General features: G+C 51.8%; 208 protein-coding genes, 8 tRNA genes, 1 other RNA gene, 1 pseudogene and 1 other annotated feature. Of the genes and pseudogenes, 120 read left to right on the forward strand and 98 right to left on the reverse strand.

The features are described 5' to 3' along the window. Positions 1-162: 162 nt before the first annotated feature. Positions 163-1,587, reverse strand: a complete 1,425-nt coding sequence (locus ACHHZ6_RS10705; RefSeq protein ID WP_182918845.1) for a 6-phospho-beta-glucosidase — start codon at positions 1,585-1,587, stop codon at positions 163-165. 18 nt (positions 1,588-1,605) lie between these two features. Beyond that, positions 1,606-3,057: a PTS cellobiose/arbutin/salicin transporter subunit IIBC gene (gene ascF / locus ACHHZ6_RS10710; protein ID WP_395122200.1), complete on the reverse strand. Its 1,452-nt coding sequence runs from the start codon at positions 3,055-3,057 to the stop codon at positions 1,606-1,608. 214 nt (positions 3,058-3,271) lie between these two features. Here ascF and ACHHZ6_RS10715 point away from each other — a divergent pair, with 214 nt between their 5' ends. The 4 genes from ACHHZ6_RS10715 to ACHHZ6_RS10730 all read left to right on the forward strand — a co-directional run bounded on the left by ACHHZ6_RS10715 (position 3,272) and on the right by ACHHZ6_RS10730 (position 8,219). Next, complete coding sequence (locus ACHHZ6_RS10715; protein WP_182272433.1) at positions 3,272-4,285, forward strand: LacI family DNA-binding transcriptional regulator; 1,014 nt, start codon at positions 3,272-3,274, stop codon at positions 4,283-4,285. 135 nt (positions 4,286-4,420) lie between these two features. Further along, complete coding sequence (gene hydN / locus ACHHZ6_RS10720; RefSeq protein ID WP_182272432.1) at positions 4,421-4,966, forward strand: electron transport protein HydN; 546 nt, start codon at positions 4,421-4,423, stop codon at positions 4,964-4,966. 6 nt (positions 4,967-4,972) lie between these two features. Then, complete coding sequence (gene hypF / locus ACHHZ6_RS10725; RefSeq protein ID WP_395122201.1) at positions 4,973-7,195, forward strand: carbamoyltransferase HypF; 2,223 nt, start codon at positions 4,973-4,975, stop codon at positions 7,193-7,195. A 1-nt stretch (position 7,196) separates the two neighbouring features. Further along, complete coding sequence (locus ACHHZ6_RS10730) at positions 7,197-8,219, forward strand: HoxN/HupN/NixA family nickel/cobalt transporter (RefSeq protein ID WP_182272430.1); 1,023 nt, start codon at positions 7,197-7,199, stop codon at positions 8,217-8,219. On the opposite strand, the gene ACHHZ6_RS10735 is transcribed toward ACHHZ6_RS10730, so the two are convergent. From ACHHZ6_RS10735 to norV, 4 genes are all read right to left on the reverse strand, one after another. Further along, positions 8,192-9,859: an SgrR family transcriptional regulator gene (locus tag ACHHZ6_RS10735; RefSeq protein ID WP_395122202.1), complete on the reverse strand. Its 1,668-nt coding sequence runs from the start codon at positions 9,857-9,859 to the stop codon at positions 8,192-8,194. The two genes, ACHHZ6_RS10730 and ACHHZ6_RS10735, sit on opposite strands and share 28 nt — an antisense overlap. A gap of 566 nt (positions 9,860-10,425) precedes the next feature. Beyond that, entirely contained in the window at positions 10,426-10,584 is a 159-nt protein-coding gene (locus tag ACHHZ6_RS10740; RefSeq protein ID WP_182918842.1) for a hypothetical protein, read from the reverse strand. Positions 10,585-10,823: 239 nt separating this feature from the next. Then, complete coding sequence (gene norW / locus ACHHZ6_RS10745; RefSeq protein WP_182918841.1) at positions 10,824-11,957, reverse strand: NADH:flavorubredoxin reductase NorW; 1,134 nt, start codon at positions 11,955-11,957, stop codon at positions 10,824-10,826. After that, entirely contained in the window at positions 11,954-13,402 is a 1,449-nt protein-coding gene (gene norV / locus ACHHZ6_RS10750) for an anaerobic nitric oxide reductase flavorubredoxin (protein WP_182272427.1), read from the reverse strand. Before norV ends, norW begins: the two co-directional genes overlap by 4 nt. A 186-nt stretch (positions 13,403-13,588) precedes the next feature. Between norV and norR the strand changes: the two genes are divergently transcribed. Further along, positions 13,589-15,103, forward strand: coding sequence for a nitric oxide reductase transcriptional regulator NorR (gene norR, locus ACHHZ6_RS10755; protein ID WP_182918839.1), 1,515 nt, complete (start codon positions 13,589-13,591; stop codon positions 15,101-15,103). Here norR and gutQ read toward each other — a convergent pair. The 7 genes from gutQ to srlA all read right to left on the reverse strand — a co-directional run bounded on the left by gutQ (position 15,100) and on the right by srlA (position 20,023). Then, entirely contained in the window at positions 15,100-16,065 is a 966-nt protein-coding gene (gene gutQ, locus ACHHZ6_RS10760; RefSeq protein ID WP_182272425.1) for an arabinose-5-phosphate isomerase GutQ, read from the reverse strand. The two genes, norR and gutQ, sit on opposite strands and share 4 nt — an antisense overlap. Continuing rightward, positions 16,058-16,831, reverse strand: coding sequence for a DNA-binding transcriptional repressor (locus tag ACHHZ6_RS10765; RefSeq protein WP_182918838.1), 774 nt, complete (start codon positions 16,829-16,831; stop codon positions 16,058-16,060). The genes gutQ and ACHHZ6_RS10765 overlap by 8 nt, the downstream gene beginning before the upstream one ends. Positions 16,832-16,894: 63 nt before the next feature. Next, positions 16,895-17,254 (reverse strand): transcriptional regulator GutM, encoded by a 360-nt coding sequence (gutM, locus tag ACHHZ6_RS10770; RefSeq protein ID WP_182272423.1) that lies wholly within the window; start codon positions 17,252-17,254, stop codon positions 16,895-16,897. Positions 17,255-17,321: 67 nt separating this feature from the next. After that, the gene (srlD, locus tag ACHHZ6_RS10775) at positions 17,322-18,101 is read right to left on the reverse strand and encodes a sorbitol-6-phosphate dehydrogenase (protein WP_182272422.1); all 780 of its coding nucleotides are present in this window, start codon (positions 18,099-18,101) and stop codon (positions 17,322-17,324) included. A 15-nt stretch (positions 18,102-18,116) separates the two neighbouring features. Next, positions 18,117-18,479, reverse strand: coding sequence for a PTS glucitol/sorbitol transporter subunit IIA (gene srlB, locus ACHHZ6_RS10780; protein ID WP_182918835.1), 363 nt, complete (start codon positions 18,477-18,479; stop codon positions 18,117-18,119). 12 nt (positions 18,480-18,491) lie between these two features. Continuing rightward, positions 18,492-19,463 (reverse strand): PTS glucitol/sorbitol transporter subunit IIB, encoded by a 972-nt coding sequence (locus ACHHZ6_RS10785; protein WP_182918834.1) that lies wholly within the window; start codon positions 19,461-19,463, stop codon positions 18,492-18,494. Beyond that, positions 19,460-20,023 (reverse strand): PTS glucitol/sorbitol transporter subunit IIC, encoded by a 564-nt coding sequence (srlA, locus tag ACHHZ6_RS10790; protein WP_182272419.1) that lies wholly within the window; start codon positions 20,021-20,023, stop codon positions 19,460-19,462. The genes ACHHZ6_RS10785 and srlA overlap by 4 nt, the downstream gene beginning before the upstream one ends. Positions 20,024-20,297: 274 nt before the next feature. Here srlA and mltB point away from each other — a divergent pair, with 274 nt between their 5' ends. From mltB to ACHHZ6_RS10885, 19 genes are all read left to right on the forward strand, one after another. Beyond that, on the forward strand, positions 20,298-21,398 hold the full coding sequence (gene mltB, locus ACHHZ6_RS10795; protein WP_182918833.1) for a lytic murein transglycosylase B: 1,101 nt from the start codon (positions 20,298-20,300) through the stop codon (positions 21,396-21,398). A gap of 307 nt (positions 21,399-21,705) precedes the next feature. After that, on the forward strand, positions 21,706-22,359 hold the full coding sequence (locus ACHHZ6_RS10800) for a metal ABC transporter ATP-binding protein (RefSeq protein WP_182272417.1): 654 nt from the start codon (positions 21,706-21,708) through the stop codon (positions 22,357-22,359). Then, complete coding sequence (locus tag ACHHZ6_RS10805; RefSeq protein WP_182272416.1) at positions 22,356-23,216, forward strand: metal ABC transporter permease; 861 nt, start codon at positions 22,356-22,358, stop codon at positions 23,214-23,216. The genes ACHHZ6_RS10800 and ACHHZ6_RS10805 overlap by 4 nt, the downstream gene beginning before the upstream one ends. Before the next feature lie 14 nt (positions 23,217-23,230). Next, positions 23,231-24,109 carry a metal ABC transporter substrate-binding protein gene (locus ACHHZ6_RS10810; protein ID WP_196390417.1) on the forward strand — a complete coding sequence of 293 codons (879 nt, stop codon included), beginning with the start codon at positions 23,231-23,233 and terminating at the stop codon, positions 24,107-24,109. Between the two features lie 130 nt (positions 24,110-24,239). Further along, entirely contained in the window at positions 24,240-24,737 is a 498-nt protein-coding gene (pncC, locus tag ACHHZ6_RS10815; RefSeq protein WP_182272414.1) for a nicotinamide-nucleotide amidase, read from the forward strand. Positions 24,738-24,826: 89 nt separating this feature from the next. Beyond that, complete coding sequence (gene recA / locus ACHHZ6_RS10820; RefSeq protein ID WP_182272413.1) at positions 24,827-25,885, forward strand: recombinase RecA; 1,059 nt, start codon at positions 24,827-24,829, stop codon at positions 25,883-25,885. A 67-nt stretch (positions 25,886-25,952) separates the two neighbouring features. Continuing rightward, entirely contained in the window at positions 25,953-26,453 is a 501-nt protein-coding gene (gene recX / locus ACHHZ6_RS10825; RefSeq protein ID WP_182918831.1) for a recombination regulator RecX, read from the forward strand. Between the two features lie 131 nt (positions 26,454-26,584). Then, complete coding sequence (gene alaS / locus ACHHZ6_RS10830; RefSeq protein WP_395122203.1) at positions 26,585-29,212, forward strand: alanine--tRNA ligase; 2,628 nt, start codon at positions 26,585-26,587, stop codon at positions 29,210-29,212. Between the two features lie 241 nt (positions 29,213-29,453). Continuing rightward, positions 29,454-29,639, forward strand: a complete 186-nt coding sequence (gene csrA / locus ACHHZ6_RS10835; protein ID WP_000906486.1) for a carbon storage regulator CsrA — start codon at positions 29,454-29,456, stop codon at positions 29,637-29,639. Positions 29,640-29,982: 343 nt separating this feature from the next. Further along, positions 29,983-30,075, forward strand: a tRNA-Ser gene (locus ACHHZ6_RS10840). Between the two features lie 4 nt (positions 30,076-30,079). Continuing rightward, positions 30,080-30,156 (forward strand) — tRNA-Arg (locus ACHHZ6_RS10845). 64 nt (positions 30,157-30,220) lie between these two features. Continuing rightward, positions 30,221-30,297: transfer RNA gene (locus ACHHZ6_RS10850), tRNA-Arg, on the forward strand. Between the two features lie 161 nt (positions 30,298-30,458). Further along, positions 30,459-30,535 (forward strand) — tRNA-Arg (locus ACHHZ6_RS10855). Between the two features lie 160 nt (positions 30,536-30,695). Then, positions 30,696-30,772: transfer RNA gene (locus ACHHZ6_RS10860), tRNA-Arg, on the forward strand. A 125-nt stretch (positions 30,773-30,897) separates the two neighbouring features. Further along, positions 30,898-31,464, forward strand: a complete 567-nt coding sequence (gene yqaB / locus ACHHZ6_RS10865; protein WP_182918829.1) for a fructose-1-phosphate/6-phosphogluconate phosphatase — start codon at positions 30,898-30,900, stop codon at positions 31,462-31,464. Then, positions 31,461-31,889, forward strand: a complete 429-nt coding sequence (locus ACHHZ6_RS10870) for a YqaA family protein (protein WP_182272409.1) — start codon at positions 31,461-31,463, stop codon at positions 31,887-31,889. The genes yqaB and ACHHZ6_RS10870 overlap by 4 nt, the downstream gene beginning before the upstream one ends. An 83-nt stretch (positions 31,890-31,972) precedes the next feature. Continuing rightward, the gene (gene gshA / locus ACHHZ6_RS10875; protein WP_182272408.1) at positions 31,973-33,517 is read left to right on the forward strand and encodes a glutamate--cysteine ligase; all 1,545 of its coding nucleotides are present in this window, start codon (positions 31,973-31,975) and stop codon (positions 33,515-33,517) included. A 152-nt stretch (positions 33,518-33,669) separates the two neighbouring features. Next, positions 33,670-34,185 carry an S-ribosylhomocysteine lyase gene (gene luxS / locus ACHHZ6_RS10880; RefSeq protein ID WP_182272407.1) on the forward strand — a complete coding sequence of 172 codons (516 nt, stop codon included), beginning with the start codon at positions 33,670-33,672 and terminating at the stop codon, positions 34,183-34,185. Positions 34,186-34,234: 49 nt separating this feature from the next. Then, positions 34,235-34,999 (forward strand): AraC family transcriptional regulator, encoded by a 765-nt coding sequence (locus ACHHZ6_RS10885; RefSeq protein WP_395122204.1) that lies wholly within the window; start codon positions 34,235-34,237, stop codon positions 34,997-34,999. Here ACHHZ6_RS10885 and leuA read toward each other — a convergent pair. The 13 genes from leuA to ACHHZ6_RS10950 form a co-directional block, all read right to left on the reverse strand. Continuing rightward, entirely contained in the window at positions 34,996-36,645 is a 1,650-nt protein-coding gene (gene leuA, locus ACHHZ6_RS10890; RefSeq protein ID WP_395122205.1) for a 2-isopropylmalate synthase, read from the reverse strand. The genes ACHHZ6_RS10885 and leuA overlap by 4 nt on opposite strands. A gap of 96 nt (positions 36,646-36,741) precedes the next feature. Next, positions 36,742-38,298, reverse strand: coding sequence for a multidrug efflux MFS transporter permease subunit EmrB (gene emrB / locus ACHHZ6_RS10895; protein WP_395122206.1), 1,557 nt, complete (start codon positions 38,296-38,298; stop codon positions 36,742-36,744). 16 nt (positions 38,299-38,314) lie between these two features. Beyond that, entirely contained in the window at positions 38,315-39,487 is a 1,173-nt protein-coding gene (gene emrA, locus ACHHZ6_RS10900; protein ID WP_182272403.1) for a multidrug efflux MFS transporter periplasmic adaptor subunit EmrA, read from the reverse strand. A gap of 127 nt (positions 39,488-39,614) precedes the next feature. Further along, complete coding sequence (mprA, locus tag ACHHZ6_RS10905; RefSeq protein ID WP_182272402.1) at positions 39,615-40,145, reverse strand: transcriptional repressor MprA; 531 nt, start codon at positions 40,143-40,145, stop codon at positions 39,615-39,617. Between the two features lie 315 nt (positions 40,146-40,460). Further along, complete coding sequence (locus ACHHZ6_RS10910) at positions 40,461-41,645, reverse strand: MFS transporter (RefSeq protein WP_182918825.1); 1,185 nt, start codon at positions 41,643-41,645, stop codon at positions 40,461-40,463. A gap of 137 nt (positions 41,646-41,782) precedes the next feature. After that, a complete protein-coding gene (proX, locus tag ACHHZ6_RS10915; RefSeq protein WP_395122207.1) occupies positions 41,783-42,778 on the reverse strand; it encodes a glycine betaine/L-proline ABC transporter substrate-binding protein ProX in 996 nt (331 codons plus the stop codon). Positions 42,779-42,787: 9 nt separating this feature from the next. Beyond that, positions 42,788-43,855, reverse strand: coding sequence for a glycine betaine/L-proline ABC transporter permease ProW (gene proW, locus ACHHZ6_RS10920; RefSeq protein ID WP_395122208.1), 1,068 nt, complete (start codon positions 43,853-43,855; stop codon positions 42,788-42,790). Further along, complete coding sequence (proV, locus tag ACHHZ6_RS10925; RefSeq protein ID WP_182272398.1) at positions 43,848-45,050, reverse strand: glycine betaine/L-proline ABC transporter ATP-binding protein ProV; 1,203 nt, start codon at positions 45,048-45,050, stop codon at positions 43,848-43,850. Before proV ends, proW begins: the two co-directional genes overlap by 8 nt. A gap of 380 nt (positions 45,051-45,430) precedes the next feature. Beyond that, a complete protein-coding gene (nrdF, locus tag ACHHZ6_RS10930) occupies positions 45,431-46,390 on the reverse strand; it encodes a class 1b ribonucleoside-diphosphate reductase subunit beta (RefSeq protein ID WP_182272397.1) in 960 nt (319 codons plus the stop codon). A 9-nt stretch (positions 46,391-46,399) separates the two neighbouring features. After that, the gene (nrdE, locus tag ACHHZ6_RS10935) at positions 46,400-48,544 is read right to left on the reverse strand and encodes a class 1b ribonucleoside-diphosphate reductase subunit alpha (protein ID WP_395122209.1); all 2,145 of its coding nucleotides are present in this window, start codon (positions 48,542-48,544) and stop codon (positions 46,400-46,402) included. Then, positions 48,517-48,927: a class Ib ribonucleoside-diphosphate reductase assembly flavoprotein NrdI gene (gene nrdI / locus ACHHZ6_RS10940; protein ID WP_182272395.1), complete on the reverse strand. Its 411-nt coding sequence runs from the start codon at positions 48,925-48,927 to the stop codon at positions 48,517-48,519. Before nrdI ends, nrdE begins: the two co-directional genes overlap by 28 nt. Next, entirely contained in the window at positions 48,924-49,154 is a 231-nt protein-coding gene (nrdH, locus tag ACHHZ6_RS10945; protein WP_182272394.1) for a glutaredoxin-like protein NrdH, read from the reverse strand. Before nrdH ends, nrdI begins: the two co-directional genes overlap by 4 nt. Before the next feature lie 185 nt (positions 49,155-49,339). Continuing rightward, positions 49,340-49,666 carry a DUF883 domain-containing protein gene (locus ACHHZ6_RS10950; protein WP_182272393.1) on the reverse strand — a complete coding sequence of 109 codons (327 nt, stop codon included), beginning with the start codon at positions 49,664-49,666 and terminating at the stop codon, positions 49,340-49,342. A gap of 160 nt (positions 49,667-49,826) precedes the next feature. Between ACHHZ6_RS10950 and ACHHZ6_RS10955 the strand changes: the two genes are divergently transcribed. Next, a complete protein-coding gene (locus ACHHZ6_RS10955; RefSeq protein ID WP_182272392.1) occupies positions 49,827-50,171 on the forward strand; it encodes a DUF2002 family protein in 345 nt (114 codons plus the stop codon). Between the two features lie 32 nt (positions 50,172-50,203). On the opposite strand, the gene alaE is transcribed toward ACHHZ6_RS10955, so the two are convergent. Together alaE and ACHHZ6_RS10965 are read right to left on the reverse strand one after the other, a co-directional pair. After that, complete coding sequence (gene alaE, locus ACHHZ6_RS10960) at positions 50,204-50,653, reverse strand: L-alanine exporter AlaE (protein WP_182272391.1); 450 nt, start codon at positions 50,651-50,653, stop codon at positions 50,204-50,206. Positions 50,654-50,771: 118 nt separating this feature from the next. After that, positions 50,772-50,972 carry a hypothetical protein gene (locus ACHHZ6_RS10965; protein WP_395122210.1) on the reverse strand — a complete coding sequence of 67 codons (201 nt, stop codon included), beginning with the start codon at positions 50,970-50,972 and terminating at the stop codon, positions 50,772-50,774. 271 nt (positions 50,973-51,243) lie between these two features. Here ACHHZ6_RS10965 and stpA point away from each other — a divergent pair, with 271 nt between their 5' ends. Continuing rightward, on the forward strand, positions 51,244-51,648 hold the full coding sequence (gene stpA, locus ACHHZ6_RS10970) for a DNA-binding protein StpA (protein ID WP_182272389.1): 405 nt from the start codon (positions 51,244-51,246) through the stop codon (positions 51,646-51,648). Positions 51,649-51,686: 38 nt separating this feature from the next. On the opposite strand, the gene ACHHZ6_RS10975 is transcribed toward stpA, so the two are convergent. From ACHHZ6_RS10975 to ACHHZ6_RS10990, 4 genes are all read right to left on the reverse strand, one after another. Then, positions 51,687-51,866, reverse strand: a complete 180-nt coding sequence (locus tag ACHHZ6_RS10975; protein WP_182272388.1) for a hypothetical protein — start codon at positions 51,864-51,866, stop codon at positions 51,687-51,689. A gap of 80 nt (positions 51,867-51,946) precedes the next feature. Continuing rightward, a complete protein-coding gene (locus tag ACHHZ6_RS10980; protein ID WP_395122211.1) occupies positions 51,947-52,468 on the reverse strand; it encodes a rhodanese family protein in 522 nt (173 codons plus the stop codon). Between the two features lie 9 nt (positions 52,469-52,477). Beyond that, complete coding sequence (locus ACHHZ6_RS10985; RefSeq protein WP_182272386.1) at positions 52,478-52,777, reverse strand: helix-turn-helix transcriptional regulator; 300 nt, start codon at positions 52,775-52,777, stop codon at positions 52,478-52,480. A gap of 144 nt (positions 52,778-52,921) precedes the next feature. Further along, entirely contained in the window at positions 52,922-53,524 is a 603-nt protein-coding gene (locus ACHHZ6_RS10990) for a short chain dehydrogenase (RefSeq protein WP_182272385.1), read from the reverse strand. A 97-nt stretch (positions 53,525-53,621) separates the two neighbouring features. Here ACHHZ6_RS10990 and ACHHZ6_RS10995 point away from each other — a divergent pair, with 97 nt between their 5' ends. From ACHHZ6_RS10995 to ACHHZ6_RS11005, 3 genes are all read left to right on the forward strand, one after another. Beyond that, the gene (locus ACHHZ6_RS10995; RefSeq protein ID WP_182918821.1) at positions 53,622-54,518 is read left to right on the forward strand and encodes a LysR family transcriptional regulator; all 897 of its coding nucleotides are present in this window, start codon (positions 53,622-53,624) and stop codon (positions 54,516-54,518) included. Between the two features lie 73 nt (positions 54,519-54,591). Then, a complete protein-coding gene (locus ACHHZ6_RS11000) occupies positions 54,592-55,773 on the forward strand; it encodes a PLP-dependent aminotransferase family protein (protein ID WP_395122212.1) in 1,182 nt (393 codons plus the stop codon). A 76-nt stretch (positions 55,774-55,849) separates the two neighbouring features. Then, positions 55,850-56,377: a DUF6622 family protein gene (locus tag ACHHZ6_RS11005; protein ID WP_395122213.1), complete on the forward strand. Its 528-nt coding sequence runs from the start codon at positions 55,850-55,852 to the stop codon at positions 56,375-56,377. 50 nt (positions 56,378-56,427) lie between these two features. On the opposite strand, the gene ACHHZ6_RS11010 is transcribed toward ACHHZ6_RS11005, so the two are convergent. The 6 genes from ACHHZ6_RS11010 to ACHHZ6_RS11035 all read right to left on the reverse strand — a co-directional run bounded on the left by ACHHZ6_RS11010 (position 56,428) and on the right by ACHHZ6_RS11035 (position 72,723). Further along, positions 56,428-56,775 carry a HigA family addiction module antitoxin gene (locus ACHHZ6_RS11010; RefSeq protein WP_182272381.1) on the reverse strand — a complete coding sequence of 116 codons (348 nt, stop codon included), beginning with the start codon at positions 56,773-56,775 and terminating at the stop codon, positions 56,428-56,430. Between the two features lie 10 nt (positions 56,776-56,785). Then, positions 56,786-57,085 (reverse strand): type II toxin-antitoxin system RelE/ParE family toxin, encoded by a 300-nt coding sequence (locus ACHHZ6_RS11015; protein ID WP_182272380.1) that lies wholly within the window; start codon positions 57,083-57,085, stop codon positions 56,786-56,788. Positions 57,086-57,359: 274 nt separating this feature from the next. Then, positions 57,360-58,529, reverse strand: coding sequence for an HlyD family efflux transporter periplasmic adaptor subunit (locus ACHHZ6_RS11020; protein ID WP_182274564.1), 1,170 nt, complete (start codon positions 58,527-58,529; stop codon positions 57,360-57,362). Positions 58,530-58,539: 10 nt separating this feature from the next. Beyond that, positions 58,540-60,726: a type I secretion system permease/ATPase gene (locus ACHHZ6_RS11025; RefSeq protein WP_395122214.1), complete on the reverse strand. Its 2,187-nt coding sequence runs from the start codon at positions 60,724-60,726 to the stop codon at positions 58,540-58,542. After that, positions 60,723-62,123, reverse strand: coding sequence for a TolC family outer membrane protein (locus ACHHZ6_RS11030; RefSeq protein WP_395122215.1), 1,401 nt, complete (start codon positions 62,121-62,123; stop codon positions 60,723-60,725). Before ACHHZ6_RS11030 ends, ACHHZ6_RS11025 begins: the two co-directional genes overlap by 4 nt. Positions 62,124-62,199: 76 nt before the next feature. Further along, positions 62,200-72,723, reverse strand: coding sequence for a BapA/Bap/LapF family large adhesin (locus ACHHZ6_RS11035; protein ID WP_395122216.1), 10,524 nt, complete (start codon positions 72,721-72,723; stop codon positions 62,200-62,202). Positions 72,724-73,421: 698 nt separating this feature from the next. On the opposite strand from ACHHZ6_RS11035, the gene ACHHZ6_RS11040 reads away from it, so the two are divergent. From ACHHZ6_RS11040 to ACHHZ6_RS11050, 3 genes are read left to right on the forward strand one after another with little or no spacing between them, the layout of a single operon-like run. After that, positions 73,422-73,958 (forward strand): tetratricopeptide repeat protein, encoded by a 537-nt coding sequence (locus ACHHZ6_RS11040; protein WP_182274563.1) that lies wholly within the window; start codon positions 73,422-73,424, stop codon positions 73,956-73,958. Then, positions 73,918-74,496 carry a sigma-70 family RNA polymerase sigma factor gene (locus tag ACHHZ6_RS11045; RefSeq protein ID WP_182272376.1) on the forward strand — a complete coding sequence of 193 codons (579 nt, stop codon included), beginning with the start codon at positions 73,918-73,920 and terminating at the stop codon, positions 74,494-74,496. Before ACHHZ6_RS11040 ends, ACHHZ6_RS11045 begins: the two co-directional genes overlap by 41 nt. Next, complete coding sequence (locus ACHHZ6_RS11050) at positions 74,493-75,281, forward strand: anti-sigma factor family protein (RefSeq protein WP_395122217.1); 789 nt, start codon at positions 74,493-74,495, stop codon at positions 75,279-75,281. The genes ACHHZ6_RS11045 and ACHHZ6_RS11050 overlap by 4 nt, the downstream gene beginning before the upstream one ends. Here ACHHZ6_RS11050 and ACHHZ6_RS11055 read toward each other — a convergent pair. The 3 genes from ACHHZ6_RS11055 to ACHHZ6_RS11065 form a co-directional block, all read right to left on the reverse strand. Beyond that, complete coding sequence (locus tag ACHHZ6_RS11055; protein WP_182272374.1) at positions 75,261-75,836, reverse strand: YceI family protein; 576 nt, start codon at positions 75,834-75,836, stop codon at positions 75,261-75,263. The genes ACHHZ6_RS11050 and ACHHZ6_RS11055 overlap by 21 nt on opposite strands. Positions 75,837-75,934: 98 nt before the next feature. After that, positions 75,935-76,279, reverse strand: a complete 345-nt coding sequence (locus ACHHZ6_RS11060) for a cupin domain-containing protein (RefSeq protein WP_196390406.1) — start codon at positions 76,277-76,279, stop codon at positions 75,935-75,937. Positions 76,280-76,410: 131 nt separating this feature from the next. Further along, positions 76,411-76,767 (reverse strand): hypothetical protein, encoded by a 357-nt coding sequence (locus ACHHZ6_RS11065; RefSeq protein WP_395122253.1) that lies wholly within the window; start codon positions 76,765-76,767, stop codon positions 76,411-76,413. A 199-nt stretch (positions 76,768-76,966) separates the two neighbouring features. Between ACHHZ6_RS11065 and ACHHZ6_RS11070 the strand changes: the two genes are divergently transcribed. Next, positions 76,967-77,500 carry a hypothetical protein gene (locus ACHHZ6_RS11070; protein ID WP_395122218.1) on the forward strand — a complete coding sequence of 178 codons (534 nt, stop codon included), beginning with the start codon at positions 76,967-76,969 and terminating at the stop codon, positions 77,498-77,500. A gap of 53 nt (positions 77,501-77,553) precedes the next feature. On the opposite strand, the gene ACHHZ6_RS11075 is transcribed toward ACHHZ6_RS11070, so the two are convergent. Then, a protein-coding gene (locus ACHHZ6_RS11075; RefSeq protein WP_395122219.1) for an IS3 family transposase occupies positions 77,554-78,665 on the reverse strand; the annotation gives its coding sequence in 2 pieces (ribosomal slippage) (positions 77,554-78,404 and positions 78,404-78,665; 1,113 coding nt in all). Between the two features lie 311 nt (positions 78,666-78,976). Here ACHHZ6_RS11075 and ACHHZ6_RS11080 point away from each other — a divergent pair. Genes ACHHZ6_RS11080 through ACHHZ6_RS11095 form a run of 4 tightly spaced genes read left to right on the forward strand, consistent with a single transcriptional unit; the run spans position 78,977 to position 81,692 of the window. Further along, on the forward strand, positions 78,977-79,237 hold the full coding sequence (locus tag ACHHZ6_RS11080; protein ID WP_395122220.1) for a hypothetical protein: 261 nt from the start codon (positions 78,977-78,979) through the stop codon (positions 79,235-79,237). 2 nt (positions 79,238-79,239) lie between these two features. Beyond that, positions 79,240-79,788 carry a hypothetical protein gene (locus tag ACHHZ6_RS11085; protein WP_099823887.1) on the forward strand — a complete coding sequence of 183 codons (549 nt, stop codon included), beginning with the start codon at positions 79,240-79,242 and terminating at the stop codon, positions 79,786-79,788. Continuing rightward, complete coding sequence (locus tag ACHHZ6_RS11090) at positions 79,775-80,008, forward strand: ABC-three component system middle component 6 (RefSeq protein ID WP_395122221.1); 234 nt, start codon at positions 79,775-79,777, stop codon at positions 80,006-80,008. Before ACHHZ6_RS11085 ends, ACHHZ6_RS11090 begins: the two co-directional genes overlap by 14 nt. Then, positions 79,995-81,692 (forward strand): DUF2326 domain-containing protein, encoded by a 1,698-nt coding sequence (locus ACHHZ6_RS11095; protein WP_395122222.1) that lies wholly within the window; start codon positions 79,995-79,997, stop codon positions 81,690-81,692. Before ACHHZ6_RS11090 ends, ACHHZ6_RS11095 begins: the two co-directional genes overlap by 14 nt. Here the strand turns inward: ACHHZ6_RS11095 and ACHHZ6_RS11100 are convergent, their stop codons facing one another. The 12 genes from ACHHZ6_RS11100 to ACHHZ6_RS11155 all read right to left on the reverse strand — a co-directional run bounded on the left by ACHHZ6_RS11100 (position 81,693) and on the right by ACHHZ6_RS11155 (position 87,981). Next, a complete protein-coding gene (locus tag ACHHZ6_RS11100) occupies positions 81,693-82,892 on the reverse strand; it encodes an integrase domain-containing protein (protein WP_395122223.1) in 1,200 nt (399 codons plus the stop codon). A gap of 352 nt (positions 82,893-83,244) precedes the next feature. After that, positions 83,245-84,417, reverse strand: coding sequence for an Arm DNA-binding domain-containing protein (locus ACHHZ6_RS11105; protein ID WP_284564269.1), 1,173 nt, complete (start codon positions 84,415-84,417; stop codon positions 83,245-83,247). Next, positions 84,372-84,581 carry a hypothetical protein gene (locus ACHHZ6_RS11110; RefSeq protein WP_000050710.1) on the reverse strand — a complete coding sequence of 70 codons (210 nt, stop codon included), beginning with the start codon at positions 84,579-84,581 and terminating at the stop codon, positions 84,372-84,374. Before ACHHZ6_RS11110 ends, ACHHZ6_RS11105 begins: the two co-directional genes overlap by 46 nt. Next, positions 84,571-84,969: a hypothetical protein gene (locus tag ACHHZ6_RS11115; RefSeq protein ID WP_284564270.1), complete on the reverse strand. Its 399-nt coding sequence runs from the start codon at positions 84,967-84,969 to the stop codon at positions 84,571-84,573. Before ACHHZ6_RS11115 ends, ACHHZ6_RS11110 begins: the two co-directional genes overlap by 11 nt. Then, entirely contained in the window at positions 84,966-85,178 is a 213-nt protein-coding gene (locus tag ACHHZ6_RS11120) for a hypothetical protein (RefSeq protein WP_060569199.1), read from the reverse strand. Before ACHHZ6_RS11120 ends, ACHHZ6_RS11115 begins: the two co-directional genes overlap by 4 nt. Positions 85,179-85,278: 100 nt before the next feature. Next, complete coding sequence (locus ACHHZ6_RS11125) at positions 85,279-85,500, reverse strand: hypothetical protein (protein WP_112018797.1); 222 nt, start codon at positions 85,498-85,500, stop codon at positions 85,279-85,281. Continuing rightward, complete coding sequence (locus ACHHZ6_RS11130; RefSeq protein WP_023325728.1) at positions 85,472-85,684, reverse strand: hypothetical protein; 213 nt, start codon at positions 85,682-85,684, stop codon at positions 85,472-85,474. The genes ACHHZ6_RS11125 and ACHHZ6_RS11130 overlap by 29 nt, the downstream gene beginning before the upstream one ends. After that, positions 85,677-86,042, reverse strand: coding sequence for a hypothetical protein (locus ACHHZ6_RS11135; protein WP_103142032.1), 366 nt, complete (start codon positions 86,040-86,042; stop codon positions 85,677-85,679). Before ACHHZ6_RS11135 ends, ACHHZ6_RS11130 begins: the two co-directional genes overlap by 8 nt. Then, positions 86,035-86,256 (reverse strand): hypothetical protein, encoded by a 222-nt coding sequence (locus ACHHZ6_RS11140; protein ID WP_182014130.1) that lies wholly within the window; start codon positions 86,254-86,256, stop codon positions 86,035-86,037. The genes ACHHZ6_RS11135 and ACHHZ6_RS11140 overlap by 8 nt, the downstream gene beginning before the upstream one ends. A 106-nt stretch (positions 86,257-86,362) precedes the next feature. Continuing rightward, entirely contained in the window at positions 86,363-86,749 is a 387-nt protein-coding gene (locus ACHHZ6_RS11145) for a helix-turn-helix transcriptional regulator (protein ID WP_395122224.1), read from the reverse strand. Between the two features lie 60 nt (positions 86,750-86,809). Continuing rightward, a complete protein-coding gene (locus ACHHZ6_RS11150; protein WP_063201841.1) occupies positions 86,810-87,115 on the reverse strand; it encodes a hypothetical protein in 306 nt (101 codons plus the stop codon). A gap of 164 nt (positions 87,116-87,279) precedes the next feature. Then, positions 87,280-87,981, reverse strand: a complete 702-nt coding sequence (locus ACHHZ6_RS11155) for a LexA family transcriptional regulator (protein WP_103142036.1) — start codon at positions 87,979-87,981, stop codon at positions 87,280-87,282. A 92-nt stretch (positions 87,982-88,073) separates the two neighbouring features. Between ACHHZ6_RS11155 and ACHHZ6_RS11160 the strand changes: the two genes are divergently transcribed. The 6 genes from ACHHZ6_RS11160 to ACHHZ6_RS11185 all read left to right on the forward strand — a co-directional run bounded on the left by ACHHZ6_RS11160 (position 88,074) and on the right by ACHHZ6_RS11185 (position 93,235). Further along, positions 88,074-88,280, forward strand: coding sequence for a Cro/CI family transcriptional regulator (locus tag ACHHZ6_RS11160; protein WP_060569205.1), 207 nt, complete (start codon positions 88,074-88,076; stop codon positions 88,278-88,280). Further along, positions 88,264-88,560, forward strand: coding sequence for a hypothetical protein (locus ACHHZ6_RS11165; RefSeq protein WP_063201834.1), 297 nt, complete (start codon positions 88,264-88,266; stop codon positions 88,558-88,560). The genes ACHHZ6_RS11160 and ACHHZ6_RS11165 overlap by 17 nt, the downstream gene beginning before the upstream one ends. A gap of 427 nt (positions 88,561-88,987) precedes the next feature. Continuing rightward, on the forward strand, positions 88,988-90,604 hold the full coding sequence (locus ACHHZ6_RS11170) for a DEAD/DEAH box helicase family protein (protein WP_395122225.1): 1,617 nt from the start codon (positions 88,988-88,990) through the stop codon (positions 90,602-90,604). Then, positions 90,601-91,575 carry a toprim domain-containing protein gene (locus tag ACHHZ6_RS11175; RefSeq protein WP_032666054.1) on the forward strand — a complete coding sequence of 325 codons (975 nt, stop codon included), beginning with the start codon at positions 90,601-90,603 and terminating at the stop codon, positions 91,573-91,575. Before ACHHZ6_RS11170 ends, ACHHZ6_RS11175 begins: the two co-directional genes overlap by 4 nt. Continuing rightward, positions 91,575-92,435, forward strand: coding sequence for a helix-turn-helix domain-containing protein (locus tag ACHHZ6_RS11180; protein ID WP_395122226.1), 861 nt, complete (start codon positions 91,575-91,577; stop codon positions 92,433-92,435). The genes ACHHZ6_RS11175 and ACHHZ6_RS11180 overlap by 1 nt, the downstream gene beginning before the upstream one ends. Continuing rightward, the gene (locus tag ACHHZ6_RS11185) at positions 92,432-93,235 is read left to right on the forward strand and encodes an antitermination protein (RefSeq protein ID WP_395122227.1); all 804 of its coding nucleotides are present in this window, start codon (positions 92,432-92,434) and stop codon (positions 93,233-93,235) included. Before ACHHZ6_RS11180 ends, ACHHZ6_RS11185 begins: the two co-directional genes overlap by 4 nt. Before the next feature lie 269 nt (positions 93,236-93,504). Here the strand turns inward: ACHHZ6_RS11185 and ACHHZ6_RS11190 are convergent, their stop codons facing one another. Continuing rightward, the gene (locus ACHHZ6_RS11190) at positions 93,505-94,308 is read right to left on the reverse strand and encodes a DUF3800 domain-containing protein (protein ID WP_395122228.1); all 804 of its coding nucleotides are present in this window, start codon (positions 94,306-94,308) and stop codon (positions 93,505-93,507) included. Between the two features lie 116 nt (positions 94,309-94,424). Between ACHHZ6_RS11190 and ACHHZ6_RS11195 the strand changes: the two genes are divergently transcribed. The 56 genes and pseudogenes from ACHHZ6_RS11195 (at position 94,425) to ACHHZ6_RS11470 (ending at position 132,805) form a co-directional block, all read left to right on the forward strand. Then, positions 94,425-94,501: transfer RNA gene (locus ACHHZ6_RS11195), tRNA-Ile, on the forward strand. A gap of 77 nt (positions 94,502-94,578) precedes the next feature. After that, positions 94,579-94,654, forward strand: a tRNA-Thr gene (locus tag ACHHZ6_RS11200). A 4-nt stretch (positions 94,655-94,658) separates the two neighbouring features. Continuing rightward, positions 94,659-94,733: transfer RNA gene (locus ACHHZ6_RS11205), tRNA-Gly, on the forward strand. 549 nt (positions 94,734-95,282) lie between these two features. Further along, positions 95,283-95,585 (forward strand): hypothetical protein, encoded by a 303-nt coding sequence (locus tag ACHHZ6_RS11210; RefSeq protein ID WP_395122229.1) that lies wholly within the window; start codon positions 95,283-95,285, stop codon positions 95,583-95,585. Then, positions 95,585-96,121: a lysozyme gene (locus tag ACHHZ6_RS11215; RefSeq protein ID WP_395122230.1), complete on the forward strand. Its 537-nt coding sequence runs from the start codon at positions 95,585-95,587 to the stop codon at positions 96,119-96,121. Before ACHHZ6_RS11210 ends, ACHHZ6_RS11215 begins: the two co-directional genes overlap by 1 nt. Further along, on the forward strand, positions 96,118-96,669 hold the full coding sequence (locus ACHHZ6_RS11220; protein ID WP_395122231.1) for a hypothetical protein: 552 nt from the start codon (positions 96,118-96,120) through the stop codon (positions 96,667-96,669). The genes ACHHZ6_RS11215 and ACHHZ6_RS11220 overlap by 4 nt, the downstream gene beginning before the upstream one ends. 64 nt (positions 96,670-96,733) lie before the next feature. Further along, positions 96,734-96,937 carry a hypothetical protein gene (locus ACHHZ6_RS11225; protein WP_023325713.1) on the forward strand — a complete coding sequence of 68 codons (204 nt, stop codon included), beginning with the start codon at positions 96,734-96,736 and terminating at the stop codon, positions 96,935-96,937. An 86-nt stretch (positions 96,938-97,023) separates the two neighbouring features. After that, positions 97,024-98,028 carry a tyrosine-type recombinase/integrase gene (locus tag ACHHZ6_RS11230; protein WP_395122232.1) on the forward strand — a complete coding sequence of 335 codons (1,005 nt, stop codon included), beginning with the start codon at positions 97,024-97,026 and terminating at the stop codon, positions 98,026-98,028. Positions 98,029-98,272: 244 nt separating this feature from the next. Further along, positions 98,273-98,875 (forward strand): hypothetical protein, encoded by a 603-nt coding sequence (locus ACHHZ6_RS11235; RefSeq protein WP_032625746.1) that lies wholly within the window; start codon positions 98,273-98,275, stop codon positions 98,873-98,875. Between the two features lie 198 nt (positions 98,876-99,073). After that, positions 99,074-100,690 (forward strand): TerL protein, encoded by a 1,617-nt coding sequence (locus ACHHZ6_RS11240; protein ID WP_395122233.1) that lies wholly within the window; start codon positions 99,074-99,076, stop codon positions 100,688-100,690. A gap of 5 nt (positions 100,691-100,695) precedes the next feature. Then, positions 100,696-102,147 carry a DUF1073 domain-containing protein gene (locus ACHHZ6_RS11245; protein WP_395122234.1) on the forward strand — a complete coding sequence of 484 codons (1,452 nt, stop codon included), beginning with the start codon at positions 100,696-100,698 and terminating at the stop codon, positions 102,145-102,147. Positions 102,148-102,217: 70 nt separating this feature from the next. Continuing rightward, on the forward strand, positions 102,218-102,751 hold the full coding sequence (locus tag ACHHZ6_RS11250) for a phage minor head protein (RefSeq protein ID WP_228861693.1): 534 nt from the start codon (positions 102,218-102,220) through the stop codon (positions 102,749-102,751). A gap of 261 nt (positions 102,752-103,012) precedes the next feature. Further along, positions 103,013-104,215: a DUF2213 domain-containing protein gene (locus ACHHZ6_RS11255; RefSeq protein ID WP_284961540.1), complete on the forward strand. Its 1,203-nt coding sequence runs from the start codon at positions 103,013-103,015 to the stop codon at positions 104,213-104,215. 3 nt (positions 104,216-104,218) lie between these two features. Then, the gene (locus ACHHZ6_RS11260) at positions 104,219-104,713 is read left to right on the forward strand and encodes a hypothetical protein (RefSeq protein ID WP_395122235.1); all 495 of its coding nucleotides are present in this window, start codon (positions 104,219-104,221) and stop codon (positions 104,711-104,713) included. A 13-nt stretch (positions 104,714-104,726) separates the two neighbouring features. Then, positions 104,727-105,668, forward strand: coding sequence for a DUF2184 domain-containing protein (locus ACHHZ6_RS11265; RefSeq protein ID WP_058690847.1), 942 nt, complete (start codon positions 104,727-104,729; stop codon positions 105,666-105,668). A 42-nt stretch (positions 105,669-105,710) separates the two neighbouring features. Next, positions 105,711-105,992 (forward strand): hypothetical protein, encoded by a 282-nt coding sequence (locus tag ACHHZ6_RS11270; protein WP_284961543.1) that lies wholly within the window; start codon positions 105,711-105,713, stop codon positions 105,990-105,992. Further along, the gene (locus tag ACHHZ6_RS11275) at positions 105,961-106,377 is read left to right on the forward strand and encodes a DUF4054 domain-containing protein (RefSeq protein WP_199557759.1); all 417 of its coding nucleotides are present in this window, start codon (positions 105,961-105,963) and stop codon (positions 106,375-106,377) included. The genes ACHHZ6_RS11270 and ACHHZ6_RS11275 overlap by 32 nt, the downstream gene beginning before the upstream one ends. Beyond that, entirely contained in the window at positions 106,377-106,883 is a 507-nt protein-coding gene (locus tag ACHHZ6_RS11280; protein WP_395122236.1) for a hypothetical protein, read from the forward strand. Before ACHHZ6_RS11275 ends, ACHHZ6_RS11280 begins: the two co-directional genes overlap by 1 nt. Continuing rightward, positions 106,883-107,287, forward strand: a complete 405-nt coding sequence (locus ACHHZ6_RS11285; protein ID WP_032625723.1) for a hypothetical protein — start codon at positions 106,883-106,885, stop codon at positions 107,285-107,287. The genes ACHHZ6_RS11280 and ACHHZ6_RS11285 overlap by 1 nt, the downstream gene beginning before the upstream one ends. Next, positions 107,280-107,825 carry a hypothetical protein gene (locus ACHHZ6_RS11290; protein ID WP_395122254.1) on the forward strand — a complete coding sequence of 182 codons (546 nt, stop codon included), beginning with the start codon at positions 107,280-107,282 and terminating at the stop codon, positions 107,823-107,825. The genes ACHHZ6_RS11285 and ACHHZ6_RS11290 overlap by 8 nt, the downstream gene beginning before the upstream one ends. 3 nt (positions 107,826-107,828) lie before the next feature. Continuing rightward, positions 107,829-108,974, forward strand: coding sequence for a DUF3383 family protein (locus ACHHZ6_RS11295; protein ID WP_395122237.1), 1,146 nt, complete (start codon positions 107,829-107,831; stop codon positions 108,972-108,974). Between the two features lie 11 nt (positions 108,975-108,985). Beyond that, positions 108,986-109,426, forward strand: a complete 441-nt coding sequence (locus ACHHZ6_RS11300) for a DUF3277 family protein (RefSeq protein ID WP_114675971.1) — start codon at positions 108,986-108,988, stop codon at positions 109,424-109,426. Positions 109,427-109,429: 3 nt separating this feature from the next. Beyond that, positions 109,430-109,882 (forward strand): phage tail assembly chaperone, encoded by a 453-nt coding sequence (locus tag ACHHZ6_RS11305; protein ID WP_016247451.1) that lies wholly within the window; start codon positions 109,430-109,432, stop codon positions 109,880-109,882. 11 nt (positions 109,883-109,893) lie between these two features. Next, positions 109,894-110,070, forward strand: a complete 177-nt coding sequence (locus ACHHZ6_RS11310) for a DUF6889 family protein (RefSeq protein ID WP_094935782.1) — start codon at positions 109,894-109,896, stop codon at positions 110,068-110,070. Continuing rightward, positions 110,060-112,039, forward strand: a complete 1,980-nt coding sequence (locus tag ACHHZ6_RS11315; RefSeq protein ID WP_395122238.1) for a lytic transglycosylase — start codon at positions 110,060-110,062, stop codon at positions 112,037-112,039. Before ACHHZ6_RS11310 ends, ACHHZ6_RS11315 begins: the two co-directional genes overlap by 11 nt. Beyond that, positions 112,039-112,626: a phage baseplate protein gene (locus tag ACHHZ6_RS11320; RefSeq protein ID WP_047748152.1), complete on the forward strand. Its 588-nt coding sequence runs from the start codon at positions 112,039-112,041 to the stop codon at positions 112,624-112,626. Before ACHHZ6_RS11315 ends, ACHHZ6_RS11320 begins: the two co-directional genes overlap by 1 nt. Then, entirely contained in the window at positions 112,626-112,928 is a 303-nt protein-coding gene (locus ACHHZ6_RS11325; RefSeq protein WP_228861712.1) for a phage baseplate plug protein, read from the forward strand. Before ACHHZ6_RS11320 ends, ACHHZ6_RS11325 begins: the two co-directional genes overlap by 1 nt. Before the next feature lie 2 nt (positions 112,929-112,930). Beyond that, the gene (locus tag ACHHZ6_RS11330) at positions 112,931-113,998 is read left to right on the forward strand and encodes a hypothetical protein (protein WP_395122239.1); all 1,068 of its coding nucleotides are present in this window, start codon (positions 112,931-112,933) and stop codon (positions 113,996-113,998) included. Further along, a complete protein-coding gene (locus tag ACHHZ6_RS11335; protein WP_395122240.1) occupies positions 113,998-114,351 on the forward strand; it encodes a hypothetical protein in 354 nt (117 codons plus the stop codon). Before ACHHZ6_RS11330 ends, ACHHZ6_RS11335 begins: the two co-directional genes overlap by 1 nt. Before the next feature lie 93 nt (positions 114,352-114,444). Beyond that, positions 114,445-115,218 carry a hypothetical protein gene (locus tag ACHHZ6_RS11340; protein ID WP_063418408.1) on the forward strand — a complete coding sequence of 258 codons (774 nt, stop codon included), beginning with the start codon at positions 114,445-114,447 and terminating at the stop codon, positions 115,216-115,218. Then, positions 115,205-115,600, forward strand: a complete 396-nt coding sequence (locus ACHHZ6_RS11345) for a hypothetical protein (RefSeq protein ID WP_063418407.1) — start codon at positions 115,205-115,207, stop codon at positions 115,598-115,600. The genes ACHHZ6_RS11340 and ACHHZ6_RS11345 overlap by 14 nt, the downstream gene beginning before the upstream one ends. Positions 115,601-115,661: 61 nt before the next feature. After that, a complete protein-coding gene (locus tag ACHHZ6_RS11350) occupies positions 115,662-116,414 on the forward strand; it encodes a Gp138 family membrane-puncturing spike protein (RefSeq protein WP_063162525.1) in 753 nt (250 codons plus the stop codon). After that, a complete protein-coding gene (locus ACHHZ6_RS11355; protein WP_023325694.1) occupies positions 116,414-116,767 on the forward strand; it encodes a hypothetical protein in 354 nt (117 codons plus the stop codon). Before ACHHZ6_RS11350 ends, ACHHZ6_RS11355 begins: the two co-directional genes overlap by 1 nt. Next, a pseudogene (locus tag ACHHZ6_RS11360) lies at positions 116,768-116,860 on the forward strand (hypothetical protein); the annotation flags it as partial. It lies immediately after the preceding gene. A gap of 148 nt (positions 116,861-117,008) precedes the next feature. Then, positions 117,009-118,241, forward strand: a complete 1,233-nt coding sequence (locus tag ACHHZ6_RS11365; RefSeq protein WP_082190869.1) for an integrase arm-type DNA-binding domain-containing protein — start codon at positions 117,009-117,011, stop codon at positions 118,239-118,241. A gap of 121 nt (positions 118,242-118,362) precedes the next feature. After that, the gene (locus tag ACHHZ6_RS11370) at positions 118,363-118,575 is read left to right on the forward strand and encodes an AlpA family transcriptional regulator (protein ID WP_003826341.1); all 213 of its coding nucleotides are present in this window, start codon (positions 118,363-118,365) and stop codon (positions 118,573-118,575) included. 570 nt (positions 118,576-119,145) lie between these two features. Then, a complete protein-coding gene (locus ACHHZ6_RS11375) occupies positions 119,146-119,391 on the forward strand; it encodes a host cell division inhibitor Icd-like protein (protein WP_151571662.1) in 246 nt (81 codons plus the stop codon). Further along, the gene (locus ACHHZ6_RS11380; protein WP_063157400.1) at positions 119,384-120,262 is read left to right on the forward strand and encodes a tyrosine-type recombinase/integrase; all 879 of its coding nucleotides are present in this window, start codon (positions 119,384-119,386) and stop codon (positions 120,260-120,262) included. The genes ACHHZ6_RS11375 and ACHHZ6_RS11380 overlap by 8 nt, the downstream gene beginning before the upstream one ends. Then, entirely contained in the window at positions 120,255-120,437 is a 183-nt protein-coding gene (locus ACHHZ6_RS11385) for a hypothetical protein (RefSeq protein WP_395122241.1), read from the forward strand. Before ACHHZ6_RS11380 ends, ACHHZ6_RS11385 begins: the two co-directional genes overlap by 8 nt. Beyond that, positions 120,430-120,624: a hypothetical protein gene (locus tag ACHHZ6_RS11390; RefSeq protein WP_003826349.1), complete on the forward strand. Its 195-nt coding sequence runs from the start codon at positions 120,430-120,432 to the stop codon at positions 120,622-120,624. The genes ACHHZ6_RS11385 and ACHHZ6_RS11390 overlap by 8 nt, the downstream gene beginning before the upstream one ends. Before the next feature lie 23 nt (positions 120,625-120,647). Next, entirely contained in the window at positions 120,648-120,842 is a 195-nt protein-coding gene (locus ACHHZ6_RS11395) for a hypothetical protein (protein WP_395122242.1), read from the forward strand. Between the two features lie 3 nt (positions 120,843-120,845). Then, positions 120,846-121,064: a DUF4222 domain-containing protein gene (locus tag ACHHZ6_RS11400; RefSeq protein ID WP_223561272.1), complete on the forward strand. Its 219-nt coding sequence runs from the start codon at positions 120,846-120,848 to the stop codon at positions 121,062-121,064. A gap of 56 nt (positions 121,065-121,120) precedes the next feature. Continuing rightward, complete coding sequence (locus tag ACHHZ6_RS11405) at positions 121,121-123,403, forward strand: toprim domain-containing protein (protein ID WP_395122255.1); 2,283 nt, start codon at positions 121,121-121,123, stop codon at positions 123,401-123,403. Between the two features lie 217 nt (positions 123,404-123,620). Further along, complete coding sequence (locus ACHHZ6_RS11410; RefSeq protein ID WP_003826355.1) at positions 123,621-124,175, forward strand: hypothetical protein; 555 nt, start codon at positions 123,621-123,623, stop codon at positions 124,173-124,175. 237 nt (positions 124,176-124,412) lie between these two features. After that, positions 124,413-125,480 (forward strand): hypothetical protein, encoded by a 1,068-nt coding sequence (locus tag ACHHZ6_RS11415; protein ID WP_223561270.1) that lies wholly within the window; start codon positions 124,413-124,415, stop codon positions 125,478-125,480. After that, the gene (locus ACHHZ6_RS11420; protein ID WP_115455387.1) at positions 125,477-125,821 is read left to right on the forward strand and encodes a hypothetical protein; all 345 of its coding nucleotides are present in this window, start codon (positions 125,477-125,479) and stop codon (positions 125,819-125,821) included. Before ACHHZ6_RS11415 ends, ACHHZ6_RS11420 begins: the two co-directional genes overlap by 4 nt. 8 nt (positions 125,822-125,829) lie before the next feature. Further along, positions 125,830-126,492, forward strand: a complete 663-nt coding sequence (locus ACHHZ6_RS11425) for a Gp138 family membrane-puncturing spike protein (protein ID WP_115455386.1) — start codon at positions 125,830-125,832, stop codon at positions 126,490-126,492. Then, entirely contained in the window at positions 126,489-126,653 is a 165-nt protein-coding gene (locus ACHHZ6_RS11430) for a hypothetical protein (protein WP_181884090.1), read from the forward strand. The genes ACHHZ6_RS11425 and ACHHZ6_RS11430 overlap by 4 nt, the downstream gene beginning before the upstream one ends. A gap of 321 nt (positions 126,654-126,974) precedes the next feature. Then, a complete protein-coding gene (locus ACHHZ6_RS11435) occupies positions 126,975-127,559 on the forward strand; it encodes a hypothetical protein (protein WP_262319713.1) in 585 nt (194 codons plus the stop codon). Positions 127,560-127,567: 8 nt separating this feature from the next. Then, complete coding sequence (locus tag ACHHZ6_RS11440; protein ID WP_262319714.1) at positions 127,568-128,593, forward strand: tyrosine-type recombinase/integrase; 1,026 nt, start codon at positions 127,568-127,570, stop codon at positions 128,591-128,593. Positions 128,594-128,863: 270 nt separating this feature from the next. Continuing rightward, positions 128,864-129,388 (forward strand): hypothetical protein, encoded by a 525-nt coding sequence (locus tag ACHHZ6_RS11445; protein ID WP_223539412.1) that lies wholly within the window; start codon positions 128,864-128,866, stop codon positions 129,386-129,388. A gap of 52 nt (positions 129,389-129,440) precedes the next feature. Beyond that, a complete protein-coding gene (locus tag ACHHZ6_RS11450) occupies positions 129,441-129,629 on the forward strand; it encodes a hypothetical protein (RefSeq protein WP_072025531.1) in 189 nt (62 codons plus the stop codon). Between the two features lie 93 nt (positions 129,630-129,722). Then, positions 129,723-130,868 (forward strand): baseplate J/gp47 family protein, encoded by a 1,146-nt coding sequence (locus ACHHZ6_RS11455; protein WP_395122256.1) that lies wholly within the window; start codon positions 129,723-129,725, stop codon positions 130,866-130,868. Beyond that, positions 130,865-131,545: a DUF2612 domain-containing protein gene (locus ACHHZ6_RS11460; protein WP_395122243.1), complete on the forward strand. Its 681-nt coding sequence runs from the start codon at positions 130,865-130,867 to the stop codon at positions 131,543-131,545. The genes ACHHZ6_RS11455 and ACHHZ6_RS11460 overlap by 4 nt, the downstream gene beginning before the upstream one ends. Then, a complete protein-coding gene (locus ACHHZ6_RS11465) occupies positions 131,545-132,369 on the forward strand; it encodes a phage tail protein (RefSeq protein WP_395122244.1) in 825 nt (274 codons plus the stop codon). Before ACHHZ6_RS11460 ends, ACHHZ6_RS11465 begins: the two co-directional genes overlap by 1 nt. A 4-nt stretch (positions 132,370-132,373) precedes the next feature. Beyond that, complete coding sequence (locus tag ACHHZ6_RS11470; RefSeq protein WP_248214410.1) at positions 132,374-132,805, forward strand: tail fiber assembly protein; 432 nt, start codon at positions 132,374-132,376, stop codon at positions 132,803-132,805. Between the two features lie 408 nt (positions 132,806-133,213). On the opposite strand, the gene ACHHZ6_RS11475 is transcribed toward ACHHZ6_RS11470, so the two are convergent. The 22 genes from ACHHZ6_RS11475 to ACHHZ6_RS11580 form a co-directional block, all read right to left on the reverse strand. After that, positions 133,214-134,323, reverse strand: coding sequence for an acyltransferase family protein (locus tag ACHHZ6_RS11475; RefSeq protein ID WP_395122245.1), 1,110 nt, complete (start codon positions 134,321-134,323; stop codon positions 133,214-133,216). 399 nt (positions 134,324-134,722) lie between these two features. Beyond that, positions 134,723-134,989 (reverse strand): DinI family protein, encoded by a 267-nt coding sequence (locus tag ACHHZ6_RS11480; RefSeq protein WP_045354872.1) that lies wholly within the window; start codon positions 134,987-134,989, stop codon positions 134,723-134,725. A 574-nt stretch (positions 134,990-135,563) separates the two neighbouring features. Beyond that, a complete protein-coding gene (locus ACHHZ6_RS11485; protein WP_271057262.1) occupies positions 135,564-135,935 on the reverse strand; it encodes a TA system toxin CbtA family protein in 372 nt (123 codons plus the stop codon). Then, positions 135,920-136,243 carry a type IV toxin-antitoxin system YeeU family antitoxin gene (locus ACHHZ6_RS11490; protein WP_032642918.1) on the reverse strand — a complete coding sequence of 108 codons (324 nt, stop codon included), beginning with the start codon at positions 136,241-136,243 and terminating at the stop codon, positions 135,920-135,922. The genes ACHHZ6_RS11485 and ACHHZ6_RS11490 overlap by 16 nt, the downstream gene beginning before the upstream one ends. A gap of 21 nt (positions 136,244-136,264) precedes the next feature. After that, positions 136,265-136,486: a DUF987 domain-containing protein gene (locus tag ACHHZ6_RS11495; protein ID WP_032642916.1), complete on the reverse strand. Its 222-nt coding sequence runs from the start codon at positions 136,484-136,486 to the stop codon at positions 136,265-136,267. Positions 136,487-136,494: 8 nt separating this feature from the next. Then, positions 136,495-136,965, reverse strand: coding sequence for a DNA repair protein RadC (radC, locus tag ACHHZ6_RS11500; protein ID WP_032642914.1), 471 nt, complete (start codon positions 136,963-136,965; stop codon positions 136,495-136,497). Between the two features lie 32 nt (positions 136,966-136,997). After that, positions 136,998-137,819 (reverse strand): DUF932 domain-containing protein, encoded by an 822-nt coding sequence (locus ACHHZ6_RS11505; protein WP_032642912.1) that lies wholly within the window; start codon positions 137,817-137,819, stop codon positions 136,998-137,000. A gap of 220 nt (positions 137,820-138,039) precedes the next feature. After that, positions 138,040-138,480 carry a YgiW/YdeI family stress tolerance OB fold protein gene (locus ACHHZ6_RS11510; RefSeq protein ID WP_135695985.1) on the reverse strand — a complete coding sequence of 147 codons (441 nt, stop codon included), beginning with the start codon at positions 138,478-138,480 and terminating at the stop codon, positions 138,040-138,042. A 160-nt stretch (positions 138,481-138,640) separates the two neighbouring features. Beyond that, positions 138,641-139,783, reverse strand: a complete 1,143-nt coding sequence (locus tag ACHHZ6_RS11515; RefSeq protein ID WP_029602872.1) for a nickel/cobalt efflux protein RcnA — start codon at positions 139,781-139,783, stop codon at positions 138,641-138,643. A 12-nt stretch (positions 139,784-139,795) separates the two neighbouring features. Next, the gene (locus ACHHZ6_RS11520) at positions 139,796-140,065 is read right to left on the reverse strand and encodes a metal-sensing transcriptional repressor (RefSeq protein WP_009653703.1); all 270 of its coding nucleotides are present in this window, start codon (positions 140,063-140,065) and stop codon (positions 139,796-139,798) included. Positions 140,066-140,168: 103 nt separating this feature from the next. After that, positions 140,169-141,467, reverse strand: coding sequence for an MFS transporter (gene nirA / locus ACHHZ6_RS11525; protein ID WP_029602873.1), 1,299 nt, complete (start codon positions 141,465-141,467; stop codon positions 140,169-140,171). Between the two features lie 235 nt (positions 141,468-141,702). Beyond that, entirely contained in the window at positions 141,703-142,461 is a 759-nt protein-coding gene (locus ACHHZ6_RS11530; RefSeq protein ID WP_029602874.1) for a hypothetical protein, read from the reverse strand. A gap of 53 nt (positions 142,462-142,514) precedes the next feature. Beyond that, complete coding sequence (locus tag ACHHZ6_RS11535) at positions 142,515-143,435, reverse strand: hypothetical protein (RefSeq protein ID WP_029602875.1); 921 nt, start codon at positions 143,433-143,435, stop codon at positions 142,515-142,517. Positions 143,436-143,498: 63 nt separating this feature from the next. Continuing rightward, positions 143,499-143,861, reverse strand: a complete 363-nt coding sequence (locus tag ACHHZ6_RS11540) for a hypothetical protein (RefSeq protein WP_223610883.1) — start codon at positions 143,859-143,861, stop codon at positions 143,499-143,501. Positions 143,862-144,010: 149 nt separating this feature from the next. Then, a complete protein-coding gene (locus tag ACHHZ6_RS11545) occupies positions 144,011-144,700 on the reverse strand; it encodes a hypothetical protein (protein ID WP_029602877.1) in 690 nt (229 codons plus the stop codon). 13 nt (positions 144,701-144,713) lie between these two features. Continuing rightward, complete coding sequence (locus ACHHZ6_RS11550; RefSeq protein WP_009654087.1) at positions 144,714-145,451, reverse strand: HupE/UreJ family protein; 738 nt, start codon at positions 145,449-145,451, stop codon at positions 144,714-144,716. A 44-nt stretch (positions 145,452-145,495) separates the two neighbouring features. Beyond that, positions 145,496-145,861 carry a hypothetical protein gene (locus ACHHZ6_RS11555; protein ID WP_029602878.1) on the reverse strand — a complete coding sequence of 122 codons (366 nt, stop codon included), beginning with the start codon at positions 145,859-145,861 and terminating at the stop codon, positions 145,496-145,498. A gap of 343 nt (positions 145,862-146,204) precedes the next feature. Beyond that, positions 146,205-146,567 (reverse strand): hypothetical protein, encoded by a 363-nt coding sequence (locus ACHHZ6_RS11560; RefSeq protein ID WP_032642906.1) that lies wholly within the window; start codon positions 146,565-146,567, stop codon positions 146,205-146,207. 35 nt (positions 146,568-146,602) lie between these two features. Continuing rightward, positions 146,603-147,043 (reverse strand): hypothetical protein, encoded by a 441-nt coding sequence (locus tag ACHHZ6_RS11565; RefSeq protein ID WP_032642904.1) that lies wholly within the window; start codon positions 147,041-147,043, stop codon positions 146,603-146,605. 8 nt (positions 147,044-147,051) lie between these two features. Further along, on the reverse strand, positions 147,052-147,738 hold the full coding sequence (locus ACHHZ6_RS11570; RefSeq protein WP_032642901.1) for a WYL domain-containing protein: 687 nt from the start codon (positions 147,736-147,738) through the stop codon (positions 147,052-147,054). Between the two features lie 19 nt (positions 147,739-147,757). Next, positions 147,758-148,495 (reverse strand): DUF3944 domain-containing protein, encoded by a 738-nt coding sequence (locus tag ACHHZ6_RS11575; RefSeq protein WP_032642899.1) that lies wholly within the window; start codon positions 148,493-148,495, stop codon positions 147,758-147,760. A 141-nt stretch (positions 148,496-148,636) separates the two neighbouring features. Then, positions 148,637-149,215, reverse strand: a complete 579-nt coding sequence (locus ACHHZ6_RS11580) for a hypothetical protein (RefSeq protein WP_032642897.1) — start codon at positions 149,213-149,215, stop codon at positions 148,637-148,639. Positions 149,216-149,698: 483 nt separating this feature from the next. Here ACHHZ6_RS11580 and ACHHZ6_RS11585 point away from each other — a divergent pair, with 483 nt between their 5' ends. Beyond that, complete coding sequence (locus ACHHZ6_RS11585) at positions 149,699-150,331, forward strand: inovirus Gp2 family protein (RefSeq protein WP_071957397.1); 633 nt, start codon at positions 149,699-149,701, stop codon at positions 150,329-150,331. 135 nt (positions 150,332-150,466) lie between these two features. Here ACHHZ6_RS11585 and ACHHZ6_RS11590 read toward each other — a convergent pair whose 3' ends face one another. Both ACHHZ6_RS11590 and ACHHZ6_RS11595 read right to left on the reverse strand, forming a co-directional pair. After that, positions 150,467-151,906, reverse strand: coding sequence for a YfjI family protein (locus ACHHZ6_RS11590; protein ID WP_045370402.1), 1,440 nt, complete (start codon positions 151,904-151,906; stop codon positions 150,467-150,469). A 92-nt stretch (positions 151,907-151,998) separates the two neighbouring features. After that, positions 151,999-152,214 carry an AlpA family phage regulatory protein gene (locus ACHHZ6_RS11595; protein ID WP_032642895.1) on the reverse strand — a complete coding sequence of 72 codons (216 nt, stop codon included), beginning with the start codon at positions 152,212-152,214 and terminating at the stop codon, positions 151,999-152,001. A gap of 312 nt (positions 152,215-152,526) precedes the next feature. On the opposite strand from ACHHZ6_RS11595, the gene ACHHZ6_RS11600 reads away from it, so the two are divergent. Beyond that, a complete protein-coding gene (locus ACHHZ6_RS11600) occupies positions 152,527-153,624 on the forward strand; it encodes a hypothetical protein (RefSeq protein ID WP_225367888.1) in 1,098 nt (365 codons plus the stop codon). A 309-nt stretch (positions 153,625-153,933) separates the two neighbouring features. On the opposite strand, the gene ACHHZ6_RS11605 is transcribed toward ACHHZ6_RS11600, so the two are convergent. Further along, complete coding sequence (locus tag ACHHZ6_RS11605) at positions 153,934-154,689, reverse strand: hypothetical protein (RefSeq protein ID WP_127348427.1); 756 nt, start codon at positions 154,687-154,689, stop codon at positions 153,934-153,936. Positions 154,690-155,080: 391 nt separating this feature from the next. Beyond that, entirely contained in the window at positions 155,081-157,705 is a 2,625-nt protein-coding gene (locus ACHHZ6_RS11610; RefSeq protein WP_032642889.1) for an AAA family ATPase, read from the reverse strand. Between the two features lie 474 nt (positions 157,706-158,179). Here ACHHZ6_RS11610 and ACHHZ6_RS11615 point away from each other — a divergent pair, with 474 nt between their 5' ends. After that, the gene (locus ACHHZ6_RS11615) at positions 158,180-159,265 is read left to right on the forward strand and encodes an SIR2 family protein (protein ID WP_032949838.1); all 1,086 of its coding nucleotides are present in this window, start codon (positions 158,180-158,182) and stop codon (positions 159,263-159,265) included. Between the two features lies 1 nt (position 159,266). After that, positions 159,267-161,012 carry an ATP-binding protein gene (locus ACHHZ6_RS11620; RefSeq protein ID WP_032642885.1) on the forward strand — a complete coding sequence of 582 codons (1,746 nt, stop codon included), beginning with the start codon at positions 159,267-159,269 and terminating at the stop codon, positions 161,010-161,012. 326 nt (positions 161,013-161,338) lie between these two features. On the opposite strand, the gene ACHHZ6_RS11625 is transcribed toward ACHHZ6_RS11620, so the two are convergent. Beyond that, entirely contained in the window at positions 161,339-162,376 is a 1,038-nt protein-coding gene (locus tag ACHHZ6_RS11625; protein ID WP_032642883.1) for a restriction endonuclease, read from the reverse strand. Between the two features lie 495 nt (positions 162,377-162,871). Here ACHHZ6_RS11625 and ACHHZ6_RS11630 point away from each other — a divergent pair. Then, positions 162,872-163,980, forward strand: a protein-coding gene (locus ACHHZ6_RS11630; protein WP_101677551.1) for an IS3 family transposase whose coding sequence is annotated in 2 segments (ribosomal slippage) — positions 162,872-163,133 and positions 163,133-163,980 — 1,110 coding nt in all. Because the reading frame shifts where the segments join, the coding sequence is not laid out codon by codon here. A gap of 107 nt (positions 163,981-164,087) precedes the next feature. Here ACHHZ6_RS11630 and ACHHZ6_RS11635 read toward each other — a convergent pair. From ACHHZ6_RS11635 to smpB, 3 genes are all read right to left on the reverse strand, one after another. Next, the gene (locus tag ACHHZ6_RS11635; protein WP_032642877.1) at positions 164,088-165,329 is read right to left on the reverse strand and encodes an integrase; all 1,242 of its coding nucleotides are present in this window, start codon (positions 165,327-165,329) and stop codon (positions 164,088-164,090) included. 204 nt (positions 165,330-165,533) lie between these two features. After that, positions 165,534-165,897, reverse strand: a transfer-messenger RNA (tmRNA) gene (ssrA, locus tag ACHHZ6_RS11640). A gap of 89 nt (positions 165,898-165,986) precedes the next feature. Beyond that, positions 165,987-166,469 (reverse strand): SsrA-binding protein SmpB, encoded by a 483-nt coding sequence (gene smpB, locus ACHHZ6_RS11645; RefSeq protein WP_063956759.1) that lies wholly within the window; start codon positions 166,467-166,469, stop codon positions 165,987-165,989. 156 nt (positions 166,470-166,625) lie between these two features. Here smpB and ACHHZ6_RS11650 point away from each other — a divergent pair, with 156 nt between their 5' ends. Together ACHHZ6_RS11650 and ACHHZ6_RS11655 are read left to right on the forward strand one after the other, a co-directional pair. Beyond that, positions 166,626-167,063 carry a type II toxin-antitoxin system RatA family toxin gene (locus ACHHZ6_RS11650; RefSeq protein WP_395122246.1) on the forward strand — a complete coding sequence of 146 codons (438 nt, stop codon included), beginning with the start codon at positions 166,626-166,628 and terminating at the stop codon, positions 167,061-167,063. Further along, complete coding sequence (locus ACHHZ6_RS11655) at positions 167,053-167,340, forward strand: RnfH family protein (RefSeq protein ID WP_182272356.1); 288 nt, start codon at positions 167,053-167,055, stop codon at positions 167,338-167,340. Before ACHHZ6_RS11650 ends, ACHHZ6_RS11655 begins: the two co-directional genes overlap by 11 nt. 102 nt (positions 167,341-167,442) lie before the next feature. On the opposite strand, the gene bamE is transcribed toward ACHHZ6_RS11655, so the two are convergent. From bamE to nadK, 3 genes are all read right to left on the reverse strand, one after another. After that, positions 167,443-167,781, reverse strand: coding sequence for an outer membrane protein assembly factor BamE (bamE, locus tag ACHHZ6_RS11660; protein WP_182272355.1), 339 nt, complete (start codon positions 167,779-167,781; stop codon positions 167,443-167,445). A 138-nt stretch (positions 167,782-167,919) separates the two neighbouring features. Then, positions 167,920-169,581 carry a DNA repair protein RecN gene (gene recN, locus ACHHZ6_RS11665; protein ID WP_395122247.1) on the reverse strand — a complete coding sequence of 554 codons (1,662 nt, stop codon included), beginning with the start codon at positions 169,579-169,581 and terminating at the stop codon, positions 167,920-167,922. 85 nt (positions 169,582-169,666) lie between these two features. Further along, positions 169,667-170,545, reverse strand: coding sequence for an NAD(+) kinase (gene nadK, locus ACHHZ6_RS11670; protein WP_182272353.1), 879 nt, complete (start codon positions 170,543-170,545; stop codon positions 169,667-169,669). 122 nt (positions 170,546-170,667) lie between these two features. Between nadK and grpE the strand changes: the two genes are divergently transcribed. Continuing rightward, complete coding sequence (grpE, locus tag ACHHZ6_RS11675) at positions 170,668-171,261, forward strand: nucleotide exchange factor GrpE (protein WP_182272352.1); 594 nt, start codon at positions 170,668-170,670, stop codon at positions 171,259-171,261. Positions 171,262-171,319: 58 nt separating this feature from the next. Here grpE and ACHHZ6_RS11680 read toward each other — a convergent pair whose 3' ends face one another. Both ACHHZ6_RS11680 and ACHHZ6_RS11685 read right to left on the reverse strand, forming a co-directional pair. Next, positions 171,320-172,606: an HlyC/CorC family transporter gene (locus ACHHZ6_RS11680; RefSeq protein WP_182274560.1), complete on the reverse strand. Its 1,287-nt coding sequence runs from the start codon at positions 172,604-172,606 to the stop codon at positions 171,320-171,322. A gap of 18 nt (positions 172,607-172,624) precedes the next feature. After that, positions 172,625-173,416: an inner membrane protein YpjD gene (locus ACHHZ6_RS11685; protein ID WP_032666789.1), complete on the reverse strand. Its 792-nt coding sequence runs from the start codon at positions 173,414-173,416 to the stop codon at positions 172,625-172,627. A gap of 166 nt (positions 173,417-173,582) precedes the next feature. On the opposite strand from ACHHZ6_RS11685, the gene ffh reads away from it, so the two are divergent. From ffh to ACHHZ6_RS11720, 7 genes are all read left to right on the forward strand, one after another. Further along, positions 173,583-174,944, forward strand: coding sequence for a signal recognition particle protein (gene ffh, locus ACHHZ6_RS11690; protein ID WP_014884878.1), 1,362 nt, complete (start codon positions 173,583-173,585; stop codon positions 174,942-174,944). A gap of 242 nt (positions 174,945-175,186) precedes the next feature. Continuing rightward, a complete protein-coding gene (gene rpsP / locus ACHHZ6_RS11695) occupies positions 175,187-175,435 on the forward strand; it encodes a 30S ribosomal protein S16 (protein ID WP_022649067.1) in 249 nt (82 codons plus the stop codon). 15 nt (positions 175,436-175,450) lie between these two features. After that, on the forward strand, positions 175,451-175,990 hold the full coding sequence (gene rimM, locus ACHHZ6_RS11700) for a ribosome maturation factor RimM (protein WP_080330249.1): 540 nt from the start codon (positions 175,451-175,453) through the stop codon (positions 175,988-175,990). 31 nt (positions 175,991-176,021) lie between these two features. Next, a complete protein-coding gene (gene trmD / locus ACHHZ6_RS11705; RefSeq protein WP_395122248.1) occupies positions 176,022-176,789 on the forward strand; it encodes a tRNA (guanosine(37)-N1)-methyltransferase TrmD in 768 nt (255 codons plus the stop codon). A 43-nt stretch (positions 176,790-176,832) separates the two neighbouring features. Next, entirely contained in the window at positions 176,833-177,180 is a 348-nt protein-coding gene (gene rplS, locus ACHHZ6_RS11710; RefSeq protein ID WP_002914145.1) for a 50S ribosomal protein L19, read from the forward strand. Positions 177,181-177,312: 132 nt separating this feature from the next. Beyond that, positions 177,313-177,717, forward strand: coding sequence for a DUF2946 domain-containing protein (locus ACHHZ6_RS11715; protein WP_182272350.1), 405 nt, complete (start codon positions 177,313-177,315; stop codon positions 177,715-177,717). 40 nt (positions 177,718-177,757) lie between these two features. Further along, positions 177,758-179,128, forward strand: a complete 1,371-nt coding sequence (locus tag ACHHZ6_RS11720; protein ID WP_395122249.1) for a PepSY-associated TM helix domain-containing protein — start codon at positions 177,758-177,760, stop codon at positions 179,126-179,128. Positions 179,129-179,130: 2 nt separating this feature from the next. Here the strand turns inward: ACHHZ6_RS11720 and ACHHZ6_RS11725 are convergent, their stop codons facing one another. The 4 genes from ACHHZ6_RS11725 to ACHHZ6_RS11740 all read right to left on the reverse strand — a co-directional run bounded on the left by ACHHZ6_RS11725 (position 179,131) and on the right by ACHHZ6_RS11740 (position 181,904). Continuing rightward, entirely contained in the window at positions 179,131-179,613 is a 483-nt protein-coding gene (locus ACHHZ6_RS11725) for an OmpA family protein (protein WP_182918803.1), read from the reverse strand. Positions 179,614-179,626: 13 nt separating this feature from the next. Then, positions 179,627-180,847, reverse strand: coding sequence for a diguanylate cyclase DgcN (gene dgcN / locus ACHHZ6_RS11730; protein WP_182272347.1), 1,221 nt, complete (start codon positions 180,845-180,847; stop codon positions 179,627-179,629). Beyond that, positions 180,840-181,376, reverse strand: a complete 537-nt coding sequence (locus ACHHZ6_RS11735) for a YfiR family protein (RefSeq protein WP_395122250.1) — start codon at positions 181,374-181,376, stop codon at positions 180,840-180,842. The genes dgcN and ACHHZ6_RS11735 overlap by 8 nt, the downstream gene beginning before the upstream one ends. Before the next feature lie 153 nt (positions 181,377-181,529). Beyond that, positions 181,530-181,904 carry a DUF2799 domain-containing protein gene (locus tag ACHHZ6_RS11740; protein ID WP_395122251.1) on the reverse strand — a complete coding sequence of 125 codons (375 nt, stop codon included), beginning with the start codon at positions 181,902-181,904 and terminating at the stop codon, positions 181,530-181,532. 214 nt (positions 181,905-182,118) lie between these two features. Here ACHHZ6_RS11740 and aroF point away from each other — a divergent pair, with 214 nt between their 5' ends. From aroF to ACHHZ6_RS11755, 3 genes are read left to right on the forward strand one after another with little or no spacing between them, the layout of a single operon-like run. Then, positions 182,119-183,189 (forward strand): 3-deoxy-7-phosphoheptulonate synthase AroF, encoded by a 1,071-nt coding sequence (gene aroF / locus ACHHZ6_RS11745; protein ID WP_182272344.1) that lies wholly within the window; start codon positions 182,119-182,121, stop codon positions 183,187-183,189. 10 nt (positions 183,190-183,199) lie between these two features. Continuing rightward, positions 183,200-184,321: a bifunctional chorismate mutase/prephenate dehydrogenase gene (gene tyrA / locus ACHHZ6_RS11750; protein ID WP_182272343.1), complete on the forward strand. Its 1,122-nt coding sequence runs from the start codon at positions 183,200-183,202 to the stop codon at positions 184,319-184,321. A gap of 60 nt (positions 184,322-184,381) precedes the next feature. Continuing rightward, positions 184,382-185,254: an SMP-30/gluconolactonase/LRE family protein gene (locus tag ACHHZ6_RS11755; RefSeq protein WP_395122252.1), complete on the forward strand. Its 873-nt coding sequence runs from the start codon at positions 184,382-184,384 to the stop codon at positions 185,252-185,254. On the opposite strand, the gene pheA is transcribed toward ACHHZ6_RS11755, so the two are convergent. From pheA to bamD, 4 genes are all read right to left on the reverse strand, one after another. Continuing rightward, positions 185,251-186,411, reverse strand: a complete 1,161-nt coding sequence (gene pheA / locus ACHHZ6_RS11760; RefSeq protein ID WP_182272341.1) for a bifunctional chorismate mutase/prephenate dehydratase — start codon at positions 186,409-186,411, stop codon at positions 185,251-185,253. The genes ACHHZ6_RS11755 and pheA overlap by 4 nt on opposite strands. 28 nt (positions 186,412-186,439) lie before the next feature. Beyond that, positions 186,440-186,565: a sequence feature (Phe leader region), on the reverse strand. Then, a complete protein-coding gene (gene pheL / locus ACHHZ6_RS11765) occupies positions 186,517-186,564 on the reverse strand; it encodes a pheA operon leader peptide PheL (RefSeq protein WP_001386991.1) in 48 nt (15 codons plus the stop codon). (Overlaps the previous feature by 48 nt.) A gap of 103 nt (positions 186,566-186,668) precedes the next feature. Further along, positions 186,669-187,010 carry a ribosome-associated translation inhibitor RaiA gene (gene raiA / locus ACHHZ6_RS11770; protein WP_181620429.1) on the reverse strand — a complete coding sequence of 114 codons (342 nt, stop codon included), beginning with the start codon at positions 187,008-187,010 and terminating at the stop codon, positions 186,669-186,671. Between the two features lie 269 nt (positions 187,011-187,279). Beyond that, positions 187,280-188,017 (reverse strand): outer membrane protein assembly factor BamD, encoded by a 738-nt coding sequence (gene bamD, locus ACHHZ6_RS11775; RefSeq protein ID WP_182272340.1) that lies wholly within the window; start codon positions 188,015-188,017, stop codon positions 187,280-187,282. Between the two features lie 131 nt (positions 188,018-188,148). Between bamD and rluD the strand changes: the two genes are divergently transcribed. From rluD to clpB, 3 genes are all read left to right on the forward strand, one after another. Beyond that, entirely contained in the window at positions 188,149-189,129 is a 981-nt protein-coding gene (gene rluD, locus ACHHZ6_RS11780; RefSeq protein WP_182272339.1) for a 23S rRNA pseudouridine(1911/1915/1917) synthase RluD, read from the forward strand. Beyond that, complete coding sequence (gene yfiH / locus ACHHZ6_RS11785; protein ID WP_182272338.1) at positions 189,126-189,857, forward strand: purine nucleoside phosphorylase YfiH; 732 nt, start codon at positions 189,126-189,128, stop codon at positions 189,855-189,857. The genes rluD and yfiH overlap by 4 nt, the downstream gene beginning before the upstream one ends. 129 nt (positions 189,858-189,986) lie before the next feature. After that, positions 189,987-192,560, forward strand: a complete 2,574-nt coding sequence (gene clpB, locus ACHHZ6_RS11790) for an ATP-dependent chaperone ClpB (protein WP_182272337.1) — start codon at positions 189,987-189,989, stop codon at positions 192,558-192,560. Positions 192,561-193,066: the final 506 nt, after the last annotated feature.

A 193,066-nucleotide genomic window follows, 5' to 3' on the forward strand; every position in this document is an offset into this window, starting at 1 on the left:
TGTGGTTCAGTACCTGAGTGGGTATTACAACCGGGTAAGGCCGCATAAAAACAACGGAGGGTTAACACCTGCCGAGATGGAAAGACAAAGAACCTCAGGTCGTGTCCAAATTAAGTAGACCACTTCATCCCTGTTGGAGAAGGCTGGGGTGAGGGCAACAGGCTACGCCAGATCCCCCCCGTTACTTGCAATCACCTTTTTATACCACCAGAATGATTTCTTGCGTTTCCTGTCCAGCGTGCCATTCCCGGCATCGTCCCGGTCGACGTAGACAAACCCGTAGCGCTTGCTCATCTCGCCTGTTGATGCCGACACCAGGTCAATGCAGCCCCAGGTGGTGTAGCCCATCAGCGGTACACCGTCCTCAATTGCATCTCCCATTGCGCGGATATGTTCGCGCAGGTAGCTGATGCGATAGTCGTCGTTAATCTCGCCGTTAGCATCAATGACATCTTTTGCACCGAGGCCATTTTCCACCAGGAATAGCGGCTTCTGGTAACGGTCGTACATCATGTTCATGGTGATACGCAGGCCCAGCGGGTCGATACCCCAGCCCCATTCGCTGACCTGAATATGCGGGTTACGCAGTGACTTCACGATATTCGCCGCGCTGGTATTCCCCGCGTTCATGTCCGCCGACGCGCAGCGCGAGGCGTAATAGCTGAACGAGACAAAATCGACAGTGTTCTTGAGCAGTGCGTCGTCGCCAGGGTCTTTAACTATCTCCACCCCTTTTTCGCGGAACACGCGGGCAGAGTAAGCCGGGTAGCGACCACGGGCCTGTACGTCGATAAAGAACAGGTTCTCGCGGTCTTTTTCCAGCGCCATCCACACGTCTTCTGGCTTGCAGGAGTACGGGTAGAAATTACCGCCTGCCAGCATGCAGCCGACCTGGTTTTCCGGGTTCACCTCGTGGGCGATTTTGGTTGCCAGTGCGCTTGCCACCAGCTCGTGGTGTGCGGCCTGGTATTTCACCTGATCTTCGTTTTCACCTTCTTCAAACACCAGCCCCGCGCCGGAGAACGGGCTGTGCAGCATGATGTTGATTTCGTTGAAGGTCAGCCAGTATTTCACCAGACCGTTAAATTCCACGAAGCAGGTGCGGGCGTAGCGGGCGAAGAAATCGACCATTTTGCGGTTACGCCAGGAGCCGTACTCCGTGACCAGGTGCATGGGGACATCGAAGTGGCACAGGGTGACCAGCGGCTCGATATTGTACTTTTTGCACTCTTCAAACACCGCACGGTAGAAGGCAATGCCTTCCTGGTTCGGCAGCGGCTCGTCGCCGTTCGGGTAGAGGCGGCTCCAGGCAATTGAGGTGCGGAATACCGTAAAGCCCATCTCCGCCATCAGGGCGATGTCTTCTTTATAGCGATGGTAAAAATCGATCGCCTCGTGGCCTGGGTAAAACTCGTCGTCACGCAACGAAAAACGTTTTTCCTTACCGAGTTTCACCGCCAGTCGGTTGGCTCCGTGGGGGATCATATCGACCGTGGCCAGCCCTTTACCGCCTTCACGGTAAGCCCCTTCACTCTGGTTGGCGGCCAGTGCGCCGCCCCATAAAAATCCTTGTGGAAAAACAGACATTTTTACCTCGCTATCAATTTATACTTGTGCTGCTTTGCCCTGAACCGGGGCGGTGTGCAGGGCGCGGGCCTTTTCCGCCTCGTCCTCAACCGGAATATCCTCAAAGCCCAGCATCAGGGTCAGAACAAACGACAACACCACCGCCAGCGCCATCACGCCAAATACCCAGACGATGGTCATCGGATTAGCCGGATCAAAGAACTGGACGCTGGTAAACAGCCCCGGAGCCGCCATCGAGTGGCTGGCAAGACCCGCCATTCCGGCCACTGCACCGCAGATGAAACCGCTGATAAGGCTCGCAATCAGCGGGCGTTTCAGACGCACCGCTACGCCGTACAGCGCGGGTTCAGAAATACCCGCCATGATGGCGGAAGCCGCTGCCGCCAGCGCCGTCTGGCGCAGTTCCGGGTTTTTCGTTTTCCATGCCACAGCCAGTGATGAACCGCCGAGCGACAGGTTGGCTCCAATTTCTGACGGCATGACCATCCCTTCTTTGCCCGTTTCGGCAATGGTCTGAATGATGGTTGGCGTGAACACGCGGTGCATGCCGGTCATCACCAGTAGCGGCCAGAGCGCGCCCATAATTGCCACGGAGAGCCAGCCCAGATAGCCGTGAATGGTGTACACCAGCGCAGAAATGGCGCTACCGATCCAGATCCCAAGTGGCCCAATCAGCACGATGGCGAGTGGGGCGGCAATCAGGACGATCAGCATCGGTTTGAGGAAGTTTTTGGTGACTGCCGGAGTCATCCGGTCGACCCAGCGTTCGATATACGACAGGCACCAGGTCATGACCAGCGCCGGGATCACGGTGTAGGTGTATTTCACCGCCGTTACCGGAATAAAGGCGAATTCAACGTGCTCGCCCTGTGCCGCTTTTGCCATCAGCTCGATAAAGCCCGGGTGTACCAGCACCCCCGCGATGGCAATGGCCAACGACATGTTGGTTTTGAATTTTACCGCCGCAGAGGCTGCCACCATCAGCGGCAGGAAGAAGAATGCACCGTCGCCAATAACGGTCAGGATGGTGAGCGTCGGCGCACCTTTTGCCAGTACGCCCGTCATCTCAAGGATCATCGCCAGCAGCTTGACCATCGAGCCGCCGATGATCGCCGGGATCAGCGGGGACATGGTGCCGATCAGTGCATCAAGGATCCCGGCACCAATGCGGCGCAGGGTCATTTTTTGCGGGCCTTCCGGTACGACAGGCTGCAGATTCGTCGGCAGCAGGCTGATCACTTCACGATAAGCCTGAGAAACGGTGTTGCCAATGATCACCTGACACTGGTTGTCGTTGCGTACCACGCCGAGCACACCGCTGATACTTTTCAGGCGAGCGGCATCGGTGAGGGTTTCGTCTTTCAGGACGAAACGCAGGCGCGTCATACAGTGGGTGACGGCGACGATGTTGTCTTTACCGCCCAGCGCGCTGACAACGTCGTTCGCCAGCGCGGCATAATTTTTGGCCATCGGATGTGATCCTGTTGTCATGGTGAGAATATGTAGGAAACCGGTTCCACATAATCATCATGAGTTTCTTTGAATGAAACAAGATCACATTTTGTACATTTCTTATATTCGTGATGATGATCACTTTGAGGTGTTGAAAGCGTGATATCGCCGCTGCGACAATTTTTCTGCGGTGCAGTACACTGCGCCCATCAGTTTCAAACGGAATAACATCATGACCACGATGCTGGAAGTGGCGAAGCGGGCCGGCGTTTCAAAAGCGACGGTTTCCCGGGTGCTGTCGGGGAATGGCTACGTCAGCCAGGAGACCAGAGACCGGGTGTTTCAGGCGATTGAGGAGAGCGGCTATCGCCCCAATTTGCTGGCGCGAAACCTGGCCACCAAACGTACCCAGACGCTGGGGCTGGTGGTCACTAACACCCTCTACCACGGCGTCTACTTTAGCGAATTGCTGTTTCACGCCGCGCGGATGACGGAAGAGAAGGGGCGACAGTTGATTCTGGCGGACGGCAAGCACAGCGCCGACGAAGAGCGCGAGGCTATCCAGTACCTGCTCGATATGCGCTGCGATGCGGTGATTATCTATCCGCGCTTTTTGAGCGTGGATGAGATGGACGAGATTATCGAAAAATGCGAACAACCGATTATGGTGCTCAATCGTCGTTTGCGTAAAAACAGCAGCCATTGTGTCTGGTCAGATCATAAAGCATCCTGCCAGGACGCCGTGTCGCAGTTGATTGCGAAAGGGCATCGGGAGATTGCGTTTATCACCGGCTCGCTGGATTCCCCGACCGGGGCTGAGCGTCTTTCCGGCTACAAAGACGCGCTGGTGCAGCATCACATTGCGCTGCGCCCGGAGCTGATTGCGCAGGGGAAATGGAACCCGGCCAGCGGCGCGGCGGCCGTTTCTGAGCTGTTATCACGCGGTGAAACTTTTACGGCACTGGTGGCGAGTAACGACGATATGGCCATCGGGGCGATGAAGCAGCTTCACGACAGCGGAGTTATCACGCCGGATGCGGTGTCGGTGATCGGCTTCGACGATGTGGCGATTGCGCCCTACATGGTGCCGTCACTCTCCAGCGTGCGCATTCCGGTAACAGAAATGATTAAAGAGACCATTAGCCGCCTGATCTTCATGCTCGACGGCGGTGAGTTCAAATATCAGCAAACTTTCTCTGGTGAGCTTATTCTGCGTGATTCTGTCATTGACGGCCCACACCGCTGACGTCGACAGCTGTCATCGTCATAAGTGACGATGACAGTGCCGCACCATATATTTCAAATCAATATAAATCAATGGGTTAAAAACTGGCACGGTTTATGAATATCTCCGCGCATGACTGTTATGCTGGAGAAGCAGATGAACCGTTTTATGATGGCCGATGCCAGTAAGTGCATTGGTTGCCGTACCTGTGAAGTTGCGTGCGTTGTATCCCACCAGACGGAGCAGGATTGTGCCTCCCTGACCCCGGATTCTTTCCTGCCGCGTATTCATGTTATTAAGGGCGTGAATATCTCAACCGCAGCGATTTGTCGTCAGTGCGAAGACGCACCGTGCGCCAACGTCTGCCCGAACGGGGCGATTAAACGCGAAAAAGGGTTTGTCCACGTCATGCAGGAACGCTGCATCGGCTGCAAAACCTGCGTGGTGGCCTGTCCGTATGGCGCGATGGAAGTGGTGGTTCGCCCGGTTGTGCGCAACAGCGGTATGGGGCTGAGCGTGCGCGCGGACAAAGCGGAAGCCAACAAATGTGACCTCTGCTACCACCGTGAAGCGGGCCCGGCCTGTATGGAAGTTTGCCCTACGCACGCGCTGGTTTGTGTGGATCGTGACAAGCTCGAACAGATGAGCGCCGAAAAACGTCGTCGTGCGGCGTTCGACACCAGCTCATCTCTGCTGTTCTGATCCGCCATGAGCAGTAACGGTGTGCAGTTGCGGGTGCGCGGCAAGGTGCAGGGCGTGGGGTTTCGTCCCTTCGTCTGGCAACTGGCGCACCAGCTTCAGTTGACGGGGGATGTCTGCAATGACGGTGAGGGCGTGCTGGTGCGCGTTGTCGGTGATGGGGGGGACTTCATCGCAAGGCTGCACCAGGACTGCCCACCGCTGGCGCGTATTGATAATGTCGACACGCTGCCGTTCGTCTGGCCGGCGCTGCCGGAGGAATTTACCATCCGTCACAGTGCGGCTGGGGCGATGGACACCCAGATTGTGCCGGATGCGGCCACCTGTCCGGCGTGCCTGGCCGAAATGCGCGATCCTCGCGAGCGCCGTTATCGCTATCCGTTTATCAACTGCACCCACTGCGGTCCGCGTTTTACCATTATTCGCGCCATGCCGTACGATCGTCCGGCCACGACAATGGCGTCATTTCCGCTCTGCCTGCCGTGTGAAATGGAGTATCTCGACCCCGCAGATCGGCGCTTTCATGCTCAACCGGTGGCATGCCCGGACTGCGGGCCGGAGCTGGAGTGGCATGCGGGTGATGCTCAGTCCACGCGAGAGCAGGCACTCAGCGCAGCGGTTGAGAGGCTAAAAAACGGTGGCATTGTTGCGGTTAAAGGGCTGGGGGGCTTTCATCTGGTCTGCGACGCGCAAAACCCGCAGGCGGTGGAGAAACTACGGGCACGCAAACAGCGCCCGGCAAAGCCGCTGGCAGTGATGATCCCGCATGCAGGTTCTTTGCCGGAGCCGGTTCAGGTGCTGTTGCACTCTCCTGCGGCTCCGATCGTACTGACGCCGAAAGCATGGCTGCCTCCATTACCCGATGCGATCGCGCCGGGCCTGGATTGTGTGGGGGTGATGCTCCCGGCGAACCCACTGCAACATTTGCTGATGATGGACTGCCAGCGCCCGCTGGTGATGACCTCCGGCAACCTCAGCGGCAGGCCACCCGCTATCCGTAATCAACAGGCACTGGACGACCTCGGGGATATTGCCGACGGTTTTCTGCTGCACAACCGCGACATCCTTCAGCGGATGGATGATTCAGTGATGGATCGGGACGGTGCAATACTGCGCCGTGCGCGCGGTTTTGTGCCGGATGCCATCACGTTACCTGCCGGTTTCAGCAATATTCCTGCCATGTTGTGTACCGGGGCTGAGATGAAAAACACCTTCTGTCTGGTGCGGGGTAACCAGGCGGTGCTGAGCCAGCATTTTGGCGATCTCAGTGACGATGGCGTTGATGCCCAGTGGCGCTCGGCGCTGTCGGTCATGCAGCAAATCTATGCGTTTCAGGCGGAGCGCGTGGTGTGCGATGCGCATCCGGGATACCACGCCCGCCAGTGGGCGGAAGCACAGGCGTTGCCGATTGAAACGGTATTACATCACCACGCCCATGCCGCGGCGTGCCTGGCCGAAAACGGCTGGCCGCTCGACGGCGGTGATGTCATCGCCCTGACGCTGGACGGCATCGGGATGGGCGAGAACGGTGCGCTATGGGGCGGGGAGTGCCTGCGGGTTAACTATCTTGACTGCGAGCATCTGGGTGGGTTGCCTGCCGTGGCGCTGCCGGGGGGGGATCTGGCAGCAATGCAGCCGTGGCGCAATTTATTCGCCCACTGCCTGGCGTTTGTGCCGGACTGGCAGCGCTACCCGGAAACGCGAGCCGTTCAGATGCAAAACTGGCCGCTGCTGGCGACAGCGATGTCCCGTGGTATCAACACGCCGCTGGCTTCATCCTGCGGACGGCTGTTCGATGCGGTGGCTTGTGCGCTGGGCATTGTGCCAGAAAAGCAGCGCTATGAAGGTGAGGCTGCATGCAGGCTGGAAGCGCTGGCAGCGCAGTGTGCGGGAGTCGAACACCCGGTTACGCTGTCAGTGGAGAACCTTGCTCTCTTCTGGCAACAGTGGCTGAACTGGCGGGCTGAGCCCTGCGAACGCGCATGGGCGTTTCACGATGCGCTGGCAAAAGGACTGGCTGATTTCGCCGCGTTCCATGCCCGGCGCTTATCACTTACTGCCGTCTGTTTTAGCGGTGGCGTGTTACATAACCGTCTGTTGCGTGCGCGTCTGCGTCATTACCTCTCTGACTTTACCCTTCTTTTTCCTCATCACCTGCCTGCAGGCGATGGGGCTATCTCCTTCGGGCAGGCGGTAGTTGCCGCCGCCCGGTCATGTTCACAAAGGACTTAAAATGTTACGACTTTTACGCAATGAACCTCGTGCGGCGCTCCTGCTGCTGGCTCTGGTAATGGCTAATCTTCTGGCCTGGGGATGGGCCTGGCAAACCTTCAGCGGCAGCACGGCGCTGATGGCGGCAAGCCTGCTCGCCTGGTGCTACGGACTGCGTCATGCGGTGGATGCCGACCACATTGCGGCCATTGATACCGTTACGCGTAAGATGATGCAACAGGGCAAACGCCCGTCCGGTGTGGGGGCGTGGTTTTCACTGGGGCACTCCACCATCGTGGTGCTGGCCTCCATTGCCATTGCCGCTACGGCCACGGCGTTTCAGAAGAATATGGCCTGGTTTCATGAGACGGGCAGCCTGATTGGTACGGCGGTTTCTGCGACGTTCCTGCTGGCGATGGCGCTGGTCAACATGGTGATTTTACGTGGCGTCTGGCGTAATTTTCAGGCGCTGAAAAACGGTCATCCAACGTGCGGCGACATCACGCTTCCGGCATCTGGTGGGGTGATGAACTGGCTGTTTGGTGCAACGTTTCGCCTGGTAAACAAGAGCTGGCAGATGTATCTGGTTGGTTTCCTGTTCGGTCTGGGATTTGATACCGCGACGGAAATTGGCGTGCTTGGGATCTCCGCCGCCAGTGCCTCAAACGGCATGTCGGTGTGGTCAATCATGATCTTCCCGGCACTTTTCGCCAGCGGTATGGCGCTGGTGGATACCCTCGACAATTTGCTGATGGTGGGAGCCTACGGCTGGGCATTCAACAAACCGCAGCGCAAGCTCTACTACAACATGACCATCACCGGTACCTCTGTGGTGGTGGCCCTGTTCATCGGCGGCCTGGAAGCGCTGGGTCTGCTGATGGACAAATTTGCCCTGACCGGTGGCATCTGGGATCTGATTGGCGAGGTTAATGACAACCTGGGCAACGCCGGATTTGTGGTGGTGGGGCTGTTTATCGCCTGCTGGCTGATCTCCATGATCAACTACCGCTGGCGTGGCTACGATGCGCTGGTCGTGCGTTCCTGAGCGGGGGGTAACCAGGCGCGAGTGAAATCAAGCCAGCCTCCGGCCGTCAGCACAATGTCCTGCACATTTTCCATCGTGTTGATGCGATAGCGATAGTGGAACAGCGGCGTACATGCGCCGCTTTCGAGCAGAGATTGAAAAAAGGAGGGCAGGAGGTTACTCAGGCTCTCCTCGCTCCCGCAATATCCCATCAGCTTCTGCTTCTCTTTTTGCCATATGTCTTCGCCCAGTGCAGTGGCCCAGGCCGGTTCGTCAGTAAACCACTCTGCCAGCGCAAATCCCGGAAGTCCGCCCGCCAGATAGTCACCGAGCAACAGATCGGCCTGCGTCAGTGCGTTATGTGTATGCCATTCTTCGCGATCTTTCCTGCTGATTGTCAATTCGCAACCGTGCTTTCTCAGACGCGTTTGCAGCATGCTGGCCAGCTCGCACAGTTCTGGGGTGTGGTAGCAAACCAGCGCAAGGGTGGGGGGAAGTTTTACTCCGGATGTTTCCGGATATTCTGGTGTCGTCAGGCCAGGCAGTATTGCCGTCCTGGTTTCTAAATCATCCCGATGGGCAAAATGTTGCTGATTAATTGACAGAATTTCCCGGCGCAGCCAGGCAGCCAGCGGTGGGGGCAATGTGGCGTTCACCATTAACCACGCGAATCCCTCGCTGGTCGAGGTAATGGCTTCCTGCGCGTTTTGTCCCTTCCCGACGGTTATCCACGCCGGTTTATCTGCTTCTGTGCGGGTTCGCCAGAACTCAATCGCATGCAGCAGTGGATGAGCGGCAAAGTACCAGGGCTGGCGCTCAAGGCGCAGGTAGTGCGAGTGGTGATGGGCGATGGCAAACGGCCCGGCACCGACATCAGGCTGTTGCGGGTGCGGAAGACGACAAACGTGATGCGCAAGACGGTGTGCCAGCATGGCATCAGGCGTGTTCAGGTTTATCTCCAGACACCAGGGGGCGACAAGCGACGTCTCCTCAACGTGTCTCAACCCCACATTACGTGCCGGGTCAGCGAGTACCTGTTGTAGCGCACTGAGAATATCTTCATCGCTAATGGCTTGCCCGTTATGCCAGTGTGCGCCGCTGCGCAGGTAAAAACGCCAGCGGCGTTTGTCTTCACTGGCATTCCAGTGATGGGCTAAATCGGGTATCGGGTGCGGCTGACCGGGTGTATAGCGCGTCAGCCCTGCGTGTACCGCGCAGATAATATGCTGTTCGGCGCGGCGGCGCTGTAGTGCCGGATGAAGTGACGTCAGCGGGCGATACCACGGAATACGCAAGGTTGGCTGGTGCTTAAGCCATTTCCCGCCCAAAAATGGGGTGATGATGTGATGCAGACTGGCCGGATCGCCATCGGCCAGCTGTAATGCACTCTGGTAATCCCCTTTTTCGAGACAAGCGTGCATCAGCGGCGCGCTGAGTTCACTGGTGGTCGCCAGGCAATGCAGAATGGCGCGATGTCCACGTCCTGGGTGCGCGTGCCAGCTTAACCATCCGCTTTGCGTGAGCTGGCGCAGTAACGTGCGCACATGACGTTCACTGCACAGCGCGACCTCAGCAACTTCAGCAATAGTCGTGGGCTTTGGCTCCGCACCGTAGTGCTGGTAAAGCCGTTGATACTGACGGATTTTCTGAAGCTGGCGCATGACGACGTACCGGTGGTGAAAGGGGCATGATGAGAGTGTAAGTGGTTTTGCGGAATAAATAAGGCAGGGATATATAAAGTGTTCCGGTTTTATTCCCTCACCCTCGCCATTTTGGCGGAGGGTGAGGGAATGTATCAGGCTTCGATCTGCGCGCGGATCTTCAGCGCGGGCGCGTCCAGCACGCTGAAGGTATCAATACCGTGCTGTACGGAAGGCCATATGTGGCCACGAATCCACGCGATATAAACGGAATATTAAAAACGTCAGGTTGGCCCAGGCGTAATGATATAGCGGCAACGGGTAATGTTGCGATATGCGTTCATGAGACAGGATCCCAAAGAGGACATCATTCACAACGAAAAACAACAGTTTTTGTTTTAATGTAAAAGCGTGAAGAAGAAAAGTGTGATGTGGGATAAATTAATTTCTGTGATGTTTTTAATAAGTCATTCTTTGAATAAACGATGAAGAGTTAAATAATTTGTTCCTGTTTTTTACCTGATGACCCTACGCTTACCCGGCCTGCAAAATCCACAGACCCGCGTCAGCGTAGGGTCACCAGGTGGTTACCGCTTAACATTGCTCATCGGCATCATCAATTCACGCAGACGCTCAATACGGGCTTCCGGGCTGAGATACAGCCAGCGAAATAAAATATGTTCTGCTTTCTTTGTCTGTTTAAAATAGGCAGAAAGATAGTTAAGCTCTTTGCTAAAAGTGGCCATGGGATGTCTCCGGCTGATTAATTCACTGTCAGAGTAAGCCGGGAACATGGAATAAAACAGGTTGATGTTTTTCAGGTGTTCCGCATTTAAATATTCATGGATGTAATGAATAAGGGATTAATGACGATGATTTATCTGATTTGTATTCTTTTGTTGAATAAAATACGCAAAAAAAAAGCCCCGGGACGTCGGGGCTACGGATAAGAAAATCCTAAGGTTAAGTAAGCGTGGTAAGAGGGTTAAGCGGGCAATGATTTCAGTAGTGCGAAAGCCTCCTTCATCCGGTCTTCACTAACCACAAAAGCGCGCACCTGACCGTCATGATCGGATCCCCGGGCCACCATGCCCTGGGGTTCAATAGCGATGTGCCAGTTCAGATCCTGGCGCTGCGTTTCGCCTGCGAGATGCAGCGGTAACTCCGGTGTTTTCACCTTCACCAGCATGGCGGGTAATTTCAGTGGTGCAGAAGCGCCAAGCAGATTTTTCGCCAGATACATCGCACTTAATTGAATCGGCTGCAGGAACGGCAGTACCTGGCCGTTGATTTCGGCGCAGTCACCCAGCGCGTAAATATCCGGCTGCGTGGTTTGCAGGTAGCTGTCCACCTTCACGCCACGGTTCGTCCCGGCTCCGGCACGTTGCGCCAGACCGATTTCCGGGCGCAGACCCGTGGCCGCAACCACTACATCCACCTCAACATGGCGATTACGGTCGAGCGTGACGCGAATACCGTTCTCTGTTTTAGCCAGACTTTGCAGCTGAGATTTCAGCAGCAGATGTACACCCATATCGGTCAGACGATGCTGTAAGCGACTGCTTACTTCTGCGGGCATTAGCGCTGACAGAATGCTGGCAGCGTGGTCGAGCAGAGTGACGGATTTACCCGCACGACAGAAATCCATCGCCAGCTCGGTGCCAATCAGGCCGCCGCCGACAATCATCACCCGTTGCGCGTCACGAAGCCACGTTTCACTGGCCTGATACTCCTGTTGGCTGTTGAGCGTAATCATCAGCTCACGCCCTTCAACCGGTGGCACAAACGCTGATGCCCCCGTAGCCAGAACCAGCTTGTCGTACTGCCAGGTTTTCTCTTTCGCTTTCACCACATGGGCGGCAGCGTCGATATCGGTAACCCAGGTGTACGGAAACAGGTTCAGGTTAAATTGCTCCGCGAACTCTCCCGCGCTCTGGCGGGTGAGATCGTCGGCACGTTGGTTCTGGCTAATGACGTGGCTTAAATCAGGTTTGTTGTACTCATCCATGCTGTCGGCGGCGATCACCGTCAGCGGCACATTAGCATCCTGTTTGCGGATATTTTTCACCAGCTGGCGGGCAGCAAAGCCCGAGCCGATGATGACGATACCGTTGCTCATTTTGCCTCCGTACCCAGCTCATCAAAGACGTCTTTACCGAGCGAACATTCCGGGCAAAGGAAGTTGTCCGGCACATCGCTCCACGGCGTTCCTGGGGCAACATCCTGCAGCGGCTCGCCCAGTTCCGGGTCGTAGATCCACTGGCAGACGCTGCACTGCATGCGCGGGCCGAGGTTAGCGGCGGCGGCCGCAGCACAGGCGCAGGCTTCCTGTTGTGCGCTGGTTTTTACCGCCACGTCTGGTAATGGAGCGAGCGCCCACTGACGTGCAATGTCACGGCCATGCTGGCGGCAGAGTTCCAGTGCGTCGATATCCGGACGCCATTTTGCCTTCAGGCTCATGGACATCTCAAAACCGGCATCCTGCAGGCGGGTAGACAGACGGTCTACCGCACCGCCGCTCCAGCCGTGTGAGCCAAAGGCGCTGGCGCGTTTGTTACGAAAACGCAGGCCGGTCATCTCTTCCACCAGGCCGGCAATTTTCGGCATCATCACGTTGTTCATGGTGGAGGTGCCTACCAGCACGCCTTTAGAGCGGAAGACGTTGGTCAGGATCTCGTTTTTATCGCTGCGCGCCACGTTAAAGATTTTTACCGCCACATTCGGATCAACTTCGTTGATACCCTGGGCAATGGCGTCCGCCATCATGCGGGTGTTGTTGGACATGGTGTCGTAGAAGAGTGTGATGCGGTCTTCCTGATAATCTGCTGCCCATTTCAGGTACAGCTCCACAATCTGGGTTGGGTTTTCACGCCACACCACGCCGTGTGAGGTGGCAATCATATCTACCGGCAGGTTGAAGCCGAGGATCTCGGTGATTTTTGGCGTGACCAGACGGCTGAACGGGGTCAGGATGTTGGCGTAGTAGCGCTGGCACTGCTCAAACAGTTCGGTCTGATCCACTTCGTCATTGAACAGACGTTCGTCGCAGTAGTGCTGGCCGAAGGCGTCGTTACTGAACAGCACCGCGTCGCCGGTCATGTAGGTCATCATGCTGTCAGGCCAGTGCAGCATGGGGGTTTCAACGAAGATCAACTGTTTGCCGTTACCGATATCCAGTGAGTCGCCGGTTTTTACGGTATGGAAATTCCACTCCGGATGGTGGTGGTGGCCGTTAATGGAGTCGATAGCGTTGGCGGTGCAATAAATAGGGGTATTCGGAATGTAAGACATCAACTCGGTCAGCGCACCGGCGTGGTCTTCTTCCGCGTGGTTGATGATGATGTAGTCGAGTGCGTCCAGGTCGATTTCGTTACGCAGGTTCTGCACGAACTCGCGGCTGAATTTGTGATCGACGGTATCAATCAGCACGTTTTTCCCTTCACGGATGAGATAGCTGTTATAGCTGCTGCCGCGCAGCGTTTTGTACTCCGTTCCGTGGAAATCACGTACTTCCCAGTCACGTTGGCCAACCCAATGAATGTTATTTTTAACCAGAATAGACATAGCAACCTCAATTAATACGGCATTTTTAAATAAGATGTTTTGCTTATATCAAGTTGCGTGCCAACTTTTTATTATATTGATTTTTATGTATTTTTTATTTTGTTATCCGTAATGGGTAGTCATTATGACTATCGCTGAAGCTGTCAATATGACAGTATGAGTTGTCAAAATGACAGTGAGGCGCAGATGAGTTTTTCCGTAGACGTGCTGGCGAAAATCGCCATTGAACTGCAAACCGGTATTGGGCATCAGGATCGCTTTCAGCGGCTGATCTCCACACTGCGTCACGTGCTGGCATGTGACGCTTCGGCACTACTCCGCTACGAAGGGCGGCAATTTATTCCGTTGGCCATCGACGGGCTAGCGCAGGACGTACTCGGACGGCGCTTTACCCTGGAAGGCCATCCGCGTCTGGAAACCATCGCCCGTGCGGGTGATGTGGTGCGCTTCCCGGCAGACAGTGATTTACCCGATCCTTACGACGGTCTGATCCCCGGGCAGGAGAGCCTGAAGGTACACGCCTGCATCGGCCTGCCATTGTTTGCCGGACAAAATCTGATTGGCGCGCTGACCCTCGACGGGATGTCGCCAGACCAGTTTGATACTTTCAGCGACGAAGAGCTGCGGCTGATTGCCGCGCTGGCCTCCGGGGCGCTGAATAATGCCCTGCTGATTGAACAACTGGAGAGCCAGAACATTCTTCCTGGTAGCCCGTCGGCATTTGAGCAGGTGGCTCACACGGAGATGATTGGCCTGTCGCCGGGCATGGTACAGCTCAAAAAAGAGGTCGACATCGTGGCCGCCTCCGATTTGAACGTACTGATCTTCGGGGAAACCGGCACTGGTAAAGAGCTGGTGGCAAAGTCGATTCACGAAGCGTCACCGCGTGCGGTGAATCCGCTGGTGTACCTTAACTGTGCCGCACTGCCGGAGAGCGTGGCGGAGAGCGAGCTGTTTGGTCACGTTAAAGGGGCATTTACCGGGGCTATCAGCAACCGCAGCGGCAAGTTTGAAATGGCGGATAACGGCACACTGTTCCTCGATGAAATTGGCGAATTGTCGTTGTCGTTACAGGCTAAATTGCTGCGCGTGTTGCAGTACGGCGATATTCAGCGCGTGGGCGATGACCGCAGCTTACGGGTGGACGTGCGCGTGCTGGCGGCGACTAACCGGGATCTGCGCGAAGAGGTGCTGGCCGGGAATTTTCGTGCTGATTTGTTCCATCGCCTGAGTGTGTTCCCGCTTTCCGTGCCGCCGCTGCGCGAGCGTGGTGAAGATGTGGTGTTGCTGGCGGGCTATTTCTGCGAGCAGTGTCGGCTCAAAATGGGGCTTTCCCGGGTCGTGCTAAGCCCGGGTGCGCGCAGTCATCTGCTGAGCTACGGCTGGCCGGGTAACGTGCGCGAGCTGGAACATGCGATCCACCGCGCGGTGGTGCTGGCGCGGGCGACACGTTCAGGCGATGAAGTGGTGATCCACGCGCGTCATTTTGCGCTGCATGATGAAAGCGTTCAGGCCGTCACTCAGGCTGCGCCAGAGATTGCCAATGAAAACCTGCGCGACGCGACAGAGGAGTTTCAGCGTCAGATGATCACTCGCGCGCTGGAGCAGAACAACCGCAGCTGGGCGGCATGCGCGCGGGCGCTGGAAACCGACGTCGCCAACCTGCACCGGCTGGCGAAGCGTCTGGGGCTGAAGGGTTAAATAATTCCGGCCTGGTAGAAGTCCTGCAGGTTGATGGCACCGCACAGCTTGCCGCTCTCATCCACTACCGGGGCGGCGGTGATTTTGCGCTTCATCAGTACCTCTTTGGCCTCGATTGCGCGGCTTTCGGCATTCAGCGTCAGCCCGCCTTTGGTCATCGCTTCAGAAACCTGCGATTCCAGCTTGCCGCCACCCACCAGCCAGCGGCGCAGGTCGCCGTCGGTAAACACACCGTTGACCTGACCGTGCTCATTACACACCGCGACCAGCCCTAACCCGGTGCGGCTCAGCTCCAGCATTGCATCCATCACGCTGGTGTTGAGTTTGACTTGCGGAATAGCATCGTCGGTACGCATCAGGTGATGCACTTTATTGAGCAGGCGTGCGCCAAGCGCGCCCGCAGGGTGTGAGCGGGCAAAATCTTCTTCATTGAAACCGCGCGCCTGCATCACCGCCATCGCCAGCGCATCGCCCATCATCAGGGTATTGACGGTGCTGGAGGTTGGGGCGAGGTGCATCGGGCATGCTTCACGCTCAACGGAAATATCTAGCACCGCTTTGGCTGCCAGTGCCAGCGGTGAACGGGCTTTACCCGTCATCGCCAGCAGGGCGACGGATTTTTCCTGCAGACGTGGAATGATGAGATCCAGCTCTTTGGCCGAACCGGAGTAGGAGATAAACAGCATCACGTCACGGCTTTCAATCATCCCCAGATCGCCATGCAACGCCTCGGCAGGATGAACGAAGAAGGCTGGGGTACCGGTGCTGGCAAGCGTAGCGGCAATTTTCTTACCGATATGGCCCGATTTACCGATACCCGCCACAATCACTTTGCCTTCACACTGGATGATGGTGTTTGCTGCGCGAACAAAATCCTCCCCAAGACGTTCCGGCAGGCGGCTGGCTTCCTGCAGCTCCAGCATCAGCGTCTGGCGACCTGCGTTTAACAGAAAATCACTCATCTCTTTCTCCGGTTACGATCACATCGATTCCTTTTTCTTCCAGCGCTTTTTTAAACGCCGGATCGATACCTGCATCGGTAATCAGCTTATCGACGCTCTCAAGGCTACAGACAATATTGGGGCTTTTACGGCCAAACTTCGAAGAATCTGCCATCAGAATCACTTCCCGTGCCGCATTGCACATGGCCTTGCTGACGCTGAACACCTCGTTGAAGGTGGTCACGCCCGCATTCAGGTCGATGCCGTCGGTGCCCATAAAGAGTTTATCAAAGCTGAAGTGGTCGAAGGCGTTCTCTGCCAGTTGACCGTGAAACGAGGCTGATTTTTTACGGAAGGTACCGCCAGGCATCAGAATGGTTTGCTCGCAGTCGTTTTCCGACAGGGCGTTGACGATATGCAGGCTGTTGGTCATCACCGTGATGTTGTTAAAGCGGCTGAGCATCGGGATCATCTGTAACACCGTGCTGCCCGCATCAAGGATGATAGAGTCACCATCGTGGATAAATTTCACGGCGGCTTCGGCAATCAGCGCTTTCTGGTGCGTATTGATCAGCGTTTTGTGGTCGATAGGCGGGTCGGTTTCGTCTTTGTTGAGCACCACTCCACCGTAGGTTCGAATGACTGCGCCAGAGTTTTCGAGCAATACCAGGTCCTTGCGTATTGTCGTGCCGGTCGTGTCAAAGTAGTGGGCCAGTTCTTCTACCGAGCATTTTCCCTGCTTTTGCAGATGCTCCAGAATGGCCGCCTGCCGCTGACGTGGTTTCATAGGCGCTCAATTCCTTACGTTGCGAAATGATAATTTCGCAAGCTTATAGCGTTCACAACGAAATTATCCATGTTTCAGATTAAGCGCTAATGATAGTGCATTCTGACAGAGTGGATCATGGGGAAAGATCACATCAGGCTGCAATTCCTGCAATGATGTGCCATTGATTGCCTGGATTTTCGCCGGTCTGGCGAACACCGTCATGCCACGCATGATGAGTGAATCGCAGACGTTGTCGTCTTCATCCAGCGCAATCGCAATCACCACACGAGGTTTGAAGCGTCCGCCGGAACGCCCGACGCCCACGCGGCCTTTCTGGCACAGCGCCTCGAATGCGCGGTTGAACTGGTGGATTTGCCAGCCGCCAAACGCCATCTGGCAGATCCAGGCGATAGCGGCGACGGTGATTAATGCGGTGACCATATCAGCTCCTTGTTTTTTTCCCCTCTCCGGCGGGAGAGGGGTAGGGTGAGGGCATCAGGCTGCTCGATCAGAACATGACCTGCCCACCGGTCACGTTAATCGACTGCCCGGTGCAGTAAGACGCTTTCGGGCTGGCGTAAAACAGCAGCATATTCAGCACGTCCTGATAGTCGCAGCCGCGCTTCAACGGCACTTTGTCGATGTAATATTGCTCCACTTCGTCGGCGTTGATACCGAGTTTGGTGGCATACTGCGGCAGCAGGGACTGGAACATCGGTGACTTCAGCAGGTTGCCGAGCATCAGCGAGTGTACGGTAATGCCGTATTCGGCCAGATCCAGTGCCAGCGACTGCGTCAGGCCCACGCCGCCAAATTTGGCCGCGCTGTAACCGGAGTTGTGTTTGCTGCCCACTTTACCCGATTTGGAGTTGATCTGAATGATGCGTCCCTGAATTCCGTCGCGGATCATCAGGCGTGAAAACTCGCGGGCACAGAGGAAATACCCCACCAGATTGACCTGCAGCGAGCGGTCGAAATCGCCCAGCGCGAAGTCGCTGATAAATGCCGCTTTTGCAATCCCGGCACTGTAGACCAGCAGGTCAGTGCGGCCAAAAATCTCATCCACACCGCGAGCGAGCGCCATCACGCTCTGTTCGCTGGTGGCATCGGCTCCAAACCCGTACGCCATCCCTTCGCCAAACTCGGTGTTGATGGTGTCCGCCACGCGCGCGGCTTTTTCACTCTGAATATCCACTACCGCTACGCGGTAACCCTCTGCGGCAAGCCCACGGCAGATGAACTCTCCTAAGGTTTGTCCCCCACCAATGACAACGGCAACCTGACTCATATCTTTCTCCTTAAATTACGCAACAAATTTTAACGTGCAGCCTGGGGTTACGACCTGTGGAACCGGGCCATCCACGTGAACCGTACCGGGGTATTCCGCCTGTGACTGGCCATCAAAACGCAGGGTGATGTGGCCCAGTTCACGCAGGTTTTGCTCAGCCACGTCACCCACGGCGGTGACGGCATAACGCGTTTCACCCAGCTCCAGCTGACTACCGGCCTTCAGCTCACCGTTCAGCTCGCCGTGGCAATGGATAAAACAAAACTCTTCAATATCCGCTGGCGCACCTTCGCGGAAGGTGATCAGCATCTGGTCACTGAGCGCATCGGCTGCGCTCTGTCCGATGCGGGTAATGGTGGTTTGGTAAATCACGGTCATCGCAGGAACCTCTTATTGATAAATAAAGCCGGAGACAAACCAGGCAATCAGTACGGTTGGTGCACCTGTCAGGAAGCGGCTTACCAGCACTGACGGTACGCCAACGCGCACGGTGTCCTGGCGCGCTTCGGCAAGCGATAGCCCAACGGGAATGAAGTCGCACGCTGCCTGAGCGTTAATGGCAAACAAGGCAGGCAGAGCCAGGTGTGGAGGAATATTTCCCAGACCGATTTGCACACCAATCAGCACGCCGATGACCTGCGCAATCACCGCGCCCGGGCCGAGGAACGGTGACAGCAGCGGGAAAGAGCAAATCAGTGCCAGCGTCACCAGCCCGAGCGGATGGCTGGCAAGCGGGGCGAGGCCGTGGGCAATCCAGTCGCCCAGACCGGATGCCATAATGATGCCGATAAGCGCCGAGACGAATGCCATAAACGGCAGAATGGTTTTCAGCACCGTGTCGATGGTGTCGCGCCCGGACTGGAACAGCACCGCCACCGCCGAACCCATGCCCATCCCAACTTTCGCCAGCAGGCCGTCGCTCTGCTCGGTGATTTTTTTGCTGGTGTCGTAATCACGCGGCGCGGCTTTGGCTTCCTTTTTCTGTGAAGCAGGGGACCCTTCTGCCAGACGGATGTTGTCTTCTTTCACGCCTGAAACATAAATATCTTCAAGGATGTACTGCGCCAGTGGGCCAGATTTACCGGTGGCGTGAATATTGATGGTCGGGATGCGACGCTTTGGATAAATGCCGCAGCGCAGGGTGCCGCCGCAGTCAATGACCGCAACGCCGATTTCAGCTTCCGGTGGTTCACCCTCTTTAAAACCGTCGACGGCTTCCCAGCCAGTTAACTCACGCAGTTTGTCGACAATTGCCGGGCGCGTGCCTGCAGTGATGTAGACAATTTTTTTGTCTTCAGTGGCGTCGAGTTCCAGCGGGCCGCCCCAGCCGCCCGTTCCTTTAACAATGCGAATACGGCTCATGCTGTGGCTCCTGAAAGATGGACTTTTTGTTCAAGCTGGATGCCCATTTTTTTCTCGAAAATGGCGGTCGTGAGGTCGGTAACCCAGCCGCGGAAGAAGTTGGTGACCAGACCGACCAGCAGATAGCTCACCGCCAGCGGGCCAAGTGGTAAGCCAAGCGTGGTCAGACCGCTGGCAATACCGAGGTAGACAAACAGCTCGCCGGGGTTGATATGCGGGAACAGGCCGTTCATCGAGTGACAGCTGTAGGATGCAGCGGCGTAGTAACTCGGCTTGTATTTTTCTGGCATAAAGCGACCGAGACTTAAGGTCATCGGGTTGCAGAAAACGAACGTACCGATGCAGGGTAGAACCAGATAACGGGACAGTGGGTTCCCGGCGCAGCGCTGGGCGAAGCGTTCAATGCGTTGCTGGCCGATAAAGTTAATAAGTGCGTTCATGATAACCAGCAAGCTGATCAGCAGAGGCAGGATCCCGGTCACCATACTGGTGAACACCTCTCCGCCTTTCTGAAACAGCCCGATGAACCACTCGGCACCGTGGGTGATGGTTTCTATCATTCTTCTCTCCTGTGGGGGCTTTTTGTTTTTGTATAACCGCGACTAATAATAATCACTTTGAAAGGTTTTAAAGTGTTAGTTAGATCTCACAATGAAAGAAAAATGGATTGTTTTGAAAGTTAATTGGTGTGATGAATTGTTTTTGGTTGAAAAAAACACAGATTTGCGTTGGGGAGCGTAAAGATTTGGCAGGGGAGATGAGTACCGCTTCCTTGAGGTGTCGGGGATGCTTTACCATACTGGGCTCTTATCGAACTCGTTAAATGGATGTCCCATGTTCAAGCGTCGTTATGCAGCGTTGTTACCTGCGCTTATTCTTCTGTCTGCCTGTAGTAGCAAACCTAAAACCGAAGCTGCTCAGCCTACGGCTGGCACGCCTTCCGGGGGATTCTTGCTGGAGCCGCAGCATAATATGATGCAGATGGGCGGTGACTTCGCGAATAACCCGGCGGCCGAGCAGTTCATCGATAACATGGTGAGCAAACACGGCTTTGACAGGCAGCAACTGCATGAAATTTTGTCTCAGGCAAAACGTCTGGACTACGTTCTGCGCCTGATGGACAGACAGGCACCGACGGCGCAAGCGCCGACTGGGCCAAACGGTGCGTGGCTGCGCTATCGCAAACAGTTTATTACCCCGGACAACGTGCAAAATGGCGTGGTGTTCTGGAATCAGTATGAAGATGCCCTTAACCGTGCATGGCAGGTTTACGGCGTACCGCCTGAAATCATCGTCGGGATCATCGGCGTGGAAACCCGCTGGGGCCGCGTGATGGGGAAAACCCGCATTCTCGATGCGCTGGCAACACTCTCCTTTAACTACCCGCGTCGCGCCGAGTATTTCTCGTCCGAGCTGGAAACCTTCCTGCTGATGGCGCGCAACGAACAGGACGATCCGCTGGATCTGAAAGGGTCGTTTGCCGGTGCGATGGGCTACGGTCAGTTTATGCCGTCATCCTATAAGCAATTTGCCGTCGACTTTAACGGTGATGGTCATATCAACCTGTGGGATCCGGTGGATGCCATTGGTAGTGTGGCGAACTACTTCAAATCACACGGTTGGGTCGCGGGCGGCCAGGTGGCAGTGCAGGCTAACGGCCAGGCTCCGGGGCTGGAAAACGGTTTTAAAACTAACTACAGCATTTCGCAGCTGACAGCGGCAGGTCTGACGCCAACGCAGCCTCTGGGTAATGCACAACAGGCGAGCCTGTTGCGTCTGGATGTGGGGACGGGCTATCAGTACTGGTACGGGCTGCCAAACTTCTACACTATCACCCGCTATAACCACAGCACGCACTATGCAATGGCGGTGTGGCAACTGGGGCTGGCAGTTTCGCAGGCGCGTGCACCCGCGGCATCACCGTTTAGTCAATAATCAGTCCGGTTGAGTATGCCGGGTAAGGCAACGCCGCCACCCGGCAATAATGCAGACACAGTGCAGACTGATGCTCTCACCCTCTCCCACGGGAGGGGGAAATACCACAGAAACATTTCGCTACACTCCTGTTCAATCCTCTTCGTTTACATCTTCGTTTTCTTTCATTATTGTTATGTTATAACATTTAATGTGGTGTCGAGATGTCAACGTCCCTTTTCTCTTTATCCGCGTCAGTCCGGCTTCTGTTGGCACTGGTGCTTATTGTGTTTATCGGGCTGGCCGTGAGCTGGGCGGTGGCTTTGCCATGATCGTAATGAACGAACTGATGGCGGGGTATGACCGCCAGCCTGTTACGCGTCCTCTGTCGGGTGTCATTGAACGCGGAAGCATGACCGCGATTATCGGTGCTAACGGATGCGGGAAATCCACATTACTGAAAACGCTCGCCGGGTTTATTCCCCCTGTAAGCGGCGATTTTCGCTGGCAGGGTAAACGCCCGGTGATTGGCTGGCTGGCGCAGCGCCACGCGCTGGAGGCGCAATTTCCACTGACCGTGCAGGACGTGGTGAGTATGGGCTGTTGGCCGGGGATTTCGCTTTTTTCTGGTTTTCGTCGCGACACGCGGCTGCGTATTACCGAAGCCCTTGAGCGCGTGGGGCTGGAGTCGATGGCGTTATCAACTATTGATGAACTGTCCGGCGGCCAGTTTCAGCGCATGCTGTTTGCGCGCGTACTCGTGCAGCAGGCTCCGCTGGTGATGCTCGATGAACCGTTTACCGGCGTTGATGAAGTCACCTGCAATGTGCTGATGGCGCTGATGCTGGAGATGTATCAGCAGGGGCAGACCCTGCTCGCCGTGTTGCATGACAGCGAACGCGTGTCGCGCCACTTCCCGCAGACATTGCGGCTGGATGTTGATACCCCCCTCTGGAAAACCGAACGGGTGAGGGTGGCATGATCTGGCATCTCTTTTTTCAGCCGTTTATCGACTACGGCTTTATGCGTCGTGCGCTGGTGGTCTGCCTGGCGCTCTCGGTCAGCACTACCGCGTTGGGTGTATTTCTTCAGTTGCGCCGGATGAGCCTGATGGGCGATGCACTCTCTCACGCCATTTTGCCCGGTGTCGCCGTGGGATATTTGCTGAGCGGAATGTCGCTGCTGGCGATGAGTATTGGTGGCTTTATCGCCGGAATTACCGTTGCGCTGGTGGCCGGGCTGGTGAGCCGCCGTACGCCGCTTAAAGAGGATGCCAGCTTTGCGGGGTTCTATCTGGGATCGCTGGCGTTGGGCGTCACGCTGGTGTCGTTGCACGGTTCGAACGTCGATCTGCTGCATCTGCTGTTTGGCTCTATTCTCGCCGTGGACAACGATGCCGCGCTGTTTGTGACCGGCGTTTGCATCTTCACACTGATGATGCTGGCTATTTTCTATCGTGGGCTGGTGACCGAAGCGTTTGATACCGCCTGGCTGCAGGTGAACGCTCGCGGGGTGCCCGGCTTATTACACGGCCTGTTTCTGGCATTGCTGGTGCTCAACCTGGTAGCCGGTTTTCAGGTACTTGGCACGCTGATGGCCGTGGGGCTGATGATGTTACCCGCAGTGGCGGCCCGCTGCTGGGTACGCACCCTACCAGGATTGCTGCTGATGGCAGGTATTAGCGGCATTTTCTGCGCGTGGCTGGGGCTGAGCCTCTCCTGGGCGATGAGTCTACCCGCCGGACCGTCCATCGTCCTGACGGCCAGCGCGCTGTTCTTTATTTCCATTTTATTTGGCACGCGCAGCAGGCTGGCAGGCAGCCTGCGTGCGCTTTTTTAACGCAAGGGGAAACGATGAAACGTACAGGGTTAGCAGTGGCGCTCGCGCTGGGGATGATGTCACACAGTGTGATGGCGAAAACGCTCAACGTGGTGACCAGCTTTTCCATACTGGGGGATATCACCCGGCAGGTGGGGGGCGAGCACGTGAAGGTGACGACGCTGGTCGGGCCGGACGGTGACCCGCATACTTTCGAACCGTCGCCGAAAGACAGCGCAGCGCTGAGTAAGGCTGACGTCGTGGTGGTAAACGGTCTGGGGCTGGAGGGCTGGCTCGACCGGCTAGTAAAAGCCTCTGGCTTTAAGGGCCAGCTCGTTGTGGCCTCCACAGGAGTGAAAACTCATACTCTGGAAGAGGATAGCAAAACCGTGACCGACCCACATGCGTGGAATAGCGCGGCGAACGGGGCGCTGTATGCGCAAAATATCCTCTCGGGGCTGGTGAACGCCGATCCTGAAGATAAAGTGGCGCTGGAAGCCTCCGGTAAGTCCTATATCAAACAGCTCACCCAACTGGATAACTGGGCTAAAACGCGCTTTAGCCAAATCCCGCAGGAGAAACGTAAAGTGCTGACCAGCCATGATGCGTTCGGGTATTTTAGCCGCGCCTACGGTGTGACTTTTATGGCACCGCAAGGGCTGTCATCAGAGAGTGAGGCCAGCGCGGCGCAGGTCGCGGAGATCATTAACCAGATTAAAATGGACGGCGTGAAAACCTGGTTTATGGAAAACCAGCTCGACCCGCGTCTGGTGAAACAGATTGCCAGTGCGACGGGCGCGCAGCCGGGCGGGGAGCTTTACCCGGAAGCGCTGTCGGCAAAAGGTGGTGTGGCAGATACCTACATCAACGCGTTTCGCCACAATGTGAATACCCTTGCGGACAGTATGAAATAATCTTTCCTGTAGCCGGTGCACCCGCATCGGCTTTTTTCTGAAGCTCCCTCGTAAAACCCGAAGCTCGTCCCCATATCGGACGAGAAAGTGCTATCTTGTGCAGCACGTTTTTCCGAAGCCAGGAGCGATAATGACTGACCATGAATTGATGCAGCTGAGCGAAGTGGTAGGGCTGGCGCTTAAGCAACGTGGTGCGACTATCACCACCGCAGAGTCCTGTACTGGCGGCTGGGTTGCCAAAGTGATTACGGATATTGCAGGCAGTTCCGCCTGGTTTGAACGCGGCTTTGTGACCTACAGTAACGAAGCTAAGGCACAGATGATTGGCGTGCGTGAAGGGACGCTTGAACAGCATGGTGCGGTCAGTGAACCGGTGGTGATTGAGATGGCTATTGGGGCGCTGAAAGAGGCGCGTGCCGATTATGCCATTTCGATCAGCGGCATCGCAGGGCCGGACGGTGGCAGTGACGTGAAGCCCGTCGGTACCGTCTGGTTTGGTTTTGCCACCTCAAAAGGTGAAGGGATCACTCGCCGGGAGTGCTTTAGCGGCAATCGCGAAAGCGTGCGTCGGCAGGCAACCGAATATGCGTTAAAAACGCTCTGGCAACAATTTCTACAAAACACTTGATACTGTATGACTGTACAGTATAATTGCACCAACAGAACAGAAATCCACGGTGAAGCGCAGTCGCTTCTCCAGGCATGACAGGAGTAATAATGGCTATCGACGAGAACAAACAGAAAGCGTTGGCGGCAGCACTGGGCCAGATCGAAAAGCAATTCGGTAAAGGCTCCATCATGCGCCTGGGTGAAGACCGTTCAATGGACGTGGAAACCATCTCCACCGGTTCGCTTTCTCTGGACATCGCACTGGGTGCTGGCGGTTTGCCAATGGGCCGTATCGTAGAGATCTACGGACCGGAATCTTCCGGTAAAACCACCCTGACGCTGCAGGTTATCGCTGCGGCACAGCGCGAAGGTAAAACCTGTGCGTTTATCGATGCCGAGCATGCGCTGGATCCAATCTATGCCCGCAAACTGGGCGTTGATATCGATAACCTGCTGTGTTCTCAACCGGATACCGGTGAACAGGCGCTGGAAATTTGTGATGCGCTGGCACGCTCCGGTGCCGTTGACGTTATCGTGGTTGACTCCGTTGCCGCACTGACGCCAAAAGCCGAAATTGAAGGTGAAATCGGTGACTCTCACATGGGCCTCGCGGCGCGTATGATGAGCCAGGCGATGCGTAAGCTGGCCGGTAACCTGAAGCAGTCCAATACGCTGCTCATCTTCATCAACCAGATCCGTATGAAAATTGGTGTGATGTTCGGTAACCCGGAAACCACGACCGGTGGTAACGCACTGAAATTCTACGCTTCTGTCCGTCTGGATATCCGCCGTATCGGCGCGGTGAAAGAGGGTGAGAACGTGGTCGGTAGCGAAACTCGCGTGAAGGTGGTGAAGAACAAAATCGCTGCACCGTTCAAACAGGCTGAATTCCAGATCCTCTACGGCGAAGGTATCAACTTCTTCGGCGAGCTGGTTGACCTGGGCGTGAAAGAGAAGCTGATTGAAAAAGCGGGCGCATGGTACAGCTACAACGGTGATAAGATCGGTCAGGGTAAAGCCAATGCAATTGGCTGGCTGAAAGAGAACCCGGCTGCGGCGAAAGAAATTGAGAAGAAAGTGCGTGAGCTTCTGTTGAACAACCAGGACGCCACACCAGACTTCGCAGTTGATAGCGCGGATGCTGAAGAAACCCACGAAGATTTTTAATGTTTCGTGTAAAGACGAAGGGCTGCTGATGCGGCCCTTTTTGCATTTCTGAACCAGCAGGTTTTTTATGAGTGAACCGACAACTCGTCGTCCTGCGTACGCACGTTTACTGGATCGTGCGGTACGTATTCTTGCTGTTCGCGACCACAGCGAACAAGAGTTGCGGCGGAAACTTTCCGCCCCCATCATGAGCAAAAATGGGCCGGAAGAGATTGATGCTACCGCGGAAGATTACGACCGCGTGATTGCCTGGTGCTACGAGCATCACTATCTGGATGATGACCGTTTTGCTTCCCGGTTTCTCGCCAGCCGTGGCCGCAAAGGATACGGCCCCGTGCGCATCCGCCAGGAGCTTAACCAGAAAGGCGTAGCCCGTGAATCCATTGAAAAAGCGATGCGCGAATGCGATACCGACTGGTGCGAACTGGCAAGAGAACAGGCGATGCGTAAATATGGTGAACCGCTGCCGCGTGAATTTTCAGACAAAATCAAAATTCAGCGCTTTTTGCTCTACCGCGGCTTCCTGATGGAAGATATTCAGGATATCTGGCGCAATTTTACCGATTGAACGCATGCGGGATTTTACTTCCCACTAAAGAAAACTTATCTTATTCCCACTTTTTCCAGTAGCTGGTCTGTTCAACTGTTTAACAGTACAGGCTTGCTACGACATTTCGTTAGCTTGATTTCAGGATAATTATGAGCAAGAGCACCGCTGAGATCCGTCAGGCGTTTCTCGATTTTTTCCATAGTAAGGGACACCAGGTTGTTGCCAGCAGCTCCCTGGTACCGAACAACGACCCGACTCTACTGTTTACCAACGCCGGGATGAACCAGTTCAAGGATGTATTCCTTGGTCTCGACAAGCGTAATTATTCCCGCGCCACAACCTCACAGCGTTGCGTGCGTGCGGGCGGTAAACACAACGACCTGGAAAACGTCGGTTACACCGCGCGTCACCATACCTTCTTCGAAATGCTGGGCAACTTCAGCTTCGGCGACTATTTCAAACACGACGCCATCCAGTATGCGTGGGAACTGCTGACCGGTGAAAACTGGTTCAACCTACCGAAAGAGCGTCTGTGGGTTACCGTCTATGAAACCGATGACGAAGCCTTCGAAATCTGGGAAAAAGAAGTTGGTATCCCGCGCGAACGTATTATCCGCATCGGCGATAACAAAGGCGCACCTTACGCGTCTGACAACTTCTGGCAGATGGGCGATACGGGCCCTTGTGGTCCATGTACCGAGATCTTCTACGATCACGGTGACCACATCTGGGGTGGCCCTCCAGGAAGTGCTGAAGAAGATGGCGATCGCTACATTGAGATCTGGAACATCGTCTTCATGCAGTTCAACCGTCAGGCTGACGGTACGATGGAGCCGTTGCCGAAGCCGTCCGTTGATACCGGTATGGGTCTGGAGCGTATCGCGGCTGTTCTGCAGCACGTTAACTCCAACTATGAGATTGACCTGTTCAGTACTCTGATCAAAGCCGTTGCTGATGTGACGGGCGCAACCGATCTGAACAACAAATCTCTGCGCGTTATCGCAGACCATATCCGTTCCTGTGCATTCCTGATTGCCGACGGTGTTATTCCGTCGAATGAAAACCGTGGTTACGTGCTGCGTCGTATCATTCGTCGTGCTATCCGTCATGGCAACATGCTGGGCGCGAAGGACACCTTCTTCTATAAACTCGTTGGGCCACTGGTTGGCGTGATGGGCGCTGCGGGCGATGAACTGAAACGCCAGCAGACGCAGGTTGAACAGGTTCTGAAAACCGAAGAAGAACAGTTTGCCCGTACTCTGGAGCGTGGTCTGGCGCTGCTGGATGACGAGCTGGCTAAGCTCAAGGGCGACACGCTGGATGGCGAAACCGCTTTCCGCCTGTACGATACCTACGGCTTCCCGGTTGACCTGACGGCAGACGTTTGCCGTGAGCGCAACATCAAAGTTGACGAAGCGGGCTTTGAAGCTGCGATGGAAGAGCAGCGTCGTCGTGCGCGTGAATCCAGCGGTTTTGGCGCAGACTATAACGCGATGATCCGCGTTGAGGGTGCGTCTGAATTCAAAGGCTACGAAAATCTGGAACTGACCGGCAAAGTGACCGCTCTGTTTGTTGACGGTAAAGCCGTAGACAGCATCAGCGCAGGCCAGGATGCGGTTGTGATTCTGGACAAAACCTCGTTCTATGCCGAATCTGGCGGCCAGGTTGGCGATAAAGGCGAACTGAAAGGCGACGGCTTTAGCTTCAACGTTACTGACACCCAGAAATACGGTCAGGCTATTGGTCACCAGGGCAAACTGGTTTCCGGCTCTCTGAAAGTGGGTGAGGGCGTTCAGGCTAACGTTGATGAAGTTCGCCGTGCACGTATTCGTCTGAACCACTCCGCAACGCACCTGATGCACGCAGCCCTGCGTGATGTTCTGGGTACCCACGTTGCACAGAAAGGTTCTCTGGTTAACGATAAGGTTCTGCGTTTCGACTTCTCTCATTTCGAAGCGATGAAGCCATCTGAAATCCGTGCGGTGGAAGATCTGGTGAACGCGCAGATCCGTCGTAACCTGCCAATCGAAACTCATATCATGGAGCTCGAAGCGGCGAAGAAGAAAGGTGCGATGGCACTGTTTGGTGAGAAATATGACGAACGTGTTCGCGTACTGAGCATGGGCGACTTCTCCACCGAACTGTGCGGTGGTACTCACGCTTCCCGTACGGGTGATATCGGTCTGTTCCGCATCGTTTCTGAATCAGGTACGGCGGCAGGTGTTCGTCGTATTGAAGCGGTGACCGGTGAAGGTGCTATTGCCAGCCTGCATGCGCAGAGCGACCAACTGCACGACATCGCACAGTTGCTGAAAGGCGATAGCCAGAATCTGGGTGAGAAAGTGCGTGTTGCGCTGGATCGCACCCGTCAGCTGGAAAAAGAGCTGCAGCAGTTGAAAGAGCAGGCAGCAGTACAAGAGAGCGCAAGCCTCTCCAGCAAAGCGGTAGAGATTAAGGGTGTCAAACTGCTGGTCAGCTGCCTGGCCGGTGTTGAGCCTAAAATGCTTCGCACTATGGTCGACGATCTGAAGAACCAGCTTGGTTCCACAGTTATCGTGCTGGCGACGGTGGCAGAAGGTAAGGTTTCTCTGATTGCGGGCGTCTCTAAGGATGTGACCGACCGCGTTAAAGCAGGGGAACTGATTGGTATGGTCGCTCAGCAGGTGGGCGGCAAGGGGGGCGGTCGTCCGGACATGGCGCAAGCTGGTGGTACGGATGCGGCGGCACTTCCTGCGGCATTGGCCAGCGTTGAAGGCTGGGTAAGCGCGAAACTGTAATAATTACAAAGCACAAGCAGACGCCATAGCGGCAACGTTATGGCGTCTTGTTCACTGTGCTATCGATAACGATAAAGTCAGGTTGAGTTTGTGTATATCGGCTAAACTTACGTTTAACAGAATGTAATGCCGTGACTGCTTACACTTTACGTGTTTGTCATCGCTTACTTTTTGGCGTTATATGATGGATAATGCCGGGATACAAGAGACCCGACTCTTTTAATCTTTCAAGGAGCAAAGAATGCTGATTCTGACTCGTCGAGTTGGTGAGACCCTCATGATTGGGGATGAGGTCACCGTGACAGTTTTAGGGGTAAAGGGTAACCAGGTTCGTATTGGTGTGAACGCCCCTAAAGAAGTATCTGTCCACCGTGAAGAGATCTACCAGCGTATCCAGGCTGAAAAATCCCAGCAGTCCAGTTACTGATATTATCGCGTCTCGCTGTCGGGCGAGACGCAACCTCTCCCGCAATTTTTCCTGCTTAAAGTTACCGTTTGATTTCAACCGCTCTGTTTTTAACCACTCCCTTACCCTTATCTCGACCAAACGCCGCCATTCCCTCAATAGATTTCTGTGAAGATGCCTGCAAAATCCGCTTATAAAACACCCTCTTTGCGGCTTTTACATGCGAATTGCGTGCGATTTGTGCAAACGATAAAAGCGTGTGGAAAATTGTTTGACTTATAAGTCCCAGAAAGTAATATATGCGCCACGCAGCGACGAGAAGCTCTTAACGAGTTACTCGAAGCACTCGAAAGAGGCGTTGTGTGGTGAGGTGGCCGAGAGGCTGAAGGCGCTCCCCTGCTAAGGGAGTATGCGGTCAAAAGCTGCATCCGGGGTTCGAATCCCCGCCTCACCGCCATTTTGCATCCGTAGCTCAGCTGGATAGAGTACTCGGCTACGAACCGAGCGGTCGGAGGTTCGAATCCTCCCGGATGCACCATCTATTACTTCATATTGCTTTCGAAGTGATATGAATATCGAGTAGTACAGTAGTAAATCCCGATGCATCCGTAGCTCAGCTGGATAGAGTACTCGGCTACGAACCGAGCGGTCGGAGGTTCGAATCCTCCCGGATGCACCATCTTCTCCGAGATAACAGCAACACTGTTATTTCAAGGTCTGCGAGTTAATTGCAAGCACTAGGGAGGATAACGTTGCTTCAGCAACGGCCCGAAGGGTGAGGCGCAGCCGAGTAATCCTCCCGGATGCACCATTTACTATTTCTGAAAGCAGTACCCTGATGCATCCGTAGCTCAGCTGGATAGAGTACTCGGCTACGAACCGAGCGGTCGGAGGTTCGAATCCTCCCGGATGCACCATCTTCTCCGAAATAACAGCAACACTGTTATTTCAAGGTCTGCGAGTTAATCGCAAGCACCAGGGAGGATAACGTTGCTTCAGCAACGGCCCGAAGGGCGAGGCGCAGCCGAGTAATCCTCCCGGATGCACCATTTACTGTTTCTAAAAGCATTTTCCGATGCATCCGTAGCTCAGCTGGATAGAGTACTCGGCTACGAACCGAGCGGTCGGAGGTTCGAATCCTCCCGGATGCACCATCTCTTCTTGTCATTCTCCTTGTGTTCAGTTCTTAATCACTCTCATTGTTATCATTTCGCAATCAGCGACAAAAACCACCATTTACGATAAAGTAATGCTTTGTTAATCGTTTAGCGAGAGCACGATGTACGCACAGTATGACGGTTTGATCTTCGATATGGATGGTACCATCCTGGATACTGAACCCACGCATCGTAAAGCCTGGACTGAAGTCCTTGGACGTTACGGCATGCGTTTCGATCTCCAGGCAATGGTTGCCCTCAACGGATCCCCAACCTGGCGTATTGCACAGGCCGTGATTGAAATGAATCAGGCCGATCTCGACCCGCACCTGCTCGCACGTGAAAAAACTGACGCGGTAAAGGCGATGCTTTTAGATACCGTACGTCCATTGCCGCTAATAGATGTTGTTAAGGAGTGGCACGGACGTCGGCCGATGTCGGTTGGCACGGGCAGCGAAAGCTCAATCGCAGAAGCGTTGCTCAACCATCTTGGCTTGCGTCACTATTTTTCCGCTGTGGTTGCCGCCGATCATGTTAAAAACCACAAACCCGCACCAGACACCTTTCTGCTTTGCGCAGAGCGCATGGGTGTACCTGCGGCAAAATGCGTTGTTTTTGAAGATGCAGATTTTGGTATTCAGGCCGCGCGTGATGCCGGAATGGATGCGGTGGACGTTCGCTTACTGTGAGTGACGCGCTGTCACTTGCCTCATTATTCGCCAGCAGTTTCTTAAGCGCCACGCTCTTACCGGGAAATTCGGAAGTGGTGCTGGTAGCGATGCTGTTGTCTGGTGCCAGTCAGCCCTGGTTGCTCGTCTTAATAGCAACAATGGGTAATAGCTTTGGAGGGCTGACTAACGTTATTCTTGGGCGTTTCTTCCCGCTGCGTGAAAAATCACGCTGGCAGGAAAAGGCAGTCGGCTGGCTAAAACGCTATGGCGCTGCCACGCTGTTATTAAGCTGGATGCCTGTAATAGGTGATTTACTGTGTCTGCTGGCGGGATGGATGCGCATCTCCTGGGGACCGGTGCTCTTTTTTTTGTGCCTTGGCAAGGCGTTGCGCTATGTTCTCGTGGCATGGGTAACACTACAGGGTATGACGTGGTGGCACTAATTGGTGGAGTGATTTAGCGACCTTCAATCGTCAACCATTACAATTATGCTGAGTAACAATACTTTGACAGGCGGGAGGTCAATTTGATCCCGGACGTATCACAGGCGCTGGCCTGGCTGGAAAACCACCCTCAGGCTCTGAAGGGTATTCAGCGTGGGCTTGAGCGTGAAACGCTGCGCGTTAACGCAGATGGCAGCTTAGCCACAACGGGTCACCCGAAGGCGTTAGGCTCGGCGCTGACACATAAATGGATCACAACCGATTTCGCCGAAGCGCTGCTGGAGTTTATCACTCCGGTGGATGGCGATATTGATCATATGCTGACGATCTTGCGCGACGTCCATCGCTTTACCGCCCGTAATCTGGGCGATGAGCGCATGTGGCCGCTCAGTATGCCGTGCTATATCGAGCAGGGGCAGGAGATTGAGCTGGCGCAGTATGGCACGTCGAATATCGGTCGGCTGAAAACGCTTTACCGTGAAGGGCTGAAAAACCGCTACGGCGCGTTGATGCAGACCATCTCTGGGGTGCATTACAATTTCTCTCTGCCGATGGCGTTCTGGCAGGCGAAATGCGGCGAAACGGATAAAGAAGCGATCTCCGCAGGCTACTTCCGCCTGATCCGTAACTACTATCGTTTCGGCTGGGTCATTCCTTATTTGTTTGGCGCGTCACCTGCGATTTGTTCATCATTCCTGCAGGGAAAACCGACCACGCTGCCGTTCGAGAAGACCGAATGCGGGATGTACTACCTGCCGTATGCCACGTCTCTGCGTCTGAGCGATCTTGGCTATACCAATAAATCGCAAAGCAATCTCGGTATTACGTTTAACGAATTGCATGAATATGTGGCAGGATTGAAGCGCGCGATTAAAACGCCGTCAGAAGAGTACGAGAAAATCGGTCTCGAAAAAGACGGTAAGCGTCTGCAAATCAACGGCAACGTGCTGCAAATTGAAAACGAGCTGTACGCGCCCATTCGTCCGAAGCGTGTCACGCGCAGCGGTGAAACACCGTCTGATGCGCTGCAGCGCGGCGGTATTGAATACATTGAAGTGCGCTCGCTGGATATTAACCCGTTCTCACCGATTGGTGTTGATGAGCAGCAGGTTCGCTTCCTTGATCTGTTTATGGTCTGGTGCGTGCTGGCCGATGCGCCTGAAATGAGTTCAGATGAACTGCTCTGCACCCGTACTAACTGGAATCGCGTGATTCTGGAAGGGCGTAAGCCGGGTCTGACGCTGGGTATCGGTTGTGAAGCGGCGCAGTTCCCGCTGCCAAAAGTGGGTAAAGATCTGTTCCGTGACCTGAAACGTGTTGCCCAGACAATGGACAGCGTATACGGCGGTGAAGAGTATCAAAACGTTTGCGACCAGTTGGTCGAATGCTTTGATAACCCTGAACTGACATTCTCAGCACGTATTCTGCGTTCTATGATTGATCAGGGTATCGGCGGTACAGGGCGTTCGCTCTCTGCGCAATACCGGGAAATGCTGATGCAGGAGCCGCTAGAAATCCTGAGTGAAGCGGATTTTATGGCAGAACGAGACGCTTCTGTCATACGTCAGAAAGAAGTCGAAGCGGCGGATACTGAGTCGTTTGAGGCGTTTCTGGCGAAGCAGGTTTGAACCAAAAAGAAAAAGGCCACATCGCTGTGGCCAAAATATACATCTCTGAATTCAGGGATGATGATAACAAATGCGCGTCTTTCATATACTCAGACGCGCATTCTGTCGAAGAGTTCAGTTTTTTTTAAAAAAATCACTATCGGAGGTGACGTATGCCGTTATTAGATAGCTTTACCGTCGACCATACCCGTATGGAAGCACCTGCTGTACGTGTGGCGAAGACCATGCACACTCCGCACGGCGACACGATCACCGTATTCGATCTGCGTTTCTGCGTGCCGAACAAAGAAGTGATGCCTGAAAAAGGCATTCATACGCTGGAGCACCTGTTTGCCGGTTTTATGCGTGACCACCTGAACGGCAACGGCGTAGAGATTATTGATATCTCCCCAATGGGCTGCCGCACGGGTTTCTACATGAGTCTGATTGGTCAGCCTGAAGAGACGCGCGTTGCAGCAGCCTGGAAAGCAGCAATGGAAGACGTGCTGAAGGTGAAAGAGCAGAATCAGATCCCTGAACTGAACATTTACCAGTGCGGGACTTACCAGATGCACTCTCTGGAAGAAGCGCAGGAAATCGCGCGCCACATCATTGAGCGTGATGTTCGTGTGAACAGCAATGAAGAGCTGGCCCTGCCAAAAGAAAAACTGCAGGAACTGCACATCTAGTGCGCCTTCGCCCTCTCCCTCCGGGAGAGGGTAAGGGTTGTTTAACCCCATGACCACAACCTCGACCTTCTCCTTTGTCCATCGTCCCCTGGTACCGTTTGCGCATGATTATGCTCATGGCGACAGTGAACCCTGGCATCAACATGACTGCGCACAGCTGTTGCACTGCCTGAGTGGTGTGGTGAGGGTGGATACTGCCTCTGGCTGTTGGGTTGTCCCACCGGGTCGCGGCGTCTGGCTGCCTGCGGGTACACGGCATTCCCTGCGCATCACCGGTCATGTTGCCGCACGTACGCTGTTTATCGATCCGCTGGCCCGTGCCGATCTCCCAGCGACCTGCCAGATCGTGCAGATCTCTCCACTATTACGTGAACTGATCCTCGCCTCTCTTACGCTTCCGGAGTCGTACTCGCCAGGCTGCCGGGATGAGCGGGTGTATGAATTGATCCTGGATGAAATTCGCGTGATGCCGGTACTACCGTTTCACCTGCCGGAGCCGGAAAGTGAAACGCTGCGAAATCTTTGCAAGCAGATCCGCCAGACGGCGGGAGAAAGCTGGAGCAGCGTGCAGGTCGCCAGCCTGATCGGCATGAGTGAGCGAACCCTGAATCGCCATTTTCAAACGCAGACGGGGTTAAGCTACAGCGAGTGGGTAAGAAGGGCGAGATTACTGGAAGCGCTACAGCGGCTGGCACAGGGCCAGCCTGTGTTACGTGTGGCTCTGGATCTGGGTTACGGCAGCCACAGCGCCTTTACGGTGATGTTTCGCCGGGTGATGGGAATTTCACCCAGCGATTACTTCAAAGACAGCTAACTGATGGCGTTCAATAGTGCCTGAAGAGACGCGCGTGCCACGTCGCTGTCAATGCCGACTCCCCAGCGGCTACTGCCGTCCTGGAACAGACAGCGGATATACGCCACAGAGCGGCTGTCGCTACGTTCTCCCAGGGTATGTTCATGATAATCCTTAATCACAAACGGGGCGTTAACCCAGCGGCTCAGGCCGTTAGCGGCGGCGGATAATAGTCCATTTCCCTGGCCATCAAGCTGGCGCACTTCCCCTTGTGTGATGATGTTTGCCGTCAGACGTAACTGCCCGTCCTGCTGGCTGTCGCTAAGGTAAGATTGCAGGGAAAAGCGCGGTGTCACCACCAGTCCATAGCGGCTGCGGAACAGTTGCCACAGCGCATTCTGCGTCATCTCTTTCCCGTGTTTATCCGTTTCCTGCTGTACGTACTGGCTAAAGTCCTGCTGCAGGACACGAGGCAATTTCAGACCATGATTCTGTTCAATAAGCCAGGCGCTGCCGCTTTTACCGGACTGGCTGTTCACGCGGATCACCGCTTCGTAAGTACACCCAATATCCTGCGGATCGATGGGGAGATAAGGCATCTCCCAGCGTTCGCCGGGGCTACGGGCATCAAAGCCTTTTTTGATCGCATCCTGATGTGAGCCCGAGAAGGCGGTGTAGGCCAGCCGTCCTGCCCACGGATGGCGCGGATGCACTGGCAACTGGTTGCAGGTTTCCACGACTTCCACCACGCGGTTCATATCGCTGAAGTCCAGCTCAGGGCTGATCCCCTGGCTGTAGAGGTTCATTGCCAGCGTTACCAGACAGACATTGCCCGTGCGCTCTCCATTGCCAAACAGGCAGCCTTCGACACGGTCAGCTCCTGCCATTACCGCCAGTTCGGCACTGGCGACGCCAGTGCCGCGATCGTTATGCGGGTGAACGCTAATGCAGACATCGCGACGACGGCTAAAGTGGCGACAGAAATACTCAATCTGGTCGGCATACACATTCGGCGTATTCACTTCTACAGTGGCGGGTAAGTTAATCACCATCGGGCGCTCATGGCACGGCTGCCAGATTTCCGCCACGGCTTCACAAATCTCCAGCGCAAACTCCGGCTCGGTAAAGCAGAAGGTTTCCGGGGAGTATTCATACTGCCAGCGGGTGTCGGGGTTCTCTTCACAAAGCTTACGGATAAGGCGCGTGGAACGGGTTGCCAGCTCGACGATCCGGGCTTTCTCCATACCGAACACCAGGCGGCGGAACAGCGGCGCAGTCGCGTTATACAGATGAACAGTAGCCTGCTTCGCGCCGCGCAGGGAGTCAAAGGTGCGAAGGATCAGATCTTCCCGTGCCTGCGTTAATACCTGGATGGTCACATCATCCGGGATGCGGTTTTCTTCGATCAGCTGGCGAACAAAGTTGAAGTCGGTTTGCGAAGCGGAAGGGAAGGCGACCTCGATCTCTTTGAACCCGCAGCTTAGCAACAGATCCCAGAACTGCAGCTTGCGCGTGCTGTCCATCGGTTCGGCGAGGGATTGATTACCGTCGCGTAAATCGGTAGAGAGCCAGCGCGGCGCATGAGTAATGCGTTGCTCAGGCCAGCGACGGTCGGGCAGAGAAATGGCGGGAAAAGGCTGGTATTTGTCGGCGGGTGTGTTCAGCATGATGCGCTCCTGTTGTCTTTTCACTATCGTGAATTGATCTCAGGAGCGCTGCTTTATCGGAACTGACAATCGCTGTCGCGTTTTGGACAACGTGGGTTAGTGCGCACCACCACCACCACCACCACCGCTACCGGCACCAAACGGCGGTCTGGCAAACCACACCAGGCCGAGCAGAATGATAAAGATCCCTGCCGATATCCAGAAAATCTCATTTGCAGAGATAATCAACCCCTGGTTAGTGATCTGCTGTGCAATCCAGCCGGAGGCCTGCTGCTCCGTCATTCCCATTCCCTGAAGCTGGTTATACATCTCCCGGGAGTTCGGGTTGAACGGGTTCACTGCTTCGGTCAGCTGGGCATGGTGCATCGATTCACGGTTGGTCCACAGGGTGGTGGTGATCGACGTCCCGATGGAGCCTGCCAGCGTACGGGTAAAGTTCGACAGGCTGGACGCTGCCGCCATTCGTTCAGGTGGCAAACCGGAAAGCGTAATGGTCGTCAGTGGCATAAAGAAACATGCTACGGCAAAGCCCTGAATAAACTGCGGCCAGGCGGATGCGCCAAAGTCCATTCCCGGTTCGAACGTATACGCGCGCCAGTAGAAGCACACGGCGTACATGATAAAGCTGAACGTCACCAGCCTGCGCATGTCGAGCTTATGGGCAAAACGGCCAATAATCGGCGACAGCAGAACCGGAATCAATCCAACCGGTGCAGAGGCAAGACCCGCCCAGGTTGCGGTGTAGCCATATACCTCCTGCAGCAACTGCGGTAGCAGAACAATGGCACCGAAGTAGAGCATGTAGGCGAGGCTGATACACAGGCAGCCTATGGTGAAGTTTCGCGACTTAAAGAGCGAGAGATCGACTATCGGGTTATCATCGGTCAGCTCCCAGACAATCAGGAAACTGAGCGATACCACCGCAACAATCGTCAGGATGATGATCTCCCGTGAGTTGAACCAGTCCAGCTCTTTACCCTGGTCGAGCATCACCTGCAGGCTACCGATGCCGAGGATCAATAACGCCAGGCCCACGCTGTCAATGCGCCGCTGTTCGGTTCGCGTTTCCCTGCCACGCAGCGACTGCAACGTCATCATGACGACGATGGCACCAATCGGTACGTTGATGAAGAAGATCCAACCCCAGTGATAGTTATCGCTGATATAGCCGCCCAGGATAGGCCCGCAAATCGGCGCGACAATCACGGTCATTGACCACAGCGCCAGCGCGATAGAGCGTTTGGCCGGCGGATAGTTGTTCAGCAGTAAACTCTGTGACAGCGGAATCAATGGCCCGGCCACAATCCCCTGAATGACGCGGAAGAAAATCAGCATCGTCAGGCTGGTGGACATGCCGCACGCCCAGGAGGCGAGCACAAAGGCGATGGTTGACCAGAGGAACAGCTTCACCTCACCGACGCGCTTTGCCAGCCAGCCGGTAATCGGAATGGAGATAGCGTTCGCCACCCCGAACGAGGTAATGACCCAGGTTCCCTGGCTCAGTGATGAGCCAAGGTTCCCGGCGATAGTGGGGATCGCCACGTTTGCGATGGTGGAGTCCAGCACCTGCATGAATGTCGCCAGTGACAGCGCAATGGTCATAATGACCAGTTGCGCACCTTCCAGCGGTTTTTGCGGCTTTTGCTGTTGCATAACGCTCACCTTCGGATTAACCGGCGTTTGCCTTCACGATGTCATCGATCAGTTTGTTGACCGGATCGAGGCTAATTTCACGGGCGTTACTTTCATAAGCCGGGCTGCTACGTACCTGGCTTGCCAGGATCTGTCCATCGCGGTTGGCAGTATCAACTGTTACCAGCGTAGAGAGGCCAATACGCAGCGGGTGGTCAGCGAGCTGTTTTGCATCCAGCTCGATACGCACGGGCAGACGCTGGACCACTTTGATCCAGTTACCGGTGGCATTCTGTGCGGGCAGCAGGGAGAAGGCGCTGCCGGTCCCCATATCCAGACCCACTACTTTACCGGTGTACTTCACGTCATCACCGTAGATGTCGCTGATAACTGTCGCCGTCTGGCCGATACGCATATGGGCAAGCTGCGTCTCTTTGAAGTTGGCATCCACCCACAGATTGTTTGCCGGTACTACCGCCATCAGCGGTGTTGTTGGGCTAATCTGTGCGCCTGGCTGGACGGAACGACGGGAGACGTATCCGGTCATTGGGCTGACAATTTTGGTACGCTGCAGGGCAAGCCACGCATTGCGCACTTCAGTCGCCGCCTGTTTTACCGCCGGTTGGTTTTCCAGACTGGTACCGAGTACCATCGCCTGGTTGGCGTTGTACTGTTGGATCGCCACATCCAGCTGTGCCTGTGCGCTGGCAACGGCATCACGGGCGTGTTGCAGCTCTTCGCGGCCAATCAGGTTGGCGGTGCCGAGAGGTACACGACGATTGAGGTCGCTCTGCGCCTGGGTCAGCGCGGTTTTTTGCACATCAATGCTGGCCTGAAGCTGTTTACTGTTGATCATCAGCTGGCGGGTTTGACGGACGCTGGAAGCCAGCCCTGTCTGTGCTTTTTCAAACGCCTGCTGGGCGTCGGTCGGGTCGAGTGTAACCAGCACATCCCCTTGTTGCACAAAGTCGGTATTGTCAGCCCAGACTTTCGTCACGCTGCCCGACACCTGCGCCATAATTTGTACCTGGTTCCCTGCCACGTATGCGTCGTCCGTCTCTTCAGCATGACGCAATACTAAAAACCAGTAGATCCCATATGCCACGGCAATAGTAATAAAGAGCAAGGTCAGCAGAAGAAGGGCGCTCTTACGTTTGCCTTTCTTGTTGGCCGGTTGCTGCGGGGTTGCGTTCTCCGCATTTGCGCTCATTGTTGTTCTCCACGATCTTCTTATTTTCACATCGGCTGAGCCGACCTGTTGTCAGAAAGGCCAGCAGTGTGACGTGCTGGCCTGTCAGTTTTCTTTTCTAATCTGGATAATCGAGCGTGTCGTCGCGTTAGCGCAGCGCTTCAAGAATAGCGCCATCTTCATCCATCTGATCCAGACGGGTAAGCAGCTTGCGAGTGATGTGCTCAAGCTGGTCGCGCTCGGCGGTGCTGAGGGCAGACCAGAGTTTGTGCAGACAGTTGTGCTGAGGTGGTAACACCTCACGCAGGAATTCGTGACCTTTTTCAGTCAGTTGCAAATGCAGACAACGGCGATCGTTGTCGCTTTCACGGCGCTCAATCCAGCCGCGTTTTTCCAGCTCATCAGCAATACGGGTGGCATTGGTACGGGACGAACCCAGCGCGCAGCTCAGCTCTGATGGCTGGATACTGTGGTTTTCCTGAGACTCCAGCGTAATCAACGCCATAAACAACGTCTCGTTAATCCCTTGAGCTTTCAGCATTTTATTACGGTTATCCAGTAACTTCCCCTGCATGTGCATGCACAGGCGGGTCAGCAGGATTTCCTGATACGGGAAGTCCTCATGACGACTGGCGCGGAATTTAAGCATTTGTTCAATGGGCGTAAACGAACTATCCATTTGGGTATAACCTCATTAATTACAGCCGATATAGTAACGATGGTGACAAATAATGTAAATGAATTATTTGTGCGGTTATATCCGCCAAATTTATGACACCATCAGAAAGCGCCGGGTAAGTCCGTGACCCGGTGAGCACAGAAAGGACGAGGGATTTGCCCCCGGAAGAGAGGATGTGAGGACGGGGTTCTGAACTATTCATGCCGATTGTAAATATGTCACCCACATTAAAATTTCTGGGATAAATGATTACATTAACATTAACAGACTGAAAGGCCCCTTTATACCCATAAGAGGCCTAAAGCAGTGTAAAACTTAGTGGATTGACTCCTGGCGATGAAACCCACGCCACCAGACCAGCAGATTCAGTGCGGCCACAATTGCCCCTATTGCACATACGCCTGACCAGCCCGCGTGCTGCCACGCCGAAGCTGAAATTAATGAACCCGCAGCACCACCGATAAAATAGCTGGTCATATACCCGGCAGTAAGGCGGTTACGCGCCTCTGGCTTCACGCGGTAAATGACGGTCTGGTTGGTAATATGCACACCCTGCACGGTGAGGTCGAGCACCAGAATACCGACGATCAGCGCCAGTACAGAGGTATGTCCGTACCAGATAGCAGCCCAGGAAAGCAGCAGTAAAACCAGCCCGGTGGAGGTGGTCAGGTGGGATTTGCCTTTATCGGCCAGCCCGCCAGCCGGACGCGCACCCAGCGCGCCCGCCGCGCCAGCCAGACCAAACAGGCCAATCACCCCTTCGGAATAGTTAAACGGCGGCGAGGCAAGGAGAAATGCCATTGACGTCCATAAAATACTGAAGTTAGCAAAGGTGAAACATCCCAGCAGCGCGCGGGTGCGTAGCAGTTTATCCTGGGTGAAGAGGCTGAAAACCGAGGCGAGAAGCTGCGGGTAGTTCAGGTGATTCTCCGGCTTCACTTTTGGCAGCCCACGCCACAGCGCCAGCGCCATCGCCACCATCAGTACGCTGGCTACCCAGTAAACGGTGCGCCAGCCACCCAGGCTTGCCAGCAGTCCCGCAACGGTACGCGCCAGTAAAATCCCCAGCAGCAGGCCGCTCATGATGGTGCCTACCACTTTGCCGCGTTTTTCCGGCGAGGCGAGCGTGGCGGCGAGCGGCACCAGAATTTGTGCCACGACAGAGAACAACCCCGTCAGGGCGGTGCCGATAATCATCATCGTTAACGACTGACTACTGGCGGTGATCAGCATCCCGCCTGCGGCCAACAGGGTCATGGAGACAATCAACATCCGGCGTTCAAACATATCGCCCAGCGGTACCAGGAACAGCAGCCCTGCGGCGTAGCCAAGCTGTGCGGCGGTGACAATAAAACCTGCTGAGCTGGCGGAGAGGTTAAACGCGCGGGCGATGGTATCAAGCAGAGGTTGTGCGTAGTAGTTACTGGCGACAGCCAGACCCGTTGCCACGGACATTAAAAGGATGAGTGCCGGGCTAAGCCCGTGAGTTGTTTTTGTCATTAGGTTCAGGGATCGTGAATTAAGTGATTATTTTTCCAGAACCATAATAACGAATGATGGTGAATGTTGGGGGATTGTTAAGTGATGGTTTGTGCGGTTTAGCTTCCCTCTCCCGGTGGGAGAGGGAAGTGAAATGATTACTTCTGCGCGTCCAGCGCCTCCTTCAACCAACCGTCAAACTGTTTCTGGTGGGCTTTGATCCAGCCGTCGACGTGGCCTTTAACATCCGCTTCAGACGATTTTCCGTTATGCATCATGGCATTCTGGGCGTTGATGTCCGCCAGCGGCAATTTCATCACCGAAAACAGTTTTGCCGCCGCCGGGTTTTTCTCTGCCCAGGCTTTGTTGGCAACAATATGCATGGTGTTTACCGGGAAGCCGTAATTCATGCCGTTTGGCAGCTTAGTGTCGATATCTTTCTGCTCGCCTGGCAGGGAGGAGAACGGTACCTGCAGCCACACCACGTCTTTGCCCGGCTTCAGCACGTCGCTCACCCAGTACGGAGTCCAGGTGTAATAGATGACGGGTTTACCCTCTTTAAAGCGGGCAATGGTATCGGCCATCATCGCGGAGTAGTTGCCGTGGTTTACGTCGACGGTCTTCGCCAGATCGAAGGCTTTGTTCTGGTGGTTAATCACCGCTTCACAACCCCAGCCCGGCGAGCAGCCCATCATGTCGGCTTTACCGTCACCGTTGGTGTCGAACAGTCTGGCGATCTTCGGATCTTTTAGCTGCTCAATATTGGTGATGTGATACTGGTCGGCAGTTTTCTTGTCGATCAGATAACCCTGCGCTGCACCGGTTACGAAGGTCCCTTCGCGGTAGAATTTCTTGTCACCACCGGCGGCGGCATACATATCGTCGTGCAGTGGCTGCCAGTTCACGGCGGTAAAGGTCGCATCCCCGGAGGCAATCGAGGTATAGCCCACGTTGTAATCTACTTCACTCGGCGTATTGACCGTATAACCCAGCTTCTCCAGCGCGCGGCTGACGATCAGGGTCTGGAAACTCTCTTCCGAAATGGTGCTCTGTACCGGCTGCACGGTAATGCCTTTGCCAGGCAGGTCAGCGGCAAAGGCGCTGGTAGAGACCAGGGTGGCAAACGCTGTGGCAAAAAACAGGTTCTGTCGCATCGTTGTTCCTTAGTATTTGGTGAATGGACGGGTGAGTAATCCGACAGGGCCGGTGGTATACCAGCGACGGTTGCCGCGACTGCGTGAATCACGACCGACAGCCTGGGTCAGGCGGTCAAGAATAATGGCGAGGATCACGATGCCTACGCCGCCCACGGTCGCCAGTCCCATATCGAGACGGCCAATACCGCGCAGTACCATCTGGCCGAGACCACCTACGGCAATCATCGAGGCGATCACCACCATTGAGAGCGCCAGCATCAGCGTCTGGTTGACGCCTGCCATAATGGTTGGCATGGCCAGCGGGAGCTGGACTTTAAACAGCATCTGACGCGGGCTGGCCCCAAACGAGCGTGATGCCTCGATAAGATCGGCAGGCACCTGGTTAATCCCCAGAATGGTCAGACGAATAATCGGCGGCAGGGCGAAGATAATGGTCACCACTACGCCCGGCACGTTACCGATGCCAAACAGCATCACGATTGGTACCAGGTAAACAAACGCCGGAGTGGTTTGCATCGCATCCAGCAGCGGACGAATAATTTTCGCTGCCCGCGGGCTTCGCGCCAGCCAGATCCCCATTGGCAAACCGATCGCCACGCAGAAGAGCAGGGCGGTCAGGACCAGCGCCAGGGTGATCATCGCCTGTGACCACGCGCCAATGGCACCAATGGCAATCAACGAGATCAGCGTAGCGATACCCATGCCTGTGCTGCCAAACTGCCAGGCGATCAGCGAGAACAGCACGATAGCTACTGGTGCGGGCATCCCCAGCATCAGCTGCTGGAAGCCATTCAGGATGTAATCCACCGGGACGCGGATCCCCTGAAATACCGGACGGAAGTGGGTGACCACCCAGTCGATCCCTTCCGTGACCCAGCTATCCAGCGGGATCAGCGTTTTGTGGAACGGATCCATAATATTGAAGTGTTCTGGCGCAGGCGCTGGGGCGCTGTTGAGCCAGTCTGCCGAACTGCCATCGGCTGGCGCAGGTGTCGATGACCCCCACGCGTCGGCAGATTGTGCAGCGCTGTCCGCTGCCTCAGTGGTTCCCCACGGGTTCGATTGATCAGCCATTGTTTGCCCCTTCGCGGTCTAAAGCCTGCAGCAACATGCGTTTTGAGATGATGCCGACGTACTGGTGTTCTGCACCCACTACCGGCACGGCACACGGTGCCTGACCCACGTGAGAGAGCAACTCGCTGAGCGGCGTTTCGGCATCTACGGCAAGCGGCGCGTCGATTAGCGCCGCATCAATTCCCTGATTTTCGCTCAGTGCGGTTTTCAGGGAATCAATCGAGACGATGCCTACAAATTTATTACCGCGTTCAACCAGATAACCATATTCGCGGTCTTCATCCTGCAAAAGCTTGAGTGCGGAGCGCGGACCGAAACCTGGTGTTTTACGGATAATGCCGTTCGGGGTACGGCGGGCAATATCTTTGGCGCTAAAGACCTGGCTAATATCCACGCCGCGGAAGAAGGTACGCACATAATCATTCGCCGGATTATTCAGAATTTCATCCGGCGTGCCGACCTGCACCACCTCACCATTTTGCATAATGGCAATACGGTCGCCAATACGCATCGCTTCATCGAGATCGTGGGAAATAAAGACAATGGTACGTTGATGTTTCGACTGTAATTTTACCAGCTCATCCTGCATCTCGGTACGAATTAACGGGTCAAGCGCCGAGAACGCTTCATCCATTAATAAAATGTCTGGATTAATGGCTAATGCGCGGGCTAATCCCACGCGCTGACGCATCCCGCCGGAAAGTTCATCCGGGTATGCGTGAGCATAATTATCCAGACCTACCTGACGCAATGCATCCAGCGCTTTTTCCTGGCGCTCATCGGCCGCAATGCCTGCTAATTCCATGCCAAAGGCGGTATTATTTAATACCGTCATATGCGGCATCAGCGCGAATGACTGGAACACCATCGCAATCTTCTTTCTGCGCACCTCACGGAGCTCAGCATCTGATATTCTGGCGATATCCACACCATCAATCAGCACCTGTCCACGGGTGGGTTCAATCAGGCGATTGAGAAGGCGAACCATAGTGGATTTACCCGAACCGGATAACCCCATGATGACGAAAATCTCGCCTTCTTCAATGGCCAGACTGGCGTCTTTAACGCCAAGCGATAGCCCGGTTTTTTCCAGAATTTGCTCTTTCGAAAGTCCTTTTTCGATATATTTGAAAGCACGTTGCGGATGCTCACCAAATACTTTATAAAGATTTTTCACTTCTAATTTAATTGCCATGCAATAGAGAATGTCCTGTTATTTGTTTATGTCGATATGATTACCATGGTAAATAGTTAGCGGGTATTACCCTAACATACTGAGAATCTGAGACAACCCTGAGGCTACTTATGGTGTGAATTTTGCTGCAGGTGAAGTGGCTGAATTTCCCATGAGTAAAGGGCTGAGCGTGGTTTGAATTTTTCTGGATTTTTTGTTGTTGCACAGGGAAATTTCACCTGAACTGGAGTGATTCAGGTGAATATGACGTGGACATTACAGTGTAGATGGTTTTGGCATATTAAGGGTAAATAATGAAGTTTATATTAAATTAATCAGTATTAATTTCCCCTCTCCCTGACCCTCGCCACTTTGGGGAGAGGGCGGATGAGAGGGCGTTTTTAAAAATCCCAATCCTTATCTTCAGTCTCTACCGCTTTGCCCATCACATACGATGAGCCAGACCCGGAGAAGAAGTCGTGGTTTTCATCGGCATTCGGCGACAGCGCCGCCAGAATCGCCGGGTTTACTTCCGCCATTTCTGGCGGGAACAGTGCTTCGTAGCCGAGGTTCATCAGCGCCTTGTTGGCGTTGTAGCAAAGGAATGCTTTCACATCCTCCTCCCAGCCGCTTCCAGTGTACAGCTCTGCGGTATAGCTCAGCTCGTTGTCGTAAAGATCCATCAGTAAATCGAGCGCAAAACCTTTCAACTCCTCACGCTTTTCCTCGCTAACTTTCTCCAGCCCTTTCTGGTACTTATAGCCAATGTAATACCCGTGAACCGCTTCATCACGAATGATGAGACGAATCAAATCTGCGGTGTTGGTTAGCTTGCCACGGCTCGACCAGTACATCGGCAGCCAGAAGCCGGAATAAAAGAGAAAAGACTCCAGAAACACGCTGGCGATTTTCTTCTTCAGCGGCTCGTCGGCCTGATAATACTCCAGTACCAGTTTCGCCTTACGCTGCAAAGCGTTGCTTTCTTCACTCCAGCTGTAGGCGGCATCCACATCTTTGGTCTGGCAAAGCGTGGAGAAAATCGAGCTATAGGAGCGGGCATGTACCGCCTCCATAAAGCAGATGTTCGACATAACCGCCTCTTCATGCGGTGTCAGCGCATCGGTCATCAGCGCGGGCGCACCCACGCTGTTCTGAAGGGTGTCCAGCAGCGTCAGGCCGGTAAAGACGCGGATCGTCAGTTGCTGCTCGGCATGACTTAGCGTTTGCCAGGCCGGAATATCGTTGGAGAGCGGTACTTTTTCTGGTAGCCAGAAGTTGCTGGTCAGGCGGTTCCACACCTCCAGGTCTTTATCATCCTGGATTTTGTTCCAGTTAACGGCACTGACAAGTGACAGTTTCATCCTTTCTCCTTACAGCGCGCAGGACACGCAGCCTTCAATTTCAGTGCCTTCCAGCGCAAGCTGGCGCAGGCGAATGTAGTAGAGCGTCTTGATGCCCTTCTTCCAGGCATAAATCTGCGCTTTGTTGATATCGCGCGTGGTGGCGGTGTCCGGGAAAAAGAGCGTCAGCGACAACCCCTGATCCACGTGTTTTGTCGCCTCAGCGTAGGTATCGATGATCTTCTCCGGGCCGATTTCGTAGGCGTCCTGATAGAGCGCAAGATTCTCGTTGGTCATAAACGGGGCAGGGTAGTAAACGCGCCCGGTTTTGCCTTCCTTACGGATCTCAATTTTCGACACAATCGGGTGGATGCTCGACGTGGCGTGGTTGATGTACGAGATAGACCCCGTCGGCGGCACCGCCTGCAAATTCTGGTTATAGATACCGTGGTGCATCACATCGTCACGCAGTTGCTGCCACATCTCGTGCGTAGGAAGCGTTATCCCCGCGCGGGTAAACAGCGCCCGCACTTTCTCTGTTTTCGGCGTCCAGCTGCCTTCGAGATACTGACTGAAGTACTCGCCGCTGGCATAGCGCGACAGTTCAAAACCTGCGAAGCGCTGGTTGCGCTCGCGTGCCAGCTGCATCGAGGTATGCAGCGCATGCCAGGTGATGGTGTAGAAATAGAGGTTGGTGAAATCCAGCCCTTCGGGGCTACCGTAAGCGATACCTTCCCGCGCCAGGTAGCCATGAAGGTTCATCTGCCCCAGACCAATGGCGTGCGACGCGGCGTTACCCGCTTCAACGGACGGCACACTGCGAATGTGGCTCATGTCCGACACTGCCGTCAGCCCGCGAATGGCGGTTTCCACCGTGCGACCAAAATCCGGTGAATCCATTGTGTGGGCAATGTTCAGCGACCCGAGGTTGCAGGAGATATCTTTACCGATGCCCGCATAGTCCAGGTTTTCATCATAGGTGGACGCGCTGTTGACCTGCAAAATTTCCGAGCACAGGTTGCTCATATTAATGCGCCCGGCAATCGGATTTGCGCGGTTTACCGTGTCTTCGTACATGATGTAGGGATAGCCGGATTCAAACTGAATTTCCGCCAGCCGCAGGAAGAAGTCGCGGGCGTTGATGGTCGTTTTGCGGATGCGGTCATCGGCAACCAGCTCATCGTAAAGCTCGCTTATCGCCACATCGCCAAAGGCTTTGCCGTAAATGCGTTCAATGTCATACGGCGAGAAGAGTGCCATGTCCGCATTCTCTTTCGCGAGCGTAAAGGTGACATCCGGGATCACGACACCCAGTGACAGGGTTTTGATACGGATTTTTTCGTCGGCGTTTTCGCGTTTGGTATCCAGAAAACGCAGAATGTCCGGATGATGCGCATGCAGATAGACCGCCCCCGCGCCCTGACGTGCGCCAAGCTGGTTGGCATAGGAGAAGGCATCTTCCAGCATTTTCATCACCGGGATGACGCCGGAGGACTGGTTTTCAATGCGCTTAATTGGCGCACCCGCTTCGCGCAGGTTAGAGAGCAAAAACGCCACGCCGCCACCGCGTTTAGACAGCTGCAGCGCCGAGTTCACCGCGCGGCCAATTGACTCCATATTGTCTTCGATACGCAGCAGGAAGCAGGAAACAAGCTCGCCGCGCTGGGCTTTGCCGCAGTTGAGGAAGGTCGGTGTGGCGGGCTGGAAACGACCTGACAGGATCTCATCCGTTAAACGTTCTGCCAGCGCTTCATCACCCTGAGCCAGCGTGAGCGCCACCATCACCACGCGATCCTCAAAACTCTCGAGATAGCGTTTGCCGTCGAAGGTTTTCAGGGTATAGCTGGTGTAGTACTTCCATGCACCCAGGAACGTCTGGAAACGAAAACCGCTGGCATGGGCCTTCTCAAACAGCATCACCACAAAGGCGCGGTCATAGCGGGCGAGTACCCGCTCTTCGTAATACCCCTCTTTGACCAGGTAGTCGAGACGTTCATTTGGGTTTGCAAACGTCACGCTGTTTGGGCGGACATGGGCGGCAAAAAAGGCGTCCACCGCATCATGGTCTTTGCCAAACTGGATACGGCCATCGCGATCGTAGAGGTTAAGCATCGCGTTTAGTGCGTGGTAATCCGGTATCGCCTGAATTACGCGTTCTGCGGTTGTCGTTGCCAAAATTCGTTTACTCCTTTACGCACGTTCTCTACGTCCTGCTGTGTCCCCATCAGTTCAAAACGATAGAGATACGGCACGCCGCATTTTTGAGAGATAACATCCCCGGCGCGGGCAAATGCCTCACCGAAATTGCGATTACCTGCCGCAATAACGCCGCGAATAAGCTGTCGGTTGTGGGGATCGTTCAGAAAGCGGATCACCTGACGCGGTACCGTGCCTGCCGTACCTCCGCCGCCATAGCTGGGAACCACCAGAATGTAAGGTTCCTCTACCTGGATCCGCTCGCGTTCGTTGAGCGGAATACGTATCGCTGGCAGCCCGACGCGCTCAATAAAGCGGAGCGTGTTTTCCGAGCTGCTGGAGAAGTAGACCAGCCTGCTCATGCACGGGTGGCCAGGCGATTAATCATATCCGGACGAAAGCCAGACCAGCTGGTTTCTCCGGTGACGACGACCGGGAGCTGGCGGAAACCTTGCGCGCGCAGGGTATCGGCGGCATCCGGGACCAGATCGATATTCACCATCTCGAACGCCACGCCGCGGTTTTCCATTGCGCGTTTGGTTGCGTGGCACTGAACACAATTGCTACGAGTGTAAATAACAATGCTCATGATTCGTATTTCCATTTAAAATGAGAAAACGGCGCGAGTCATCGCGTCAGGTTGTGTGTGTTGCGCTAAAGGAATACTAGATGTAGATGTTGTGATTTTCAACCACACAATATATGGGATGTTTGGCGTGTTATTGCCCCGGTGATGAGCACAGCGGGGCAGGGCAGACGTATCGCGACAGGTTTTTACTTACGCAGGCTGAGCAGAGCCCCTACGACGATGCCGACGGCGGCGACCGTGCCCAGGGCACAGAGTGGTCTCTCACGGACGAAGGTATTTGCACAACTCGCCGCGTCACAGGCTGCCTGCGTCGCACGATGACGGCCATGCATTCTGGCGCGGGTTTCACGCAACAGAGACTGAGCCTTACGTTTTACGGCATCCGTTTCGTCCTTTGCATCAGAACCCCAGGATTTCAGTACTTCTTCCAGCGCGTCTGCTAATTGGCTGACATCATTACGAATATCCTGGGTGTCGTGGTTAATATCATTCCGGTTCGGTCTGTTAAACATACGATCCTCCGTAATTTTACCTTCGCATTGAGTTTAGCCCAGAATTTTAATATCTGAAGCGAGTCACGACTTATCCGGCAGTTTATGGAATATTCTGAAAGCCCTGCTAATGCTGAATACGGTAAGGTTGCCCGGCAGGAAAAAATAACGAGGAAGAGATATGTATTTACGACCCGATGAGGTGGCGCGCGTTCTTGAAAAAGCGGGATTCATCATGGACGAAGTGACACCAAAAGCCTATGGATATCGCCGTGGTGAGAATTATGTTTATGTTAACCGTGAAGCGAGAATGGGGCGTACGGCTCTCATTATTCATCCGACGCTGAAAGACAGAAGCCAGTCATTTGCTGAGCCTGCCTCGGATATTAAAACCTGCGATCATTATCAGCAATTCCCCCTCTATTTAGGTGGGGAAACGCATGAACATTATGGTATTCCGCATGGTTTCAGTTCGCGTATGGCGCTGGAACGGTTCCTGAAGGGACTGTTTGGCGAAGTACAATAGGTCTGCGACTGGCATACGCCAGTCGCTCCTGATCACGCTTTTGCCTGGTCGTACTGGCTGACTTTAAACAGGCGACGACAGTAGTCGAGAAAATAGCCATACACCGCGCCCATCAACATTGAAATCACAATGTTCGAGCTCACCGCAGCGGCAATTTGATGCCAGTCTGCGCCAACCGTGAGCAAAATCGCCACGTAGACCGGAGACTGGAAAGTGACATATGCCAGTACGTCTGCCAGATTTTTCACCCAGCCTGCCGGGCTCATACGACGGGCGAAACGCATCACCGCATCGCGGTATAATCCGTAAGGCCATGCAATAAGGATGTTTACCGGGATCGCCACCAGACGAGAAGAAAGCGACTGCTCGAAGGACATTCCGGAGAGGAATATTTCAATCAGCATGTTCACGACGGAGCAGTAGACAACCATCGCGACGGTATCCGCTACCGCATGGCGCAGGCGAGATTGCGGTGAGAACATGTCTGAACTCCTTGAGAAGAACACGATAGTAACGTTTTACCCGAAGCTTTTAGTGCTTTAGGTTGCTTTGTTTGGTGTGTATAGCGTATATCTCTGGTTTGAAACTAACAATTAGTGATTAATTTTTATTTATTACCGTTTTGTCCACAAAACTCTCTAAAATCGATTGATTTTTAATCGCCTCGTTATTTTCTTTTTCTTTATTGTTTTTGTTGTTTAAAATCATGTTGTTGTGATCTGTTTGCATGATTCTCCCTCCCGGATTAACCATGTTATCAGCATGGTATTTCTTGTTTTGAGCAAAAAACATTCGCTTCATGATAATTGTTCTTCATTTTTTGATTTTGCAGATAAAAATGCTGATTTTGTTCAGTCTGTTTTATTCTTCTGTGTTGCATTTTTATGCATTCGCTCATCGTGCAGCGTTATATCCCCCCATGCTTTATCCAGAATTAGAGCAATATTAAGTTTAAATATTTCAAACTATTTACAGCAATGGCTGAGAAATTAGATGGGTAGATATTGAAGGGGAAATGAATTATTCTGTTCTTTGATTTCTCGACTTACCACAAAAAAGGTTTTCAATTAATATGTCTTTGACGTTACAGAATCTAAATAATATCCGTACACTGCGTGCAATGGCGCGTGAATTATCCCTGGATGTTCTTGAAGAAATGCTGGAAAAAGTCAGGATCGTTGCGGAAGAGAAACGTAGCGAGCAGGAAGAGTTCGAGCAACAACGCGCTGAACAGCAGGATAAAATTAATGCTTTGCTGGAACAGATGAAAGCTGATGGTATTTCACCTTCCGATCTGCTCGGTTCTCAACTGGCTCAGACGGGCAATCCGGCGAAAAAACGCAAAGCGCGTGAAGCAAAATATCGCTTTATTGACGTGAACGGTGAAGAGAAAACGTGGACCGGTCAGGGCCGCACGCCGAAACCAATCGCCAGCGCACTGGCAAACGGTAAATCACTGGATGAATTTCTGATTTAATCCGTGGGCCGGGCGGAAGACTCCGCCCGGTTGCATATTTAGCAGACGCCGAAATCACCGTCTTCGGTGTACAGGGCAACATCTGCGGAGCTCAGCGTGAATTTCTCACCCTGCTCATTGCTGGCCTGCACTGCCACAATACTCTCGCCGTTCACTTCGAGAATTTTCAGTTTCGGGCCGCCTTTACGCGGTTGCACATAATCACCGACAGAAAACATAGTACCTCCTCATCGTTATCGTGTTCTCCACCTTAGCCCACGTCTGGCACTGGGTACAGCCTATTCTGCCGGGGTACTGCTTACGAGGTACGTCGGTTCCACGGCATCACTTTCAGCAGACGCGCCATTCCACAAAAACCGGTTACACCGGCAAACAGCAGCCCGGCACCCACAAAACCACTGAGCAGGAAAAAGCCGCTGGAAATGCTGTAACCAAGCACGACGCCGCAGAGAATCAACAGCCCGGCGGCAATTTGCACCTGCCGCATCAGCGGGAGCGGCTGCGATTTGTCTTCAATGGTCTGCAGCCCGGCCAGTTTCCAGCCCTGAATACCGCCTTCGACCACGTAGGCCTGAGCAGGGGATGCGACCTGCGCCAGACGGGCGGCATTGTCTGATGTCCGTGCGCCAGACTGGCAGTGAAAAATTACCGTTTCACCAGGTTGTGTCTTCAGCCCGCCAGGCAAGGTTTCCAGCGGAACCGACTGTGCGACTGGAATATGCTCGCGGGCGTATTCGTCGGCATCACGAATATCAATCAGTTTTGCGCCGACATTGACGAGCGCATTCGCCTTTTGTGGAGAAATAAGAGGAAGAGACATGGCGGCTCCTTATGGACAATAAAGGGTTTTCAGGGTGCTGATGAGCTGATTCACCGCATCGTTTTTAATGAAATAAAGAATGCGCTGCGCCTCGCGGGTGCTATCGATAAGACCCTCTTCACGCATACGTGCAAGATGTTGAGATGTGGCGGAGGCGCTTAACCCCGTGGCACGAGCCAGTTCCCCCGCGCTGGTACCGGGAGCACCGCACAGCATGCACAGGATTAATAACCTGCGCGGGTTACTCATGGCTTTTAACAGCGCTGCGGCTTGTGCTGCGCTGGCCTGAAGTTGTTCGAGTTCGTTCATATTAGTTTAGTATTTTCTTAATTAAGGTAATGCTAAACTAATGACGCGAACTTAGCCAGTGCCAAAAGTGTAAAGAAAGGAATAAACCATCAGCTGGGCACGCCAGCGCTGAAGGCCAAACTGATCATCAGCGCCGGAAGTGACTCAATAACCTACTTTATACACCCGTCCGCTTTGTACCCCTTCCACACTGCGGCGGTAGGCCAGGGCAACGGTGGCGGCAGGAACACTTTCAAAGCCGGGGAAGAATCCATCATACGCTTCGGCGGATTCCGTCAGTACCGTTGGGCTGATCAGGTTGATGCGAATGCCGCGCGGCAGTTCACAAGCCGCAGCACGGACAAACCCTTCCAGCGCGGCGTTCACCGTAGTGGCATTGACGCCCTGCGCAATGGGTTCGTGCGCCACAATCCCGCTAATCAGGGTAATCGAGCCACCTTCGTTCAGATAGTGCTGTCCGGTCAGCGCCAGACGCACTTGTCCGAGCAGCTTATCCTGTAAGCCCTGGTTGAAGTTGCTGTCTTTCATGGTGGCGAGTGGGCCAAAGAACAGACCGCCGCTGGCCGAGACAATGGCATCCACCGGACCGATTTTTTCGAACAGCGCCTGCACACTTTCCTGAGAGGTAATATCGACCTGATGATCGCCCTGAGTACGACCCACGCGGACAACCTCGTGGCGACGACCCAGCTCTTCCGTTACTGCACGACCCACCGTACCGCTGGCACCAATAATTACGATTTTCATAGCAGACTCCTTATGTTGTGAGCCTTCATTCTTTAATAAATCAAAAGTCAGATAAACTGGGCTAAAGTTAGATGATTGCTAATCAGGGGTTTGTAATATGGATAAGCTTCGCAGTATGGAGACGTTCATTGCCGTGGTTGAAAGTGGGAGTTTTACCGGCGCGGCGTCACGGCTTGAGATGTCGGCGGTGATGGTGGGGAAGTACATTGCGTTGCTGGAGTCTCAGTTTGGTACGCGCCTGCTGGAGCGTAATACGCGTCGTCAGAGCCTGACAGATGCCGGGCGTGTCTATTTTGAAGAGGCAAAGCGGGTACTGGAGCAGGTTGCTATTGCCGAAAATGCGGTTGAGCGGCTACGCGCGACTCCCGCCGGAACCTTGCGCGTCACGGCTCCCACCTCGTTTGGCGGATGCGTGATTGCGCCACTCACCGCCACGTTTTTGCAGCGCTACCCGGAAGTTCGCGTGGAGCTGGATCTTACTAACCGGAAAGTGGATCTGGTGGATGAAGGTGTTGATCTGGCTATTCGTATTGGTGACATTCACAACGACGATCTGGTGGCGAAATTTCTTTGCCCGTACCGGATGGTGATTTGCGCCGCTCCGGACTATTTAGCACGCTACGGCACGCCGCAAACGCCTGCCGATCTGGTGGATCATCTGTGCCTGTCACATACGGTCTGGACTGCGCGCAACGAGTGGCGGCTGCCGGGTGTGGAAGGGGAGGTACGCTGGAAGCGGGATGCGATCCTGCGCTGTAACGATGGCTACGGTCTACGCATGGCGGCAAAAGCCGGGGCGGGATTATTACTGCAACCGGAAGTGCTGGTGGCAGAAGAGCTGGCAAGCGGCAGGCTGGTGCGGGTGCTGGAAAACAACACCCCGGAGCCGAGGCCGGTGCATCTGTTGTGGCGGCAGGATCTCAGACCGTTACCCAAGCTCACTGAATTTATCGCGCATATTATGCAGGCGGTGCGCGACCCGGCAGATCCATAAAAGTAATTATCAAAATCGCAGACATGTGCTACTAAGATTAGGCACATCATAAAAAAGAGAAGGTAACGAGAGAATGTCTGTGAGTAAACTCGCCAGCAGTGCGCAGGGCCTGCAATCATCTGCCATCCGTGAATTATTAAAACATAGCAAAATGGCAGGCGTCATTTCGCTGGGAGGCGGTATTCCTAATCCGGCACTTTTCGATCATGAAGGCCTGAAAATTGCTGCAGATGCCGTGTTATCCCAGCATTTTGGCGAGGCGTTTCAGTATGGTCTGACGGAGGGTGTTCCGGGGCTGCGCGAGGGTATTCAGCAGATCTGTGCGGGTCGTGGTATTCAATGCAAGGCCGACGATGTGGTCATTACGTCCGGTTCGCAACAATCTCTGGATGTGCTGGCGCGCGCATTAATTAATCCTGGTGATATCGTCGTTGTAGAACGTCCTACTTATCTGGCCGCATTGCAGGTATTTGGTCTGGCACAGGCGAAATTTGAATCTGTGGGGACTGACGGCGAAGGGATGATTGTCGACGAGCTGGAAACGCTGGTGGCAAATAAAACGATTAAAGCGGTTTATATTGTCCCGACGTTTGGCAACCCGGGCGGGGTAACGCTTTCCGAAGAACGCCGCAAACAGCTGGTGGAATTATCGAAGCGTTATGATTTCGTCATTATCGAAGACGATCCCTACAGTGAAATAAATTACACCGATGAAGTCTTCCGCCCGTTAATTGCGCATGCCAGGGCCATCGGTAATGAAGACAATGTGGTTTACACCTCGACCTTTTCTAAAATTCTCGCACCGGGAACCCGGGTGGGCTGGGTGATTGTACCGGAGTGGCTGAAAAGAGCCGTGGTGAATCTGAAACAAACGACCGATCTGCACACCAGCACACTGTCGCAGCTGATGACGTATGAATATCTGAAAACCGGCCGTCTGGCTGACCAGATTAAAATGATCCGCGAAGCCTACCGTCAGAAATACCAGACATTCGCACGTGAGCTGGAAGCCGAGCTGGGTGATGTGATGTCATTCCATAAGCCAAAGGGCGGGATGTTCCTGTGGGCCAAAATGAACAATGGCATTAATACCACCCGCTGGCTGGAAAAGACGTTAAGCAACGGCGTGGTTTTTGTGCCGGGTGAATTCTTCTACTGCAATGAGCCAGATCACACGACGTTGCGTATGTCGTTTGTCACGCCAACGGATGAACAACTGAAAGAGGCGGTGAGACGCCTGAAGATCTCACTGTAAACCGGCCTGCGCATAATGGCAGTTACGCTGTTATGCGCAATACTTATCGAATTCCTGATTTCTCGTCACCAGCGCGGTGAACCACATGGCTGAATTCATTACGGGTGTTGTGAGCCACACGCCCATCTGGGTGTGGGTGCTTTTTGTCTTTCTGATTTCCCGCGGTGTCAAAGCCCGCAAACCCGCCACGGTTACCCTGGAAAAGCTTGCCATCATTCCGTCGATTTTTCTGATCTGGGATATTTACGATCTGGTGATTTACCGCCAGCTTAGTGTCGCCACCATCGCTCTGTGGATGGCGGGTATTCTGGCGGGAGCTGCGACAGGGTACGTCCTGATTAAACCGACGGCGATCAACCGCGCCGCTGCACCGCGCAGTATTTTCCGTCAGGCTGATTACACGGCACTGCCGTTTATGATGCTGGCGTTTCTGGTGAAATATGTGCTGGGCGTGATGAGCGCCATTTCACCGCAAACTTTACAACAGCCCGCCATGAGCGCATTTGCGATTGTCTCCGGCGGAGTTTTTGCAGGGGTGTTTATCGGTAAATTTACCCGCTATGTCGGTGTCTATTTTACAGCACAACCGCAGGAAACAGAGTAATGACAGCAACCCTTTTGTCACACCGCTAAGCCTGCCGTCCTGATGAACGGTCAGGCGACATCCGGCTGGCCAGACTTTTTCTTTGCCAGGATCTCCGCAACGCACTTGATACGGCCTAACTCTTCCTGCGTCCGTGAGTTGGTCTGCACTTCCCAGATGTCTACGTTCAGCTGCAGGTTCAGCCAGAATTCGATGGTGGTATCAAAGGCTTTAGCCAGTCTGATAGCCATATCGGCAGTCAGCTTACGGTTATTATTCACCAGCGCACTGATGGTGTTGCGGTGCACATTCAGCATGTCCGCGAGATCGCTGATTTTCAGATTGAGCGGTTCAAGATACTCATACTGCAACACATCACCCGGCGTGGTGGGTTTGCGAAGTGCCTGTTGGAGTGCCATAAGTCATGCCTCATTTGTATAGCGTGTATTTATGGGGTGAAAGATAGAGATCGTCTGCTTTACCCTCTACCCACCTGAATACCAGCCTGTATTGCCTGTTAACGCGAATTGAGGAAAACCCCTTTAGTGGAGGATTCAATGTTTCGTACATATTGCCTGGTGGCGATCGCAGATCCCGGTGAGATGTTGCTGCATTGATAATATCCAGCTTTCTCGCCAGAGCTGCTTCAAGGCCAGAAGGGATCACATTGCTCGATTTCCCATAAAGAAAAAAATCCTCAAGCCATTGATCGCGAAAATGATTAATCATAATGCTTGTTAGCTCCGCTCCATGAAGCTGAGTGAATTTTATTGCACTTCTGCACTGTGCGCAAGTGCATTTTTTTGGTGCTGTATGTTGTGGATGGAGAGCAGTGATACGCCTCTCTGAAGCGCTTTGTAAGGGGGATGGGCAGAATAAGTTGAGTTTGCGAGATGGCTTCAGGGAAAATGTATGGCGTTGCACAAACGGTATCCCTCTCCCCTGAAAGGAGAGGGCGTCGTATTATCTACTCTCTCACCATCGTGCGGATAACCGGCAATGCTTACCGTTCCCTCAGCGCTTCTTTTGCCCGGTTAAACGGCTTAATCATATAATCCAGCACCGTTTTCTCTCCGGTTTTGATATCCACTGTCGCAATCATCCCCGGTACAATCGAAAAGTGTCTCCCCGCTTTATTCGTCAGATAGTCCTGGCTGGTTCGGATAAACACCCGGTAATAGAACACCTCTGGTTTGGCTTCGTCCTGAATGGTGTCCGGCGAAATGGTTTCAACTACCCCGTGAAGCCCGCCGTAAATCGCGTAGTCATAGGCCGTGATCTTGACCAATGCTTCCTGGTTAGGATGGATAAAGGCGATATCACGCGGCGACAGACGGGTTTCAATCAGCAGGTGATCGTCCACGGGAACAATCTCCATCAGCACGCCGTTAGGTGGGATCACACCGCCGATGGTGGTGACTTTGATGTTTTTGACGATCCCACGCACCGGGGATTTTACCGTCAGGCGTGCGACGGAATCCTCACGCCCTTTCAGGACGGCAGTGACCATATCCACTTCTGCGTTGGCTTTGGATAGCGCCTCGCGTGCCTGAACGTAATACTGCGAACGTACGTCGGTGAGTTTCAGTTCCAGATCGCTTTTTTGCCGCTGCAAGCGCAGGGCTTCCACGTGACTCGCTGCCCCGGTTTTAACCAGGCGCTGGGTGATCGCCAGCTCTTTGTTGGCGAGATCTAATGCGGCACGCAGCTCGCGTTGCGTGTCTTCCAGCTGAGCACGTCGCGAGTTATACAGCCGGGTTTCGGTGGCTGTCAGCTCCGTCCATTTTGCCAGTGAGGGGGGAAATTTCAGCGGGAGATCGTTGACCTCGGCATACAGACGCGCGCTGGAAGCCAGCGACGCGCGGTAGCGTGCGGCACTCTCGCCGGCGTTTGATTCTGAGCGCGTCGGATCAAGCCGCGCCAGTACTTGTCCGGCCTGCACCTGGTCACCCTCGTGAACGTTGAGTTCGGTGAGGATCCCGCCGTCCAGCGATTGTAAAACCTGTTCGCGCGAGCTGGGGATCACTTTCCCGGTGCCGGTCGAAACCTCATCCAGAATGCCGTACCACGCCCAGACGCCAGTGACGATAAACAGCAGCAGGGTTAACGACACAATACGGCGCGCGCCGGAATAACCGCTTTCAGAATCAAGTGAGTTATCCAGATCGTCCATCGCGGCGGCATCATGCTGACTGATTTTCATTTTTCCACTCCCGTCCGTTTGCCTGTTGTTGCATGCGGCTGCTGTTGAGCGCCTGCGCTTTTGGAGCGTCCATCACCAGCATGCCTTCTTTCAGCACAACGACGCGTTCTACCAGTTCCAGTACCGGAACGCGGTGGGTTGCCACAACCAGCGTGCGGTTACCCAGCCATGCGCCAAGGCGCTGAATAAATTCGCGCTCGGTGTGTTCATCCAGCGACGCAGTAGGTTCATCCAGAAGTACGATATTGGGATCGCGCAGGAGCATGCGTGCCAGCAGAATGGACTGTCGCTGGCCGCCGGAAAGCCCCACGCCGTTCTCCATAATCGGGTAATCCAGCCCCTTTGGCAGTTTCTGCACAAAACTTGCCGCGCCGCACATCTCCAGTACGGTGAAGATCTCTTCATCGCTGGCGTGTGGCAGACCCAGGGTGATGTTCTCGCGCAGGGTGCCGTGGAACAGCCGTGCATTCTGGGTCATCAGGCCGACGTTGCGTCGCAGATCCGCCACGTCCAGATGCGGCAGGCTCAGGTTGTCCAGCCGTAGTTCACCGCTCGCCAAATCCATACCGCCCGCCATTGCCTGAAGCAACGTCGATTTCCCCGCCCCGTTGCGGCCAAGTATGGCCACACTCTCTCCGGGGTTGATCTCCAGTCGGTTGATCCGCAAAGCCATACGCGGATCTTCCGGGTGGTAGCGAAACTGTGCCTGGTCAAAAAGATAATGTCCGCGCAGCACATCCTGGCGAATGGGCGTCTCTTCCCGCTGGTTCTCGGTGGGCAGTTGCATAATGCTGTCCAGACCTTCTTTTGCCGCTTTCACTTGCTGCCAGCGCGCCAGTACGCCACACAGGGTAGCCATCGGGGCGATCATCCGTGACGCCAGCATCGACGCGGCGACCACGGAACCGGTTGTTAACGTACCTTCAATCACCATCGGTGCGCCGACCACAATGACGCCAGCGTAGACCAGGCTCTGAATGGTCATTCCCCAGTTGATCAGCGCCTGGCTCAGCTCGCGGGTGCGCAGGCCGGATTCGGCGGTGATCTGGATGTAACTGTTCCACTGTTGCAGGAAGCGGTTTTCCGCCTGCATAAGCTTGATGTCTTCCAGCCCCTGCACGCTCTCTACCAGCACCGCGTTGCGCAGGGTGGACTCATGGGCAGACTGCTTCGCCAGCGTGGCCAGTTTTGTCTGCAACAGCAGACCTGGAAGTACCATAACCACGGCAGCGACGGGGGCGATCCACGCCAGCTGCGGGGCGATGATCGCCAGTACCACCACAAACAGCAAAAAGAACGGCAGATCGACGATGGTCGAAATGGTCGATGACGTCACCATCTCGCGGATCTGCTCCAGCTCGCGCAGCTGCGAAATAAAGCTGCCGGTTGAGCGTGGAACGGCGCTGTTACGTAGCCGAAGGGCGTGGCCGAATACCCGGTCGGAAACGCGCAGGTCGGCGCGTTTTCCCAGCAGATCCATGATGTGCCCGCGGGCAAGGCGCAGCACGAAGCCAAACAGCGTGGCGATCAGTACGCCAATCGTCAGCACGTAGAGGGTGGGATAGGACTGGGCGGGGATCACCCGGTCATAAACCTGCATGGAAAAAACCACCCCGGAGAGTGACAGAACGTTGATAAACAGTGCCGCCAGCATCACCCACGTGTAGGGGCGTAAATCGCGCATCACCAGCCGGTAGAGCCAGTCCGGGCGGTACTTCGAAATGTAGGCGTCAACGCGGCTGTCCTTCAGGGCAGCCAGCGGGCGCAGGGCGACCACGTGACGAATGTTGGGCAGCAGCGCTGTCAGGGAAAGGCGGTTGGTTTGCGCGGTGTCGCCGACAAAACAGATCTCCAGTGTATCTTCACCATCGTAGTGTTCGATAACGCCAATCTGGCCTTCAGCGAGTTCCACCGCCACGGGCAGACGCCAGCTGTTGAGGCTATCTTGTGTGGTTTCCAGGGGCTGGAACGACAGCCCTGCTTCCCGCGCCAGCTGAGTGAGTGCTGGCACCATTGGTTTGCCGCATAGCCAGGGGGCGCTGGCCATCAATGCGCCGGGGGAACAGGCCACACGGTAATGGTCGGCGACATAGCCAAAGGCCTGCGCCCACTGCGCCAGCGCCTGCCCGGTCAATACATCATCCTGCGGAATGTCGGTGTGTTTCATGGCTGGATCTCCACAGACTGAATGGTGCGGTTATCGAGGCTGAATGCATGGCGGATGCGGCCCGTGTTATACAGGCAGTTAAGCTGAAGCTGGTGCAGTTGCCCGAGGGTTTGTTGTTGGGTAAAGCGTGCCTGATACACCTCCTGCTCGGCGTTCAGTACGTCAAGCAGCGGACGTGAACCAAGATCCAGGTATTGTTGCTGGTACAGCTCGCGCGTGCGGATATTGAGCGACTCCTGGCGGGACTGAATTTGCAGGGTACTCAACAGGCTCATCACCTGGCTACGGGATTCCAGTAGCTTTTGCCGCACGTCAAGGCGCGTGCGCTGGATGGTAGATTGCGCCGCTTCCACCGCGTGTCCGGCTGCGTTACGCCGTGCGGTCAACCCGCCGCCCTGATAGAGGGGCATCTGTACCTTGACCCAGGCAGAGTACTGGGTGCGATCCTGTGAGCCGTGTCCCGCATAATTGTCATTCAGATAGTGGCGCACTTCGGGTTCGAGCGAGATGGTTGGCGTCATCTGGGCATTGGCGTTATCCAGATTCGCCTGCGCGACACCGGCCTGTGCCCATGCGGCAAGCACCGATGGCACCAGCCGATCGTCAGGCTCGGCGATGTCACAGCTGCGCTTCAGGCTGTCGGGGAAGTCGTTGCTGATGGCGCTAAGGCTGTTCCACCCCAGGTCGCTCATCAGCGTGGCGCGTGAACTGTCAAGATTGGCCTGGTACTGCATCAGCTGGGCGCGCGCACCTTCGATGCGGGCATCGGTCTGGACGACGTCAGAGAGCGAGGTGGCCCCTTCGTCATTGCGCTGTCGCGTCAGTTTACCAATGGCGTTAAGGGCATCAAGCTGCTCTCTGGCCGTTTCGACCATCTGTTGCCAGGTCTGAACCTGCACCATTGCGGTGGCGGTATCATGGGCGATGGTATCAATGCTGACCAGCACGTTGGCCTGCTGTTGGGCGACACCCGCGTTCTCGGCGCGAACCTGGCTTGCCACTTTGCCGAAGTCGTAAAGCATTTGCGAGAGGGATAACACCAGAGAAGGCGTAAAGCCGGAATCCCCGCCATTGTGGGTATAGCCGTTGTCCATACCGGCGTTAACCTGCGGATAATACTTCGATTTGGCGACGTCGACCTGTTCAGATTGCTCGTAGAGTTTTCCTACTGCCTCACTAATTGCCGGGTGCCAGCTCACGGCGCGTGTGACGGCATCGTCCAGCATCAGTACGCCCGGGGGAGTTTTACTGGCCGGGAGCGCAACGCGTCCTTCCAGAGCGGGTAACTCTTGTTCCTCGCTGAGTTGTTGGGGATTGATCACCACTGCAGCATGTACAGTGGTGGATATGGCGATCAGGCAGCACGAAAGCCACCAGCGAGGCATTCTTTTTCTCATGTCTTGTCCCTAATAAAAGAGTACTGCTTTATTGTCTTTATGCCCGGGCGACGAGCGCCCGGGGTATTTTTTGTTGTCAGGTAATAATGTTGTGGTGCTGATTCACAAGCTCGTCATAGCTGGTCTGAACGTTATCCAGAGTGACCAGGGTTGTGTTGGCGTAGGTGCTTCCCGCACCGTCGCGGTCGATGGAAATCACGGTATTACTTCCGCTGGTCGTGACGTGCAGGTAGTTACCGAGCGTTGAAGACTGACCGTTCCAGCCGACCAGCAGATCGCTGATGTCGATCTTATCGCCCTGCGAGACGGAGAAGTTCGTCCAGTGGTCTCCCGTGCCATTACCGCCCGTAGCGGCTCCTACAGTGGTATCGAGCACGTGATAAATCAGCGTGTCGCCATAGACGCTTCCCGTCAGGGTGTCGTTATGGTTGGTGCTGATCATCTGCGGCGACAGGTTGATGGTCAGCGAAGCGCTGTCCGTTTGCCCGTTGGCTGCGGTGAGGGTGTAGTTAAAGACCTCCTTGCTGGTCATGGTCGCCAGCGAAATACCGCTGTTCAGCGTGTAGGTGTAACTACCGTCGACGCCAACAGAGAGGGTGCCGTAATGTCCCACAACGGTTGCTGTGGCGTTGCTGGTGGTATACGGGTCGAGCGTACTGACATGGCCGTCATAACCGGTGATGCTCAGGCGCGTATCCACCGACGCCAGCTGATCCAGCGCCCCTTGTGAGTCTGTCCCGTCGAAGATGTTGCCGATGACGGAATGGCCTGAGGTGGTTTCGTCGTTATTCAGGAACACTGAGGTACCCGTGACGCTCGGGGTGATCGTGATACCACCGATGCTCAGTGGCCCGGCCGTACCGGTGAAGCTCAGGGTGTAGGTACCGGCATCCAGATCCAGGCTGCTCAGGTTGATGGTGGTAGAGCCTCCGGTAAACGAGTCAGAAATGATGGGGGTGGATGCACCCTGCAGGGTGATAGACCAGCTCACGGCCAGCCCACCCAGCGGCAGCAGGGAAGAGATATTAAAATGCAGCACGATGTCGTGCAGGGCGGTGTTCTGATCGACGATAAAGGTTCCGCTGCCGGTTCCGCTGGTGGATTTCAACAGGGCTGTCGTCCAGTTGGTGCTCCCGACGGACGTATCGCTCCAGGCCACGGTATGTTGCACGGTGTCGAACGTCATCACCTTGCTGACATCGTTGATGGCGTCCAGCGCGTGTGGCGTTGGGGTGATGTTGAGCGAGGCGCTGTCCTTATGGCCGGTTGAATCCGTGAGGGTATACACGAAGGTATCCGGCGTGCTGATTTTATCCGCCCCGACGCCGCTGTTCAGGGTATAGGTGTAGTTCCCCTGTGCGTCGATCGACAGTGTGCCGTACAACCCCTGAATGGTGGTCAGACCGGAGGCGTTGACGTGTACGCCGTTCACATCGGTGACGGTGGCGGTGACGCTGGTCGGCAGAATGTCATCGGCCATGACGTTACCGGTAGTGCTACCGCCAGTACTGGAGACGGCGTAAACGTGATCTTCAAGCACGTTCAGGGTGTAGCCGGTCAGGGCGGTGATGCCGGATGCCGTGTTGAGCAGGAACAGATACTGACCCGCCGGGAGATCCACGGTCAGCTTCCCGGAGGCTCCCCCCAGCAGCGGCGCAGTCAGCCAGCTTTTTTCATACCGGTATTGCTGGTAGGTCTGGGTCGCGGTATTGAATTTGTAGACGTAAAGGTCGAACACTGAGCCAATGGCCACGCCACCCACGCTCGCCTGCAGCGTCATGGTGCGGGTGGTACCCTGATCGACGTTATAGATGATTGGATTGCTGAGGTCGCTCAGTACATCAAGCGTCAGCACATTTCCCAGACCGATACCCACCACGGTAAAGCCACCCTGCGACGATGTACCGTTGTCGACAGCATGAACACTGGTATCGAAGGTAAAGGTCGAAGAGTCATCCACGGCGATGGCGTGGGTGTTTTGCACACTGCTGCCCAGCGTGATCACCAGCTGGGCACTGGCCGTTACGCCGTTGTGCATAATGGTATAGGTGAAGTTCTCCGTACGACCATAGGCGGTCGCGCTGGTGGTGGTTAGCGTGTAGGTGTAAGTCCCGTCGGCGCTAATGGTGAGATCGCCATACTGCCCGTGAACCACGGTGCTGCCCGTTGCGTTGATGGCCGTCGCCTGACCCAGAGCATTGGTCACCTGCGTGAGCAGCGTGCCGGCTGGTGCATTATCGCTGCCTGCACTGGCGTCCACATCGGTGATCACGTTTCCACTGACGTTGAGGTTAGTGCCAACAATAGTGCCCGCGCTGGTCTGGCTGACATCGACATCCAGACTACTGTAAGAGCCGGTTGCCAGCAGGCTGGTGTTGTAGGTCAGCACCCGATACTGACCCTCTGCCAGCCCGGTCAGGTTCAGGGAAACGCCGCTGGCCCCGATGGTTAACAGGTTCAGGGTACTGTTGTTCCCGGTGTCCACCACGGTTGTCCAGACATTGTTGGTCGCATCCCAGTGCTGCACCACAAGCTGCATACTGTTGAGCAAACCGAGCACCACCCCTGTCCCGTAGGCATTGATGGTGATATCCGCTGACGCACCGTTGTCGACGTTGAAGGTCACCTGCGCACTGTTGTTCCCCAGCAGCGAGAGAACGTTGCCCACCGCACCAACCAGCAGGACACCGTAATCACTGTATTGTGCGTCAGTGACGGTGGCTGTGGTGGTGAAGTTCAGTTCATCAACGTTGTTCGCGGCAGAGAGCGGCAGATTGGGTGCCAGCACCTGACCCGGCAGAGACATATTCCCCGCAGTATCGGTCGCCGTCAGCGTCAACGTACCGCCATCAGTCTGTTTGTTAACAAAGGTCAGCGAGTAGCTGCCGCTGGCATTGGCCGTTGCGGTGTACGTTGTGCCATCGGGCAGGCGGATCGTCACGGTACTTCCCGCCTCTGCCTGGCCGGTGAGCACGCTGCCATCTGCGTTGAACTGACCCGTAGGGGCATTCGGCGCGGTGGTGTCGACGATCACGGTCATTGCGGCTGAGACAGGACCCGTCCCGGAGCCGTTGGTTGCGGTCGCGGTAAAGGCGTGACTGCCTTCCCCCATCGCTGGCGTGGTGAAGCTCCAGTTGCCGCTGCCATCGGCAAGGGTTGTGCCGATTAATACTCCGTTATTGTAAAGGGTGACGGTGGAACCGGGCTGTGCGGTACCTGCCAGCGTTGGCGTGGTGTCGTCAGTAGTTTGCCCGTTAGACAGCGTGCCTTTCAGGGTGCCGACATCGTCGCTCACGGTGGCAATCACCGGCGCATTTGGCAGGGTGGTAAACGGCGCGGTGATGCTGGCGGAAGCCCCCAGGTTACCGGCTTTATCGGTTGCATACGCGGTCAATGTTTCGCCGTTGGTCTGCGCAGGTGAGAGGGCCACGCTGAAATGACCGCTTCCGTCCACCGTCGCTGTACCGAGCACCGTGCCACCGCTGGCGGTGATGGTGACGGTACTGCCCGCTTCTGCTGTCCCGGTCACAAGGGTTCCCACATTCACGACTGCAAGTGCGCCCGGGGCGAGCGGGGCGACGGTATCGACCACGATGGCGCTGATGGTTGAGGCGGCGCTGGTATTGCCTACCGCATCGGTCGCGGTCACGCTGAAGTTATGTTGTCCGTCACTGAGTGCTCCGGTGGTGAACGTCCAGTTGCCGCTGCCATCGGCAGTGACCTGGCCAATTTGTGTGGCTCCGTCGTAGATACGTACTACGGCGTTGGCTTCAGCCGTACCGTGAAGCTCTGGCGTGTTGTCGTTGGTGGGGACTGAACTGGTAACTGGACCGGTCAGGGTACCCACATTATCAAGAATGCTGGTGATAGCGGGTGTGTTCGGCGCGGTGGCATCCACCACGATGTTAAACACGCTGGAGTCTGCGCTTGGGTTGCCCACCGCGTCACTGGCGGTGGCCTTCAGGGCATGAGGGCCGTCGCTCAGTGCTGTTGCAGGGGTAAAGCTCCAGCTGCCATTGGTAGCAACCACGCTACCGAGGAGCGTGGTGCCGTCATAAATGCGAACTAACGAACCGGCAACCGCTGTTCCTGACAGCGTTGGCAGATTGTCGTTAGTGGCCTGGCCGTTGGTCAGCGGGCCGGATATTGACCCAACATCATCCACCACCGCGGTGATAACGGGGGGAGCCGGTGGGGTGGTGCTAATTGTCAGCGTGAACGGTGTGGAGGGATCGCTGAGGTTTCCTGCGGCATCACTCGCCCGCACGGTAAAGCTGTGCGTTGTCTCGCTCAGGTTAGACGAGACCTGATACGTCCAGTTACCGCTGGCATTGGCGGTGGTGGTTCCCAGCAATGTGAGACCATCATAAACGTTGATTGTCGCCAGCGGTTCACTGGTGCCTTTCAGCAACGGACTGGTGTCGTCAGTAGATTGGCCGTTGCTCAGCGTTCCCTGAACGGTGCCGACATCGTCCACCGCCTGGGTGATAAGCGGCACGGACGGTTTTGTGGTATCGACGACTACCGTGAACGGTGTCGATGCCGGGCCAACGTTGCCTGCTGCATCGGTGGCGGTAAAGGTAAATCCGTGGCTACCTTCGCTCAGTGCTGGCGGCGTATATGTCCAGGCACCCGTGCCATCGGCTGCGATTTGAGTAAGCAGTGTACCGTTATCGTAAACACTGATCAGCGCGTTCGGCTCGGTTGACCCGGTAAAGGATGGCGTGGTGTCATCCGTGGATTGCCCGCTGCTGAGCGGCGTTTGCTTCGTGCCCACATCGTCGGCAACGGAGATAACAAGCGGAGCCACCGGCGCGACCGTATCAACGGTAAACGTGAGCGTCGGGTTGACGAGGCTGCTGTTTCCGGCCGGATCGGTGGCCGAAATCACCAGATTATGCGTACCTTCTGACAGCGCTGTGGCCGGGGTGAATGTCCAGGTGCCACCGGCCGTCACGACGGCGGTGCCTATCTCCGTACCCCCATCGGTAATGTGGATGGTGGTGCCTGCTTCGCCCGTACCACTGAGGGTTGGTTTGCTGTCGTTGGTGGTTCCCCCCGCGCCGATTTGCCCGGTTACCGGGCCAACATCATCCAGCACGCCAGTAACCACCGGGTTAGCTGGTGGGGTTGCATCAACGGTTATGGCAAAGGCTGGCGTGGTTGTTGAAGTATTGCCCGCGTTATCGCTGGCGTAGACGCGCAGGTTATGTACACCCTCGCCAAGCGGTACTGTGGGTGTAAAGCTCCAGGTTCCGTTCGTGACAATCGCGGTGCCAACGGGTGAGCCATTATCCAGAATATGGATGGTGGTGCCGTTAACCCCTGTACCGCTGAGCGTCGGCGAGCTGTCGTTGGTGAGCTGGCCGTTGGTCAGGTTCCCCGTACCGGACGGGAAATTGTCATACACGGTATCCAGCGTTGGCTGTGCCGGTGGTGTGGTGACAATGGTCACGCTGTAGTCATCTGAGACGACACTTTGATTACCGACGCTATCGGTGGCGACTACCGTGAAATCATGCGTGCCGTCATTCAGCGCTTTTGTCGGTGTAAAGGTCCAGGTACCGCCAGCGCCTGCCGTCACTGTTCCTATTTCAACGCCATTATCGCGAATGGATACGGTACTGCCCGCTTCGGCGTGGCCTGAAAGGGTCGGTGTGGTGTCGTTTGTGGCGGTATTTTTGTCTACGTTTCCGGTCAGCAGTGGGACATCGTCTGTAACGGTATCAATACCAGGCTTTGCGGGCGGGGTGGTATCCACCACCACCACGAACGCTTCAGACGGTACGCTGGGGATGTTAGTGATATCGGTGACGGTAATCGTCAGGCTATGGCTTCCGTCAGAGAGTGCGCCTGGGGTATAGCTCCATTTACCGTCAGCACCGGCGACCACGTCGGCAAGTTTCGTCAGTCCATCATAGATGGTGACGGTGTTATTCGCACCGGCTGTGCCGCTCAGGGTTGGCGTGTTGTCGTTGGTGGTCTGGCCGTTTGTCAGCGGGCCGGTATATGGAGCCACATCATCCGTCACCGCGCCGATCACCGGCGTACCTGGGGTCAAAAGGTTGATGGTGACACTCGCCTGGTCGGAGGAGGCACTGGTGTTCGCCCCCAGCGTGGCGGTGGCGGTAAAACTGTGCGCCAGCGGAGTCAGCGGCACGATGAGCTGGAAACTCCAGTTGGTTTCACCTGGCAGCAGCGTGATGGTCGTCAGGAGTATGCCATCCTGGTAGAGGTTAACCGTACTGCCTGCCTGAGCCGTGCCGCTGATGGTCGGGAGGGGATCGTCAGAGATGCCGCCTTTAACGTTCCCCTGAATCAGCCCCACATCATCGAGAATGGCATCAATCACCGGTGGCTGCACGGTACCCGTCACCGTCCAGGACGTCGCGTTACTGGTATTTCCGGCGCTATCTTCGGCGGTGATACTCAGGTTATTTCCTGACGCCTGTGGTGAAGAGAGCGTGACAGTGAAGTGGTTATTAACATCCGCAGTTCCGGTGCCAATCAGCGTGTTGCTGGCATCACGTACTTCCACGGTGGAGCCTGCTTCCGCCGTCCCTGAGAGGATGGTGCCTTGTCCGTTGATGCTCAGCCCGGAAGGCTGATCTGGTGCAACGGTATCCACATTAACGGTGATGGTTGGGCTTTCTGTACTGATGTTGCCTGCTTCATCCTTCGCCGTGGTGCTGAAGGTGTGGTTGCCCTGGCTTAGCGCAGTGGATGGCTGGAAACTCCAGTGACCGGTCGGGTCGACCGTTACGCTGCCCAGCACACTTTTGGTGCCATTGACGTTGTCATACAGGGTGATCACCGCACCGGGTTCACCGGAACCGCTTAATACCGGGCGGCCGTCGTTTGTTGAGCCGTTGTTGCTGACCGGGCCGGTGTGGGCATCCACGTTGTCGGTGACCACCGGAGCCGCAGGTGTGGCTGGCGCACTGGTATCAATGATAATGGTTGCAGCCTGCGACGCGGCGCTTTCGTTGCCCGCACCATCTTTGTCCGTGGCTGTAAGACTGATGTCGTAGGTGCCGTTAGGCAGTGGAGGATTAGGCGTCCAGCTCCAGTGACCCGTGCCATCTACCGTTGTGGTACCCAGCGGAGTGCTACCGTTATAAATGGTGATCACATCACCCACATTACCGCTGCCGCTAAGCGTTGGGGTGGTATCCCGCGTGGGTTGTCCTGGAGACAGAATGACGTCCACACCGTCCGGGTTGACGGTGACTACCGGTGTTGACGGGGCTGTTGGGGCAACGGTGTCGACTTCCACGACAAAAGGAGCGGAGGTGGCGGTATTGCCCGCAGCGTTAATGGCAACGGCAGTGATGTTGTGCGTGCCATCGGCTAACGGGATGCCTGGCGTGAAACTCCAGTGTCCGGAAAGATCGACGGTGGCATTGCCCAGCAGCGTATTACCATCATAAATGGCAATGGTATTGCCTGCAGTGGTTGTGCCCTCCAGCAGAGGCCGGTTGTCATCGGTTGGCTTACTGCTGGTCACCGTGCCCTGAGTGCTGCCAACGTCATCGGTAACCGAATCAATGGTCGGGACCCCAGGTGCGGTGGTGGAGAGATTCACCTGGAAGACAGAGGTCGGGTTGCTATGGTTACCGGCTGCATCCACGGCGACAAACGTCAGGTTGTGTGTGCCGTTGCTCAGCCCGCTGGCAGGCGTCCATGTCCAGACGCCATTCGCGTCGATATTTGCCGTACCAATGACGTTCCCCCCCTCCATGACGTTGAGGGTCGCCCCCGCTTCGCCAGTACCGCTAAAGGTTGGGGTGCTGTCGTTGGTCACCTGGCCGCTGGTGATGGGGCCGGTATTTTCTGCAACATCATCCAGCACATTTTTCAGTACGGGGGTATCGGGGAGGGTGGTATCGACAGTGACATTCCAGGCCGCAGAAATGCTACTTGCCTGACCTTTCCCATCCACCGCCTGTGCGGTAATAACGTTCCCGCCTTCAGACAGTGGTGCGTTTGCCGGGAATGACCAGCTGCCATCTGGCTGGATCACCACCGTGCCTATCAGCGTGTTGTTGCTGTAAAGACTGAGCGTAGTACCCGCTTCACCTTTGCCGTAAATCGTTGGGTGGTTGTCGTTCGTCAGGCCGCCGTTGCTGATATTGCCGGTAAAGTCGGCCACATTATCAACAACACCCAGAATTTCAGGTGGTTGCGCCGGCGTGGTGTCGGGCGCGAGTAGGGTTCCTGGCGTGCTGGTATTCCCGGCCTCATCGGTAGCGGTGGCGGAAAGGGTTTCGCCATTGCGCTGGGATGGGGTGAGCGTAACCGTGAAATTACCCTGATCGTTCGTCACCGCCGTGCCGACAACGGTGGTGCCGTTGCTGATGGTGATGGTGCTACCGGCTTCGGCTTTACCGGTCAGCGTACCGCCGTCGACGGTGATGGCGAGATTGGTTGGTGCGCCCGGTGCGGTGGTATCCGGGGCGATAGCCAGCGCGGGCTGGCTGGTATTGCTCGCGCCGTCGGTGGCCGTCACGTCCAGCACTTCGCCGTTTTTCTGTGGCGTTGAGAGGGTGACATCGAAATGACCGCTGCCATCTGCCTGACCAGTGCCAATGATGGAGCCTTGCTCGTCCTTCACGGTGACGGTACTGCCAGGCTCTGCTTTCCCGGTGACATGATCGCCATCGTGGTTGACCACGACATTTGTTGGAATGGCCGGAGGCGTGGTATCCGGAGCCGTCAGGCTGGCGGGTGGGCTGGTGTTGCTTGCGGCATCGGTGGCGGTCGCTGAAAGGGTTTCACCATTAAGCTGGGCGGGGTGCAGTTGCACCGTGAAATTGCCCTGAGCGTCCGTCACCGCCGTGCCAACAGTGGTCGTGCCGTTGCTGATGATGATGCTGCTACCGGCTTCGGCTTTACCGGTCAGCGTGCTGCCGTCGGCGGTGATGGCAAGATCGGTTGGTGCGCCTGGTGCAGTGGTGTCCGGGGCGATAGCCAGCGCGGGCTGGCTGGTATTGTTTGCACCGTCGGTAGCCGTCACGTCCAGCACTTCACCGTTTTTCTGCGGTGGTGAGAGGGTAACATCGAAATTACCGCTGCCATCTGCCTGACCTGTACCGATGAGGGTGCCTTGCTCATTTTTTACGGTGACGGTACTGCCAGGTTCTGCTTTCCCGGTAACATGATCGCCATCGTGATTGACCGCAACCCCCGTCGGAATGGCCGGAGGTGTGGTATCCGGAGCCGTCAGACTGGCGGGCGGGCTGGTGTTACTTGCGGCATCGGTGGCGGTGGCTGAAAGGGTTTCACCATTCAACTGGGCAGGGTTGAGCGGTACCGTGAAATTGCCCTGGGCGTCCGCCACCGCCGTACCAACAATGGTGGTGCCGTTGCTGACGATGATAGTACTGCCCGCTTCGGCTTTACCTGTCAGCGCGCCGCCGTCGGGGGTGATGGCGAGATCGGTTGGTGCGCCCGGGGGCGTGTTATCAACAATAAAGTCCAGTGGTCTGGAGATGCCGCTGGTGTTCCCGGCCGGATCGGTTTCCGTGATCGTCAGGGAGTGTGTACCTTCGGTCAGTGTGGAACCGGGGGTAAAATGCCAGTTTCCGTTACTGTCGACGTTGGCTTCGCCAATTTTCACCCCTTGATCGTAGAGGGTGATGGTATCGCCAGGCTCACCTTTTCCGGAAATCTCAGGTGTACCGGTATGGGTATAGTGACCGCTCTGAATTTGTGTCGCCGTCGCACCGTTGCGCTCAGTTGCGTTCAGGAGCGTGGGTGTGTCCGGCGGTGTGGTGTCCACAACCACGGCAAATGAAGAAGATCCCGGGCCAGTGTTCCCGGCAGCGTCGGTGGCTTGGGTGGTGATGTTATGTGTACCTTCGCTTAAATCTGTCGACGGGGTAAAACTCCATTTGCCGTCACTGCCTGCCGCTACGCTACCGATGGCTGTCCCGTTGTCGTAAACCGTTACCGTTGATCCGGCCTCTGCTGTTCCGCTAAAGGTTGGGCGGGAGTCATCGGTGCTTTGACCACTGGTGAGTGCGCCCTGGACTGTACCGACATTGTCCGTTACGCCGGAAATAGCAGGTGCAACGGGAGCTGTTTTATCCGGGGACGGAGGGTCTGCGGGATCCGCCGGGTCGCTACTTCCGCTGTTGCTATGTCCACTGCCACTGCCACTGCCACTGCCACCGCCACCGCCACCGGCAGCCAGCGCTATGCCTCCGGCTGCCGCAACGCCGCCCAGAACCCAGGGCCAGATTGCACCACCGGTGGTTGATTCACCGCCTGCAGCGGCCAGCAAAACGTCCGTTGAGGCAATGGATTCATAATGCGCGGCTGCTGCAGTGGGGTCTTCAATCCACCACAATGCGCCGTTGTCATCTTCCAGTACCAGCTGACTAAGACCCTGTGCATCCGTGACGTAGAAATTCTTGATGACGATGGTTTCACCAGAATGCAGGGTGAGCACCAGATCGTTGTTATTTCTGGCAAAATGCTGAATATCGGCGCGCTCCAGGTGAAGCTTAACGATAGAGGAATGATTCAGCGAGACCTGAGTCCCTTCCGTGGTCGTTTTCACGCCAGTCAGTTTTGAGATAACAGATATTTGGCTCATGAGGTTACGGCTCCTGGTGGTGATGCTATTTTGATGAGTAACACGATGATGATTTCTTCAGTGCGAACGAAGCCCGCCAGAATAAAAATTGGCTATACGCGTCCGATATCTATTATTTCCTTCAGATAATATTAAGTTGTTTTTTTCTTCTTTATATAAATCCCTTTAATTCGTGGTGTTATTATTTTTTGTTCGTCTAAAAATGATATAGCTATAAAAATTCAATTACGCAAACCTGATGGAGAGAATAAATATTAATGCAGCAGAGAGGTGGTTTTTTCGTGTGTATGGCTTTTAACGCCAGGCGTGGTGCGGGGTTGAAGGGGGTTGGTTCGTGGCGGAGAGAGGTTAATTTGCGATAGGGAGTATTTTCTGGTGATGTTAATTTAATTTATTTACACGATCATTTATTGCGGCTTAACCTCCATTTAAGCCGCAATAAATGGAGCGTGGTGTATGATATATTATGTTTGCTATTTTATTTTTAGTTTTTTCGTGACGCGTATTAATATAATCACGCTAATAGTGATTCACTTATTATTCATATGCTGAATGTACTATTGAGAACCAATGTGTAGCCACTCTCCCGGGGATGAATGAGCCCGGTGTGCAGAAAAAATGTTCAGGTGATGAATAAAAACGCGCTACTGCGCGTTAACACTATGTACACCTACTGTGCATTCACCCTGGAGCAAAATATGAAAACCTTCGCCACCGTCCGCTATCTGGCCGTTCCGGTGCTGTTATTGTTCCTGCATGCCCCACAAGCGCTGGCTATGGGCAATAATAGTACTAATAGTAAAACGCCTGACTGTCCTTCCGGACAGGTGTATGACAGCACCACCCAGAAATGCGTGCCTGATAAAAGCAGCAGTCTTAGCGATCAGGACAAAACTAACTATGCCTACCATCTTGCTAAGAAAGGGGAGTATCAGGCGGCATTAAACCTTCTCAACACCCTGAAAAATAGCAATACGGCAGAAGCCTGGAATTACCGGGGGTACGCCACCCGCAAACTGGGCCGCACGGATGAAGGGATTGGGTATTATCAGCGCTCTCTTGCCCTGAACCCTAACTATGCCAAAGCGCGTGAGTATCTGGGTGAAGCCTGGATGGTAAAAGGACGCCCCGATCTGGCGAAAGAACAGCTGAACGTTATCGCCGGTATTTGTGGCCAAACCTGTGAGGAATATCGTGACCTGCAGGCTGCCATTAACGGACATCCGGAATCCTGAGTTCAACCGTGAGGGTCGTAAAATCACAACCAGTGACGTTCGCCAGCAGCTTGCCGCACACCTCACGCGCCTTTGGCGCTACGGCCTGGTGTTGTCGCATAATCGTGATACGGCGGAAGAACTTGTCCAGTCAACCTGCGTGCGCGCGCTCGAAAAGAGCGCGCAGTTTACGCCGGGCACGCGCATCGACAGGTGGCTGTTTTCTATTCTCCACTCAATATGGATTTCCGACCTGCGTGCGCGTCGGGTTCGCATGGGGCAGGGATTTGTGGAAAGTGACGATCTGGAGGCTCCAGACACGCGTGACCAGGACGATGACAGCCTGCGTTTTCGGCAAATTATGCTGCGGGTTAATGCGCTACCAGAAGCGCAGCGTAATACCGTGTTTTTAGTCTATGTCGAAGGGTTTACCTATCAGGAGGCGGCAGAAACCTTATCGGTACCCGTCGGCACGATTATGAGCCGGTTAGCCACCGCGCGTGCCACGCTGGCAAGGTCGTTTGACCTGCCGCCCTCTGCACAGGAGAAACGCTCTTGAAACCGATTCGTTTTGCGCCCCCGTATAACGACGATGCCATTGTCACCTGGCTGGATGGCGAGATGGAGAGTGAGGATGCACGTCAGTTTGAACAGTGCCTGCGCGGTGACACGCAACTGTCTGCACGAACCGCCGAATTGATGAAAAGCCATCAGGATTATAAAAGTGCCTTTGCGTCCTGGCTGAACGATGCCCCGCTTGCAAGAATGCAGGCCAGGCTGGAGCAACATCTTGCGGAGCACCCTGAACCACGCGCAAGCGTTAGCCGCCGCGCATTGATTGCCGCTTCACTGAGTTTTTTGGTCTTAGGAAGCGGTCTGGGATATCTGGTGCGCCCGGCATCAGAAAAACAGGATGAAAACGAGCAGATTCGTGATCTGGAGGCGCAATACATGTCGCTTTACAGTGCTGAAACGCTGGTGGATGTCGACAGTGGGGCCGCGTTACTCCAGAAAGGGTTGACCCGTACGATGCAGGATTTAGGGTTACAGCTCAATGAACAGCAGCTGATGCTGCCAGGTGCAGAGCTGAAAATGGTGCGTATTCTGCGGTATGAACGAACCTCTATTGCGCAGATTGCCTGGCTTCACAATGATTATGGCCCGATGGCGCTGTGCATCTCCGCAACGGAGCAGGGGAAAACCACACCCGTTCAGGCGGAAAAACGGTACAACATGAACATTGCCTGGTGGAACAGTCGGGGTCATCAGTTTGTCCTGATTGGACGTAACCCCGCATCACAACTGCAGGAGACCGCGCAGGCGTTATTGCGCATGATTGGTTGATTCGCGCCCGGGCCGGGCCTGAATATCAATATTGATCGCAATCCGGTCATCAACAACCAGGGCAAAGCGATCCATGTTAAAAGACGCGCGCGAGATAGCCGTAGTGGCATGGAGCGCTAAAAATGCCAGGTTATGCTCTTTGAGCATGACATCCAGAATCACCGGCCGTCGTATCTCTCTCACGTTCAGTGTGCCAAATACCCGAAAATGATCCTTTTGCAGCGTAACTACCCGGTCACTGATAAAGATGATTGTCGGGTAGCGTGCAGCATCAAAAAACATATCGCTTTTGAGTTGCCAGGTGAGCAGACTATTGGATGCCACCAGTGTGGCTACGGGGATCGTGACATGGATCTGGTCGTTGAATTCGTTCGCTGGATCGAGGATGACATCGCCCGTAACCCCTTTGAGCCATGCCTGCGAGAGTATGCCACCGAACGCGCGCCAGGAGAGCACAATTCCTGTTTTTTGCTGGTCAATGGCATAGCGGACAGGGGTTGCATTCACCATCGGGCTAAGCAATATCACAATCAGCAGAGCGATATTACGCATCATCTAAGCATCTCCATCATTCAGGCATTGTATTAACGCCTGACGCAGAGATTTTATTCGCCGCGTAATATCCGAACCGGCCCGTCGGGCCGGTCCAGGGTTCAGACAATGTGAACAATATCAACGGAGATTTCAACGGCCGGGGTGCTACCGCGATTTTCCAGCCAGTGAATCGTGTTGTGATCTTCAGGCCAGCCCACGCCCGGGCCATAGTCTGTTGCAATGCCATTTCGGTGATCGGTAATGGTGCCCTGTAAAATGTAGACAGTGCCGGGACGATCAACATGGTTATGTACCGGGCCAAACACACCACCCGGATCGATAGTGACCTTACGCATACGAAGCTGACGGCCTTCCATCCCGGCAATTTCAGGGCCCAGGTCAATGCTGGCAAGAAGCTCAACGGTGACGCCACGGGTTTCAGGTGCGACTTCCTTAATGTTCATCTGCGTGTACCTCTCTTCAGGGAATGAAGAATATGCGGTCTTCACGCTTTTATTTTAGCGTTTCCGGTTGGTATGGAAGGAGGACAGGGGAGGGAAATAAAAAAGGCCGCTTGCGCGACCTTTCGGAGGGGTTATTCAGTGACTTTCTTTTCCAGCTCAGCGGCACCCTCTTTGGCCTTATTCCAGCCTTTTTCTGCACTGGCTTTGGTTACGTCCCAGCCTTTCTCGGTACCCTCTTTGGTTTTATGCCAGGCTTTCTGGGAATCTTCGCTGACCTTGCCGCCAAAGCTTTCGCTTTTACCTTCTGCGGCATGCTTTTGTTTCAGCTTCAGCTCTTCACCTTTGTTCTGTTCTTCATGCAGCTTTTGCTTCGCCGTGCTGGCGTGCGCGTTCGCCGTGGCGACGGTATCGTCGGTTGCATGTGTGGTCGCCGCAAAAACAGGAGAAGCCAGCAGAACGGCAGATAATGTGATAATTGTTTTTTTCATCATTTATCCTCAATTAACGTTTTCGTGTTATGAGCGTGATTAAGGATGACATGCGAAATGCGCGGGTGGCTTTAGGAATAGACTGTAAGTGAAGCAGAACGCCACACAGCATGATATTTAGTGACTGGAGGATGTCAGGGGCTGTACAAGTATTGTATCTTACCGTCAGTAACAAAAACTCTTTGCTCAGGAATATGTTATGTTTTCTGGATTGCTGAAAATGCTGCCAACATTTCGAAAGGACAATGTCAAAGACACTGAAAGTCCTTTGAACTATGATGACCTGATTTTTCTGGATGCTGAGACATTGGCTGAAGAAGGGATTGCCGGGGCTTATCAACGCTTGCTGCCTGAGTTAAAAAAACATATCCGCAATCCCGCTCAGATTTATGAGTATATTGATTCTGAAATCCAAGAATACAAAGTGTCGTGTAATGGAGAGGAGTTCACTATATATTCTGCAGAAGTCCCTGGTTCTGAAGAGGAAAGTTGGGCAAGAGCAACATATTCTCTCTTCGTTATTGTTAACGCTCAACTTTGTGACTCAGAGATTACGTTTTTTGCTATTGATGCTGACAACAGTCTTTCAGGGATGTTTTTAACCGAGCAAGAAGCAATGGCTGCGCGAAATATCATAAAAAGCGAAGTTGACTGGCCTTATATTCCAACGCTCGATGCTCCTTTTTATGGACAATATCACGAGGGGAAATCTGCGGGTTGTATGTCGCAGTAAGCGGTTGCAGGGACTTCTGGATAACCCGGTGTCGGATTGTAAGCACACCTGTTTTAGTTCCACGCACTTTTTGAGATTTCCGGTTTTTCAGCCATCAGCCAGTACTCTTCCGGTGTCAGGTTATTCAGGGACTCATGTGGTCGCTCGCTGTTATATTCCATCAGCCAGCGCCCAGTAATTTCCCGTGCTTCATTTAGTGTCCTGAACAGATAAAAATCCAGGATTTCTGTCCGGTATGTCCGGTTGAACCGTTCGATAAAAGCATTCTGTGTTGGTTTACCCGGCTTGATAAATTCGAGTTGCACGCCATGTTCTTCGGCCCATTGTGCCAGCGCCAGTGAGACCAGTTCTGGCCCGTTGTCCATCCGCATCTTCAGCGGGTAGCCGCGGTTTGCCACGATCCTGTCCAACACCCGGATGACTCGCTGAGCCGGGATATTCAGGTCGATTTCTATCGCCAGTGCTTCGCGGTTAAAATCATCCACCACATTGAAGGTCCGGAAGCGTCTGCCGCAGAGCAGCGCGTCGTGCATAAAATCGATGGACCAGCTCTGGTTTAACGCTTGCGGCGTCGCCAGTGGTGCCGGGTTACGCACTGGCAGACGCTGTTTTCCCTTGCGACGAAAATTCAGTTTCAGCAGGCAGTAAATCCGGTGAACGCGTTTATGGTTCCAGGTATTGCCCTGCCTGCGCAGCAGCTGGAACAGCTTCTTAAAACCATATCGCGGATAGCGTTCTGCCAGTTCAGTCAGTGCATGGATCACCGGTTCATCACGCCGGGTATCGGGCCGATAAAAATACACCGTCCTGCTCAGCGATACTGTCCTGCAGGCCTGGCGTAAACTCATGGCAAATTGCGCTGTCAGATAGCTGACGAGTTCACGCTTTATCGCTGGTTTTAAAGCTTTTTTTCGATGACGTCTTTAAGTGCCCGGCACTCAAGACTGAGATCAGCAAACATCTGTTTGAGGCGTCGGTTTTCGTCCTCAAGATCTTTCATCTTTTTGATATCAGAGGCTTCCATCCCACCGTACTTTGCTTTCCAGTTGTAGTACGAGGCTTCAGAAATCCCTGCTTCGCGGCAGACATCCTTGACGGTACGTCCGGCTTCAACAGACTTCAGGACAGCGATGATCTGGTGCTCAGTGAATCGGGCTTTACGCATGGCGATCTCCTCAGGGAATACAATCAGTATGTCGGAAGATCTCTAAAAGTGAGTGGTTCGTTTTACCGGGATACTTACACGTTAGCCTTGGAATTAGGGTAACAAGAAGCCAGAACAGATGCGTCGAGAGCATAGCGAAAGTCTCAATAGGCTTGTGAGTAATAGCAAAAACCGTCCACTAGTATCAGGCAACTCAGTTGAGTGAGACCAGTGTAGTAATAGCGATCAATAATTGTTCATTTACTAGCTTGATCTTGCTATGCTCGAACAACAAACCCTTTAAATCTCTCAATCTTGAAATGGAGTTCCAAATGATTGCATCTATACTTGCTAACGAATATGTAAGTGCCTTTGGTTATTTAGTTGGTGTCGTTTCTGGTGTTATTGCCATATATCAAACTGTGCAAGTTTCTAAGAAAGATAATGAAATTAAACAACTCAATATAACAATTAATGAGCTAAATTCGCAGATTACAACTATTACCACAAACAAAAATACTATTAGTCAAGGAGAGCGCTCTCAATATTTTCAAGAAAATAACGGCCCTGTTAATATTGATAATCGGGGGTAGTTATGTCTTCAGGTGTAAGTTTTAAGGATAATCTTGGGCCGGTGCTCATAAATAATCAGCCAAGAGTCTTGAGGGCAAGTGTTATTGGGAAGTTGATTGAGATCATTTCCAGTTCTGAAGGCGGTGGACAAAGCTTAAGAAGGACTGCGTCAGAAATTAACGTTAAGATTTCATTCAATGACCTGAAAAGAAATCGATGGATAGCAGAGTTGTATAAAGAAGATGCATTGCTGGTCGATAATTCTGTCAAGACTTTAGATAGTATAATCTATCAGGGCAGCGTTAAGCTAAAAAGGCAATTTAGGAATTATTATAATGCAGCATTAGGACGATATGGCCTGTTTGAAAAGCCCTATGATATGAGCATCATAAAGGTAAACTCAGATAATATTGTAGATGAGGTGGTTTTCTCTGCTCAAGAGACTGTTAATTCTTGCTCTGAGTTAGGAACGGAATTTTTACAAGAGGACATTGATTACGGGATTCGTATGATTGTGAGCTATTCAATTATTGAATGCATCGTATTGGAGAATCCTAATGATTACAATTGATACAGACCCTAAAGCAAATCCCATATATATCGGTGGGTTGATTCTGCGGATTTTTCTGGCCAATGATTCAAGGGTTATTGATATTACTCATTTGTATGATATGGTCAATGAGTTACTGGAATTATCTTTTGATCTTTTTCTTTACTCATTAGACTGGCTCTTTGTCATTGGTTCGGTTCATTTAGACGGAAATGGAGGTGTTATCTATGCGGCTCAATAAACTTACTATATTAAAAAATAATAAAGTCGTGAGAGTGATTGAATTTAAGAATGGTTTGAATTTAATAGTCAATAAACGAACCTCTGGCAAGGAAAGTGGTAATAGCGTTGGTAAATCAACCTTGTCACGTGTCCTAGATTATTTATTTATGTCTTCAGGTCATGATATTTATCATGATGCTGAGTTTGGAAAGGATATTCCTGAAATAGTTTCGCTAATCAATGAAAGTGTTTTATTGTTTAAATTAGATTACAACACAGTAGAAAATAAAAAAGCTAGTGTCTCAAGAATAATTTCTACAGATGAGAAAAGTTCAAAGTATCTTGTAGATGATATTGAGGTTGACAAGAAAGAGTATTCAGATTTTGTTTCAAGGTCAGTCTTTGGGTTAACAACCGAAAAGCCATCATTAAGAAATGTTTCGCATAAATTTATTAGAAATACGAATGAAAAAATGCAAATGACTCTTAATTTCCTACATGGTAACACTACAGCTGATGCTTATGATTTACTGTATTTATTCTTGTTTGGTTTCAATGGCTTGCCACTTATAAAAAAGAAAGGTGATTATAATAAAGAAATTAAAAAGCAAAAGACATATTTAGCTGCATATAGAAATCCCCATAGAGAAACTGTATTATCAAAAATGATAAAACCTCTTAGGAAAGAAATATCGGAGGCAGAAAAAAGCATCAAGAACTTTGATTTTAAAGATAGCCACGATGATAGTTTGAAAAAATTATCGCAAATACAGACTGTTATTAGTGATTTTTCTTTGAAGTATGCCGAGTTAAACATGCGAGTGAAGAATATTGAAGAATCAATTTTTTCACTTCAAAATAATATAACCCAGGCTGTAGAAGATGACTTAATTGACATATATCATTCGGCCGGTATTTATTTTAAAGATGAGCTCAAAAAATCATATGAGGAGATGGTTTTATTTCATAATGATGTTATCAGTAATAAAATTACTTTTCTTGAGTCGGAATTATCAAAGAAAAAACAGGAAATCGATCACGTTAATCTAGAAATAAATAGTCTACATGAATTAGAATCCTCATTGTTTAAAACCATTAAAGAACCTGAAACCCTAAAGTCTATCAATCAACTTTACAGCAGATTAACTGAATTGCGCGAGAATTACGCGAGTATAGAGTCCAATCTTACGCGTATTAATGAAACCAACGCTAAAATAAAGTCGTTAGAGGATAGCCGCGAAGAGTTGCTTTTGGAAATTGACTCAGCAGTTAAAGGGTTAGAAAAAAACATCGAGATTTTTAATGAGTTCTTTGGAGACTTAACGAAAGAGATATATAACGAAAGATATATTTTTGATTTGTCCTTTGATAAGGATAAAGGAAAGTGTGATTTTGATATATCTTGTGTTACTCCAAATAGCAATGGAGGTAAAAAGAAAGGAGAGATAACAGCATTTGATTTAGCGTATATTAAATTTGTTGACAAAATAAAATTGAAAAGGCCAACCTTTATTATTCATGATAGTATTGAAGATGTCGATGTAAATCAAATTAGAGATATCTTTGCAGAAGCTAATGCGATTAATGGGCAATATATTGTTTCCATCTTAAGTGATAAATTCTCTGACAAGGCGGATTTAAAGTTGATGGAGGATAACTCGATCCTTGAGCTATCATCAACTAATAAATTCTTTAAAGTGTAATTAGGTGGGTTTTATTCGATAAACAAATTCTCCCCACCATATCATGAGTTCACTTCTTTTATTTAAGTACGTTGAGCGATTATAAGCTCTTCGTACTTCATTTTTATCACTATGAGCTAGTGCAGCTTCTATAACATCGGCATTGAACCCAACTTCATTCATAGCTGTGCTTGCAATTGAACGCAATCCATGTGCTACAAGTTTTCCACCGTAACCGATACGCTTAAGTGCAGCATTAGCCGTTTGGCTATTCATTTGTTGCCTTGGGTTATTCCTGCTTGGAAATACATAATCTCTATGAGCACTGATAGGCTTCATGACTTCGAGAATCTCTAATGCCTGAGGTGAAAGAGGGATAATATGCTCACGCTTAGCCTTCATCCGTTCCGCAGGAATTGTCCAAAGTTTTGTTTCAAGATCGATCTCTGCCCATCGCGTACCACTAGCTTCTGATGGACGCACAAGGGTTAGGAGTTGCCACTCAATGAGACAGCGAGTTGGAACCGATAAGTTTGACATGACCAAAGATCGCATCAACTTTGGCAATTCTTCTGGTCTCAACGTGGGCATGTTTTGCTTTTTCGGTCGCTCAAAAGCCATACCTACGCCTGATGCAGGATTCGCATCAAGCAAGCTAGTATTTACCGCGTAAATCATAATCTCATTAATACGCTGTACCAGACGACGAACGGTCTCCAGTGCTCCACGCGCTTTGATTGGCTCCAGCGCTTCAATGATCGTTCTGGCTTTAATCTCCTGAACTGGTATCTCACCAATAGCTGGGAACACGTCTTTATCTAAAGAGAGCCAAATGTCTTTTGCATAATCCGGTGTGACACTTTTGCTCTTTAGTTGGAACCAATTGGAAGCAACTACAGAGAAAACACTGTCCACCTCTATTTGGCGCTGTTCTGAAACCATTTCTTGTTGCTGTTGAGGGTCTATACCTTGTGCTAAAAGGGATAGATGTTGATCGCGTATTTGACGTGCGGCTGCGAGTGTCAGGGCAGGGTATGCGCCAAGGCTCAGATTTGTTCGGTTAACACTGTTTGGCCGCTGGTAGCGAAAACGCCAAAGCTTTTTACCCGAGGTTTTGACGAGTAAGAAAAGGCCGTCTCCATCGTGCAGGGTAAAGTCTTTTTCGCGGGGTTTAGCTTTAAGAATTTCATTGTTAGTGAGGGGGAGTGTGATGCGCGCCATGTCTGGATTCCTTCCATAATTGGTACACGTTTATTGGACCACAGTATAACGTGTACCTAAACGTGTACCAATTTTTACTGGATTCAGGCGGATCGTCTCGGACGATTACAAACACAAAAAAGCCCGCAGGGCTTGCGCCGTGCGGGCTTTCAGGACTTCTACGGATGACTCTGGAATCATCTTCGAAGGATTTTGGTGGAGCTGGCGGGAGTTGAACTCGCGTCCGAGAAGTGTTTAACTCATTGAAAATAAACAATTCTGTCACTGTGACAGGCCTCAGGTGCATTTTACGTGCATATTGAGGTCTGTCTAACGTCCTGATTCTGTCCAACATTTTGAAATATTTCCCCCGCTACAGCGCGGCTGAAATCGCGGTTTTACCGTCATATTCAGCCAGGTATTTACCGTAGTTGCGGAATATCATTTCAGGCCCTTTGTGGCCCATTTGTCCTGCAAGCCAGAAGAGGTTAACGCCCTGGCTAATATGCTTGGTGGCGAATGTGTGCCGCGTCTGGTACGGGTTACGATAGCGCACGCCAGCTTTTTTCAGGGTCGGCACCCATGCTTTTTTTCGGATAGCGTCGGCGTTCGCCCAGGGTTCTCCCGTTTTCGGGTCGCTGAATATGAACTCACTTTTCATAAAGGTGTATTGCTTCTGCGCCTGCAGGGCCGCCAGCGCCTCACTGTTCAGCTCCACCTTACGGGTACCGGCTTTTGTCTTGGTGCCTTTAAGTACCCCTACGACACTGGCCGCCTGAACGTGGGCTGTGTTCGCGATGGTGTCGAGATCAGGCCAGCGCAGCGCGCACAGTTCGGAGCTCCGCAGACCGGTATTGAAAGCAAAGCGGAACAGGTTTTCCCATTCCGGGTACCTGCAGCTCTGGTAAATGGCGAGGGTTTCCGCTGGCGTGAACGGGTCAACCTCGTAATCGTCGGCGCTCGGGCTGCTGTCGATCACGTGGTACCGGCTTGCGCTGACGAGGGTTACCGGGTTAATGGTCAGCAGGCCATCCGTAACAGCTTCATCGATGGCGCTGCGCAGAAACGAAAGGTTATTCCTGGTCGTTTTCAGCTTTGTTTTTCGGCTGGCTATCCAGTTTTTAAGGACCGCTGGCGTCAGTTCTGACACGTGGAGTTTATGCAGAGCTGACAGCGCCGACAGGCATTTTTCATAACCGTTGATAGTCGACGGGGACAGGTTGCGGTTCTGGCAGATTTTCAGGTACTCGTCCAGGTAAGACTTTATATTTTTGGTTTTCTTTACTACCCCGAAAAGCTCCAGCTTTTTGGAGTTTGGGAAGTATTTCGCATAATCGAATGTGCCACTGACGATCTGGTTTTGTATCTCCCCGAGCAGGCGCTCGGCGTACTTCACACCGCGCGCGTTTGCTTCCATTTTGGAGAGGGGCTCCCGGCACAGAACCCCTTTGTATGTGAAAGTGATAACCAGAGTGTCGCCAGTTTTATGCTGGCGGATAGTTACTCCTCTTGGGAGAGATAATGATCCTTGTTCTTTCTTGCCCACTTTGAAACCTCCGTTAAGTCAATCCAGCGTTCTTTAACGCCATCGACTTTTAATACATGTACTCCCTCCTTCCATAACCCCCTTTGTATCCGTTTGTTAACGGCTTCTACCGTTTCCCCCGCGTCCCTGCAGTACGTAGAAAGGGGTACACAGTCAAGACTCATGACTGACCTCCCGCCCGAAAGCCTGGGCATTTTCCAGTTCATTAGCTGCATAAATCAGGGCGTTGTGATGTGAGCGAAAACCACCATCGAGTTCGCGAGCAGCTCTGTCGCGCAAGATGTCGATCGCTGACTGATAATCTTCACCCACAGGGGCTGTTTTCATCGTTTCAAGCTCGATAATCTGCCCATTTTTATACATATCCATCAGCAATCCGAATTGTGAACGAGCGGACACGATCAACATGTACCGAATGCTATTTGCGAACATATTGGTGTCTTCATCGTGAAGCAGATCCTCAACGTCATTACCTCCAGTGTTTTGGAATAACGTAAGGTACGGGCGCATCCATTCAGGTACGGTATAAAGCTCTTTTGCTGATTTTCTCATTGTGCTGTCTCCTTTTCAGCTTCAATAATGCTGTCGACCATCATCATCAGAGAGCCGGCCATGTCGTCGTAGTCGGTCCATGCGCTACTTTCGAAGAACTGAGCAGCGACTACCGGCGCGAGCTGACTTACAAGATACTGGCGATAAGTCATGCCCTGAGGAGAATCAGTGCGAGGGCATGGGTAAGCTGGTTGTTGTCCCGTTTTCATACTCAACTCCCGAAATCCATCAAAAATTTGTACTCAATCAGCGAGCCGAACACGACGGCCACCAACAACAGGCCAAACAGCAGGGAAAGGAAGAATGCTTTCATTTTCTGTCCTTCAGTTTGCTGTATCGTTCATGGCTCATTACTTCCCAGTTCTGGCCGCCATCTCGGGACAGCAGCCGCCAGCGGCGATTAACCTTCAGGCTCAGGTTTCCGGAGCCGTGCATACGGCAGGGATGAATCCGCCTGGCTCTGAACTGGCGGAGGACATGGACCGCCTGCAGGTGCACCCACTCAGGAATTCGTATCGCTGTCAGGGCCATTGTCCTTCTCTCCTGCAGGTGGGGTGATCGTGTAACCGGCTTGTTCAGCCATCCATAAAAAAGTCTCCAGCGATGCTGTAACCTCGCCGTTCTGAACCGGGCGCGCGTGGATAACTTTCCCGTTCTCGATTGTCAGCACGATATTTACTGGTTCGTGCGTGATAATTGGTGTCTGATCACTCATGGCTTGTCTCCGCTGTGACTGATTTTTGTTTCTTGGCAAACTCGACCAGCTCAGCAATGAGATCGTCGATTAATGCCTTTCCGCTTTCTGTCAGGAACTCACCGCTGCCATTCACATCTACGGCGTTGCTGTAAATTCCTCTGATGGCTTTTACGCCGTCGATATTCCCGTATTCACTGAGAGCCAGCTTTTCGAATCGTCTCAACAGACCATCAAGTAGTATTTCTGTTAATTCGACGGTGTTTATTCCCCCCTTAGGCATATTAATAATGATGCAGGTGCTTCCGGTTTTACGCTGGTGGCGTAATAACGCGGCTTTAAGTATTCGGCGCCGATATGTTTCTATTAATTTATCCATTGCGCTGTTCTTCCTCCAAACTCATAACTATTTCTTCCTCCTTTTCCGTCCATCCGTGAATCTCAGCGGCCAGGTCATAAACCAGAGCACATAGAGTTTTAAGTTGAAATCGGTCGAGCTTGTCGTGATATTCATATAATGTTTGCGACAAACCAGATAACTGTTCTGCTTTGATATTCACGCCCTGAATATCCTGCCTTTTTAAAATGCTCATAATTACCGTCCATATGCTTTTTTAAGGTAAAGTCGGGCGATTACCTCATAACCGCAGGCCGCATAAAGGCATGCTGATCTATACGCCGTTTTATCTTTGATGAAAGTCATACGAAGCGCCTCACAGCTAAAGATGCGACTACTCTTCCGTGAATACGTATGTCTTTTTGCTCACCGACATTAAGCGTGAAAGTTTGGTAATGGAGATTGTCAGAAATAATCTTTAGTGCCCCGTCCGGCAAGGGTTCTATTCGCTTGATGAACAGGCAGTTACGGCCAAAAACATCGCCCGTAAAAACATAGATTCCGGGGGTAAGAACGCGGCCTCCACAATCAACGAAAGCTACAATCTCACAGGGTTCGATAGTCGGCTGCATTGAATCACCTTCCATCCTGCAGCTCTTAACTCTGTTTCCAAAATCATTAATATTGTCTGAGCCGAAAAGCATTTGTGGTGTTTTAATTGGCTCGTTGAAAGAAAGTGAATTTTGCATTTTCATTTCCTCAGGGTGAGTTTGGTCACGCCAGTTAAGGCGTTATATTTATTTCTATATTTATTTAATCAATGATCTAGCGGAAAACATATTTTTAATATCAGGATGCTCATCAATTATTTTTTTAGCTTCATCACAGGCATCATCATAGCTTTTGAAAAAATCAACTAATACGAAATAGTTTTCATATCTTTGGTAAATCGCAAATTCTATCCCATCGATAAGATTGGTGATAAATTCGTAATTAGCATCGCCCTGATAGGGTTGCGCTGTTTTTAAATATACCCAATGGCTTCTGCTTTCTTTGATTTTTTTATGAATATCAAAGTGCCTATTACCCGTTACCACTTGTGGATCTCTTTTCATTTCTCTGGCTCCGTCACTTGCCGATGAAATGAATAATACTAGATGTTTTAGTATCTGCAATACTAAAAGTATAGTTTTGTGGCGAGTATGTGCTTACTTATTGAAATGTAAAGAAATAAAAAAAACCTGTCAGGAGGACAGGTTTTGTACTGTTAGTAGCTTAATCAGAGCCACATCATAGCTTGAACAACGACACCTATGATCCTGCAATTGCCGTTGATTGGAATGAGAGGATATTGAGGATTCAATGGCTTGAGATAGGTTTTCCCGGCGTCAATTACCAGTTTTTTAAAGGTCGCTTCGTTTGCGTCGGTAAGCTTGGCAACTACTAAACTCCCATTGATTGGTTCTTTACCTGTATCGACTAAAACGTACATACCTTCAGGAATGCTCATACCGACAGGAGAAGTCATTGAGTCACCCTGGACTTTCAACCAGAATCCTTGACCTTCAATGTGTGCATCGGAATCGTACCATTCATCAATGTCTTTGAGGGTGTACGGTTCTATAGCCTCACACCATGCCCCTGCACTTACCCAGCTAATGAGCGGGTATGTCCCACGTGGTTTGGCCGGGCCATGATAAGTAACGTTTGATACCTGAGATAACAGCTCAGCTTCTTTAGCAAGAGCTGGGCTGAAACTCGAAATCGGCTCATGAAGCAGTTTCGCAAACTTAGCTGCAACTGGAAGATTCAGTGGGTTTCTACCGTTCAGGTAATGACCGACAGCTCCCTGAGAAATGTCCAGTTCGTCGGCCATATCAGCTTGGGTGATGCCCAATTCTTTTTTCTTCGAGTCATACAAGGCCTTAAGGCGCGCTGCGTCTTGAAGCTGTTCTGTCGTCAATCTGCTTTTCTTTTCCATAGCCTGATTTAATACCAAAAGTTTGATTATGTCTCCTACCTATAGTACCCTTCATTTTAATACTTTTAGTAGTATTTAATCGTAGAGGACGTATGAACCAGATTACTCTTAAGGAATACGTGAAAGAGCACGGCCAGGTAAGAGCTGGCGCAGCGCTCGGAGTAACGCAAATTGCCATAAGCAAAGCATTAAGAGCCGGTCGGGAAATCTTTGTTGTGATTTCTGAGGAGGGGACTGTTTCAGCTTTTGAAAACAAAGCATTCCCATCTAAGCGGCGAAGCGATGAAACCAGAGCCTGAGTTACTCAGCATCTTACCTTCAGATTTTAGCCATGCGGATGCCGAGTGGATTAAGCAGCAGTTACTTAGCCTGACACCAACTGCACGACAAAAAGCTATCCAGCGTTATGCAGCTGTGTATCAGGAGACGTTCGAGGCCGAACCCGTTTCATACCGCAAGGAGAACCGGGCAAGGCATGAAGCAAACACAAGGCTTCGCCTGTTTGTGAGAAATCAGGGCAGAGCTTTACAGGGGTATACCGCCGAACCTCCCCTGGCTGGAACGCAATCGCGATCCTGATTGTTTCGGGTTTAAAGGTACCCGAACAGAAGCAGGCTTAAAGGTGCCTGTTCAGGTTGGCAACCAACTGACCCAACTCCTCATATGTACTAGGGAAGTAGTACGTTTTTATGGGGAAGAGGGAAAGGGGGGTAAGGGGGGATTGGGTGTAGGGGCAGGAATAGGGTCTTTTCCAACAGGAGAGATCCATTGGTTAAGTAGATCACTGTCTTAGAGGCGCAATTAAAAAAACGCCCGTATCAGCAAGGTAGTACAAGGCGCTCAGGCGCTGAGAAACGAAAAGGGTTCTTCCTGGAAGAGTGATTTTTCAGAGGAGCTGAATCAGAAGGGAGGCTGGCAGCCTTTGGGGAGGCCACCAGCCATGTGAGGGGGAATCCATGAAAACCACATCACAAAATTATTATCTCATCAGCACGGGAGCTGCACAATGGAGCTGACGATCACGCCGAATTTTGCACAGGAACGAGCGCTAAACATGTTGCGCCGTGACTGGAAGGCAAACGACACCTTCATGGTGTATTCGCCAACCGGTAGCGGTAAAACGGGTTTGGCCGCCTTCATCGTTGCCGGGTTTGTCAGCCGTGGTATGCGCGTCCTGTTCTGTGCACCGTACACCATCCTGATCGGTCAGACGGCTAATCGGTTCGTGGAGTATGGATTACCGGGGGATGAAATCGGTTATATCTGGGCGGATCACCCGAACTACGATCCGGACCGGAAAATTCAGATTGCCAGCGCCGACACGCTTATTCGTCGTGTTTTTCCTGAAAATATTGATTTGCTGATTATCGACGAAGCACACCTGCGTAAAAAACGCATCCTCAAGGATATCGAACGTCTGCGCGGCAAAGGCGTAAAGGTGATTGGCCTGTCGGGAACTCCGTTTTCCCCGTTCCTTGGCAAATACTATGACCGACTGATTAAACCGACCACCATCGGCGAGTTAATCCAGCGTGGCGATCTGAGTAAATACGAATTTTACGCGCCAACTAAGCCGGATCTGAAAGGAGTTAAAACCAAAGCATCGCTTGAGTACGGGAGCGATTACAACGAAACGCAGCTGGCTGAAATCATGTGCGGCTCTACGCTGGTGGGCGACATCGTACAGAACTGGCTGGAGAATGGCCGGGATCTGCCTACCATCGCTTTCTGCGTCAACGTAGCCCACGCCAATTACCTGACAATCCAGTTTAACTTGGCGGGTGTTAACGCTGAGGTAATGACCGCCGACACTCCAGTGGATGAGCGCCAGACCATCATTCACCGCTTTGAAACCGGTGCAACGAAAATCATCGTTAGTGTGGGCGTTCTGGTGGCCGGCTTCGATAGTGACGTTCGTTGCATCATCTACGCCAGGCCAACAAAAAGCGAAATTCGCTGGCTGCAGGCGCTCGGGCGTGGCCTGCGCACCGCACCGGGTAAAGAGTCCTGCCTCATCTTCGATCACAGCGGCACCGTGCACCGTCTGGGTTATCCGGATTCAATCGAGTACGACGATCTTCCCGGTAAGTCTGACGGCATGGAGGAAAGCGCGCGCCGCGCAGCTGAGGAACGGGCCGAAAAGCTGCCACACGAATGCTCTCAATGCCATTACATGAAGCCAGCTGGCGTCTATGTATGCCCGAAATGTGGGCATAAGCCGCTGGGCGGTGAGGACGTCGATACCGACACCGGCCGCAAACTCAAAAAGCTGGGTAAAAACCAGCATCAACCCACGAAGGCAGAGAAACAGGCCTGGTGGAGTCAGATCAAATTCTATCAGCGCCAGCGCGTATCGCAGGGGAAAAAGCCCGTCAGCGATGGCTGGTGTGCAAATACTTTTCGCGAACGGTTTGACGAGTGGCCTAACGGGTTGAGCGATTTCCCGATGGAGATCACGCCGACCGTCTCTAATTTCATCCGGCACAAATTGATTGCGTATGCGAAAGGGCAGGAGAAGGCCAAGCGTCTGCAGGAGGCATTAGGCACGGCAGCCCCATCCTCAGTACAACAAGCACAGAAAGCGATTAGCGATATCAAACAGCAGTTAGGAAAACGAGCATGAAGACGGCAGAAGCGGCAAAAGGTCAATGGGCAATGATTTTTGAGCACTTCGGGTTACCTCCCATTAATGCCAGAAATCACTTTAAAGGCGAATGTCCGGTATGTGGTGCGCGGGGAAAGCTGCGTATTGATGACCGGGACGGCCGGGGAACATGGATCTGTACCTGCGGCAGCGGTGACGGAATGAAGCTTGTCACTCTGACACAAGGGAAGCCATTCAATGAAATTTGCAGGGAAATAGACCAGCTGATTGGTAATAACTTTACCCGCGAAGCGTTCCCGCGCACTTCAGATGCAGTAAGTGCCCGTGATCGGGTTCTGTCCAAATTTTCGAAACTGGTCAACCTGAAAGGAACTACCGGGGCGGATTATCTGCAGGCCAGGGGAATTTATCAGCTCCCTCAAGAGGCGGTAAAGTTCAATGATAAACAACGCTACGGCGGTAAGGTTTACCAGTGTCTGTATTCACTCGCAACTGACGACAAAGGCGAGCTTTGCTATCTGCACAGAACCTTACTGGACGGCAATCAGAAAGCCCAACTAAGGGATTCTGCCGGAGCGAAGCGCCAGAAATCTCTTCAGGACGAAAGCTATCTGGATCATGCCCGTTCAGTCGCTATTCGCATGTTCCCGGTAGCGACGACCCTCGGAATTGCCGAGGGTATCGAAACGGCTCTTTCCTGCAAGCAGCTGTACAACGTTAACACCTGGGCCACCATGACCAGCGGATTCATGAAGAAATTCCGTGTTCCTGCAGGTGTGAAAAATTTGATTATTTTCGCAGATCGAGACGTAAACAGTGCCACCGGATTGGCTGCGGCCACGGAATGCGCCCATGCCAACTTACTGGCAAAAAATGACCTGGAAAAAATCAGCATCTACTACCCGGATAACGGGGATTTTAACGACATGCTCATGAACGGCGATCAGGTTCGTGAGGTGGTTTTCTTCAAGAAAAAGGCGGCTGCGTAATGCGTACTGATAACAACGAACATAAAGCACTATTCACCATCCCGACGGCAGCGCACAGCTCCGCCCTCTCAAACATCAAGCCTCTGCCCGAGCAACGGAGAATCACCGGGCATAAGCAGACTGATGCTTATCTTTGGGTGCTGGAGGTTATCCGTCAGAACGAACCCGCACATCTGGACGCAGCCGAAGCCGCGCTGGAGAAAATTGAAATCACCCCAAAAGAGGCCGAGAAACGTTATGCGGGTTATCTGTTGGCGAATGGTGGCGATCCTTTACAGGTTGCCTTCGGTACAATCGGTATGGGTAATCCGGCACAGGCAATCAAGAACGCCCGGGAGAATATCAAAAAAGCAGCATCAGTCAGGGCTACTTTCGGCAACTATGAGGCAGCGCTCGAAGATGTTGAAGCTGAGAGAGTAATCAAGTCTTCCCCGAAATTTATCGGCGATCACCGTTGGGGATGGACTCCGGCCGAGAAGAAAGCTGGCAGCATTAACGGCAGCCGTATGTATGAAATTGATGATCAGCGTCGGGCATTTGTTGATGGATATCGCGATGTGTTGCCTGAGCCTTTTACGCTGTCCGATGTTGTTCGTGAATTTATTTACTGGGACTGGCTCTATAGCGTTCGCCACACTTCAAGCCAGGAGCTGAGCGATGAATTTGGTTACTCAGAGCATCACGAATCCGTATATGACCGCGAGCGCTACCTTGAAAAATTGCTGGCAACCATCAAACCCGTGACGCGAGCTGAAGCTATCGAGGTATGTCGCTGGTTCCTTGAAAGTGAAAAGGGCCAATACATGGAGAACCACGGCGCCGCGGTGATTCTTAACCTGGTAGGGGAGTGTGAAGAATGAAACTGGAGGCATCACTAAAACACTTTAGCCCTCAGGGAATGCACATCAGCGACGACGTGAAAGGAACCTCTCCGGATCGTATCACCGGCACTGATGTTATGGCGGCCATTGGTACCACCAGCAGCCGAGCGCGGTTTGGTCTGGCTGCCTTCTTTGGTAAAACCGGGATCAGCAAAAGCGATGAGCAGCTGGCTGTACAAGCTCTGGCGCGTCATGCAATGGAATCAGCGCCCAGGAATGTACGCAAAGCTGCAGCAGGCGAGTTTGGCTGGTGTATGCTGGTGCTCGCACAATTCGCCTTTGCCGAATACTCCCGTTCAGCGGAAACCAGCGTGAAGTGTCACAGCTGCAGCGGCAGCGGATTAACCTCTCAGTATGAGGATGTGATCAAACATCCTGGAGTCTTCAACTCTGACGGAATGGAAATCGTACCACCGAAAATCAAGCACGAACTGGTCAAGCGTAAATGCGCGGCATGTAACGGTAAAGGTGAGCTGCTGGCCCGATGCCGCTGCGGCGGAAAAGGTGAGGTGCTCGATCGTAAAGCCACAAGCGAGCGCGGCGCGCCGGTATTTAAAACCTGCGAGCGCTGCAGCGGAAATGGATTTTCTGGGGTGCCGTCTACTGCAGCCTATAAAGCGATACTGAAGCGAGTTCCAGATCTGCACGTCAGAACGTGGACCCGTAACTGGAAACCGTTTCTGGAGGGGCTTGTCGACGTCTGCTACAGAGAAGAACAAAAAGCAGACTCGGCGTTTCAGGACGCAACTAGCTTTCGTGATGATATGAACAAAATTTAGCATATTAGCCACATTAAGCTTGATTTTGTCCGAACTTGTCGTGTATGCTTCGAATCGTAGGTTATTGCGCCTACACGAAATCAAACCCGCCTCAGAGCGGGTTTTTTATTGCTGTCTATTATTGACATGGACTGGCGCGCCCATGTAGATTTGGCTTATCAACAGGTTTGGGAATGAAGAGGCGGCTCCCAAAAGTTAACCGCCAAGTTGGTAACTTCGACTCGATAATTAGTCTGGGACTCCAACCATGTCGGCTGAGAGGTCGACATCTATTTCTTTTTCGGAAGCGGGTATTTCAGCCTTACTGGTTTTGTTTCTATATCTCTAGGTCCCCTAGTTTTGTCATAAAAGTACCATATATTGAACTTCCTTTCGGTATGCCATGTGTCATGCTGCAAATGGGGCCACCCCAGATAAGAAGCAACATTGTTAGACACCTTGAGCTTTGTTTCAGATGATGCCTTGCCTTGATAGGCACACATTACAGCCCCTAAGAAAAAATCGGCAATCTGTATATTTTCAGATGCTTTAGAGTCTTTTGTGACAACACTACTGATTATCCCTTGGCGGCCATATTTGATGTTTAACACGTTATTGGCAATAACATGGAATTCTTCATCTGCTTTTTTGTAGCGAGATGCAATTGGGTCAACTTCGATTCTGAAGTTACTGTCTCGTTCTGGATGGGCTGATATAACAGAGCCAATTTTTGTTGATATGAGATTGGTGAAATGCTTTCTCCTAGCTAAATCATAATCGCCATTGTGAAATGATTTATTAACCATTGATTTTTCGACCACTATACAGTGAAAAGCTAACCACGGAACCTTGAAGAAGACATCAATTAGTTCGTGATAAAAGTCAGAGTAACGCTTAGAAGAAGCTTTTTGCCATTTGATTTCTTCGAAGAAGGAATGCTTCTCTCTGAGATTCCTGATTAGTTGCGCAAAATCACCACGCCGTTGATATTTCATCCAAAGGCTGCCAAATCCATAGAATCGCTGACCGTCAATACCTGACTCGTCGCAAGCAATATGCCATATCAATTTCCCAGGATGTTCATTTTCAGCCATAAAGTAGATGCCACATGGTTATAGTGAAGCGTAATATTTAATCACACATATAACGTGTTGATAAAGATCGTTTTATGCTTGGCGTGGCGGTTTGGCTTATGTATCATTTCGCTCCCGGCCCTTTAGCTCAGTTGGTTAGAGCGTGCGACTCATAATCGCCTGGTCGCTGGTTCAAGTCCAGCAAGGGCCACCAGACCGCCACTAGCTCATCGGGAAGAGCGGCAACTTAATGTTGTAGTACGAGGTTCGAGGCCCCGGTGGCGGACCAATGCCGACTTAGCTCAGTAGGTAGAGCAACTGACTTGTAATCAGTAGGTCACCAGTTCGATTCCGGTAGTCGGCACCATAATGCGGGCATCGTATAATGGCTATTACCTCAGCCTTCCAAGCTGATGATGCGGGTTCGATTCCCGCTGCCCGCTCCAGTTAAAGCTTTTCGGTCTGCGATGATGGGATACCCGGAGTGACTGAAAAGCGACCCAGTTTTGAATGGGCGCTGCTTTTCGCAAAATTGCTGTGTGAAAAAACTGACCTTTGGGTTCAGCGCTCATCCAAAAGCATCTCGTCGAAATCCAACTAACCGGGGTGGTTTGTTGGATGAGGTGCCTCAAATTCAAATAACCTCGCCATAGTGCGGGGTTTTTTAATTTCTACGTGGCGGAAATCGCTTTGAGTCTAAAAAAGTGCGGAGAACGACATCACTCCTCTCCGCAATAACAACTCCATCTCATGCCCGCTTGTCTTTCTTTTAACCACAAAGAGTTAAAGTCATGACTTAGTGCAAATAGTAATGATTTAAAACTATTTGAGAAGTTAATTATTTTTTGCGTAAGTTGGTTCTTCTTAAGGATTGTTTAATTTATTGCACTCCTCAGGAGAAGCAAGTTCCAGCAGGTTCAATCATCACAAGGCTGCCATTAGGCGGCCTTTTATATTTCTAGTAACAGCACCCGCACTTAGCGAGGTGAGAGACCATGAAAATGAATGATTCAGGGAACATCTTCACGCAGTTCTTTGCGTGGGTAGCAGCTCTGGCTTCTGCCATTGGATTTACCACTCAGGATCTGGTGTTCATGTTCTTTGGCGCTGCTGGTTTGCTTATCTCGCTTGCCTCCTACATCAACGGGCGTATAGATGCGCACCGCAGGCGTAAAGAGGATGAGAAGCGAACAAAAATGGTCAATGACTACCTGAAAGGCGTTGGTGACAAACCCCTTCACGAACGTCCCGCAGCTGCAAGCGTGGTCGTTGAGGCATTACAAAAGGAAGGTGACTGATGGGGACCAGAACAAAATTGAGTTCTGCTGTTCTGGGGCTGGTACTCGCTGGTGTGCCAGCATCCGTCATTCTCGATCAGTTTCTGAATGAGAAAGAGGGTAACAGCCTCACGGCGTACAAAGATGGCGGCGGTATCTGGACAATTTGCCGCGGCGCCACGAGCGTTGATGGTAAACCGGTTGTGCAGGGCATGAAATTGGCACAGGCCAAATGCGACCAGGTAAACACCATCGAACGGGATAAGGCGCTTGCGTGGGTTGATCGCAATATTAATGTGCCGCTTACCGAACCGCAGAAAGCCGGGATCGCATCTTTCTGCCCATACAACATCGGGCCGGGTAAATGCTTCCCATCCACGTTCTATAAGCGCATCAATGCTGGTGACCGGAAAGGGGCCTGTGAAGCTATCCGCTGGTGGATTAAAGACGGTGGCCGTGATTGCCGACTAACCAAAGGCCAGAAGAATGGCTGCTATGGGCAGGTCGAGCGGCGCGATCAAGAAAGTGCGCTGGCGTGCTGGGGACTGGACCAATGAAAATTAATCCAGGTCTTATCGGCGTTGTCGTTATTGCTGGCCTTTCTGTCGCTCTCGTTAAGAGTTGCTCAAACGCCAGTAGCCTTCAGAGCGATAACGAAGTTCTACGAAGTGACAACTCTTTGCAGGGGCAGGTGATCGCGACTCAGGCTTTCAACTTCAACCTGTTTAATCAGGTTGCAGAACATGCCAATAGGCTTAACTCCCTTATCGACACCAGCACCGAAGAAACCGTAATCGAATACCGGGAGATTCTCCGCCGTGAAAAAACCTGTGATCTGCCTATTCCTGCTGATGTCGCTGGTGGGCTGCTCAGCTACGCGAACAGTTTACGTGCCAGCGCAATGCACACCGATTCCGGGAACGCTGACGCAGCCGGTGATAGCACCACTACCCCCGGCACGCTGACGTATTGCCAGGCTGTTCTCTGGATCAAGCCGCTGCTGGCCGCTATCGAAAAAGCGAATAACCAGCTGGCTGGCGTTCGTGAAATTGAAAGTAGCAGAAAAGAGTCACACTTGGAGAATTTAGGCAGCTCATCGCATTGAAATTTAAAATTAGTCACCAATATAAGAAGTACCATGATAGGCATGGTTTATATGGAGATTGAACATGTTTGAAAATTACGCCTACGCTACAAAAGAAGAGCGCAACCGCGGTGAGATTGTTAAAGCAGCATTAGAAATTGTCAAAGCGTCAGTATCAGCTTCTTCAAGTTATACAGGAAGAGACAAGCTTGAAAAAGACATCAAGTTTGCTGTTGCAAATATTGAGTCACTGGCAGACGCTATTGAAAATGCTATGAAAGACAAGTGAGTTCAACCGCCTTCGGGCGGTTTTTTATTGCCATCATAATGGGTAGCCCCATCATAATGGCGTAAAATTCATCAGAGGTATTCTGTATGGCATCGCTAAAACAATCCCTAGATGCCAATGGACAATCAAAATATTACGTCCACTGGAAGGATGAAAAATCCGGTCATGGACGCCGCCGCATCTTTAAGAATATTGATGATGCCGCACATCTTTTCTGGCAAAAACAGAATATCGAGCTGGATTGTCGAACCGCCAGCTGGACCGGAATAGACCACTCATGGACTTTCCGAAAGTTAATTCTGTTTTATCTTGGCTATCAGGCGGGAAAGCTGGAAAAAAATATTATACGGCTATCGTCATATACGAAATGCCGTCACGATCTTCTCGCTGTAGACGGGCCGATACTGGATAAAAATATTCTCCATATCAGGCATCGCGATATCGTTGATTCGGTTCGCACCGGCTGCCATCGCTGGATTCGTTCGGCTTTCTTCCTGCTGGTGGAAAAGCGGCTCATCGCTTTTAACCCTGTTGACCGTCCCGCGCGCCGGAAGCGTCGACCCATCACCATACCGCCATCATCATCGGTCAGAGAGCTACTGAATAACGCGCCAGTTCGTGAGCGTATCGCGTGCTGGCTCGGGATTTGTGGCCTGCGCATCGGTGAGGCTCTGGCGGTTACTTATAACGACGTGTCAGTCGACTGGATCGACATCCGGGGGCATGTTGTTGATGGCGTTATACACGAGGGGCTGAAAAGAGGAGTGGAGCGCCGGGTACGGATGCCGCGTGAGCTTTTCGCGTTGCTGGATAAAAGTAAGCTCGGTACTTCTGAGCCTCTCATCTGCAACCAGTTTACCGGAGCATGCCTCGCTACCAGCTACGGCACTCAGGGGGGTCTCGTCAGAACCCTGAACGACTATGGCATTAAGCGATTCCATCATCTTCGCCACTTTGCTGTATCTCGCCTGGCAAACAAAGGCGTCGATATTCTGAAGGTTTCCCGACTTATTGGGCATTCGAACATCAAAACCACAATGGACGTTTACGGTCACCTGTTCGGTGAAGTGGTGGAGATGGATTTGGACTGAGTTATCCACATAGTGGAAATATTAGGGCGATCCACTATCTCCCCATTCTGCGCGGCCTCCGGGCATCAAATCGCAGTTTTCCCGAAAAAAAGGATATGCCGCATTTTTACCCCCTCTGATATGCCGCACTTGGCACCAGAGAGGACGCGGCCTGCACGCCAGAATTTACCGCGTGATACGCCGCACCCGGATCGGAGAAATTGGATTTTGAACAAAAAATAATCACATTGACTTAGGCGGAAGTATGGCTCCTAAAAAAAGCTTCAGAAAAGCCTACGTCGGTATCGTTATGGACATGGCATTAGCCCGTAGCAAAATCAGCAATCGGATGGTTGCTCAGCGCTTAGGTGTGGACGAGACGACGATCCGTCGCTGGCGTAAAGAGAATATCGAGTTTGAGCGCGCTTTCACTGAGGCTCGCGAAGCTCTCAGAGAGAAAATAAACCGCGTCGCCGGTAAGAGCCTGGACGTTCGCAAACGGAAGGTTGTCACCACATCGCCGGATGGTGTGAAAACCACGATCGAAGATGTGCTGCCCACGCACAACGATATTGCTGTTTTCTCAAAAGTGCTCGGTCTTGGTACCAGCGTCTATAGCGAGGAAGAACGTCAGCGTGATGTGCTTCGCGAGGTGATGAAACACAAGGTGGCCGGGAAATACTCCGCGCTGGAGGCGGCGCAGCTGCTTGAGGCTGAGGGGGTAAAAGTTCCGGCAACCCTGCTTATGGAGCTGGGAGCACCGAAAATTTTCGAACCGTTCAACAATATGGACGAGGCAGCCAAAGCCGACGCGGCGAACCTGACCCCGCAGGAAGCAGCCGATATCTACAAAAAATACCTGGGCTGAAAATTGCAAAAACAGGCGTTTCGAACCGTAAAAACGCTATGCACTTTTTGACCCGTTTTATGCACGTTTTATTCATCCCGATTTGACCACTTTTCTGTTCAAAACAGAGGCTTCACGCCGTTTGCGTGATGGGTGCTGTTGCGCCAGTGCGGGTAACGACCATTATGTTAAATCGGGGCGTTTTTGAGGAATTTTTCTGTGCCGATCCCATTCCCCTTTGACTTCCGCAAACCGGACTATACCGCCGTGTATGAGTGGAGAATGGAGAGGCTGGAGCGGATCAGGAAGGCACCTGAAATGCTTCCGGCGCTCCGTGAGTTTTACCGCAATAACCCGGCCCAGTTCATCATCGACTGGGGCATGACGACGGACCCGCGTAACCTCGATTTTGGGCTTCCCGTGTCCATACCATTCTTGCTGTTTCCGAAACAGGAAGAGTGGATAAACTGGATTATGGAACGCCGCAAGGGGCTAGAGAACGGACTAACAGAAAAAAGCCGCGAAATGGGGCTGAGCTGGACCTCTATCGGTCTGGCCTGTTCGCTTTGCCTGTTCAACAAAGAAATGGTGATCGGGTTCGGTTCCCGTAAAGAGGAATATGTCGACAGTACCGGCAGCCCAAAAGCGCTGTTTTGGAAAGCGCGTAAATTCGTTGAAATGCTGCCCGTCGAATTCCGGGGAGGCTGGAATTATAAGAAACATGCACCATACATGCGGGTGGAGTTTCCGGAGAGCGGCTCAGTAATTACTGGGGAAGCAGGCGACAATATCGGACGTGGTGACCGTACCACGCTTTATTTCGTGGATGAGTCGGCATTCCTTAAGCGACCGATGCTGATAGAGGCTTCTCTTTCTCAAACAACACGCTGCCGTATCGATCTTTCATCGGTAAACGGTATGGCAAACCCTTTTGCCCAGAAACGGCACAGCGGGAAAATCCCTGTGTTTACATTCCACTGGCGCAGTGACCCACGTAAAGACGATGAGTGGTACCGCAAGGAATGCGACAAAATCGATAACCCGGTTGTTGTGGCACAGGAATTAGACCTGAACTACAGCGCGTCAGCTGAAGGTGTGCTGATCCCCTCAGAATGGGTACAGGCTGCCGTCGATGCACATATCACATTGGGAATCCTGCCAACCGGCAAACGCCTGGGCGCAATGGATGTCGCCGACGAAGGGCGGGATAAAAACTCATTTTCCACCCGACACGGTTTCCTGCTTGAGAATGTACGGGAGTGGTCCGGTGTTGGCAGTGATATTTACCAGTCTGTTGAGAAGGTTTTCGGTTTCTGCGAAGAAGATCGCCTCGAAGAGTTTCGCTTTGACGAGGATGGGTTGGGCGCTGGCGTTCGCGGTGATGCCAGAGCCATCAATGAGCTACGTAAAGCTGAGCAGCGTTCAATCATGCTTGCTACCCCTTTCCGTGGCAGTGGCGGTGTGTTTGACCCTGAGGACGAAGCCGTGCGCGGCGACAACGGACAGAATGCGCGGCTTAATAAGGATTTCTTCGCCAACGCGAAAGCACAGAGCTGGTGGCATCTTCGCAAACTGTTCAGAAACACATACCGTGCAGTGGTTGAGAAGATGCCCTACGACCCTGACGAAATCATTTCCATCAGCAGCGCGATGGAAAGTAAAGACAAACTCATCATCGAGCTTTCACAACCGACTTATTCCATTAATGGCGTAGGGAAAATATCAGTTAATAAGCAACCTGATGGCACTAAGTCGCCTAACCTGGCTGACTCCGTGATGATTAACTACGCGCCGATGGATTCCTCTCTCGATATCTGGTCTAAGCTCGGAGCATAAAAGCTATGGCGAAAAAAACAGGAAGAGTCGCCACTGCCGACTCTTACGATAACTTTGTCGCGCGAGTTGGCATGCAGCAGCCAAATCAGCATGCAGCGTCAACTTATCGAGCCAATTACACCAGCCGCAATCGTCTGCTGTTGGAATGGGCTTATCGTTCTTCGTGGATCATCGGCGCAGCTGTTGATGCAAAACCCGACGATATGACAAAAAAAGGTGCCAGAATAACCAGTGAAATTGACCCAAAACGGCGGGGGATTCTGGAGGCCCGATTTGAAGAGCTAAAACTCTGGGAGCGGCTGAACCTGATCCTGAAATGGTCCAGGCTGTATGGTGGTGCCGTTGGGCTAATCCTCATTGAGGGACAGGCACCCCTGACGCCGCTGGTACTGGATAAAGTGGGAAAAGGCAGCTTTAAAGGCCTCGCTGTTCTCGATCGTTGGATGATTAATCCTAATCTCGGACGACGCATCAAGAAACTCGGGCCTGAGCTTGGTAAACCCGAAACTTACGAAATCGTTACTTCTGCGCAGGGTATTCCCCCCTGGACAGTGAACTATAGCCGGTTGATTCGAATGGATGGAATTACCCTCCCGTATCAGCAGGCGCTCACGGAAAATGAGTGGGGGATGTCTGTTGTTGAGAGAGTCTTTGACCGCCTGACATCGTATGACAGCACGAGCGTTGGTGCTGCGCAGCTGGCTTACAAAGCACATTTGCGAACAGCAAAAATCAAGAAGCTTCGCGAAATCATCGCGATGGGTGGAAAGCCATTAGAAGCACTAATAAAACAGATGGATATGGTTCGTGAGTTCCAGACAAATGAGGGAATGTCTCTTTTTGATTCAGAAGATACTTTTGAGACACATTCCTATACTTTTGCTGGATTATCAGACCTTCTGAGTGAATTTAAGGAAGATATTGCCGGTGCCGTAGGCATTCCCCTTGTTCGGTTATTTCGCCAATCGCCGAAAGGTTTTTCAACGGGTGATGCTGATCTGGCGAATTACTACGACGATATCGGTGCTCTTCAGGAAAACGTCTTAAGAGCGCCTGTCAGGCTCCTTTATGATGTCCTCCATCGTTCTGAATTTGGCGAACCATTGCCAGCCGATTTTGCATTCGAATTTAATCCCCTCTGGCAGATGTCAGATGTTGATCGTTCAACCGTTGCAACCAACACCACTAACGCGCTGGCTACTGCTGTGCGTGAACTTGGAATGCCTCCTGCAGCCGCACTTACCGACCTCAGGGAAACGGCGCGCGTGACGGGTATTGGTGCATCAATCACTGACGAGGACATTAACAATGCGAAGTCCCAGTGGGAGGAGGATGAATCTGAAACCATCCCTCCGCCGACGATCGGAAATCCAGTACCGCAAAAGCCTGTTGGCGATAGCAAACCAGATAGGTCAGATCGTAGATGGTACGTACGATGGTTCACAGGGGAGCGCTGACAGTATTTCGAAAACGCTGGTGGACTATTCCGAAGTAATCAGTGATTGGGCAGAGCAGGTCGGGCGAAGGATGTTTGCCCAGGTCGAGCGGGAGGAATGGAATCAGTGGAAATCGGTATCAGAGGAAATCGGCGCTGGCCTGCGTGATGTGGTGGGTAATACCCCCGTCGGGCTGGTGGCGCAGGATATCGTGTACCGCCAGATTCAGCTGATGAAGTCCCTGCCGCTGGAAGCAGCTGATCGCGTGATGGACATACAACAGCGCGCAATGCAGGCGGTTATCACTGGCGAACGTCCGGACGAGCTCTACGAGATGATCATGGCCTCCGGTGACGTGGCCGCCAGCAGGGCGCAGCTGATTGCCCGTACAGAGATTGGAAGAGCTACCGGCGCGCTGACGCAGGCCAGAGCCCTTTCGGTTGGCTCAGAGGGCTACTGGTGGCGTATTCATGGTGCTGGCACCCGCCCGTCACATCGGAAAATGAAAGATAAATTTGTCCGCTGGGATAACCCTCCAACGCTGGATGGTATGACCGGGCACGCCGGATGTTTACCGAACTGCGAATGCTGGCCTGAGGTACAGATTCCTGCTCCGAGAAAATGAAAAATACGGCTTTGGGCATTCATTTCATGCGAACTGCAATACCCGTGAAATGTTATGAAAATGTTGTATTCGAAAAGGCCGATTTTCAGCCCAGTTAACCGCTACTTTTACGGCTTTAAGGGGACATTTTAATCGAGTCCTTTTTCGTCAGTGCGGGTAAGAACCCTTATGTTAAATAGACCGTTATTTCGAACATTTTTCCCATCTCACAAGGTCGCCATTGAGCGGCTTTTTTGTTGCCCGTAATCAAGCAGGTAACCCATGAAATATTTCTTTAAAACCCGCCTTGGGAACTCCCGTTTTCAATTGGCCGATGGTTCGATTCTTTTCAAAGACGTACCTATCGGGCGAACCGGAGAACAGGTTTATGGCGCGCAAGAGCTGCCTGAATTAACCCCTGACAGCGACGGGCTGATTGTTGTCCGCCGAACGCCTGAAGAGGTATTTAGTGAACGCACTATCGCGTCGTTCGAGGGGATGAACGTCACTATAGGCCACCCGAAAGACTTCGGCGGCAACATCATTTTTGTCACGCCGGAAAACTGGCGCAGGCTGGCAAACGGTCACATTCAGAATGTCAGACGCGGAGAGGGGGCAAACTCTGATCTGCTGCTGGCTGATGTCATCGTCAAGACGCCGGAAGCTATTCAGGCAGTTGAAGACGGAGACGATGAGGTTAGTTGCGGCTATGACGCCGACTACCGTCAAATCTCGCCGGGTGTCGCAGAGCAGTATGCGATCACCGGTAATCACCTGGCCTTAGTCCCTAACGGGCGGGCTGGTTCACGTTGTGCACTGGGAGACGCTATGCCGAGCACTACTAAAAACTGGTTTACCCGGCTTTTAAAGGCCCGTAAAACCAACGACGCCGCCGAAATGGCGAACTTGATCGATAACCCACCAGAAAATATGACTGGTGATAACGACGATGTAACGTCATCCATGACCCCTGGGGGGGTGGTTATCAACCTCTCACCTCAAAACCCGATGCCTGCGCCAACGCTGCCTGTCACGACTGATGCGCAAGAAGATATCCCTGCGTGGGGTAAAGCGCTCATTGAGGCCGTGGCAAAACTCACCCCATCCAATCCAGCGACGGTTGATGAAGATGAAGACGAAAAAGGTGAGGAGGAGGGGGCAGTTACTGGCGATGCTGCTTATCGTGCAGATCTGATTCAGCCAGGCATCCAACTCCCGACGAAGGCGAAACCAACTGCGTTTAAACGTCAGGTTCTGGCTTCTGCCGATCAGGCGCTGGTTCGTTCCATCGTTGGCGATGCGGATGTCACCGGCCTGAAAAAAGCCACCGTAGATATGGCGTTTAACGCCGTGTCTGAGCTGGCTAAAAACCGCAATACCGCAGCGCAGACTGTCGACAGTTTCCGCACGATGACCACCAACACCACAAAATCTATCGCGGAAATCAATAAAGCCGCGAAAGAACTCTGGGCTAAACGAGGCTAAAACATGGCTAACACCATTCTTTACCGGATGCCTGCGGGCATTGCCGGGGGTATTTCACGCCCACAGGATTTAACCGTAGAACCGCATATTCTCGATGCAACTAAACCGTTCCCGGCGTATGGGCTGGGCGGGAAGATTGTCGGGGGTAAGTTTGTTCCCATCGAGGCAGCCGACCCGGTGACAGTAATGGCGGGGATTTTTGTTCGCCCTTATCCGACGGCTTCGCAGCCCGACAAGATTCGCCAGATTGGCACCGGCTACAACTTTGCCGGCGACAACCTGAAACGCGGTTATGTCACGGTCAATATCGGTGGTGACGCCTCTGCTGTTGCTCTCTATGCCCCGGTATTTATGCGCGTCGGTACTCCGACCGCAGCAAGCCCGCTGGGCGCTTTCCTCGCGGCTGCGGACGATACAAACACCGTTCAGATCACCAACGCCTATTTCAATGGTCCCGGCGACGCCGACGGCAACATTGAACTGGCATATAACATTTAAGGGAGCATGACAAATGCCAATGACCTTTGATCAGGCAACAGTCGACAGCACTGGTGCTTTTCTGGTTCACGAGCTGGAGCGACTCGACCAGACGCTGAACCTGCCGCTGACCTCCCAGACGTGGAGCCGCGATATCGAACTGCGTGAAGATGTTTCTATCGCGGATGAGATGAGCTCTTTCACCAACACCACGTTTGCGGCCGCTGGCTCTCCGAATGCAAACGGTAAGAACTGGATCAACCAGTTAGCTACTGCCATCTCCGGGCTGAATGTCGATATCACAAAAACAGGCTTTCCTCTGGAACTGTGGGGGATGGAGCTGGGCTGGACCGTGGTTGAACTCGCCGCCGCCGCTCAGGTTGGCCGTCCGATTGACACCCAGAAGTACGATGGCATGCAGCTCAAATGGAACATGGACACGGATGAGCAGGTGTATATCGGAGACGCTGCAAAAGGTGCAAAGGGGCTTTTGAACCTGTCTCAGGTAACCCCAACGAACGCGGCGAAAACTTGGGCGACTTCTACCCCTGACGAAATCCGCGCCAGTATTAACCAGGTACTGAGCAATGCGTGGACCCGTTCCGCATATTCAAAAGTCCCGGAAGACTTGCTGATCCCGCCAGACCAATATTCTTTCCTGGCAAGCACTATCGTTTCATCTGCAGGTAATCAGTCACTGCTGACCTATCTGGAAACCAACACAATTGCTTTCCACCAGAACGGCAAGCCGCTGAACATCCGCCCTGTGAAATGGGCCATCGGCCGTGGCGTTGCAAACAAAGATCGTATGGTCGCATACACGAACGATAAAAAGTTTGTGCGCTTCCCTATGGTTCCCCTGCAGAGCGTGCCGATCCAGTATCGCGGCATCTACCAGCTCGTAACCTACTACGGAAAGCTGGGTGCTGTTGAACCGGTCTATCCGGAAACCCTTAACTACATGGACGGCATTTAAGCCAGTAGCCCCCGGAAGCGGGGGCTTTCCTGAGGAACTGCTATGAAAAAAATCTATGTGCTGTCTGCGTTTAACTTTAACGATGGAGCCAGCATCAAGGCTTTTACCCCCGGGTTTCATGACGTTGAAAATGACGTTGCTGATCACTGGTTTGTGAAAGCGCATTGCTCGCCAGATGGCGAAGCCCCTGCGCTGGCAGATGATCCGCGTATTGCTGATCTGGAAGCGCTGGTGGCAGAGCAGGCAACCCGCATTGCTGAGCTTGAGGAGCAACTTGCAGAGGCTAAAGCCAATGGCAAAAAACCAAAGCCTGCCGACGCCTGAGAAATTCCGCTCTGACTTCCCGCAGTTCGCTGATGAAACCAAATTTCCCACCACGATGATACAGGCCCGTCTCGCTCTGGCAGATGTTTTGATGAGCGAGTCCCGGTTTGGGGAGGATATTTTCCCCTATGTCGTTGAATTGTTCGTGGCGCATTACATGACACTTTATGCCGCTGACATGCGCTCGTCGTCTGTAGGGGGCGCTGGTGGTGCGAATAGTGGTGTTCAGACTTCAAAGTCAGTGGATAAGGTTTCTGTCAGCTATGACGCAAGTGTGACGCTTAATCCTGATGCCGGGTTCTGGAATAACACTCGCTACGGTTCCGAATTCTGGGAATACCTCATGATATTCGGTGCGGGAGCGATACAACTGGGAACACCATAATGAAAAGTGGGTTAACTGTTCGCGCTGATAACGCCGTGGCTGTTCTGGAATCCCTCCGGCAGCTATCCGGAATGGATGTGCTGGTGGGAATACCTGAGGACAAGGCAGGGCGTGAGGATGGCTCTCCGATTAATAACGCGGAACTGGGCTACCTCCACTCGACGGGCGCAACGGTGGAAATCGACGGTACAACGGTCACGCTTCCCCCACGTCCTTTTCTGGATATGGGGATCGAGGATTCAAAACCCCGAACCACTGCGCACCTGAAGGCAGCGGCAACCGCCGCGCTGGAGGGGCAGACTGAAACAGCAGTGCGTGAGCTGGAGAGCGTCGGACAGATTGCCCGCGACGCTGCAAAAGCCGTTATCGGAGCTGGCGACCGATTGCACCCGCTTTCTGAGAAAACCCTCGAACGCAGAAGGGCCGAGGGCATTCCCGGCGAAAAGCCGCTGTATGCCCACGGTTACCTGCTGCGCTCAATTAACTACGTCGTGAGGAAAAAATAATGCCTCTTCTCGATGTGAGCGATGTTCTTCTCGATCCTGACTTCATGGACACCAGTCTGGTGTGTCACCGGCAGGTTCAGACGGTGGATGAGGACAATTTCACGAAAAACACAGCTCAGGATATCCCGTTCTCTGGCGTGGTAACGGTTGACCGTTCTCTGGAAGCCAGGCGAATGGCGGCAGGCCAGAACATCAGCGGCGCGATCCTCATCGTGACGCAGTTCCGATTAACTCAGGGCCAGCCCGGTACAGACAGCGCCCCGCGACTTGATGCCGATATCGTGAGCTATAACGGACGTGCTTACAGGGTGACATTTGTCGATCCGTATACCAGTTACGGCGCCGGATTCGTCCAGGCGCATTGTGAGCTGGTGGACTTTAACGGAGGGACACCAGTTGAGTAACGACAGCACCGCGCGCGGTTATCTGACGCCTGTCGGGGATAGCCCCCAGTATGACGAGGCGCTGGAGCGTGAAATCAGCCGGTGGATTCGTGGCGTTTCTGGCTTGCCGGCCGCGCTTGTTTTCCCCCGATGGACTGACCCGCAGCCGCAGATCCCAAACAACGGGGTGACGTGGTGCGCCTTCGGTATCACTACCGTTCCCCAGCCGTTAAGCCAGTCCGATGTTCAGGTTTCGGAAGAACAGTCCGAGCAATGGACATGGGAACAGGTAACGGTGATTTGCTGCTTCTATGGCCCTCTGGGGGCCAACACTGCATCAACTTTCCGCGCGGGAATATTCGTCGAGCAAAACAACTCCGAGCTGAATCGCTCGGGGCTTTCGCTGGTGGAGGCCGGGACTATCTACAACCTGCCAGAGCTCATTAATAACCAGTGGGTGAGGCGCTACGACCTCACCATCACGCTGTCCCGCAAAAACATTCGTACCTACAACGTCCGGACGCTGCAAGATGCGCCCGTCTCATTTTTCGGAGACTAAATTATGCCGCAGGGATTACCTGTATCTAACGTCGTGAATGTCGACGTGATCATTGGGCCGCGTGCGGCTACTGGTCGAAACTTTGGTTCACTGCTCATTCTCGGGAGCTCAACGGTTATCCCGGTTTCTGAGCGTATTCGCCTCTACTCATCCCCTGAAGATATCGGCTCTGATTTCGGCGTGGATAGCCCGGAATATGAAGCCGCGACCGTGTATTTCTCGCAATCACCGAAGCCTCAGCAGGTCTATGTCGGCCGCTGGGCGAAAACGCTGGCATCGGCTGAAAGCGGTTCGACGGAAACGCTGCTGCAGGCCGTGAACGCCGTACTGAATTACACGAACTGGTATGGACTGGCCGTGGCTGACGATGAAGATATCGACGATGCCGACTGGCTGAGCGTGGCCGCTGCGATCGAGGCCTCCAGTCTCAGCCGAATTCTGGCGATTACCACTGCAGAGCCTGAGACGGTAAACGCGACCTCCACTACCGACCTGGCTTATAAGCTGAAGGTGGCAAAATACGCTCGCACGTTTGTGCAGTATGCCACCAGCAGCAAGTACGCCGCGCTTTCTGCGTTTGGCCGGGCGTTTACGGTGAATTTCAACGGCAGTAACACGACCATTACCCTGAAATTCAAGCAGGAGCCGGGGATCACCTATGAAACCCTGACCACCAATCAGGCGGCGGCGCTGGATGCCAAAAACTGCAACGTATTTGTGTACTACCAGAACGATACGGCCATCCTGCAGCAGGGCGTCATGTCCAGCGGTGATTTCTTCGATGAACGCCACGGGCTCGACTGGCTGCAGAACTACGCTCAGACCAACCTGTACAACCTGCTCTACACCAGCACAACCAAAGTCCCACAGACCGATGCTGGCGTTACGCGTCTGCTTTCCAATGTTGAGCAGTCGATGGATCAGTCAGTCACGAACGGGCTGGTGGCTGCTGGCGTATGGAACGGTGGCCCGATTGGGCAGCTGGATTCCGGCGACACGCTGACAAAAGGCTATTACGTCTACGCGCAGCCGATTTCAGAGCAGGCGCAGGCAGACCGTGAAGCACGTAAGGCACCGGTTATTCAGGTGGCCTGTAAGCTGGCGGGCGCGGTTCATTTCGCTGATGTGCAGATCAACGTCGTTCGCTAAGGAGAACATGAATGACTACTTATTCTTTTATGGACGTCACGGCGTCCCTCTCCGGCCCGACCGGCGAGATTGATCTGGGCTACGGTTCTGCCAGTTCAGAGGAGGGGATCACCGTTGCAATGGGCGGCCCCAAAAATACCATGACCATCGGCGCTGACGGCGAAGTGATGCACAGCCTGCACGCGGATAAAAGCGGCACGGTAACCGTCAACCTGCTGAAGACCTCGCCGACAAACAAAAAGCTGTCGCTGGCGTACAACGCGCAGAGTCAGTCCTCAGGAACCTGGGGAAACAACGTCATTGTGATCCGAAACAAGGTGAGCGGAGACATCATCACGGCGCGCAGCGTGGCGTTCCAGAAACAGCCGGATAACGCCAACGCTAAAGCCGGTAATACGATGCCCTGGGTGTTTGACTGCGGCAAAATCGACCAGGTTCTCGGAGAGTTTTAACAGATGGAATGCTCAATCAAAGGCCACGATTACCGCGTGGCAAAACTCAGCGTTTTTGACCAGCTGAAAGTGACCCGCAAACTGCTGCCGGTGCTGGCGGGCATGATGTCAGATTTCGGGAGCATTCGCTCCCTTCTGCCTGCTGATGGCAAAATCGACACCGTGAAATTCGATCAGCTGAAACCGGTGTTTGAAACCCTGCTCCCGCGCATCGCTGAGGAACTGTCTTCCCTGACCGAAGAAGACACCAACGCGATTATTCATCCGTGCCTGGCCGTGGTATCACGCAAGCACATGGACGGATGGACGCCGGTATTCAACAGCGGTCAGCTGATGTTCGATGATATCGACCTGCTGACCATGCTGCAGCTGGTGGCGCGGGTGGTCGCCGATTCACTGGGAAATTTTTTGCCCGTGAGCCCTACCAGCGCGACGCCGGGCCAGCCTCAGGGTTAACCCTCAACAGCCTGCCTGACGGGCTGTCTTATCTCCTTGACCCGGTTGAAGCCGGGTTAATCCCTTATTACGCGCTGAAGGATGGATCAGTTGATCTGTGCGATATCGCGCTGATGAATGACCACCTGGCCGTTAAGGCAGACAACCAGCGCCGTATTGAGAAATGGAGAGAGGATAATGAACGCTGAGACTATTAAAGATTTCCTCGTCTCGCTCGGATTCGATATCGATGAAGCAGGCGCGTCAAAGTTCGACTCTGTTCTCGCTGGTACGACCGCAAACGCCATCAAAATGGGGCTGGCCGTCGAAGGTGCCGCGCTTACCGTGGTTGCCTTCACGGCTAAGATCGCCTCGGGGCTGGATAATCTCTACTGGGCGTCACAGCGCACCGGCGCGACGGTTCAGGGGATTCAGTCTATTGGCTATGCGGTTTCGCAGGTGGGCGGCAGCGTGGACGCGGCGCGCTCTTCTCTGGAAAGCCTCTCCCGGTTTGTTCGTAACAATCCCGGCGCGGAAGGCTTCCTGAATCGCCTGGGCGTACAGACCCGTGACGCTAGCGGCAACATGCGCGACATGGCCGCTATCTTTACGGGTGTCGGCCAGAAGCTCAGCAGCATGCCGTATTACCGGGCTAACCAGTATGCGCAGATGCTGGGTATTGACGAAAATACCCTCATGGCGATGCGCCGGGGTGTGGGCGGTTTCTCCGGGCAGTACAGCGCAATGGCGAAAGCTATCGGCTTCAATGCTGACGAGGCGGCCAGAAGCTCCAACAAATTCATGACCTCCCTGCGCGAGTTCGGTGCGATGGCAGGCATGGCCCGTGACAAAATCGGCTCTAATCTTGCTGGTGGTCTGGCGGGTTCGCTGGACACGCTGCGCCGCCACATCCTCGATAACTTCCCGCGCATCGAGCAGACCCTGACGAAAGCCATAAAAGGCATTCTGGCGCTCGGAGACATCATCGGGCGGCTGTTCTTCAGGCTAATTGAGGGAACATCCAGCCTTATCACCTGGTGGCAATCGCTGGATAAGCAAACGCGGGAGCTGATCTCGTTGTTCGGCGCGCTGACGATTGCGCTGCGCATTCTGAACAGTACGTTCTGGATGTCGCCGATTGGCCTCATTACCGCGCTGGCGGCGGGGATTGCCCTTCTGTGGGAGGACTATCAGACCTGGAAGGAAGGCGGGGACAGCCTGATTGACTGGGGCAAGTGGAAGCCGGAAGTCGACGCCGCGCTGAAAATGGTTCGTGACCTTAAAACGACCGTTAACGACCTGGCGAAAGCGCTGGCGAAGCTGCTCAATATTGACCCCAAATCATGGTCCCTGAAGTGGGATTTCAGCAACTTCATCGACCAGATGGGCGAGTTCAGCAAAATGCTGAACATGATCGCCGACCTGCTCAGCGCCATTAAAGATGGCCGCTGGGCTGATGCCGCCAGCATCGGCAAACAGATGCTCAATCAGGGCAGCGAAAATCCGTCAGCGATGCCGATGGTTACTGACAGCGCTAACAGTGTGGCGGAATGGATAAAGGATAAAACCGGTTGGGATCCGCGCAGTGTAGGACAGACCATAAGGAGCATTGGAGAGGATGAACCAGAGCAGCATGCGCAGGCCGCAAAGCGAGGTGAACGGAACAATAACCCCGGAAACCTTAATTTTGCAGGTCAGGCGGGTGCTGAGCTTGAGCGCCCCGGCGGCAGGTTTGCCCGATTCGAAACCGCCTTTGATGGTTTGCGCGCTCTTTCGCGCCAGCTCGTGCTGTATGCCGGGAGAGGGATAAACAGCGTGGAGAAAATTATCTCCACCTGGGCGCCCGCCTCCGACAATAACAACACAGCAGCCTATATACAGGCGGTTTCCCAACGTCTGGGAGTAAATCCGCAGGCCGCTTTAAATATTAACGACCCACAAACGATGTCGGCATTAATGAGCAGCATTATTCACCATGAGAATGGGCGAAACATCTATTCGAAGGAGTTAATCGGGAAGGCTGCCATCGCGGGAATTGGCGGGGCGAACGTGAACCAGCAAAACACCTACCACATCTACGGTGGTGGTGACCCGCGTTCTGTCGGTACCGAGGTCGAGCGTCGGCAGCAGTCGGCAAACGCCCAGGTCATGCGTGGTAATCAAACGAAGGTGGGCTAATGGATATTCTCTCTACGCTCTTTCAGCAGCAGAGCCGGAAAATAGGGATGATTGTCCCCAGCGTGGTTGTTTCTGAGAAGCATACCGACACGCTGGAGATAACAGAGCACCCTGTCGAGGTCGGGGCCGCCATCGCCGACCATGCCTACAAAAAACCGTCTGAAGTGGTGATGGAGGTCGGTTTCGCTGGTGGCGGATCGTTGCTGGATTTTGCCAGTAACCTGACGGCTACCAGCCTGCTCGGGCTGAGTCCTCAGCAGACGTATCAGGAGATACTCGACCTGCAGGCGAGCCGTATTCCTTTCGATGTGGTGACCGGCAAACGGCTGTACAGCAACATGCTGATCCGCGCGCTGGAAGTGACGACAGACAAGACAACCGAAAACGTCCTGTCTGCCGTCCTCACCCTGAGGGAGGTTCTTATCTCGCAGACGCAGCAGATCACCGTTGCGGATAAAACTAACATGAAGGACGGGGCCAGCACGTCGGCGGTACTGAACACCGGCAACAAAACCACAAAGCCGCCAAATACCTCGCTGCTGAAAAGCATCACGGGTAACGGGGCATCATTACTGGGGCTCGGCTAATGGCAATTCAGGAAATCCCGCTGACAGCGGATAACCAGCAATTCAGCATCATCCTGGCGGGGACCACTTGGCGGATTAGCATCATATGGCGCGATCTGTACTGGATTATGGACCTGCAGAACGACAGAGGTGAGCCGGTAATCTCCGGTATTCCTCTCGTCACCGGCGCTGACCTGCTGGCGCAGTACGCCTATATGGGACTCGGCTTTAAGCTGGTGGTGGTCTGTGACGACATCACACAGGATTATCCGACGAAAACCGACCTGGGCGGCCGCAGTCATTTACTGGTATCAACGGAGTAAGCATGTCACAGAACTGGATGAGACATTTCGAGCTGCAGCTCGTGAACGAGAACGGGCAGGGTATTGAGCTCAGCGATTTTAAAGTGACCTTTACGATCGACTGGTTCAACATCAGCAGCGCGTCACGGGTTGGAACGTTCAAAATCTACAACCTGTCAGCTGATACGGTGAACCGCATCACCGGGCAGGAGTTTTCGAAAGTGCGGCTGATTGCTGGTTACGACGGTATCGCGCCGGATGTATCGGCAAGCGACATCGGGACCGTGCGCGAAGTCGACGCGGCGGACGTGGGCCAAAGCGATGGCCGTAACTACGGGCTGATTTTCAGCGGCGATATTCGCTACTCTGTCACCGGTAAAGACAGCCCTATTGATTCCTATGTCCTGATTCAGGCAGCCGATACGGATCTGGCGTTTGCCACCAGCATAACCTCGCAGACGCTGGCAGCAGGTTACACGGTTGCAGACGTGAACCGCGCGCTGATGAAAGACTTCGAGGCCAAAGGCGCGACCGAAGGCCTGACGCCTGAAATGCCTGCTACCGTATTCCCCCGGGGCCGGGTGCTGTTCGGCATGACACGGCATCTTATGGATAACGTGGCCGGGCAATGTGGCGCAACATGGCAGTTCGTGGACGGCCAGCGGCAGATGGTGGCGAATAACGAGTATGTTCACGACGCGATTGTGCTCAACAGCGCCACCGGGCTTATCGGCATGCCGCAGCAGACCATCGGCAACGGCGTAAACGTCCGCGCGCTGATTAACCCGAACATCCGGGTTAACGGGCTTATTCAGTTGGATCAGGCTTCCGTGTATCGCACCGCGCTGTCGAATAACGATATCGCTATGGCTGGTGGGCAGATCACCGACCAGAACACGGACGGAAATATTACGCTCAGCGGCACCACGGCGCAGCCTGCCAGCATCGCAACGGATGGCGTTTATATTGTGCGCGGGATTATGTACACTGGCGATACAAGGGGCCAGGCGTGGTACATGGATATGATGTGCGAAGCGCGTGGCGCGGCGGATCTCCGTTCGGCGTCGTCTTTACAGCGGGAGGTAGGATAGTGAAAAAGTGGATTGTTATCGGACTCTGTTTCCTTCCGGGGTTAGCGTTTGCCGCAAATCCTGGCAGCATCACGCTTCAGTGTGGTGGTTATAAACTAGAGTTGATCCCTGATTCACTGTTCAGGATTAATGGTGAGACAGTTACCTCCCAGAAAATTAAAACGCTGGGCAACGGAAACGGAATGAAGGCAGACATGGGCCTCATGCCAGCCAAAGACGGTAACAATTACGGTTTTGAGTTTATTCGTCGACCGGGTACCGAAACGCGTTTCCTGAACGTCCAGCTGCTTCATAACAGCATGGACGCGCCGAAAATCATCGGATCTTTCCCGTGTAAGAAAGTGCTACGCTAAAGTTTGACGTCAATCTTCCGATATGTGTTTTAAGGTTGACGAGATATTGTTCAAAGTCCACAATCACAGTCCCTTTAGTAAGAGAAAGAATCCATGGCGGCAGGTATCCCATTAGAAAAAGCGAAAGAATATGTTGAACAATTCAACGCGCTTCTACTGGATCAGGAAGGTTTAGATCCCTTCACTGAAAAGAAAATTCGAGAGGAGCTTTCTGCTTCTCCGACGCCTGTTACCAACATTGCACTATCTTATCTGGATGCGATAACTGGAAAGATTGACAGCGCATTACGTTATCTCAGAGTCAGCTTAGACGTAAACGATGTCTCTCTGGCTATGCACTATCATCACATTCTTCTTAACACCTTTAGCTATAATGAACTAAAGGAAGTGTGTGTTCCTCTGGCGAACAAGTATCGCACAAAGATCTTTAGCCATAACGCGTACAGTTGGGCGTATCGTTACGGAGAGCGTGAACAGTTAGATTTTTACATGGAACAGCACATCAAACTTCTTTCCGAAGAAGAAGGCAGGAGTAATGCTATGAAGCACAAAGAAGAACTCCTTGCAGAAATGGATAACTTCTATAACGCTACGCAATGTTCGAAGGAACAGTTCCAGACACTGGCATCCATAATCTGGGGTTTGATGAGCGATTATAAAGCCATGGCTGGTTTTGTTCAGCTCAGTGGAAGTGGTTGCTATGTTGTTGATATCAAGAATCTCGAACCTAAAGCTATTGCTAAGATGAACTTCGATCTGGCTGATAGAGTGTGTGCTGAATCTAAACTGGATGATTGTTCCATGTTAGCGAGATTCACCTCTCCGCGTCAGTTGCATACGGGAGTGAGCTATCATGCCGGTAACTAGCAATCAGATTCTCGATACCGCCAGGTTATGTCTTTCGGAAAATATTGAGAGTGGGTTTCGAAGCGCTATCTCAAGGGCTTATTACAGTATGTTGCATGAGTCTATTAGCTCACTTACTGCCATACCGCATTTTACCCATGAGCATCACAAAAATACTGTGGGTTATATGTCAACGCCCTCTGAGTGCAAATCAGAGCCATATCCGACAAATACGCTGAAATCCCTGGCTTTCGTACTTCGGCAGTGGCGGGATGCCAGAAATGAAGCGGATTATGACCTGACTAATGTGACTGTTTCGAAAGAAATGGGACAGGATGCAATCGAGGCTGCTGAGCTTTATTTTGAGCGCTGGGAACAATTGAAGTCTGCTAAGGCTTCATAGGTAAAATCAATTCTATCAAACCCGCCACCCGGCGGGTTTTTTGCTTTCTGGAGCCTACCAAATGGCAGTATCTGACCAGACCCGCAGCGGCGACCTTGCCGAAACATTCAAATCCGAGCGGGAAACCACAAAGAACCAGATCCGCGTCGCTTTGCCTGGCATCGTCCAGTCATTCGATCCTGACGCGGTGACGGCGGTTGTGCAGCCTGCTATCCGCTCGGTTGAAACTGATAACGACGGGAACCGCATTACCAAAAATTACCCGCTGCTGGTGGATGTGCCGGTGGTATTTCCGCGCGGCGGGGGATGCACGCTAACGTTTCCGGTTAAAGCCGGTGATGAATGCCTGGTGATTTTTGCCGATCGCTGCATCGATTTCTGGTGGCAGAACGGCGGGGTGCAGGAGCCTGTTGACGACCGGGTGCATGATTTATCGGATGCTTTCTGTATCGTCGGGCCGCAGTCTCAGGCGCAGAAAATAAGCGGAATCAGCACGGGGGCCGCTCAGCTGCGCAGCGACGACGGAAGCACGTTCTTTGAGCTCAACCCCACTACGCAGAAAATTAAAATCGTAGCGCCTGGCGGTCTGGATGTAGTTACCCCGCAGGCCGACTTCTCGGCGAAAGTTACCATTCACGGGCTCCTGTCCTGGTTGGGTGGAATGGTGGGTTCTGTTGCTTCTGGTGTTGCATCCAAAATCACCGGCGCCGTCGAGTTTATCGGTACCGTTAAAGCTAACGGCAAGTCAATTGATGATACGCACACGCACGGCGGGGTTCAGCGAGGCGGAAGCAACACAGACGGGGTGAACTGATGCGATACAGACGCGAAGACGCCGACGGTGATTACACCTTTGGTAGCGGCGATGATACCTGGCTGATTAACTCACCTGAGGCCGTGGCGCAGGCCGTGAAAACGCGATTCGAATTATGGTACGGGCAATGGTTCCTCGACACCACCGAGGGGACACCATGGATTCAGTCCGTACTCGGTAAGCAGAAGCCGGAAACCTACAACCTGGCGATCCGTAAGCGCATCCTCGAAACGCGTGGCGTTAAATCCATCCTCTCTTTCAATACGACAGTGAACACGACGACGCGCCGCGTCCAGTTCTTCGCTGAAATCGACACCATCTACGGAACAACGACAGTAACCAGCGAGGCATAAATGGCCCTCAATTTGGACACACTAGGCTTATCGGCAACGGTAACCGCTGAGGGGATCAGTGCGCCTGATTATTTTAATATCTATGAATCAATACGTTAACGTTCAATAAAGCGCGGTGTGGCTGGGTTTAGTCCCTGCTTATGGTGTTTGAATCCATTCGATTACTTTCGTCTATCTGGGGTTCAATTCGCCATAAGTGGGACTACGAAAGAAACCACAGCGGAAGCAGTGATAGGAGCTGATGATGCTTGTTAAACCACTCACCAATGCAGAAGTTAAGAACGCGAAGCCACAGCTTAAAGATTACAGTCTTCATGATGGGTTTGGACTTCTTCTGTACGTTACTAAGTCAGGCGGTAAATCGTGGCGATTCCGCTATGCGCACCCCATAACCGGGAAAAGGCAGACATTCACTATTGGCCGATATCCAGAATTTAGTCTCGCAGAAGCGAGGGAGGCGAGAGAAGAAGCCAGAAGGAAAGTTGCCCGAGGGATAGATCCAAACGAGGTTAAAAAAGAAGAACTCAGCGACAGACGGAAAAAACATGCGCAGCAGTTTTCTGTTATCGCTGATAACTGGCTGAAAATAAAAATCACGGAGGGCATCCGCAGCAATACAATTCGAGGCTACGAGGGGGCTTTAAAAACGCTGAATAGTGTTCTTGGTGACGAGCCGGTACATAAAATGAATGCCGCCTCAACAATTCAGGCAATGAGAGAGTTTGCCGATCGTCCCGCCTCTGTGGAAAAGATGATAGTTGTGCTCAATTCGGTAATGGATTATGCGGTAAACACCGGAGTCATTGACCATAATTGCCTGCTAAAAATCGGCAAGGCTTTCCCAGCCAAAAGAAGCGTACCAATGCCCGTGATGGATAAAGGCAGATTGCCTGTGTTCCTTTCTGAATGGCTGGGGCTGAGTATGTGGGAGCCGATAAGGCTGTGTGTCTACTTCCAGCTTTTAACGATGGTAAGGCCATCTGAGGCTCGCCTGGCTGTTTGGGACGAAATTGATTTAGACAGTGCTGTCTGGAAAATTCCGGCTGAAAGAATGAAGGGGAAAAGGCCACACGCTGTACCGCTGTCCGCGCAAGCAATAGCAGTTTTACGCAATGCTGAAAAATGGCGTCGCGGGGCGTTTATTTTTCCTTCCGGCAAAAAGGGAGATAAGCCGATTGGAAAATGTACCGGGCAGATCGCTATTCATAAAACATCGCTAAGCGGAGAGGTAGTTACTCACGGGCTTAGGTCGCTTGCATCAACTGTGCTGAATGAAGAAGGGTTTAACCCTGATGTTATTGAGGCGGCACTTGCTCACAGAAGCAGGAACGCGATCCGCAATATCTACAATCGTACTGATTACTTTGAACAGCGGCGTATGCTCATGCAGTGGTGGGGGGATTATGTCGATAGCGCAGAGCGCGGAGAACTGCTTGAGACAAAGGGCGATAAAGGATTAAGGCTGATTGGTTAGTCCTCAAAACTCGACGTTTATTGCTGGCTATATGCCAGATTTTTTATTCCATTCAAACGCCGAAATGTATCTTTTTTATTCATATTTGTTATAATTGATTCATATATATACGGAGGTTTTTATGTCTGAATCGAATAGTGAAATACTACTTAAAGGCGAGGTTAAAGCGCGACTTCGCTACCGTTCTGATTCTGCGTTCTATGATTTCCTCAAAGATGAGGGAAACGGTTTTCCGATGCCTTTTAAAGTGGGAGGCCGTAACTGCTGGTATCGTGACGAGGTTGAAGCGTGGATCGGGAAACAAAGTGAAAAGCGCGGGATCTGTACCGCATGAAAGCGGAGCAAATAGACGGGGCTTGTTACCGAAAGGGGCAAGCCTTTTTTATTGTCTGTTGCCAGCAACGGTAACTTACGCCAGCCAGAGAAAGGCATTTCGTCGGGCGGCGGTGGAATGTTTGCAGAAAAATGAACAAAGGTATTCATAGTGTTCATGATTTGAATATAGGTATTAAAAATCAGATAGATAGACTATGAACACCTTTATCTAAGGTATTCATAGGGTATTCATAGTGTTCATAAAGCGTGGATCTTTCCCCGGAAAAATTCGCCGGATGTTATAAAGCGCTTGCGTCATCATGGCGGGCATGGTTATGATTATTTCGCACCTCATAAAACGGGTGCCGGGTTTGACAGCCTGAACGTTCAAGCGGGTAGCCGCTAATTTCCGTATAGCGGTATTTTTACGCCCGTATTTCACCTATACCCCGATTTATGGCGGGGCGTGGTGGGGAGGCTTACGCCTGCTGGTTTCTTGAACGCCAGTCTGTCAACCCTGCTACGTCTCGCCACCCATGTTTGACAGCATCTGGCGAGACTCCTGAAAAATGTTCAAGGAGCCGCTAAAATGGCTAAATCAACCTGCCCCAAATATACCTGGCTGTTTCTGGCCACACCGAAAAAACACGACTGCACACCAATCGTATTGCGCACAATGGCTGATACCGAAGAAGAAGCCCGCGATACTTTCCCATGCTGGAATCTGACTTTTGCCGCAAAAATCCGCACTGAAAGCAGCCTGCGTGATTCTGGCTGTGGATCTTATGGCCTGAACCTCCTGACTCCTGCAATGCTGGAGGTGCACAATGTTTAATCTCCAGACACTGACAGCCAAAGCCCGCGAATTGCGCGGCAACGTGGTTAAAGCAGTTAGCACTAAGGGCAGTCGCACAATGACGCCAGTCTATGACCGCGACGAACAGCGTAAGCTGCGCGAGCGCATACAGCAGACGCAACCGGATTGGCTGCTTCTCTGGTGGGACATTGCGACCGTAACCGGCTGGCGTACCAGTGACGTTTGCAACCTGCGCTATTCCTGCATCAATTGGGAAACGGGACAGGCGACAATTATCGTTTCCAAACAGACCAAAGCCGCCGAAGCGCGGGCAACCCGCAAAGGCATTGAAATCGTGCGCCAGCAGCGCAAGGACGCAGCAAGGCTTGCCGCTGACCATATCGCCTACATGAAATGGGACAGCATCAACTGTGACGCGCTGGCAGCGGATATGACCGACGAAGAACAGGCGATAGTATTCGGGCTGGTGGCTAAAGCTGACGTTAAGCACGACACCAAACAGTTACCGCCGGGCATCATCAAGCGGCTGCGCGAACGTCAGGATCGGAATCTGGTAGAGGACGACCTGATATTTTCCCGCTCTCAAATCGAAAGTAACCGTTGTCAACGTCTGGAAGGTAGCGTGACCCGCCAGACCATATGGCGAAAACTCCATGATGTGATGGCGTGGTTTACCCGCGTTATCAACGCCAAACTGCGTCTGAGCGCTTATTCAAGCCGTAAGATTGCAGCCTTTAACCTCATGTCAGCCGGCGGCGAACAAGGCTTGCTGGTGGCCTCTGAAATGCTGGGGCATAGCAACCCGGCAATAACCCGTACATACCTGCAGCTAGGCAGTAAAGCGGCTGCGATCCAGTCCCGCTTGGCAATGGAGGTATGCAATGCGTAAAACCTTCCAGATTGACGGCTACGCTGTTAACAAACGTGGTCTTACCGTTGGCATTCACTACACCATGACCAGCACCAGCCCTGAGACAGCGAAAGCTACAGCGCAATTACTGGCACAGAAAGGCGGCTATAAACACATCCGAATTAACTTTATCCGGGAGGTGCGCCATGCGTGAGCCAATCAGCTTAGACCAGGCCGAATATAAATCAGCGCTGGCTGCTTCACTCTTCGAAACCATTCTGGAAAAAGCCTGTGCTGAGTGTTCGGAAACCCTGCTGAACCATATCTCACTGGCATGTGACCTTAATCAGGAAATTCACCGGGCATTAATCGCCGAGCTGCGCATGGGAGAGACAAAATGAGACAGGTTCCTTTTGAAGTCCTAATGCACGCAGAGAATGCACTTTCTGAAAGTGAGTGTGCAATGTCTGTGCTGAGCATGTGGATTGACAGCATTCCCGACGGTGAAGAACACCGCGAAGAAGCGCACCGTGTAGGCGCGATTATGTCTCTACTGAATAAATCTATCGGCGAACTGATAAAGGCGCGGGACGCTTACAAGCCAAATAGCGGGATATAACCGATGAAAAAGAAAAATACTGGCTTAATTGCCAGCGGATTATCTCATCCTGAAATCAGGCAGGGCGATAAATGGCGTGATGGATGGGGAGATATTGTGACGGTCGAAAGTTACCGATTCAACAGAGTGACATTTATTCGTGATGGTTATTTATCTCCATGCACTCTGAATGAATCACGATTTATCAAAGAATTTAATCTGGTAGGCGAGGTGATGCCGTGAAAGATAATTTCATTAATGAAATTCGTAGCAGGGCTAATAATAACTGGCCTGCAATTATGGAGCGCCTTGCCATTCCTACAAACAGCGCAGAAGGGCCATGTCCGGCGTGTGGTGGCAACACTCGCTACCGGTTCGACAATAAAGATAACCGGGGAACTTATTTCTGTTCGCACTGTGGTGCGGGTACTGGGCTGGATCTGGTGATGAAGGTCAACCAGTGCGGCCCGAGAGAAGCGGCTGAGCTGGTGGCCGAAGCTATGACGCTGCCTATGCCGGAACCGAAGCAAGCCAGAGATAAGCCTCAAACGGATATCGCCGGGAAAGTTGCGGCGCTGGCCGCGAAAGCCTCTCCGGGGCAGTCTGCTTACCTTACATCAAAGGGGCTTCAATGCCCCTTCCCGATGCTGTCCGACGGATCGCTGCTGCTGGTGCTGAAAAACGGTGCTGGTGCGGCGACTGGCGCACAGGTGATTAAACCAGATGGCAGTAAGCGGCTGGTGGCCGGAACGGTGAAGAAAGGCTCTTTTTGCGTGGTTAATTCCGGCGCAACGTCGGAAACGGTGATTATCGCCGAAGGACTGGCAACTGCGCTTTCGGTTCAGCAGTTCCGCCCTGATGCGACAATTATCGCAGCTATTGACGCCGGGAACCTGCTGCCCGTTGCTCAGGTGATGCGCAAAAAATACCCGAACGCGCGGATCATCATTGCTGCAGATAATGACCAGTGCGCCGAAAGTGACAGAAGCGGAGAAGTGAAAGTTAACACAGGTAAGGAGTGTGCAGAGAAAGCCGCTAAAGCCGTTGCTGGCTGGGTTTCTTTGCCCCCTGTGGACTACAAGGCGGACTGGAACGACTACCACCGACAAAACGGACTGGAAGCCGCTATAGCAGCATTTAACGATTCGATGTATCAGCCGGAGGGGGAAACTGTGGGCGTAAAACTTAAAGTAGTCGATGGCGGTAAAAAGCGCGGGCGCGGAGAAATCAACCTGATCCAGATGGCAGATAATGAAAAAGCGCTGATGCTGGCAGACCGTTACGAGGGAATAGCCATTCACGCAGAGAGCGAGGCTGTTTATCTGTACCGTGAAGGAGTATGGGTAAAAGCAGCGCCATTAGAATTAAGCCGCGAAATGGTGGCTATCTACAACGAAAATCAGACTAATTTCAGCAAACGCTCAGTAAATAACGTAATTGAAGCATTGAAGATTGTCATTCCTGTTATGGGCCAGCCTCGCCGGAGCCTGATCCCGTTCAAAAATGGCGTGTACGACATGGAAACCGGGACTTTCTCGCAGCATTCATTAGATAACTGGCTTACTAACGATAACGGTGTGATCTATACGCCGCCGGAGCCTGGCGAAAATCTTCACGACCATGCGCCAAACTTCCATAAATGGCTAAGTTACACAGCAGGAAGAGACGCACTTAAAATGAAGCGGATCGCCGCTGGGCTTTTTATGGTGCTGGCTAACCGCTACGACTGGCAGCTTTTTCTTGAGATAACCGGGGAGGGAGGTAGCGGCAAAAGCGTTTTCACTCACATTGCTACTATGCTGGCTGGCGAACACAACACGGCCAGCGGAAATATGGCCGCACTGGATAGCGCCAGAGGTCGGGCGCAGTTCGTAGGCAAAAGTATGATAACCCTACCAGACCAGCCAAAATATTCAGGCGAGGGAACGGGTATAAAAGCGATTACGGGCGGCGATGCCGTAGAGATTGACCCGAAGCATGAACACCAGTACACCGCCGTTCTGAGGGCTGTTGTAGTCGCTACAAACAACACGCCGATGATTTTCACCGAACGGGCCGGAGGCGTTGCCCGCCGTAGGGTTATTTTTCAGTTTAATAACCGGGTTCGAGAGGAAGACAAAGACCCCGATTTGTCGGAAAAGATATCCGCAGAAATCCCGGTTATTGTCCGCCGGCTCCTGGCTAACTTTTCTGATCCAGAGAAAGCAAGGGCGCTTTTGTTGGAACAGAGGAACAGTGAAGAAGCGCTGGAGGTTAAACAGAAAACAGACCCGCTTTATGCTTTCTGCGCATACCTTGAAAAGCTGTCAGAGTGTACGGGAATGCTGGTAGGGAACCGCAATCCGCCTCTCTACCCACGCGTGTATCTCTATCATGCGTATCTGGCCTTTCTGGAGGCTAACGGATTCGATAAGCCTTTAACACTCAATAAATTTGCTGAGGGCATGGAAAGCGCAATGCGCGAATTTAACCACGAATACCGGAAAGAGAGAAAGACGCGAGGAGTTGTAACCAACGTGGAACTCTCAGGAAGTGCTGAGGACTGGCTTCCACAGCCTTATCCCAATCCCGCCAAGAAGTAAGCAAATAAAAAGCCCGCGAAAGGAGGCGCGGGCTTTGCTTAGTATCACATTGTGCAATCGGAGAGGGTATGCCTGCCCTCACAAACTTAGGATAGCAGATATTTAACACTGAATACCACTTTTATAAATTGATTGTTGTGTTTATTACCTGTTTTTGTGGTAATGAAGTATAATATCTGTACCGACAATCCCGTCGAGGTAACAGGACAATCTGACCATGCCAAATCTCAAGCAGTTCAATGCTCAGCCCGTCGCTAACGGTGTCGTAATCACGGCGAACTACGACGACGGCAGCACTATTTCCTTTCCTACTGATAAACAATCATCCGATTTTATGACATCTATTGTGCAGGCGCTGGCCTCAGCTAATGACCGTATCATTGCTGCTGAAAATCGCGCGGCGGCGGCAAATCGCACGGCTGATCGCATGTACAAGCGGACCGTAGATTCATCCGAAGATGGACTGCCAACAAAAATAGACCCTCAGTTTATGCGACTGGTTCGTGCTGTATGCCCGCGTTATGACGAGGCCAGCCAAGGAGATGATCCACGGTTGGTCGCCCTTGATGTGCTGCGTTATGCGCCAGTAACTGCGTTCAGTGCGGTATGCAATGAATCACTGGCTGATTTGCAACCTAATCGGGCGATAGAAATTCTTGAGCAGGTGGGTGATTACATGAAAGCCAACGGCATTGATCCGAAGCCATATACGTCAGCCGATACGATTAGGGCTATCGGCGATTCTGCTAAAAAATTCTGGAGTAAAAAATAATATGTCACGATTCATTACCCGATCAGAACGAGAAGCAATGCGAGCGCGTAGAACGACTGATAGTGAACGAGCAAACATTCAGAATATCAATCAGGCCAATAAAGATTTTTGGGAACAGAAAAAAACGGAAGAAAAAGATAGGTTGGCCGTGATTAACAGACACCTTTTTCCCTACGGTAAATTTTAACCCCACAGCCCGGAGATTAGTCCGGGTTTGCTTTTTTAAGGAGCATGAATATGTCACAAAACTGGATGAGGCATTTCGAACTACAACTTGTGGGAGAGAACGGGCAAGGGATCACCCTGAGTGACTTCAAAGTTACTTTTCAAATAGAGCGTAACGATAACAAATGGCCTGCTGTAGGCACGGTAAAAATTTATAACCTGTCCGCACAGACGCAAAACCGTATCATGCAACGCGAGTTTGCAAAAATAATTATGATTGCCGGCTATGATGGCCTTGCATCTGATGTGCCTGCGAGTGAAGTTGGTGTTGTTCGTGAGATACCGGCCAGCGAAGTAGGGCAAGCTAACGGCACAAATTACGGCGTAATTTTCAGCGGTGATATTCGCTTCACTGTGACCGGAAAAGACAACCCTGTCGATTCATGGGTACAGGTGCAGGCTTGTGACTCTGTGGAGGCGTTTACCAGCGCATTTATCAACACCACTATCAGTAAAGGCTACACCACAGAAGATATTTATGTTGAGCTTATGAAAAGACTGGAACCTTACGGCATTTCTCGCGGTATTGTTCCTGAGTTCCCGGCAACGGTATTTCCTCGCGGTCGAGCCCTCTTTGGCTATGTCCATAACTATCTCGATGAAGTAGCCGCGCAGTGCAAAGCCACTTGGCAATTCAACTATGGAAAAGTCGATATTGTTCCCAGAGACAAGGCGACTCATGAAGCTGTGGTTCTCAACGCTAATACCGGGCTTATCGGTATGCCTCAGCAGACCATCGGTGCGGGTGTGAATGTCAAATGCCTGATTAACTCACGGATTCACCTGAACGGACTTATTCAACTGGATCAGGCTTCGGTATATCGTAGCGCCTTATCTGCTGATCAAATTGCCCAGGCTGGTGGGCCAATTTCGGTGGAAAGCCAAAACGGAAACCTTGTCACTACTGGATTAACGCAGAGTCCGGCGAGCATTGCTACCGATGGTATCTATAAGGTTCGGTATATCAGTTACACGGGCGACACGCGCGGTCAAGCGTGGTATATGGATCTGGCGTGTGAGGCTCGCGGGAATTCTGATTTATTTTCAAGTTCATTTATGAATAAGCAGAGTGAAGAATGAAGAAGATTATTTTACTGATTGGTTTATTGGGCGCATCTGGAAGTCATGCTGCGCAGGTTATTACCATGCAGTGCGGAAACTTTCGCTTTGAGATGATAGAAAACTCGATGGCGAGAATTAATGGTGAGTATGTAACATCTCAGAAAATTACAGAGTTCGGACAGAACGGGGCAAAAGTAGAAATGACGCTTATGCCTGCCAGCGATGGGAATCTGTATGGGTTTGAATACATCCATCCTGACGGTAGCAAAAAGCGCTGGCTGAATGTTGAGCTTATCCGCACCAATATGAATCAGGCGCGGATCATTGGCTCGTTTGATTGTAAGCGCGTGAACGGGTAGGGGGACTCATGCCATTCATTAGACCTGCAGATGAGCAGGATGTAGCACAGCTTGTTCAGGATAACGCCAAAGCAGCAGTGACCAATGCGTTACCCGGCGTTATTCGTTCATTCGACCCGAAAACTGTCACCTGCGACGTTGATATAGCCATTACGGCAAGAATGACGAAGGCCGGCACAATGGACGAAGATTTCCAGTATGAATCCGTCCGTTATCCGATCCTTAATGATTTGCCAGTAGTTTTCCCGCGCGGTGGCGGCGTTACGCTGACTTTCCCGATTAAAGAAGGTGATGAATGCCTGATTGTGTTTTCGTCGCGTAGCATTGATTTCTGGTGGCAGAACGGTGGGGTACAGGAAAGGGCTGACGGGAGAGTTTTGGATCTGTCAGATGCGTTCGTTATTCCGGGCCCGCAGTCGCAGGCACAGAAAATCAGCGGCATCAGCACCAGCGCTGCACAACTTCGTACTGATGATGGTACGGCATTCGTTGAAGTGGCCGCTGGTGGCGCTATTACTATTACCAGCTCACAGATCACCATCAACGGACCAGTACAGGTAAACGGCTCGATAACTTCCACTGGCGACCAGACAGCTAACGGAATTAGCCAGGTTAATCATACTCACGGCGGCGTACAGTCCGGTGGAAGCAATACAGGAAAACCACAATGAGTAACATCGAAAAGATTAAGCCTCAAAAGCGTGAGGCAGAAGAAAAAGAGAACGTTCGTACATGGCAGGACGATCTGACCAGCCAGCCCCACCTTGACAGCGATAGCGCCATTGTAGAAAGACAATTGCAAAGAAATGCTCCCGGGGTAAATGTTGTTTAAATGTTAAATTAAAATCGGCGAGTATGAACACCTATGTACACTTATGAAGGGTTATGAATACTGGTGTTCATGCTTTATCTATATGAATATTATGATTAATCTCGCGAATATGAATACCATGAACACCTTGAGAGCAAGTTCTCTAAAACACATCCTAAACGCAACGAAAAAGGCATAAGAATCATTTTTATAGTCCTAAGGAGAATATGCGTTAACAATTTATTATCATTTTAATTTGGGTGATTCATGGCGTTTTGCGAGCAAAAAATAACCATAGAGTTAGCCGTATTAAATGTCAGACGAGAGGAACGGTAACTTAAAATGAAAAATAGCGTTACTAATGCAAACTCCTGCTCTGATACGCAGGAAATTGAAAGTGTACCTGCATACAGACAGGCGCTGGCCGATGAAGCTGTAAGTAATAAGGTGTCTGCTGTAGAACGTATCCGGGCAAGGTTGGCGCTTCTGGAGAGCTATATTCCTGATTCGCCTGTGCCACAAGACGAGGTAGCCGAATTTCGTGGCCGCATCACCGGATTACTCGGTGAACTGGAGGTGGGCGGTAAACGCGGCACTGTACTGATTCATGCACATCGAAAATTACGCGATTTAGAGGATCGGATTTACATTCCTGTACGCCGGATAGCCGCTGAACAGTTTGACCAACTGCGCCTGGAAAAACCGGACATGACGGGCGATGTATTACTGAAAACTCTGCTGGGCGATGAAATTGGCGAATATCAGACGAGAAACCCGGAGGCGTCAAAAATAGCCACGCTGGCCGCGCTTATGAGGTCATCACCCCGTGCGGATATTCTCATCAACATGATCCGCCAGCAAAACAATGAACATTCGGTAGCAGTGTTTAGCTGGTGTCCTCTGGAATTACCTTTGCAGGGTGTGTAGGGGGAAACATGGCATCTATCCGTGAGATTGGCGCCGGAAAGCGCCTACGTTATGTCGTTAACTGGCTGGATAAAGAAACCCGCACCGGGCGACGCAATACCTTTCACAGCATCGACGATGCGGCGGCGCTGCTGTATCAACTGGAAGTGGCAGCACTTGACTGGCGAACGGCAGACAATGCGGAGGCGGTAAAACGCTGGACGCTGCAGAAACTGTCCTGGTTCTGGCTGGGATATCAGCGTGACAGGCTAAACCGGAACAGGATCAGGGCAACCAGTTACGACCGCTACCGCTATTGCCTGCTAAACCTTCCGTCTGACCTGCTGAATAAAAACCTGAATAAAATCACTTCACGCCAGCTTAGCGAGCGGCTTAACCGACAGTCGCTTGTGTACATCGGCGCGGCTTTTGCTTATCTCATGCGTTCCGGGATGATTGCGCATAATCCGGTTCGCCAGAGCCGATCAACGGCAGACAGGCCGTGGCAAATCCCGGATGAAGATACCGTGTTAGCCATGCTGGATCGCGCAGAGCGGCGCGAAAGGATTGCTATCTGGCTGGGCGCGGCTTGCGGCCTGCGTATCAGCGAAGTGCTGGCGTTAACCTATCGGGATGTGAGCGCTGACGAAATACAGGTTCGCTGCCATCTGACTTCACGCGGGATTATCCGTGGCAGAAAGCGCGGCAGGGGCCGTTCCGTCGATATGCCGGTTGGCCTGTATGAGTGCCTCGATAAAACGCTGCTGGGAACGGATACACCGCTGATTGCTGGAAGCAACGGACAGAGGCTGAGCCTGAACTACAGCACATCTGGCGTGATGAAACGCCTGCTCTCTGAATTCGGGATAGCGCGCTTTCATGACCTGAGGCATTTTGCGGTGTCCAGCCTGGTAAAAAACGGCGTTGATATTCTGGACGTGTCTGACATGGTGGGCCACTCCCGGCCGTCGGTGACGTTGAATATTTACGGACATCTTTTCCGCGAAAAACCGTCACTCAAGAACGCTCTGAGAGGAGGGGTAAGGAGAATATAGTAAACTCCTTACTTTCCCGGTGTGATGCGGGTTCATCGACTGTAAGCGACGATCCAGCCATTTTTGGATAATACCGCACTTTTTCACGCTTTCCGGACGGGTGAGCAACAAAATGCGGAGAAATGAGGAATGACGCGGCCTGTAGCCCGACAAAGTGCGGCATATCACATGAGCGCAGGCCGCATTCTACCGTTATCGATACGCCGCGGACTTTTTGAGGGTTCGTGAGCACGTCCCGTTTTTTGCCGATGGTGGACAAAGTGAGGAAAAATGAACGTTTTAGCAGCCGCTGAAAATGGCTTCCGGTTTAAGGGGATCTGGTGGACGGAGGAGACCTTTACTGACGTATTACGCACGGTACTGAACCTGCACCGTGCTATGAGTAATCACCGGGTGGCTTTTCACTTTGGAGTTTCTGAAAAAGCCGTCAGGAAATTGAGAGCACGCAGCGATACCGCCAATGGGGTGATACTGCGCCTGATGGAAGAAGCGAAACTCAGCAGGAGCAGGCCAGCACAGTATCGCGAACGCAACTGGTACAACAATTACCCGGAAGACATCGAGGCCAGAAAAATACTGATAGCCGCAGAGGAGGAAAGGGAAAGGCAGCGGGTGGTTCGACATGAGCAGCGAAAGCAGAGAACGCGCCGGGTTACTGATGGCGCTGTACGTCTTGAGCGGATTAGAGCGCAGCGGCGTGAGGCGGTACAATGCTGTAAACGGTCAGGATTAACTCAGGTGCTGGCAGCAGAAAGCCTGTCATGTTCGCTGAGCACTGTCCGGCGGTACTGGTGAATGTTGAGCGACCGTAGCCGTTAAGTTTCACTTCTGGTAATGAGTAACTTACATGCTGAAATCTGATGTGATTGAGTCTGCAATAGCAGAGATGTTAACAAAGCAAGGGCGAGATTTAGACGCTACTGACATGCTGGAGATACGCCGTAGGGTAGCTGGATCGCTCGCCGCAAAGGAAAGGCACCGCCAGCGCATGACAGCCCCGGAATATCGCTGGAACAAGCCTGCACCCCGCAGATAGTAATTTGCACACCTAAGAGCAGTTAACGGACTAGATTCCCACTACAAATAAAATAAAAGCCATATATATCAATAGCATTATCATTGTTATTGAATCAGTGCGCCTGATTACCAGACGATACTCGATACCCTGACGAGCTATTTCCAGCAGATTTATGGCAGTGACGCTTATCTGGAGCCGGACAGCAAAGACGGCCAGATGGTGGCGCTGGTGGCGCTGGCTATTCACGATGCCAATAATACGGCCATCTCCGTTTATAACTGCTTCTCACCTGCTACGGGTTACGGTGCGGCGCTGACGAGTAACGTAAAAATTAACGGTATCGCGCGCCGGGGAGCGACGAACTCTACCGTGGATTTGGTTCTGACTGGTACGGCCGGGACGTCCATCACAAACGGTACTGTGAAAGACACGAATAACGTGATCTGGCGGCTTCCTGCCTCGGTGACGATCGGTGTCGGCGGTACCGTGACGGTAACTGCAACCTGTTCAAACAGCGGAGCGGTTGCGGCGCTGGCCGGGACGATTACCACTATCAACACGCCGACCCGTGGCTGGGCATCGGTAACCAACCCGGCGGCGGCCACCATAGGCGCACCGGCTGAAACCGACGCAGAGTTGCGTATCAGGCAGGGGCAAAGCGTAGCGCTACCATCCCTCACACCGTTTGAAGGGGTCGACGGTGCGATCGCCAACGTTGCAGGCGTGACACGTCACAAGCTCTACGAGAATGATACTGGTGCTATCGACAGCAACGGGCTGCCGCCTCATTCCATTTCCGCCATCGTCGATGGAGGTGATGTTACCGAGATAGCCCAGACAATCAGGGGAAACAAAGGGCAGGGAACAGCCACCTATGGGACGACATCTGTCACGGTACCGGACACCTACGGCAACCCACACGTGATCAGCTTTTCTCGGTCTACTGATGTGCCAATTTATGGACATATCACCTTGAAGGCATTCACCGGCTACACGTCGCAAATTGGCGTACAGATTCAGCAGGCCGTCGCGGATTACATCAACGGGCTGACCATCGGCGACGATGTGCTGCTGAGCAGGATTTATTCTCCGGCGAACCTCGGCGTAGTGAGTGGCGGCAATGCGCGCTACTACGACATACAGGAGCTGCTGATTGGCAAATCAGCCGGTAGCGTAGCGGCGGCAAACATCATTATCGCCTACAACGAATCCGCGTCGTGTAAACCCGAAAACATTGTTCTAACGGTGACGTCATGAGCAAGTACACGGACCTAATCACCAACTATCACGCCACTAAGCCCAGATTCTTTGATCACGTCGACCTGAGCACGCGGCCACTGATTGATATCACCGGCGCCACCCGGGGGCTGGTAAGCGCTTTCGACATTGATACCTCCGTCGGTGTCCAGCTCGATACGCTCGGCCTCTGGATTGGTCGCAGTCGAATCGTCAGCCAGCCGATAAGCGGCGTTTATTTCAGCTGGGACACTGACGGGCTCGGATATGACCAAGGCGTATGGCAAGGCCCGTATGATCCAGATGCAGGCTATACCACGCTGAGCGATACAACCTATCGCATCGTTCTTAAGGCAAAAATCGCCATCAACAACTGGGATGGCCGCAATGATTCGCTGCCTCCCATCCTTGACGCTGCAACTGCAGGCTCTGGCCTGAAGATGCAAATCGTCGACAACCAGGACATGACGATCTCGGTCTGGGTATTTCCCGAGACTGATATTTCAAATGTGTCTCTCGAACTGATCGCCGCTATCAAACAGGGCTATCTCACCGTTAAAGCAGCTGGCGTATGGGCCGGTGACGTGGAAACGCCCTCGGTAGAGGCACCATCCGAGGGTTCTAAATTCTTTGGTTTTGATATGGATAACGAATACATCGGCGGGTTCGATGTTGGAGCATGGGAGACAATACTCTAATGGCAATAAATAACTTTAAACCATTCGCGACAGCAGCAAATGCTAACGTGATGTCCCAGGCTGACTGGGAAGGACTTCCGGCCCTGCTCTCTGGTTTTACTTCAGGTAAGGCGGCCAGCGCAGAAGTCAATAAGGCAATCCGGCAGGCCAGTTTTATCGCGGCAGCGCTGGCGCAGTACACCGCCAACAAAAGTGGGCTGGATGTGCTTGATGATGCTGATTTGAATGGGTTCATTACCAAAATGACCACTGCGTTTGGTAAGGATTTCCAGGCGCTTGATGCCACGCTGACGGCACTTGCCGGCCTCGCTACAGGAGCAAACAAGCTTCCGTATTTCACCGGGGCAGATACCGCGGCACAAACTGACCTTACGCAGATCGGTCGGGACGTTATCGGTCAGACAACCGTGGCGAACCTTCTCACATACCTCGGTTTGAAAACAGCGGCGCAGCGAGATGTGGGAACGGGAGCAAATCAGATCCCCGATATGAATAGTTTTACAACTGGCTATTCAGAATCGGGGACTTCATGGGTGAGTACAAAATCTGGATGGAGCAAGGGGCCAGATGGAGTAATCACACAATGGGGAATTTTCGGTTTCGCTAATGGGCAGACTGGAACGAATGTTGTTTTCCCGGTGCCTTTCCCCGCGCGAGTTGAATCCATTACTTTGACAATGGCAGATATCCAGGAATCACTGCTTTCCCCATCAACCATGCCTGCTTATGGAGTTAACTCAGTAGGTACTTCAAGAACGGGTTTTACAGGCCGTATGTCAGGTAGCGGTGGGTTTAATCTTTGCTATATAGCGAAAGGGAGATAACAGAATGAATAAAATTAAAAGTGTTTACAGCCCGTCCGAAAATGCAATCTACAACGCAGAGCTGTACGAAAGTTATATAAAGGAGGGTACATGGCCGAAGGATGGTATTGAAATCAGCGATGAGGATGCCATCAGGTTTAATGGAGGAAATAAGCCGACAGGCAAAATGCTGGGAATGGTTTCAGGGTCTCTTGCATGGGTTGATGAGCCGCCACTTTCACCAGAACAGCAAATAGCAGATGCAGAGAACATGAAAGCTACGCTTCGTGCAAAAGCTGACTCTGAGATCGCTTGGCGGCAAGATGCTAGTGATGCGGACATCGCAACGGACGAAGAGAAAGCGGCGCTCGCAGCATGGAAGAAGTACCGCGTTCTGCTTATGCGCGTAAATACCTCTGCAGAAGATATCCAGTGGCCTGACCTTCCTGAAGTGTAAACCGGCTTGATCTGCATTCACTTAAAAGCACTGCGTATGCATACAGTCAAATTTAAAGGAGTGCGGACCATGGCCCGCAGCGCAGAAGTCAATTCGGCCTTTATCGCCGCCATTCAGCTAAGAGGCCTGGGCAGAAAAACAGCTTAAGCAGATAACGCAGTAACGCCTATAGATTCCCAACAGTTTGTTTGGGGAGATAGCAACTCAGGATTAGACAACGGTAAAATGCTTGATAGTCAGATTAGCCAGTATTTCTATGGAGTCGATCAACGAAAGCAACAAATAATTTGTAGGTATATAAAATTATTATTGATTTTTGGAATAAATGGATTTAATAGAGCGAAAGGTTATTTTGAAATAAAAGGTTATGTTTCATAATAATTGCCGCCTTAGGCGGCAATTACTTAATTAACTTTGTCTACTTAGTTCATTTCCTAATGCAGGAAATTTACATGATATTATAGATCTTGATAATCTGATAAATGGCCTTTCTACTACATTGTAGAAAATATATGCAGTGGTTATCGTTATGATGAACAAAAGGATAAGTCTGGACATTCCTACCCACTGATTGTAAATCGGTATATTTGCTCCAAATTTATCTAAATACATGGTAATGGCAATATGCGTCAGATATAACGAGTAAGAGATGTCACCGAAAAATGATAGCATCTTTATCTCTTTTATCTCATTTTTCATTTCATAGGCAACAAGTGTCGCAATCAGCAGGATCGCCCATAATCCATAGTTAAAAGGCCCGTGTGCTGCTTTGTATTGAGCAAAGTAGAAACAGAAAACTAACGAGCATGAGATTACAGCAATGACATTAATTTTGGGGGTTGATGATATTACGTTTCTTAATTCGTATACCATCATGCCAAATATGAATTCTATTAACATCGGCGATGAGGTAAACCGCAGGAATGCCGCTAAGCCTTCCGGCATTCCTGCCTGTGGTGCAATTGCATTGTCACCTTCCATGCTAATGCTGCCATTAAAGTAAAGTTGCAGACTGAACACAGAGACGGCAAGCATAAATGATGCAATCCATGATCTGTATTTATGACTAATGCTCATCGCAACGAAGAATATCAGATAAAAATAAATCTCATAGGTCAGGGTCCACGCTTGCCCTATCATGTTGCCACCAAAGAACGGTGCCTGCTGGCTGTAGTCAGCCTGTATCAGTAACGCAGATCTCCAGAATGAAAAATTATCTTCGTTTGAAATAAATAAATAAAATATTGCCAACGTAATAATAAACAACGGGTAAATCCTGAAGAATCTTTTTACAACATATTTAGTTAACATGTTGTCTTCACTCTTTGCGGTTGAAAGCGCAATAATAAATCCGCTAATCATGAAGAAAAGGTCTACCCCAAAGGATCCACTTATGAACATTAAATCACCGAAATTCTTTATCGGATAAATATCATTAAGGTTACCTCTGAAGTGGAAGCCAACAACTAATATGGCCGCTATGCCTCTAAGGTATTGAATAGAACGCACTTGCTGCATAATTCTACCTAAGCTAGTTAATAATTTTCGCGTCGCGAATTGTAATCTATATGAAAGCCTGTGTCAGCAATGCATCATTTGGACGTCAGAAGGTGTCGCGGTAGTCGATCGGGGTCTGGTCGTGCGGCTGGATGACATTCAGCTCGCCATTCTCGATAGTCGTAGCTACTTCGGTAAGGTAATGTAGAAAGTGATCATCACGGATTAAGTTGATTCGATAGAAGGGGATTGTCTTGATGAGCTTGAAGCTGTTGTTACATCGGCCGCGCCGGATATCATCTGGCCTGAAAAACCTGCTTAACGAAGATTGCCGCCGCCCTTCGTATGCAAGAACAGGCGGCGGCTGGTTGCTCAGTGTTCATGCCCGAGCAAACGTCGGGAATATTACCCGAACAAGATTTAAAGACCAACCTGGCGAACTGTCGGGAACTCAGATACCAGCCACATATCGGACTCTTCAAACATATCCTCCAGCATGCGGTTGAGCTTTTCCCGATCGCTTTTGCTGGCATCGCTATTCAAGCCGTTCGCCTGCATCGGCTTCACCCTCACTTCGGCATCAGGGAAAATCTGGTGCACCCGCTTCGTCAGCTCGGCCAGAATGATCTCTCTGGCCCCTTCGAGCCCCTCTACATTTCGCTTGTCATAAACCAGTTCAACGAACATAAAAGCCTCCGGAAAACCACTGTGTTTGCATACAGTATTTTTACTGTAAAAATAAACAGTGTCAAGGTGAGCACAGCGCGAGGAAGGGGAGGGTTTTTGTTACCCTTAGTTACAAATAGAAAAACCCCAGACCGTGAAATCTGGGGTTCTTTTAAAGTGCACGTGCATTTCACGTGCATATTTTTGTCTTTTCTCGGTCTGCGCTCTGTCTGGTCAGAGTCCGTAAGTGGCTGTTTTTATTGCCGCTGTCTGGTTGCAGTCCTATCAAAAGTGGTGGGCTGGCGGAGTCTGAATTGAGTTTGTAATTAAATGAATTTATTGAATTAATGTCTAATTCAACTTTTCGTTGGTGCCTAAGAAGGTGCCTAAAATTTTTACCATCTTCTTTTGGTGAGAAATGAGAGATTGGTTTACAGCACTTAGGGACTCATAAGGCTTCGATCTTTGCTCATGGTAAAATGAGAAATATTATCAATATTTATTTGATTTTTTTTAATGTCAGATGCGATGCCGTTGCTATTTCCGCTACTGTAGCGGAAATAGCAACACATGAGCAGCATGTACTTAGAAAAATTTAAGATCTGGGCAACAGCCCGATGTTCTTTTTGGCACGCAGAATATCCGTTGCAGTAATGAAGGGGGGTTGCTCTCGCCATGTAAATCCCTTGCGGTCGATACGAGCCAGTTCGTACTTTTCGACCAGGAAATTAACAGCATCGGCAAGCGTTATCCCCGCATCGATATGCTCCTCAATGGCCGTGTCGTCATGAAATGGTGTGTCGTTGAGTGTGAGGCCGTAGTGGTGCTCCAGCAGATACGTTAACAACTGCTGCCACACCATTACGGGCGACAGGCGTGACGAAACCGGCACCGTGGCCGGTACAGATGAAAATTTGCATGAGTTGGATCCTGATAAAAGAAGAGAAGGTGTTACCTGGTTGCAAATGCCTGAGGATAAATAACGATGTAAACATAGCCATGAGAGCCGAGAGTGTCAGCTTCACAAGTTAGTCCGTTATGATACAACGTGACGCAATGCTGATGGCGCGGATTTAGTTCACCGGTTGTCAGCATCAATTCAAGCTGTTTCATCACTAGCGGAAATGCCTGATCCAGACGCAGTGCCTCCTCCTCGTTAAACGTACCACTAATACCTGCACGGTCCGCCAGAAAATGCAGGCGACAGCCTTCCTGCACAAGCCTTGCACCGAAGCACGGCGAGATGTCGCGCTTCAGTCCCCATGAATTTTGCATTTTTCTACTCCTTATTTAGTGTCAGTTGGTGGTGATGCACATCAGGCGTGTATACGGACCGTGGTTGTCACGACGGCGTTCTGCGTAAACCGCCAGCACACCGGAAATCTCCGCGACATCCTGACCGGTATAATGACTGGCGCTGCCGTGCCACTGGTATTTGCCCGTGCAGTAGCGAAAGATCCGGGAATCCGGATGCTGTCGCTGAATCGCCATCGCGGCCTTTTTATCGATGATTTTCATGGTTAGCCTCATAGCCAGCCACGTTCAGCAAAAGAAAGCACATCGATGCCAACAATAAGATGGTCCAGCACCCGCACCTCTACCATAGCCAGCGCGTTCACCAGATGTTGAGTGATGTTTCGATCCTGTTTACTCGGTTCTGTCTCTCCGGATGGATGGTTATGGGCCAGAATCACAGCGGCAGCGTTATGGCGTAGTGCCAGTTTCACCACTTCGCGTGGATGGACTTCGGTATGGTTAATCGTGCCCGTAAAGAGCGTCTCGCATTCCAGAAGACGGTTCTGATTATCGAGATATAAAACAAGAAAAACTTCGCGCTCCTGCAGAGCAAGACGCAGTTGTAGCCAGGTTTTGGTGAAGGTAGTGGAATTAAATTGTTCGCCAGGCTGGCGCTGATATTTTTCCAGTAAGCGGAGAGCGCGACGAATGGTGCGTGCTTCAGTTACCGGAAGATCAGGAGGTAGATTTATCTCTGACATGACAGGGCCTTGGAGGTAATAGTTAAAGTCGTTTATGAAGCAAGTTGAAGCATATTTTCAGCCATCACCCACAGAGCGCGATTGAGCTTTACGTCTCCGTCGATACCTTTGACAGCACGGGTTTGAGCACGCTGACCTTTCGTCGTTCGTCCTGACAGTCCGCCTTTTATCAAGTTCTCCTGAATGCGTTGGTAAGTGGTCCATAGGTCGTTGCTATCATCCTGCCAGCGGCGCGGGGAAAGGATTTGCGATTCCGTCACCGGCTGATGCTCTTCACCAAAGCGATAGGTTAATGCCGCTTTTGCCATCGCCTGCTGTGCTGGTGGAGGTAACAAAAGCGACTGCATGGCATCCCGCTTCTCCTCCACCCGGTCAAATATCCCCAGCACTTCGTAAGCCCCTTCAATGACTTTCTCCACCACATTGCCTTTATGTGGCACACGTACCTCACCAAAACTCTCACCGCAAATCAGCCCGTTCTGGCAGACTGCACGAAATAGCCCCGGCAACATCTGATATGAGCTGGAGCCGTCATGGCTGTTGAGCAGAATGATTTCCGGTACCTGCTTACCGGTTATTTGCCCTACCCGGCGCAGGCGCAGCATGTGTTTCGTGTGCTCTCGCTTGCTCTGGTCACGCACTCGGGTCTGGCAGGCAAAGAACGGCTGAAAGCCTTCACGCTGGAGGCTATCAAGCAGGGTAATGGTCGGGATGTAGGTGTAGCGATCCGAGCGGGATTCGTGCTTGTCAGTACTAAATACACTGGGTACATGGACCATCAACTCGTCATTTGTCAGTGGGCGGTCGCGGCGAATCTGGTTAATCCGTCCGAAGCGGCTGGCTAATTTCATGATAAAACTCCTTTGTGGTTAATGGCATAAATGCAGAAAGGCCGCGCTTCCGGTAAAGAAGCGCGGCCTTTCTGCATTGATTTGGTGTTGCAGGGGAAAACTCTTTGTTGTTGGGGGATGCAACAGCTAGCTAATGTCTGCTATGAGCGATCAACGGACATTCAAATGACGAACTACATATGAACTGGACAATGTAGTTCGTCATACTCATGATCCTTCAAATTTAAGGCTTTTTGATCACCTCAACGTTCAGGCTCGTAGTGCCATTCTCACGGCTTATCTGCCCGCTCACACGCACCAAATCCTGCGCATCGAAGTGCTGCCCGTTCCAGACTTTCTGTGGAATACGAACTTTGATGGTTCCGGTTGGATCGCGGAACGTATACCACTCTTCCTGCTGCTGGCTGATGACATTGCCTTCCAGTGTGATCCACGCCCCTTCGTGCATCGACGGCACGGCCTGAATGCGGCTTTGACTGTTTTCCTGCTGAACCTTATGACCGGCATACATGCGTTCAGTGGCGACTGGCTCTTTCTCTGCGGAGAAACCGCCTTGCGCTGCCAGGGCTGGAATGACGATGAATGAAGCGAGCAACACGCCGGTGACGTTGACGAGCTGGCGACGAATCTGACTGAAGTATTGTTTTTGCATAGCAGGTTCCATTTATGATTTCACATCCTCCCAGGGGGGATGCCTTTATAATAAATGAGCGGCTATAAAAGCTCAATTGCAATCCCCTGTGGGGGATGAAAATGTGACAGGCTTCAGAGATAAAAAACCCACCAATTGGTGGGTTCAGGCATGTGGCTTTTACAAGAGAAAATCAGCGGGTAACGCCGATCCAGCCATGGTAGCCCATGTAAATGCCGACCAGGGCTATCAGTACGCTTGAGAAGTATGGGGCACGGCGTGCCAGAGTATCCAGGCCACTCCAGCGTTTGGTTGCCTGGCGAACGCTAAACGCCGCAGCTGCACCCACAGAAACCAGCGTAATTGCTAAGCCGATGCTGAAACACAGTACCAGCGCGGCACCGAGCGTAAATTCCTTCACCTGGATGCAGAGCAGCAGAACGGTGATGGCCGCCGGGCAAGGAATAAGTCCGCCGGTCAGCCCAAACAGGATAATCTGCCCGGTGGTTACGCTGCGATTGGCAAAACGTTTCTTGATGTCGTTCGCATGGGCTTTTTCGTGAGCGTCCTGGTATTCGCGGGAATTAACATCCAGCCCCTCCAGTGCGGAGTGATCGTGGTCATGGTCGTGACCGTGCTCATGCTCGCGAAACTCCACATCATAATCGTGTACATGCCCACGATGGCCTAAAGACAGGCGCACATCAAAACTGTGTGGCTCAGGGATCGCCAGGGCTGATTCCATAAACCCGTCTTTTTCAACGAAGTCGAAAACCTGAGAATAGGTTCCATTGCCCCGCCTTGTGGCTACAGAAATGTTGCTGGCTTCCCACTTTCTGCCGCTGAGCGTACGTAAACGCCAGTGAGGTGGCTGTCCTTCCTCGAAAATAGAGAGTTCAACGCTGCCGTGGCCGGTATCTATAATCCGGGTTTCATCATGTTCGTGATGACCGTGGGAATGCTCCTCTTCCTGCTCCATTTTCCATAGCTTCTCACCGCGCCAGGTACGCCAGAACATCCATGCTGCCGTGGCAAGAATGATGATGGCCGAAATTAACTGGAACCAGGGCTCCGCAGATTCAGCGGTGAATTTCTGACTGACATACATCCCACCCATGGCAATGAGCCAGACCACAGAGGTGTGCGAAATGGTCGCCGCCAGTCCCAGCAGAACCGCTTGTTTCACCGTTCCACGAATAGCCACAATAAACGCCGCCATCATCGTTTTGGAGTGTCCTGGCTCCAGTCCGTGCAGCGCACCCAGCAGGATAGCGCTGGGAATAAACAGCCAGGCATTGGCTACGCCTTGCTGCAGAAGAGCAGAAAAATCAGTCATGTTTCGCTTGCCTTAAAGATATTTGGTGATCTCTTTAAATTCGCTTAGCGTTGTTTCAGTTCCGGCATGATCGGCATGAAGCGCATCCTCCAGGCAGTGATCAAGATGGTCATGAATTAAGGTACGCTTTGCATTCGTTATCGCTTTTTCAACCGCATGCAGCTGTTGGGCGATATCCAGACACGCTTTTTCATCTTCGAGCATCTGGATGGTACTTTTCAGGTGCCCGGCGGCACGCTTAAGTCTTTTAATAATGTCAGGGTGTGATGCGTGAACAGTCATATCTTATCCTCTCCAGGTGGAGGGGATAAGATAATGTGTATCATCGCTATGGTCACATTTTTTATCGGCTTATCCTCTCCTGCCTGGTTGTCTTTCAGGGAAATTACTTCTCTTTCTTCGGCCATGACGGATGTTCATCGTCGATGACGAAATCATGTTCATGAGTGGATGCATTATTCGTTTCGGCGTCGGTATGGCTGTGCAGCTGAACATATTCTTCATGCTCAGGACGCCAGATAAGCACGGCGGTGAGCAACGACAGCGCCGCTACGATGGTCAACGCGATGAACGAAGCCTGTGTGCCCCATGTCGCGCCGACCCATCCGGCCAGCGGATAAGTCACCAGCCAGCATGAATGCGACAATGCAAATTGAGCGGCAAATAGCGCGGGTCTGTCTTCCGCCGTTGATGAGCGGCGCAGCAGGCGGCCACTGGGGGTTTGAGAAAGTGAATATCCGACGCCCAGCAATGCCCAAAGCACAACCAGAGTGAAGTAATCCATCAGGAAAATACCCAGCCCCAGGCCAATCACCAAAAGCGCGGCCCCCACAAGCATCGGCATGCGGTCGCGCATTTTGTCGAGGAGTCTCGGGAGAACCAGTGCAGACACCATCGACCCGACACCGAAGAAGGCCAGCGCAATGGCAGTCGAGCGCTGTGATAAACCAAAGTCAGCCTGTACCAGAACAACGGTATTGACGATAACCATCGCGCTTGCCGCTGCCACGGCCATATTGAGTGCCAGCAGACCACGCAGCCTTGGTGTTTTCAGGAAGATGCGCATGCCTCGCGTCGTTTTGTCATAGACGCTGCGTTTGACGGTTAACGCTTTCATTTTTGGCAACGACACGGAAACAACCAGAGCCGCAGAGGCGAGGAATCCGACTGCCGTACCGGCAAACAAATTATGGAAACTCATGACTGTCAGCAGCGCCGCCGCCAGCATCGGGCTGATAACGCTTTCAAGATCGTAGGCCAGGCGTGACAGAGACAGCGCCCGGGTATATTCACGTTCGTCAGGGAGAATGTCCGGGATCGTCGCCTGGAAAGTCGGTGTAAACGCTGCCGAAGCAGACTGCAGGAAGAAGATCAAGATGTAGATTTCCCAGATCTGAGTGACAAAAGGCAGCGCGATCGCCACCAGAGCGCGGACTAAGTCCAGCGTCACCAGCATGGTGCGACGCGGGAATTTATCGGCAAAGGCCGCCGCTACCGGCGCAACCAGAATGTAGGCGCTCATCTTGATAGCCAGCGCGGTACCCAGCACAGCACCAGCCCTGTCTCCGGCCAGATCATAAGCTAGCAACCCCAGCGCGACGGTCGCCAGACCGGTGCCGATAAGGGCGATAACCTGTGCCATAAACAGGTGGCGATAGGTACGATTAGAAAGAATATTGAGCATCAGGAATTCTCTTGGCTTAAATTTACATCCCCCCCGGGGGGATAATGAAAGCATAGAGGGACCTGGAAAAAATGACAAGCATTATCCTGGTGGGGAGGATGAGTGATTTACCAACCATCTGATATGTTGAATAAAAAAAGCTTCAGGTATCCCAGCGTTATACCTGAAGCAGCATAAAAAGTGTCGAAGGTGTTATCACCGCTTCCTTGCGAAGCCCCTTCTGACGAGAAAGGTGTTAACTCAGAAGTCCCAGGCAGGTTTTCAGACTCAGCCGTGTGGCTTCAACATCGCTATGGACGATGGTGCACCAGTCATCACGGTTAGCCCGAACGTCGTCCAGCCAGCTATTCAGCGCCTGATTGAAGGCCATGGTTTTCTCGCGCTGAGGCCAGCTCATCTGGTTAGCGCTGTAAATATCCTGCCCGGGCTGTGGCATCTGTACGGTTTGCTGCGTCGACATCCGGGAAGTCACCGACCAGGTATCAGAGTTGCCATCCCAGGAAGGCATCACCGGGAAGCCCGCGCCGCGCAGGGCTATATCCCAGGTGGCATCAAACAGGCATGTTTTCCCGTTTAACTCAAAAGTCACGGTGTCATGAAATCCCTGGGTTTGCGGCAAAATAGCCAGTATTTCCGGAGGAACGGGCAAGTCAGCCCAGTCAAACTGCACCAGTTTTCGCCTTGCTGTAATCCCACCGGCAACCAGCAATCGTTCGGCCGCGGCGGCTTTATGACGACAGTCGCCAAAACCCTGCTCAAACAGGCTCATGCTTTGGTTATTCCATGACCCAAGCTGATAGGGCATTCGCCTGACCAGTTCAAAAATGGCTCTCCGCAGTTCCGTTGAGCCCGGTTGAAGCCCGAGCGACTGTAAAATCCAGCCCGGCGTTATCGTCTCCTTAGCAGTGCGGCGAGCGATAATTCTTTGCCATGTATCACTGACTTTTTCGGCCAGAGAGGCTGCCAGGGTTTCCCCCGGCAGTAATGTTGTCATCAGCAACGCTCCTGTGGTGGTGAGAAAATGTCTGCGCGTCAACATATCGGGCGTTACACCTCCACGCTGCGACGAAGTGCCGACATAACCAGTGATTCACAGACCACTTCATCGTCCTGTTCACGGTTTACCCCAGGGAAAACCATTTGACTCACCGGGGATGAACGAAGCCGGTGATAACGGGCAATCGCGCCATTCATTCCGCCCATTTGCTTACGTCGAACCAGCCGGAGTCCTTGCTCCCACGCGACTTCATCCATCGCGCTCGCCAGAACAGGATCATGATTGAAGATTAAGACGCCATCCCCTTTCAGCAGACGGGCTGCGCTGCGAAGGAATGCCGTGTAATCCTGTTCGAAATAGGCTGCGGCCTGAGAGTAGATAATATCGACCTCACCGGCCCGAACTCCCTGCTTCTCCAGTACGCACAGCCCGGCAGCCGTCACGTAGGGATGCTCAGTCACCCCCTTTGGCAGCGATTCGTGCCATGGCGTGAGATTGGTGAAATGCAGGAATGCGCTCTCCCCGAGCTGCTCCCTGAAGCTCTGGGCAAGTCCGGAAATTGCCGCCTGATGGCTGGTCGCTTCTTCAGCACGAAAACCTGCCCAGGCAGCACCAATTTCAAGGAAGGTGACGGTACCGTTTTTGTGATGAATGTTTTTTGCATGGTGGGCAATATCGAACCCAATTTCTCGCGCCAGACGAAACGAACCACCGCTGGAGGTCCAGGGGCCATCGAAACCAAAGGCAAGAATGGCTTTCAACATCGAGCCCGTTTCTTTGTGCATCATTTTCAGGAACGGAATGACCTTACGTCGTGAAGGAACAGGGACGTTCGGACGCAGTTTTTTGGCCTGGAGATCGCGATTAACGCCCATGCACAGTGTCTGCCAGTGCAGAGGGGTAATTCGATAATTAAGTTCAGTAAAATTACGCGCAATCTCGCGACGCGCCTGTATGGAGTCTGTGTACATAGCCTCTCCGCTAAATCTGAAGTTGGTAAACGCCAGGAAGCAAACTGCTACCGGCAACAGCCATCAGATCTGGCGGGTGCTTGGAGGGCGGTAAATGATGTCCGTGGCCTTAACCGGGCTGCGAAGATCGGCAAGCGGCAACCATCTGTCTGCTACAGGAGAGAGGGAGATCTCCACAGAGGGCGGCTGCTGAGGGGTTTCATGGAAATGGTCTGTCTGATGATGGCCTGCGTGACCAGACTGAGGGATATCCGAGTCGTGGGAGTGATCCTGCACTGTCATGGTGACTTCTGCATCATGCAGATTCATCTCGTAACCAGTCAGGCCGTTGGTACCGTGTGACGCAAACGTGCCCATCGACGACATCATCATGCCAACGGCCATGATGACAATCATCAGAATATAACGGGGTGAACGTTTAAACATCAGATACATCGCTGGCGTTTCTCTCAGGCAGTCTTCATAACATAGAGAAAAGATTAGCATCCCCCCGGGGAGGATGTAAGAGGCGAAAGTGTAAAGTCTTGTATTGCCGGAATGAATAAGATGGGCCCGCATTATACGGGCCCGATTAATCAGATTACGCGCTTAATGCTCTGGTATTCGCCATTGGTATCAAGCTGGATAGTAATCGTCTTTGAACCACGATTTCGCCAGAACCAGCCATGCTTACCGTCAAAGGCCGCCTGCAACACACCATCCTTTGAGGTTATCTGGCGGCCCTTACCATAGCCGTGGTAAAACCCTTTCGGTGCGTTAACCGGATCGCCGTGTGCATCCACGTTGACAGGTCCAGAGCTTGTCCACTGGTAAGTCACCCGGGCATCCTTACGCATTTCCATCTTAACTTCAGCCGCTTCATTCGGTTTCAGAGTAATTAACAGCTGATTGCGCTGAGAACCGGCAGTTGGGGCTTCTGGCGCACGAGTTGTCGCCGGAACGCTCAGCTCCGGGTAGTTGTTTTGCGTGATTGTCGGCGGGTTATCCGCCACCGGGCGCTCATTCGTCGGAGTGGTTGACTGCCCCCACTGGCTCGTACTCGCCTGTTTGTCCGTGGCGGCTTCCTCCGCCAGCTGCGTTTTGATTTCGCCCATCTGTTTAAGGCCCAGCAGGCGGCCAACGCCCGTTGGATCGATACCATATTCTGAAGGCATCACGATGGTTATCAGCAGCGTTAAAGCAACAATAGCCGCCAGGATAGTGGACTGCATCAGCTTCATCGCAGATGGCAGCTCTGCGCGGGTCGGTAAATCGGTGTTATACATTCTCTTTTCTCCCTCAGGCTAAAACGTAGCCACAAATCTGGTAACTCATTAACAGGAAACCGGCGCTCATCATCACCACATTGGCGGTGTAGGCATGGCGGAAAAAGCTCGCCGTCTGCCGCCAGTAACTCATGATGATAAGGATGGCGCTCAGCGCCAGAAGCTGACCTATCTCGACCCCGACATTGAAGGCAATCAGGTTGACGAACAGGCCATCGGGGGAAATTTCGAACTCCTTGATTTTGGTCGCCAGGCCAAAGCCGTGGAAGAAACCAAAGATAAGCGTCGCCATCTTCGTATTAGGCTGAAAGCCAAACCAGCGCTGGAACGCGCCAAGGTTATCAAGGGCTTTGTAGACCACAGACAGTCCGATAATGGCATCAATGAGATAAGCGCTTACGCTGATGTCAAAGAACGTCCCAATGAGCAGCGTTGTGGAGTGTCCGATAGCAAACAGGCTGACGTACAGCCCGATATCGCGCATTTTGTAGAGAAAGAAAATCACGCCGAACAGAAACAGCAGGTGATCGTAGCCGGTCACCATATGCTTCGCGCCAAGGTAGATAAACGGGATGATGTTAATCCCGGTGATTTCCTGGATGTACCCTTTGTCGCCTTCGGCTACGCCATGTGCGGCCGCACCCTGGCTGTAGAAAAGCAATAACAATATGAAAAACAGACAAGCCGAACGCGCCTGAGTCGAAAACAGGCCACCGCTCAACCGGCCTTGTAAATTAAGGCAGGTGTTCATACAAAATCCTTACAGTTTGAATAATAACGAATTAACAGCAGTTATTACGCAAACAGGGATCTCGGAGGGCGTTCGGGGGTGGCCTGTGGCATTCGCAGAATTTGTTCTGAACTCAGCGCAAAGGTCGCCCGTATGCCCGCGTTCCAGGCCTGCAAAGCAGTCAGGGTGAAGAGTTTGTTCAGATCGTGGGAATGATCGGCATTGAGGTGGTGCACATTACCGTGCGAGTGGAACAGCAGCGGATCGTGCTCATTCAGCGGTTCATCGCTATCGTGCTGATGGTCACTGATGGTCGTTGTATCCTGGACGTTGTAGACAGCCTGTGGTTTTGCCATAAGCGAACTGCTCAGCACGGCAACAGCCATGATGATAAGCACGATTCTGGAAATGACTTCACGGCTAAAAAACACAGTCAACGGCATCCTGATGATACAAGGTAACAACGTGCGTAATGTATCTGTTTTGCTGACCCCATTTCAACAGGTCTTTTGGGGTTGGGGGTTTAATCACTGCGGAATCGTAGCGTCCGCTTTTGGCACAAAGCGGTCAGACAAGCAGTGGCAGGACGCTAACATAATGAAGTAATGAGATATATAGTATGGCGAATCCTTCATAAGGGGAGGGACCTTACGGGGGAGGGGTTTATAATGGCTATTAATACGCAGTATTAATACCTGATTTTTTTGATATTACGACTGATAGCACAACAGGGTCTGACAACTGATTGTCAGACCAGATATTGTTCAGACGAAACTAGTACTTCATCAGCCAGTCCCCCTGACTGGTGATGACGTTAATCTCCGCCACACTGCATGGGCCTTTAATGTAGACGGCAATCTCTTTCCCGTAAGGCAACGTTGACGGTACCAGCGGGACAGGCTTACTACCTGCGTAGACCGTGGGCATCTTCTGAATCGGGCAGTTCCCCCGGTTAACGACAACATCCTTAATGGTGACGCTGTCCGTGAGCGACTGAACGTGAACACGCTGCTGATGCAGATTCGGGTAATACGGATTTTTAACCTGCTCCAGACCAATCCTGACCGGGGCCTCTGCTGCGTGCAGCAGAGGTGAAATTATCAGTGCCACGGCGAGGGCACTCATTGCTGTTTTCATTATTTTTTCCTTATATTTGCTGGAGTCGTAAAGGTTCACATACGGGTCAGACAGCCTGATTTATCAAACTCAGGCAGGGTCCGGGCGGCATTGCTGAAGGTGAACGTTGTGGAGGTCAGGCCGGTCGCAGTGATATGAATCCGCTGTGATTTTCTGACTGCATTCCAGAAGGCCTCGAAGTTACTCCCCCCTGCATCAGACAGTGTGTCGTTTATAAGAAACGTGTCGCTGTTGTCTGTCTGCGCCTCAAGACTGCGACCATCATCATTGCCGCTGGTGAGCGTTTTGCCATCAGGCGCGGTGTACCGGACGAACACATTGTCGTGCGGTGAACAGGTCAGAAGCAGTTCAGCACTCTGTTTATTCTGTATCCGGTATTCCGTGCCCCCCTGAACCCAGGTACGGGTCCACTGGTTTACGGCTGCGCTGGCCTGCGCTGAAGAAAGCAGCGCCAGTAAAAATGCGATTTTTTTCATGATTATCCTTAATTTTCCGTTTCTGCCAGTACAGTGCGGATGTACTGGAAGTGCGGCAGTGAGTGAATGAAATGTGGGTCGGCGGTCAGGGCATCGATGTGTTTTCTGCGCAGAAACTGCCTGGGTGTCAGGCAGACATCGGTAATGCTTTCCAGCAGAAAGACCTGCAGTTGCCGGGCGTACTCTCCGACCAGATACCAGCCGTTCTCGAAATAAATCAGGCGATAAGGTGCGAACCAGCGGTACTGCTGCCCCTCTGCGGTCAGATCCAGCAGAGTTCGCTCCAGAATGGCCTGTGTGATACGCCAGAAACTGCCGAAGGGACCGGGCTTGCGCTCCGGTGGAGACTGCCAGACGATAAAAGGTGGCTCTACGGAGCTGTCAGTCAGCACAGATATCAGACGATTATCCATCGCCGGGAACAGCTGCTCCGTGCGGGTTACTCGTGCAAAGTGCAGAATATGCCGGTTGGTGCGCAGGCCTTCGTGCTGGTGGGCCAGTGACCAGCACCCCTGCTGGTATGTCAGTTCCAGGCAGCTCAGGCGTTCACGAAAATCCCGGCGCAGAGTGCGCTCCGAGATACGAAACTCCTGAGACAACCCACTAACTGACAACCGTTCCCCCATCAGCAGGCGACTGATGATGATCGCCAGCCGTGATGCCATGCGATCGTGCTGTTTTTCTTCCGCAGACATATTGAAGGGTTTCCGTTGATTACATTGATTTGTACAGATACTGCTGACGCAGACAAGCAATCAGCAGGCAGGCCGGAACCGTAACCCGCCGTGCCGGGCCTGCCATATCGGCAATCAGCCAGCCGGTGCTCAGGGCGATACCAACCGGCCCGGCCAGTACACTGATAAAGCGGGTCAGGGTCAGATAAGTCACGATGGGGAGCGTGCGCCCCAGTACAACCTTCGCAAGCGTACTGAGCATCACGACCGACAGACGGTAGGCTGCAAAACCGGAAGACCGGACGGCAGTCTGTATGGCCATTAAAATCAGCGGTGCTGTCGGTGCGGTCAGTTCCGTACCCATGCTGTCAGCAAACTCCTGCAGCTCAGTCGGGGACATTTCGCTGAGGCTTTTTTCGAGCATCTTCATCAGCAGGGAGAGCTCAACGGTTTCGGTTGCCTCCTCCTTCCTGTATTTCACGCCCGTATGGTCACAGACATCGCATAACACTTCCCGATACAGCACGCCTTTCCCACCCCTGAATACACTGGCGATACTGCTGGCACCAAAGGCCTGGATTTCAGCGGCAATCTCCTGCCAGTAATTACGGTGCGCTGGATAAAAACGTTTGTAGTTGTCGCTGCCGGACAGCGTTTCCGTCCAGCGCAGGGTTTTGTCCCGTGGGTCATGGGTAATGAGGCTGACCAGTAAATCCAGGTCCTCATTCTCACAACGCCCCAGAAACCGCAGGTCAGCATCTTCGCGATAAACGGCCATTAGCCCTCCATTCAGGTCTGTATCGTCAGGACAAAAACGATAACAAACCCGCCTGTAAGGACATGGCCGATGCGTCAGGAAAATCAGCGTGTTATACGAGTAATGACGGACAGGTGATGTCCGAAAATGAAATACAGAGGATTATGCTGCACAGGGCGGAGTTACCGGTGGAATAAACAGACGAATGGCGAGTTGCCCCGTCAGGCGGGTGACGAGCCAGGCGGCACCACCGTTGATTACCCCGCCCAGTAACGGGAGCAGCAGGCTTTCCCTGAGTAACACTTGACTGCTTTTCAGCAGTAATGCGTCGCGAACCACTGTCAGCAGAGCGGTCTCGGCCTGAGACTGGCTCAGTGCGCGGGTCAGTAACCGGGTGATGATGCCACTGATGGCATCCGAGCAGGCATCCCCGGCCAGCGCGCCCCAGCAAAGCAGGCGTACCCGTGGGTCTGCAGTGTCATGGCCTCCGATGATGGCAACGGCCGCACACAGCCGCATCTGGATGAACAGCGAAGAGCAGACGTCGGCGGTGACGGTCAACGGCAGCAGCGCGCCACCGGTAAGACCACAAGAAAAGCCGGAGCCGCAGGCTTTCAGGGACTCGTACAGCACCAGCGATTCAGCCGCATCATTACGACTCATGTCGTTCTGAAGGTAACTGTCGGCCAGCACTGCGGCAGAGTCCGTGACGGCGGTACCTTCCACCGCCAGGGCATACATCCCGTCAAAGAGATGCTGTAATACAGTAATATCCAGACTATCCTCCTTATCGACAACTCCAGATGGTTGTCGTTAAGGTGATATATATCTGTATTTTTTTATTTTCAGTTTTTGCCGCAATCTCATAGTAACCGACTGTGTATTCTTTATGTAATTTTTTACGTGTCTTGCATATGAGATGAGTTAGTATCAAAAAAATGCCTATGAGTAAATGGTTAGCTTTCTCTTGTGATTTATTTTATTTAAGAAATAACTCCAGAAAATAAAATGATGTGTTCTACGATGGTTTTGCTTGCTTCTATTGCCTCCGGTGGCGGTGTTGGGTGATAAGTCGCTCCGTATTGGTATTATTAAATAAAAAGAAGGTGAGTGTGTAATGCAGAAAATATATTGAATTCCGTTGGGGGTTGTTATTATAAAATGAATGATATTTGTCTCTAACTTATTCGGGATACAGATGTAAATTATACTAAGGCTAAAGTTATGAATTCGAAATATACATACGATCCGCGATACACTGATGGCGTAGAACGAACACTGGCAGCAGCGACTGATCAATACCCCAGGCTTTCTACATTTCGTTTTGATTTGCGGTTTCCGACTGACGGTACTGGTCGTCGTGATGAGCGCGTTATCTCGCGCTTCTTTGATTCGCTGAAATACCATGCAAATGCTCAGATGACTGCCCGAAGGCATGCAGGACTTACCTGTAAGAATCTGACGTCCATACGTTATATTTGGTGCAGAGAATATGGCCTGGTGGATGGCAACCGGCATTACCATGTGATGCTATTGGTAAACAAGGACACCTTCCATACGCTGGGAGATTATCAGCCTCAATGCAACGATGGTATAGATTCACTGGCGAATGTTATCCAGAAAGCCTGGTGCAGTGCGCTGAAATTACCCTGGGAGGCCTATGCTGGCCTGGTTCATTTTCCGGAACACCCATGTGGCTGGATAGAAGGTAAACGTCATGAGCATGAAGAGCAGTATGTTACAGCACGTCAGAGAGCAATGTACCTGGCAAAAGAGTACACAAAGCACTATGGAGATGGACGTTCTTTTGGATGCAGCCAACGGAATCCGTCAGTGATTGGAACCGGCCAAATGTAACGCAGGCAGAGGGCTCGTCCCTCTGCCTTTCATATAGTTTAACCTTAGGTCTTAGTTAATGCAGGTCCTGGCCGGTAAGGCCATATAACACGCAAGAAAAATATATAATACCTGCCTTTCCTTAACCAAAAAGAGTCAGAAGCGGCTGAAGGTTTGACCTGTATAGTTGGGGGTGGATGCCCAACTCGGGTAAACCAAAGTTTTATTATCTTGCTTAAAGATAATTATTTTACGCTGACTTTGAAGCCAGTCCAGTAACATGTAAATTTTCCCTCCAGTCCTAAGTCTGTTAGGGCCATAGCGACGAATAAAGTTTTTATCAAGAGCAACTGAAAGGCGCTCGCGATACTTAACCTCAATCCAGGTCAGAAGTTCCATTGCATCCTGTTCTGGTGTTTCAGCAGTATCTACTTTGGTAAAGAGGCGCTGATGCTCAAAGCCATACCAGCTAAAAATTTCTATGGCTGATTGAGTTGCACATTCAGAAATATCTCCCGTATTGCCCTCAAAGTAATGTATTAATGCAGCAATACGCGCAATATTTTCAGCTGACTTTGACGCAAAATCCTTGAAGTCACTCAGCCCATTTTTGCCCTGAATACCGATACTGGTTTCAATTTGATTATAATAATTGATCCAACTTTTTTCAGCTTCAGGTGAAAATTTAAGAGAAAGGCGCTCGCTAATGTTAGTGGCCAGGCTTTCGTTAATAATTTCCATGAGACGGTCGTGAAATTTAGGAATGTGTTCCTGCGATGTCACTGGTACGGTGATCAGGCGTGAACCCTGTGTGGATGTCGGAAAACTAATCAGACACCGGGCAAAAAAGCCGACACCTTTAGCCATGCTGCCTTTACGCTCAAGGTAATCACGGAAGGCTTCAGGCTGAACCATCAATGATAACGTCATACGGGCGTCGCTAATAACCGCGTCGGGTTCGTTTTTACGTTCGACGCTAAATCTCTCGCCATCCCACATTGTGTTGATAAACGGCAATTCGCTAAGTGCATGACCACCAAAAATTGTTCCTGCCTCATCGGACATCACACCCACAGCATTCCAGCCACCGCAAAGGAATGCTTTAATGGCAGCCGGTGTGGCATCGTTGAACGTCAGTTTGCGTCTGACAGGGGGGGCCGGAGACTGAAGGGCCATTATTGCTGATTTTATTTCAGTAATATCTTTATCCCGATTAATATGTGCTTTAAGCTTGTTTTCCAGCGCTTTTCTTACTGAGACAGCTATCTGGTTTTGTTTGTAATAAATCTGATATTCCCGATTATGAATATTTTCTAGCTGTTCTTCTTTCGCGCGCAATGGTTTTAGCAACAGTTTGTCAACGGTGCTTTTGCGCTCACCTGATTCAGCGATAGTCAGGACAAAAAGTGATACGGGGCCACGATGGTTCCCTGGGCGTATAACATCAATACGATTCTGGCAGGCCAGAGAAATTGCCCCCAGAGCGGACGCCGCAATCAGAGCGATTGGGGCTTTTGTTACCTCGTGTGCTTCACAGATTGCGTTTTTGATGAGTGGCGGAAACGCATCAACAGGAAAATCATCATGTTTTGGCATTGGGGGGCTCCAGAATGCACAAAAAATTTAAATTTTCCGCATCAGTCGTGACTCTCTGTCATAGCTGATGCAGAGTCAGAATAAAGGCGCTATTAAACCTGAGGGCAATTCTCCTCTATCCATTTATCAAGTTCAGATTCCACCCAGCCGACAGATTGCATACCCAGGCGGCGTTGTTTAGGAAACGTGGCGTCATAGCGTGGTGACTTTGGGTTAAGCCAGTCGTAGATGGTGGCACGGGCGATACCGAGTTTGCGCACCACAGCAGGCATACGCAGGATTTTCACTGTCTGAATAGTTGTATTCATTTTTCCTCTCTTAACTATATGAAATTACTTTTTGATTAAGTTATCGATTACTACTGCTCGGTGATTGCCTGCAGTCTGGTAAGAGGAATTGATTGTAAGTGAGTATTTTGGTGTAATCTAAGGTCATTAATATATTACTTTTTTTGACATTGACATATGCCTGCGATAACTCCGATACAAAAAGCCGCGTTTGATGCCATTGATAATCTTCACTTTAGTCAGATTGTGATGAATGAGGTTTGCAAAGATCCCATCGCAGAGTGGTATTCCCGCATTATTCTCAAAATCAATAAGATCTTACGGGAAGCCAACATGTCGGAAAAAAAGACTGCGATAGCAAAGCACTACCTGCTGGGAGCGCTGGAAATTATTCTGTCTGTTGATGGCAAACTTTCTTTAGCGATGACTGAGTATGCTGAACAGTCCGGAGTAAGTACGTTTTTTGATGAGGGGACTGACTATGGCGAGAGTACTCAAACAGCGAGCAATTTTGGTCTCACATTGCTTTACACTGCTGCGGAGAACAATGGTGTGGAGGGGGAATTCATTGATCAAACCATTAAAGATCTCATGAATGATGAAGATCTGGCATTATCAGCAACACCGTATCTTATCCGGTATCGTCTGACCGAATGCTGCTATGCACTGGAGTATGCAGATGCTCCTCTTGAGTTTTATCGGGAGCTGGTAGGTTATGGGGTCATTTCATGTGGGAAATACTCTCGAAATATTGATAAGCATGCGAAGGAATCTGGACCTGGAGAATTGTTACAGCTTATACGCACTGGTTTGCTTTTCGAATTTAAGATGCTGCAACGAGTAGTGGCGGTAATGCTGTCACTAAAAAACAATAATACGATTACTTTACCCACGCCTGACCTAAAAATGTCCGCCGTAGAACAAAAAAATATTTCTGATTACTATAAAAGATTAGTCGATAACTGGTTTATGGGAGCGGAACGGAAAGTTTTTGTAAGCTTTCAATGCAAAAACGGTGTTTCTCGGGAGAATGTTATAGCCCTTCTTGAAAATATAAATAAATACTATCTTCATAAACGCATGTTTAGTGGTACCCAGGGCAGTTGGCTGGGAACCCTGGGGGCCTTTGATATTGCATGCGAACATGATGAAGACCCTGTAATTGCAATTTATAATGAGGAGAGTAATAGTCATACCATTTCAGAAAAAATAAGGTTGAAGTATTTGGGGCTTGGTTTTAGTGTATCAGCTAGGAGCCTTTATCTCCGCTATAAATCTGTAAAAAAAGAACGTTACTCTCAAGTGAGGTATTATTGCTTTCTTTTATTGAATCAGGGGTTTATCATCCCTTGGCATCTTGATAATAATTATTATTACGATATGGCTTTGAGATTCTGTAGTACAGGAACTAACGAATGTAATTATCCATAAAGCAGAGGTGGCAGGTATAGTGTTCATTTGGCGATGTGAAAGATAATTACCTTTAGAGGTGGTTTTTATATTTCAAAAATAAGAGGTGTGTCGCTTCATTAAAAATAGTAATCGGCACGAAGAAGAACTCCGGAATATTAGTTCTTTGCCCACCTGACCAGACTGTTCTTATCTCTTTTGTATAGTTCTGGAAAAAACAAATTTTTAACAAGCTCATCTTGAGAAAATTCCATTTAAAAATCGATCTTATGCCTAATTAGTCCTAAAAATCCTTACTCGAATAACAGTAACTTCAATAGTTTAGAAAAATTATACCCCCAGTGATTTTGCTGCCTTTTTTATCAAATTTTCACGGCACTTATAGCAAACTAAAAATAAAAGAAAGGATAATATCGTGCTGACTATTTTACGTAATAATTCATTAGCTTCTAGTTGCTCTTGATAAGAATCTGCAAGTTCACTATATGTTCTCGATAACAGTTGTATCGAAGAAAAATATGACACCATTGCACTATCGCAAATCTCTGATGGAGAATGCTGATCTTGAGAAATATTGCGCATTATTACTCGGGTTTGCGCAACCAAGGCAGCAGATACTTTATCGCGAGATGATGGTGCCGCCAGTCCCGAAACTAATGCCATATAATCCTTAGCCGCATTTTGATTACACTTCGCAAGTTTGGGATAAACCTCGTGTAGATTATCTGCTATGTTGTTAACCAGTTTTCGAGTTTCTTGAGGAAGGTGTACATACCAGCTTCTATATTTTGGCTCTTCAAAAGGCTTCAACATACCAATAATAATCGGTCTCTCTGCTACCCAAAAATCCAGATATCGGGATTCAAATATGTTTAATTTTAATGCAATCCTAGCTACTTCTATAGATGCATGCTCTTTGGACAGCATTTCACTCTTCATTTCATGTTGCTGATTATGATACTCGTTGCGCAGGTTCGTGAATAATTGCAGGTGTTCGATGACAATATTTTCATAATATCCTGGAGGAGTTTCAGGGATTTTCTTTAAACTCAGCCACCCCAAATTAAGCAGTCCAATGCTTATCATGAGTAGTACTGCAGCTATTTCATATCTGTTTCTTTTTATTTGGTAAAAAAATATCATTGATATAATACCATTGGTGATGTTACTTATAAGTAAGTTGCTCGCTTATTTTTTTAATGAAACTTTTAATTTGCGACTGGAGTTTGCAGGTTTTTTGATGCCATTTTGTGATGAAAATATCATTTCCCATTTGTTGTCCCTGTACTCCATTAGCAATTCGGTCATTGCTGTTTTTTCCGAATCCAAATAATCAGGTGCTCGCTAGCTTCCAGTTGAACCGTGGGGCTAACCCGATTCAACTCATCGAGAAAGCCAGCAAGCATCTGAACGGCTAAAGCTACGTTTAGGGAGGCTGATTGCGACACCACCCGGCACCAGTTTCACTGTGTATCACTTACTGATTTCTCATGACGCTAAGGGCTGCATCAAGCGACACAATCGACTCCACTATTGTTCTTACTGTGGAGCGGTCGAATTCGTGGTCTCGCTGTGAATCGTGCACGCCGCTGTTCAGATATCCCCATTCAATGCTGGAGCCGTTGACTCCGAGTAATCTTTCTAATGCAGCAACTGCAGCCGGGGCCCCGGGATGCTGCCCTGAAATGCGATTAACGGCCGATTTCAATTTAGAGCATTTATTATTCAATTCCCAAGGCGAACGTGGTCCACTGAGTTTAATATCAATGCGTCCGTCACCGCGTCTGCCCATCCACGACCAAAGGCTATCGGTAAGGCTTTCCAGGGCGGGACGTGACTGACGAAGAGCTTCACGCTTTTCATCCCCATCTAGAGCCTGCTGCGCAAGCAGAACGTAATTCTTACTCGGTGGATTGCTGTCTACCCGCAGTTCGTGTTCACCATCGTGTGGTAGGAATTTGTAGCGCTTAATGGCTCCTGCCCTTGCTGCACCTAACTCCTGTTGAATTCGGATGAGGAATTCTTCGGCATGGGAAGTCAAGATTACCTGTTTGTCGTCCAGTAGCCCATCTTCAAAGAAGGTACGCCATATACCGTCTCGATGCTCATCATCAATCGCATTAACCACATCATCAAAAATAACCACCGGGCATCCTTGGACAATATTTTTGGCCAACAGAATTGCGAGGCCAAGACATTTGATATGTCCCTCACTGAAAATGATTAGCGCATCGTAACGAATGCCCGGTTCACCGGCGAATTCGACTTCAATTTTGCCATTTTCAGCAACTGGCATATGAAGTGCATGCAGCAGATCGCTAGGTGCATCGCTTCGGTTAAAAGCGTTATACAGATCCCGAGCCTGTTCACCCAATCCCTGAAGCAATATGCCAGGTAGTGCGGCCATGTATCTTTGGATTTCCGGTAGGAATCCGTCGTAAGCTACCTTAATTCGTTGATTTAACTTTATGACAGTTTCTTCTTCAGCAATGGCTTGGAGCAGATCTCGATTATTGTCATTGAACTGGGTCAGATTAGATTGAGCTGCAGCTAGTTCAACGTTGGCGGCTGTGCGCTGCGTACGTAGTCTTTCAATTTCGAACCGATACTGAATCAGACGGTCCCGCTCCTCGGTCAACGCACCACGTTGATTATGTACTGCGAGGGACTGTTTATCGATATGCTCAATCTCTTTGGCAATGCACAGGAGTGTGTTCCAGGGCTGTTTCTCTCCTTCAACCCAGCACTCAAGCCACGCTCCAACTGATGTCTGGGGTAATTCCGGCAGTACTGCAGCATGAAGGGTTTCCGGGCATGCGGCGATTGCTGCCGTTACGGTGCGACGTATTTCCTCCAACAGTAGCTGGAGAGACTCGTTCAGCTCTGTTCGTAATGTTTGCTCCCGCAACTGAATCTGTGCCAACTGCGCCAGGGCTTCAAGTCCCGTACGCGCTCGTATAAAAGGATCCTCTGCTACGGTATCAAGATTTGTACCACAAGCAGGGCAGGTAGTTGCTCCGACAGCCAAGGCCTGCACTGCTTCATACAGTTTTGCATACGATACCTCGGTCGCACGTGATGCAAGTTCCCTTGAGGTCTCTTGCCAACTCCCATGTAGACGGTATGCTTCAGCGAGAAGCGCTTCCAGTCGGGATTGCGTAATCCTATAAACCAGTGGTGGGATAGCATCAAGTTGAGATTGAATATATGGCAGACGTCCCTGCTGAAGTTGTGTACCTTCCAGCCATTCAACGCATGCCTGATAGGTCGCTTCGGGGGATATGCGCTGCGCAAGCGCATTTTCCTGCAATTCAATCAAAGCTATTTTCTGCGGATGTGCTGCAATTACCTGCTCTGAAGCTGCTACCTGCTTTCTCCGTTCGACCAACTGAGCTGCCATTGGTCCGGAAAGCATCAGATCTTGATCGAGTGATGGGTTAAACCCACGGACAAATTCACTGAACTGATCTACACCAAACAACGTTGCGATTAGCTGTCGCTGATCGCTAGGGGTTCTTGCAGCAATACGGGCAAAGTCATCAAGCCGGTTCTTCTCAATGAAACAAAAACGATACTCTGATTCATCAGGCTGGACGGGCCGTAAGTTCTGAGCCTCACCGGCAAGAAGCACTGGCGCATCGTGGTGCTTGAGACGAGCGTTATTGCAATAAAGCCTTTGCTCCACCCGCTTTAACTGCGCTTCACTGATAGTGCCCAGCATTGACACTTCGAGAGCCTCAAAGAAGCTGCTTTTACCTGTACCGTTTGCACCGTAAATGAGAGTGATATCGTGGGAGAGGTCAAATATCTCCTGCCGCATGAATCCACGGAATGGACCAACCTCAAGCTGATGCAATCGGCCCAGAGCAGAACCTGCTTCAGGGGCGTCAGAATTGCCTTCGTAAGCGATGGGCTGATCAATTAGATGTCTTAGGGCTAGGGGGGCAAGACGAACTGAACGCGCCCGGCGAGTCGAGCCGACTTCAGCGAGAGGTTGGATATGATCGAAGATCAGATACGCAAGTCGCCGGACATCATCAGGAACGTCCTGCTGCGTTAAACAATCGAGAAAGCGTTGGTACTCCGAAACAATGCTTGCCATGTATTCTCCTTTACACAGTCGGACGCTGTAGCGCATCCCTGCCTTGGTCATTGTCGTTTGGCGTTAATTTGCTTGGCACAACGGGTCTCAAAGGTTTTCGACATTCAACGCAGTTTGTCCCTGTGAGAGTGACGCGGAAACATCAGATTCATCTTATCTAAACATTATCGGCATTGTTCATCAGAACCTTATGATCCCCTAAGGGGCCCCAGAAAACTGGGACGTCAACCCAATTGTGCTTGCTAACCGGCAAAATTAGCAAGCTACGTTGAATTGTGAGAGGAAGCGTTTCGGGGCTGATGGCTTGGGTCTGAAACCTCCAATTGGCAGAAACTTGATATAGCTCTACAAATGAGAGTTCTGGATAATTGCTCTGCAATAAAAACTTGAAGCCTTAAAGTAAGAGAATAAAGTACTAATGATGCGGATGTTAGGCGGTAAGCGCGGAAATTAGATGTCTTAAGTGGGGGATGCATGGAGTTGACAAAGGAATCTGCATATCAAGCGATTGCAGAGTTTTTTACTGAGAAGCCGTTTGTATTATTTGGTACAGGAACTTCATGTGCACTTGATCTAAATTTTGGGATGCCAGCTCTAGAGCGTCACCTTCGAGCCGAGTTGACTAGTAGTATGACAGATGCTCAGGCGCAACAATGGCAGCAAGTGGTGTCCGCTCTCGATGGTTGTAGCCATGACTTTGAATCTGCTATGGACTTCATCAAGGATGAGACTCTGACTACTCGTATAGTCGAACTAACTGCAAGCTTTGTTGCGTATCACGATAACGTTCACGCCCACCAAATCATTTCAGGATTACGCGATTGGCCAGCTGGAACACTACTGAAAAAGCTTGTTGAAACTCTGCCACAGGCCGATAAACAACTTCACGTTGCAACACCGAATTACGATTTATTAGCTGAATACGCCTTTGTTCGGCACAAGATTCCATATATTACGGGATTCTACGGAGGCTTTCTTCAACGTTATGATTGGAGTGAAGCAAAAAAAATAGTTCAATCTATTCATAAAGGCTTTGGCAAGCCGAGACAACCACCAAGAATCATAGAATGCAAACATATTCGACTGCACAAACCACATGGCTCTTTAAATACCTTTGAATGGGAAGCTCATCTTATCGAATGTAATAGCTGGATTCTCAACAAACCTGAAGGCGTTGTGCGGGCGATGATCACTCCAGGTACGGCTAAATATCAGAGATTACATAAAGACAGGGCCCAGTTGGCTGAATATGATAATGCGGTTGGAAACCATACAAGTTTTCTATTTTTAGGTTTTGGCTTTAACGATTCCCAGCTTGTTAATAACGTATTTAGGCAAAAACTTGAACAAGATCAGTGCCGAGCATTAGTAATTACTCGGGATTCAAACCAAAGAATCGAGGAGTGGTTATCTAAATGCCCAAATATGTGGCTTATCTGCAAACAGACAAATTCAGATAAAAGCAGGATTTACAATTCAAAGTTTGAAAACTGGCTGCATGTAGATGACAAGGAATTATGGCGTTTTGAGGTTTTCACTAATGAGTTCTTAGGAGGGTAATATGGCTCTTTTTACTTTTAATGATGACAGCTACATACTTGGAAATATTCGTGAAGTAGACACCAGAAAAGTAACTATTCTGGTAAACACTGATAAAGATCTGCGGAAGGCTAGAGTTGGACAGCTTGTAGCAGTCCAACTAAGCGGAGCAACTGAATGTTGGCTCATTGGCATGATTGATAAAGTAATAAAAGCAGTAGTCGCTCCGCTCCCTGCCCTAGAAGTGCAAGAAGATGAAGCAGACGAGATAGACGCTTTTGAAGATATTGTAATTAACACAGTCAAGATTACTTTAATGGGCGGGGCCCGATGGGATGCAATTGAGCAAAAATATAAGTTTTCAAGGTCACTAGACCACGTCCCGGAAATAGACTCAACCTGTTATGTACTTAAAGATGCCCATCTCGAAGAGTTCATGCGTGTGATTTCTGAATGTGGTGATGGAGAGCACTCACTGGAGCTAGGCTCTTATAAACTTAATGAGAATGCACGCGCTTATGTTGATGGCAATAAATTGTTCCAGCGACATGCTGCTCTACTTGGTAGCACGGGATCTGGTAAATCATGGACGGTTGCCTCGATTCTGGAAAGGAGTTCGAAACTGCCATCTTCAAACCTAGTTGTATTCGACTTGCACGGTGAGTACAAAGAACTTTCTTATGCCAAACAATTGAGAATACCAGGGCCGGATGAGGTTGATACTGATGATGACTCACTCCTCTTCCTGCCTTATTGGTTACTTAATTCGGAAGAAATTCAGTCATTGTTCGTTGACCGAAGTGAATTCAGTGCACACAACCAAGTAGTTATCGTGCAAGATGCGATTACGGAGCAAAAGAAAGCTTTCCTACAAACGAATGGTCGTAGCGATCTGTTACAAGCTTTTACACTTGACAGTCCAATTCCGTATTCTTTGGATAATGTCATTGGAAAGTTGAGATTTTTAAATGAAGAAAGAATCCCAGGGGCACAAGCTGGAAAGGAAAAAAATGGCCCTTTTAACGGTGAGTTTTCTAGATTGCTGGTCCGAATGGCTAGTCGCTTACAAGATCGACGTTATGGGTTTCTTTTCAATAGTCCGGATAAATACAATCAATACGGTTCGTTAAGTATGATTGCCGAAACACTGATGGGTTTTGGTAACCAAAAAAAGAATATTAAAGTAATTGACTTCTCAGAAGTTCCGGCTGATATATTGCCAGTAATCATTGGGTTGGTTGCCCGCATCATATATCAAGTTCAATTTTGGACGAATCCTGAAAGTCGTAGGCCAGTTGCTTTTGTATGCGATGAGGCTCATCTTTACCTGCCAAGAAAAGAAGGTAACCCAGTTGAACGCAGAGCGGTTGAAGCATTTGAAAAAATCGCTAAAGAAGGCCGCAAATATGGGGTTGCGTTAATGATTGTAAGCCAAAGACCTTCAGATGTAAGTACCACTATACTCAGTCAATGTAACAACATCATTTCATTGCGTTTAACTAATGCGGATGACCAGGCAACAGTACGAAAATTACTACCCGAAAGCCTGGAGAGTCTCTTAGAGGCACTTCCCATCATGGATGTTGGGGAAGCTATGGTTGTGGGTGATTCGGTGCTCCTGCCAAGCAGAATAAAAATTGACCCTCCAACTGAGACACCGTTAAGTGCAACAATAGATTTTTGGTCTCGTTGGCAGGAAAACGTTACCAATACAGACTTTGCATTGGCAGTAGAAAACATGCGTCGACAAAATAGAACAAAGTTATAATCCGAAGCAGCCCCTCGGACGACGGACTTTAGTAGGCTAGGCATGCTCAAGCCCGTCTTCGGATTGTGTCGCATCTCTCAGATCATTTTGAAGAATAACAAATTCTGATAACTCTCTCGTTGATTAATGCATTGTGCTGCCAGCAGATTTTATTTCTGGTATAAGTGGTCTATTGCAACATCATCAGGCTGCGATCAATAAGAAGCGGATGTGCATAACATCCGCTTGGAGTCCATTGATTAAATTTACATAGTGTTACGAGCTTTAAATGAAATCTATGATGATTCAATTTTTACATTTTTACTATTTGGTGTGTTTATCATGAGTTAACGAGGGAGTGTCAGTAAAAAGTTATCGGCAATTTCGAAAAGGCAATCAGTTGGATCTTCCCCTCGTTCCTTCATATGAAGCATTTCACATACTTTTTCATCGTTTACAATGAGTATAAGTTTACCTTGTTCTCTCATAGCTCCTTGCGTCATAGCTAATGCATGTGCCTCTGCTCCCGTCCTTGTCATAATAATTGCCATACGCCTGAGTCCTTTTTCCAAAAGATACTTCTCCGTGGTAAGTATCTGGCCTTGCTTGATTTTCCCTAAATAGTTTTTAAACTCAAAAAGAACATAACGGCTATTTAGGTGTTCAATAACAAATTTCCAAAATTCAGTAGTGGGTCTAATTCGACATACAAAATCATAACGGTTTAAACCATCATCAGTTCTTTTTTGTGAATGCCAGCCGTGTAGATCATTAGGAAACAGATATTTAAGGATTTCCTCGCATTTTTTTTCATATTGACGCCAAGATGCTTTCCCTTTTTTAATACTCTTTAGTTCAAGGCAAAGTTTTGTTCCTTTATTTTTTTGTCGCTCAATCCGGTTACTCTTATTAAGAGCCATATCTCTAATGATAGAGTTACTCTCTTTACGAGAAAGGTGCGTCGTAAGAGCTTCATCTAGATTTACTTCTAATAGTGCATCCAATGATTCCGCTAGTTCAGGATGTGAACTACACCAAATTCTTAAGTCAGCCTGATCCACAAAAGTAATACTGAATTTATTTTCCAGAGCCTCTCGCAACTCAGGTGTGAGAAAGCATGAAACAACTAACATTCCTTTGTTAACACCTGCGGCTACGCCATTGCTGGTAATGCGAGTCGCAGCTGCATCAATAAGTGAGGGCTGAGCTCGAGCTGTGCGGTAGAATTTAACTTCAATAGCCCATCTTTCTCCTCCAAAATCACCGAGAAAATCAAATCCTTCGTCTCCTCTGCAACTATTTCTATTTATTTGAAAATTGTTTGCCTTCAGAATGTGACAAACGAGTTCCTCGAATAACTGCCATGTTGGTTTTAATTTATTCATGTTTTTAACAACCTCATCCAGATATAATAAATCAATATAAAAAAGGAATATATTTTAAACTTTACTTAATGATTGTTTTGTAAAGTTCAATTGTAAACATTAAAATATCTTCACTGTAGGTTTTCATGACTTACAATGTAATATTATAATTATTAATATCAAATAACTTTCTTAGTCAAAAAATTAAGTAAGTTATTAACTATTTCCTGCCCATTCCCTCTGGTTTGATATTGAAAATATACCCACTTTATAGATAGCCATCTTTCCGTTTGTGTTGCCTTATCATATTGATTTTATTGATTTTATTGATTTTATTGGTTTTTTGCAATGGCCAAATCTAATTTGGTGGCACTGAGATCACATTATTATGTACTCATAATTGATAAATAGTCCGCTCCTAGCACTTGTCGGTCTGATGACCCTGACCCGAAATCCTGCGCCATTCAGAAACAGAATTCCGGCATGATCTACACTCCCTGAACGGAGGTGGTGCCGATGAAAAAATCACGATTCACCGAAGAGCAGATTGTTTTTGCCCTCAAACAGGCTGAACTGGGGATGTCCGTGCCGGACGTCTGTCGCAAACTGGGTATTTCCGATGCCACGTTTTATACGTGGCGCAAGAAATACGGTGATATTTCGCCCTCTGAGCTGAAGCACATGCGCCAGCTTGAGGAAGAGAACCTCAGGCTGAAGAAGCTGGTTGCCGATCTGAGCCTCGACAAGGCCATGCTGCAGGATGTGCTGGCAAAAAAGAACTGACGCTGGCACGCCTGCGTGAATGGGTCCGGGACCTGCAGGCACGCTACGGGGCCAGCGAGCGGCAGGTCTGCTTTGCGCTACGGATCAGCCGCAGCTCTTTCCGCTACCGTTCTGTGGCGGCAGACGACAGCGCGCTCCGCCTTCGTATCAGGGAGATCACCGAAACCCGGGTCCACTATGGCTACCGCAGGGTTCACGTTATGCTCAGGCGGGAGGGCTGGCGCGATAATCATAAACGCATTTACCGGCTCTATCGCGAGCAGGGGCTGTCCCTGCGTCTCAAGCGTCCGCGTCGGAATAAATCGGCCCAGCGGCGACAGCCCCAGCCTCAGGGGCTTTATCCGAATCATGTCTGGGGCATGGATTTTGTTTCTGACGCCCTGTTTGACGGGCGTCGGTTACGCCTGCTGACGGTCATTGACCTCTACACGCGCGAATGTCTGGGGATCTGCGTGGGCCAGAATCTGCGCTCAACGGAGGTTGCCGAAATGCTGAACAGTATTGCGCTCAGACGCCCCTTGCCGCAGTTACTGAAAACCGATAACGGCTCTGAATTTGCAGGGATAATGCTGGACAAATGGGTGTATGAACGAGGGATCCGAATAGACTTCTCACGGCCGGGAACACCGACGGACAATGCCACGGTGGAGTCGTTCAACGGCAGGCTGCGACAGGAATGTCTGAACGAGAACTGGTTCATGTCCCTGGAGGACGCACGGTGCAAAATCGAGGCCTGGCGCATACACTATAATCAGAGGCGTCCCCATTCTGCGCTGGGATGGATGACCCCGTCCGAATTTGCAGAAAAATCTGTCGATTGCCAGAATATGCAGCCAACATGAAGCCGGTTATTCCTGATTATGACTGGAGCATATTCGGGGTCAGGGTCACTGACATTTAAAGCCTCATTCATCGCGGCACTAAAGTCGGGGTCGTCATTAGTTATCCGTCACCCTACTAACCTCATTCCTTTCATACCGCCCTCAACCATACTTCCACGATCAGCAGCCATCACAAAATCAGCCCACCACTGCATCATGGGCCGCCGCTGCTCAAGATAATCACTGCGGTTATAGGCACGACGGACCTCATTCTTATCTACATGCGCAAGGGCCGCCTCAATAACATCAGGTGGGAAGCCTTGTTCATTTAGGGCTGTACTGGCGATAGATCTCAGACCGTGTGAAACGAGCACCCCACCAAAACCTGCGCGTTTCAGCGATGCGTTAACGGTCTGACTGTTCATCGGCTGGTTTGGCTTGATGCGGCTGGGAAAGATAAATTCTCGATTTCCACTTAACGGCTTCATCATCTCCAATATCGCAATCGCTTCATCTGACAATGGAACAGTATGGTCACGGTTCATTTTCATGCGTGCTGCAGGAATCTTCCACTCTCGCGCTTCTATGTCTACCTCTTCCCAGCGAGCTTCAGCCGCTTCGGCAGGGCGGGTAATAGTAAGAAGTTGCCACATGAACAGGCAGCGTGTGGAAAGGCTAATGCTGGCTGTTCGCATTGTCTGCATCAGTTGAGGTAGCTGGTCCGGTCGAATGCTGGGCATGTTCTTTTTCTGAGGCTTCTCGAAGGCTTTACCGATATTAACGCTGGGAACAGCATCAATCAGCCCTGTGTTTTGGGCATAGATCATGACCTCATTAATGCGTTGGCACAGTCGACGAACGGTTTCCAGTGCTCCTCTGGCCTGAACAGGTTGAACGGCCTGAACCAGTGTGTGAGCTTTAATATCTGTAACGCTAACGTCCCCAATTGCAGGAAAGACATCTCTCTCAAGAGAGCGCCAGATATCTTCTGCATAGTCCACTGTCACGCTTGCTTTCTTCACATTCCACCAACGTTCAGCTACGAGCTGGAAAGTATTGGTTTTGGCTTCAATTGAACTGCGCAGTTGTTCCTGCTGATGTTCCTGGGGATCAATTTGTTTCGCCAGAAGAGAGCGGGACTCTGCCCGATAGTTTCGGGCATCGGCAAGGGTAACTGACGGGTAGGGGCCTATGCTCTTCTTCGCACGTTTCTTAGTGACAGGGCGAATGTAGCGAAACTGCCAGATTTTACTTCCGCTGGATTTGATGAGTAGCTCAAGGCCATCACCATCATAGAGAACGTAGTCCGCTTCTTTGGGTTTGGCGGATTCGATTTCTTTAACGGATAGAGGTTTGGTTTGTCTTGCCATTGCTGGGTTTCCATAGTTTTAGGCACCTCAAAAACAATAAAGCTTTATGAGGTGCCTAACAAGGTGCCTAAAAGGTTCGGATTTAATTAGTTCTCTTCGGACTTCGCGGGACAAATTGAGGGCGCAAAAAAGCCCGCAGGGCTTGCGCCGTGCGGGCTCTTAGGACTTCATCGGATGACTCTGGTAATCACCGATGGAGAATTTTGGTGGAGCTGGCGGGAGTTGAACCCGCGTCCGAAATTTCTACATCCTCGGTACTACATGCTTAGTTTGTCTTTACATTCGCACGCCAGCTGCGGACAGACACGCCACTAACGTACTAGCCTGATTAGTTTTAACGCTTCAACCCCAGGCAGGGCTTCCACGCGATCTCTTTTGGGTTTGACCTCTCTTTGATCCCCGTCTTAAGAGCGGAAGCTAGGGAGAGAGGGCTCAGAGCAGGTTATTAAGCTGCTAAAGCGTAGTTTTCGTCGTTTGCGACTATTTTTTTGCGGCTTTTAACGAGGCAAACCGCCCCTCGGCATGCACCTTGGGTTTCGCAAATCCCGTCGAATCCAGAATCAGCCCCAATAGTGTTACGCTGAGTATACCAGATTTCACTTCCTGGTTACCAGCCCAGAACGCTAACTTATTGAATAGTACAATAAGTGTGCAGAATCAACGTCCTGCGTTTTTCATGATACGTGCTTTGTCGAGCTGCCACTCGCGCTCTTTCAGGTCGGTACGTTTGTCGTGCTGTTTTTTACCTTTCGCGACGCCGATTTTCACTTTGCACCAGGCGTTTTTCCAGTACATAGAGAGCGCAACCACAGTGAAGCCTTCACGGTTAATACGTCCGTAGAGGGATTCCAGCTCACGTTTGTTCAGCAGCAGCTTACGGGTGCGCGTTGGGTCACAAACGTAGTGTGAAGAGGCAACGGTCAGCGGCGTAAAGTTCGCGCCGAACAGGAAGGCTTCGCCGTCTTTCAGGATCACGTAGCTATCGCCGATGTTCGCTTTCCCGGCGCGCAGTGATTTGACTTCCCAGCCCTGCAGCGCAAGGCCTGCTTCGAATTCTTCTTCGATGAAATACTCATGGCGAGCACGCTTGTTGAGCGCAATGGTCGCTGAGCCTGGTTTATGTGCTTTTTTCTTCGTCATAAGTGTCGTAAAGCCGTCGGTAATCTGATTTCAAAAAGTCACCTCATTGCGTCCTGTGAGGTCTAACGCGCTATCTTAGCACGAGATGAGGCTTAGCGTTTTTTTAACAGGTGATAAATGTTATTATTTGTCCGTTGTGTGACCATGGAAAATGCTATGCCTCAGATTAGCCGTACTGCGCTTGTCCCTTACAGCGTGGAACAAATGTATCAGTTAGTGAACGATGTTCAGTCTTATCCGCAGTTTATTCCGGGATGTACCGGTAGCCGGGTACTGGAATCTGGCCCGACGCAGATGACTGCGGCGGTGGATGTCTCCAAAGCGGGGATTAGCAAGACGTTCACCACCCGCAATACGCTGACCGATAATCAGAGTATTTTGATGCATCTGGTGGATGGTCCGTTTAAGACCCTGATGGGAGGCTGGAAGTTTACGCCTCTGAGCGCTGACGCCTGCCGCATCGAATTCCATCTGGATTTTGAGTTTACCAATAAGATGATTGAACTGGCGTTTGGCCGCATCTTCAAAGAGCTGGCCTCAAACATGGTTCAGGCATTCACGACCCGCGCCAAAGAGGTCTACAGTGTCGCATAAGATTGCTGTGGAAGTGGTGTATGCGCTGCCAGAGAAGCAGTATCTGCAGCGTGTGACTCTGGAAGAAGGGGCGACGGTTGAGTCTGCTATCCGTGCTTCAGGCCTGCTTGAGCTTCGCAGCGATATCGATCTGGCGAAGAATAAAGTTGGGATTTATAGCCGTCCGGTTAAGCTTGCGGATGTACTGAAGGACGGTGACCGGGTTGAGATTTATCGCCCACTGATTGCCGACCCGAAAGAATTGCGTCGTCAGCGTGCGGAGAAATCTGCGCAGTAGCGTTTTTCCCCTCACTTTACCTCTCTCTGTAGGGGCGAGGGGATAAAAAGAAAAACAAAAAAAGGTGCTCATTGAGCACCTTTTTGCATTTCTGACGCCTGATTATTTGGTCAGAGCAGGCTTGTTGTCGATGTTGGTCAACACACCGGCACTGCTGAAGGTCAGCGTCAGGGTCTGCTGGGTCACGTCTTCGTGGCCTGGCTGCTGACGGAATACATAGAACCAGGTGTTTGTCCCAAACGGATCGGACATCATCGGGGTTCCCAGTGCATAAGCGACCTGCTGTTGTGTCATTCCTGGGCGGATTTTGGACACATCGTTAGGAGTAAGGTAGTTCCCCTGGTTGATGTCAGGACGGTAAACCACTTTCTCCAGAGTGGAACAGCCTGCGGTCAACATCAGAAGAACCGCTGCGGCAGCGGTCAGCGTTTTACAGCGCATAGTGATTTGATTCCTTTTCGGGCCCGAGCAGTACGCGGCTCATATGTAATATGCCGATGATAATAGACCTTGCCCCACTTTGAAACCGGTCTGGCGGCGTTTTTATTGTTCTCTATGACCCTGAGATCCCGAAAAAGTTTATGCCGCCAGTAGTTCTTTCGCGTTAGCAAGGGTGTTGCGGGTGACTTCACTGCCGCCTAGCAGGCGCGCCAGCTCTTGCAGACGCGAACGTTTATCCAGTGGTTTCATATGCGTTTCGGTCATTTCACCATCAGTTTCTTTGCTGACGATAAAGTGGTGGTGACCACAACCTGCAACCTGCGGCAAGTGGGTGACGCACATCACCTGAGTTGATTCACCTAACTGACGTAACAGCTTGCCGACCACCGCCGCCGTCGGGCCGCTGATCCCCACATCGACTTCATCGAAAATCAACGCCGGGGTTTCCATTTTACGAGCAGTGATCACCTGAATCGCCAGGGCTATACGCGACAACTCACCGCCGGATGCCACTTTGGAAATAGGTTGTAGCGGCTGACCAGGGTTCGTGGTGACGCGGAATTCAATGCGATCTGCACCTTCAGCCGTCAGGTGGTTTTCTTCAAAGCGGACATCAATAGTGAATACGCCGTGTGGCATCGCCAGGGTGTGCATACTGTCGGTGATGTGCTGGCCTAATTCTTGCGCATAATGCTGGCGGATATCATGCAGCTGTTTTGCCGTTACGAGTGCCTGCTGATGGTGCAGATTCACCGCCAGGGATAAGGTTTCCAGTGAGTCGGCCTGATCGTCGAGCTGCTGCTGTTCATCAAGCAGAGACTGATAATAGCCCGGTAATTCTTCTGGCGTGACGTGGTGCTTGCGCGCCAGCGAAATCTGTCTGGAGATGCGTTGCTCCAGTTCGAACAGACGGTTGGGATCGAGATCCAGACGTTCACAGTAGTGTCGCAGTTCGTCGCCCGCTTCAGAGATCTGAATGGCGGCCTCTTCCAGCATATCCAGTACACCGGAGAGTTTGCTGTCCATACCGGCCAGTTCAGTGACTAACTGACGCACATTATACAACTGGCTTTGCAGATTCACGTCCTCGCCATCCGCCAGCATGTCCAGCGCATTCTGGCTGGTCGAGAGCAGGTGACCACTGTTGGCCAGACGCTTGTACTCTTCATCAATTTGCTCGAACTCACCCGCCTGTGGGTTGAATTCGTTCAGTTCTTTCAACTGATATTCCAGCAACTCAGCACGTGCAGCACGCTCCTGGCTTTGCTGTTGATGCTGTGCGAGCTCGCGACAGCTCTGGTGCCACTGGCGATAGTGCTCCGCCATCAGTTGAGTGAGCGCATACTCACCCGCGTAACCGTCGAGCAGGGCTTTCTGTTGCTCTGGTTTAATCAGCTGCTGATGGGCGTGTTGACCGTGGATCTGGATGAGCAACTGGCCGAGTTCGCGCAGTTGGGAAAGAGGGACGGCTGTACCGTTAATAAAGCCACGAGAGCGGCCGTCGCTGCTGATGACGCGACGAAGTAAACACTCACGTCCGTCTTCCAGCTGGTTCTCTTCCAGCCAGCACAGGGCGGCCGGGGTATCTTTCAGGGAAAAGCGGGCACAGAGATCGGCACGGTTTGCACCGGTGCGCACCATATCACCCTCTGCACGGCCGCCGAGGCACAAGCCGAGGGCATCAATGGCAATGGATTTACCCGCACCGGTTTCCCCGGTGATTGCCGTCATGCCGCTGTGGAAGTCGATCTCAAGCTCACGAACAATGGCAAAGTTGCTGATGGTCAGTTGTGTCAGCATAATTGCTTTCCTGTATGAAAAACCATAACTGTGTTTTCATACAGTATAAACTGGTTTTTTATACAGTAAAGTGCTGGATGCAAAATCAGAACAATTTTTTTGACCAGCCAAGCTTTGAGCTTAATGTGTTGAAATAACTGTAATCTTTTGGGTGAATAAGATTCAGGTGGTAATCGCAGCGGCGAATTAATACATCTTCACCTTCCTGAATAGGCAGTGCGATCTGGCTGTCGCAGCTGATCTCCAGGTCGTTGCGGCGGTGTGAGAAACGCAGGCGAATGGTGCTGCTGCCGTTAATGACCAGCGGGCGGGCAGAGAGCGTATGCGGGAACATTGGCACCAGCGTGATGGCATCCAGTGACGGGGTCAGAATTGGGCCGCCTGCAGAGAGCGAGTAGGCCGTTGAACCTGTTGGCGTGGAGATAATGAGCCCATCAGAACGTTGCGAGAAGGCGAAGATTTCGTCGATGTAGACTTCGAACTCAATCATGTGCGCCACTTTGCCGGGGTGAAGAACCACTTCGTTAATCGCGGTGCTGATGCGCTTCTGACAGTCTTGCTGGCACACCTGGGCTTCAAGCAGAAAACGTTTTTCGCTGATATAGTGACCTTCCAGCACGTCAGCCAGCTGTTGCTGGGCGTTGTCCGGGTCGAGGTCAGTCAGAAAACCGAGGTTGCCGCGGTTGATACCGATGACCTTGATATCATAGCGAGCGAGGGTACGTGCTGCGCCCAGCATATTGCCATCGCCGCCGACCACCACAGCGAGGTCTGCCTGTTGGCCAATTTCCGCCAGCGTGCCGGTTTTGACGCCCTTGAGCTGCAGCTCCTGAGCGATTTGCTGTTCGACCATCACTTCATAGCCTTTGCTACACAGCCAGCGATACAACATTTCATGTGTCGTCAATGCGGTAGGGTGACGCGGATGCCCGACGATCCCAATACACCTGAAATGATTATTCATTTTCTGGAGGTCCTTGTGCCTGATGAATGATGACAATCTGTCTTGTTCCCTTGAATCCCGGAAACTGATCCCCATAATAAGCGAAGTTAGCGAGATGAATGCAGAAAAACGCGGAGAAATTCATGAGTAGTAAAGAACAGAAAACGCCTGAGGGGCAAGCCCCTGAAGAAATTATCACGGAACAGCACGATGAAGTTGAGGCGTTAGAGCCAGACGCGTCTGCTGAGCAGGTGGACCCGCGCGATGAAAAAATTGCGAATCTGGAAGCCCAGTTGGTAGAAGCACAGAATCGTGAGCGCGAAGGTGTGCTGCGCATCAAAGCGGAAATGGAAAACCTGCGCCGCCGTACTGAGATGGACGTTGAAAAAGCGCATAAATTTGCGCTGGAGAAATTCGTCAACGAACTGCTGCCGGTAGTGGATAGCCTGGATCGCGCGCTGGAAGTGGCTGACAAAGCTAACCCGGACAACGCGGCAATGATTGAAGGCATCGAACTGACGCTGAAATCTATGCTTGATGTGGTGCGCAAGTTTGGCGTGGAAGTGATTGCCGATACCAACGTGCCGCTGGATCCAAACGTTCACCAGGCGATTGCGATGGTGGAATCAGAAGACGTTACCGCAGGTAATGTGCTGGGCGTGATGCAGAAAGGTTATACCCTGAATGGCCGTACCATTCGTGCTGCAATGGTAACCGTGGCGAAAGCGAAAGCGTAATTTGCCATCTGTAGTGCCGGGTGGCGGCATTCGCCTTACCCGGCCTACATTCGACTTCCTACTCAGAAATACTTTCCCGAATCGGCTTAACGGGCAGAATTTTCACCTGCTTAATCATATTGTCCTGCACGTCCAGGATATCAATATCGTATTGATCAATTCGTACCCGCGTGCCCGCTGCCGGGATCTCTTCCAGTGCTTCCAGAATCATCCCGTTCATGGTGCGAGCCTCGTCTTCCGGCAGATGCCAGTTAAAGGCTTTATTAAGTTCACGAATATTGGCGCTACCGTCGATCAGCACGGAGCCGTCATTTTGCGGAGTGACTTCTTCAGCAAGGGAAGGTGACATTGATGTTGTAAAGTCCCCGACAATTTCTTCCAGAATATCTTCGACCGTCACCAGTCCCTGAATGTCGCCGTACTCATCCACTACCAGCCCGACTTTCTTCTTATTACGCTGAAACTTCACCAGTTGCGTACTGAGTGGCGTTCCTTCTGGTACGTAGTAAATTTCGTCAGCGGCGCGCAGCATCACCTCTTTTGTGAACTCTTTTTTCTCGGTCATCAGGCGATAGGCCTCGCGCACGCGCAGCATGCTGATGGTGTCGTCCAGTGAGTCACGATAGAGCACGATACGCCCGTGCGGCGAGTGCGTCAGCTGGCGAACGATGGCTTTCCAGTCGTCGTTGATGTCAATCCCGACGATTTCATTGCGCGGTACCATGATGTCGTCAACGCTGACCTTTTCCAGATCCAGCACCGAGAGCAGCATGTCCTGGTTACGACGGGATATTTGCGAGCGGGATTCGTTCACGATAGTGCGCAGCTCGTCTTTACTGAGCGCACTGCTGATGGTGACATCGGCTTTGATTCCCACCATACGCATCAGTAAGCGGGTAACCATATTCAGGAGCCATACCAGCGGCATCATCAGGATTTGCAGTGGCGCAAGCAGGAAGCTGCTCGGGTAGGCGACTTTTTCAGGGTAAAGCGCGGCGATGGTTTTTGGGAGTACTTCAGCAAATACCAGCACCACAAACGTCAGTACACCGGTGGCGATGGCGACGCCCGCATTACCATACAGGCGCATCCCAACGATGGTACCCAGTGCAGAGGCGAGAATATTGACAAGGTTGTTACCGATAAGCACCAGGCTAATCAGGCGATCCGGTTTTCGGAGTAATTTTTCAACGCGACGCGCGGCACGGTTACCCTGCTTCGCACGATGACGTAACCGGTAACGGTTTAAGGTCATCATGCCGGTTTCTGAACCAGAGAAATAGGCGGAGATGACCACCATGACGATCAGCGTGACGATCAGCGTGGTGGTAGAGATGTGTTCCAGGGGGAACTCCTTTGTTACTTAGCCAGCAAATTGCTGTATAAAGCGGCTGCCAAAATAGGCAAGGGTGAGAATGCCTGCGCCCGCAACGTTAAACCAGACCACGCGACGACCGCGCCAGCCTTCATGATAATGGCCCCATAACAGGACAATATAGACAAACCACGCGACGATGGAGAGAACCGCTTTGTCGATATTCTCCACGCTGAACAGGTTTTTCATATAAAACAGGCCAGTGCAGAGTGTTAACGTCAGCAGAACAACACCAACCTGCGTAATGTGGAACATCTTACGCTCAATGACCATCAGCGGCGGCATCTCATGGTTGAACGCCAGCTTTTTGTTTTTCAGCTGGTAGTCAATCCAGGCGAGCTGCATGGCGTAGAGCGCGGCAATGATCAGCGTCGCGTAAGCGAACAGCGACAGACCAATATGCACCAGCATGCCCGGTGTGGCTTCCAGGTGGGTGATGAACTCATTGGGCATAAAGGTGGCTAAGGCCAGATTGATCAACGCGAAGGTGTAGACAATCGGCAGCAACAGCCAGCCACGATTTTTAGACGCAACAATGGTCATCACCGTGCAGATCATCAGGCTGACCAGCGAACCGACGTTCAGCACGCTCAGGTTTTGTACGCTACCGTCACCAGGAATAATGCGTGATTCCAGTGCAAAAGCGTGGCTGATTAGTGCGATCACCGCCGAAAGAATAGCCATGCGCCGCCAGCCGCTGTTTTTTTGCAGCAGGCCGGGAATGATCAGCGCGAGGCTGACAGAATAGGCAACAAGGGCGATCAGTGCGAAAACAGGCATATAGGCGTCGGCAGTTGTCTTAATAAGAAAGAGAAGCAGTATAACGTTACGTGACGCCTGCTCCAACCGTTGCATAACAACAAAGCCGCCTTCATGTTATACTGCGGCAAAATTCTGTGTATGTGTCGCAGCTCGCGACCCAACGTTTCTACCCAGGCGAGAGACAATGTTTGATAATTTAACCGATCGTTTGTCGCGCACGCTGCGCAACATCAGCGGCCGTGGACGCCTTACTGAAGAGAACATCAAGGAAACGCTGCGCGAAGTGCGTATGGCGCTGCTCGAAGCAGACGTTGCGTTACCGGTCGTGCGTGATTTTATCAACCGCGTAAAAGAAAAAGCGGTTGGTCATGAAGTTAACAAGAGCCTGACTCCGGGTCAGGAGTTCGTCAAAATCGTTCGTAATGAACTGGTTTCGGCGATGGGCGAAGAAAACCAGGTACTTAACCTGGCCGCTCAGCCGCCAGCGGTCGTGCTGATGGCTGGTTTGCAGGGTGCGGGTAAAACGACCAGCGTTGGTAAGCTGGGTAAATTCCTGCGCGAAAAACACAAGAAAAAGGTGCTGGTTGTTTCTGCCGACGTGTATCGCCCGGCGGCGATCAAACAGCTGGAAACGCTGGCAGAGCAGGTTGGCGTGGATTTCTTCCCGTCGGACGTTGCCCAAAAGCCTGTCGACATCGTTAATGCGGCGCTGAAAGAAGCGAAGCTGAAGTTCTACGACGTGCTGCTGGTGGATACCGCCGGTCGTCTGCACGTTGATGAAGCGATGATGGACGAGATCAAGCAGGTGCATGCCTCTATCAACCCGGTAGAGACCCTGTTTGTTGTTGACGCCATGACCGGTCAGGATGCGGCGAATACCGCGAAAGCGTTTAACGAAGCCCTGCCGTTAACCGGTGTGGTTCTGACTAAGGTTGACGGTGACGCCCGTGGCGGTGCGGCGCTTTCTATTCGTCATATCACCGGTAAGCCGATCAAATTCCTCGGTGTAGGCGAGAAAACTGAAGCGCTGGAGCCGTTCCACCCGGATCGTATCGCTTCCCGTATCCTCGGTATGGGCGACGTACTGTCGCTGATCGAAGATATCGAGAGCAAGGTTGACCGCGCACAGGCTGAGAAGCTGGCGAGCAAACTGAAAAAAGGTGATGGTTTCGATCTCACCGATTTCCTTGAACAACTGCGTCAGATGAAAAACATGGGCGGCATGGCAAGCCTGATGGGCAAACTGCCGGGTATGGGGCAAATTCCTGACAACGTAAAAGCGCAGATGGATGACAAGGTGCTGGTGCGTATGGAGGCGATCATCAACTCGATGACCCTCAAAGAACGTGCTAACCCGGACATCATCAAAGGTTCCCGTAAACGCCGTATCGCAGCCGGTTGCGGCATGCAGGTGCAGGACGTTAACCGTCTTCTGAAACAGTTCGACGACATGCAGCGCATGATGAAGAAAATGAAGAAAGGCGGCATGGCAAAAATGATGCGCGGAATGAAAGGCATGATGCCCCCTGGATTCCCTGGCCGCTAAAAACAAGGGCATAAGGTTATCTTGTTTGCCATTTTAGCTCCGGGTTGTGCTCGACAAGACACAAGAGTGTTTTGAACGCCCTTTAGGGCGGCTCGAAGAGCGAGCGGAGCGAGTAAATGCTCAGTATCAAGATGCTGATTGCATTTTCCCCAGAAATCAGTAAAATTTTCGGGCTTTTAATATGACACCCGGGCTCCGTTCCTCGATGGGGCCCGGTTGTTTTATTCACACAAGAGGATGTTATGGTTACTATTCGTTTAGCTCGTCACGGCGCTAAAAAGCGTCCGTTCTACCAGGTTGTTGTTACTGACAGCCGTAATGCACGCAACGGTCGCTTCATCGAGCGCGTTGGTTTCTTCAACCCACTGGCCTCTGGCGCAGAAGAAGAAACTCGTCTGGATCTGGATCGTATCGCTCACTGGGTTGGCCAGGGCGCTACTGTTTCCGATCGCGTTGCTACGCTGATCAAAGCAGCAAACAAAGCAGCTTAATCTGTCACGGTGGTCATGATGAGCAATAAAGCACCTGTTGAACCGATCGTATTGGGAAAAATGGGTTCTTGCTACGGTATCCGTGGTTGGCTCAGAGTGTTTTCCTCCACTGAAGACGCTGATAGCATTTTTGATTACCAGCCCTGGTTTATCCAGAAGGCCGGTAAGTGGGAAGAGGTCGAGCTGGAAAGCTGGCGTCACCACAATCAGGACATCATCATCAAGCTGAAAGGCGTTGACGATCGTGATGCCGCGAATGCGCTGACTAATTGTGAAATTGTCGTGGATTCGTCGCAGTTGCCACAGCTGGAAGAGGGCGACTACTACTGGAAAGACCTTATGGGTTGCCAGGTGGTCACTACTGAAGGTTACAGCCTGGGGAAAGTCATCGATATGATGGAAACCGGGTCAAATGACGTTCTCGTCATTAAGGCAAACCTGAAAGATGCATTTGGCATCAAGGAGCGGTTGGTTCCGTTCCTCGATGGACAGGTTATCAAGAAAGTCGATCTCACTACTCAAACGATTGAAGTAGATTGGGATCCTGGTTTTTAAATTCTCCGGATAAACGGTAAAAGACGGCGCTATGTGGATTGGCATAATTAGCCTGTTTCCTGAAATGTTCCGCGCGATTACTGATTACGGGGTAACTGGCCGGGCAGTAAAAAATGGCCTGCTGAACATCCAGAGCTGGAGTCCTCGTGACTTTACTCATGACCGGCACCGTACCGTGGACGATCGTCCTTACGGCGGCGGACCGGGGATGTTGATGATGGTGCAACCCTTACGGGATGCTATTCACACAGCAAAAGCCGCGGCAGGTGGAGGCGCGAAGGTGATTTATCTGTCACCTCAGGGACGCAAGCTTGATCAAGCGGGCGTGAGCGAACTGGCGACGAATCAAAAGCTGATTCTGGTCTGTGGGCGCTACGAAGGGATAGATGAGCGCGTAATTCAAACCGAGATTGACGAAGAATGGTCTATCGGCGATTACGTTCTCAGCGGTGGTGAGTTACCAGCGATGACGCTGATTGACTCCGTCGCCCGGTTCATTCCGGGTGTACTGGGCCATGAAGCTTCGGCAACGGAAGATTCCTTTGCTGATGGGTTGCTGGACTGCCCACACTATACTCGACCTGAAGTGTTAGAAGGGATGGAAGTACCGGCAGTGTTACTGTCTGGAAACCATGCTGAGATACGTCGCTGGCGTTTGAAGCAGTCGCTGGGCCGAACCTGGCTTAGAAGACCTGAACTTCTGGAAAACCTGGCTCTGACTGAAGAGCAAGCAAAGTTGCTGGCCGAGTTCAAAACTGAACACGCGCACCAGCAGCATGAACATGATGGGAATGCGTAATACGCTCCCGAATATCAGTTTACCCAGGATAAGAGATTAAATTATGAGCAACATTATTAAGCAACTTGAACAAGAGCAGATGAAGCAGGACGTACCTTCCTTCCGTCCAGGTGACACCGTGGAAGTGAAAGTATGGGTTGTTGAAGGTTCCAAAAAACGTCTGCAGGCATTCGAGGGCGTGGTTATCGCTATTCGTAACCGCGGTCTGCACTCTGCATTCACTGTTCGTAAAATTTCCAACGGCGAAGGCGTTGAGCGTGTCTTCCAGACTCACTCTCCGGTAGTTGACAGCATTGCTGTTAAACGTCGTGGTGCTGTACGTAAAGCTAAACTGTACTACCTGCGTGAGCGTACTGGTAAGTCTGCTCGTATTAAAGAGCGTCTGAACTAAGATTCGCTTAAGCGACATCCTGTTAAAAAGGGCTGGCCGAAAGGCTGGCCCTTTTTTTATCCCATTACATCTCTCACATTAACTATTTTGTCATAAATCATTTACAATGCTGGCCTCTTCAGCGGAGGAACAGTGGATAACGTACTGCATCAGCACAACCGGAAGCGCACAGCGGCATTGACCGCGTTGTTTGCGATCCTGCTGATCGTGGTCGCACCGCTTATCTCTGTCTCGCTGCAAAAAGATCCCATGAGTGCCATGCCGGGTATGCATCATGACATGAGTATGATGTCGATGGATGAACAGCACACAGGGATGCAACACACGATGCCTGTCGACCATGCGGAAGCGTGCGGCTACTGCGTGCTGTTAGCACATGTGCCGGGCGTGATGCTGGCGCTGATCGTGCTGCTGAGTATGGTGCTGCAAAGGCTTCGCGTTAAGCCGCCTCGCCAGACGGTCAGCCACTGGCACTTTTTCCCCTGGCTCTATCCTGATACCCGCGCGCCGCCGTGCCGGTCTGCTTTTTCCCTTTAAAAAACAAAATCGTTCACTTTTTGCCTTAAAAAGGAAAAGTATGACTACCTGCACTCCGCGCGCAGCATGGGGAAACCTGCTGCGTCGACTCCATTTCTATGTTGGGTTGTTTGTCGGCCCGTTTATCTTTTTTGCCGCGCTGACCGGCACGTTGTATGTGGCAACGCCACAGCTGGAAAATGCGCTTTACCGGCATGCGCTACACACGGTTACCGTGGGTGAACCGCAGCCGCTGGCAAAACAAATTGCTGTGGCAGAAAACGCTGTCGGCGCAGAGCTGCGTTTACATGCCGTGCGTCCGGGTCTGATTGACGGTGAAACGACCCGCGTGATGTTCGCTGACCCGGCGCTTGGGCCATCGGAAAACCGGGCCATCTTTGTTGACCCCGTGAGCCTTGAGGTACGTGGTGATATGACGGTATATGGCACTAGCGGGATTTTGCCGCTGCGTCAGACCATTGATTATCTGCATACCTCGCTGATGCTGGGTGATGTCGGGCGGCTCTACAGCGAGCTGGCCGCCTCCTGGATGTGGGTGGCCGCGCTCGGTGGCATTGCCCTGTGGTTTTACACCCGACCAAAACGGCGTATTAACAATCGCTTCCAGAATCGGCGTCGTGTGCATGTGATCTTAGGCTGGACGCTGCTGGGTGGGATGTTGCTGTTCTCCGTAACCGGGCTGACGTGGTCTCAGTGGGCAGGGGGCAATGTTGATAAACTCCGGGCAGAGATGAACTGGCTGACTCCGCAGGTGAGCACCCGGCTTTCTGGCGCACCCACAAGCATGGACGAACATGCCGAACACCACGGTCATCATAGTGAAATGATGATGGCGGGGATGGGGATAGATCTGGCGCAGTTCGATAGCGTGTTGCATGCCGCCCGTAATGCGGGGATTGATGCGAACAAACTTGAGATCCGTCCGCCAAAAATGGCTGATCAGGCCTGGACGGTGACGGAAATCGATCGCCGATGGCCGACACAGGTTGATGCTGTCGCCGTTGATCCTCACTCCATGCAGGTTCTGGACAGAACGCGTTTTGACGATTTCCCGCTAATGGCAAAACTCACCCGCTGGGGCGTAGATTTTCATATGGGGATCTTGTTTGGGCTGATCAATCAACTACTGCTTATCGCGTTTGGCATTGCCTTGTGCGTGCTGATAATTTGGGGATACCGGATGTGGTGGATGCGTCGTCCTGCACGGTCGGCAGCGGATCCGGTGCAAACGCTTTGTCAGAGCTGGCTGGCGTTATCAGCCTGGGGAAGGGGGGCCACGATAGTCGTTAGCGTTCTGTTGGGACTGGCGTTGCCGGTGATGGGCATTAGCCTGGCGCTGTTTATTTTGCTCGACTGGCTGCGCTGGCGAGCGGCATCAAGCGTGTCGCTCGCCGGGTCATCCGCCAGGTAATCCTATGGCGCGCTGATTACTACCGCAACCCGGCGGTTTTCAGCGCGCCCTTGCGAGGTGCTGTTGCTGGCAACGGGATATTTTTTGCCTAATCCCCGCGTGGTGAGGTTACTGCGTGGGATATTCGCCCCCTTTGCCCAGGCGTCTGCCACGACGTTTGCGCGTTTTAACGACAGCGCTTCGTTGTAGCCCTCTTCTCCATAGTTATCCGTATGCCCGTCCATTCTTGCGTGGTTCAGGCCTGTTGCGGCCAGGCGTGATGCCATAGTCTGGATTTGTGATTCACTCTCCGGACGCAGTCTGGCGTCGTTTTTATCAAACAGAATTTTATCCGACAGTCCCAAAGACCAGTCGCCATTCAGTTCGTTAAAGCCGTAAGACTTCATTGCCGTAATTTGCTCTGGGGTGAATTTACCTTGCGGGGTCTGACAGCCAGACAGTGCCAGTGAGGCCAGTAACAACAGCGAGAAGTAACGCTTTAACATATCGTATTCCTTTCTAATATATTGTTTTTGTACGCTGGTTTTTGACCATGTACATGTTGCGGTCGGCTTGTTCCAGTAACGCCTCGACAGAGACATTTTCCCACGCCAGAGCAAAGCCAATGCTGAGTGACATCAATGCTGTGCGCCCGTTATGCAGATCAAACGGACGGGTAAACTGCTGCGACAGTGCAGCACAAATGCGTTGAACCTCAGGTTCAGAATGGACACCATACAGCACCATTGCAAACTCATCACCACCAAGACGGTATGAGAGATGGCGCTTATCACCGAACTCGACCATCCTGCTGGCGATTTCAATCAGTACGCAGTCTCCCGCAGCATGTCCCCAGGTGTCGTTGATATACTTAAAGTTATCACCATCGAGGAAGAGCAGGGCAGAGTTTGCTTTGGCAGAGGCGTCGTTCATCAATGCTGCAATGCTATTACGAAACGCGGCACGATTCGCCAGCCCGGTGAGAGGGTCATGCATGGCCGTGCGCATCAACTGGGCATTCGTCGCCTGCAGCTTAAGCTGCCATTCTTCCATTTCATCCAGCAGGCTGTTGAAGTCTTCACCAAACTGGTGAAATTCTTCGATGCGTCCTGCTTTTACCCGTCGGGAGAAGTTGCGGTTGGTACGTACATCATGGACAACATCGGTGATGTTTTGCATCGCCGTAACCATACCGTGATGCAGAGAACGTGTGATCGTGAGCGCGACGGTGGAAGCAAAAAGAATACAGCCAGTGAGAACGGCAAAGGACATCCAGATAAAATGGCTGATCAGGCTGTCACGCGCGGTAAGATGAATTTCGCCGATTGCATTGCCATTATGCATTATCGGCTGCGAGACGGGTTCAGGGAATAACCAGCGGCTGATCAACGCGCCCAGCGTATCCGTATTGTCTTCAGGATCCCATGACCAGTAAGCAAAACGTTTTTTGTGGTTGTCGAGCACTTCCGCTGCGGCAAATTGCCCCTGTTTGCCGAGGGTCGCAAGAGTTTCATTGGCTGCCAGTGAATCATTGAAAACCAGCGAGGCTTCAAGATTGTGGCTCATTGTTGCACCGGTTAATTCGAGGTTTTTTTGTGCATATTGCTTTAATGTCACCACAGAGGCAAAACACAGCAACAGCCATATAAATGTCATTGTTATTATGACACTTATCATACTGATACGCCGTAACGTTCTTTTAAACGTCGGACGTGGCTTTGGAGTGAAATCCTTATTCATGCTTTGTATTCCGTGCAAGCATTAATACATCCGGATTGACCCTTACGCCACTGCGAGACAGTGCATCCAGATTGACAGAGAACTTGACCCGGTTGTCATTGATAATCAGACAAAATGCACTGCCAATTACGCATTCCGGGTTTTGCTCTGAGATTAATAGCAATGCTCTGCCCTGGTATTGTCTTATTAATTCAAGCTGGCTGGCAGGTGATTCAGTTCCGAAATAAATCGCGTCGCACGTAGCGGACAGCGCTTCCTGATCGTTACGAACAATCACAGGAGTATACGGTAGCGGGTTTTGTCCCTTTTCACTACTGAGTGCCTGCACGTAGCGAGAAGAGGCATAAACACAGAGTTTGGGCTGACCAGAAAGTGCTGGCCACCGGGTATAGCTCACAATACCAGAAACAATTGAACGCACTGATTTATCGGTTTCTGCGAGCGCACCTGCAGCCGCTGAACCAGCCGTAAGAAACAGTATGAACACCAGAGTGAGTCGGAAAAAAGAGATCAAGAATGAATTTCTCACCAGAATCCGCCATATCGCTCCGGAAATAGATGTCCTTAAGAGTTGCTGGCAGAATACCATTGTTTATCAAAGCCGTCATTATGTCAGAAATGCGACTATGTCGACCTAAGTTAAATCCTACAATTGTATTTATTCAGAGTGTTAAAAATAAATTCAATTAAGCCTGCTTGCGCTCATGCTTTCATCCATTCCTTTTTGCCAGGACTCATGCAGTTTTACTGCATTTGCGGTGGCATCACAGCTGGCAGGAAACGATTTGCCCGCTAATCCCCAGGCGTGGAGGAAGCCTTCTTCACAGACTCTTTTCTGTCCATCGGCATAACCGCGGAGATATTCGCTACGATCAACATGCGGATCGTTAAAATTATCGGCCAGCAACTGGTTATCTTTAACCGGGAGGCCATTCATGGCGTCTTCTTTACCCGCGTCAAACCAGCTGGGGCTTGTCCAGTTGGGCTGGAACGTATAAGGATTGATTTGGCAGCCCGATAAAAGCAATACCATCAGCGCAGGAAGCATCGAACGCATAGCGACTCTCCTTTTTTCTTCAGCATAGCCTGGCAAAAGAATTTGTGAGTGTAATTTTAACTTTACGTTTTTATCGGCTGATTTTTGCAATAAAATGGCTTATGTAAAGTAATGTGTACGTATTTTGGATTGAAATCTTTACTTGTTGTGGTATCGTTGTTCCACCTCTTAGAGGAAAACAACTATCGCAAACGAGCCAGACAGGATCGCCATCATGCAAAAAGACGCGCTGAACAACGTACACATTACCGACGAACAGATTTTAATTACTCCGGATCAACTGAAAGCGGAGTTCCCGCTGAGTATTGCGCAGGAGGCTCAAATTGAGCACTCTCGCCAGACCATCTCTGACATTATCGCTGGCCGCGATCCGCGTCTGCTGGTGGTGTGTGGTCCATGCTCTATCCACGATCCTGAAACGGCTATTGAATACGCTCGTCGATTTAAAGCATTAGCGGAGGAGGTCAGCGATAGCCTCTACCTGGTGATGCGCGTCTATTTTGAAAAGCCACGTACCACCGTTGGCTGGAAAGGGTTGATTAACGATCCGCACATGGATGGCTCGTTTGATGTGGAAGCAGGCCTGAAGATTGCGCGTCGCCTGCTGGTGGAGCTGGTGAGCATGGGGCTACCGCTGGCAACAGAAGCGCTGGATCCAAACAGCCCGCAGTACCTGGGCGATCTGTTTAGCTGGTCTGCGATTGGTGCGCGTACGACTGAATCACAAACCCACCGTGAGATGGCGTCTGGCCTGTCGATGCCGGTGGGCTTTAAAAACGGAACCGATGGTAGCCTGGCGACGGCGATTAACGCGATGCGTGCCGCTGCGATGCCACACCGTTTTGTCGGTATTAACCAGGCTGGTCAGGTTTGCCTGCTGCAAACCCAGGGTAACCCGGACGGTCATGTGATCCTGCGTGGTGGTAAAGCACCGAACTACAGCCCGGCGGATGTGGCGCAGTGTGAAAAAGAGATGGCACAGGCAGGACTGCGTCCGGCGCTGATGGTAGATTGCAGTCATGGTAATTCAAATAAAGATTACCGTCGTCAGCCTGCGGTGGCGGAATCCGTGATTGCACAGATTAAAGATGGTAACCGTTCTATTATCGGTCTGATGATTGAGAGCAATATTCATGAAGGCAATCAGTCATCTGAACAACCGCGTAGCGCGATGAAGCATGGTGTATCCGTCACGGATGCCTGCATCAGCTGGGAAACCACCGATGCGCTGCTGCGTGAGATCCATAAAGATTTACACGGCCAGCTGGCGACGCGTCTGGCTTAAGAGGTTAGTTATGGTTGCTGAATTGACCGCATTACGCGATCAAATTGATGAAGTGGATAAGGCGCTGCTGGATCTTCTGGCGCGCCGCATGGCACTGGTTGCCGAGGTAGGTGAGGTTAAAAGCAAATACGGCCTGCCCATTTATGTACCGGAACGTGAAGCGTCCATGCTGGCATCCCGCCGGAAAGAGGCCCAGGCGCTGGGCGTTTCTCCCGATTTGATTGAAGATGTTTTGCGTCGCGTGATGCGGGAATCTTACTCCAGCGAGAACGATAAGGGCTTTAAAACCCTCTGTCCGTCGCTGCGTCCGGTGGTCATTGTGGGCGGGGCAGGTCAGATGGGGCGTCTGTTCGAAAAAATGCTGACGCTTTCTGGCTATCAGGTGCGCATTCTGGAAAAAGAGGATTGGGCACATGCGCCAGAACTCATGAAAGATGCGGGCATGGTTATTGTCAGCGTGCCGATCCATGTGACGGAGCAGATCATCGGGAAGCTTCCTCCGCTACCGGAAGATTGTATCCTGGTGGACTTAGCCTCCGTCAAAAATGGCCCGCTACAGGCGATGCTGGCTGCGCACACTGGCCCGGTGCTCGGTCTGCACCCCATGTTTGGCCCGGACAGCGGCAGCCTGGCAAAGCAGGTGGTTGTTTACTGCGATGGCCGTCAGCCGGAAGCCTATCAGTGGTTCCTGGAACAGATTCAGGTGTGGGGCGCGCGTTTGCACCGCATCAGCGCGGTTGAGCACGATCAGAACATGGCGTTCATTCAGGCGCTGCGCCACTTTGCGACCTTTGCATATGGGCTGCATCTGGCAGAAGAGAATGTACAGCTTGAGCAGTTGCTGGCGCTCTCTTCACCAATCTATCGGCTTGAGCTGGCAATGGTTGGTCGTCTGTTTGCACAGGATCCACAGTTGTATGCCGACATTATTATGTCGTCAGAAAACAACCTTGCGCTCATCAAACGTTACTATCAGCGATTTGGCGAGGCCATTACGCTGCTTGAGCACGGCGATAAACAGGCGTTTATCGACAGCTTCCGTAAAGTTGAACACTGGTTTGGTGATTACGCAAAACGTTTCCAGAGTGAGAGCCGCACGCTGTTACGTCAGGCAAATGACAGTCGCCAGTAATGTGATGATGTATATACTAAAAGCCAGCATTGCTGGCTTTTTTCATTTTGGGGAACTGTCATGGCTGAACTACAACAGCTGTTGAATTACACCGGGCATCTGCCGGAGTGCCCGACATGGAGCGCAGAAGAGAGTACGCTCTACTGGGCAGATATTCTGGAAGGGGAGATCCACCGTTACCATCTGCCTACGGCAGAACATACTGTGCTTTCCTTCCATGAAGAGGTGGGGTGTTTTGCCCTGCGTGAACGCGGTGGTTTTATCGTTGCGATGCGTAACGCCATCTGGCTCACCGATAATCACGGCCTGCTCCGGCGCAAGGTGTGCGATAACCCGTCTAACCCGCAGCTCGCGCGTTTTAACGATGGGGGAACCGACCATATGGGCCGTTTCTATGCGGGTACCTTCTGGGGGCCAGGGGACTACAACGGTGCAATGCTGATGCGTATCGACAACGACCTGACGCCGAAAGTGATCCAGTGTGATATCCACGGACATAACGGGTTAGCGTTTAGCCCCGATAAACAGTGGATGTTCACCTCCGATACGCCGAACGGTGTCATTTACCGTACACCACTCGATGAAAATGGGGAGCCTGGTCAACGTAAGGTATTTCATCGGTTCAAAGAGGGCGAAGGGATACCCGACGGCGCGGCAATGGATGTGGAAGGCTGCTACTGGAGTGCGCTGTTTGACGGCTGGCGCATAGCGCGGTTTTCTCCGCAGGGGGAACAGCTGGAAGAATATCGGCTGCCGGTGCGTTGCCCGACGATGGTCTGCTTTGGGGGGGATGACATGAAAACGTTGTTTATTACGACTACGCGGGAAAATATGGATGAGAATGAGGTGGCGCAATACCCGCTCTCTGGCGCTATCTTCACCCTGCCCGTCAGCGTAGCAGGGATGAAGAAAAGTCGTTTTATCGAACGTTAAGCCGGGTCAACCGGGACGACATTTTCGCTCGGATAACAGCCCAGTACTTTCATTGAACGGGTGATCTCGCCCAGTTCGCGCAGGGCTTTCTGCATGGATGCAGATTCCAGATTGGCCTGGATATCGAGGTAGAACATCTCTTCCCACGGATTGCCGTAAATCGGGCGGGATTCCAGCCGGGTCATGATCAGATTGTGATTGCGCAGTACCAGAAGAGCCTCAACCAGCGCACCCGCCTGTTGGCCGGTAGCCATCAAGAGAGTGGTTTTTGCCGGAACCTGGTCAGAGACATTGATTGCTTTGCGTGCCAGCACGATGAAACGGGTGATGTTTTGCGTCTGGTTTGCCAGATTACGCTCCAGTACCTGTAAGCCGTACAGCGCACCACCTGCTTCGCTGCCCAGTGCCGCTACCGTTGGAGAGTTTGTCTGCGCCACTTTTTCCATCGCCGCTGATGTACTTTCGGTGTACTCAATTTTCCAGTCTGGATAACGGTTCAGGAACTGGCTGCACTGCTGGAAAGGCTGCGGATGGCTATAGACCGTTTTGATGTTGCTCAGGTCGGTTGAGCCGGAGACCAGCACACAGTGATCGATAGGGATAGTTAACTCACCAACCAGTGACAGGCTGGTATGTTGCAGCAGATCGTATACATCGTTGATGGCACCGGAGCTGGTGTTTTCAATGGGTACGACGGCGTAATCGGCCTGGCCAGTTTCAACCTGATTGAAGATATCGGCAAATTTTGCACAGCCGCTCTCAATAAACTCTTCAAAATGGCGGGCTGCATACTGGCGTGCAGCCAGGTGAGAGTAAGAACCTTTTGGGCCGAGGAATGCAATGCGTGCAGAGTGCGGGTTGGTCTTGTTCAGATGTTGCTGCAGCAACGCTTGCTGGGTCAAAACGGAATCTTCGATAATGAGCTGGAACAGACGGGTAATGTAATGGGCATCCAGATGATGCACTTTGCCAAGCTGAACCAGACGTTCCAGCAAATCTCGCTCACGGTCGATATCACGCACTGGGCGATGAGAGTCCAGTTTGGCTTTGCCCACTTCGATGGCAAGAGCGCGGCGTTCTGCCAGCAGCGCCAGTAATTTCTCATCCAGTGCGCTGATTTTTACTCGCAGATCCAGTAACGGGTTTTCCGGTGTCATAGTGTTGCCTGTCTGTTTATCGTTATTAATAAAAAAGGCCCCCCGGTTTGGGAGGCCTTGTTGTTCGTCTTCGCATTCTTTATCACACGACGAAACGCCTCCCGTTCAGGGGAAGGTAAAAAAGAATGCGAAGAAAAACGGCGTATGTTTCATGAGTTCATCCTGTGGTTGATACCGTTAAAGTACCTGTACTGTTTTCACCCTGTCAATAAAAAACGCGCCCGAAGGCGCGTTGGCGGTATACTCAATTTAAAGGATTACTCTTCTTCAACTTCTTCCGCGAGGCTGGCGTCTTTCACCGATGTTGCGGCGCGACGGGCTTCGCCTTTGTGTTGCACTTTATTGAGCTGCCGTTCCAGCTTGTTGATCAAATCGTTAATAGCTGTGTACATATCTTCATGTTTTGCGCTGGCGACCAGATGGCCGTTTGGAGTATTGATAGTTGCGTCAGCGATGAAACCCTGTGGCTCCTTGGACAGAATGATATGCGGGTTAATCAAATGAGTTTGCCATTTATCCAGTTTAGCGAGACGGTCTGCGACGTGCTGGCGAATTGCCGGAGTAATTTCCATTTGTTTACTGGTAATGTTCATTGTCATAAATTTTACCTCTTGTCTTTCCGTCTTGGTGATTCCAGCATACCTGTCCTAATGTCAAAATGTGTGATTTAGATCACGTTATTTTGTCGGTTTTTGTCAGGGAATCTTTTTTGTGAGGCAAGGCAGGAAGAGGTGATATTTACCTTGTCGAAGGCAAAAATTGCAGTCATAGTTGATAGGATGTGTTGAAGCTAAACCGCTTCAGCTTATGGCGAAATCGAATAAAAAAACGGCAGCCCTGGGGCTGCCGTTTTGCGTTGAAGTCAATATCAGGTGTTGCTGCTGTTCGCGGCGATGATCTTCGCCACTTTGTCAGCCTGCGCGGTCATCTGCATCTGACGGTAAGCATTTTCCATCAGCTTCAGGCCATCGCGTGTTGCTTGTGTATCCGGGTAATCGCGCAGCATACCTTCGACACGGTTAACGACAGCAACCCATGCGCCACGGCGAGTGTAGTATTCAGCAACGGAGTATTCGTATTTCGCCAGGCGATCTTTCAGGAATACCAGACGTTTGGACGCGTCGGTCACGTACTGGCTGTTCGGATAGCCGCGCACCAGTTTGGAGAAGTCGTTGAATGCATCACGCGCGTGCTGCGGGTCACGGTCGGAACGATCCACACCGAAGAAGCCCTGCAGAGCACTGTCATCCAGCGCCATGTTAGTCAGACCGCGCATGTACATCACGTAATCGATGTTAGGATGAGTCGGGTTCAGACGCACGAAGCGATCGATAGTGGCCTGAGCCAACGGCAGATCGGCATTTTTATAGTAGGCGTAGATGAGATCTAACTGTACCTGCTGCGAATATGGACCAAATGGATAGCGATTATCCAGCGCTTCCAGTTGCGTTATCGCCTGTTTCCAGTTACCGTCCTGCAGTTTTTGTTGTGCAGTCGCATAGATTTCATTCGGCGGATTGTCAGGGACCTGTTCATTTGAACCGGAGCAGCCCACCAAAGCCAGGCTCAACGTGGCCGCTGCCACCAGATATTTCATGCGCGTCATGACGTTTTGACTTTCCTCAAATGTTTGTCCGGGAGAATCTCTGTTCCTGCTCCCGATTAAGACCAGCTACAATAGCACACTATATTAAACGGCAAAGCCGTAAAACCCAACGTTAAACAAAGAAGCAGTTTATGGCACAACGAGTAGAACTCACCGCAACAGTCTCCGAAAATCAGCTCGGTCAACGCTTAGATCAGGCTTTGGCCGAATTGTTCCCTGATTATTCGCGTTCACGCATAAAAGAATGGATCCTTGACCAGCGCGTGCTGATTAACGGCAAGATCTGGGACAAACCAAAAGAGAAAGTGTTAGGTGGGGAAGTTGTCGCCATCAATGCTGAAATCGAAGAGGACGTCCGCTTCGAGCCACAGGATATCCCGCTGGATATCGTTTATGAAGATGATGACATCCTGGTCATCAACAAGCCGCGCGATCTGGTTGTTCACCCGGGCGCAGGTAACCCTGATGGTACGGTGCTTAACGCACTCCTCCATTATTATCCGCCGATTGCTGACGTGCCGCGCGCCGGTATCGTTCACCGTCTGGATAAAGACACGACCGGTTTGATGGTGGTGGCGAAGACGATTCCTGCTCAGACTCGCCTTGTTGAATCACTGCAGCTGCGTGAAATCACGCGTGAATATGAAGCGGTAGCGATTGGTCATATGACTTCAGGCGGGACGGTAGAAGAGCCGATCAGCCGTCACCCAACCAAACGTACTCATATGTCCGTACACCCAATGGGTAAACCGGCGGTAACGCACTATCGCATCATGGAGCACTTCCGCATCCATACGCGCCTGCGTCTGCGTCTGGAAACCGGGCGTACTCACCAGATCCGTGTCCATATGGCACACATCACCCATCCGCTGGTGGGGGATCAGGTGTATGGTGGCCGTCCACGCCCGCCAAAAGGCGCATCGGATGAGTTCATCAGCGTATTGCGCAAATTCGATCGTCAGGCGCTGCATGCAACCATGCTGCGTCTTTACCATCCTGTCACCGGTATTCAGATGGAATGGCACGCGCCAATCCCACAAGATATGGTGGAGTTGATTGACGCGATGCGCGCTGACTTTGAAGAGCATAAGGATCAAGTGGACTGGTTATGACCAAACTGATTGTCCCGGAGTGGCCACTACCTGAAGGCGTGGCTGCCTGCAGTTCGACCCGTATCGGCGGGGTGAGTCAGGGCGCGTGGGAGTCTTTGAACCTCGGCGCGCATTGTGGTGACAACCTTGAACATGTTGAAGAGAACCGCAAGCGCATGTTTGCTGCGGGGAACTTACCGTCGAAACCGGTCTGGCTTGAACAGGTGCACGGTAAAGATGTGCTCATGCTTACAGGTGAACCTTACGCGTCTAAACGTGCCGATGCCTCTTACAGCAATACTCCGGGAACGGTTTGTGCCGTGATGACCGCCGATTGTCTGCCGGTACTGTTCTGCAACCAGGCAGGGACAGAGGTTGCTGCCGCACATGCGGGCTGGCGTGGACTGTGCGACGGTGTGCTGGAAGAGACTGTCGGCTGTTTCAACGATGACCCGGCCAATATCATTGCCTGGCTTGGCCCGGCTATTGGCCCTAAGGCGTTTGAGGTAGGGCCAGAGGTACGTGAAGCCTTTATGGCGAAAGATCCGCAGGCGGTGAATGCTTTCATGGCAACAGGTGAAAAGTATCTGGCCGACATTTACCAACTTGCTCGCCAGCGTCTGAATAATGTCGGGGTGACGCAAATCTTCGGCGGCGATCGCTGTACTCTCACCGAAACGGGTGATTTTTTCTCTTATCGTCGTGACAAGACGACGGGTCGTATGGCAAGTTTTATTTGGCTGATATAACCTAAAGAATCAAGACGATCCGGCACGTGCCGTTTTCTTTTCACATAATTCAGGTCATTAACCTTGAATAATTGAGGGATGACCTCATTTAATCTCCAGTAGCAAATTTGACCAGTTATGGGAGGAGTTATGCGTCTGGATCGTCTTACTAATAAATTCCAGCTTGCTCTCGCCGATGCCCAGTCCCTCGCACTTGGGCACGACAATCAGTTTATCGAACCTCTTCATTTAATGAGCGCCTTGCTGAATCAGGAAGGGGGATCGGTTCGTCCGTTATTAACCACTGCTGGCATTAATGCTGGCCAGTTGCGCACAGCCATCGATCAAGCGCTGAGCCGTTTACCGCAGGTGGAAGGCACCGGTGGCGACGTACAGCCGTCTCAGGATCTGGTGCGCGTGCTGAACCTTTGCGACAAGCTGGCGCAAAAAGGTGGAGACAACTTTATTTCGTCAGAGCTGTTTGTTCTGGCGGCGCTCGAATCACGCGGTACCTTGACCGACCTGCTGAAAACTGCCGGCGCAACCACTGCCAATGTGACTCAGGCGATTGAGAAAATGCGCGGAGGTGAAAGCGTGAACGATCAGGGAGCCGAAGACCAACGTCAGGCTTTGAAAAAATTTACGGTCGATCTGACTGAACGTGCTGAGCAGGGCAAACTTGACCCGGTGATCGGCCGTGATGAAGAAATTCGCCGTACTATCCAGGTACTGCAGCGCCGTACCAAAAACAACCCTGTGCTGATTGGTGAGCCTGGCGTCGGTAAAACGGCCATTGTTGAAGGGCTGGCGCAGCGTATTGTGAACGGTGAAGTGCCGGAAGGGCTGAAAGGTCGTCGCGTACTGGCGCTGGATATGGGCGCGCTGGTGGCCGGGGCGAAATACCGCGGTGAGTTTGAAGAGCGTCTGAAAGGTGTACTTAACGATCTGGCGAAACAGGAAGGCAACGTCATTCTGTTTATCGACGAACTGCATACGATGGTTGGTGCGGGTAAAGCGGACGGCGCAATGGATGCCGGGAATATGCTGAAACCTGCTCTGGCGCGTGGTGAGCTTCACTGCGTGGGGGCGACGACGCTGGATGAGTACCGTCAGTACATTGAAAAAGATGCCGCGCTGGAACGTCGTTTCCAGAAAGTGTTTGTCGCAGAGCCAAGTGTTGAAGATACCATCGCAATTCTGCGTGGTCTGAAAGAACGTTATGAGCTGCACCATCATGTGCAGATCACCGACCCGGCGATTGTCGCGGCAGCCACGCTTTCACACCGCTATATTGCCGATCGTCAGTTGCCGGATAAAGCCATCGACCTGATTGATGAAGCTGCATCAAGCATTCGTATGCAGATTGACTCTAAACCGGAAGAACTGGACAGGCTCGACCGTCGCATCATTCAGCTCAAGCTGGAACAGCAGGCGCTGAAGAAAGAGTCTGATGAAGCCAGTAAGAAACGCCTGGATATGCTCAATGAAGAGCTGGACGATAAAGAGCGTCAGTATTCTGAGTTAGAAGAAGAGTGGAAAGCGGAGAAAGCGTCACTCTCTGGCACTCAGACGATCAAAGCGGAGCTGGAGCAGGCAAAAATAGCTATTGAACAGGCGCGTCGCGTCGGCGATCTGGCGCGGATGTCTGAGCTTCAGTACGGCAAAATTCCTGAGCTGGAAAAACAGCTTGAGCTCGCGACACAGTCCGAAGGCAAAACAATGCGTCTGTTACGTAATAAAGTGACGGATGCGGAGATTGCCGAGGTGCTGGCGCGCTGGACAGGTATTCCGGTCGCTCGCATGCTGGAGGGCGAACGTGAAAAACTGCTGCGTATGGAGCAGGATCTGCATAATCGCGTCATTGGTCAGAACGAGGCGGTCGAAGCGGTTTCCAACGCCATTCGTCGTAGTCGTGCGGGCCTGTCCGATCCGAATCGCCCAATTGGTTCGTTCCTGTTCCTGGGGCCGACCGGTGTCGGTAAAACCGAGCTGTGCAAAGCGTTGGCTAACTTTATGTTCGACAGCGACGACGCGATGGTGCGTATCGATATGTCCGAGTTTATGGAGAAACACTCCGTATCGCGTTTGGTCGGTGCACCTCCGGGATATGTCGGTTATGAAGAAGGTGGCTATCTGACAGAGGCGGTTCGCCGTCGTCCTTACTCCGTCATCTTGCTGGATGAAGTGGAAAAAGCACATCCGGATGTATTTAACATCCTGCTGCAGGTGCTGGATGATGGCCGTCTGACGGACGGGCAGGGGAGAACGGTCGATTTCCGTAATACGGTGGTGATTATGACCTCGAACCTGGGTTCTGATTTGATTCAGGAACGTTTCGGTGAACTGGACTACAGCCATATGAAAGATCTGGTTCTTGGTGTGGTCAGCCATAGTTTCCGTCCTGAGTTCATCAACCGTATTGATGAAGTGGTGGTGTTCCATCCTCTGGGTGAGAAACATATTGCGTCGATTGCACAGATCCAGCTGCAGCGTCTGTACAAACGTCTGGAAGAGCGTGGATATGAAATCCATATCTCTGACGATGCGCTGAAGCTGCTGAGTGAAAATGGTTACGATCCGGTTTATGGGGCGCGTCCATTGAAACGCGCTATTCAGCAGCAGATTGAAAACCCGCTGGCTCAGCAAATCCTCTCCGGGGAGCTGATTCCGGGCAAAGTCATCCGTCTGGAAGCCAACGACGATCGCATTGTGGCAGTGCAGTAAGTCACAAAACACTAAAAACGGGCCGCTTGCGGCTCGTTTTTGTTTAAAAACCAGGCCAGAATTGAGGTCTGGGAAGTGATTTGCCTGGAAAGTGAGCGGTCGGTAAATAATTTTCACTTTATCCTTGCAGCTTCAGAATAACTCCCTATAATGCGCCTCCACTGACACGGAACAACGGCTTACAGGCCGCCGGGTTAGCGGGGTTCAGAGATGAACACCAGCAGAGAAAAGCAAAATAAAATGCTTGACTCTGTAGCGGGAAAGCGTAATATGCACACCCCGCGCCGCAGCGAAAACGAAGCGGCACTGCTCTTTAACAATTTATCAGACAATCTGTGTGGGCACTCAAAGTGACATGGATTCTTAACGTCCTCGGACGATAAATGAATACCAAGTCTCAACGAGTGAACACGTAATTCATTACGAAGTTTAATTCATTGAGCATCAAACTTTTAAATTGAAGAGTTTGATCATGGCTCAGATTGAACGCTGGCGGCAGGCCTAAC

The sequence above is a fragment of the Enterobacter cloacae complex sp. 2024EL-00214 genome (assembly GCF_043945575.1).
Taxonomy (GTDB): domain Bacteria; phylum Pseudomonadota; class Gammaproteobacteria; order Enterobacterales; family Enterobacteriaceae; genus Enterobacter; species Enterobacter cloacae_P.

Coding starts and splice junctions, on each gene's coding strand:
- ACHHZ6_RS10705 (WP_182918845.1), bottom strand. CDS start 1,587: ATGTCTGTTTTTCCACAAGGATTTTTATGGGGCGGCGCACTGGCCGCC.
- ascF (WP_395122200.1), bottom strand. CDS start 3,057: ATGGCCAAAAATTATGCCGCGCTGGCGAACGACGTTGTCAGCGCGCTG.
- ACHHZ6_RS10715 (WP_182272433.1), top strand. CDS start 3,272: ATGACCACGATGCTGGAAGTGGCGAAGCGGGCCGGCGTTTCAAAAGCG.
- hydN (WP_182272432.1), top strand. CDS start 4,421: ATGAACCGTTTTATGATGGCCGATGCCAGTAAGTGCATTGGTTGCCGT.
- hypF (WP_395122201.1), top strand. CDS start 4,973: ATGAGCAGTAACGGTGTGCAGTTGCGGGTGCGCGGCAAGGTGCAGGGC.
- ACHHZ6_RS10730 (WP_182272430.1), top strand. CDS start 7,197: ATGTTACGACTTTTACGCAATGAACCTCGTGCGGCGCTCCTGCTGCTG.
- ACHHZ6_RS10735 (WP_395122202.1), bottom strand. CDS start 9,859: ATGCGCCAGCTTCAGAAAATCCGTCAGTATCAACGGCTTTACCAGCAC.
- ACHHZ6_RS10740 (WP_182918842.1), bottom strand. CDS start 10,584: ATGGCCACTTTTAGCAAAGAGCTTAACTATCTTTCTGCCTATTTTAAA.
- norW (WP_182918841.1), bottom strand. CDS start 11,957: ATGAGCAACGGTATCGTCATCATCGGCTCGGGCTTTGCTGCCCGCCAG.
- norV (WP_182272427.1), bottom strand. CDS start 13,402: ATGTCTATTCTGGTTAAAAATAACATTCATTGGGTTGGCCAACGTGAC.
- norR (WP_182918839.1), top strand. CDS start 13,589: ATGAGTTTTTCCGTAGACGTGCTGGCGAAAATCGCCATTGAACTGCAA.
- gutQ (WP_182272425.1), bottom strand. CDS start 16,065: ATGAGTGATTTTCTGTTAAACGCAGGTCGCCAGACGCTGATGCTGGAG.
- ACHHZ6_RS10765 (WP_182918838.1), bottom strand. CDS start 16,831: ATGAAACCACGTCAGCGGCAGGCGGCCATTCTGGAGCATCTGCAAAAG.
- gutM (WP_182272423.1), bottom strand. CDS start 17,254: ATGGTCACCGCATTAATCACCGTCGCCGCTATCGCCTGGATCTGCCAG.
- srlD (WP_182272422.1), bottom strand. CDS start 18,101: ATGAGTCAGGTTGCCGTTGTCATTGGTGGGGGACAAACCTTAGGAGAG.
- srlB (WP_182918835.1), bottom strand. CDS start 18,479: ATGACCGTGATTTACCAAACCACCATTACCCGCATCGGACAGAGCGCA.
- ACHHZ6_RS10785 (WP_182918834.1), bottom strand. CDS start 19,463: ATGAGCCGTATTCGCATTGTTAAAGGAACGGGCGGCTGGGGCGGCCCG.
- srlA (WP_182272419.1), bottom strand. CDS start 20,023: ATGATAGAAACCATCACCCACGGTGCCGAGTGGTTCATCGGGCTGTTT.
- mltB (WP_182918833.1), top strand. CDS start 20,298: ATGTTCAAGCGTCGTTATGCAGCGTTGTTACCTGCGCTTATTCTTCTG.
- ACHHZ6_RS10800 (WP_182272417.1), top strand. CDS start 21,706: ATGATCGTAATGAACGAACTGATGGCGGGGTATGACCGCCAGCCTGTT.
- ACHHZ6_RS10805 (WP_182272416.1), top strand. CDS start 22,356: ATGATCTGGCATCTCTTTTTTCAGCCGTTTATCGACTACGGCTTTATG.
- ACHHZ6_RS10810 (WP_196390417.1), top strand. CDS start 23,231: ATGAAACGTACAGGGTTAGCAGTGGCGCTCGCGCTGGGGATGATGTCA.
- pncC (WP_182272414.1), top strand. CDS start 24,240: ATGACTGACCATGAATTGATGCAGCTGAGCGAAGTGGTAGGGCTGGCG.
- recA (WP_182272413.1), top strand. CDS start 24,827: ATGGCTATCGACGAGAACAAACAGAAAGCGTTGGCGGCAGCACTGGGC.
- recX (WP_182918831.1), top strand. CDS start 25,953: ATGAGTGAACCGACAACTCGTCGTCCTGCGTACGCACGTTTACTGGAT.
- alaS (WP_395122203.1), top strand. CDS start 26,585: ATGAGCAAGAGCACCGCTGAGATCCGTCAGGCGTTTCTCGATTTTTTC.
- csrA (WP_000906486.1), top strand. CDS start 29,454: ATGCTGATTCTGACTCGTCGAGTTGGTGAGACCCTCATGATTGGGGAT.
- yqaB (WP_182918829.1), top strand. CDS start 30,898: ATGTACGCACAGTATGACGGTTTGATCTTCGATATGGATGGTACCATC.
- luxS (WP_182272407.1), top strand. CDS start 33,670: ATGCCGTTATTAGATAGCTTTACCGTCGACCATACCCGTATGGAAGCA.
- ACHHZ6_RS10885 (WP_395122204.1), top strand. CDS start 34,235: ATGACCACAACCTCGACCTTCTCCTTTGTCCATCGTCCCCTGGTACCG.
- leuA (WP_395122205.1), bottom strand. CDS start 36,645: ATGCTGAACACACCCGCCGACAAATACCAGCCTTTTCCCGCCATTTCT.
- emrB (WP_395122206.1), bottom strand. CDS start 38,298: ATGCAACAGCAAAAGCCGCAAAAACCGCTGGAAGGTGCGCAACTGGTC.
- emrA (WP_182272403.1), bottom strand. CDS start 39,487: ATGAGCGCAAATGCGGAGAACGCAACCCCGCAGCAACCGGCCAACAAG.
- mprA (WP_182272402.1), bottom strand. CDS start 40,145: ATGGATAGTTCGTTTACGCCCATTGAACAAATGCTTAAATTCCGCGCC.
- ACHHZ6_RS10910 (WP_182918825.1), bottom strand. CDS start 41,645: ATGACAAAAACAACTCACGGGCTTAGCCCGGCACTCATCCTTTTAATG.
- proX (WP_395122207.1), bottom strand. CDS start 42,778: ATGCGACAGAACCTGTTTTTTGCCACAGCGTTTGCCACCCTGGTCTCT.
- proW (WP_395122208.1), bottom strand. CDS start 43,855: ATGGCTGATCAATCGAACCCGTGGGGAACCACTGAGGCAGCGGACAGC.
- proV (WP_182272398.1), bottom strand. CDS start 45,050: ATGGCAATTAAATTAGAAGTGAAAAATCTTTATAAAGTATTTGGTGAG.
- nrdF (WP_182272397.1), bottom strand. CDS start 46,390: ATGAAACTGTCACTTGTCAGTGCCGTTAACTGGAACAAAATCCAGGAT.
- nrdI (WP_182272395.1), bottom strand. CDS start 48,927: ATGAGCAGGCTGGTCTACTTCTCCAGCAGCTCGGAAAACACGCTCCGC.
- nrdH (WP_182272394.1), bottom strand. CDS start 49,154: ATGAGCATTGTTATTTACACTCGTAGCAATTGTGTTCAGTGCCACGCA.
- ACHHZ6_RS10950 (WP_182272393.1), bottom strand. CDS start 49,666: ATGTTTAACAGACCGAACCGGAATGATATTAACCACGACACCCAGGAT.
- ACHHZ6_RS10955 (WP_182272392.1), top strand. CDS start 49,827: ATGTATTTACGACCCGATGAGGTGGCGCGCGTTCTTGAAAAAGCGGGA.
- alaE (WP_182272391.1), bottom strand. CDS start 50,653: ATGTTCTCACCGCAATCTCGCCTGCGCCATGCGGTAGCGGATACCGTC.
- ACHHZ6_RS10965 (WP_395122210.1), bottom strand. CDS start 50,972: ATGAAGCGAATGTTTTTTGCTCAAAACAAGAAATACCATGCTGATAAC.
- stpA (WP_182272389.1), top strand. CDS start 51,244: ATGTCTTTGACGTTACAGAATCTAAATAATATCCGTACACTGCGTGCA.
- ACHHZ6_RS10975 (WP_182272388.1), bottom strand. CDS start 51,866: ATGTTTTCTGTCGGTGATTATGTGCAACCGCGTAAAGGCGGCCCGAAA.
- ACHHZ6_RS10980 (WP_395122211.1), bottom strand. CDS start 52,468: ATGTCTCTTCCTCTTATTTCTCCACAAAAGGCGAATGCGCTCGTCAAT.
- ACHHZ6_RS10985 (WP_182272386.1), bottom strand. CDS start 52,777: ATGAACGAACTCGAACAACTTCAGGCCAGCGCAGCACAAGCCGCAGCG.
- ACHHZ6_RS10990 (WP_182272385.1), bottom strand. CDS start 53,524: ATGAAAATCGTAATTATTGGTGCCAGCGGTACGGTGGGTCGTGCAGTA.
- ACHHZ6_RS10995 (WP_182918821.1), top strand. CDS start 53,622: ATGGATAAGCTTCGCAGTATGGAGACGTTCATTGCCGTGGTTGAAAGT.
- ACHHZ6_RS11000 (WP_395122212.1), top strand. CDS start 54,592: ATGTCTGTGAGTAAACTCGCCAGCAGTGCGCAGGGCCTGCAATCATCT.
- ACHHZ6_RS11010 (WP_182272381.1), bottom strand. CDS start 56,775: ATGGCACTCCAACAGGCACTTCGCAAACCCACCACGCCGGGTGATGTG.
- ACHHZ6_RS11015 (WP_182272380.1), bottom strand. CDS start 57,085: ATGATTAATCATTTTCGCGATCAATGGCTTGAGGATTTTTTTCTTTAT.
- ACHHZ6_RS11020 (WP_182274564.1), bottom strand. CDS start 58,529: ATGGACGATCTGGATAACTCACTTGATTCTGAAAGCGGTTATTCCGGC.
- ACHHZ6_RS11025 (WP_395122214.1), bottom strand. CDS start 60,726: ATGAAACACACCGACATTCCGCAGGATGATGTATTGACCGGGCAGGCG.
- ACHHZ6_RS11030 (WP_395122215.1), bottom strand. CDS start 62,123: ATGAGAAAAAGAATGCCTCGCTGGTGGCTTTCGTGCTGCCTGATCGCC.
- ACHHZ6_RS11035 (WP_395122216.1), bottom strand. CDS start 72,723: ATGAGCCAAATATCTGTTATCTCAAAACTGACTGGCGTGAAAACGACC.
- ACHHZ6_RS11040 (WP_182274563.1), top strand. CDS start 73,422: ATGAAAACCTTCGCCACCGTCCGCTATCTGGCCGTTCCGGTGCTGTTA.
- ACHHZ6_RS11055 (WP_182272374.1), bottom strand. CDS start 75,836: ATGATGCGTAATATCGCTCTGCTGATTGTGATATTGCTTAGCCCGATG.
- ACHHZ6_RS11060 (WP_196390406.1), bottom strand. CDS start 76,279: ATGAACATTAAGGAAGTCGCACCTGAAACCCGTGGCGTCACCGTTGAG.
- ACHHZ6_RS11065 (WP_395122253.1), bottom strand. CDS start 76,767: ATGAAAAAAACAATTATCACATTATCTGCCGTTCTGCTGGCTTCTCCT.
- ACHHZ6_RS11070 (WP_395122218.1), top strand. CDS start 76,967: ATGTTTTCTGGATTGCTGAAAATGCTGCCAACATTTCGAAAGGACAAT.
- ACHHZ6_RS11080 (WP_395122220.1), top strand. CDS start 78,977: ATGATTGCATCTATACTTGCTAACGAATATGTAAGTGCCTTTGGTTAT.
- ACHHZ6_RS11085 (WP_099823887.1), top strand. CDS start 79,240: ATGTCTTCAGGTGTAAGTTTTAAGGATAATCTTGGGCCGGTGCTCATA.
- ACHHZ6_RS11090 (WP_395122221.1), top strand. CDS start 79,775: ATGATTACAATTGATACAGACCCTAAAGCAAATCCCATATATATCGGT.
- ACHHZ6_RS11095 (WP_395122222.1), top strand. CDS start 79,995: ATGCGGCTCAATAAACTTACTATATTAAAAAATAATAAAGTCGTGAGA.
- ACHHZ6_RS11100 (WP_395122223.1), bottom strand. CDS start 82,892: ATGGCGCGCATCACACTCCCCCTCACTAACAATGAAATTCTTAAAGCT.
- ACHHZ6_RS11110 (WP_000050710.1), bottom strand. CDS start 84,581: ATGAGTCTTGACTGTGTACCCCTTTCTACGTACTGCAGGGACGCGGGG.
- ACHHZ6_RS11115 (WP_284564270.1), bottom strand. CDS start 84,969: ATGAGAAAATCAGCAAAAGAGCTTTATACCGTACCTGAATGGATGCGC.
- ACHHZ6_RS11120 (WP_060569199.1), bottom strand. CDS start 85,178: ATGAAAACGGGACAACAACCAGCTTACCCATGCCCTCGCACTGATTCT.
- ACHHZ6_RS11125 (WP_112018797.1), bottom strand. CDS start 85,500: ATGGCCCTGACAGCGATACGAATTCCTGAGTGGGTGCACCTGCAGGCG.
- ACHHZ6_RS11130 (WP_023325728.1), bottom strand. CDS start 85,684: ATGAGTGATCAGACACCAATTATCACGCACGAACCAGTAAATATCGTG.
- ACHHZ6_RS11135 (WP_103142032.1), bottom strand. CDS start 86,042: ATGGATAAATTAATAGAAACATATCGGCGCCGAATACTTAAAGCCGCG.
- ACHHZ6_RS11140 (WP_182014130.1), bottom strand. CDS start 86,256: ATGAGCATTTTAAAAAGGCAGGATATTCAGGGCGTGAATATCAAAGCA.
- ACHHZ6_RS11145 (WP_395122224.1), bottom strand. CDS start 86,749: ATGCAAAATTCACTTTCTTTCAACGAGCCAATTAAAACACCACAAATG.
- ACHHZ6_RS11150 (WP_063201841.1), bottom strand. CDS start 87,115: ATGAAAAGAGATCCACAAGTGGTAACGGGTAATAGGCACTTTGATATT.
- ACHHZ6_RS11155 (WP_103142036.1), bottom strand. CDS start 87,981: ATGGAAAAGAAAAGCAGATTGACGACAGAACAGCTTCAAGACGCAGCG.
- ACHHZ6_RS11160 (WP_060569205.1), top strand. CDS start 88,074: ATGAACCAGATTACTCTTAAGGAATACGTGAAAGAGCACGGCCAGGTA.
- ACHHZ6_RS11165 (WP_063201834.1), top strand. CDS start 88,264: ATGAAACCAGAGCCTGAGTTACTCAGCATCTTACCTTCAGATTTTAGC.
- ACHHZ6_RS11170 (WP_395122225.1), top strand. CDS start 88,988: ATGGAGCTGACGATCACGCCGAATTTTGCACAGGAACGAGCGCTAAAC.
- ACHHZ6_RS11175 (WP_032666054.1), top strand. CDS start 90,601: ATGAAGACGGCAGAAGCGGCAAAAGGTCAATGGGCAATGATTTTTGAG.
- ACHHZ6_RS11180 (WP_395122226.1), top strand. CDS start 91,575: ATGCGTACTGATAACAACGAACATAAAGCACTATTCACCATCCCGACG.
- ACHHZ6_RS11185 (WP_395122227.1), top strand. CDS start 92,432: ATGAAACTGGAGGCATCACTAAAACACTTTAGCCCTCAGGGAATGCAC.
- ACHHZ6_RS11190 (WP_395122228.1), bottom strand. CDS start 94,308: ATGGCTGAAAATGAACATCCTGGGAAATTGATATGGCATATTGCTTGC.
- ACHHZ6_RS11210 (WP_395122229.1), top strand. CDS start 95,283: ATGAAAATGAATGATTCAGGGAACATCTTCACGCAGTTCTTTGCGTGG.
- ACHHZ6_RS11215 (WP_395122230.1), top strand. CDS start 95,585: ATGGGGACCAGAACAAAATTGAGTTCTGCTGTTCTGGGGCTGGTACTC.
- ACHHZ6_RS11220 (WP_395122231.1), top strand. CDS start 96,118: ATGAAAATTAATCCAGGTCTTATCGGCGTTGTCGTTATTGCTGGCCTT.
- ACHHZ6_RS11225 (WP_023325713.1), top strand. CDS start 96,734: ATGTTTGAAAATTACGCCTACGCTACAAAAGAAGAGCGCAACCGCGGT.
- ACHHZ6_RS11230 (WP_395122232.1), top strand. CDS start 97,024: ATGGCATCGCTAAAACAATCCCTAGATGCCAATGGACAATCAAAATAT.
- ACHHZ6_RS11235 (WP_032625746.1), top strand. CDS start 98,273: ATGGCTCCTAAAAAAAGCTTCAGAAAAGCCTACGTCGGTATCGTTATG.
- ACHHZ6_RS11245 (WP_395122234.1), top strand. CDS start 100,696: ATGGCGAAAAAAACAGGAAGAGTCGCCACTGCCGACTCTTACGATAAC.
- ACHHZ6_RS11250 (WP_228861693.1), top strand. CDS start 102,218: ATGTTTGCCCAGGTCGAGCGGGAGGAATGGAATCAGTGGAAATCGGTA.
- ACHHZ6_RS11255 (WP_284961540.1), top strand. CDS start 103,013: ATGAAATATTTCTTTAAAACCCGCCTTGGGAACTCCCGTTTTCAATTG.
- ACHHZ6_RS11260 (WP_395122235.1), top strand. CDS start 104,219: ATGGCTAACACCATTCTTTACCGGATGCCTGCGGGCATTGCCGGGGGT.
- ACHHZ6_RS11265 (WP_058690847.1), top strand. CDS start 104,727: ATGCCAATGACCTTTGATCAGGCAACAGTCGACAGCACTGGTGCTTTT.
- ACHHZ6_RS11270 (WP_284961543.1), top strand. CDS start 105,711: ATGAAAAAAATCTATGTGCTGTCTGCGTTTAACTTTAACGATGGAGCC.
- ACHHZ6_RS11275 (WP_199557759.1), top strand. CDS start 105,961: ATGGCAAAAAACCAAAGCCTGCCGACGCCTGAGAAATTCCGCTCTGAC.
- ACHHZ6_RS11280 (WP_395122236.1), top strand. CDS start 106,377: ATGAAAAGTGGGTTAACTGTTCGCGCTGATAACGCCGTGGCTGTTCTG.
- ACHHZ6_RS11285 (WP_032625723.1), top strand. CDS start 106,883: ATGCCTCTTCTCGATGTGAGCGATGTTCTTCTCGATCCTGACTTCATG.
- ACHHZ6_RS11295 (WP_395122237.1), top strand. CDS start 107,829: ATGCCGCAGGGATTACCTGTATCTAACGTCGTGAATGTCGACGTGATC.
- ACHHZ6_RS11300 (WP_114675971.1), top strand. CDS start 108,986: ATGACTACTTATTCTTTTATGGACGTCACGGCGTCCCTCTCCGGCCCG.
- ACHHZ6_RS11305 (WP_016247451.1), top strand. CDS start 109,430: ATGGAATGCTCAATCAAAGGCCACGATTACCGCGTGGCAAAACTCAGC.
- ACHHZ6_RS11315 (WP_395122238.1), top strand. CDS start 110,060: ATGAACGCTGAGACTATTAAAGATTTCCTCGTCTCGCTCGGATTCGAT.
- ACHHZ6_RS11320 (WP_047748152.1), top strand. CDS start 112,039: ATGGATATTCTCTCTACGCTCTTTCAGCAGCAGAGCCGGAAAATAGGG.
- ACHHZ6_RS11325 (WP_228861712.1), top strand. CDS start 112,626: ATGGCAATTCAGGAAATCCCGCTGACAGCGGATAACCAGCAATTCAGC.
- ACHHZ6_RS11330 (WP_395122239.1), top strand. CDS start 112,931: ATGTCACAGAACTGGATGAGACATTTCGAGCTGCAGCTCGTGAACGAG.
- ACHHZ6_RS11340 (WP_063418408.1), top strand. CDS start 114,445: ATGGCGGCAGGTATCCCATTAGAAAAAGCGAAAGAATATGTTGAACAA.
- ACHHZ6_RS11345 (WP_063418407.1), top strand. CDS start 115,205: ATGCCGGTAACTAGCAATCAGATTCTCGATACCGCCAGGTTATGTCTT.
- ACHHZ6_RS11350 (WP_063162525.1), top strand. CDS start 115,662: ATGGCAGTATCTGACCAGACCCGCAGCGGCGACCTTGCCGAAACATTC.
- ACHHZ6_RS11355 (WP_023325694.1), top strand. CDS start 116,414: ATGCGATACAGACGCGAAGACGCCGACGGTGATTACACCTTTGGTAGC.
- ACHHZ6_RS11365 (WP_082190869.1), top strand. CDS start 117,009: ATGATGCTTGTTAAACCACTCACCAATGCAGAAGTTAAGAACGCGAAG.
- ACHHZ6_RS11370 (WP_003826341.1), top strand. CDS start 118,363: ATGTCTGAATCGAATAGTGAAATACTACTTAAAGGCGAGGTTAAAGCG.
- ACHHZ6_RS11375 (WP_151571662.1), top strand. CDS start 119,146: ATGGCTAAATCAACCTGCCCCAAATATACCTGGCTGTTTCTGGCCACA.
- ACHHZ6_RS11380 (WP_063157400.1), top strand. CDS start 119,384: ATGTTTAATCTCCAGACACTGACAGCCAAAGCCCGCGAATTGCGCGGC.
- ACHHZ6_RS11385 (WP_395122241.1), top strand. CDS start 120,255: ATGCGTAAAACCTTCCAGATTGACGGCTACGCTGTTAACAAACGTGGT.
- ACHHZ6_RS11390 (WP_003826349.1), top strand. CDS start 120,430: ATGCGTGAGCCAATCAGCTTAGACCAGGCCGAATATAAATCAGCGCTG.
- ACHHZ6_RS11395 (WP_395122242.1), top strand. CDS start 120,648: ATGCACGCAGAGAATGCACTTTCTGAAAGTGAGTGTGCAATGTCTGTG.
- ACHHZ6_RS11400 (WP_223561272.1), top strand. CDS start 120,846: ATGAAAAAGAAAAATACTGGCTTAATTGCCAGCGGATTATCTCATCCT.
- ACHHZ6_RS11405 (WP_395122255.1), top strand. CDS start 121,121: ATGGAGCGCCTTGCCATTCCTACAAACAGCGCAGAAGGGCCATGTCCG.
- ACHHZ6_RS11410 (WP_003826355.1), top strand. CDS start 123,621: ATGCCAAATCTCAAGCAGTTCAATGCTCAGCCCGTCGCTAACGGTGTC.
- ACHHZ6_RS11415 (WP_223561270.1), top strand. CDS start 124,413: ATGTCACAAAACTGGATGAGGCATTTCGAACTACAACTTGTGGGAGAG.
- ACHHZ6_RS11420 (WP_115455387.1), top strand. CDS start 125,477: ATGAAGAAGATTATTTTACTGATTGGTTTATTGGGCGCATCTGGAAGT.
- ACHHZ6_RS11425 (WP_115455386.1), top strand. CDS start 125,830: ATGCCATTCATTAGACCTGCAGATGAGCAGGATGTAGCACAGCTTGTT.
- ACHHZ6_RS11430 (WP_181884090.1), top strand. CDS start 126,489: ATGAGTAACATCGAAAAGATTAAGCCTCAAAAGCGTGAGGCAGAAGAA.
- ACHHZ6_RS11435 (WP_262319713.1), top strand. CDS start 126,975: ATGAAAAATAGCGTTACTAATGCAAACTCCTGCTCTGATACGCAGGAA.
- ACHHZ6_RS11440 (WP_262319714.1), top strand. CDS start 127,568: ATGGCATCTATCCGTGAGATTGGCGCCGGAAAGCGCCTACGTTATGTC.
- ACHHZ6_RS11445 (WP_223539412.1), top strand. CDS start 128,864: ATGAACGTTTTAGCAGCCGCTGAAAATGGCTTCCGGTTTAAGGGGATC.
- ACHHZ6_RS11450 (WP_072025531.1), top strand. CDS start 129,441: ATGCTGAAATCTGATGTGATTGAGTCTGCAATAGCAGAGATGTTAACA.
- ACHHZ6_RS11460 (WP_395122243.1), top strand. CDS start 130,865: ATGAGCAAGTACACGGACCTAATCACCAACTATCACGCCACTAAGCCC.
- ACHHZ6_RS11465 (WP_395122244.1), top strand. CDS start 131,545: ATGGCAATAAATAACTTTAAACCATTCGCGACAGCAGCAAATGCTAAC.
- ACHHZ6_RS11470 (WP_248214410.1), top strand. CDS start 132,374: ATGAATAAAATTAAAAGTGTTTACAGCCCGTCCGAAAATGCAATCTAC.
- ACHHZ6_RS11475 (WP_395122245.1), bottom strand. CDS start 134,323: ATGCAGCAAGTGCGTTCTATTCAATACCTTAGAGGCATAGCGGCCATA.
- ACHHZ6_RS11480 (WP_045354872.1), bottom strand. CDS start 134,989: ATGTTCGTTGAACTGGTTTATGACAAGCGAAATGTAGAGGGGCTCGAA.
- ACHHZ6_RS11490 (WP_032642918.1), bottom strand. CDS start 136,243: ATGCAAAATTCATGGGGACTGAAGCGCGACATCTCGCCGTGCTTCGGT.
- ACHHZ6_RS11495 (WP_032642916.1), bottom strand. CDS start 136,486: ATGAAAATCATCGATAAAAAGGCCGCGATGGCGATTCAGCGACAGCAT.
- radC (WP_032642914.1), bottom strand. CDS start 136,965: ATGTCAGAGATAAATCTACCTCCTGATCTTCCGGTAACTGAAGCACGC.
- ACHHZ6_RS11510 (WP_135695985.1), bottom strand. CDS start 138,480: ATGGAACCTGCTATGCAAAAACAATACTTCAGTCAGATTCGTCGCCAG.
- ACHHZ6_RS11515 (WP_029602872.1), bottom strand. CDS start 139,783: ATGACTGATTTTTCTGCTCTTCTGCAGCAAGGCGTAGCCAATGCCTGG.
- ACHHZ6_RS11520 (WP_009653703.1), bottom strand. CDS start 140,065: ATGACTGTTCACGCATCACACCCTGACATTATTAAAAGACTTAAGCGT.
- nirA (WP_029602873.1), bottom strand. CDS start 141,467: ATGCTCAATATTCTTTCTAATCGTACCTATCGCCACCTGTTTATGGCA.
- ACHHZ6_RS11530 (WP_029602874.1), bottom strand. CDS start 142,461: ATGACAACATTACTGCCGGGGGAAACCCTGGCAGCCTCTCTGGCCGAA.
- ACHHZ6_RS11535 (WP_029602875.1), bottom strand. CDS start 143,435: ATGTACACAGACTCCATACAGGCGCGTCGCGAGATTGCGCGTAATTTT.
- ACHHZ6_RS11540 (WP_223610883.1), bottom strand. CDS start 143,861: ATGTTTAAACGTTCACCCCGTTATATTCTGATGATTGTCATCATGGCC.
- ACHHZ6_RS11545 (WP_029602877.1), bottom strand. CDS start 144,700: ATGTATAACACCGATTTACCGACCCGCGCAGAGCTGCCATCTGCGATG.
- ACHHZ6_RS11550 (WP_009654087.1), bottom strand. CDS start 145,451: ATGAACACCTGCCTTAATTTACAAGGCCGGTTGAGCGGTGGCCTGTTT.
- ACHHZ6_RS11560 (WP_032642906.1), bottom strand. CDS start 146,567: ATGAAAACAGCAATGAGTGCCCTCGCCGTGGCACTGATAATTTCACCT.
- ACHHZ6_RS11565 (WP_032642904.1), bottom strand. CDS start 147,043: ATGAAAAAAATCGCATTTTTACTGGCGCTGCTTTCTTCAGCGCAGGCC.
- ACHHZ6_RS11570 (WP_032642901.1), bottom strand. CDS start 147,738: ATGTCTGCGGAAGAAAAACAGCACGATCGCATGGCATCACGGCTGGCG.
- ACHHZ6_RS11575 (WP_032642899.1), bottom strand. CDS start 148,495: ATGGCCGTTTATCGCGAAGATGCTGACCTGCGGTTTCTGGGGCGTTGT.
- ACHHZ6_RS11580 (WP_032642897.1), bottom strand. CDS start 149,215: ATGTATGCCCTGGCGGTGGAAGGTACCGCCGTCACGGACTCTGCCGCA.
- ACHHZ6_RS11585 (WP_071957397.1), top strand. CDS start 149,699: ATGAATTCGAAATATACATACGATCCGCGATACACTGATGGCGTAGAA.
- ACHHZ6_RS11590 (WP_045370402.1), bottom strand. CDS start 151,906: ATGCCAAAACATGATGATTTTCCTGTTGATGCGTTTCCGCCACTCATC.
- ACHHZ6_RS11595 (WP_032642895.1), bottom strand. CDS start 152,214: ATGAATACAACTATTCAGACAGTGAAAATCCTGCGTATGCCTGCTGTG.
- ACHHZ6_RS11600 (WP_225367888.1), top strand. CDS start 152,527: ATGTCGGAAAAAAAGACTGCGATAGCAAAGCACTACCTGCTGGGAGCG.
- ACHHZ6_RS11605 (WP_127348427.1), bottom strand. CDS start 154,689: ATGATAAGCATTGGACTGCTTAATTTGGGGTGGCTGAGTTTAAAGAAA.
- ACHHZ6_RS11610 (WP_032642889.1), bottom strand. CDS start 157,705: ATGGCAAGCATTGTTTCGGAGTACCAACGCTTTCTCGATTGTTTAACG.
- ACHHZ6_RS11615 (WP_032949838.1), top strand. CDS start 158,180: ATGGAGTTGACAAAGGAATCTGCATATCAAGCGATTGCAGAGTTTTTT.
- ACHHZ6_RS11620 (WP_032642885.1), top strand. CDS start 159,267: ATGGCTCTTTTTACTTTTAATGATGACAGCTACATACTTGGAAATATT.
- ACHHZ6_RS11625 (WP_032642883.1), bottom strand. CDS start 162,376: ATGAATAAATTAAAACCAACATGGCAGTTATTCGAGGAACTCGTTTGT.
- ACHHZ6_RS11635 (WP_032642877.1), bottom strand. CDS start 165,329: ATGGCAAGACAAACCAAACCTCTATCCGTTAAAGAAATCGAATCCGCC.
- smpB (WP_063956759.1), bottom strand. CDS start 166,469: ATGACGAAGAAAAAAGCACATAAACCAGGCTCAGCGACCATTGCGCTC.
- ACHHZ6_RS11650 (WP_395122246.1), top strand. CDS start 166,626: ATGCCTCAGATTAGCCGTACTGCGCTTGTCCCTTACAGCGTGGAACAA.
- bamE (WP_182272355.1), bottom strand. CDS start 167,781: ATGCGCTGTAAAACGCTGACCGCTGCCGCAGCGGTTCTTCTGATGTTG.
- recN (WP_395122247.1), bottom strand. CDS start 169,581: ATGCTGACACAACTGACCATCAGCAACTTTGCCATTGTTCGTGAGCTT.
- nadK (WP_182272353.1), bottom strand. CDS start 170,545: ATGAATAATCATTTCAGGTGTATTGGGATCGTCGGGCATCCGCGTCAC.
- grpE (WP_182272352.1), top strand. CDS start 170,668: ATGAGTAGTAAAGAACAGAAAACGCCTGAGGGGCAAGCCCCTGAAGAA.
- ACHHZ6_RS11685 (WP_032666789.1), bottom strand. CDS start 173,416: ATGCCTGTTTTCGCACTGATCGCCCTTGTTGCCTATTCTGTCAGCCTC.
- ffh (WP_014884878.1), top strand. CDS start 173,583: ATGTTTGATAATTTAACCGATCGTTTGTCGCGCACGCTGCGCAACATC.
- rpsP (WP_022649067.1), top strand. CDS start 175,187: ATGGTTACTATTCGTTTAGCTCGTCACGGCGCTAAAAAGCGTCCGTTC.
- rimM (WP_080330249.1), top strand. CDS start 175,451: ATGATGAGCAATAAAGCACCTGTTGAACCGATCGTATTGGGAAAAATG.
- trmD (WP_395122248.1), top strand. CDS start 176,022: ATGTGGATTGGCATAATTAGCCTGTTTCCTGAAATGTTCCGCGCGATT.
- rplS (WP_002914145.1), top strand. CDS start 176,833: ATGAGCAACATTATTAAGCAACTTGAACAAGAGCAGATGAAGCAGGAC.
- ACHHZ6_RS11720 (WP_395122249.1), top strand. CDS start 177,758: ATGACTACCTGCACTCCGCGCGCAGCATGGGGAAACCTGCTGCGTCGA.
- ACHHZ6_RS11725 (WP_182918803.1), bottom strand. CDS start 179,613: ATGTTAAAGCGTTACTTCTCGCTGTTGTTACTGGCCTCACTGGCACTG.
- dgcN (WP_182272347.1), bottom strand. CDS start 180,847: ATGAATAAGGATTTCACTCCAAAGCCACGTCCGACGTTTAAAAGAACG.
- ACHHZ6_RS11740 (WP_395122251.1), bottom strand. CDS start 181,904: ATGCGTTCGATGCTTCCTGCGCTGATGGTATTGCTTTTATCGGGCTGC.
- aroF (WP_182272344.1), top strand. CDS start 182,119: ATGCAAAAAGACGCGCTGAACAACGTACACATTACCGACGAACAGATT.
- tyrA (WP_182272343.1), top strand. CDS start 183,200: ATGGTTGCTGAATTGACCGCATTACGCGATCAAATTGATGAAGTGGAT.
- ACHHZ6_RS11755 (WP_395122252.1), top strand. CDS start 184,382: ATGGCTGAACTACAACAGCTGTTGAATTACACCGGGCATCTGCCGGAG.
- pheA (WP_182272341.1), bottom strand. CDS start 186,411: ATGACACCGGAAAACCCGTTACTGGATCTGCGAGTAAAAATCAGCGCA.
- raiA (WP_181620429.1), bottom strand. CDS start 187,010: ATGACAATGAACATTACCAGTAAACAAATGGAAATTACTCCGGCAATT.
- bamD (WP_182272340.1), bottom strand. CDS start 188,017: ATGACGCGCATGAAATATCTGGTGGCAGCGGCCACGTTGAGCCTGGCT.
- rluD (WP_182272339.1), top strand. CDS start 188,149: ATGGCACAACGAGTAGAACTCACCGCAACAGTCTCCGAAAATCAGCTC.
- yfiH (WP_182272338.1), top strand. CDS start 189,126: ATGACCAAACTGATTGTCCCGGAGTGGCCACTACCTGAAGGCGTGGCT.
- clpB (WP_182272337.1), top strand. CDS start 189,987: ATGCGTCTGGATCGTCTTACTAATAAATTCCAGCTTGCTCTCGCCGAT.